General features: G+C 57.0%; 213 protein-coding genes, 4 tRNA genes and 1 riboswitch (1 of these 218 running past the window's edge). Of the genes, 110 read left to right on the plus strand and 107 right to left on the minus strand.

Annotated elements, in window-relative coordinates; translation table 11 throughout:
- Window positions 1–76: 76 nt before the first annotated feature.
- Window positions 77–1,591: an aldehyde dehydrogenase (NADP(+)) gene (locus tag MWU51_RS09635; protein ID WP_247036757.1), complete on the minus strand. Its 1,515-nt coding sequence runs from the start codon at window positions 1,589–1,591 to the stop codon at window positions 77–79.
- Between the two features lie 96 nt (window positions 1,592–1,687).
- A complete protein-coding gene (locus MWU51_RS09640; protein WP_247036758.1) occupies window positions 1,688–2,368 on the minus strand; it encodes a GntR family transcriptional regulator in 681 nt (226 codons plus the stop codon).
- A gap of 161 nt (window positions 2,369–2,529) precedes the next feature.
- Here MWU51_RS09640 and MWU51_RS09645 point away from each other — a divergent pair, with 161 nt between their 5' ends.
- Window positions 2,530–3,552, plus strand: a complete 1,023-nt coding sequence (locus MWU51_RS09645; RefSeq protein ID WP_247036761.1) for an Ldh family oxidoreductase — start codon at window positions 2,530–2,532, stop codon at window positions 3,550–3,552.
- Here MWU51_RS09645 and MWU51_RS09650 read toward each other — a convergent pair.
- The 5 genes from MWU51_RS09650 to MWU51_RS09670 all read right to left on the minus strand — a co-directional run bounded on the left by MWU51_RS09650 (window position 3,549) and on the right by MWU51_RS09670 (window position 8,807).
- Window positions 3,549–4,574 carry a proline racemase family protein gene (locus MWU51_RS09650; protein WP_247036762.1) on the minus strand — a complete coding sequence of 342 codons (1,026 nt, stop codon included), beginning with the start codon at window positions 4,572–4,574 and terminating at the stop codon, window positions 3,549–3,551. The two genes, MWU51_RS09645 and MWU51_RS09650, sit on opposite strands and share 4 nt — an antisense overlap.
- 142 nt (window positions 4,575–4,716) lie before the next feature.
- The gene (locus MWU51_RS09655) at window positions 4,717–6,027 is read right to left on the minus strand and encodes a TRAP transporter large permease subunit (RefSeq protein WP_247036763.1); all 1,311 of its coding nucleotides are present in this window, start codon (window positions 6,025–6,027) and stop codon (window positions 4,717–4,719) included.
- On the minus strand, window positions 6,024–6,563 hold the full coding sequence (locus tag MWU51_RS09660; RefSeq protein ID WP_247036764.1) for a TRAP transporter small permease subunit: 540 nt from the start codon (window positions 6,561–6,563) through the stop codon (window positions 6,024–6,026). Before MWU51_RS09660 ends, MWU51_RS09655 begins: the two co-directional genes overlap by 4 nt.
- Window positions 6,564–6,619: 56 nt before the next feature.
- Window positions 6,620–7,684: a TRAP transporter substrate-binding protein DctP gene (dctP, locus tag MWU51_RS09665; RefSeq protein ID WP_247036765.1), complete on the minus strand. Its 1,065-nt coding sequence runs from the start codon at window positions 7,682–7,684 to the stop codon at window positions 6,620–6,622.
- A 163-nt stretch (window positions 7,685–7,847) separates the two neighbouring features.
- Window positions 7,848–8,807, minus strand: coding sequence for a dihydrodipicolinate synthase family protein (locus tag MWU51_RS09670; RefSeq protein WP_247036767.1), 960 nt, complete (start codon window positions 8,805–8,807; stop codon window positions 7,848–7,850).
- Between the two features lie 237 nt (window positions 8,808–9,044).
- On the opposite strand from MWU51_RS09670, the gene MWU51_RS09675 reads away from it, so the two are divergent.
- Window positions 9,045–9,461, plus strand: coding sequence for a hypothetical protein (locus MWU51_RS09675; protein ID WP_247036769.1), 417 nt, complete (start codon window positions 9,045–9,047; stop codon window positions 9,459–9,461).
- Between the two features lie 247 nt (window positions 9,462–9,708).
- Here MWU51_RS09675 and MWU51_RS09680 read toward each other — a convergent pair.
- Window positions 9,709–9,798: transfer RNA gene (locus MWU51_RS09680), tRNA-Ser, on the minus strand.
- A gap of 397 nt (window positions 9,799–10,195) precedes the next feature.
- Here MWU51_RS09680 and MWU51_RS09685 point away from each other — a divergent pair.
- The 6 genes from MWU51_RS09685 to MWU51_RS09710 all read left to right on the plus strand — a co-directional run bounded on the left by MWU51_RS09685 (window position 10,196) and on the right by MWU51_RS09710 (window position 19,106).
- Window positions 10,196–12,076: a cation:proton antiporter gene (locus MWU51_RS09685; RefSeq protein ID WP_247036772.1), complete on the plus strand. Its 1,881-nt coding sequence runs from the start codon at window positions 10,196–10,198 to the stop codon at window positions 12,074–12,076.
- Window positions 12,077–12,193: 117 nt separating this feature from the next.
- Window positions 12,194–12,877 (plus strand): Crp/Fnr family transcriptional regulator, encoded by a 684-nt coding sequence (locus tag MWU51_RS09690; RefSeq protein ID WP_348646732.1) that lies wholly within the window; start codon window positions 12,194–12,196, stop codon window positions 12,875–12,877.
- A gap of 567 nt (window positions 12,878–13,444) precedes the next feature.
- Window positions 13,445–15,079 carry a choline dehydrogenase gene (locus tag MWU51_RS09695; RefSeq protein ID WP_247036773.1) on the plus strand — a complete coding sequence of 545 codons (1,635 nt, stop codon included), beginning with the start codon at window positions 13,445–13,447 and terminating at the stop codon, window positions 15,077–15,079.
- A gap of 12 nt (window positions 15,080–15,091) precedes the next feature.
- Window positions 15,092–16,723, plus strand: coding sequence for a long-chain-fatty-acid--CoA ligase (locus MWU51_RS09700; protein WP_247036775.1), 1,632 nt, complete (start codon window positions 15,092–15,094; stop codon window positions 16,721–16,723).
- Between the two features lies 1 nt (window position 16,724).
- Window positions 16,725–18,464 (plus strand): aldehyde dehydrogenase family protein, encoded by a 1,740-nt coding sequence (locus MWU51_RS09705; protein WP_247036778.1) that lies wholly within the window; start codon window positions 16,725–16,727, stop codon window positions 18,462–18,464.
- A 6-nt stretch (window positions 18,465–18,470) separates the two neighbouring features.
- On the plus strand, window positions 18,471–19,106 hold the full coding sequence (locus tag MWU51_RS09710) for a TetR/AcrR family transcriptional regulator (protein WP_247036780.1): 636 nt from the start codon (window positions 18,471–18,473) through the stop codon (window positions 19,104–19,106).
- A gap of 617 nt (window positions 19,107–19,723) precedes the next feature.
- On the opposite strand, the gene MWU51_RS09715 is transcribed toward MWU51_RS09710, so the two are convergent.
- Entirely contained in the window at window positions 19,724–20,110 is a 387-nt protein-coding gene (locus MWU51_RS09715) for a hypothetical protein (protein ID WP_247036781.1), read from the minus strand.
- A 1,955-nt stretch (window positions 20,111–22,065) separates the two neighbouring features.
- Here MWU51_RS09715 and MWU51_RS09725 point away from each other — a divergent pair.
- Window positions 22,066–22,413, plus strand: a complete 348-nt coding sequence (locus MWU51_RS09725) for a hypothetical protein (protein ID WP_247036782.1) — start codon at window positions 22,066–22,068, stop codon at window positions 22,411–22,413.
- A gap of 80 nt (window positions 22,414–22,493) precedes the next feature.
- Here MWU51_RS09725 and MWU51_RS09730 read toward each other — a convergent pair whose 3' ends face one another.
- From MWU51_RS09730 to MWU51_RS09740, 3 genes are read right to left on the minus strand one after another with little or no spacing between them, the layout of a single operon-like run.
- The gene (locus MWU51_RS09730) at window positions 22,494–23,180 is read right to left on the minus strand and encodes a 5-formyltetrahydrofolate cyclo-ligase (RefSeq protein WP_247036783.1); all 687 of its coding nucleotides are present in this window, start codon (window positions 23,178–23,180) and stop codon (window positions 22,494–22,496) included.
- Window position 23,181: 1 nt separating this feature from the next.
- Entirely contained in the window at window positions 23,182–24,216 is a 1,035-nt protein-coding gene (locus MWU51_RS09735; protein ID WP_247036784.1) for a nitronate monooxygenase, read from the minus strand.
- The gene (locus MWU51_RS09740; RefSeq protein WP_247036785.1) at window positions 24,197–24,619 is read right to left on the minus strand and encodes a DUF488 family protein; all 423 of its coding nucleotides are present in this window, start codon (window positions 24,617–24,619) and stop codon (window positions 24,197–24,199) included. The genes MWU51_RS09735 and MWU51_RS09740 overlap by 20 nt, the downstream gene beginning before the upstream one ends.
- A 168-nt stretch (window positions 24,620–24,787) precedes the next feature.
- Between MWU51_RS09740 and MWU51_RS09745 the strand changes: the two genes are divergently transcribed.
- The 3 genes from MWU51_RS09745 (at window position 24,788) to MWU51_RS09755 (ending at window position 29,657) form a co-directional block, all read left to right on the plus strand.
- Window positions 24,788–25,543 (plus strand): hypothetical protein, encoded by a 756-nt coding sequence (locus MWU51_RS09745; protein WP_247036787.1) that lies wholly within the window; start codon window positions 24,788–24,790, stop codon window positions 25,541–25,543.
- 599 nt (window positions 25,544–26,142) lie between these two features.
- Window positions 26,143–28,557: a hypothetical protein gene (locus MWU51_RS09750; protein ID WP_247036789.1), complete on the plus strand. Its 2,415-nt coding sequence runs from the start codon at window positions 26,143–26,145 to the stop codon at window positions 28,555–28,557.
- A gap of 14 nt (window positions 28,558–28,571) precedes the next feature.
- Window positions 28,572–29,657: a TAXI family TRAP transporter solute-binding subunit gene (locus tag MWU51_RS09755; RefSeq protein ID WP_247036791.1), complete on the plus strand. Its 1,086-nt coding sequence runs from the start codon at window positions 28,572–28,574 to the stop codon at window positions 29,655–29,657.
- Between the two features lie 49 nt (window positions 29,658–29,706).
- On the opposite strand, the gene MWU51_RS09760 is transcribed toward MWU51_RS09755, so the two are convergent.
- From MWU51_RS09760 to MWU51_RS09770, 3 genes are all read right to left on the minus strand, one after another.
- Window positions 29,707–31,629 (minus strand): AAA family ATPase, encoded by a 1,923-nt coding sequence (locus tag MWU51_RS09760; RefSeq protein ID WP_247036793.1) that lies wholly within the window; start codon window positions 31,627–31,629, stop codon window positions 29,707–29,709.
- Window positions 31,630–31,719: 90 nt separating this feature from the next.
- Window positions 31,720–32,241 (minus strand): hypothetical protein, encoded by a 522-nt coding sequence (locus MWU51_RS09765; protein WP_247036795.1) that lies wholly within the window; start codon window positions 32,239–32,241, stop codon window positions 31,720–31,722.
- Between the two features lie 3 nt (window positions 32,242–32,244).
- Entirely contained in the window at window positions 32,245–33,027 is a 783-nt protein-coding gene (locus MWU51_RS09770) for a LuxR C-terminal-related transcriptional regulator (RefSeq protein WP_247036801.1), read from the minus strand.
- Between the two features lie 754 nt (window positions 33,028–33,781).
- On the opposite strand from MWU51_RS09770, the gene MWU51_RS09775 reads away from it, so the two are divergent.
- From MWU51_RS09775 to MWU51_RS09790, 4 genes are all read left to right on the plus strand, one after another.
- A complete protein-coding gene (locus tag MWU51_RS09775) occupies window positions 33,782–36,433 on the plus strand; it encodes a hypothetical protein (protein ID WP_247036803.1) in 2,652 nt (883 codons plus the stop codon).
- Window positions 36,434–36,523: 90 nt separating this feature from the next.
- Window positions 36,524–38,560, plus strand: coding sequence for a hypothetical protein (locus MWU51_RS09780; RefSeq protein ID WP_247036805.1), 2,037 nt, complete (start codon window positions 36,524–36,526; stop codon window positions 38,558–38,560).
- A gap of 22 nt (window positions 38,561–38,582) precedes the next feature.
- Complete coding sequence (locus MWU51_RS09785; RefSeq protein ID WP_247036807.1) at window positions 38,583–40,553, plus strand: type I secretion system permease/ATPase; 1,971 nt, start codon at window positions 38,583–38,585, stop codon at window positions 40,551–40,553.
- A gap of 1 nt (window position 40,554) precedes the next feature.
- Entirely contained in the window at window positions 40,555–41,898 is a 1,344-nt protein-coding gene (locus MWU51_RS09790; RefSeq protein WP_247036809.1) for an HlyD family type I secretion periplasmic adaptor subunit, read from the plus strand.
- 193 nt (window positions 41,899–42,091) lie between these two features.
- On the opposite strand, the gene MWU51_RS09795 is transcribed toward MWU51_RS09790, so the two are convergent.
- The 10 genes from MWU51_RS09795 to murA all read right to left on the minus strand — a co-directional run bounded on the left by MWU51_RS09795 (window position 42,092) and on the right by murA (window position 48,426).
- Window positions 42,092–42,166: transfer RNA gene (locus MWU51_RS09795), tRNA-Phe, on the minus strand.
- An 80-nt stretch (window positions 42,167–42,246) separates the two neighbouring features.
- Entirely contained in the window at window positions 42,247–42,441 is a 195-nt protein-coding gene (gene yacG, locus MWU51_RS09800; protein WP_247036813.1) for a DNA gyrase inhibitor YacG, read from the minus strand.
- A complete protein-coding gene (locus MWU51_RS09805) occupies window positions 42,438–43,481 on the minus strand; it encodes a ribonuclease E/G (RefSeq protein WP_247036815.1) in 1,044 nt (347 codons plus the stop codon). Before MWU51_RS09805 ends, yacG begins: the two co-directional genes overlap by 4 nt.
- Complete coding sequence (locus MWU51_RS09810) at window positions 43,478–44,065, minus strand: Maf family protein (protein ID WP_247036816.1); 588 nt, start codon at window positions 44,063–44,065, stop codon at window positions 43,478–43,480. Before MWU51_RS09810 ends, MWU51_RS09805 begins: the two co-directional genes overlap by 4 nt.
- 14 nt (window positions 44,066–44,079) lie before the next feature.
- On the minus strand, window positions 44,080–44,298 hold the full coding sequence (gene infA, locus MWU51_RS09815) for a translation initiation factor IF-1 (RefSeq protein WP_008186030.1): 219 nt from the start codon (window positions 44,296–44,298) through the stop codon (window positions 44,080–44,082).
- Between the two features lie 93 nt (window positions 44,299–44,391).
- Window positions 44,392–44,868 carry a low molecular weight phosphatase family protein gene (locus MWU51_RS09820; RefSeq protein WP_247036818.1) on the minus strand — a complete coding sequence of 159 codons (477 nt, stop codon included), beginning with the start codon at window positions 44,866–44,868 and terminating at the stop codon, window positions 44,392–44,394.
- Window positions 44,869–44,870: 2 nt separating this feature from the next.
- On the minus strand, window positions 44,871–45,353 hold the full coding sequence (locus tag MWU51_RS09825; RefSeq protein ID WP_247036822.1) for a UPF0262 family protein: 483 nt from the start codon (window positions 45,351–45,353) through the stop codon (window positions 44,871–44,873).
- A 17-nt stretch (window positions 45,354–45,370) separates the two neighbouring features.
- Window positions 45,371–46,672, minus strand: coding sequence for a histidinol dehydrogenase (gene hisD, locus MWU51_RS09830; protein ID WP_247036824.1), 1,302 nt, complete (start codon window positions 46,670–46,672; stop codon window positions 45,371–45,373).
- A gap of 3 nt (window positions 46,673–46,675) precedes the next feature.
- Complete coding sequence (locus MWU51_RS09835) at window positions 46,676–47,164, minus strand: DUF2948 family protein (protein ID WP_247036825.1); 489 nt, start codon at window positions 47,162–47,164, stop codon at window positions 46,676–46,678.
- Window positions 47,161–48,426: a UDP-N-acetylglucosamine 1-carboxyvinyltransferase gene (gene murA, locus MWU51_RS09840; RefSeq protein ID WP_247036827.1), complete on the minus strand. Its 1,266-nt coding sequence runs from the start codon at window positions 48,424–48,426 to the stop codon at window positions 47,161–47,163. The genes MWU51_RS09835 and murA overlap by 4 nt, the downstream gene beginning before the upstream one ends.
- Window positions 48,427–48,691: 265 nt before the next feature.
- Here murA and MWU51_RS09845 point away from each other — a divergent pair.
- The 5 genes from MWU51_RS09845 (at window position 48,692) to MWU51_RS09865 (ending at window position 53,361) form a co-directional block, all read left to right on the plus strand.
- Window positions 48,692–48,766 (plus strand) — tRNA-Thr (locus MWU51_RS09845).
- Between the two features lie 321 nt (window positions 48,767–49,087).
- Window positions 49,088–51,034, plus strand: coding sequence for an FkbM family methyltransferase (locus MWU51_RS09850; RefSeq protein WP_247036830.1), 1,947 nt, complete (start codon window positions 49,088–49,090; stop codon window positions 51,032–51,034).
- 249 nt (window positions 51,035–51,283) lie between these two features.
- Window positions 51,284–51,895, plus strand: a complete 612-nt coding sequence (locus MWU51_RS09855) for an autoinducer binding domain-containing protein (RefSeq protein WP_247036836.1) — start codon at window positions 51,284–51,286, stop codon at window positions 51,893–51,895.
- 57 nt (window positions 51,896–51,952) lie between these two features.
- Complete coding sequence (locus MWU51_RS09860; protein WP_247036839.1) at window positions 51,953–52,540, plus strand: acyl-homoserine-lactone synthase; 588 nt, start codon at window positions 51,953–51,955, stop codon at window positions 52,538–52,540.
- Between the two features lie 236 nt (window positions 52,541–52,776).
- Complete coding sequence (locus MWU51_RS09865; RefSeq protein WP_247036840.1) at window positions 52,777–53,361, plus strand: outer membrane beta-barrel protein; 585 nt, start codon at window positions 52,777–52,779, stop codon at window positions 53,359–53,361.
- Between the two features lie 102 nt (window positions 53,362–53,463).
- Here the strand turns inward: MWU51_RS09865 and MWU51_RS09870 are convergent, their stop codons facing one another.
- Complete coding sequence (locus MWU51_RS09870) at window positions 53,464–55,356, minus strand: acyl-CoA synthetase (RefSeq protein WP_247036842.1); 1,893 nt, start codon at window positions 55,354–55,356, stop codon at window positions 53,464–53,466.
- Between the two features lie 134 nt (window positions 55,357–55,490).
- Window positions 55,491–57,287 carry an ABC transporter transmembrane domain-containing protein gene (locus MWU51_RS09875; protein ID WP_247036844.1) on the minus strand — a complete coding sequence of 599 codons (1,797 nt, stop codon included), beginning with the start codon at window positions 57,285–57,287 and terminating at the stop codon, window positions 55,491–55,493.
- Between the two features lie 190 nt (window positions 57,288–57,477).
- Between MWU51_RS09875 and MWU51_RS09880 the strand changes: the two genes are divergently transcribed.
- Window positions 57,478–57,870, plus strand: coding sequence for a hypothetical protein (locus MWU51_RS09880; protein ID WP_247036846.1), 393 nt, complete (start codon window positions 57,478–57,480; stop codon window positions 57,868–57,870).
- On the plus strand, window positions 57,867–58,361 hold the full coding sequence (locus MWU51_RS09885) for a YdcF family protein (protein ID WP_247036848.1): 495 nt from the start codon (window positions 57,867–57,869) through the stop codon (window positions 58,359–58,361). Before MWU51_RS09880 ends, MWU51_RS09885 begins: the two co-directional genes overlap by 4 nt.
- Here the strand turns inward: MWU51_RS09885 and MWU51_RS09890 are convergent.
- The 5 genes from MWU51_RS09890 to MWU51_RS09910 form a co-directional block, all read right to left on the minus strand.
- Window positions 58,339–58,779 carry a hypothetical protein gene (locus MWU51_RS09890; RefSeq protein ID WP_348646733.1) on the minus strand — a complete coding sequence of 147 codons (441 nt, stop codon included), beginning with the start codon at window positions 58,777–58,779 and terminating at the stop codon, window positions 58,339–58,341. The genes MWU51_RS09885 and MWU51_RS09890 overlap by 23 nt on opposite strands.
- Window positions 58,780–58,903: 124 nt before the next feature.
- Window positions 58,904–59,491 (minus strand): rhodanese-like domain-containing protein, encoded by a 588-nt coding sequence (locus tag MWU51_RS09895; protein ID WP_247036850.1) that lies wholly within the window; start codon window positions 59,489–59,491, stop codon window positions 58,904–58,906.
- A gap of 21 nt (window positions 59,492–59,512) precedes the next feature.
- On the minus strand, window positions 59,513–59,833 hold the full coding sequence (locus tag MWU51_RS09900; RefSeq protein ID WP_247036851.1) for an antibiotic biosynthesis monooxygenase: 321 nt from the start codon (window positions 59,831–59,833) through the stop codon (window positions 59,513–59,515).
- A gap of 107 nt (window positions 59,834–59,940) precedes the next feature.
- Window positions 59,941–60,336: a zf-TFIIB domain-containing protein gene (locus tag MWU51_RS09905; RefSeq protein WP_247036852.1), complete on the minus strand. Its 396-nt coding sequence runs from the start codon at window positions 60,334–60,336 to the stop codon at window positions 59,941–59,943.
- A gap of 92 nt (window positions 60,337–60,428) precedes the next feature.
- On the minus strand, window positions 60,429–60,836 hold the full coding sequence (locus MWU51_RS09910; RefSeq protein ID WP_247036853.1) for a universal stress protein: 408 nt from the start codon (window positions 60,834–60,836) through the stop codon (window positions 60,429–60,431).
- A gap of 306 nt (window positions 60,837–61,142) precedes the next feature.
- Here MWU51_RS09910 and ffh point away from each other — a divergent pair, with 306 nt between their 5' ends.
- The 23 genes from ffh (at window position 61,143) to MWU51_RS10025 (ending at window position 79,073) form a co-directional block, all read left to right on the plus strand.
- Window positions 61,143–62,639, plus strand: a complete 1,497-nt coding sequence (ffh, locus tag MWU51_RS09915) for a signal recognition particle protein (protein WP_247036854.1) — start codon at window positions 61,143–61,145, stop codon at window positions 62,637–62,639.
- Window position 62,640: 1 nt separating this feature from the next.
- A complete protein-coding gene (locus MWU51_RS09920; RefSeq protein WP_247036855.1) occupies window positions 62,641–63,204 on the plus strand; it encodes a GNAT family N-acetyltransferase in 564 nt (187 codons plus the stop codon).
- Window positions 63,201–63,728 (plus strand): GNAT family N-acetyltransferase, encoded by a 528-nt coding sequence (locus MWU51_RS09925; protein ID WP_247036857.1) that lies wholly within the window; start codon window positions 63,201–63,203, stop codon window positions 63,726–63,728. The genes MWU51_RS09920 and MWU51_RS09925 overlap by 4 nt, the downstream gene beginning before the upstream one ends.
- On the plus strand, window positions 63,725–64,021 hold the full coding sequence (locus tag MWU51_RS09930) for a chorismate mutase (RefSeq protein WP_247036858.1): 297 nt from the start codon (window positions 63,725–63,727) through the stop codon (window positions 64,019–64,021). Before MWU51_RS09925 ends, MWU51_RS09930 begins: the two co-directional genes overlap by 4 nt.
- A 46-nt stretch (window positions 64,022–64,067) precedes the next feature.
- The gene (gene rpsP / locus MWU51_RS09935) at window positions 64,068–64,469 is read left to right on the plus strand and encodes a 30S ribosomal protein S16 (RefSeq protein WP_247036859.1); all 402 of its coding nucleotides are present in this window, start codon (window positions 64,068–64,070) and stop codon (window positions 64,467–64,469) included.
- A 19-nt stretch (window positions 64,470–64,488) separates the two neighbouring features.
- A complete protein-coding gene (bluB, locus tag MWU51_RS09940) occupies window positions 64,489–65,118 on the plus strand; it encodes a 5,6-dimethylbenzimidazole synthase (protein ID WP_247036860.1) in 630 nt (209 codons plus the stop codon).
- Window positions 65,119–65,139: 21 nt separating this feature from the next.
- On the plus strand, window positions 65,140–65,289 hold the full coding sequence (locus tag MWU51_RS09945; RefSeq protein ID WP_247036861.1) for a hypothetical protein: 150 nt from the start codon (window positions 65,140–65,142) through the stop codon (window positions 65,287–65,289).
- Window positions 65,286–65,798 (plus strand): ribosome maturation factor RimM, encoded by a 513-nt coding sequence (rimM, locus tag MWU51_RS09950; protein ID WP_247036862.1) that lies wholly within the window; start codon window positions 65,286–65,288, stop codon window positions 65,796–65,798. Before MWU51_RS09945 ends, rimM begins: the two co-directional genes overlap by 4 nt.
- Window positions 65,795–66,601 (plus strand): hypothetical protein, encoded by an 807-nt coding sequence (locus MWU51_RS09955; RefSeq protein WP_247036863.1) that lies wholly within the window; start codon window positions 65,795–65,797, stop codon window positions 66,599–66,601. The genes rimM and MWU51_RS09955 overlap by 4 nt, the downstream gene beginning before the upstream one ends.
- Window positions 66,602–66,698: 97 nt before the next feature.
- The gene (gene trmD / locus MWU51_RS09960) at window positions 66,699–67,505 is read left to right on the plus strand and encodes a tRNA (guanosine(37)-N1)-methyltransferase TrmD (protein WP_247038799.1); all 807 of its coding nucleotides are present in this window, start codon (window positions 66,699–66,701) and stop codon (window positions 67,503–67,505) included.
- Window positions 67,506–67,832: 327 nt separating this feature from the next.
- Window positions 67,833–68,000 (plus strand): hypothetical protein, encoded by a 168-nt coding sequence (locus MWU51_RS09965; protein ID WP_247036864.1) that lies wholly within the window; start codon window positions 67,833–67,835, stop codon window positions 67,998–68,000.
- Window positions 68,001–68,338: 338 nt separating this feature from the next.
- Window positions 68,339–68,713 (plus strand): 50S ribosomal protein L19, encoded by a 375-nt coding sequence (gene rplS, locus MWU51_RS09970; protein ID WP_247036865.1) that lies wholly within the window; start codon window positions 68,339–68,341, stop codon window positions 68,711–68,713.
- Window positions 68,714–68,724: 11 nt separating this feature from the next.
- A complete protein-coding gene (gene rpmE, locus MWU51_RS09975) occupies window positions 68,725–68,946 on the plus strand; it encodes a 50S ribosomal protein L31 (RefSeq protein WP_247036866.1) in 222 nt (73 codons plus the stop codon).
- 113 nt (window positions 68,947–69,059) lie between these two features.
- Window positions 69,060–69,758: a DUF4336 domain-containing protein gene (locus MWU51_RS09980; protein WP_247036867.1), complete on the plus strand. Its 699-nt coding sequence runs from the start codon at window positions 69,060–69,062 to the stop codon at window positions 69,756–69,758.
- Between the two features lie 147 nt (window positions 69,759–69,905).
- Complete coding sequence (locus MWU51_RS09985; RefSeq protein ID WP_247036869.1) at window positions 69,906–70,718, plus strand: division plane positioning ATPase MipZ; 813 nt, start codon at window positions 69,906–69,908, stop codon at window positions 70,716–70,718.
- Between the two features lie 60 nt (window positions 70,719–70,778).
- Complete coding sequence (locus MWU51_RS09990) at window positions 70,779–71,726, plus strand: ABC transporter permease (RefSeq protein ID WP_247036870.1); 948 nt, start codon at window positions 70,779–70,781, stop codon at window positions 71,724–71,726.
- Window positions 71,723–72,547 carry an ABC transporter permease gene (locus MWU51_RS09995; RefSeq protein WP_247036871.1) on the plus strand — a complete coding sequence of 275 codons (825 nt, stop codon included), beginning with the start codon at window positions 71,723–71,725 and terminating at the stop codon, window positions 72,545–72,547. The genes MWU51_RS09990 and MWU51_RS09995 overlap by 4 nt, the downstream gene beginning before the upstream one ends.
- Complete coding sequence (locus tag MWU51_RS10000) at window positions 72,544–74,121, plus strand: dipeptide ABC transporter ATP-binding protein (protein WP_247036873.1); 1,578 nt, start codon at window positions 72,544–72,546, stop codon at window positions 74,119–74,121. Before MWU51_RS09995 ends, MWU51_RS10000 begins: the two co-directional genes overlap by 4 nt.
- Window position 74,122: 1 nt before the next feature.
- Window positions 74,123–75,562 (plus strand): aldehyde dehydrogenase family protein, encoded by a 1,440-nt coding sequence (locus MWU51_RS10005; protein ID WP_247036875.1) that lies wholly within the window; start codon window positions 74,123–74,125, stop codon window positions 75,560–75,562.
- Window positions 75,563–75,565: 3 nt separating this feature from the next.
- Complete coding sequence (locus tag MWU51_RS10010; protein ID WP_247036876.1) at window positions 75,566–76,723, plus strand: crosslink repair DNA glycosylase YcaQ family protein; 1,158 nt, start codon at window positions 75,566–75,568, stop codon at window positions 76,721–76,723.
- Between the two features lie 55 nt (window positions 76,724–76,778).
- Window positions 76,779–77,519: an SDR family oxidoreductase gene (locus MWU51_RS10015; RefSeq protein ID WP_247036877.1), complete on the plus strand. Its 741-nt coding sequence runs from the start codon at window positions 76,779–76,781 to the stop codon at window positions 77,517–77,519.
- Window positions 77,519–78,505, plus strand: coding sequence for a P1 family peptidase (locus tag MWU51_RS10020; RefSeq protein WP_247036878.1), 987 nt, complete (start codon window positions 77,519–77,521; stop codon window positions 78,503–78,505). Before MWU51_RS10015 ends, MWU51_RS10020 begins: the two co-directional genes overlap by 1 nt.
- Before the next feature lie 10 nt (window positions 78,506–78,515).
- On the plus strand, window positions 78,516–79,073 hold the full coding sequence (locus MWU51_RS10025; protein ID WP_247036879.1) for a hypothetical protein: 558 nt from the start codon (window positions 78,516–78,518) through the stop codon (window positions 79,071–79,073).
- Here the strand turns inward: MWU51_RS10025 and MWU51_RS10030 are convergent.
- Window positions 79,043–79,858 (minus strand): alpha/beta hydrolase, encoded by an 816-nt coding sequence (locus MWU51_RS10030; protein ID WP_247036880.1) that lies wholly within the window; start codon window positions 79,856–79,858, stop codon window positions 79,043–79,045. The two genes, MWU51_RS10025 and MWU51_RS10030, sit on opposite strands and share 31 nt — an antisense overlap.
- Window positions 79,859–79,921: 63 nt before the next feature.
- On the opposite strand from MWU51_RS10030, the gene MWU51_RS10035 reads away from it, so the two are divergent.
- The 4 genes from MWU51_RS10035 (at window position 79,922) to MWU51_RS10050 (ending at window position 85,153) form a co-directional block, all read left to right on the plus strand.
- On the plus strand, window positions 79,922–81,400 hold the full coding sequence (locus MWU51_RS10035) for an NAD-dependent succinate-semialdehyde dehydrogenase (RefSeq protein WP_247036881.1): 1,479 nt from the start codon (window positions 79,922–79,924) through the stop codon (window positions 81,398–81,400).
- A gap of 108 nt (window positions 81,401–81,508) precedes the next feature.
- Window positions 81,509–82,048, plus strand: a complete 540-nt coding sequence (locus tag MWU51_RS10040; protein WP_247036882.1) for an RNA polymerase sigma factor — start codon at window positions 81,509–81,511, stop codon at window positions 82,046–82,048.
- On the plus strand, window positions 82,045–84,006 hold the full coding sequence (locus MWU51_RS10045; protein WP_247036883.1) for a VWA domain-containing protein: 1,962 nt from the start codon (window positions 82,045–82,047) through the stop codon (window positions 84,004–84,006). The genes MWU51_RS10040 and MWU51_RS10045 overlap by 4 nt, the downstream gene beginning before the upstream one ends.
- 61 nt (window positions 84,007–84,067) lie before the next feature.
- Window positions 84,068–84,200, plus strand: a riboswitch (FMN riboswitch).
- 77 nt (window positions 84,201–84,277) lie between these two features.
- Window positions 84,278–85,153: a DMT family transporter gene (locus MWU51_RS10050; protein ID WP_247036884.1), complete on the plus strand. Its 876-nt coding sequence runs from the start codon at window positions 84,278–84,280 to the stop codon at window positions 85,151–85,153.
- A 58-nt stretch (window positions 85,154–85,211) separates the two neighbouring features.
- Here the strand turns inward: MWU51_RS10050 and MWU51_RS10055 are convergent, their stop codons facing one another.
- The 6 genes from MWU51_RS10055 to MWU51_RS10080 form a co-directional block, all read right to left on the minus strand.
- Window positions 85,212–85,664: an Hsp20 family protein gene (locus tag MWU51_RS10055; RefSeq protein ID WP_247036885.1), complete on the minus strand. Its 453-nt coding sequence runs from the start codon at window positions 85,662–85,664 to the stop codon at window positions 85,212–85,214.
- Between the two features lie 120 nt (window positions 85,665–85,784).
- Window positions 85,785–86,561, minus strand: a complete 777-nt coding sequence (locus MWU51_RS10060) for a trypsin-like peptidase domain-containing protein (protein ID WP_247036886.1) — start codon at window positions 86,559–86,561, stop codon at window positions 85,785–85,787.
- 41 nt (window positions 86,562–86,602) lie between these two features.
- Window positions 86,603–87,430 (minus strand): trypsin-like serine protease, encoded by an 828-nt coding sequence (locus MWU51_RS10065; RefSeq protein WP_247036887.1) that lies wholly within the window; start codon window positions 87,428–87,430, stop codon window positions 86,603–86,605.
- Between the two features lie 83 nt (window positions 87,431–87,513).
- Window positions 87,514–88,800, minus strand: a complete 1,287-nt coding sequence (gene glcF / locus MWU51_RS10070) for a glycolate oxidase subunit GlcF (RefSeq protein WP_247036888.1) — start codon at window positions 88,798–88,800, stop codon at window positions 87,514–87,516.
- Between the two features lies 1 nt (window position 88,801).
- On the minus strand, window positions 88,802–89,926 hold the full coding sequence (glcE, locus tag MWU51_RS10075) for a glycolate oxidase subunit GlcE (protein ID WP_247036890.1): 1,125 nt from the start codon (window positions 89,924–89,926) through the stop codon (window positions 88,802–88,804).
- The gene (locus MWU51_RS10080) at window positions 89,923–91,356 is read right to left on the minus strand and encodes an FAD-linked oxidase C-terminal domain-containing protein (RefSeq protein WP_247036892.1); all 1,434 of its coding nucleotides are present in this window, start codon (window positions 91,354–91,356) and stop codon (window positions 89,923–89,925) included. The genes glcE and MWU51_RS10080 overlap by 4 nt, the downstream gene beginning before the upstream one ends.
- Window positions 91,357–91,444: 88 nt before the next feature.
- Here MWU51_RS10080 and MWU51_RS10085 point away from each other — a divergent pair, with 88 nt between their 5' ends.
- Window positions 91,445–92,143, plus strand: coding sequence for a DUF599 domain-containing protein (locus tag MWU51_RS10085; RefSeq protein WP_247036894.1), 699 nt, complete (start codon window positions 91,445–91,447; stop codon window positions 92,141–92,143).
- 3 nt (window positions 92,144–92,146) lie between these two features.
- Here MWU51_RS10085 and MWU51_RS10090 read toward each other — a convergent pair whose 3' ends face one another.
- The 4 genes from MWU51_RS10090 to MWU51_RS10105 are packed head-to-tail and all read right to left on the minus strand — an operon-like array spanning window position 92,147 to window position 98,869.
- On the minus strand, window positions 92,147–94,243 hold the full coding sequence (locus tag MWU51_RS10090; protein ID WP_247036896.1) for a hypothetical protein: 2,097 nt from the start codon (window positions 94,241–94,243) through the stop codon (window positions 92,147–92,149).
- Entirely contained in the window at window positions 94,240–97,014 is a 2,775-nt protein-coding gene (locus tag MWU51_RS10095) for a DUF4159 domain-containing protein (protein WP_247036899.1), read from the minus strand. Before MWU51_RS10095 ends, MWU51_RS10090 begins: the two co-directional genes overlap by 4 nt.
- On the minus strand, window positions 97,011–97,805 hold the full coding sequence (locus MWU51_RS10100; protein ID WP_247038800.1) for a DUF58 domain-containing protein: 795 nt from the start codon (window positions 97,803–97,805) through the stop codon (window positions 97,011–97,013). The genes MWU51_RS10095 and MWU51_RS10100 overlap by 4 nt, the downstream gene beginning before the upstream one ends.
- A 59-nt stretch (window positions 97,806–97,864) precedes the next feature.
- A complete protein-coding gene (locus MWU51_RS10105; protein ID WP_247036901.1) occupies window positions 97,865–98,869 on the minus strand; it encodes a MoxR family ATPase in 1,005 nt (334 codons plus the stop codon).
- A 116-nt stretch (window positions 98,870–98,985) separates the two neighbouring features.
- Between MWU51_RS10105 and MWU51_RS10110 the strand changes: the two genes are divergently transcribed.
- Together MWU51_RS10110 and MWU51_RS10115 are read left to right on the plus strand one after the other, a co-directional pair.
- Window positions 98,986–99,549: a DUF1285 domain-containing protein gene (locus MWU51_RS10110; protein WP_247038802.1), complete on the plus strand. Its 564-nt coding sequence runs from the start codon at window positions 98,986–98,988 to the stop codon at window positions 99,547–99,549.
- A 42-nt stretch (window positions 99,550–99,591) separates the two neighbouring features.
- Window positions 99,592–100,713: a class I SAM-dependent RNA methyltransferase gene (locus MWU51_RS10115; protein ID WP_247036904.1), complete on the plus strand. Its 1,122-nt coding sequence runs from the start codon at window positions 99,592–99,594 to the stop codon at window positions 100,711–100,713.
- 57 nt (window positions 100,714–100,770) lie between these two features.
- Here MWU51_RS10115 and MWU51_RS10120 read toward each other — a convergent pair whose 3' ends face one another.
- The gene (locus MWU51_RS10120; protein ID WP_247036905.1) at window positions 100,771–101,544 is read right to left on the minus strand and encodes a transporter substrate-binding domain-containing protein; all 774 of its coding nucleotides are present in this window, start codon (window positions 101,542–101,544) and stop codon (window positions 100,771–100,773) included.
- A 167-nt stretch (window positions 101,545–101,711) separates the two neighbouring features.
- Here MWU51_RS10120 and MWU51_RS10125 point away from each other — a divergent pair, with 167 nt between their 5' ends.
- Together MWU51_RS10125 and MWU51_RS10130 are read left to right on the plus strand one after the other, a co-directional pair.
- Complete coding sequence (locus MWU51_RS10125) at window positions 101,712–102,413, plus strand: amino acid ABC transporter ATP-binding protein (RefSeq protein ID WP_247038804.1); 702 nt, start codon at window positions 101,712–101,714, stop codon at window positions 102,411–102,413.
- 10 nt (window positions 102,414–102,423) lie between these two features.
- On the plus strand, window positions 102,424–103,194 hold the full coding sequence (locus MWU51_RS10130; RefSeq protein ID WP_247036906.1) for an amino acid ABC transporter permease: 771 nt from the start codon (window positions 102,424–102,426) through the stop codon (window positions 103,192–103,194).
- A 13-nt stretch (window positions 103,195–103,207) separates the two neighbouring features.
- Here MWU51_RS10130 and MWU51_RS10135 read toward each other — a convergent pair whose 3' ends face one another.
- The 7 genes from MWU51_RS10135 to acs all read right to left on the minus strand — a co-directional run bounded on the left by MWU51_RS10135 (window position 103,208) and on the right by acs (window position 111,893).
- Window positions 103,208–104,623: a 3'-5' exonuclease gene (locus tag MWU51_RS10135; protein ID WP_281502658.1), complete on the minus strand. Its 1,416-nt coding sequence runs from the start codon at window positions 104,621–104,623 to the stop codon at window positions 103,208–103,210.
- The gene (locus MWU51_RS10140) at window positions 104,620–105,150 is read right to left on the minus strand and encodes a hypothetical protein (RefSeq protein WP_247036907.1); all 531 of its coding nucleotides are present in this window, start codon (window positions 105,148–105,150) and stop codon (window positions 104,620–104,622) included. Before MWU51_RS10140 ends, MWU51_RS10135 begins: the two co-directional genes overlap by 4 nt.
- Window positions 105,151–105,180: 30 nt before the next feature.
- Window positions 105,181–107,016, minus strand: coding sequence for a DUF294 nucleotidyltransferase-like domain-containing protein (locus MWU51_RS10145; protein ID WP_247036908.1), 1,836 nt, complete (start codon window positions 107,014–107,016; stop codon window positions 105,181–105,183).
- A gap of 103 nt (window positions 107,017–107,119) precedes the next feature.
- A complete protein-coding gene (locus tag MWU51_RS10150) occupies window positions 107,120–108,907 on the minus strand; it encodes a sodium:solute symporter family protein (protein ID WP_247036909.1) in 1,788 nt (595 codons plus the stop codon).
- A gap of 11 nt (window positions 108,908–108,918) precedes the next feature.
- Window positions 108,919–109,179: a DUF4212 domain-containing protein gene (locus tag MWU51_RS10155; protein WP_247036910.1), complete on the minus strand. Its 261-nt coding sequence runs from the start codon at window positions 109,177–109,179 to the stop codon at window positions 108,919–108,921.
- 60 nt (window positions 109,180–109,239) lie between these two features.
- Window positions 109,240–109,923: an adenylate kinase gene (locus tag MWU51_RS10160; RefSeq protein WP_247036911.1), complete on the minus strand. Its 684-nt coding sequence runs from the start codon at window positions 109,921–109,923 to the stop codon at window positions 109,240–109,242.
- Window positions 109,923–111,893 carry an acetate--CoA ligase gene (gene acs / locus MWU51_RS10165; protein ID WP_247036912.1) on the minus strand — a complete coding sequence of 657 codons (1,971 nt, stop codon included), beginning with the start codon at window positions 111,891–111,893 and terminating at the stop codon, window positions 109,923–109,925. The genes MWU51_RS10160 and acs overlap by 1 nt, the downstream gene beginning before the upstream one ends.
- Before the next feature lie 474 nt (window positions 111,894–112,367).
- Here acs and MWU51_RS10170 point away from each other — a divergent pair, with 474 nt between their 5' ends.
- Window positions 112,368–113,045 (plus strand): nitroreductase, encoded by a 678-nt coding sequence (locus tag MWU51_RS10170; RefSeq protein ID WP_247036913.1) that lies wholly within the window; start codon window positions 112,368–112,370, stop codon window positions 113,043–113,045.
- A gap of 6 nt (window positions 113,046–113,051) precedes the next feature.
- Here the strand turns inward: MWU51_RS10170 and MWU51_RS10175 are convergent, their stop codons facing one another.
- The 4 genes from MWU51_RS10175 to MWU51_RS10190 all read right to left on the minus strand — a co-directional run bounded on the left by MWU51_RS10175 (window position 113,052) and on the right by MWU51_RS10190 (window position 117,301).
- Window positions 113,052–114,164, minus strand: a complete 1,113-nt coding sequence (locus MWU51_RS10175; RefSeq protein WP_247036914.1) for a thiolase family protein — start codon at window positions 114,162–114,164, stop codon at window positions 113,052–113,054.
- Window positions 114,161–115,357, minus strand: a complete 1,197-nt coding sequence (locus MWU51_RS10180; RefSeq protein WP_247036915.1) for an AMP-binding protein — start codon at window positions 115,355–115,357, stop codon at window positions 114,161–114,163. Before MWU51_RS10180 ends, MWU51_RS10175 begins: the two co-directional genes overlap by 4 nt.
- A gap of 81 nt (window positions 115,358–115,438) precedes the next feature.
- Entirely contained in the window at window positions 115,439–116,500 is a 1,062-nt protein-coding gene (ugpC, locus tag MWU51_RS10185; protein WP_247036916.1) for a sn-glycerol-3-phosphate ABC transporter ATP-binding protein UgpC, read from the minus strand.
- Between the two features lie 18 nt (window positions 116,501–116,518).
- Window positions 116,519–117,301 carry an IclR family transcriptional regulator gene (locus tag MWU51_RS10190; protein WP_247038808.1) on the minus strand — a complete coding sequence of 261 codons (783 nt, stop codon included), beginning with the start codon at window positions 117,299–117,301 and terminating at the stop codon, window positions 116,519–116,521.
- 148 nt (window positions 117,302–117,449) lie between these two features.
- On the opposite strand from MWU51_RS10190, the gene MWU51_RS10195 reads away from it, so the two are divergent.
- The 11 genes from MWU51_RS10195 to MWU51_RS10245 all read left to right on the plus strand — a co-directional run bounded on the left by MWU51_RS10195 (window position 117,450) and on the right by MWU51_RS10245 (window position 129,662).
- On the plus strand, window positions 117,450–118,703 hold the full coding sequence (locus tag MWU51_RS10195; RefSeq protein ID WP_247036917.1) for an ABC transporter substrate-binding protein: 1,254 nt from the start codon (window positions 117,450–117,452) through the stop codon (window positions 118,701–118,703).
- 118 nt (window positions 118,704–118,821) lie between these two features.
- Window positions 118,822–119,730: a sugar ABC transporter permease gene (locus MWU51_RS10200; RefSeq protein ID WP_247036918.1), complete on the plus strand. Its 909-nt coding sequence runs from the start codon at window positions 118,822–118,824 to the stop codon at window positions 119,728–119,730.
- A 5-nt stretch (window positions 119,731–119,735) separates the two neighbouring features.
- Window positions 119,736–120,584, plus strand: a complete 849-nt coding sequence (locus tag MWU51_RS10205) for a carbohydrate ABC transporter permease (protein ID WP_247036920.1) — start codon at window positions 119,736–119,738, stop codon at window positions 120,582–120,584.
- Complete coding sequence (locus MWU51_RS10210) at window positions 120,584–121,927, plus strand: alpha-glucosidase/alpha-galactosidase (RefSeq protein WP_247036921.1); 1,344 nt, start codon at window positions 120,584–120,586, stop codon at window positions 121,925–121,927. Before MWU51_RS10205 ends, MWU51_RS10210 begins: the two co-directional genes overlap by 1 nt.
- Window positions 121,924–123,639: an IlvD/Edd family dehydratase gene (locus MWU51_RS10215; RefSeq protein ID WP_247036923.1), complete on the plus strand. Its 1,716-nt coding sequence runs from the start codon at window positions 121,924–121,926 to the stop codon at window positions 123,637–123,639. The genes MWU51_RS10210 and MWU51_RS10215 overlap by 4 nt, the downstream gene beginning before the upstream one ends.
- On the plus strand, window positions 123,639–124,406 hold the full coding sequence (locus tag MWU51_RS10220) for an SDR family oxidoreductase (RefSeq protein ID WP_247036925.1): 768 nt from the start codon (window positions 123,639–123,641) through the stop codon (window positions 124,404–124,406). The genes MWU51_RS10215 and MWU51_RS10220 overlap by 1 nt, the downstream gene beginning before the upstream one ends.
- Entirely contained in the window at window positions 124,403–125,317 is a 915-nt protein-coding gene (locus MWU51_RS10225; RefSeq protein WP_247036927.1) for a 2-dehydro-3-deoxygalactonokinase, read from the plus strand. The genes MWU51_RS10220 and MWU51_RS10225 overlap by 4 nt, the downstream gene beginning before the upstream one ends.
- Window positions 125,314–125,919: a 2-dehydro-3-deoxy-6-phosphogalactonate aldolase gene (locus tag MWU51_RS10230; protein ID WP_247036929.1), complete on the plus strand. Its 606-nt coding sequence runs from the start codon at window positions 125,314–125,316 to the stop codon at window positions 125,917–125,919. Before MWU51_RS10225 ends, MWU51_RS10230 begins: the two co-directional genes overlap by 4 nt.
- Complete coding sequence (locus MWU51_RS10235; RefSeq protein ID WP_247036930.1) at window positions 125,919–126,761, plus strand: SMP-30/gluconolactonase/LRE family protein; 843 nt, start codon at window positions 125,919–125,921, stop codon at window positions 126,759–126,761. The genes MWU51_RS10230 and MWU51_RS10235 overlap by 1 nt, the downstream gene beginning before the upstream one ends.
- 10 nt (window positions 126,762–126,771) lie before the next feature.
- A complete protein-coding gene (locus tag MWU51_RS10240; RefSeq protein WP_247036932.1) occupies window positions 126,772–128,673 on the plus strand; it encodes a beta-galactosidase in 1,902 nt (633 codons plus the stop codon).
- Window positions 128,670–129,662: an aldose epimerase family protein gene (locus MWU51_RS10245; RefSeq protein ID WP_247036934.1), complete on the plus strand. Its 993-nt coding sequence runs from the start codon at window positions 128,670–128,672 to the stop codon at window positions 129,660–129,662. The genes MWU51_RS10240 and MWU51_RS10245 overlap by 4 nt, the downstream gene beginning before the upstream one ends.
- 3 nt (window positions 129,663–129,665) lie before the next feature.
- Here the strand turns inward: MWU51_RS10245 and ugpC (MWU51_RS10250) are convergent, their stop codons facing one another.
- The 4 genes from ugpC (MWU51_RS10250) to MWU51_RS10265 form a co-directional block, all read right to left on the minus strand.
- Window positions 129,666–130,763 (minus strand): sn-glycerol-3-phosphate ABC transporter ATP-binding protein UgpC, encoded by a 1,098-nt coding sequence (ugpC, locus tag MWU51_RS10250; RefSeq protein WP_247036936.1) that lies wholly within the window; start codon window positions 130,761–130,763, stop codon window positions 129,666–129,668.
- A gap of 5 nt (window positions 130,764–130,768) precedes the next feature.
- Window positions 130,769–131,662: a carbohydrate ABC transporter permease gene (locus tag MWU51_RS10255; RefSeq protein WP_247036938.1), complete on the minus strand. Its 894-nt coding sequence runs from the start codon at window positions 131,660–131,662 to the stop codon at window positions 130,769–130,771.
- Window positions 131,655–132,527 carry a sugar ABC transporter permease gene (locus MWU51_RS10260; RefSeq protein WP_247036940.1) on the minus strand — a complete coding sequence of 291 codons (873 nt, stop codon included), beginning with the start codon at window positions 132,525–132,527 and terminating at the stop codon, window positions 131,655–131,657. Before MWU51_RS10260 ends, MWU51_RS10255 begins: the two co-directional genes overlap by 8 nt.
- Before the next feature lie 63 nt (window positions 132,528–132,590).
- Window positions 132,591–133,835: an ABC transporter substrate-binding protein gene (locus MWU51_RS10265; protein ID WP_247036942.1), complete on the minus strand. Its 1,245-nt coding sequence runs from the start codon at window positions 133,833–133,835 to the stop codon at window positions 132,591–132,593.
- Between the two features lie 221 nt (window positions 133,836–134,056).
- On the opposite strand from MWU51_RS10265, the gene MWU51_RS10270 reads away from it, so the two are divergent.
- Window positions 134,057–134,791 (plus strand): response regulator transcription factor, encoded by a 735-nt coding sequence (locus MWU51_RS10270; RefSeq protein WP_247036943.1) that lies wholly within the window; start codon window positions 134,057–134,059, stop codon window positions 134,789–134,791.
- A complete protein-coding gene (locus tag MWU51_RS10275) occupies window positions 134,791–136,251 on the plus strand; it encodes an ATP-binding protein (RefSeq protein WP_247036945.1) in 1,461 nt (486 codons plus the stop codon). Before MWU51_RS10270 ends, MWU51_RS10275 begins: the two co-directional genes overlap by 1 nt.
- A gap of 56 nt (window positions 136,252–136,307) precedes the next feature.
- Here the strand turns inward: MWU51_RS10275 and MWU51_RS10280 are convergent, their stop codons facing one another.
- The 4 genes from MWU51_RS10280 to MWU51_RS10295 form a co-directional block, all read right to left on the minus strand.
- Entirely contained in the window at window positions 136,308–136,742 is a 435-nt protein-coding gene (locus MWU51_RS10280; protein WP_247036947.1) for a universal stress protein, read from the minus strand.
- Entirely contained in the window at window positions 136,739–139,351 is a 2,613-nt protein-coding gene (locus MWU51_RS10285; protein WP_247036949.1) for a TRAP transporter permease, read from the minus strand. Before MWU51_RS10285 ends, MWU51_RS10280 begins: the two co-directional genes overlap by 4 nt.
- Window positions 139,352–139,490: 139 nt before the next feature.
- On the minus strand, window positions 139,491–140,459 hold the full coding sequence (locus MWU51_RS10290; RefSeq protein WP_247036951.1) for a TAXI family TRAP transporter solute-binding subunit: 969 nt from the start codon (window positions 140,457–140,459) through the stop codon (window positions 139,491–139,493).
- A 31-nt stretch (window positions 140,460–140,490) separates the two neighbouring features.
- Window positions 140,491–141,354 carry a MurR/RpiR family transcriptional regulator gene (locus tag MWU51_RS10295; RefSeq protein ID WP_247036953.1) on the minus strand — a complete coding sequence of 288 codons (864 nt, stop codon included), beginning with the start codon at window positions 141,352–141,354 and terminating at the stop codon, window positions 140,491–140,493.
- Between the two features lie 99 nt (window positions 141,355–141,453).
- Between MWU51_RS10295 and MWU51_RS10300 the strand changes: the two genes are divergently transcribed.
- The 7 genes from MWU51_RS10300 to MWU51_RS10330 all read left to right on the plus strand — a co-directional run bounded on the left by MWU51_RS10300 (window position 141,454) and on the right by MWU51_RS10330 (window position 151,221).
- The gene (locus MWU51_RS10300) at window positions 141,454–142,773 is read left to right on the plus strand and encodes an aspartate aminotransferase family protein (protein WP_247036955.1); all 1,320 of its coding nucleotides are present in this window, start codon (window positions 141,454–141,456) and stop codon (window positions 142,771–142,773) included.
- A complete protein-coding gene (locus tag MWU51_RS10305) occupies window positions 142,770–143,537 on the plus strand; it encodes a 3-keto-5-aminohexanoate cleavage protein (protein ID WP_247036957.1) in 768 nt (255 codons plus the stop codon). The genes MWU51_RS10300 and MWU51_RS10305 overlap by 4 nt, the downstream gene beginning before the upstream one ends.
- 107 nt (window positions 143,538–143,644) lie before the next feature.
- A complete protein-coding gene (locus MWU51_RS10310) occupies window positions 143,645–144,655 on the plus strand; it encodes a C4-dicarboxylate ABC transporter substrate-binding protein (protein ID WP_247036959.1) in 1,011 nt (336 codons plus the stop codon).
- A gap of 78 nt (window positions 144,656–144,733) precedes the next feature.
- Window positions 144,734–145,375, plus strand: a complete 642-nt coding sequence (locus MWU51_RS10315) for a TRAP transporter small permease (protein WP_247036961.1) — start codon at window positions 144,734–144,736, stop codon at window positions 145,373–145,375.
- A 2-nt stretch (window positions 145,376–145,377) separates the two neighbouring features.
- Window positions 145,378–146,778 (plus strand): TRAP transporter large permease, encoded by a 1,401-nt coding sequence (locus MWU51_RS10320; RefSeq protein ID WP_247036963.1) that lies wholly within the window; start codon window positions 145,378–145,380, stop codon window positions 146,776–146,778.
- A gap of 184 nt (window positions 146,779–146,962) precedes the next feature.
- A complete protein-coding gene (locus MWU51_RS10325) occupies window positions 146,963–148,105 on the plus strand; it encodes an efflux RND transporter periplasmic adaptor subunit (RefSeq protein ID WP_247036965.1) in 1,143 nt (380 codons plus the stop codon).
- Entirely contained in the window at window positions 148,102–151,221 is a 3,120-nt protein-coding gene (locus MWU51_RS10330; RefSeq protein ID WP_247036967.1) for an efflux RND transporter permease subunit, read from the plus strand. Before MWU51_RS10325 ends, MWU51_RS10330 begins: the two co-directional genes overlap by 4 nt.
- A gap of 10 nt (window positions 151,222–151,231) precedes the next feature.
- Here the strand turns inward: MWU51_RS10330 and MWU51_RS10335 are convergent, their stop codons facing one another.
- From MWU51_RS10335 to MWU51_RS10345, 3 genes are read right to left on the minus strand one after another with little or no spacing between them, the layout of a single operon-like run.
- Window positions 151,232–152,005, minus strand: a complete 774-nt coding sequence (locus tag MWU51_RS10335; protein WP_247036968.1) for a 5-oxoprolinase subunit PxpA — start codon at window positions 152,003–152,005, stop codon at window positions 151,232–151,234.
- Window positions 152,006–152,014: 9 nt separating this feature from the next.
- Window positions 152,015–153,037, minus strand: a complete 1,023-nt coding sequence (locus MWU51_RS10340) for a biotin-dependent carboxyltransferase family protein (RefSeq protein WP_247036970.1) — start codon at window positions 153,035–153,037, stop codon at window positions 152,015–152,017.
- A complete protein-coding gene (locus MWU51_RS10345; protein ID WP_348646735.1) occupies window positions 153,034–153,789 on the minus strand; it encodes an allophanate hydrolase subunit 1 in 756 nt (251 codons plus the stop codon). Before MWU51_RS10345 ends, MWU51_RS10340 begins: the two co-directional genes overlap by 4 nt.
- Window positions 153,790–154,034: 245 nt before the next feature.
- On the opposite strand from MWU51_RS10345, the gene MWU51_RS10350 reads away from it, so the two are divergent.
- Genes MWU51_RS10350 through MWU51_RS10360 form a run of 3 tightly spaced genes read left to right on the plus strand, consistent with a single transcriptional unit; the run spans window position 154,035 to window position 160,759 of the window.
- Window positions 154,035–156,251 carry a C1 family peptidase gene (locus tag MWU51_RS10350; protein WP_247036974.1) on the plus strand — a complete coding sequence of 739 codons (2,217 nt, stop codon included), beginning with the start codon at window positions 154,035–154,037 and terminating at the stop codon, window positions 156,249–156,251.
- Window positions 156,252–156,272: 21 nt separating this feature from the next.
- A complete protein-coding gene (locus MWU51_RS10355; RefSeq protein WP_247036976.1) occupies window positions 156,273–159,662 on the plus strand; it encodes a D-Ala-D-Ala carboxypeptidase family metallohydrolase in 3,390 nt (1,129 codons plus the stop codon).
- Window positions 159,659–160,759 carry a hypothetical protein gene (locus MWU51_RS10360; RefSeq protein WP_247036978.1) on the plus strand — a complete coding sequence of 367 codons (1,101 nt, stop codon included), beginning with the start codon at window positions 159,659–159,661 and terminating at the stop codon, window positions 160,757–160,759. The genes MWU51_RS10355 and MWU51_RS10360 overlap by 4 nt, the downstream gene beginning before the upstream one ends.
- A gap of 66 nt (window positions 160,760–160,825) precedes the next feature.
- On the opposite strand, the gene MWU51_RS10365 is transcribed toward MWU51_RS10360, so the two are convergent.
- Window positions 160,826–160,901 (minus strand) — tRNA-Ala (locus tag MWU51_RS10365).
- A 97-nt stretch (window positions 160,902–160,998) separates the two neighbouring features.
- Window positions 160,999–161,319 (minus strand): TIGR02300 family protein, encoded by a 321-nt coding sequence (locus MWU51_RS10370; RefSeq protein ID WP_247036979.1) that lies wholly within the window; start codon window positions 161,317–161,319, stop codon window positions 160,999–161,001.
- Between the two features lie 129 nt (window positions 161,320–161,448).
- Between MWU51_RS10370 and MWU51_RS10375 the strand changes: the two genes are divergently transcribed.
- Both MWU51_RS10375 and MWU51_RS10380 read left to right on the plus strand, forming a co-directional pair.
- Window positions 161,449–162,180 (plus strand): SprT family zinc-dependent metalloprotease, encoded by a 732-nt coding sequence (locus MWU51_RS10375; RefSeq protein ID WP_247036980.1) that lies wholly within the window; start codon window positions 161,449–161,451, stop codon window positions 162,178–162,180.
- 48 nt (window positions 162,181–162,228) lie between these two features.
- Window positions 162,229–162,882, plus strand: coding sequence for a GntR family transcriptional regulator (locus MWU51_RS10380; protein WP_247036981.1), 654 nt, complete (start codon window positions 162,229–162,231; stop codon window positions 162,880–162,882).
- Window positions 162,883–162,889: 7 nt separating this feature from the next.
- On the opposite strand, the gene MWU51_RS10385 is transcribed toward MWU51_RS10380, so the two are convergent.
- Window positions 162,890–163,345 (minus strand): Lrp/AsnC family transcriptional regulator, encoded by a 456-nt coding sequence (locus tag MWU51_RS10385; RefSeq protein WP_247036982.1) that lies wholly within the window; start codon window positions 163,343–163,345, stop codon window positions 162,890–162,892.
- A 146-nt stretch (window positions 163,346–163,491) separates the two neighbouring features.
- On the opposite strand from MWU51_RS10385, the gene MWU51_RS10390 reads away from it, so the two are divergent.
- Together MWU51_RS10390 and MWU51_RS10395 are read left to right on the plus strand one after the other, a co-directional pair.
- The gene (locus tag MWU51_RS10390; RefSeq protein WP_247036983.1) at window positions 163,492–163,926 is read left to right on the plus strand and encodes a universal stress protein; all 435 of its coding nucleotides are present in this window, start codon (window positions 163,492–163,494) and stop codon (window positions 163,924–163,926) included.
- A 23-nt stretch (window positions 163,927–163,949) separates the two neighbouring features.
- Entirely contained in the window at window positions 163,950–165,494 is a 1,545-nt protein-coding gene (locus MWU51_RS10395; RefSeq protein WP_247036985.1) for an alanine/glycine:cation symporter family protein, read from the plus strand.
- Between the two features lie 74 nt (window positions 165,495–165,568).
- Here MWU51_RS10395 and lpdA read toward each other — a convergent pair whose 3' ends face one another.
- From lpdA to mdh, 8 genes are all read right to left on the minus strand, one after another.
- Window positions 165,569–166,954 (minus strand): dihydrolipoyl dehydrogenase, encoded by a 1,386-nt coding sequence (gene lpdA / locus MWU51_RS10400; RefSeq protein ID WP_247036988.1) that lies wholly within the window; start codon window positions 166,952–166,954, stop codon window positions 165,569–165,571.
- Between the two features lie 87 nt (window positions 166,955–167,041).
- Complete coding sequence (locus MWU51_RS10405) at window positions 167,042–167,431, minus strand: MAPEG family protein (RefSeq protein ID WP_247036990.1); 390 nt, start codon at window positions 167,429–167,431, stop codon at window positions 167,042–167,044.
- A complete protein-coding gene (locus MWU51_RS10410) occupies window positions 167,428–167,940 on the minus strand; it encodes a hypothetical protein (protein ID WP_247036992.1) in 513 nt (170 codons plus the stop codon). The genes MWU51_RS10405 and MWU51_RS10410 overlap by 4 nt, the downstream gene beginning before the upstream one ends.
- 42 nt (window positions 167,941–167,982) lie before the next feature.
- The gene (odhB, locus tag MWU51_RS10415; protein ID WP_247036994.1) at window positions 167,983–169,485 is read right to left on the minus strand and encodes a 2-oxoglutarate dehydrogenase complex dihydrolipoyllysine-residue succinyltransferase; all 1,503 of its coding nucleotides are present in this window, start codon (window positions 169,483–169,485) and stop codon (window positions 167,983–167,985) included.
- Between the two features lie 3 nt (window positions 169,486–169,488).
- Window positions 169,489–172,467 carry a 2-oxoglutarate dehydrogenase E1 component gene (locus MWU51_RS10420; RefSeq protein WP_247036996.1) on the minus strand — a complete coding sequence of 993 codons (2,979 nt, stop codon included), beginning with the start codon at window positions 172,465–172,467 and terminating at the stop codon, window positions 169,489–169,491.
- Window positions 172,468–172,527: 60 nt separating this feature from the next.
- A complete protein-coding gene (gene sucD, locus MWU51_RS10425; RefSeq protein ID WP_247036998.1) occupies window positions 172,528–173,412 on the minus strand; it encodes a succinate--CoA ligase subunit alpha in 885 nt (294 codons plus the stop codon).
- Between the two features lie 4 nt (window positions 173,413–173,416).
- Complete coding sequence (sucC, locus tag MWU51_RS10430) at window positions 173,417–174,610, minus strand: ADP-forming succinate--CoA ligase subunit beta (protein ID WP_247036999.1); 1,194 nt, start codon at window positions 174,608–174,610, stop codon at window positions 173,417–173,419.
- A 256-nt stretch (window positions 174,611–174,866) separates the two neighbouring features.
- Window positions 174,867–175,829 (minus strand): malate dehydrogenase, encoded by a 963-nt coding sequence (gene mdh / locus MWU51_RS10435; RefSeq protein WP_247037000.1) that lies wholly within the window; start codon window positions 175,827–175,829, stop codon window positions 174,867–174,869.
- Window positions 175,830–175,987: 158 nt separating this feature from the next.
- On the opposite strand from mdh, the gene MWU51_RS10440 reads away from it, so the two are divergent.
- The 11 genes from MWU51_RS10440 (at window position 175,988) to MWU51_RS10490 (ending at window position 184,277) form a co-directional block, all read left to right on the plus strand.
- Window positions 175,988–176,746, plus strand: coding sequence for a sulfite exporter TauE/SafE family protein (locus MWU51_RS10440; protein WP_247037001.1), 759 nt, complete (start codon window positions 175,988–175,990; stop codon window positions 176,744–176,746).
- Between the two features lie 108 nt (window positions 176,747–176,854).
- The gene (locus tag MWU51_RS10445) at window positions 176,855–177,703 is read left to right on the plus strand and encodes a CoA ester lyase (RefSeq protein ID WP_247037002.1); all 849 of its coding nucleotides are present in this window, start codon (window positions 176,855–176,857) and stop codon (window positions 177,701–177,703) included.
- Window positions 177,704–177,717: 14 nt separating this feature from the next.
- Window positions 177,718–178,266 (plus strand): NnrU family protein, encoded by a 549-nt coding sequence (locus MWU51_RS10450; RefSeq protein ID WP_247037003.1) that lies wholly within the window; start codon window positions 177,718–177,720, stop codon window positions 178,264–178,266.
- A gap of 3 nt (window positions 178,267–178,269) precedes the next feature.
- A complete protein-coding gene (locus MWU51_RS10455; protein ID WP_247037004.1) occupies window positions 178,270–178,473 on the plus strand; it encodes a DUF1737 domain-containing protein in 204 nt (67 codons plus the stop codon).
- On the plus strand, window positions 178,473–179,507 hold the full coding sequence (locus tag MWU51_RS10460) for a MaoC family dehydratase (protein ID WP_247037005.1): 1,035 nt from the start codon (window positions 178,473–178,475) through the stop codon (window positions 179,505–179,507). The genes MWU51_RS10455 and MWU51_RS10460 overlap by 1 nt, the downstream gene beginning before the upstream one ends.
- A gap of 253 nt (window positions 179,508–179,760) precedes the next feature.
- Window positions 179,761–180,144, plus strand: a complete 384-nt coding sequence (sdhC, locus tag MWU51_RS10465) for a succinate dehydrogenase, cytochrome b556 subunit (protein ID WP_247037007.1) — start codon at window positions 179,761–179,763, stop codon at window positions 180,142–180,144.
- A 10-nt stretch (window positions 180,145–180,154) separates the two neighbouring features.
- Window positions 180,155–180,526, plus strand: a complete 372-nt coding sequence (gene sdhD, locus MWU51_RS10470) for a succinate dehydrogenase, hydrophobic membrane anchor protein (RefSeq protein WP_247037009.1) — start codon at window positions 180,155–180,157, stop codon at window positions 180,524–180,526.
- Window positions 180,527–180,544: 18 nt separating this feature from the next.
- Complete coding sequence (gene sdhA / locus MWU51_RS10475) at window positions 180,545–182,350, plus strand: succinate dehydrogenase flavoprotein subunit (protein ID WP_247037011.1); 1,806 nt, start codon at window positions 180,545–180,547, stop codon at window positions 182,348–182,350.
- A 12-nt stretch (window positions 182,351–182,362) separates the two neighbouring features.
- Window positions 182,363–183,142, plus strand: coding sequence for a succinate dehydrogenase iron-sulfur subunit (locus tag MWU51_RS10480; protein ID WP_247037013.1), 780 nt, complete (start codon window positions 182,363–182,365; stop codon window positions 183,140–183,142).
- Complete coding sequence (locus tag MWU51_RS10485; RefSeq protein WP_247037015.1) at window positions 183,142–183,855, plus strand: hypothetical protein; 714 nt, start codon at window positions 183,142–183,144, stop codon at window positions 183,853–183,855. The genes MWU51_RS10480 and MWU51_RS10485 overlap by 1 nt, the downstream gene beginning before the upstream one ends.
- On the plus strand, window positions 183,852–184,277 hold the full coding sequence (locus tag MWU51_RS10490) for a hypothetical protein (protein ID WP_247037017.1): 426 nt from the start codon (window positions 183,852–183,854) through the stop codon (window positions 184,275–184,277). Before MWU51_RS10485 ends, MWU51_RS10490 begins: the two co-directional genes overlap by 4 nt.
- A 4-nt stretch (window positions 184,278–184,281) precedes the next feature.
- Here MWU51_RS10490 and MWU51_RS10495 read toward each other — a convergent pair whose 3' ends face one another.
- Together MWU51_RS10495 and MWU51_RS10500 are read right to left on the minus strand one after the other, a co-directional pair.
- Complete coding sequence (locus MWU51_RS10495; RefSeq protein ID WP_247037019.1) at window positions 184,282–186,807, minus strand: FtsX-like permease family protein; 2,526 nt, start codon at window positions 186,805–186,807, stop codon at window positions 184,282–184,284.
- Window positions 186,804–187,472 (minus strand): ATP-binding cassette domain-containing protein, encoded by a 669-nt coding sequence (locus MWU51_RS10500; RefSeq protein ID WP_247037021.1) that lies wholly within the window; start codon window positions 187,470–187,472, stop codon window positions 186,804–186,806. The genes MWU51_RS10495 and MWU51_RS10500 overlap by 4 nt, the downstream gene beginning before the upstream one ends.
- 27 nt (window positions 187,473–187,499) lie before the next feature.
- On the opposite strand from MWU51_RS10500, the gene MWU51_RS10505 reads away from it, so the two are divergent.
- The gene (locus MWU51_RS10505) at window positions 187,500–188,153 is read left to right on the plus strand and encodes an arylesterase (RefSeq protein WP_247037023.1); all 654 of its coding nucleotides are present in this window, start codon (window positions 187,500–187,502) and stop codon (window positions 188,151–188,153) included.
- 207 nt (window positions 188,154–188,360) lie between these two features.
- On the plus strand, window positions 188,361–188,963 hold the full coding sequence (locus tag MWU51_RS10510) for a response regulator transcription factor (protein WP_247037026.1): 603 nt from the start codon (window positions 188,361–188,363) through the stop codon (window positions 188,961–188,963).
- 7 nt (window positions 188,964–188,970) lie between these two features.
- Here MWU51_RS10510 and ccoS read toward each other — a convergent pair whose 3' ends face one another.
- The 8 genes from ccoS to ccoN form a co-directional block, all read right to left on the minus strand.
- Window positions 188,971–189,132 carry a cbb3-type cytochrome oxidase assembly protein CcoS gene (gene ccoS, locus MWU51_RS10515; protein WP_247037027.1) on the minus strand — a complete coding sequence of 54 codons (162 nt, stop codon included), beginning with the start codon at window positions 189,130–189,132 and terminating at the stop codon, window positions 188,971–188,973.
- Between the two features lie 3 nt (window positions 189,133–189,135).
- On the minus strand, window positions 189,136–191,331 hold the full coding sequence (locus MWU51_RS10520) for a heavy metal translocating P-type ATPase (RefSeq protein WP_247037028.1): 2,196 nt from the start codon (window positions 191,329–191,331) through the stop codon (window positions 189,136–189,138).
- A gap of 31 nt (window positions 191,332–191,362) precedes the next feature.
- Window positions 191,363–191,848 (minus strand): FixH family protein, encoded by a 486-nt coding sequence (locus MWU51_RS10525; RefSeq protein WP_247037029.1) that lies wholly within the window; start codon window positions 191,846–191,848, stop codon window positions 191,363–191,365.
- Between the two features lie 3 nt (window positions 191,849–191,851).
- A complete protein-coding gene (ccoG, locus tag MWU51_RS10530) occupies window positions 191,852–193,264 on the minus strand; it encodes a cytochrome c oxidase accessory protein CcoG (protein ID WP_247037030.1) in 1,413 nt (470 codons plus the stop codon).
- A gap of 372 nt (window positions 193,265–193,636) precedes the next feature.
- The gene (ccoP, locus tag MWU51_RS10535; RefSeq protein WP_247037031.1) at window positions 193,637–194,509 is read right to left on the minus strand and encodes a cytochrome-c oxidase, cbb3-type subunit III; all 873 of its coding nucleotides are present in this window, start codon (window positions 194,507–194,509) and stop codon (window positions 193,637–193,639) included.
- Window positions 194,506–194,718: a cbb3-type cytochrome c oxidase subunit 3 gene (locus tag MWU51_RS10540; RefSeq protein ID WP_247038810.1), complete on the minus strand. Its 213-nt coding sequence runs from the start codon at window positions 194,716–194,718 to the stop codon at window positions 194,506–194,508. The genes ccoP and MWU51_RS10540 overlap by 4 nt, the downstream gene beginning before the upstream one ends.
- A 12-nt stretch (window positions 194,719–194,730) precedes the next feature.
- Entirely contained in the window at window positions 194,731–195,456 is a 726-nt protein-coding gene (gene ccoO, locus MWU51_RS10545) for a cytochrome-c oxidase, cbb3-type subunit II (protein WP_247037032.1), read from the minus strand.
- 14 nt (window positions 195,457–195,470) lie between these two features.
- Complete coding sequence (ccoN, locus tag MWU51_RS10550) at window positions 195,471–197,072, minus strand: cytochrome-c oxidase, cbb3-type subunit I (protein ID WP_247037035.1); 1,602 nt, start codon at window positions 197,070–197,072, stop codon at window positions 195,471–195,473.
- A 215-nt stretch (window positions 197,073–197,287) separates the two neighbouring features.
- On the opposite strand from ccoN, the gene MWU51_RS10555 reads away from it, so the two are divergent.
- Window positions 197,288–198,127 (plus strand): universal stress protein, encoded by an 840-nt coding sequence (locus tag MWU51_RS10555; protein WP_247037037.1) that lies wholly within the window; start codon window positions 197,288–197,290, stop codon window positions 198,125–198,127.
- Between the two features lie 71 nt (window positions 198,128–198,198).
- On the opposite strand, the gene MWU51_RS10560 is transcribed toward MWU51_RS10555, so the two are convergent.
- The gene (locus MWU51_RS10560; RefSeq protein WP_247037039.1) at window positions 198,199–198,939 is read right to left on the minus strand and encodes a transcriptional regulator FnrL; all 741 of its coding nucleotides are present in this window, start codon (window positions 198,937–198,939) and stop codon (window positions 198,199–198,201) included.
- A gap of 77 nt (window positions 198,940–199,016) precedes the next feature.
- Here MWU51_RS10560 and hemN point away from each other — a divergent pair, with 77 nt between their 5' ends.
- Window positions 199,017–200,372 carry an oxygen-independent coproporphyrinogen III oxidase gene (gene hemN / locus MWU51_RS10565; RefSeq protein ID WP_247038812.1) on the plus strand — a complete coding sequence of 452 codons (1,356 nt, stop codon included), beginning with the start codon at window positions 199,017–199,019 and terminating at the stop codon, window positions 200,370–200,372.
- A gap of 11 nt (window positions 200,373–200,383) precedes the next feature.
- Here hemN and MWU51_RS10570 read toward each other — a convergent pair whose 3' ends face one another.
- Window positions 200,384–201,145, minus strand: coding sequence for an alpha/beta fold hydrolase (locus MWU51_RS10570; protein ID WP_247038814.1), 762 nt, complete (start codon window positions 201,143–201,145; stop codon window positions 200,384–200,386).
- An 87-nt stretch (window positions 201,146–201,232) separates the two neighbouring features.
- On the opposite strand from MWU51_RS10570, the gene MWU51_RS10575 reads away from it, so the two are divergent.
- A complete protein-coding gene (locus MWU51_RS10575) occupies window positions 201,233–201,694 on the plus strand; it encodes an NUDIX hydrolase (protein ID WP_247037041.1) in 462 nt (153 codons plus the stop codon).
- Window positions 201,695–201,712: 18 nt separating this feature from the next.
- Here MWU51_RS10575 and MWU51_RS10580 read toward each other — a convergent pair whose 3' ends face one another.
- From MWU51_RS10580 to MWU51_RS10605, 6 genes are all read right to left on the minus strand, one after another.
- Window positions 201,713–202,999 (minus strand): hypothetical protein, encoded by a 1,287-nt coding sequence (locus MWU51_RS10580; protein WP_247037043.1) that lies wholly within the window; start codon window positions 202,997–202,999, stop codon window positions 201,713–201,715.
- Between the two features lie 138 nt (window positions 203,000–203,137).
- The gene (locus MWU51_RS10585; RefSeq protein WP_247037045.1) at window positions 203,138–204,274 is read right to left on the minus strand and encodes a hypothetical protein; all 1,137 of its coding nucleotides are present in this window, start codon (window positions 204,272–204,274) and stop codon (window positions 203,138–203,140) included.
- 204 nt (window positions 204,275–204,478) lie between these two features.
- Complete coding sequence (groL, locus tag MWU51_RS10590; protein WP_247037047.1) at window positions 204,479–206,119, minus strand: chaperonin GroEL; 1,641 nt, start codon at window positions 206,117–206,119, stop codon at window positions 204,479–204,481.
- A gap of 40 nt (window positions 206,120–206,159) precedes the next feature.
- Window positions 206,160–206,447, minus strand: coding sequence for a co-chaperone GroES (locus MWU51_RS10595; protein ID WP_247037049.1), 288 nt, complete (start codon window positions 206,445–206,447; stop codon window positions 206,160–206,162).
- 163 nt (window positions 206,448–206,610) lie between these two features.
- Window positions 206,611–207,744 (minus strand): cytochrome c peroxidase, encoded by a 1,134-nt coding sequence (locus MWU51_RS10600; RefSeq protein ID WP_247037051.1) that lies wholly within the window; start codon window positions 207,742–207,744, stop codon window positions 206,611–206,613.
- Window positions 207,745–207,824: 80 nt separating this feature from the next.
- The gene (locus MWU51_RS10605) at window positions 207,825–208,478 is read right to left on the minus strand and encodes a DUF2161 family putative PD-(D/E)XK-type phosphodiesterase (protein ID WP_247037053.1); all 654 of its coding nucleotides are present in this window, start codon (window positions 208,476–208,478) and stop codon (window positions 207,825–207,827) included.
- Between the two features lie 167 nt (window positions 208,479–208,645).
- On the opposite strand from MWU51_RS10605, the gene MWU51_RS10610 reads away from it, so the two are divergent.
- Both MWU51_RS10610 and MWU51_RS10615 read left to right on the plus strand, forming a co-directional pair.
- Window positions 208,646–209,173, plus strand: a complete 528-nt coding sequence (locus MWU51_RS10610) for a dihydrofolate reductase family protein (RefSeq protein ID WP_247037055.1) — start codon at window positions 208,646–208,648, stop codon at window positions 209,171–209,173.
- A 106-nt stretch (window positions 209,174–209,279) separates the two neighbouring features.
- Window positions 209,280–210,200: a manganese-dependent inorganic pyrophosphatase gene (locus tag MWU51_RS10615; RefSeq protein ID WP_247037057.1), complete on the plus strand. Its 921-nt coding sequence runs from the start codon at window positions 209,280–209,282 to the stop codon at window positions 210,198–210,200.
- A 92-nt stretch (window positions 210,201–210,292) separates the two neighbouring features.
- Here the strand turns inward: MWU51_RS10615 and MWU51_RS10620 are convergent, their stop codons facing one another.
- The gene (locus MWU51_RS10620; protein WP_247038816.1) at window positions 210,293–210,787 is read right to left on the minus strand and encodes a VOC family protein; all 495 of its coding nucleotides are present in this window, start codon (window positions 210,785–210,787) and stop codon (window positions 210,293–210,295) included.
- A gap of 160 nt (window positions 210,788–210,947) precedes the next feature.
- On the opposite strand from MWU51_RS10620, the gene MWU51_RS10625 reads away from it, so the two are divergent.
- The 6 genes from MWU51_RS10625 (at window position 210,948) to MWU51_RS10650 (ending at window position 215,278) form a co-directional block, all read left to right on the plus strand.
- A complete protein-coding gene (locus MWU51_RS10625) occupies window positions 210,948–211,820 on the plus strand; it encodes a TIGR01459 family HAD-type hydrolase (protein WP_247037059.1) in 873 nt (290 codons plus the stop codon).
- Between the two features lie 197 nt (window positions 211,821–212,017).
- A complete protein-coding gene (locus tag MWU51_RS10630) occupies window positions 212,018–212,461 on the plus strand; it encodes a MaoC family dehydratase (protein ID WP_247037061.1) in 444 nt (147 codons plus the stop codon).
- A gap of 77 nt (window positions 212,462–212,538) precedes the next feature.
- Entirely contained in the window at window positions 212,539–213,477 is a 939-nt protein-coding gene (locus MWU51_RS10635; protein ID WP_247037063.1) for a bifunctional riboflavin kinase/FAD synthetase, read from the plus strand.
- 9 nt (window positions 213,478–213,486) lie between these two features.
- Window positions 213,487–213,780, plus strand: coding sequence for a Dabb family protein (locus MWU51_RS10640; protein ID WP_247037064.1), 294 nt, complete (start codon window positions 213,487–213,489; stop codon window positions 213,778–213,780).
- Window positions 213,777–214,229 (plus strand): YcgN family cysteine cluster protein, encoded by a 453-nt coding sequence (locus MWU51_RS10645; RefSeq protein WP_247037065.1) that lies wholly within the window; start codon window positions 213,777–213,779, stop codon window positions 214,227–214,229. Before MWU51_RS10640 ends, MWU51_RS10645 begins: the two co-directional genes overlap by 4 nt.
- Window positions 214,229–215,278 carry a low specificity L-threonine aldolase gene (locus MWU51_RS10650; protein ID WP_247037066.1) on the plus strand — a complete coding sequence of 350 codons (1,050 nt, stop codon included), beginning with the start codon at window positions 214,229–214,231 and terminating at the stop codon, window positions 215,276–215,278. The genes MWU51_RS10645 and MWU51_RS10650 overlap by 1 nt, the downstream gene beginning before the upstream one ends.
- Here the strand turns inward: MWU51_RS10650 and MWU51_RS10655 are convergent.
- Window positions 215,275–216,105, minus strand: coding sequence for an alpha/beta hydrolase (locus MWU51_RS10655; RefSeq protein ID WP_247037067.1), 831 nt, complete (start codon window positions 216,103–216,105; stop codon window positions 215,275–215,277). The genes MWU51_RS10650 and MWU51_RS10655 overlap by 4 nt on opposite strands.
- A complete protein-coding gene (locus MWU51_RS10660; protein ID WP_247037068.1) occupies window positions 216,102–216,704 on the minus strand; it encodes a 2-hydroxychromene-2-carboxylate isomerase in 603 nt (200 codons plus the stop codon). The genes MWU51_RS10655 and MWU51_RS10660 overlap by 4 nt, the downstream gene beginning before the upstream one ends.
- 106 nt (window positions 216,705–216,810) lie before the next feature.
- Between MWU51_RS10660 and MWU51_RS10665 the strand changes: the two genes are divergently transcribed.
- Window positions 216,811–217,824: a ribose-phosphate pyrophosphokinase gene (locus MWU51_RS10665; RefSeq protein WP_247037069.1), complete on the plus strand. Its 1,014-nt coding sequence runs from the start codon at window positions 216,811–216,813 to the stop codon at window positions 217,822–217,824.
- 66 nt (window positions 217,825–217,890) lie between these two features.
- On the opposite strand, the gene MWU51_RS10670 is transcribed toward MWU51_RS10665, so the two are convergent.
- The 9 genes from MWU51_RS10670 to MWU51_RS10710 form a co-directional block, all read right to left on the minus strand.
- Window positions 217,891–218,238, minus strand: a complete 348-nt coding sequence (locus tag MWU51_RS10670) for an H-type lectin domain-containing protein (RefSeq protein WP_247037071.1) — start codon at window positions 218,236–218,238, stop codon at window positions 217,891–217,893.
- Between the two features lie 69 nt (window positions 218,239–218,307).
- The gene (locus MWU51_RS10675; protein ID WP_247037072.1) at window positions 218,308–219,522 is read right to left on the minus strand and encodes an MFS transporter; all 1,215 of its coding nucleotides are present in this window, start codon (window positions 219,520–219,522) and stop codon (window positions 218,308–218,310) included.
- 94 nt (window positions 219,523–219,616) lie between these two features.
- Window positions 219,617–220,027: a F0F1 ATP synthase subunit epsilon gene (locus MWU51_RS10680; RefSeq protein ID WP_247037073.1), complete on the minus strand. Its 411-nt coding sequence runs from the start codon at window positions 220,025–220,027 to the stop codon at window positions 219,617–219,619.
- A 12-nt stretch (window positions 220,028–220,039) separates the two neighbouring features.
- Window positions 220,040–221,464 (minus strand): F0F1 ATP synthase subunit beta, encoded by a 1,425-nt coding sequence (atpD, locus tag MWU51_RS10685; protein WP_247037074.1) that lies wholly within the window; start codon window positions 221,462–221,464, stop codon window positions 220,040–220,042.
- An 18-nt stretch (window positions 221,465–221,482) separates the two neighbouring features.
- Entirely contained in the window at window positions 221,483–222,361 is an 879-nt protein-coding gene (locus tag MWU51_RS10690) for a F0F1 ATP synthase subunit gamma (RefSeq protein WP_247037075.1), read from the minus strand.
- Between the two features lie 14 nt (window positions 222,362–222,375).
- Window positions 222,376–223,914 carry a F0F1 ATP synthase subunit alpha gene (gene atpA / locus MWU51_RS10695; protein WP_247037076.1) on the minus strand — a complete coding sequence of 513 codons (1,539 nt, stop codon included), beginning with the start codon at window positions 223,912–223,914 and terminating at the stop codon, window positions 222,376–222,378.
- The gene (locus MWU51_RS10700) at window positions 223,914–224,474 is read right to left on the minus strand and encodes a F0F1 ATP synthase subunit delta (protein ID WP_247037077.1); all 561 of its coding nucleotides are present in this window, start codon (window positions 224,472–224,474) and stop codon (window positions 223,914–223,916) included. Before MWU51_RS10700 ends, atpA begins: the two co-directional genes overlap by 1 nt.
- A gap of 372 nt (window positions 224,475–224,846) precedes the next feature.
- Window positions 224,847–225,623 carry a class I SAM-dependent methyltransferase gene (locus tag MWU51_RS10705; RefSeq protein WP_247038818.1) on the minus strand — a complete coding sequence of 259 codons (777 nt, stop codon included), beginning with the start codon at window positions 225,621–225,623 and terminating at the stop codon, window positions 224,847–224,849.
- Window positions 225,624–225,720: 97 nt separating this feature from the next.
- Window positions 225,721–226,365: a DUF938 domain-containing protein gene (locus MWU51_RS10710; protein ID WP_247037079.1), complete on the minus strand. Its 645-nt coding sequence runs from the start codon at window positions 226,363–226,365 to the stop codon at window positions 225,721–225,723.
- A gap of 77 nt (window positions 226,366–226,442) precedes the next feature.
- Here MWU51_RS10710 and gloB point away from each other — a divergent pair, with 77 nt between their 5' ends.
- Complete coding sequence (gene gloB, locus MWU51_RS10715) at window positions 226,443–227,207, plus strand: hydroxyacylglutathione hydrolase (RefSeq protein WP_247037081.1); 765 nt, start codon at window positions 226,443–226,445, stop codon at window positions 227,205–227,207.
- Between the two features lie 158 nt (window positions 227,208–227,365).
- Window positions 227,366–229,558: the 5' portion of an ATP-dependent Clp protease ATP-binding subunit ClpA gene (clpA, locus tag MWU51_RS10720; RefSeq protein ID WP_247037083.1), read on the plus strand. 132 nt of this gene lie beyond the right edge of the window; the window shows 2,193 of its 2,325 coding nt (coding positions 1–2,193); it begins with the start codon at window positions 227,366–227,368; its stop codon lies off the right edge, out of view.

Below are 229,558 nucleotides of genomic sequence, written 5' to 3' on the forward strand. Positions count from 1 at the left end.
AAAGTGAAACGGCGAATTTCAGTCAGTTAGAACGGGTCGGAATTGTTCCTGTCACTTCTCCTTTAGCCCTTCGTCGTCACCCCAGATCATCAGGCAGAAGGCCTGCCGGAATGTTTTGATAACATACCGGGCGCAAGAACCGTCGAATTGACAATGTCCCCACTGAGGTCGCACCAAAGTTGGTCGAGGCAGGATACGGCCCGCCATGGACCATTGAATCACAGACCTCTACCCCGGTCGGAAAGCCGTTTGCCAATACGCGCCCGGCCTTGCGTTCCAGAACGGGCATCAACGACAAAGCGGCTTCCTGATCTGCATCGTCAAGGTGAAGGGTGCAGGTCAACTGCCCTTGCAGGTGTCGTGCAATGCGCTGCATTTCTTCCATTGTGTCGGCCATCACGATTATCCCAAGCGGGCCAAACACCTCTTCTGCCAAGCTTTCATCTGCGAGCCAGTTCTTTGCATCGGTGATAAACAAATTCGGTGTAGCTGACCGTTGATCGCAGCTTGTTACCAGTAGTTCACGCACACCTTCGGTTTCTGCGACACGACGTTGACCCGCCTGATAGGCTGCTGCAATTCCATCGGTCAGCATCGTTTGCTCTCCGACATCTGAAAGAGCAGCTTTAGCGCTTTCGGCAAACTGATCCGCCCCAGCGCCTGATAGAACGACGGCAATCCCGGGATTGGTGCAAAATTGTCCGGCACCCATCGTCAAAGATGCCGCCCAACCTTTTGCCACCTCTTCGGACCGATTGTTCAATGCGGCAGTCAGTACAAACATCGGATTAACTGAACCAAGCTCTCCAAAGAACGGAATGGGCTCTGAGCGGGCCGCACAAAGATCATACAATGCCCGGCCGCCGGCCAAAGAACCGGTGAAACCCACTGCGTTTATCAATGGATGCTGCACCAGCGCAGCCCCTACCTGGCGGTTTCCGCCTTGGATCAAACTGAACACGCCAGCATGTAAACCACATTTCTTAATAGCGGCGTGGATTGCTTCTGCGATGATCTCACCTGTGCCGGGATGGGCGCTGTGTCCTTTGACGACGACCGGGCACCCTGCCGCAAAGGCCGCTGCGGTGTCACCACCGGCTGTCGAGAAGGCCAACGGGAAATTGGAGGCGCCAAACACGGCAACTGGACCGATCGGGCGCTGAATCATGTGCATCTCGGGCCGCGGCAAGGGTGCACGATCCGGTAAGGCAGCGTCATGGCGCCGGTCCAAATAGTCACCCTTCAAAATATGGTCGGCAAACAAGCGAAGCTGGCCAGTTGTGCGACCGCGCTCACCTGCCAGCCGCGCAGCGGGAAGCCCCGTTTCCTGCGTGCCAATTTCCGTGATCTCTGTCGCTCGCGCCTCAATCTCGTCGGCGATGCTGTTCAGAAAAGCAGCGCGGGTTTCTCGACTTGAATACCCATAGCTCCAAAATGCGTCTTCTGCGGCCAGAACAGCGGCATCAACATCGCTCACCCGTCCTACTGCAAAGCTATGCGCTGCTCCGTTAGCAGGGGATGATGAAAAGGTTTCATCGCCGGCAATCCAAGCGCCAGCAATCAGATGTTTACCATGGGGATTGAAGGTCATCGTATCCTCGATTTCTGAATGGCACGATATGTGCGTGTTCAATTTTCGGATAATGTATCCAATATCCCGAAAATCACAACCCCCTACGCGACACCGTCATTCACCTTCCGTTGCGCGCCTTGCTGCGACCATTTCCAACAATTGGGTTTTGGTCCGAAGGATATGTCGTGTCAGCATCTCGCAGGCCACGTCAATTTTACGTTCCTGCGCAAGCTTCAACATGTTCCGATGTTCGTCCTTGGCTGGCTCACGCTGCTCCATAACACTCAGGTTCATGCGAACATATCGATCTGATTGCAGATTGATCCGCTGAAGGAGCTCGTTTGTCAGCCCACGGTTTGCAGCGGCGTAAAGCGCAGAGTGGTAATCGTAGTTCAACGCACCCCATTTGCTGACATCATCTGCGTCATATGAATCTTCCATTCTATCCAAGATATCTTCACAACGTCCGAAATCTGTCGCAGTCATCGCAGGGATAGCACGTCGAAACAGATCAACTTCAATGAGGATCCGCAAGTCAAAAATCTCGCCGATCTCGGCCAGCGAATGTTTCGTGACCGTGGAGCCCCTGTTCGTGGTCAGGTTGACAAGCCCCTCTGCATCCAGCCGCTTTAGCGCTTCGCGGATTGGCATACGCGATACTTCATATTCTTCCGCCAAGCTTTCCTGACGAATGGTTTCGCCCTCTGCAAGCTCTCCGCTTAGAATCCGCTCTCGCAAATCGTTGGCGATGACATCTGGAAGGCTTTGCCTTGGTATTGCACGTCTACTCGTCACGGCTGCCTCCTACTCGACGTCTGAATTTTGGATACATTTAGCGAAATCGCCTTTCTTTTCAAATAAAATTTGGTTTTGGATATACTTGTCACGGGTTGATATCCTGGTCGCCAATGTTGTATCCAATATCCAACATAAACCATCTGAGGGTAGGACCAAGAATGAACACCGTTGTCCCTTTGGAAATTGAAAGCCTATCCAGACTCAGCACGGATATCCTGACGAAATATGGCTTTAGCGATCAGCACGCGACGTCCATCGCGAAAATCATCACGACGTGTCAGATAGATGACTGCCATTCGCATGGGCTTTTCCGACTATTGATGTGTTGTGAAACGATGAAGGCGGGGAAAATTGACGGTCAGGCTCTTCCGGTCTTGCAGGCGACCGAGGGCGCCGTCACACGGATCGACGCCCAGCAAGGGATGTCACTTCTAGCGTTTGAAGCTGGATTACCCCGGCTGATCGAAAACACCCGCAAACACGGAATTGCGGCGCTGGCAATCAATCGGTGCTTTCATTTCTCAGCCCTATGGCCTGAGGTCGAGCAGCTGTCATCAGTAGGACTGGTGGCGATGGCGATGGTGCCGAGCCACTCGTGGGTGGCACCGGCAGGAGGAAAGCGTGGAACGCTTGGCACCAACCCACTGGCCTTCAGTTGGCCGCGATCAGGTCAGGACCCTTTCACGTTCGACTTCGCCACCAGTGGATTTGCAAGGGGCGAGATCGAACTTTATCTGCGTGCAGGTAAACCGCTTCCCGAAGGCGTGGCTGTTGACAAAGACGGTCATCCTACAACCGATCCTCAGACCGCCTTGGATGGTGCGATGCTGACGTTTGGCGGATATAAAGGCAGTGCTCTATCCATCATGATCGAGCTTTTGGCCGGTCCGCTTATTGACGATCTGACAAGCATGGAAAGCATGACTTTTGCCGAGGGCAAGGGCGGTGCCCCCTATCATGGAGAGCTGATCATAGCCTTTGATCCCGATCACTTTAGCGGCGGTCAGACGGTCCGGAACGACGCCCGTGCCGAACGGCTTTTCGCGGACATCGTCGATCAGGGAGCGCGCTTGCCGTCGCAACGCCGTTTTGACGCGCGCGCGCGAAACATCGCCCGAGGATATGTCGAAATCCCGGCAGCTCTTCTTGAGGATCTTGAAACTCTGCGGAACGGAGACTAAGCGCCCCATGTATCGCTAAGACGATACCCATCTGGCCACGGGTCACCGGGATCCAGCATGTGCTGATGGATCCCAGTAATCCATGCCCTGCCACTGATTTCGGGAAGTATGCCGCGCCGACCGCCCACGTCTGACCCGTCAAGTATACGTCCCGTGAATCGTGACCCAATGATCGAAACGGCATCGAAAGTCTGTCCGACCTGCATCTGCCCTTTCGCCGCCATTAGCGCCATCCGTGCAGATACCGCTGTTCCAGTGGGTGAGCGATCCACCTTACCCGGTTGTATGGCCACCGCTGACCTTCCGGTCAAACCTGTTTCGGTCTTGCTGAGCGGACCACAGAACGCACAGAACGAGATATGATCCCATTCCGCATTCGTAGGATGCGAAAATCCCAGTTGATCATTTGCCGCATCGGTAATCGCCACCCCAAGGCGCGCGATATCCTTCGCTTCATCCTCGACAATCTCAAACCCAAGTGCCTTGGCGTCCACGACAACAAAACTGTCCCCACCATAAGCCGTATCCACAGTGATGGTGCCGAGCCCCGGCACCTCAAGAGGCACGCCTAACTTGTCGGCAAAGCTGGCCACGTTTTGCACGTAGATGCGCTCGGCCTTGCCGTTGTTACATTCGGCCCGCACCCGCACCAACCCGCCGGGGGCTTCCAGAACCAGATGCGTTTCAGGTTCCTGCATCGGAATGATCCCGCCGTCCAGCAAGACGGTAGAGACACAGATCGAGTTTGATCCCGACATTGGCGGTGTGTCTTCTGGTTCCATGATGATGAACGCAGCATCCGCTTCGGGGTGCTTGGGCGGCACCAAAAGGTTCACGTGTCGGAAGACCCCGCCACGCGGTTCGTTCAACACGAAGTTTCGCAGGGTTTCATCACGTGCAATGAATGAGCGTTGCTCCCAAAGTGTGTCTCCGGGTGGTGGTTGCACGCCCCCGACAATGACATCCCCTACTTCGCCCTCGGCATGAGCCGAGATGACGTGGATGGTTTTGGTGCTGCGCATATATTCGTTTCCTTAGTTCTATCGGGGAACACAGTCCCGATAAGGTAATCGCAAATGAGTTGGTCGACACAAGCCGACATTCGTCAAAGGCTTGTGCCGACCAGACAGTCAATGCTCGTTTTACACTCTGCCCATTGGGACATCACAACCCAACTAAGATTGTCGGCAACCAAGTGGCAATGGCTGGGAACAGTATGATGACCAGCAGAACCAGCATCTGGGCAGCCACGAAGGGCAAAACCCCACGATACATTTGCCCGTAGGTCATGCTGCTTGGGGCAATGGATCGCAGATAGAAGATGGACGGTGCCATGGGAGGGGTCAGATAAGACGTCTGAATCACAACCAACACCATCATCGCAAACCAGATTGGGTCAATTCCTGCACTTTTGACGATCGGAGCGAAGATCGGAATGAATATCAAGACAATCGACACCCAATCAAGAACGAAACCCGCGAAAAATACCACCACAAGAAAGAAAGCGATGATCCCTGCATTGCCGTATCCGATCGTGGCGACCGTATCGCGCACCAGATTGCCACCACCGGTAACAGCGAAAATACTGGTGAACATGGTCCCACCCGCAACGATCAGCATGATCATCGACGTGATGCGCAGCGTTACGCCCAGAGCGTCCATCAACATCTTCCAGCTCAGCTCGCGGAACATCATGGTCAAGACAAGCGTGCCTGCTGCCCCGACGGCGGCGGCTTCTGTCGCGGACGCGGCCCCTGCTAGAAGCGAGCCCAGCACCATCCCGATCAATGCGAGCGGGGGTAACAATGCGGTCATAGTGATCCAGAGCTTTTGAGACATCGGGATGTCACGCTCTTCACGTGGCAATGGCGGAGCATCTGCTGGATTGCGGATGCTACGTATCAAAACGTATCCGATAAAGAAGGTGACCATCAGCAACCCCGGCAAGATGGATGCCGCAAACAATTGACCAATGGAAAGTTGGGCGATGGACGCGTAAACGACGACGATCACAGACGGAGGAATGATGGTGCCCAAAGATCCGCCCGCACAGATGGTGCCCGCGATGAGGTCGTTTTTGTAGCGGGCTTTCATCATCGCTGGAATGGCCATCAGACCCACCACGATTTCAACAGCCCCCACGACACCAGAAGCCGCAGCGAAAATCGCACACATCGCAATCGTAGATAACGCGAGCCCGCCCGGAAATCCGCCCAGCCACAGCTGAAGTGCATGGAACAGCCGCTTGGCGATGCCGGACCGCTCCAGCACAGCCCCCATGAATATGAACAGAGGAATGGCAGCCAACACAAAGTTCGATGCAGTGTGAAGAAGCGCGCCATAAAGTTGCAGAAAAATCAGGTCCCCGAATACAGTGAAACCAAAACCGACAGCGATTATCATCAACGAAAACGCTACGGGAACGCCAGCAAAAACAAGAACGAAGAGTGCCGCAAACATCAGAAGTGGTGTCATTGGTCAATCTCCAATCCTTGCAACTCGACGTCGGTTTCACCCGGGTTTTTTTCGCCAAACAGGAATTTCAGAGCTTCAACGACGAACTGTAATGCGAATGCAAACAACCCAACCGCAATCACCAGATAAAAGGGCCAGACGAGTGGTGCCCAAGGGCTGACGCTTTCTACTTCACCTGTCATAAACGCCTTGAGAGCTTTGGTCCCTGCAACCCATGCGAACGCAAAAGACACCGGCGCCATGATCAGCAAGTAAAACGACCCGTTCACCATCCGCTGCACGCGTTTTGGAAATCTTTGGGACAGAAAATCGATGCGGACATGGGCATCTTCGCGCAAGGAATAAGCAGCCCCCAGAAGGAAGATCGAACCGTTCAACATGTAAGAAATATCAAATGCCCAAAGTGTCGGCGCCCCAAACACGTAGCGAGCTGTCACTTCATAAAGCATCGCCCCAATCAGGGTGATGATGGCCAGCCGTCCAAGGATGCCCAGAATATCTGAGAACCACTCGATGCTGTTTCGGAAAAACGTCATGGAAACCTCCTGACGAAACGGCCGACCAAAGGGTCGGCCGTTTCGGAATGCTTGAGTTATTCAGCGGTGTCGCGAACAAGGTAGCCCGAGTTTTTGGCCCAGCCGGATTGATAAGCCAGATAGCTGTCCAGTACGTCCTGCATTCTTGTGTTTCTGTTTTCCGATTGCGCGACTGCTTGAGCACGTGCCCAGTCGCGGCCGGCTTCGCGAATCTTCTCGGATTCCGCACGATCCATTTGAATCAATTCAACCTTTGAATTGCGGAACTCTTCCATCGCTTTGATGTCGCTGTCGCCAAAACGAGTGTAGCTTTCATAGGTGCTGAGCTTCGCAGCGGCCGTGATCAGGCTTTGAAGATCTTCAGGCAGTGCATCCCATGTTTCCTGCTTCACGAACACTTCCCACAAGAAAGACGGCTGCTGCACACCCGGCATGATCAAGTATGGCGCCACTTCGTGAAAACCTTCGGTGATATTGGCGCCCGGAGTGGACCATTCAATCGCGTCGACACCCTTACGCTGTAGCAGCGTATAGATTTCGTTGCCGGGCACGACAGTCGGCACACCTTCGAAATTGTCTTTCAAAACCTCTGCAAACGCGCCCGAAGTGCGGTACTTTACACCTTTAAGATCTGCAACAGTTTCGATCTTAACGTTGGAATGCGCCATGATTTCGGACGTGCCAATGCCTACGACCAGGCTGTGAAGACCCATCTCGGCGCTACGGAAGTCTTGCAAAAGCTTCTCACCTCCGCCTTCGTAAACCCAGTGCAATGTCGCCTCGGCAGACATACCACCAGGAAAGCTCGCAAAGATGGCGTTCGTCGGATCCTGATTTACTAAGTATGACGGCGTGGAGTGACCGGCTTCGACAATCCCATCTTGTACGGCCTCATACGCCTTGAAAGCGGGCGCCAGCACGCCAGCGCCGAAAGGCTGAATATGAACGCGATCCTGTGTGATCATTCCAACATTTTTTGCGAAGCGTTCCATGAAATTCTGATAAAGAAATGAACCTTCGCCGATGGCAGCCGTCATTTTCCAGTTCACTTCGGCCGCGTATGAGGGGCTGGCGGTCGCAATCGCCAAAGCGCCTGCGGTAAGTATGGATGCTAGTTTCATTGTTTTCCTCCGTTATTTCGTTGAGACACCGACCGTTTCGCTGAACGATTGTCGGTAAAGCTAAGATCGGTTGTGCCGATTTCTTTTGATTGTCGTGAATGTGGTCGGGCGCGGTGCGGCACGTGCATTGCAGACCGCCACGCGCCGCCTAAGCTGCAACCGGTTACAGGCATTCAGCGATGACCCCGCCCTGCGTGGACCAATCTGCGAACCAGTTTCTGAATTGCGTGTATTGCTGTTCGCAATAGTTTCGCTGTGCAGCGCTCAGCTCATCTGTCGCGTTGAAATGCAACCGGTATTCCTCTTCTCCGTTCAGAACGAGGAGGTATTTGTAGAAGAGCACCAGATCGGTCCCTTCATCAAAAGAAGCCAAGACAGTGAATGCTTCTTCCAACTCAAGCGCGCGCTGCCTGGCTTCTGCATGGCCTTCCGCTGCTTTCTGGGACAGCGCCGCCAACAGCAATGCTTCTTTCGGAAGTGCCGTGCCGATACCAGTGATCGAACCGGTTGCACCTGCCCGGACAAATCCGTGATACACCTCGGTATCAACACCAACCATCAACGTGACCTGATCGTCCTTGCTGGTGATATGTTCCGCGGCATAGGTCAGATCAGCTTTCCCGCCGAACTCTTTGAAACCGATCAGATTTGCATGTTCAGCACGAAGCGCAAAGAACAGGTCTGCACGCGTCGCAAAGCCGTAGACTGGGCTGTTATAGATGATCGCGGGAATGTCCGGAGCAGCGCTCAGAATAGCTTTGAAGTGGTTTTTCTGAGCCTCCAGCGATGATCCACGTGACAACACGCGGGGGATCACCATAAGTCCGACAGCACCAATTTTTTGCGCGTGGGCAGCATGCGCCACCGCGGATTTGGTGTTCACTGCGCCGGTGCCAACAACAACCGGAACCCCAGCGTCGATCAAGCGCTCGACACCCTCCATCCGCTCTGCATCCGTCAGAAGTGGCCAGTCACCCATCGAGCCGCAATAGATGACGGCAGACATACCAGCCTCGATCATTTCTTTGCCCTTTCTGACCAGGGCATCAAAGTCTGGGGCTCGGTCCGATGTGCAAGGCGTCATCAAAGCCGGCATAGTGCCAGAGAAAACGTTTTCATTCATGGCCGGTTCCTTTTTCAGCTTGACTGACCTTCCCCGCAACATGCGCAACGGGTCAGGCAAACAATCAAAATGTTTCTCCAAAATTGATTCTGGATTCTTGATATAGGATATTGGATACATTATCCATAGTGAAAATATTCACCGCTAAATCCGGCTTAAGTGGCACCCATTTTGAAATCCTAAAGCCTAGACAGTGCGATAGACGCTTCGGGCGCGGAGACGAACAGCGAACAGGAAATGCTGCGAGCAGGTGTTACCCGTCAGGTGCAGAAACCAGAGCAATCGTTTTATCGCTGGCACAAGCAATTTGGCGGTGTACAGCCTCACAGCATCCGCTTTCTCGCTGCTTTCGCTGTCGATGTGAAGCCGAACATTTATCCTTGCTTGATGACCTTTGTTATCGGTTTTCATTTTCGCTATGCGCCAAATACCGGCGCTCACGACCCAAGACGGCCGAAATTAAACAAAAACGGCCCATTGTCGCACACCCAGCCGACGGCCGCACACGCTCTCAAACTAACAGCCAACATACGAGAGGATGACGAGCATGGACGAAAATCTTGCTATCCACATCTGTTCAAACGACTATTTGAAAAATGCAATGCAATGATAAAAAAGCGAGAGCTTAAAGCTGACAAAGCAATGGGATCCTGATGCGTATGGCTGAGATAGATGGGCTGCACTTGCCACCACGAACGTCTCACCAAAACCAAAATCAGAAACCACCCAGATATAGCTCAACTACCCAACTCCGCCGCAAGCAGGGTTGCCATCGAACGTCGCTTTATGAAGCGCAAATTGTGTAGCAAAACACCACTTACCTCGACGCCTTCATGTTAGGGTTTATGCAAAACCTCAAAAATACCAACGTTTAACGCGCATCTAGTGAGAACCGAAAAAGTGGCGGAGACGAAGGGATTCGAACCCTCGAGACGGTTTCCCGCCTACTCCCTTAGCAGGGGAGCGCCTTCGACCACTCGGCCACGTCTCCGCCGACGCGTATAGCCAAGCGAACATAGGGAAGACAAGGTGAAACTTCCTTTCAAGAAAAAAAGTTGCAGGAGACCGAAAGCGGCCTTGCAGAGGGCAGGTATTGTCTACAATCAGCTCGGCTCAGTACAAGTGAATTACAGAAGCTTATCTTGAGGGACTTGAAGCCGCTGCGCAGAAAGCTGGCAATTCCAGGTTCTTTGAGCCGGTCATCGGGCAATTGACATTCTTGACACTTGCAACCTGTAGGATCGCCAGATGCGCTCGCGCAAAGGAATAGAGGAGCCTTCGCTTGACCCGGTCAGGCACACAGGCTTGAGTGATAGATGAACATGTTAATCGCTTCATGTTGTGTGAATTGAAGGTACGCTGATTGTGACCACCCTGAAAGGATGCCTATGACCGCCGAGTTCATGTTGATCACCTTTACGCTATTTCTGGCCGGTGTTTTGGCGGTGCCGATCGCTTCGCGGTTGGGGCTTGGATCGGTGCTGGGATACCTGCTGGCGGGTATTGTCATCAGCCCATTCCTGCATTGGATGGGTGCCGATGTTGTGGCGCTTCAGCATTTTTCGGAATTCGGCGTGGTCATGATGTTGTTTATCGTCGGGCTTGAAATGAACCCGCGCGCGCTTTGGAATATGCGATCCCGAATATTCGTACTGGGTGGCTTGCAGGTGGCTCTCACGACCGTCCTTGTCATGTTGATTGCCATGGTATTTGACCTACCTACGACTGTAGGGCTGGCGATTGGGTTGGTTTTTGCGCTGTCTTCGACGGCGATCGTGAACCAGACATTGCGTGAAAAAGGGCTTCTGCGGTCGGACGGGGGACAGGCAAGTTTCTCGGTCCTGTTGATGCAGGACATCGCGGTTATTCCGATGTTGGCCCTGATCCCCCTGCTCGCCATGCCAGAACTGGCGGAAACCCTGTCGCATCGGACCGCAGAAACTGGTGATCACGGCGCGGGCGTATCTCATTTAAACCTTAGTCTGGTTGACGGTCTGAACGGTTGGCAAACAGCACTTGTGACACTTGCAGCCATTGCGGCGGTTATCTTTATTGGCACCTATTTGACCACGCCGGTGTTTCGGTTCGTGGCGCGGGCCAGATTGCGCGAACTATTTGTCACTGCCGCCCTGATGATGGTTCTGGGCATCGCGTTATTGATGACCGTGGTTGGTTTGTCACCGGCATTGGGCACTTTCCTGGCCGGGGTGGTCATGGGCGGCAGTGCATACCGACATGAACTGGAAAGCGATATCGACCCGTTCAAAGGAATATTTCTCGGTGTCTTTTTCATAACCGTGGGTGCCAGCATAGATTTCACATTATTGGGCCAGAACATCGCGCTGGTTCTGGGCCTGACAATTGGGCTGATTGTGCTGAAATGCGCCGTTCTTATGGTGTTGGGGCGCGCTTTTCACCTGACCGGAGGCGACAGATGGCTGTTCGGTCTAGGCCTTGCCCAGGCTGGTGAGTTCGGGTTTGTCCTTCTGTCTTTCACGGTCGCCAATGCAGTCATTCCCAAAGAGATCGCCGACCTTTTGCTGTTGGTGGTGGCTCTGTCGATGCTGCTGACACCTGCACAATTCATTATATATGACCGTGTTATCGCGCCGCGGTATTCCAATGAAGACACGCGTGAGGCTGATACGATTGAAACACCGGCCGAGATTATAATCGCCGGACATGGTCGGTTCGGAGGCATTGTAAACCGTGCGTTGCGTGCTGCGGGGTATGATACGACTGTACTGGATTACTCATCCGAACAACTGGAGATGTTGCGCCGGTTCGGGATCAGTGTGCATTTCGGCGATGCCACACGCCCGGACATGCTGCAGGCCGCCGGTATTGAAGATGCTAAGATCCTTGTCGTTGCAATGGATGGCAAGGAAGCGATCACCGAACTGACGCGCCATGTCTGCGCCCACTTCCCGAATGTTCACGTCGTCGCTCGCGCGGTTGATCGCAATCATGTCTATGACCTCTGGTCGGTCGGATGCCGTGATGTCATTCGAGAGGTCTATGACAGTTCGTTGCGCATGACCCGATCGACCTTCGAAGCATTGGGGCATAGTCGTGCTACGGCCGAGCGAATGATAGCAGAATTCGACACTGCGGACCGCGAGGTCATGCTGGATCTTGCGCAGCTTCACGACATCGACACGCCCACCTTCGAAAACGAAGCCTATATGCGGCGTGTGGACGAGATGATGAAGGTCTGGGAAGAGCAACTGGCCGGGCGTGTTGCTAAGGTAACCAGGACGGCTGACTGAGCGACTTATTCGGACAAGTGCACCGAGGTGGTGGACGCCAGTTCGCTGCACAGATAGAAACAATGCTGGAACAGGAAGGCGTGCCGCTCGCAAGGTGCCGTTTACAGGGGAAATATAGTGCCACTGGAAATGTATAAGACGATTGCGCGCAATTCGCTTTTCATGCGCGCCCTGCCCGACGTGCATGTGGACGCGATCTTGTCGCAGGCCACATGGCGGCATTATGAACGTGGTGAAACATTGTTCATGCAAGAGGATTCCGCCGACGCGATCCACATCGTTCTGGATGGTTGGGTCAAACTTTACCGTATGACACGCGGCGGAACGGAAGCCGTGGTGAGTGTGTTTACCCGTGGTGAAAGCTTCGGCGAGGCCGTGGCATTGCGAAAGCTGCCATACCCGGTTTCAGGTGAAGCCGCGACCAATTGCGAAGTGATGCATATTCCGACCAATGTCATGGTTCAACTGGTAAAACAGGACCCCGAGGTCGCGCTTTCAATCCTGTCGTCCACCTTCACCCATCTCCACGGCCTGGTGACCCAACTTGAGCAACTGAAAGCCAAGACCGCCCCGCAACGGGTTGCTGAGTTTCTACTGGGATTGTGCGACGGCACCCCGGACGATTGCGCGATCAAACTGCCCTATGACAAGGTGCTGATTGCCGGACGTTTGGGTATGAAACCCGAAAGCCTTTCACGCGCATTTTCGCGCTTGGGAACCTATGGCGTGCGTATCGACAAAAGCAGTGCGATCATTAGTGATGTGCAGCAGCTACGTAGTTATGCGCGCGACGACGGTTAATGTGAGGGCCACCATCACCTGACGGCATGGTAACGACTGCGATGATAGAGGTTGAAGTGGTTTAACCGCTCTGGACCACTGGCTGTGTTTCAAAGATGTATCCGGTTTAGATTTATGTATTCGGATGCTCGATGATCTGGTTGAAAGCGTTGTTACAACACCGATCCCTTAGGATTTTGGGTCCTGCATTCGTGCACCCGATTGCACACCCAACGGATTTGCAGCCCTTGCTTCCAACTCCGCTCGTGTTGGATCGGGACCTGTCCTGTTACTTGCTGACCTACGTGCTCGCTTGAGCCACCTTCCGCTCGAATGCGACTGGGCTTTCACCGCCCGGAAACTATCGGCCTGACGAGCCCTGTGCCCGGGTTGCGGAACCTTTCATTTAGAATGTCATGTGTTGATCTCCACCCCATCAGATTGCGCGTGGCAAGACAAGCTCCTCCCGCTCGACGCTTCGGTCGACTAGAACCTGATCATTTCTTCTGGACATTTGTCCAGTTTTTTTGTTTGATGCCGCTAGGCGACTGGGAGAATCGCCAAAAACACCAAGGGAGGAGCTTGGAAATGGACTACGATTACGTGATCGTGGGCGGCGGATCGGCTGGCGCAACCCTGGCTACGCGGTTGAGTGAAGACGCGACAACCACTGTTTGTCTTTTGGAAGCAGGCGGACGAGGTGATGGTATCTTGATACGCGCGCCGGCTGCGGTGGTGGCGATGATGCCAGGGTACGGCAAGATCAACAACTGGGCGTTTAACACCGTGCCGCAGCCGGGCCTGAACGGACGCCGTGGGTTTCAACCGCGTGGACGTGCGCTTGGCGGCTCAAGTGCGATCAACGCAATGCTCTACGTGCGCGGTCACCGCGACGACTACGACGCGTGGGCCGATCTGGGATGCGATGGCTGGGACTGGGACAGCGTTCTACCCTATTTCAAACGGTCGGAAAACAACGAGGGTGGCGTCAATGAGCACCACGGTGCAGACGGACCGCTTCATGTCAGCCGCCAGAAAAGCCCCCGCCCGATCACCGAAGCATTCATAGAAGCGGCGACGCAGCTGCAATACCGTCGTAGCGACGACTTCAATACAGGTGACAACGAGGGGTTTGGCCCCTATGCCGTGACCCAATTCCACAGTCCAGAACGCAATGGCGAGCGGTGTTCAGCCGCCGCGGCCTATCTGCACCCGGTGATGGACAAACGTCCGAACTTAACGGTGCTGACCAAGGTGCGGGCAGAGCGTATTTTGTTCGACGGCAAACGCGCCACAGGCGTCACCTATCGCCAGAAAGCCCAAAGCCACGAGGTCCGCGCCAAGCGCGAGGTGATCGTCTGCGGTGGAGCTTTCGGATCGCCCCAACTTCTGCAGCTTTCCGGCGTCGGCCGCAGCGAGGACATCACGCCACACGGTATCGAGATGGTCCATGAATTACCGGGCGTCGGCCAGAACCTTCAAGATCACTTGGATTTCATCCTGTCCTGGAAATCGAAGGATACCGACAATTTTGGCATCGGCGCGACCGGAACGGTCAACCTTCTCAAACACATCTTTAAATGGCGCAAGAATGGCACCGGCATGATCGCGACGCCCTTTGCCGAGGGCGCAGGCTTTCTTAAGACCGATCCGTCGCTGGACAAACCCGATGTCCAGCTTCACTTCGTCATCTCGATCGTGGATGACCATGCACGTAAGCTGCATCCGGGCTATGGCTTCTCGTGCCATGTCTGCGAGCTACGGCCGTATTCGCGCGGCGAAGTGTTTTTGCAATCGGGTGATCCAATGGCAGACCCCGGCATCGACCCGAATTTCCTGTCCGATGATCGCGATCTGAAGACGATGATTGCAGGTGCAAAACTTACACGCGAAATCATCATGCAGGAACCCATGAACAAATATCGCCACAAAGAGCTTTTCGGCGTGGCCGACGGCATGAGTGATGCCGAATGGGAGAAACACATCCGCGCGCGCGCTGACACGATTTATCATCCGGTTGGCACCTGCAAGATGGGGGCCGATGACATGGCCGTCGTCGACCCCGAACTGCGGGTGCGTGGACTGGAGGGGCTGCGCGTCGTTGATGCCAGCGTCATGCCCACGCTGATCGGCGGGAACACGAATGCACCCACGATTATGATCGCAGAGAAGGCCGCCGACATGATCCGAAGTGCCTCGCAAGCGGCCATCGCGGCCGAATAGGGAGAACGAGATATGCTTGGAAAGATGATGGATCAGCCGCTTCTGATCTCGAACCTGATCGTCCATGCCGCGCGTTACCATGGTGCGACAGAAGTCGTTTCAGTCGAAACCACTGGCGGCATCGAGCGAGCCAATTGGTCCATGCTCGATGCGAATGCGCGGCGGCTAGCATCGGTTTTAGACAGGCTTGGCCTGAAATTCGAGGATCGCTGTGCTACGATTGCGTGGAACAACCGCAGACATATGGAGATCTATTTCTGTGTGGCTGGCGCCGGGCTGGTTTGCCATACGATCAATCCGCGCCTTCACCCCGAACAGCTGATCTATATCGTCAACCATGCCGAGGATAAGGTTCTTTTCTTCGACCGGACATTCCTGCCGGCGGTAACGAAGCTAAAAGAACATCTTAACACCGTAGAACACTATGTGTTGATGGGTCCGCGCGATGACGAAGCCGCAGGCATGTTGGACGGTCTTCTCTTCTACGATGAACTTCTGGAGCAGGGCGATGTCGGCTATGACTGGCCGCAATTTGACGAAACCCGGGCGTCGTCGCTTTGCTATACATCCGGAACGACCGGCCATCCCAAGGGCGTGCTCTACACGCACCGCTCGACAATGCTGCACACGTTGGCAGGCAACCAGCCTGACGGGCTTGCAATCTCGGCCAAGGACACGGTTCTGCCCGTCGTGCCGATGTTCCATGTCAACGCATGGGGTGTGCCTTACATTGCGGCTGCCAACGGCGCGAAGCTGATCCTGCCCGGGCCGGGGCTTGACGGTGAGAGCTTGGTAAAACTCATCGACGACGAGGGCGTGACGCTTGCGCTTGGCGTGCCGACGATCTGGATGGGCCTACTGGGCGCGCTTGAAAAGACCGGCAGTAAAGCCAAAAGCCTTGTGCGCACCGTGGTGGGCGGATCCGCCTTGCCGCCGTCAATGATCCCAACTTTCCGCGACAAATACGGTGTGGAGTTGATTCACGCCTGGGGGATGACCGAAACGTCGCCGCTGGGCACGCTGAACCAACTTCTGCAAAAACATGATGCCCTGTCGGACGAGGCCAAGGCCGCCATCCGCCTTGGGCAGGGCCGCCCGCCTTATGGCGTCGAGATGCGGATCGTCGGTGAAGACGGCAGCACCCTGCCCCATGACGGCAAAACACAGGGCGAGTTGCAAGTGCGGGGCCACTGGATTGTCGATACCTACTTCAAGGCAAGCGAAAGCGCGCTGACCGACGATGGCTGGTTCGACACCGGTGACGTCGCCACGATCGACGCGGATGGATACATGATCATCCGCGACCGGGCCAAGGACATCATCAAGTCGGGTGGCGAGTGGATTTCGTCGGTCGAACTGGAAAACATCCTGATCGGCCACCCTGCCATCACCAACGCAACCGTTATCGCCGCGCGGCATCCGAAATGGGACGAACGTCCCGTGCTTGTGGTGCAAAAGAACGAAAACGCAGAAGTAAGCGAGGAAGAACTTATCGCCTATTTCGACGGCAAGGTCGCCAGTTGGCAGGTGCCCGACAAGGTCATCTTCGTGGACGCGTTGCCGATGGGTGGCACGGGCAAGATCGTCAAAGCCAAGCTGCGCGAGGAATATGGCGATCTCTTGATGCAAGACGGAGAGGCTTGAGATGAAACACCAAAGCGATTTCACACATGACCTGCGGGCCGCATATGATGCGGATCTGGAAAAACTGGACGCGGCCAAGCACGGCTGGGCGCGCACCCCGGTTACAGAGCGTATCGCGCTGCTGCAGGCCGTCAAAGATGCACTGATGCCCGTGGCGGAAGGGTGGGCGACCACTGCGGCCCGCAAGAAACGTCTTGCCCCGGACTCGCCCCTAGTGGGCGAAGAATGGACCAGCGGTCCTTACGCATTGATGGGCATGTGCAATGGTTTAATGCAAACCCTCTCGCAAATCGAAGGCAAGGCCTATCTGGAGCATCTGCCAACACGACAGTTGTCCAACGGTCAGACGGCGGTGCGGGTGGTTCCACATTCGATCTGGGATCGGTTGCTGTTGTCGGGGGTCAAGGCCGATATCTGGATGCAACGTGGTGTGACACCGGCCAACCTGAAATCCCATGCTGCCACCGCGTATGACATCGCTCCGGACAAGCGTGTGGGCAAGGTGGCTTTGGTGTTGGGCGCGGGCAACATCGCCTCGATCTCTCCGCTTGATGCTTTCCAGAAGTTATTTCTGGAAAACCAAGTTGTGATACTGAAGATGAATCCAGTCAATGACTACCTGACCGACTACCTGCGCGCTGCGCTGAAGCCCCTAATCGACCGGGATGCTCTGCGCATTGTCAAGGGCAATGGAGAGGCTGGGGCTTATCTAACTGATCATCCACTTGTCGAGGAAATCCACATTACTGGAGCGCGCGCCACCCATGACGCCATCGTCTGGGGCACAGGCGAGGAAGGAGCGCGCAACAAGTCAGCAGGCACACCGATAAATCCTCGTCACATCACTTCCGAACTGGGGGCTGTGTGTCCGACAATCGTCGTGCCGGGTCCGTGGTCGACCGCCGACATCCGATTTCAGGCCGAGCATATCGCCACTCAGAAGCTGCACAACTCCGGCTTCAACTGCGTTGCCGTCCAATCGCTCATCCTGCCGCGCGATTGGGATAAGACCGACCCTTTGATGAAAGAAGTTGGCCGCGTAATGGCGGAATTTGCGCGGCGTGAAGCTTACTATCCCGGTGCCGAGGCACGTATGGCAGAATTTGCAGAACATGCAGAGGGCGAACAACAATTGCCCCGTGGGCAAGGTGTGCCACCGTGTTACGTCGCCGACATGGAACGCGGCGATACCGAATGGCTCAAACAGCAAGAGGTGTTCGCCCCAGCGCTTGGCGTCAAACATTTGGACGCCGCAGATGCAGAGACCTTTCTGCGAGACGCGATCGATTGGGCCAATGACAATCTCTATGGCACTTTGGGGGGCAACATCCTGATCCACCCCGCCACGATCCGTGAGATCGGGCGCGCGCGGTTCGAGGAGATCGTCGCCGACTTCCGTTATGGCACCATCGCGATCAATGCATGGACCGGGCTTGGATTCTTGCTGGCTCCGGTCCCATGGGGTGGATTTGCAGGCGCAACGCTGGAAAACGTAGAATCGGGCATCGGCACCGTGCACAATTGTTTCATGCTCGAAGACACAGAGCGCACCGTGATCGAAGCACCCTGGAGCCCCTTCCCGCGCAACCTCGTTTCGGGGCGGTTCACTCTGTTACCGCGCCCACCGTGGTTTGTGACCAACCGCCGCCAAGACAAGGTTGGACGCCTGTTGACGCGGTTCCAGTACAAGCCAAGCTGGTTGAAACTGCCGCGGATTTTCGTAAACGCGTTGCTGGGTTGAGCGATTATGGGTAATAGCGCAGAGATGACCGAGCAGAAGCCGATAGGAAAGCTTGCCGCGCGCGCCGCCACAAAGGGTGCAAAGCGCGAAGCGAAGAAACGCAAGCTGGCGGAAAGTGCCATCGAGGCGCTGAAACGCTATGGCTATGCCAATACCACCCTGCGCGACATCGCGGCGCAATCCGAACTGTCGCTGGGCATGCTGCACTATTATTTCGAGAACAAAGAGCAGCTGTTGATCTATTGCGTGCGGCTCTACAAAGAGGCATTTGCTGCAGATATCAGCGCGCGTATCGCCGGGGCCAGAACTCGTGAAAGCTTGTTCCGAGCCTTCGCAGAAGGGCTGGCAGCCTCAATCGTCGAGGACGCTGAAACACACAGGCTCTGGTATGATATTCGCAATCAGGCACTGTTCGATCCGGTCTTTCAGCCTGTGGTGGCCGATGTCGAAACATCGTTGCTGGAGTTGATCGCGCGGATCGCGGGGGAACGCACCGAGGGGGCATCCATACCGATACTCTACGGTGTTGTGGATGGCGTCTTCCGGCATTTGCTCGAAAATCAGCTTGTGGGCAGACCGCGAAACAAACCAGAGCTTGTTGACGAGTTTTTTACACTGCTGACCCGTACGTTGAAAGCCTGAAGAGGCAGATAAACATCTGTGTCGGCCCTCAATCATTAGCAGGTAATCTTGATCTCAATGCAGCAAAGGTCGCGTCTCAGACCGCTGCAGCGAATGGGTTGTGTTTGACCAACTCCGCGCTTCTAAGGGTGGAACATTGCACACTACCGATGCAGCCATTTAGGTGTCGGCTTTCACAAGAAACCTCAAACGACGGTGATCGTTTAATCGTCAACCTATTGAGGCTCAACTGTCTTCGCTTCCTGTAGCGTCGCTTCCATCGTCCACCATCCACGATGATAATCCGCCCCGGTGTAGAACATGTGGACCGTCTCGGTTGCTGTATTGAAAAAGACCTGAGGCGCGATGATCTCATCGGTTTCCTAAGGCGGACCAGACTGTGTCAACAACGGTTGCTTGATGGTTGCGTATGGTCCAAAGGGATGATTGGCACAGCCCGCAAAGATCGCTTCTTGGCTGCTCGAAGTTTTTCCGGTTCTCACTGCAATGAATCCGCCGTCTGGCATCTGCGTGATCTGACCTTCCATTCCGATTGGCGCGTCTACCACTTCAAAATCCGACCAACTGCGCCCGTTGTCGTCTGACTGTGCGCCCAGCACTCAAACCCGGGTTACGTTTTAAAAGGCATTCCATCCCAGGAATGCGATCAGAAGCTCGCGGTCATGGTCGATGACAGATGGCGAGGTGATCACCCGAACGTCCCTGCCCGCCATGCGTCCTAGCGGCACCACCGGATCGGGATGGACAGTGTAAGGCCCGTCAAATGCGCCGGCGACAGCAAGGTAGATTGCGGATTCATAGGTTTCCTCATTTGTATATCCAACGAAATATATCTTGTGCTCACCATCCGGTCCACGACGGTAGAAGGGCATTTCCTTGGATCGCGGTATGGCTGCGCCGCTGCTGGCTCCCAGCAATGTACCTCGGCGCTCCCATGTACCGCTTGCTGACCGACTAGCCAGTTCTATGGACGGAAAATCGCTGTCGTCATCAGTATAGATCATATGGAGGTCACCTGCCCCATCGCTGATGACATGTCCGTCAGAAGCAACTTCATACGACCCAAGGGCAAACCGATCCCGGAATACGGGTTCATTCGAGCTTTCCCAGATTCCTTCAAGGGAACGACATTTTGCCTGAAGTGCTTTGGGTGCTGCGCATGACGCCGCGCAAAACGCCAAAGATATGATTGTACGTATCAGCATGGCGGGTCTTCTTATATTTCAGTTCACCGCTTTACCAAGCGGGTTGAGGATGTGATCTTTATTGTGACTCGGAAGGATCAATCTCGCTTATGGCGCACTGCCCAATGACATCATGGGGTCAGATCAAGGATCTGATCGAACGAGAACCATATGACACGCCTGACCGGGCACGGTAACAATATACATGGTTCCCGACGTTTTTGCCTCTGCAGCGAAATCAAGCTTGGGGTCGCGTTTCGCACCTTCGAAGCCTGATCCATACCTTATCTGTCTGGCTGTACGACCGTATCATCTGCAGCGCGGCGCATTGAGTTTGTGCACCTGCTGCAATTGAGTACTGAGCGTGCGCACCGCGAGAGATCAAGACTTCTGTTAAGGGCTTTCCTTATATCTTCGCTGCAATGCTCAAAGTATATTCGAGCACAACACCTAGGTTGCGCACTTTACCGTCAACCTTGGAGGGACCGAGTAGCAGTTGCATGGCGCCATAGCTGCCGGTCTTTCGGCAAATCTCGGCGGCCTATGTCCGTCGAAGTGAGTGGGTGCCATACCGACTTGGCTTCAATCCAATCGCTGTTACCCAATCGCGCGCAAGTCGACCGTACTTGCGTGTGGAAATATGTGGCCGTTCATAGAACTGGCTGAGGCACATGGCCCGACACTCAAGCATCCCGGGTGTTTTGAACCTGTTCAAAACAGTTTCACGGGTGTTTTCATACAGTTTGAACCGAACGGTTCGCTTGACTCTACTTGGGATCACGGAGACACGTCCTCGCGCACGGACGGCTTTGACAAGATCTGTGACAGCGGATTTGACCAGCTCGCAGCCGCGCAACTTGCTGTCTATGGCGACGTTGAAGAAGGCCAAATCGCGAAGATTGCCTGCAAATTCAAACCGCGCTCGGGTTGTCCAAACCTGTTTTGGCAGCAAAGAAAGTTTCTGCCCGATGATCCGGCCGTTGTACCAAGCTCTGCGTGTCGGAGTGACGGCGAGTAGTCGGACTCTTGGCATGATTTGCCTACCTATACTCCCCTCCGCGCCCTTTCATCAGCACCGCGCCGACTTGCCTATACTACAAAAAAGCGTTGAACGGCGCGTGTCTAAGGCAAACTGAGCACATGGCTTCTCTTTTGCATTGGGCCGCTTGTGAACCCTGAACAACGAATGCAGCGAAGCATCCGAGTGTCAGCAATCAGCCAAATAACCGTTAGGATGTCACAATCTTGTTCTCGTGCGTGTCCGCCAACTCAAAACGCTCAACGGTTGCGGTGTCATAGATGCCTCGAATCTCGTCAGTAAGCGCTTTGATTTGATTGTTCCATTTTGCGCCGCGGGTGACTTAAGCGCCTCAAGACTTTCCCAAATTTAAATCATGCATCTGCTTCGATCGTCGCTTCCCTCAAATGGCTTCCCAGCAAAAAAACGCTATCAATCCTTTGTCTTTGCTGCGAGCAGGGTGAGCTTTTCTAAATGCGAACTTTCTGTGTTGCGCCTCTTTGCCGGGTATGACCGTTCAGCGGTAAATTCGCATAATCATTTTACGGTCTCCACAGGGTTATTCTTACACTTGAGAATGCCGAGTCTCACGAAGCACTGGCAATAGTAGGGACAGGATTGGTTTCAAAAGCTGTAACTCTTGCTTGGCGTGATTTCTAAAGTGGGAATACGAGCGGGAACCGACTTTGCAAGAAGTATGTCGAAGGACAGTTTTGTCCCGCGACCAGTGAATTCGGTTGGCTAATCTCGCTGCAATATGCTTGAACAGCTGCTTTTTGCGCCCGCGGCGGAGCTCAAAATGACGCAGTCGCGGCGGTTTTCAAGCTACAAGCACGCGCAGCGAGAAATGGTAATGGCTGCCATCGGTCCGCAGTTGCCCTTGGATGTGGCGCAGCGTCTGGCTCCGGAAGGTATTGATCAAGGTAAAAACGGCCTTTCCGACCGTCCGCAACAATCAGTGTCGCTACGATACTGCTTCCCCAAAAAAGCAGAAATGGATGGTCAACGCAGGATTGCTTGGATGTCGATGACCGCTATGCAAACAATATCTGGCGATACTTTGGGCTATGGGCTCTTGCAACTACATTTACGATTTGTGGACTAGCGCTTGTCGGACGATAGAAATCTGGTGCGCGGCTCTGCCGGAGCCTTGTGGGACGAGCAAATACCGACCACGCCTTGTCATTAAAGAAGCGCCGGATCGACGCGGTGGGTCTCGGTTATAATGAGGTCAAGCGGGATGTCGTGCGGTTGGGGATAGATGGTTGCGAGCTGCGCAGCCTCATAGCCAATGCCGATCACAAAGGGCTTGGGGTCCAGATGCGCCAGCGTTCGATCAAAATAACCCCCACCATAGCCAAGACGATACCCATCCACCGTCCAGCCCACAAGCGGAGCCAACGCGATATCGGGCGTGACAATTTGCGCGTCTGGAGGCGGAACCGGAATGTTCCAGTCGCCCCGAACCATGCGTGTCTCCGGCGTCCAGCGGCGGAATGTCAGAGGGGCGGCTTTGGTTTCGACCAGCGGCAGCGCGACGGTCACGCCGGCGGCATGTAGATCGGTCATCAGGGGCCGAAGATCGGGTTCCCCCTTGATTGGCCAATAGGCGGAAAAGACTATGACTTGTGCGCCACCAAAACGATCGTTTAATTCCTGCCTCAGATGGCCCGCCAGCGCCTTGCTGATTTTTGCGCGTTCTTCAACCGACAGCGCCATACGCGCGGCGCGCAGCCGTTTGCGTTCGGATTTGCGCCAGGTTGCGACATCGCGCGCCTGTTTGTGATCGAAGCCCTCAGTGACCTCGTCGGCGTAGGAGGGAGGAGACGAGAAGCCAGACTGGCAGCGGAAGTTTTTGAAATCCTCGCCCATTTCATTGTCCTGACTTCGATTGTTCCACCTCATGCAGTGCCTGTCGTGCCTGTGCGGTGATCTCAGCCAGCCGCGCGGCTGCGGGAGGGATATCGTGGATGGCCCCGGCACCACGCCCGGCATAAAGCGCCATCGCTTCCAGATCACCGGTTGTCGTTCGCAATGGTGAATCCGTGCTGAAGCGCAGGCGCGGCCGATCACCGTCTTGGGCGATAACTTCGCGTGGTAACGTGTTGGGGTCGTGACCCAGATAAACGCCGTCCAGCGTATTTGTCACGCTGTTGGCAATCACACGAACCGCAGCGCCCGCAGGCCAGTTCAGGACAAACACATCGGTCAGCACCGTATCCTCGCCCTTTGCTTCGACAATCCGGGATTTATGATAAGGATGAGCAAAGGATTCATCGGTTGCCAGAAAAGCCGTGCCACATTGCACACCGCTCGCGCCGATCGCCAGAGCGTCTGCAAGGCCCTCGCCTGTCGTAAATCCACCCGAGACGACAACCGGCAGGTCTGTTTCGGCAAGGATCTGCGCCGCCAGCCCGAAGGCGGGGCTTCGCCCGTGAACATGGCCACCTGCCTCGATGCCCTGAGCGATGATCACATCCACCCCGGCATCTTCGGCCATCCGTGCCGCCTCGAGCGTGCCGACTTGGTGCAGCACCAGACACCCGGCGTGTTTCACGCGGGCAACGACGTCTGGCATCACATCCCAGAAAAAGCTGAAGGCAGACACACCCAGATCGAGGCAACAGGCGATCTGAGCATCAAGCAGCCCCGGTTCCGTCGCCGCAGGGATCAGGTTGACGGCAAAAGATCGGTCGGTTGCTGCCTGCATTGCAGAGACTTCAGCGGCAATCAGACTGGGGTCTTCGCGCACCATGCCCAACGTTCCGTATCCGCCCGCGTTGGCCACCGCGGCCGCCAGTTCCCAGCGGGATACACCGCCCATGCCAGCAAGCAGGATTGGCACATCACATCCCAGCAGATCGCATAGCGGTGTCCGCAATGAGGTCTCAGACGTCTTTGCTGTCATCTCCGCCTCCGTTCTGTCCAATCCAACGGCGTAGGTGGTTCTGCAAAACCACAGCGTTGTTATGGTCTTCGTCTTTTGAGGCATAAAGCAGTGTGACCACACCGTCCTGCGCAAATCCGGCAAGTTCCCGGACCAAAGCGTCTTGTTGTGCAAGTTCTTTGCTATAGCGCGTGCAGAATTCCTGCCACAGGTCGGGATTGGCATGGAACCAGTGCCGCAATGCGTCGCTGGGTGCGATGTCTTTGTACCAACGAAACAGTCGGGCGCGGTCTTTCGCCACGCCGCGCGGCCACAGACGGTCGACCAATATCCGCTTGCCGTCTGATACGCGAGCCGCGCGATATATCCTCTTGATACGAATACGCTCGGCAGGGGCGTCGGGAACGGGAGGTCTTTCCGGCATCAACTGTCCTATTTCTTCGTGTCGACATCGATTGCGGCGTTGAGTGCAAAACATGGTGTCAGTTGAATACTGATAGCTCGACACCTAAATCCACACACTTGCGGCGACGTATAGCGCAGTCGCACATCAATCTGTCACCAAACGCGATTAATCGAAAGGGAGCAATCCATGACAAAATACGACCTCCCGAAATTTCCGACCCGCCATGGCTATATGTCGGAAAAAATTCAGTTGGATTACATAGCCGCTGCGGTCGAGAAAAAACTGTTTCCAGTCGATGCCCACCGTATGCCGGAAATCGTGTCACTTACCGCCCCCAGCGATGTCTCCCAGCCCATTCAGTTCTGGCAATTGTACTCGGTTCTCGGTCAGGACCCGATCGTGGGGATAGTGCAGCGGTTTTATGAGCGGGTCTTCGCGGACGAAGAATGGTTCACGTCGGTGTTTGAGCGCGTTGGTGACCTTGGCCATCACATCAACACCCAAGCGTCCATGTGGATCGATGTGATGGGCGGTGGGCCATATTATCACGGGGCGGAGTTCAGGTTAAACTTTCACCACACGCACAACGCCATGCAACTGATGAATGACAAGGGGGCCGAGCGGTGGTCGCAACTGATGCGCGACACGCTTGATGCCTCTGAAGACCTGATGACGCATGACCCAAGGGTGCGCAGGAGTGTTAATACGTTCCTGTCCCACTTCATGATCAAATACGCGGAAGAATTTGCGTTCGAATACCGGAGCTTTTTTGGAGAGACCAACCCCACGTTCAGACGAAAGGTCGACTTCATGAAGATGACGGAACAGGCCATTGAAGCGCTAAGCGAAGCTGATCTGAGGGAGGCTTTGGCTGACCGTGGCGTCGATGTATCCAAGTGTGAAGGCAAAGAGGCATTGGTTCGCAAGGCGCTGATGATCTGAAATCCTGCGGTCTGAATGGATGGCGACGCAGGAGACCGGAAGTGACCTCGGTCTACTGTTGATGGCAAATGGCGCGAACGTCGCTTACCTGTCATTTAAACCTGCAACCGATCCAGAGGTGCCACTTCGTCGAAGCGGACATGTCCAATCACGGTTTCGGACTCTCTGACGCCAGTGGGATCTGTTCGATTGACCCGATGGACAAGAAACAGATTTTCGAGCGCACCCGAGCCATATTTGATGCTCTGGTGGCACTAAGTAAAACTAAGGAACTTTGGGTTGTGTTGTTGTCCGCCGAGCTTTGCGGTTGCAAATAGAAACGAGGCGGAAATGGCGGGACGGTTTGGGATCTTAACCGGTCAGATTGGCGTGCTCAATGTCGGCAGTGATCGCACTTGAATTGTGTCCGCTGCTTAGTCGCACGACACACATTCAAAAGATTCTTGCAAGTGATGGGCCGCATCAGTTGTAGAGGCGCGCAATAATATATCGCTGGATGGCGTGTTCTTGTGGGATTATTTTGGAGAATCGACTTTTAGGATATTTTATGTAATAGTTCACTACTAGCGAAATAGGGGTATTTCGGGGGGGGGGTTCTGTTGAATGATGCTTTTGTTAGAGTGTTTCTTTGTCTGATTGTATTGCTTCTGCCACTTCCATCGGTTGGTCAGTCTTCTTTGGAACAAGGCAGTAATCAAAGCCAGTCGACCACTTCTTTGCGCCAGATCTTAGCGCTTCTAGAAGACGAGATCGCACAGGTGTCGCAAAAACGCGACAGCTTAGTCGAAGCCACATCTGATGCAGAAAAGAAACTTCGTGATCTTGCACACGAGTTGCAGCAGCAGCAAGAACAGCGGCGTACAAACCTTCTGTTAGCTGCTGAAATCGAGCGCACTCGACAAGCTCTTGAGGTTGAGCTTGCCGATGTTCAGCAACTCTTGGCCACGCAAAAATCCGCAGCGGATGCGGCAGCGGCCAAGCTTTCCGAACGTCAAATCAAAGCCAGCCAAGTATCCAAAGATATATCGACCGCACAAGAAAAATTGGCTGCATTGCGTTCTGAAATCGCAGAACTTGAATCGACCTCAGACAAGATGCGTAGCGACAATGAAATGGCTGATGTTCTTGCCGAAAAGGTCGCGAGCATCGAGAAACAGCGGGCAAGCTCTATAGCCGAACTCGACGACCTGACCACAAAAATTGAAAACAGCCGAACAGTTCTGAACGACCTAAAGAACGAGGTCGAAACCGAAACAGCTTCGCTGTCTGCAACCAAAGATGAAGTCGCAGACATGATGGCACGCCTAGATGGGTTGCGTGCGGAAACAGCATCGGCTGAGCAGATATCCTTGCGCACGGACGAACTGAAAAAAGCAAATGCTGAGTTGGAGCTCAAGGCCGTCTCGTTGTCGGAACATATCGAGAATGGCGAGCGCCAGTTGACGGATTTGAATAGCCAGATGCAATCTGTCGAAAGCGTATTGTCAGACCGAAATCGTAAGGTCGCTGAGGAAAACGAAAAGCTTGCTGCGCTTCATGCCGAGCTTTCCAGGACTCAGGCACTTTTGGATAGCCAGCAATCTTCATTGGTTGAAGCAGAACAAATTCAAGTTGCTGTCGAGGCAAAGCGTCACGAACTTCAAGAGGTGGTCGCTCAAAATGAGACATCGAAGCGGCAACTGGAAACCCTGAACGCTGAACTGGACGCTGCGCGCCAATCGCTGTCAGAAACCCTCGAGAAACGTGACGTAGCACGCATCGAGATCGCTAATTTCGACACAATGCTCACGACTGCAAAAAGTGAGTTGGAAACCGTAGAAGCGGAAATCTCAAATGCAGAATCTGTGGCGCAACAATCCGCGGACGCTCGGGCCGAATTGCAAGCCATAGAGACGGCTATTGAAGAGGCAATCGGACGAAAAGACGTTGTGGAGTCGGAGATTGCAGCCAGCAACAAACAAAATGCAAAGGCGCTGAGTGAATTGAACGCCACGCTTTCCTCGTTGAGCAAAGCGCAGACCGACCTGAACTCCGTAACGACGTTAATTGACGAACGCTCGGACGAAATGCTGAAGTCTCTGGATGCCCTTTTCGCGGAAAAAGATGAACTTGAAAACGAATTGGCAGCCAAGTCGGAAGACAACAGTCTGTTGACAGCAGAGATTAAAGAAAACCGCGCGTTGCTGTCGGAACAGGAAAGCAAGCTGTCCACCCTTCGACAAGAAATCGAAAGTGTCCAAGTGGAACAGGCGTCAAGCCAAGCGGTGTTGGCGGATCTGGAGCTAAAAGTTTCATCGATGAAAGACGCTGACAAGAAATTGGAAGATTTGATCGCCGAAACAGATAAAACCAACACCCAACTGGTCGAAATGTCCAAACAACGTGATGTTGTCGCCAGCGAAGTTGAAGCTCTGCGAGAGATGGCATCGAAAGTTCAAGAGGATCATAACAAGACGCTACAGGACAATGAGCGTCTCGCCTCAAATCTTTCTGAGATCCAAAGCAAACTGAGCAGCACCGAGGTTGAGCTGGTTGAGTTGGAACAACAGAAACTTGCGTATCTGGACGAAATCAAAGGGCTTGAGTCAGAACTAGCAGCGATGCGCGCCAATAGAGAGGCGGTGCGCAGCAACATTCAGACAATGACGGCAACCCTTAACGGATTGATTGGCAGCAATGCCTTAGAAATCCCTGAAGAAACCCAAGCGAAACCGGTAGCTGCGACACAGGCAGGGGTAGACGTTGTCGTCGATGTTGTATCGAAAACCACTGCTGAAAGCGTCAACATGGGGTCAGAGCAAATCGGAAAACGAGAAGTTTCGTTATCACGCCAGCAAATTAACGTACTGCTCGCGCAAACTCCGGGCCTTGCAAACGCAGCGCCCGCAGAATTATCGAAACTCACGACCGAACTGGAAAACGGCACATGTACTGTGCAGGCGTTGCAATCCGCATTTGGGTTTGTAAACCGCCAGACTTTGGTCGCTTTAATACGAGAGATTGGTCCGTGTTGATTGAAATATTCTAAGTGAAGAAGGGAAGGATTGTGAGACGTTTAAAATATAATGCTACAAAATTGATTTGTTTTTGCTTTTGTCTGTTTATTGGCAATATCCACTTAAACCCTGCGCATGCACAGGAGTTCGGAAAGAACATCCTGACTGGTGGTCCCAACGGCACATACATCCAAATCGGTCGTGACTTGGCATCCGTTGCTGGCGCGTGCGGATTGAACTACACAGTTCAAGAAAGTGCGGGTTCTCTGGAAAACTTTCTAGGCGTTCGCAAGCGTTCAAACACCCAGTTCGGCATCGTGCAAAGCGACGTTCTTGAATACTTCAAGACGTTTGCCAGCGACGATCCAAGTATCGCCCGTGCGATTTTCGGCGTTCGGATCGCTTTTCCCCTCTACAACGAAGAGGTGCACATTCTCGCAAGCCGTGATGTCACGTCGCTTGACGGGCTAAACGGTAAACGTGTTGCTGTTGGGGTTGAAGATAGCGGTACATTTCTGACCGCATCGCTTGTGCTTGATCTTGCCGGCGTGCAGCCGTCTGAGCGGGTGATGATCAACGCGACAGATTCCATGGCGCAGCTTCTTGCGGGGGAAATCGATGCAATGTTCTATGTGGCTGGCGCACCGACCAAACTGTTCGTGTCTGACCAAATTGATGCGGCAAAATTTCATCTTTTGCCGATTGACGATCCCACCCTCAGTTCGGTCTATGTTTCAACCAGCATCCCTGCAAACACCTATCCGTTTCAGACGGAAGCGATTGATGTCGTCGCCGTAAAGGCAGTGCTGATGACCTATGAGTACAGCGCCAGTAAAAACGAGTATCACCGTTTAAGCTGCAAATCGGTCTCGGATATGGCGAACCTGATCCTGACCAATTTCCAACAGCTTCAGGAAGTAGGTCACCCGAAATGGAAAAACGTGGACCTGAATGACATCCCGCCAGGTTGGGATATTGGTGATTGTGTAAATGCGGGTCTTACCGACAGCTACGAGATGCAATGTCAGGGTCAGGTTGCTGCCTCACCTCAAGGCTCGCTTGAAAGCAAAGCTAATGAGGCTTACCGAGCCCGCATATGCGCGGCGATCGGCTGCTGAAAACCGAAAAGCGCTACCACACCAGACGTCTCTCCGGTGTGGTCTTCGATTAAGGATCAGCTACGACTGAACCTGTTGTTCGATGCGCCTGTACATCCAAAGGCATCCAGTCTGAGGGCACACTCGCCACACTGGCGGTAGAAAGGGCGCGTACACGCCAATATGTCGCCAGTTCAGGCGGTACATGGCGCAGGACCGATGAGACTATGTCCTCAAGCGTACTGACGACCTTACCATTCAAGTCCGCAAAGTCGATCGCATAGGCGGTTGGGTCCGCACCTGTGTCGCTTGTCCACACTAATACGGCCTCGTGACCTTCGGTGATAAAAGAGACCAACTGAATAGGCGTCATGGGTGCGTCTAACGGTTGAGGCACTTGCAGTGCGGCTAGGCGTGCCGCGGCTCCATCGATCTGATGGGCAGCTTTTTCGTACCAGATGCGTGCCAAGACAGTGTCAATTGGCACGCCTTCTCCTAGCTCGTACATCTGACCCAGGAAATAGGCTGCGCGTGGATGACCGCGACTGGCTGCCAATATATACGCGACCACGGCAGCCTGCGCGTTTTGATCGGAGATGGATAGCCCCAGTCGGTACCAATCGGATATGTCTTCCGGCGGAGCCCCAAACGCGTCCAGCAATGCCAGTGCGGGTGCCGTGTCCGCGATGTCCAAACTGGCTTTGCCGGCTGGGGTCTGCAACGCTGGTTGCGCAACAATCCCTCCGATTTCGGAACCGCTGTCTTGTGTACTGGAAGAGGCTTCCAGTTCTGACATATCCGTTGATGGCATGATGCCCTCGACCTCATGGCCGTTGCCAACAAGAGCAGACTCATTCGCATCGGTCTCATATCCGGTTTCGGATCTAGAGAGACTAGAAACCGCGTCGACGGATTGGTCGGGTGGGCTGTCCAGATTCAGCATGACAAATGCCAGCGAGGCCACACCAGCAAGCCCGGCAAACACTGCTACGCGCGAGATGTTACCTCCTTTTGACCCGTCTTTACTGCTTGGCGCGGGTAAAGGAGCAGATTTTACAATTGGGTCGTTCTTCGAAATGAACAAATCGCCCTTCGGCGTTACCGCTGCTGTGGGCGGTGTCTTTACCGCCGTTAAGTCTTCCGGCCCCATATCCGAGTTGGAAACAGAGGGAAATTGAATACTCTGCTTCTGTTCAAACATATTCTCTGGAGATGAAGAGATTTTACACGACCGAACCCATTCTGCGCCTATTTTTGACACTTTCCGCGACGCAGCCTTGACTAACAGGGGCTGGCACAACAAATTTATCTGCTGCGGATTGCCCCCGGTTCGTTCATGGACCAAACTTATTGCATCGTCGTCGAAGGCGACCTCTTTGATACCGGCTGTTGTCAACCGATGTCTGATGTATCCTGCTGTGTCTTTTTCCGACATAGGTTCAAGGGTGAAGAAAGGCCCTGGTATGGCCCCTGGCGCTTCATCCAAGCGGTCAGGCAGTTCTGGATGTCCGACCAGTATTATCTTGAACAATGTATTGCTCGGATCTTCGCCGAAACGGGCAAGTTCAAAAAAGGTCAACAATTGATCATCGGTAAATAAATGCGCATCATCCAGAATGAGTGTCGGAAGGACGAAATCTTTCTGTGACGCTATAAGGCTCTGCTGAAGAACGCGACGGTGGAGCGCCTTATCGCCCGGACCGGGGTCCGCGCCAAATGCTTCCAGTATCACGCGGCAGGGGTCAACTTTGATCCGAGGACCATAAGCGCACAACCCGATCAGACGGGTCGCTTGCGCATCCGACACCGCCTTCTGTGCCAAGGTGGTTTTTCCTGTACCAATCTCGCCAGTAAATATCGTAAGCAGAATGCCGCTGTTGACGGCAAAGGCCAAGCGTTCATCGGCCAAGGTATGAACAGCGCTCCAGTAAACATATTCTGGCGCACTGGACTGGAAGGCGTCCTCCGGTGATCTTTGATCGGTTTCAGACATCTATCTTACCACCCAGTTTGCTGCTCGGCCGGTTCACTTCCCGGCCGCAGCCCAACCCTTTCCCCCATTCCATCCCACGGCAAATCGGCACTAGGCGGGATAGCCATACTTCTGGATCAGCACCCAAACGTCCGAATTCAGCGCCTTCAAGTCATCGAGAGATTGGTCGATGCCATCAATAGTGCTCGCATCAAGCGCTGTCATCTCTCCGACCTTTATTTGATTTTTTCGATCCGCCACGCGCATCCGAATTGTCGAAATATCACCGCTTTTTGAATCAAACGAATAGATGCAATGATTGTATCTGTTTCTCAGTCCAGACAGCATCTTGATCCGTTGCGTGATCGCCAGCACGGCTTCTCGTTCTTCTTGGGATACACGTTCAAGTTTTGACAGACGTTCGACCAGATCAGTGCGCGCGCGCGTCGTGTTCAGCGTCAAAAAAATAACGACCGAAGTCTTTTTATCTGTCTTTGACAAACCTGCGATCAGATGGATCAGCAAGCTTTCCGTATTTGTCCAACTGTAGTTCAACCGACCTAGAAGCAACAAAAAGCGGTCAAAATCGGTCCGTGCTTTTTTGTCATCATTTGTCTTGTCAGCAGCGACCATGATTCACCTGCCGTCCAATTGATCACGATTATCGCGGTGGGAAAGATACCAGTTGGTTGCGCTGGCTCGGTTGTGGACCCTGAGTTTACCGAAAATATGATGCACATGCAACTTCACGGTGTGCTCTGACAGCCTGAGCTTTTCCGCGATTGTCTTATTCGGAAGTCCGGTGGAAACAAGTTTCAGAACCTCGGTTTCACGGACCGTTAGATTTGGCACGAGTCGGACTGGGTCCGGGGTTTCCTGTTGCGCATCGCTGATCGATGCACACGGCAAGTCAGATGTGGCCGAAGGTTTGACAAGGCTGTCCAGAAGTTCGGCCGGTACAAACTCTTCCCCCAGCAACAGAAGCCTTAGTGCTGCTAGCCATGCATCGAACGACGCCTTCATGGGTAGATACCGGATGCCCACTTCCTTGTCAGAGCGCATCGCATGGTTCCTCAACTCCTTTGCCACCTTGGGCGAAGAATAGGCCAGTACCTTGTCGACATCGCCATAAATGGGATCCAACTCACGCTTCGAGCGCAGCAGTGTTTCCATGGCCGCCTCATCAAAGATAATGAGTTTTGCCGCCAGCTTGATGCGATCATCTAGTGTATCCAGATCAGAAACATCTCGTTTGCGCAGAACCAAAGCATCGCTGAATTCAAACTTGAGCGCCCTTAGAAGTCGGTTTGAAAAAACCATGCTGCTGCCCAGAAAAATAAATGCTGCGCTATCGGAATTATCCAGATATCTCGTACTGCGAAACTTCTTTTCGCCACTCTCGTTGTGCGGCGCCAACATGACAGTCCCCCCTAGCCATCTACACGTTTCCTGAGAGCCAAACCGATTAAGGTTTCCCAGAAAGGGACCGGCAAACGTGTGGCGGGTTCTTCCAACACTCACTTCCTGCTCAAAGCAATAATCTAAAAATAATCATTTAGAAAACTTACGATTTATTACTCAAAGTAGCACATTTGGGGTGCATTGGACAACTGTGTTGCTACGGATCACTTAAAAACTAACATTTTGATCTAGTTAAAATCGCCTTTTCGCAGTGGTGTTCTGCTTTAGGATGTAGTTCTTCAAAATTCGATTTAGTAAGAATCGCGCAAAAATGCCTCTGCTCGGCCTATGGTTGTTGCTAAAACACCATTCTCCGCACACATAGGTGCGAAAATTTTATCATTATCAGCTAGTTAGAAAAATTAATACTTTGTCCGGCTGTCTTATTCTGTCCGTCGAACACAAGCTTAAAGTGCGCTCGTTTTTTTAGCGCTGTGTTTTCAGTTTGTTGAACAAGTTTTTTTGAAACAGCCAGATCAAATGCCCGTTTTGCAGGGCGCTTTGAGATCAGTACGGAAACGTCCGCTGGAATTTGACTGGCATTGCAACAAGGGGGTGATGACCACGAACTGAGCATTCAGTGGGTGGGACACATTTTGCTTTGCAAGGTGCCTCATCCGAAATCTCAAAATCCTAAAATCAAACATGCTCACCGATTGGCCACTTTGGACAGACTGGTGGCGTCATTGGGCATCAGTAGAGGAATTTAGTTATGTCTAGAGATAGAGGACACTCAAACAACAACCAATTCGCCATCGGCGAAGTTGACGTTGAAAATGTTGATGTCGACGTTGACGCCGATGTCCATATCAGAGAAGCGGATGTAGACATCGACGCGCAGCAGCAACAGCAGCAGCAAAATGTCGATACCACTGACGAGAACAACAACTCGAACGATCAGGGGCAAGGTCAAGACCAAGGCCAGGGTCAAGATCAGGGTCAGCAGCAGGGTCAGCAGCAGCAGACCAGCTCAAACTCCGATCAGAGCCAGAGCAATGGCGGTGACGACAGCAACGACAACTCTAACGCGGTCAATATCGATTTTGGCGGCGGCGAGTGGATTCCACGCGACGATGATGTCGTGGACATTGATGTTAAAGATGGAACCGTCGAAAACGTTGTGACCGCTGGTGGTGACATCGCGCTGGATCCTGGTGACGACATCGGCGACATCCTGACCAACGCTAATTTTGGCGCGGGTAATGACACAGGAATCGTCAACGTGCAGGAAGCGTACCTGTCAGATGACGACCACCTTGGCGCAGCCAATGTTTCCAACGATGGCGACTTCACTCAGAACGGTAACGCCAATGGTGGCGCCGCAACTGCCGGTGATGGCATTAGCAATGATACCGCGTCCGGTGACGGCGGCGGACACGCAGACGCTTCTAGCGGAGATGCGCACGGCGGCATGGCCCTTGGTGGTATGTCTCATGCGTCCGGCGGTACAAGCGGTGACAGTGGTGACACTGACTCCACGGCCGGCGACGGTGGCGCTAGTGGTGGCGCAACTGCCCTTGGCCTTGGTCTTGGTCTCGGCATTAGCGGCAACAACAGCGACAACGACGGTGGCGACAGCGGATCCGCAGATGCCACCAGCGACGCGACCACTGACGTCAGCAGTGACAACAACACAGAAGGCACTGGCGGAGACAGCGGAGATTCCGACTCTGAAAGTGACGCCAATGACGGCTCTATCAGCAGCAATGCAGCTGGCAATGCCACCGGCGGCTACGGCACCGGCGGTGACGGCGGAGACGGTAGCGGCGGTGACGGCGGTGACGGCGGTGACGGCACCGGTGGTGACGGCGGCGGCGGTGACGGCGGCAACGGCGGCAATGCCCAGGGTGGCAATGCTGGCGGTGGCAACGGCGGCGCAGGCGGCAACGGAACTGGTGGCGCATCTACCACTGGCAATGGCGGCGATGGCGGTGATGGCACCGGCGGCGACGGCGGCGGCGGTGACGGTGACGGCGGCGATGGTGGCGACGGTGGCAATGGCACCGGTGGCTACGCAGTCGGCGGAAGCGGATCCGGCGGTGATGGTGGTGATGGTGGCGACGGTGACGGCGGCGACGGCGGCAATGGCCCCGGCGGTGACGGTAACGCAAATGCCAGCACCAGCAACACGGGCTTCAGCGACAACGACGCCAGCGCCGACAACGACGCCTCGAGCGACAATGATGCAACTGGAAACGGCGGCGACGCCGGTGCTGCATCTGGTGCCGCAGCTGGTGCCGCGGCCGGGCTTGGGCTCCTGAATCTTGCAGGTGCAGGTGCCACGGCTGGCGATCCAACCGCAACTTCCGGAAATGGCCCTGCTGATGCAGGCGGTGCTTCGGATGCTGGCGGCAATGCCGACGCTGATGGCGACGGCAGCGGCGACGGCGACGCGGATGCCAGCGGTGACGGTGGCATGGGTGCTGGTGGCGCTGGTGCTGGTGGTGACGGCGGAAACGGTGCACGCGGTGACGCGGGTGACGGCGCCGAAGCAACCGGTGGTCAAGGTCCAGGCGGTGCTGGTGCAACCGGTGACGGTGGCGACGGTGCAGCCGGTGACGGTGGCCAAGGACCCGGCGGTGCTGGTGCTGCGGCTAACGGTGCCGAAGGCGGCCAGGGCCCGGGCGGCGCTGGTGCCATGGGCGACGGCGGCATTGGTGGTCAAGGCCCCGGTGGTGCTGGTGCCACAGGTGCAGCCGGTGACGGCGGCCAAGGCCCGGGTGGCGACGGTGCCATGGGTGACGGCGGCGACGGCGGCATGGGTGACGGTGGACTGGGCGGCAACGCTGATGGTCGTGCTGACTCCTTGAACGATGTCGACGGAACCTCGAGCTCGACAGCTGACACTGGCGACGGTGGTCTGGCTGATGTCTTCTCGGATTCCTACACTGACGGATCGGCCGACAGCATGGCAGAAGCCATCTCGGGCTACGGCGGTGCTGCGAATAACGATCAGACGTCATCGACCAGCGCTGATGGCCAATCTGGCGGCACCAACACTGCAACCAGCGGTGACGGCGGAATGGGTGGCGCAGCCACGGCAACCGGTGGCTACACCGGCGATGCTATGGGTGGCACCTCAACTGGCGGCGCAGCTGATGCCAGCGGCATGTCCGGCATGGGTGGCACTGCCACCAATGGTGCAAGCGGAATGGCCGATGGCGGCTCGTGGGGTTCAGGCAATGGTGACGACGGCTATGTCACCGGCGAATCCTATGCCTCTGCCGCGGCAGTGGTTGACACCGCTGCGTTCAACCAGAGCATCGTGATGGGCGCCAACGTCCTTGGCAACACGGTCGACATGACTGTTGTCGGCGGGTCGATGAGCTCGACATATGTCGGCGACGACTCGAACGACGGATAAGATACCAACGTCCGGGGCCGCGTTGGCCCCGGACACCTTCAGTATCAGGTTTCATTGTTTTTCATTCTCTAGTTAGGAGTTGACGTAGCCATGAGCCTTGACCAAACAACAGAGTCCATCGCTCATTTCATTGGTCTCTTCCATTTGGCTGAAGAAGAGATCCGGCTTAGAAAAGAATACTTTGAATTCAAGATGGAGAAGAAAGCGGTCGAGACAGGTGACCTTGCTTTTGCACCCGTCGATACCAAAGCGCCTTACCAATCTGGCGAGTTTACACCCCACTCACAATACACGGTCAGTCCGAGCTCCGTTTTGCCGTCCGAAAGCAGCGGAACGTCAGTATTCGCGGTCCCTGCCCTGCCAGCAGTTGACGCTGAAGACGGCAACTCCACTGCACCTGTTCCGATCGCCGATGGTGCCTCTGTGCATTTCATAATGGGCAGCATCACTATCTTGCCCTATGTGCCTTTGCCATCTTCGGCTGTTACGGTGACATTTCAGTCAATCCAGCTTCATGACAACGACGTTATTGGTGATGTCGATGCGGCTGGCTTCCAATCGCTCGAAGGGTTCTATTCGGAACTTGATACGGCAATCGAACTGGCCGAGGCGTTGCAGCCTTGGTCAACCGATGGTCTTGTCGCAGAAATCATTGCTGACCCGGACAGCGCACTGCCGTTCGTTGAGATTATTAACGCCATTGAAGCCCCCGATATTGACGGTCTTAGCGTCACCATCATCGAGGACGAAGAGACGGAAGGCGTTTACGTGAATGGCACCCTTGTTGAGGAAGCACCCAAGTTTGAAGATCAACTGCCCGAATTCATCAAGGCGAAGCGCGACAAGCAAGACGGGGAAGAAGATCCCGACAGGCTGTCCGGCCACGATAAGGACGACGCGTTTCACGACAGAGACAACGACGAGTTTTCCACAGTTATCAACGCAGAGCACAACGTCAGTACCGGTGCGAACGAGGCCCACAATCAAGCCACCGTCCAGACAAGCTGGATAGATGCTGGCGTTATTGCCGTGGAAGGTAACGTGATCAACCTGAACGCCGTTTCACAGGTCAATGTGCTGTCGGACACGGACCAATACGAAGGCACCATTTTGAACGATTCAAGCGCCTCATCTCAGGCGCACAACATCGCCACCACCCAGATTGACAGCCGGGAAGCTCCCGACGGGTTCGAAACGAAAGCTGCGGTGGCGACAGATTATCCCGACAACTGGAATGTCGTGCGGTTGGAAGGTGATGTGACGGTCACAAACTTCATAAAGCAGCATACATTCGTGATGGATGCAGACCGATTGGAGCTGACCTTTTCCGCCAATTCTACGTCGATCGTGACGGGTGAAAACCTGACCTACAACCTCGCTGATGCTGGTGAATTTGGGTATGGTTATGACTTGATTTTTGTGGGCGGCACGATGCTGTCGATGAATGTGATTAACCAAACCAACGTTCTGATGGATGGCGACCATTTCTCAGGTGATGGCTTGAAAGACGCAGCGATATCGGGGCACGACAATGTTCTTCGCAACGAGGCCGAGATCAAGAAAGCAGGTATCGACACCCAGGTCGACATGCTCAAGGAATTTAAAACCGCACTGAAGGATTTGAAAAAGGGTGCCAAAGATCTGTCCGAAACGGTTGCGAAAAGCAAATATTTCGAAGGGCAGGACGATCTAAAAGTTCTTTATATCGACGGTAATCTGACCCAGATGAATATTGTGGATCAGGTCAATTATATGGGCGATCAGGATCAGGTTCACATGGCGATGGATGCGGTTTCGTCGGCCCTAGATGATGTGCCGGTCTCAATCACCACCGGATCCAATCTGATGACCAACACAGCATCGATCATGGAGACAGGTTTTGACTCGGATGTGATGGTGGGTGGTGATTACTACAGCGACGCGCTGCTGTACCAAGCCGAACTGATCGATTCGGATGCCAACCCAACAGGCGTTGGAATGACGGGATTAGCAAGTGAAGCGGTGGCATTTTTGGCCGACGATATGATCCCGGATTCAGTTTCAGAAACGCTCGATTCAGCAGGATTCAACAACGATGCGCATACCGGCGGCTCCGCGCTGGACGTGATGCAAACGATGACGACCTAGTTTATTTAAAGTGAGTAATTTGATGGCAAATGCGGCGAACCGTGTCCGCGACCCGGAAACACCCTCAAAGCCAAGACTGGTTTTGAAGGCTGTTGACCGCGTCGAAACCCAAAAGCCCCGAACCGCCAAACTGGACGGTACGGGCATGGGTATGACAATCGAGGAAAAAGCCAACGAGCCGGTGTCGAACAAGACCACACCACCACCCGAGCGCCCCGGCGGCGGAAATGGAGGTGGTGGTGGTGGTGGCGCAAACTTCCACAAGAGGATTGGCCCCCAGGATTTTTCGCAAAGCCTAAAGGACGGTATGACAGCCGTGTGGGGCAACCTGCTTTTCGTGATGCTAATGACTTGCGCGACCAATGTCCTGATCCTTGCAATCCCGATCTATTTGTTTCAGATTTCCGACCGTGTGTTAACCAGCCGATCCACTGACACATTGATCATGCTTACAATAGTGATTGCTGGTGCAGTCATTCTTCAGGCCGTCTTCGACGCAGTGCGACGTTTCGTACTGATGAGAACCGCAGTTGAGGTGGCAGCGAAGCTCGGCACACCGATCTTGAGTGCTGCTGCGGCGGCGTCGCTGAACGGGACAGGCCGCGAATATCAAACGCTTGGCGATCTTCAGCAGTTGCGCGGGTTTATCGTGTCGGGCACGCTGATCTCGTTCCTTGACGTTCCTTTCGCACCCCTGTTCATACTCGCCATCTTCCTTGTGCATCCACAACTGGGAATGATCGTGATCGTCACATCCCTGTTGCTATTGCTCATCGCAATCATAAATCAAAAGACCACCGCAAAGCCCTTTGCGGAAGCCAACATTGCGCAATCCAAAGCTAACATGCACTTGGATTCGATGTCCCGAAACAGCCAGATCATCAACGCGCTGGCAATGATTCCCGAAGCCGTGTCGATCTGGGGCAAGGACACGGCCGCGTCGCTGACGGCACAAGTCCGGGCGCAGGATCGCAACATCATCTCGTCAGCCTGTTCGCGGGGCGTACGTCTTTTAACCCAGATCGGGATGCTTGGCTGGGGTGCCTATCTGGCGATTCAAGGCGAGATCACGGGTGGCATGGTGATTGCTGCGTCGATCATTGCTGGTCGCGCTTTGGCGCCAATCGAAGGCTCGATTGAGGGCTGGAACGCATTTATCCTGACCCGCGGCGCCTATGGCCGCATTCGAACCTTGCTACAGAACTCCAAACTTCAGTTCGAGAAACTTCGATTGCCCCGTCCCGAGGGGCGCCTGGATGTCGAGCGATTGTTGTTCGTCCCACCGGGCACCAAGCAAGTCGTTCTCAATGGATTGAGCTTCCAACTGAACCCCGGCGAAAGCCTGGCCATTATCGGCAACTCCGGCGCAGGAAAGACAACACTTGGAAAGATGCTGGTCGGATCAATCCTTCCCACGTCCGGGAATGTGCGGCTTGATCTGATGGATCTGCGCAATTGGGAGCCGAGGCAGTTTGGCGAGAGCATTGGATATCTGCCGCAGGACGTTCAGCTTTTTCCTGGATCGATCAAAGACAACATCGGTCGAATGCGCAGCGACGCAACCGACGAGCAAATCTATGAAGCGGCCAAATTGGCTGATGTTCACGAGATGATTGCAAACCTTCCGCAGGGTTACGAGACGATGGTGGCCGCGGATGGCTCGCCGTTGTCCGGCGGGCAAAAACAGCGCATCGCGCTGGCGCGTGCGTTCTTCGGCAACCCAAGAATGGTTGTGCTGGATGAACCGAACTCGAACTTGGATGCGGCAGGTGACAAAGCTCTGGCGCGCGCAGTCGAACACGCACGTCGCAACAAGATTACCGTTGTGGTTATCACACAGAAACCGGCCCTTCTGGATGTCGTAGACAAGATTATGTTGTTGACCGACGGCACAATCGCACTGTTCGGAACCCGGGATAATGTACTGCAGCGGATCCGAGAAGATCAACGCGCCCGTCAACAGCCACCCAAACCACTGGGGGAGCAATCATAAAATGACCAACGAAGCCAATGCTATAGTTGTTCAAGAGTGGCACGACAAAGTTCCCCGCTCGATATCCAAGCTTGTAACATTTGGGCTGCTTCTTTTGGTGATCACCTTTGGAGGTTTTGGAGCATGGGCATTTCGAGCGCCACTCGCAGCCGCTGTCATTGCTCAGGGCAGCTTCGTCGCTACCGGCCGTAACAAGATCGTTCAGCACCTCGAAGGTGGTATTATCCACGAGATTCTGGTCAGCGAAGGGGACATGATCCAAGCGGGTGATACCTTACTTACCCTTGATGAGACCGCTGCGTTGGCCAATCGCCGCGAGTTGCAAATTCGCAAGTCCAGACTAGAGGCGACAGTAGCAAGACTTGCAGCTGAATACGGTGAACTTGATGAACTGGAGTTTTCCGAAGAGCTTACTCGCAATGCGCGGGAAGACTTTGAAATAGCGTCTATTCTGGATGGCCAAAGGTTGTCATTTAACGTCGCCCGTTCGTCGCTTAACAACGATCTTGCGCTTTTGGAGCGCAACATCAATGCGCTCCAAATCCGTATGAATGGCTACCAAATTCAACACGATTCTCACCTTGAGATGATCGAGTTGCTTGACCAGGAACACGCCGACAAAAGCAAACTGCTCGCAGGCGGTCTTATTCGCCAGTCCGAGGTTAATGCTTTGCTGCGTGCTAAAGTCGAGGCGCAAGGCCAGGTCGGGCGGCTTCAAGCTGAAGTTCATGAGAACGAACAGCTTATGCTGAAGCATAAAACCCAGATCGAGAAGGTGCGTAGCCTGTATCGTGAAACCGCATTGGATGAACTGCAAGTCATCCAGGCCGAACTTGAAAGTGTGCGTGAGAAATACCGAAAAGCAGAGAATGTTTTAACCCGGTCCGAAGTAGTTGCCCCGGTGAGCGGCACCGTAGTGCGCTTACATTACTTTACGCCTGGTGGGGTTATCGAGACTGGGAAACCCATTGCCGAAATTTTGCCGTCAAGCGCGCCACTCATCGTCGAAACACTTATTCTTCGAACAGACGTTGATAGTGTACATCTTGGACAGGATGCCGTCGTGCGACTGACGGGGCTAAACGCACGGACAACACCAGTGCTTGATGGCACGGTCGAATATGTTTCGGCCGATGCCATTTCGGATACCGCAAACGGAGTGACACGCGAAGTTTTTGTCGCGCGCGTTTCTTTATCGCCTGAAGAACTGAACCGCGTCGCCGACTTTATCCCAACGCCTGGCATGCCAGCCGAAGTCATGATCCAAACAGACGAGCGAACGTTCGCCCAGTATATTGCAAGGCCATTGGTCGACAGCATGACACGGGCGTTCAAAGAACAATGATGGACTCTATCGCTGTATGATTTCTTCACTGTCCGAAGCGCAAGGGACTTCCACTCAAGCTCGTAGAGGCTAGTTTGGCCACAAGTCAGCTGCAAATATTGCACCTGTGTTGCGAAAAACGAAAGAGATGGGGCGATACGACCCACTATCTCCGATACGAGATAGTTTCTTGATACATCCCTGATGTTCAGTGTGGTGCCCGGGGGCGGAATCGAACCACCGACACGAGGATTTTCAATCCACTGCTCTACCCCTGAGCTACCCGGGCATGGGTGAACGGTTCATCGTTCGGGTGGGCGGGTTGTAGACGGGGGGGAAAGTGGTGTCCAGAGGGAAAATGCAGGTTTCTCAGTGTGGGCCGTGACTTTCCGAAGGGGCGGCACGAGACAGCACTTCGGCGGCTTCCTCAAGGTCGTTGGGGTCCTCGGAAGGCACGGCATATGAGCCGTTCAACCAGCGTCCCAGATCAACATCGGCACACCGTCGCGAGCAGAAGGGGCGGTAGGTCGCGTGGGTCTTTTTCTCACAAACAGGGCAACTCATTTAAGGCCCTCCAGACAGGTGCGCAGGCTCATCCGCTCCCGCTTTCGCTGAAGCTCAAAGTTGCCCAGCGTGGTCCAGCCAACCAGCGATGTCTCAATCCCATCGGCGCGAAAGGCGGTACGCAGCGCTTGTTCGATCTGGCGCCGATCCTTCTTGGGGCTGGGTGCAAAATCGACGACGATCTGCCCGCCAAGACCCCGGCACCGTAAGGCACGCGGTAGTGCTTGGGCCGTCGCGATATTGGCTTTCAGACCCGCTGCCGGGCTGGTGTCACCTCCGGTATTCACATCCACAGCCACCAAGGCACGGGTGGGTTCGACAAAGGCAAAAGCACCACCGGATAGTGGCACCCGAGCACTGAGGACTTCATTGATCAAATCGACAACGCCGTGGCGGTCAAACGCTCCTTCGCGATCGTCCAACTGATCAGGCGTCGCCCATTCCCGCCAAGCCTGATGATGGGGATCAGCCCCATCAAGCAGCAGTTCGGGCGCTTGCCCTTCTGCATCCGCACGCACAGTCCGCGACAACTCCAGCATTTGCGAGATATCGTCAGCAATCTCATCATCCGCACCGGTAACGGCGACCGAACGCAGGATCAAACCCTCATCCGCGCCATCCATCACCTCATGTGCGATGTCCAACAGGCGCACACGTTCTTCGTCTTCTCGTATTGCGCGGCTGACGTTGATACCGGGTGCATCCGGAGTCACGATTGCAAATCGGCTTTTGAACAACAGCTTCTGCGTTACAGGAATGGCTTTCCCACCCTCGGCAAATCCAGTGACCTGCACCAGAATGGGTTGGCCGGGCTTCAACCCCTTGCCTTGACGCAAAAACCCTGTTTCCCCGTCCGGCAGACGCAACATCATGCCCCCCTGCCCTTTCAACGGGCGGTCGCAGATCGCGCGGAAGGTCGCACCTGGCAACGTCACACTATCAGGCGGTTCGATCAGCAGATCTTCCAGCCGTCCATCGACGATATGAGCCGCAGCCAGTCGCCCTTTGTAGCGATCAAGCGCAATCACGCTGCCCTTCATGTGCGCTCTCCATAGATCGGGTATCCTGCCGCCACTAACAGGTTTGCGGTTTCGGCGACGGGCAGGCCAACAACTGCCGTGTAACTGCCCTGAAGCCATGTTACGAAGGCACCGGCTGGCCCTTGGATGGCATAGGCCCCCGCCTTGCCACGCCAGTCGTCAGACGCAAGATAGGCGTTTAACTCAACATCCGACAGCCGTTTGAATTTCACGGTGGTCACCACATCGCGCGCCCATGTCTGGTGGGTATTGCGCACAGCGACAGATGTAATGACCCGGTGACGGCGCCCGGACAAGGCCAGCAGAAACGCGGCGGCCTGCCCCGCGTCCTCGGGCTTGCCCATGATGCGACGGCCCAGCGCGACGGTGGTGTCGGCACACAGAACGACCTCGTCATCGGCGACAGCCATCGCGGCCGCTTTTGCAGCGGCAATCCGGCGGCAATAGGCCAGCGGCCGTTCACCCGCGATAGGCGTTTCGTCCACGTCAGGCGGGCGAACATCATCCGCAACAAGGCCGAGCTGCCCCAGCAACTCGGCCCGTCTTGGGCTGCCTGAGCCCAGAATCAGCTTGGGGCGAGTCATGCCCGGCAGACCGCTTACTTGAAGCGGTAGTTGATCCGACCCTTGGTCAGATCATAGGGGGTCATTTCGACCTGCACCTTGTCGCCTGCCAGAACGCGAATGCGGTTTTTGCGCATCTTTCCTGCCGTATGAGCGATAATCGTATGGCCGTTTTCCAGCTCGACCAGGAATGTCGCATTCGGCAGGAGTTCCTTCACGACACCGGGGAATTCGAGCAGTTCTTCCTTGGCCATGTTCACTCCTGTATTTTCACTCACCCGTCGTGAGCGCCTACTAAATGGGGCCAAACTTTCAGATTTTCAAGGGAAATCCGGCTTGCCAGGCGATTAGTCCTCGGTTTCATCATCTTGCGGCTGTGGTGGGCCAAAGCGATCAAGGATATGACCGCGAATTTGATCACGGGTTTGGCGATAAGCGGCCAACTTCTCGTCCCGACGTGTGCCAAGCCCTGAGGGATCAAGAATCGGCCAGTATTCGACCTCCAGATGGAACAGCCGTGTCAGTTCCAACGCGCGCCGCTGACTTGCTGGTGACAAAGCCACAACAAGATCAAAGCTGGACAAATCATCTCCCCATTCTTCCATCTGGTCAAAGCTGCGCACCCGGTGATTGGTCAGGGTGATCCCCAACTCCTGACAGACCGATACAGAAAATCCGTCGATATCCATATCACTGTGAACACCAGCGGATTGGACATAAATATCATGTCCATAAAAGGCTTTCATCATCCCCTCGGCCATGGGCGAACGCACAGCATTGTGGTCGCAACAGAACAGCACCGATTGGGGGCGATCCTCGGACATGCTTAGCCCCAGTGCAGGACACAGATCAGGGTGAACAGCCGACGCGCCGTGTCGATATCAACGATGGCTTTGCCCTCAAGCCGTTCCTGCAACACCCGCGCGCCTTCGTTATGAATGCCCCGCCGGGCCATGTCGATGGCCTCAATCTGACTTGGTGGTAACTTCTTTACGGCGTCAAAATAGCTTTCGCAGATCGCGAAATAGTCTTTCACCACCTGACGAAACGGGCCAAGGGACAGGTGGAACTCGGCGGCGGGATTGCCATTCTCTGTCTTGGCTTCCACGACCAGACGTTTCTCGCGAATGGACAAGCCCAGATCATACGGGCCATCCGGCGGGGTCTGATCATCCCGACCGGTCAGCTCGAAGCTGTTATCTTCCAGAAGGTCGAAGATGGCTACCTTGCGTTCCTGTTCAATCGCGGGTGTGGGTGCGGCTAGACCGCTGTCGTCGATCAGGATGTCGTTGATACGGTTTGTGGTCATATTGGGCACTCTGAGGGTCAATCGTTAAGGGCGTCAAGCCGTGCGCGCACGGACAAACCGTGTGCTTCAAGGCTTTCGGAATTGGCAAGCGTTTCGGCCGCGGGGCCAATGGCGGACAGCGCCGCAGGGGTCATGCGTGCTAGAGTGGTGCGTTTCAGAAAATCCATTACTGACAAGCCAGAGCTGAACCGGGCGGACCGTGCGGTGGGCAGAACGTGGTTCGGGCCGCCGACATAGTCGCCAATGGCTTCGGGCGTCCATTGGCCAAGGAAAATCGCGCCGGCATGGATACACTTGGCCGAAATGGCATCGGGGTCGGCGACGCATAGTTCAAGATGTTCGGGCGCGATCCGATTGGACAGCGCGGCAGCTTCGTCTAGGTCCGCGACGGTGATCACAGCACCGAAATCACGCCAGCTTGCGTCTGCGATCTTGCGTCGTCCCAATGTTTCAAGCCGTTTGTCCACCGCCTCGGCCACCTTTCGACCAAAGCCCTCATCGGTGGTGATCAGCAAGGACTGCGCGCTTTCGTCATGTTCGGCCTGGCTCATCAGATCCAGCGCCAGCCAATCGGGATCATTGTCGGCGTCCGCAATCACCAAAATCTCGGACGGGCCGGCAATCATGTCGATGCCTACCTTGCCGAACACCCGGCGTTTGGCGGCGGCAACAAAAGCGTTGCCCGGTCCGGTGATCTTGTCCACCGGCGCAATCGTTTCCGTGCCATAAGCCAGCGCAGCCACGGCTTGTGCACCCCCGATGCGATAGACTTCATCCACGCCCGCAATACGCGCCGCTAGAAGCACCAGCGGGTTGGCGACGCCGTCCGGTGTCGGCACTGTAATCGCAAGCCGTTCCACCCCTGCCACCTTGGCCGGGATTGCATTCATCAAGACCGAGGACGGATAGCTCGCCAAACCACCGGGCACATAAAGCCCTGCAGCAGACACCGCAGACCAGCGCCAACCAAGTTCTGCCCCGACTTCATCTGTCCAACGGTCATCACTTGGCATCTGGCGCACGTGATAGGCGCGGATGCGACCAGCGGCCAGTTCCAACGCGGCACGGTCTGCTTCCGAAACTCTAGCGCATTCTGCTTCGATCTCTTCCGGTGAATACCGTAGAGTGGCGGGCGTCAGGTCTAGCCGGTCGAACTTCGAGGTCAGATCGATCACCGCCTCATCCCCACGGGCGCGCACGTCTGCGATGATGCCAGCCACGATGTCATCGACTTCCGGGCTATCTTCGCGTTTCATCGAAAGCAGGTCGACAAATCGCGCCTCGAAGTCAGCGTCTTTGGAGTTCAGAAACTGGGGCATAAGTTATTCCGGATGTTCGGGCGTGTGACGCGATGGCGCGATGTAGGGACGGGTGACGTCCTGAAGGGTGACATCCAATGCTTCAACCTCCAGCGCAATCGCTCCGTCGCCCGCCAAAACCAGTTCCAATCGTCCCATTCCGTCTTTACCCGCATTAAAGGACAGAGACAAAAGCGACAAAATCAAATCCTTTTCACCGCGGTTCACGCCCTGGCTTTGCACTTTTAGAACATCCGCGATAGAAAGCACCGTTTGAACGCGCTCGACCGGTCGCCCTTTTCTTTTAGCGGCTGGCGCGTCCTCCCACCGGAAACGATTCAGCAGAAGTGCAAAGCGTCGATGGCGCGCATCCCACGCGATTTCCGATGCTGGGAATACTGCATCCTGCACCAGCGTGCTGATCACCTGCAGGTCATCCTCGTCCATCGCAATCAGGCGAAGTGGGGCCTCTGCCCCGTCTTCGAACCGTGCGTCCTGGTTTGTATCGCTCATTCTTTGATCCGTTCAATTTTGGCCCCGATCGAGGACAGCTTACGCACAACTTTCTCATACCCTCGATCAAGGTGATAGACGCGACTGACCACCGTTTCGCCCTCTGCAGCCATCCCGGCAAGGATCAGCGACACGGAAGCCCGCAAATCGGTCGCCATGACCGGTGCGCCTTTCAACTTCTTGACCCCATGCACGGTCGCCGTGCCGCCATGCACTTCGATATTCGCACCCATTCGCGTCAATTCAGGCGCGTGCATAAAGCGGTTTTCAAAGATGGTCTCGTGCAGGACGGATGTGCCGTCGGCAGTGCAGAGCATTGCCATCATCTGGGCTTGCAAATCGGTCGGGAAGCCGGGGAAAGGTTCGGTGGTCACGTCGATCGCCGACACTCGCCCGTTTTTGCGCGCGACCTTCAGTCCCCGCTCGGTCTCTTCAACCTGTATGCCCGCCGCATCCAGTTTTTCGACAAAACTTTTTACAAGATCGATGCGTCCGCCAAGACATTCAACCTCGCCACCAGCTATCGCCGGGGCTAGCATATAGGTGCCCAGTTCGATCCGGTCTGTGACGACGGGGTGCGTTGCCCCGTGCAGGCGGTCCACGCCCTGAACGACGATCTCGGACGTACCGTCGCCGTCGATCTGCGCCCCCATCTTGCGCAGGCAATCCGCCAGATCCACAATCTCTGGCTCGCGCGCGGCGTTGCGAATGAAGGTCGTGCCTTTGGCCAGCGTCGCCGCCATCAGGATGTTTTCCGTTGCCCCGACCGACGCAAATGCCAGTTCGATCTCGGCCCCCTTTAGACCACGCGGTGCTTTGGCGTGCAGATAGCCATCTTTCAACTCAATCTCGGCGCCCAGCTTTTCCAGTCCGAAAATATGCAAGTCCATCGGACGCGCGCCGATTGCACAGCCCCCCGGCAGCGACACCACGGCATGGCCCAACCGCGCCAGCATCGGGCCCAACACAAGGTTCGACGCGCGCATTTTGCGCACGATGTCATAATCTGCCACGTGGTTGTTGATGTCATGCGACGACATCGCCAGGACCTGCCCATCCTGCATGGATGTCGCCTCGGCCCCCAGCGATGCCAGCAATTCGGTCATCGTTTTGATATCCGACAGACGCGGCGCGTTTGTCAGCGTCAAGGGTTCCTCGGACAACAGCGTTGCCGGCATCAGCGTCAGACACGCGTTCTTCGCCCCCGCAATGGGTATTTCGCCGTGCAGTTCACCACCACCGGTCACAACTATCGAATCCATCTGCCCGCCTTTTCTATTGGTCTTTTTCTGTTCGCGACCGATCAGCCCCGTTGTCCGCCCGTGCGCGCGCCTGTGATTTGCGCCGTGCCATGTTGGCCTTCAGCGCAGCTTTCAGCCGCTTGTCACGATCCGCCCCTTTTTTTGGGGGTTTTTGGGGTGTCTTCTTACGCTCCATATCCCCTTCTGTAACGCAGGTTCAAAAAAGGGTCCAGAATGCGCTTGCGTCGCGCTCGGATTAGAGCTAATCAGCCGCCCACGACAGGACGCTGCTGTAGCTCAGAGGTAGAGCACTCCCTTGGTAAGGGAGAGGTCGAGAGTTCAATTCTCTCCAGCAGCACCATGTTTCCATCTAAAAATCAATGATCTACCTTTTGGGCGCGGGTGAATGGCCTCGGGCGATCCACTAATGTTTCTTGAGTTCTGTCTGCGAATTCTGCGCTCAAACGTACACCCAATTCCCAGCGTTCGCTGCAGTTTCTATTGAATCCTCGCTTCAGCCCCCCCAAACCCATCATCACCACCCATTTGCGCTAATTGGCAAAGCGCCCTAGGCCGTTGAAGAGGTGCAGCACACCGTCTGTTTACTCATGTTAAACGACCCGCTAGTTTTTGGCACGGGCTTCGATCTGCTGAAGTCATTACGATATCGAGCGAGTTCTTCATGGTTGATGCCCCCTCCATTCAAACAAAGTCCGATAGCCCACACCCGAAAGTGGTTGCGACCATCAATGGGGTTGATGTCCTTAAGGCACCTCATCTGAAGCCTGCGATCCTGCGCCGAATCCGCAGCGGTGAATATGAACGCCCAGAGGTCGAGTTCGGACTTGCCAATCTGAGGCCGGGTGATCGAATCCTTGAGTTGGGTGCGGGCTCGGGCATTGTTGGGTCCGTGTTCGCCAAGAACATCCGGGACATTGAACTACGATCATTTGAAGCCAATCCGGACCTAATCGAACATATTCGCATGATCTATGCGCATAATCAGTTGGATGCGGTCGCATCGGTCACGAACAGGATCGTGGTGACTGGACAGGACCAGCCGGACCATATGGATTTTCACGTTCGGACCAATTTCCTGGGATCACGCTTGTCCGGGGAAAACAACGAACCCGAAGCGCGTCGGATCAGGGTCGAAACCAGACACTATGACGATATTTCAAATGACTTCCCTCACAATGTCCTAATCATGGATATTGAGGGTGGTGAACTGGATTTCCTGACCGGAGCCAACCTTTCTGATGTTGAGTTGGTCATGCTTGAATTGCACCCGAAGGTCTATGGCTTGGAAGGTCGAAAACAGATTTTCACGCTGTTGAAAGCCAAGGGATTTGAGCTGGATCGCACGACATCCAAAGGGCAGGTGGCGTCATTCAAGCGGCCCGAAAGGTTGAAGCTCCAACCTGATTATTCACAGATCAGCAGTGGACCAACTCAGCAGCAAAGCTATGACCTCGACCCCCACAGGGCTCTGGCAGAAGGTATCATTACGAAAAAGAACGCCGTGCTTGCCAAGACGCCCCGAAGCCAGGGTCATCAGATTGCCGCGTCGGTTTTTGATCAGCATCGCAATCAGGTGCCTGAAGCGACCTGCTGGTTAACTCACCAAAAGCCGGCCACGACCTTTCGTTCTCATCCACGGCGCAACAGGATCAAGACACTGGAAGGGACTTGGTTGTTTGGTGGGCGTTTCAACCCACACTTCGGGCATTTTCTGACGGAAACCTTCGCTCGGTTGTGGGCATTGGACCACGTTTCGCATCCGCTTGATGGTGTGCTTTTCTTCCCGACCTACAACGATCACAAGGACAGCGCGGCCGGTATGTTTTCGAACCTGTCAAAGGTGATGGATGTCGACGTCAAGTTCAAGATTTGCGACGAGTTTTACCGCGTGGAAAAACTTGTCATTCCGCCACAGGGAAACGGGCTTGGGCGGCTTATGCTATCTTCCCCCGAGATGCGCGAGTTCATCAAAAGGCATATCAGACGCGATTTCGAGCCGACGCCGCATAGAAAACTCTACATCTCTCGGTCTGGTCAGTTTGACAAGTTGGGCCGCATTTTCCTGGGGGAACACACCCTGGAAACGCTCTTGCAAGACGAGGGGTATACGATCTTCCATCCTCAAGATCATTCTTGGGAGGATCAGTTGCGTCACTACATGTCGGCAACGCATATCCTTGGTCCGGATGGAAGCCCGTTTCATTTGGTTAATTTCACGGGGCGTTCTGATCTATCTGTTGGTGTCGTCCAGCGTCGTCCGGGACATGATGCCAGGCACATGGCGCAACAAGGGCGGCTTTATGGGGTGAACAACACCGTGGCGATCTCGCATCTTGGGCGGTTCTGGGCACGGTCCGGCGATCGACGTGCGGGATTCACGTTGGTCAGTGAACTTCGTTTGGCACCATTGTGTGAAGACCTGAAATCACGTGGTTTCATCAGCCTAAAAGCTGACTGGCAAAACCTGAGTGACGCAGAGTTGCAGGCGTCACTTCAATCCATCGCCGAAGCGACCCAGGCCGACTTCAGACCTGTTTCAAATGCGAACGAGTCTTTGGCGAGCTTTCCTCAGCTTGCCGCACCCGGTCAACCCACTGTGTTCATGTGACGCGCATAGGACATCTAATGCTGTGCTATACGCGCCGTGTGCCGCTATTGTTCGCATAGGGGCAACAGTGGGGCAACAATAAACAACCCTAGATTGATCGCCCCGACCAATTTTTTGCTAAGGCTTGCATCCGCTTTTGATCGGTGACAGCTTGACGTGCCAAGGTTTTGCGACACATTTACAGATTGTTTCGCGTTCTCTTGTGCAATTTAGGGTTGTGTTTCTCTTCGGTGTAACCAAAATTTAACCATGAGCCGGAATCAAGCGATCGACTCGCTGCTGAATGAATTGGGACCTATGGCCTCGGCGGGATATTTCGTCGGGCTGCACATTCGTTTTGCCGCCCCCCTCTTGACCTTCCAAACATACCCACAAACCTGGTCCGATCATTACACACGCAATGCCTATGCGCTGCGTGACCCAATGATCGCCTGGGGCATATCGCGCACTGGTGCCACACGCTGGAGCGATATTGACCTGCCCGATCCGTTCGGCATCTTGAAAGATGCCGCACGTCATGGGCTGGTCTATGGCGTCTGCGTGTCCTGTGGCGAAATCTCGTCACGGACAGTTGCAGGTTTGGCCCGGGCTGACCGGGAATTCACCGATGAAGAGATTGCCGCGATCAGCGGTGTCGTGCTTCGGCTTCACCATGTTTCACAACCCCCCGATACGCTGACAAAAGCCGAGATCGAGGCACTTCAGGTGCTAGCATCCGGCGAACGTTATGCGGCCGGTGCGGTTGTGCTGGGTATCTCGGAAAGTGCGTTGAAAGCGCGACTGTCCTCTGCCCGTAAGAAGTTATTTGCACGCACCTCGGCCGAGGCCATCCAAAGAGCTAAGGACTACCGTCTAATCTAGACCCGGCTGTCGCCTGAGCGTGCTTCCCGTTTTTTTGCAACCAAACTGGAGGATGTCATGCAGACGACCACACTTTCTTTCGCCAATCTACACAACCATGGCGAGTTATTTGCCAATCTACTTCGCGCTAGACGGCAAAGTTTTATCATTCAGAACCGCTGGGACCTTCCCGAGGCTCTGGGAATGGAGTTTGACCAGTACGACACACCGGCCAGCCGCTGGGTGGCAGTCCATGAATTTGGCCGTGTTCTGGCAGGCATACGACTGACGCCAACCACGGCGCGGTGCGGTATCTACACCTATATGATCCGAGATGCGCAGTTGGGGCTGCTCGAATCCATCCCTTCGGATCTGCTGTTTGAAGAAGCGCCTGTCGCCGAAAACATCTGGGAAAGCAGCCGCGTTTTCGTAGCACATGATACGCCGCAACGGGTGCGCCGGCTTGTCCACGGGCATCTGATTTCCGAGATGACGAAATCGGCCCGTGACCTGGGGGCAACCCGTGTTCTGGGGCTGATCCCGGCCAACTGGCCCCGTTGGGCCAAGCGGTTGGGGTTGGACACCAGCGCAGCCGGCCGGGTGATGGAAATCGACGGAATTGACAATCAGGTCGTGTCTATCGACCTGTCTGGCAAGCTGCACTGACCGAGCACCCCCCCCCGCAGCCACGCAAACAAAATCGGTGAATAGGGCGCGACAACCGCGCCCTGTTCACCATATCGGCAAGGATCGACCGACCAATCAGGTCGTTTGGCAATACCTCGCCACCGAGGCGCGACACGCGGCCTCACCCTCTTCCATCCCGCCCTTCTGCACCTAAATGTGATCCAGAGGCACCTAAGCCTCGTATTAGGGCCATATCAAACGAGAGGATGGAACATATGTTGAAGACGTTTTCTTATACAACCGCAGTCATTGCGCTGTCTGCCTCGACTGCACTTGCTGGTAGCATGGCAGATCCCACGCCAGAGCCGACAATCGCCTATACTCCCGCTCCCGCCGCAACACCTGATTGGACCGGTGCATATATCGGTGCTCAAATCGGGTATGCCGATGTTGGCACCACTGCCGCTGGAATTGAAGGCGACGGCGTCATTGGCGGTTTGACGGCTGGTTACGATTTTGACATGGGCAACTGGGTTGCCGGTGTTGGAATTGACTATGACTGGGCCGATGTGGATCTTGCTGGAGCTGCCACGCTCGAAAACGTGCTACGCGTTAAAGCGCGTGGTGGTTACAAGATGGGCAACGGTCTGGTTTACGCGACCGCCGGGTATGCCAACGCCTATACCGACACGTTGGGCGACAGCGACGGCTATTTCGTTGGCGCGGGCTATGAACATCGTGTCACCAGTTCGTTCAATCTGGGCGCAGAAGTCCTGTATCACGAATTCGCTGACTTTAACGGCAGCGGCATCGACGTTGATGCGACCACGGTTCAGTTGCGCGGCACATTCCGCTTCTAAACAAGTGCACCTCTGACAAAACAATGGCGCGCCACACCGGCGCGCCATTTTTAATTTCAACTTATGACATCTGCATTGGCTGAGGTCTCGTGAAAGGTAGGCTCAGTCCATCCATTCGAACGGACGGGTAAATTCACCCAGACACTGCGCCACGGCCTCGTGATCCACGTCCCCCGTTGCGCGCAGTCGTGCGACCAACCCGCGTTTCTTGTCGTCGATTACTTCAACAACGTGAGCCGCATGTCCTGCATCTTCCAGCGCCTTGTCATAAACGCGGGTTATCGCAGATTTGCGCAGGTCAGGCTTAAAGACTTTACCAACTGCGGTCTTGGGCAACTCGTCCAAGATCTCGATATGCTTGGGCAGCGCGGCTTTCTCATGGATGTGCTTCTTAGCATAGGCCATCAACTCGTCCGTAGTGGCTGTCGCACCGCCAACCAGCTCCACATAGGCACACGGCAATTCACCAGAATAACTGTCAGGCTGACCGATGGCACCCACAAAGGCGACCGCATCGTGACCGGCCAGAACCTCTTCAATCTCGGCGGGGTCGATATTATGACCACCCCGGATGATCAGATCCTTGGCACGACCTGTGATCCATAGATAACCGTCTTCATCCAGTCGCCCCAGATCGCCCGTACGCAAATAGGTACCTTGAGCGAAGAGGCCCGTGTTCTTAGCCTCTTCCGTATAGGTGTTGCCGGCAAATACACCGGGGTTGGACAGGCAGATCTCGCCAACCTCGTCCACCTCATGCTCCTTCAGGACATTGCCGCTTTCATCACAAGACAGAATTTTTACGTCGGTGTAGGGAAACGGCACCCCGACTGACCCGACTTTCTTGTCACCCGTCGGCGGGTTGCAGGACACTAGGCAGGTGGCTTCCGTCAACCCATAGCCCTCGACGATTGTGACGCCGGTGGCAGAAACGAACCGATTGTAAAGCTCGATCGGCAGCGGGGCAGAGCCAGAAAACGCGGTCTTCAGCGAAGAAACATCTGCATCCACAGGGCGTTGCATCAAGGCCGATATTGCCGTTGGCACAGTGATCATAAAGCTGACTTTGTAGCGCTCGATCAGTTTCCAGAAGTTGTCGAACACACCTTCCCCACGATAGCCTGCAGGTGTTGGGTGAACGAAGTGGCTACCAGCCATCAGGACCGACATCCAGATCACATGCACGGCAAAAACGTGGAACAGTGGCAGGGGGCAAATGATTACATCGTTTTCATCGAACAGAAGGCTCGACCCAAGCCAGCCATTATAGACCATGCCGGAATACTTGTGTTGCGCCACCTTGGGCGTGCCCGTGGTTCCGCCTGTGTGGAAATAGGCCGCCACGCGATCTTCAGGCGTGTCGGTGAAATCAAGTGTTTTATTTTGGCGTGACATCTCGGTCACAAAATCCAACACACGGGCCTTATGCGCCACCGGGTTCTTGGGGCGCAGCAGCGGTACCAACCAGCTTTTCGGTGGGCTGAGATAACGGTTCAGGTCGATCTCAAGCACGGTGTGAATATCGGGGGCCATCGCCACCGACTTGGCCGCCAGTTGCGCAACTTCGGATTTCGGGAAAGATCTTAGCGTGACCAACACTTTGGCCCCGGTTTCACGCAGGATACCAGACACTTGCTCGGCATCCAGAAGCGGGTTGATTGGGTTGACGATACCCGCGATGCCACCCCCCATCAGGGTGTAAATCGTCTCATTACAGTTGGGCAAAAGGAAGGCGACGACATCCTTTTCGCCTATTCCTAGCGACCGAAACAGGTTTGCCGCCTGACAGGACCGATCAAGCATATGCTGCCATGTGACGGTTTCCTTGGCGTCCGTTGGTCCCGATGTCAGTTGATACGATGCCGCAGGCCGATCCGGGAAGTTCTTCGCCGTCCTTTCCAACATTTGATATAGCGTAACAGGCTTGTCGCGCGCATCCCAACTCATCTCGGCTTCGACCGCATTACGATCTTTCATCGAGCCAAAATCATACATTCTTATTCCTCCCCTGCACCCGTAACAACGGGCGGTCGTTTGATCACAAGAATGCGGTCAAAACACATGCCCCGCAAGTGTGACGTGACGTGGCGACTTTGGGTGACGCAAGGAGAGGTTTGCCGGTGAATGATTCAGGCCATGCCTTCGGTAAACTGCAAACGCGCGAGACGGGCATAAAGGCCATCCTGAGCCACCAGCTCGTCATGTGTGCCTTGGGCCACGATGCGGCCTTCGTCAAAGACGACAATGCGATCAGCCTTTTTCACTGTTGCTAACCGGTGGGCTACAATCAAAGTCGTGCGCCCTTGGGCCAGTTCGTCCACCGCCTGTTGAACCAAACGTTCGCTTTCGGCATCAAGTGCCGATGTGGCCTCGTCCAGCAATAGGATCGGTGCATCGCGCAGTATCGCGCGAGCTATGGCAATGCGCTGCTTTTGCCCACCCGACAACATCACGCCGCGTTCGCCTACATAGGTGTCGTAACCTTCGGGCAGACGCTCCAGAAACTCATGGGCGGCCGCGGCGCGGGCAGCGGCTTCGACCTCGGTATCCGTCGCATCGGGACGACCAAACCGGATGTTCTCACGCGCAGAGGCTGCGAAGATCACCGCGTCCTGCGGCACCAGCGCCACGTATTTGCGGAACTCATCCCGGCGCATTTGGCGCAGATCGACACCATCCAGCTTCACCGCGCCGCTTTCCGGGTCATAAAACCGCTGAATCAGTTGTATGATCGTCGATTTACCTGCCCCGGACGGGCCGACCAGCGCGACCGTTTCACCCGGTGCCACGTTCAGCGAAATGCCCTCCAACGCAGCCTGATTGGGGCGTGCGGGATAATGGAAGGTGACATCTTCGAATGCAATCTCGCCTTTCGGACGCTCGGTAATGGCAATCGGGTTCGTGGGATCTTTCACCGCGTCTTCGGCATTCAGAAGTTCGACCAGACGCTCGGTGGCGCCTGCGGCGCGTTGCAATTCGCTCCAGATCTCGGACAGCGCACCGACAGCACCGGCAACCATCACCGAATAGATCACGAACTGAACCAGCGCCCCGATCGAGATATTGCCCGCCGTCACGTCGCGCATCCCGATCCAAAGCACGCCCACAACGCCTGAGAAAATGAGCGATATCACGATCACTGTCATCACGGCACGGGTGCCAATCCGGCGTTTGGCCGAAATGAAACTTTCCTCGGTCAGCCCGGAAAACTCGCCACGGCTCAGGTCTTCGTGGGTGAAGGCTTGCACGGTCTGGACGGACAACAATGCCTCGGATGCATTGCCCGAGCTTTTAGCGATCCATTCCTGGTTCTCGCGACCCAGCACACGCAAACGTCGGCCCAGAACAATGATCGGCACGATCACAATCGGCACAATCAACAGAACCAGTCCCGTCAGCTTGGCTGATGTAAGCAACATCAGGACCATACCGCCTAAAAAGATAAAGACGTTGCGCAAGGCTACCGAAACGGACGACCCGATCACCGACAGGATCAGCGTGGTATCAGTGGTGATGCGGCTCAGCACCTCGCCAGTCATGATGTTTTCATAGAAAGACGGGCTCATCCCGACCACACGGTCAAAGACCGCTTTGCGAATATCGGCCACGACCCGTTCACCCAACCGCGTCACTAGGTAATAGCGCAGCCCGGTCCCCAGGGCGAGCAAGCTGGCAACCACTAGAGCCGCCAGAAAATACTTATCGAGCAGTTGCGTGGTGGCTTCCCCAAACCCATCCACGACCCGGCGCACTGCAATTGGCAGGATCAGCGAAATGCCCGCAGTGAACACCAGCGCGCAAAACGCCGCCAATATCCAGATCCGATAGGGCAGCATGAACGGCCACAACCCGGACAGTGCACCGATGCGTTTGGATTTCTCGCGCTCGTCCATTTCAACGCTGGACGCCCCTGCCTGTCTTGCCATATGACCCGCTCCTTTCGGGCAGAGATAGCCGGGCTCGGCGCAGCGCACAAGCCGAACTGCGGTTCTGGATTGTCGCAGATTGGGCAGGCGGCTTGCATTCAACGAAATGTGTGAAGGGTCGGCCTTTCAAATATCTGCAGCTGAATGTTATGATCGGCTGGTCCAATTGGCCGACAGAGGATCGCGCTTTATGTTATTTCTCCACCGTATCCCGGCAATGTCAGGCCTTGTTCTTGCGCTGGGTCTAACGGGATGTGCAACGCCGCAACAACGCTGCATCGCCGGGGCAACCGCCGAGTATCACACACTGCAAGCCCAGATCAAAACGGCCGAGACCAACATAGCGCGCGGCTATGCGCTGCATCGGCAATCCATTCCCATCACCAACACGCGCGTATGCTATGATAGCAACAAGAAACCTTATACCTGTCATCGGACAGCATTTCGCCAAATTGAAACGCCCGTCTCCATCGATATTGGGAATGAAAAAGCCAAGCTGGCAAGTTTGAAAAAGAAGCTCGCGACAGCGCAGCGCAAAGCGGTTGCGGGCACCAAAACCTGCCGTCAAACCTATCCCGAATGACCGGCGTCGCCATTGTTCTGGGGGCAGCAGTGCGGCCAGACGGGTCGCCCTCACCTGCCCTTCAGCGGCGCGCCATGGCGGCGGCTGATCTGTATCTGCGCGGGCAGGTTGATCAGATCATCGCATCGGGTGGCGTACCCCGTGCGGGCCGCAGTGAAGCCGATGTAATCTCTGAAGTTTGCGTTCAGGCGGGGGTTCCAGCTTCCGCGATATTGATCGAAGATACGTCGCGCAACACGCTGGAAAATATCAAAAACTCGAAACCGCTTCTGCCGCCCGACGCGCAGGTCGTGCTGGTCACGGATCGCTATCATGCGTACCGTGCGCGATTGACAGCCCGCGAGTTCGGGCTAACCCCTGTCAGCGTTTCACCTGCATTGCGTCCGAACAAACTTCATAGGATCATGCGGGGATATCTCAGGGAAATCGCAGCCGTCACGCTCTATGTCCTACGCCGCGCGCAACGGTTCATTTTGCGACAGTCACCGTAAGAGATGTACCGGTATTGCCACTTCCATAGATGCGCACGAACACGGTCGCCCCGCCCTGCACCAAACGTTTCGCGGCTTGCGGATCAATGGATCCATTCATCACCATACGTTCCATGATTTTGCGATTGTTGATTGACCCAAAAAACGGGTCGAATTCATCGCCGGGTTGGCTGATCCCGAACCGATGGAAATTGGCGCGGTCCTGACGCAGAATTTGCCAGGGCTGGTTAAGCCGCCCACCGTTGGAATTGAACAGATCTGGTTGGCCGATATAGGCTACGTATGAGCCGATCAGCTCTTGCGCGCTGGCAGCAGTGCCACTGAAAGACGCCATTGCCAATCCTGCCGCCAATGCAGCAGCTGGCAAGCCAAACAGTCGTTTTCTGGCCATTCGCGCCATATCGTCACTCTTATCCATTCACCCAACTTGGGGATGTCGATGCAAAGGGTCAATGGCTGGGTTCAGATGCTGTCGCCTCTGCCCCTATTATGCAACGCAATGCATTCGACACTTCAGGGCCCCGACGTACCAGACCATGCGGCTATTGAGGATCAGACACTGTCAGCCCCAACAGGCGCCAAGCCTGCATCCCCCCACGATAATAATGGATCTTGTCTGCGGGAAATCCGGCTTCGATCATCCGTCGCGCAGCAGTGGGCGACTGACCGCACCAGTTGCCATTGCAAAACAAAGCAACAGGTTTAGCGCCCTCGCAATCGAACCCGTCAAAATCAATCTCGCACCCCAGTTCGTCCAGACGATCCGGTGCCTCGTTATAGGGGATCGAGATGGCACCGGGGATCGTGCCGCCTGCGTGATCGGCCGGCACGCGGCTATCGACCACAATCACCTCTGGGTCTTGCAGCATGTCCAGCAACTCAAGCTCACCAATCGGCGTCACACCGGGGGCGGGCACCATCGGCTGCACACAAAAATTAGGGCACGCACGAGAGGTCCGCGCCCATTCCCCGGTGATCATGTTGCTCTGATCAGGATTGCGCGAGATTTCCACCGTGCCAGATGCGGTCTCGACCGTCACTGATGGCACGTCCGGGCGAATGTTCACCCCATCCGCAAATGCAGGTGCCGCCAAAAGCGCGGCAGCAACTACGAAGATAGTCTTTTTCATTCTGTTCCCTTTCAGCACTGCTCAGTCGAAGGTTTCGAACACGTCATACATGACTGGCTCGAAGCTCTTGCACAGGGTCGCGATCACACGGTTCCGCTCGCGCATTTCGCCGGTGCGCAGCATGGCCTGAAAATCCTCGCGCCGCTTCCATTGTGAATAGTTGGCAATCCGTGTCTGCGCGTCGTTGACATGCAGACCAGCAGCTACAAATCCGGGCTGCTTTGAAATGAACTGCTGATAGGCATCGGTCAGCGCGTCCAGCAAATCCTGACAAGTGCCGGGCGTCATTTCGAACGTAGTGATAACGGTTTGATAGTCGGGGGCTTTGCTGATCTTGGGCATGGCTTCCTCCTGTTGATAAGGAAAGCCTAGTCCCTTTCACGCGTCAGATGAACATCGGATTTAGGGGTGGGCGGAAATGGCTCACCCCAGTCCGCATCATCTACCGGTTAGTCGAAGTCGAATATCTCGGACAATATCGACTTACGGCGCTTGCGTTTGTATCGCTTCGCATGGCGATAATCATCGTCATCATAGTCGTCGTCATCATCGTCATAACGATTACGTGCCCTGCGTGACGGCTTCTTGTATCGGCGATCCTCATAATCTTCCCGCCGGGCTGTGCGGGGCTCATCAGTGGTGATCGGGCCTGGCAGGTCAGGCGGATCGGCAGGCACCGGGGTCGGATCGGGATCCGGCAAAACGACAGCCGGAGTGGCCTTTTCAATTATTTTGTCCAACTCACCCCGATCTAGCCAGACACCCCGACAGTCTGGGCAATAGTCGATTTCGACGCCGTGGCGTTCCATCATCAATAGTTCAGTTCCATCAATCGGGCATTTCATATGCTGGCTCCTCCTGCCTTGCTGAACAATGATGTAGGTATGAAAAAGCGGGCCGCAAGTGCCCGCATTTCCAACAATATATGATCGGCAATCTACCGCGACACATGCACAGCGCAAGGCGCATGACGCACAACGCGGGCTGCAGTTGAGCCAAGGAAAAAGTCGGTCAAGCCCGGCCGGTGCGACGCCACGACAATGCAATCAACCCCGTGGTGCTTGGCGTAATCCACAATGGCGTGACCCGCATGACCTGAAATAACCTTGATGGCGATACCGTCTTCTCCGGCCAGTTCTTCTTTCATCCGCACCTGTAGCTCATGCACGTTTTCTTCCAACTGGCCTTCGGGCAAGTATTGGGCGACATAAGCTGGCACTTCTTCCATCACATGAAGGGCCGTGATTTTGGCCCCTTTCTCGGCGATGGCTTTCGCAATGCTCAGCGCTTCTTTGGTGTCTCGCTCATGATCCAAAGCGATCGGCACAAGGACATTTTTATACATCTTGGTGCTCCTGTGTTTAAGTGTTCCGTTTCCCCATCTGGATACGTTACCCGGTGGCGCGCAACCATGATACAGGTCAATTGGCACCACACCACCGCCCCCAGAGCAGCTTTCCTTGACAGCAAGGGGCAAGCGGTCTATTTCCGCCCCAACTCCGGGAGTCGTTATGCTTCCGGTCCCATGGCTTTTGCCGGGATCGCCCCCTGTCAGCGCGTCGCGCCCACAGGGGCGTCACTGGTTTGAAGTTTGGAAATGCGCAGCCCGTCCCTTATCTAAGGGTAAACGAAACGGCAAAGGAGCCGAGATATGTTCGAGAGCCTGTCAGATCGCCTATCCGGTGTCTTTGACCGCCTGACGAAACAGGGTGCGCTGTCCGAGGATGATGTGAAAACTGCGCTTCGTGAGGTTCGTGTGGCCTTGCTTGAGGCTGACGTTTCACTGCCTGTGGCGCGCGACTTCGTCAAGAAAGTGCAAGAACAGGCCACTGGTCAGGCCGTCACGAAGTCCGTAACGCCTGGCCAGCAGGTCGTGAAGATCGTTCATGACGCATTGGTCGAAGTTCTGACCGGCGAAGGTGAACCCGGTGCCCTGAAGATCGACAGCCCCCCCGCGCCCATCCTGATGGTCGGTCTGCAAGGCGGTGGCAAGACGACCACGACTGCCAAACTGGCAAAACGTCTGCAAGAAAAAGATGGCAAGCGCGTGTTGATGGCTTCTCTCGACGTCTATCGCCCGGCCGCCATGGACCAGTTGGCAATTTTGGGCACTCAGATCGGTGTCGACACACTACCGATCGTCCCGGGTCAAAAACCTGTCGACATTGCCAAACGCGCCAAACAGCAAGCGACGATGGGCGGCTATGACGTCTATATGCTCGACACGGCTGGCCGTTTGCACATCGACGAAGTCCTGATGGGCGAAGTCGAGCAAGTCTCGGCCGTTGTGAGCCCGCGTGAAACACTGCTTGTGGTCGATGGCCTGACCGGTCAGGTCGCGGTCGAAGTCGCGCAGGAATTTGACGACAAGGTCGGCATTTCTGGCGTGGTTCTGACACGGATGGATGGCGACGGACGTGGCGGTGCCGCCCTGTCGATGCGCGCTGTGACCGGCAAGCCGATCAAATATGTCGGCCTTGGCGAAAAGATGGACGCGCTGGAAACCTTCGAACCTGAGCGGATCGCCGGTCGTATCCTTGGCATGGGTGACATTGTTTCGCTGGTCGAAAAAGCGCAGGAAACCATCGAAGCCGAACAGGCCGAGCGCATGATGAAGCGCTTCCAAAAGGGTCAATTCAATATGAACGACCTGAAGATGCAGCTGGAACAAATGATCAAGATGGGCGGCATGCAAGGCGTCATGGGGATGATGCCGGGAATGGGCAAAATGGCCAAACAGGCTGAAGCGGCAGGCATGGACGACAAGCTGCTGAAGCAACAGATTGCCCTGATCCAGTCAATGACCAAACGCGAGCGTGCCAACCCGCAAATTCTGCAAGCCAGCCGCAAAAAACGAATTGCCGCCGGGGCCGGGATGGAAGTGTCCGAGTTGAACAAGCTTCTAAAGATGCAGCGCCAGATGGGCGACATGATGAAGAAGATGGGCAAGATGGGCAAAGGCAAGATGCTGAAACAGGCCATGTCCGGCATGTTCGGCAAAGGTGGCGGCATGCCTCCTGGTATGGATCCGTCGTCGATGGACCCGAAAGTGCTTGAACAAGCGGCTAAAGCGATGGGTGGCAAGCTGCCCGGTCTTGGTGGCGCTGGACTTCCCACCGGCCTGTCTGGATTTGGGAAGAAAAAGTAACATGATCTCGCCCGTCACTCTTCCCAGCCCCGGCGCCCATATAGCCGAAGCCGCACGCGCTACGCTTCCCGTTCTGTACACAGAACGGCTGGTGCTGCGCACGCCGATGTTGGAGGATTTCGCGGTGTTCCAACGGCTGTTCTCGTTACCTTCAGCGAAGTTCATGGGGCAGACGCTGGGTGACGAAGATATCTGGGCACAGTTTACAAATTACACCGCCGGATGGGTTCTGCGTGGTGACGGCATGTTCACCGTGAGTCACGATGACACCATTGTGGGCTTTGTCTTTGCCGGAGTCGAACCCGGCGACCAAGCCATTGAACTTGGCTTTTTCATCGCCCCAGACTCCCAACGACAGGGCTTTGCATTCGAGGCTGCCAATGCCGCCTTGGCGCATCTGCGCAGCATCGCGCCAGATCTGATCGTCAGCTATGTCGACCCGGCAAACACCGCCAGTCAAGCACTGGTCGTGAAACTTGGAGGTCAACAGACAGGCACATTGGATGGGTCGCTGGTCTTCACTTATGCGCTGGACAGTGATGGTGGCCCGGAGGCGTATTCATGACGCTTTCGCTCAACATTCCTGTTCTGACAACGGATCGCCTGATTATGCGCGCGCCGTGTGAAGCTGATTTCACAGCCGAAGCGGATTTCTATACATCAGATGCGTCCAAATTTGTTGGCGGACCGATGCCAGCCCACCGCACATGGCGGTTGCTGGCGACCATTCTGGGCCATTGGGTAATGCGCGGATACGGTTTCTGGGCCCTCGAGGACAAGGCGACAGGCACTTATCAGGGCCGCGTGGGCTTGTGGTTTCCGCATGGCTGGTCCGAACGCGAGATCGGCTGGACCTTAATGCCAAATGCGATTGGCAAGGGGTTTGCCACCGAAGCCGCGGTTGCAGCCCGGACGCATGCCTATCGCTCGCTTGGCTGGGAGACCGCGATCTCGCAGATTGATCCAAAAAACGAAGCTTCAAAAGCCGTTGCGCACCGCTTGGATGCACAATTCGAGACCATGTATGACGACCCGGAATACGGTCCGACTGAAATCTGGCGACACCCTGCCCCGGAGGACTGCCTATGACCGACGCCGTCACCCGCGCCGATGAACTTTTGAAAGAACATCGCCAGTCGATCGACCGGCTGGACGCAATCCTTGTCTATACGCTGGGCGAACGCTTCAAGCATACGCAGGCGGTTGGCAAACTGAAGGCCGAATACGACCTGCCTCCCTCGGACCCGGCGCGTGAGGCCAAACAAATCGAACGACTGGAAGACTTGGCACGCCTTGCCGATCTGGATCCCGAATTCGCCAAAGAATTCCTGAACTTCATCATTGATGAGGTCATCAGGCATCACAAGAAACACCAAGAATGACTGGGGCCAAGCCCTGCTCAAATAGCTAGAAAAAAGGAAAACTCTCATGGCTATGAAAATTCGTCTCGCCCGTGGCGGCTCGAAAAAACGTCCCTTCTATCGCGTTGTTGCAACCGACTCGCGCATGCCGCGCGATGGCCGCTTCATCGAAAAACTGGGCACCTACAACCCGCTTCTGCCGAAAGATTCGGAAGAGCGTGTAAAGCTGGACATGGAGCGCGTTCAGTACTGGTTGGATCAAGGCGCACAGCCGTCCGACCGCGTATCGCGCTTCTTGGAAGCCGCTGGCGTGCTTGAGAAAAAAGAGCGTGCGAACCTGAAAAAAGGTGTTCCCGGCAAGAAAGCCCAGGAACGTGTGCAGGAAAAAGCCGACAAGGCTGCTGCCGCTGCCGAAGCCGCCGCTGCACCTGCTGAAGAGCCTGCAGAAGAAGCAGCTTCGGAAGAGTAATCTTCCAATAGGATCTGACATGCACACCTTTACAAAGGCGTTTCAGTCGGATCTTGAAGATCTGATGCGTTGGCGGCGCGACGTGCGCCGCTTTCGCACCGATCCAGTGGACGAGGCGCTCCTGCAAGAGTGCCTCGACGCGTTTTTGTTAGCCCCATCTGTGGGGCTGTCAGAACCATGGCGGGTGATCCGTGTGGAAAGCAATGCGGCCCGTGCTGCAGTGCTGGACAATTTCACGGATAGGAATGACGACGCTTTGTGCGGCTATTCGGGCGAAAGGGCCAAGCTCTATGCTGGGCTGAAACTGTCAGGGATGCAAGATGCCCCCGTCCAACTGGCGGTGTTCAGCGATGAGGTGACCCCGAAAGGCGCAGGCCTTGGCACGGGCACCATGCCCGAAATGCGCCGCTATTCGGTTGTGTCTGCAATCATGCTGTTTTGGCTTGCTGTGCGTGCCCGCGGCCTTGGGTTGGGCTGGGTGTCAATCCTTGACCCTGTCCAGTTATGCCAAGACCTTGACGTCCCGGCTGACTGGCGACTGATTGGCTATTTCTGTCTGGGCTGGCCTGAAACGGTTGACGACAGCCCCGAACTTGAACATGCGGGCTGGGAAGTGCGACGCGGCACCCTTCCCCTCGAAACGCGCTGACATCCACCGAGGAGTTGTTCCATGGGTTTGCTATTTCGTCCCTTTCGGTTGATCCTGATCGTCGGTGCCGGGTTTCTTGCCGGGTTACTGTTTGAACGAAACTCGATGACGGACCGCTGCCTTGATCGGGGTGGTGCCGTTGATCGGGGCATTTGCGTAGGTGTGAAATGAACGAAGATCGAATTTGCGTGGGTGCGATTGCAGGTGCTTTTGGTGTCAAAGGCGAAGTGCGCGTAAAAAGCTTCTGTGCCGACCCGGAGGCCATTGGCGACTATAGCCCGTTATGGTCCGAAGACGGCGCGCGCCAGTTTGTGTTGAAGTTGGATCGCCCGATTAAAAACGGCTTTGCTGCCCGGATCGACGGCGTGCGCACCAAAGAAGAAGCAGACGCCCTGAAAGGCAAAAGGCTGTTTGCCGACCGCGACGCGCTACCGACGCTGCCCGACGACGAATATTATCACGCTGACCTGATTGGATTGACCGTTCTGGACACAGGCGGCCGTGAACTTGGCCGTGTTTCTGCAGTACACAATCACGGCGCCAGCGATGTGCTGGAGGTGCAAGGTCCCGGCCTGAAAACCGGTGCGCTTCTACCCTTCACATTAGAGGCCGTGCCGACCGTTGATCTGGCATCAGGCCGGATTATTGCTGATCCGCCCCAAGGTGTCTTCCCGGAATGATACATGTTATCGTCCATGCCGGGTTTCACAAAACCGGCACGACAAGCCTTCAGGATTTCCTCTGCCAAAACCGTCCTGCCCTGTCGCCTTTTTTCGACTATTATGGCCAACGGGAGTTCATGAATGCAGGCGCCGCCGCACGGCTGTATGCGCAACGACCCTTTCCGCATCGCTTGTATCTGTTTCGAAAGGCATTTCGCACATTCCTGGCCTCGATCCCCGATCACGACGTCATTATCCTGTCGCGCGAAAGTTTCTCGGGGGGGATGCCGGGCCATCGAATGCTGGGTAGGCGGATGATCACTTCATATCTTCCCGCTGCCCAGAAACTTGCCCGAACCATCGTGAAAGAACTGCGCCTTCGCTTTGGTGCCGATGTCACGATCACTTTCTTCTACACCACCCGCGAGCGCGAGGATTGGCTTAGGTCCGTGCATGGACACCTGCTGCGCTCGATCCGTCTGACCGATGATTACGAGACATTTCGTGCTCGCTTTCCATCGGATATCGCACCAGTCAACCAAGCACGTAATATGGCCAAGGCATTATCACCCATCCCGGTTGTGACAGCAGCATTGGAGGATCACATAAACAACCCCAACGGTCTGGCCACTGCGTTGCTGAACCTTGCACAAGTGCCTGATTCTGTGCAGGTGGACTTGACCCCCGCACCACATGCGAACCGTGGGCAGGGCAAGGGGCTTCGCGAGTCATTTCTGGCGCTGAACCGTCAAGGGCTTTCAAAGTCAGAGTTGAAGGCACAAAAAGAACTCCTGCTATCTCCCCACCGTCGCACGCCTTGACTTCCCACCCTCACCGAAACCCGGTATGGGAGGCGCCATGACGGACAAACCAAAACCTTCGGCAACCGAAGCAAGCGCAGGCCCCAAAGCGCGTGTCATGAAATCGCATGGCAAAATCGCGGTCTCGGCATCGTTTAAACCACGCGCGTTAATGACCGAAACGCCACGATTTGCCGGGGTCTGGACCGCCAAGATCATCACCCTTTTCCCTTCAGCTTTTCCCGGTGTGCTGGGCGAAAGCCTGACGGGGCGGGCGTTAAAGGATGGATTATGGGCGCTTGAACCGATTGACCTGCGCCCATTTGGCGAAGGCAGACACCGCAATGTGGATGATACGCCTGCGGGTGGTGGCGCGGGCATGGTGCTGCGTGCCGATGTTTTGGGTAAAGCGATAGATATAGCCCAATCTGGCGTGTCCAGCGACCGCGCAAAGTGGCCGATCCTTTACATGTCGCCACGCGGCAAGCCGCTTGATCAGGCGATGGCGCGCCGCCTCGCCACCTGCGACGGCCTAACCATCCTGTGCGGGCGTTTCGAGGGCGTCGATGAACGGGTAATCGAGGAATACCGGATTGAGGAGGTCAGTTTGGGCGATTTCGTCCTGACCGGGGGTGAGATTGCAGCGCAAGCCCTGCTTGATGCCACGGTGCGATTGTTGCCCGGTGTTTTAGGCAACGAAGCGTCGACCGAAGAGGAAAGCTTTTCTGCCGGGCTGCTGGAGCATCCGCAATACACCCGCCCTGCCGAGTGGCGGGGCCGTACCATCCCCGAGGTCCTGACATCGGGGCATCACGGTCGGATCGCTGATTGGCGTCGCAACATGAGCGAACAACTCACACGCGAGCGCAGGCCGGATCTGTGGGAATCATTGCGGCGAAAACGAGACGAAGACGGGGCTGATTGACTGGTTTTGTCCAATTTCAATCATGGCTTTTTTGTGACTTTGTTTCGAAAAGTGTAACTGTCCGAAAATTCGTCCTTAACTGTTTCTAAAATCTCATGAAACACGCGACTTATACCCTTTTGCACTCGCTATATATGGGGAACCGAGAAAGGTGAATTTGTGTCATTTGTTGGGCGTGCGACGTTTAATCAACGATAGACCGAAACCACCATTTGAAGAGATACCGCAAACCTTCGCGACCATCTTTCTTAATCTCTTTTCGATTGAAAACAGTTTGTGAACTTCGAACTCTGAACGACCGGATGACGGCAAAGAAAGGTGAACGACATGGAACTCTTGATCACTGCAAAACAGAACCGCATCAACGCACTGAGCGCCCTTGCGAAAAAGAAGCGTGCGGCGTGCACCCCGCGCCCTTCGGCTGAGCAAAAACGTCTTATCCCGATGTTCCGCTCAGCGCGCAACGCAATTTCGGCACCCCTCGTCCTCGTCTGACGAACTCCACTCACGGACGCCGAAACGAAGGAAGCCGCACCGTACCCCCGGTGCGGCTTCCGCCTTCTTTAAAGTGGCCGCTTTGCCCAGCGCCATTGGCCTTGATCTGCGGGCGCATTCCTCCTATACACCGCCCGTCTGCCACTCTTCCGAGTCGCGCGGGGGTTTTTCATTTGGGGTGATGCTTTCTTCTGCATTCCACAGCCCGGCTGAAGAACGGAAAAAGAAACGACGGACGACCTCCTGCGGGCGCATGTGCGGACCCGGTGAAGACAAGGAGCTCTTGTACGGCAGCTAACTTTGCGGACCAACCGCAAGCATAGATAGGAGATGGTCAGATGAACCTGATCGCAGAGCTTGAGGCGGAACAAGTTGCCGCCCTGGGAAAAGATATTCCCGATTTCAAAGCCGGTGACACCATCCGTGTCGGCTTTAAAGTGACCGAAGGGTCACGCACCCGTGTTCAGAACTACGAAGGCGTTTGCATCAGCCGTAAGAACGGTGCAGGCATTGCCGGATCGTTCACCGTGCGCAAGATTTCTTTTGGTGAAGGCGTGGAGCGTGTGTTCCCCCTGCATTCGACAAACATCGACAGCATCACCGTCGTTCGCCGTGGTCGCGTACGTCGTGCGAAAATGTACTACCTGCGGACGCGTCGTGGTAAGTCAGCTCGTATCGCAGAAGATGCCAACTACAAAGCCAAGAAAGCATAAGGAGCGTCGTTATGAAAAAGGATATCCATCCCGACTACCACATGATCGACGTCAAAATGACCGACGGCACGATCGTGCAGATGAAATCGACCTGGGGCGCAGAAGGCGACACCCTGGCACTGGACATCGACCCCACCGCTCACCCCGCGTGGAACGGCGGCAGCTCGCGCCTGCTGGACACTGGCGGTCGCGTGTCAAAGTTCAAATCGAAATACGAAGGGTTCGGCTTCTAAGCCCAACCTCGTTCAATACAGAAACGCCGTCCCATCCGGGGCGGCGTTTTTCATTATAGGTGGGAATGCGTATTCGTAGCCTTGTTGTCAAAACCATCGACATGAGGAGCGAGATGCTTTCACAGTTTGGGCCAGAGATCTGGCTTGCTGACGGGCCATCTATCAAAGCGGCTGCCGGTTTTCACTATCCGACGCGTATGGTCGTCATCAGGTTGCATGGTCGCGATCTACTCGTATGGTCGCCCATTGCCCTAACTGATGCACTGTGCCGAGACATAGAAACACTTGGAACTGTCAGATATCTGATTGCCCCCAACACGCTGCACCACATGAATATGCCGGACTGGATCGACGCCTTTCCAAAGGCGTCACCTTTTGCCGCGCCCGGTTTACAGTCCAAACGAGCCGACATCGCCTTTGCGGGCGAGTTGACCGAGACACCGGAACCGGCTTGGACAAAAGACATAGACCACGTGATAATGACCGGAAATGCGATTACAACCGAGGTTGTATTTTTCCACCGGCCAAGCGGCACATTGCTGTTCACCGACCTTCTGCAGCAATTGCCAAAGGGGTGGTATTCGGGCTGGCGCGCACTTATTGCCCGCCTTGATCTGATGACCGAACCCGAACCTGCTGTTCCAAGAAAATTCCGCCTTGCCTTTCGCGATAAAAATGCTCTGCGCAGGTCCGTGCACAAGATAAAATCCTGGTCCCCGCGGGCTGTTGTGATGGCACATGGCACGCCCGTCACACAAAATGTACCCCCATTTCTTGACCGGGCTTTTGCGTGGGTTCCGACACCGAAGTAGCACACCGAACTCATAAGCAGTCCAGTACCACGCTATGGCATTGAAGACTCAGCCCAGATTTCAATGCGCACAGCATCTTCCCCCCGCCGGGCTTCGTATTTATAGTCCCCGTTTATAAAAAGCTGCACAACAGTCGGGGATACAGGCGTGGCGCATATTATCGTGGTCGGAAACGAAAAGGGCGGGGCTGGTAAATCCACCGTGTCCATGCATGTGGCAACAGCGCTTGCGCGGCTGGGGCATAAAGTCGGGGTGCTTGATCTGGACCTGCGCCAGAAGACATTTGGCCGCTTTGTGGAAAACCGCAAAGCCACAATGGCGCGCGCCGGGGTTGATCTCGCCACCCCTGAATACCACGACTTGCCCGAGGTCGATCCCGCCATTCTGAAACCCGGCGAAAACCCTTATGACCGCCGCTTGTCCATGGCCGTGGCCGCATTGGAAGCGGATCGGGATTTCATTATAATTGATTGCCCCGGATCGCATACCCGGCTGAGTCAGGTCGCGCATTCGCTGGCCGACACGCTGATCACGCCTTTGAATGACAGCTTTGTCGATTTCGACCTGTTGGCGCATATTGACCCCGAGACCAACAAGGTCAAAGGCCCGTCGGTCTATTCCGAGATGGTTTGGAACGCACGCCAGCTACGTGCTAAGGCGGGGTTGAAACCAATTGATTGGATCGTCGTGCGCAACCGCCTGGGCGCGCAGATGATGCACAACAAGAAAAAGATGGGCGATGCGGTGGAAGACCTGTCCAAGCGGATCGGCTTTCGCGTGGCCCCCGGTTTTAACGAGCGTGTCATCTTCCGCGAACTGTTCCCGCGTGGGCTGACCCTGCTTGATTTGCGCGACATCGGTGTGGTGGGGCAGATGAACATCTCGAACGTGGCCGCGCGCCAGGAATTGCGCGAGCTGATGAAGGCGTTGAACCTGCCTGGTGTCGAGGTGAAGATCTAACCGGGCCCCTCCGCGTTTTCCCCCTTTCCGTAGGGCTTGGCCCCGACTACGCTCGCCGTCATGTTGCGTTTTGTCCTGACCCGCGCCTTGTCGCTTGGCCTCAGCCTTGTGGTCGCCTCGTTGGTGATCTTCGCGATGATCGAGGTCATTCCGGGCGATCCCGCCTCGTTCATGCTGGGTCTGAACGCACAACCCGAAGCCGTCGCGGCACTGCGGGACGATCTCGGGCTGAACGGGTCGCTGGTCGCGCGTTACCTTGGCTGGGTCGGCGGGCTGGTGACGGGCGATTTCGGAATTTCCTATACCTATCGCGTTCCGGTGTCCGAGCTTGTGGTGGAGCGGTTGCAGGTCTCGCTTCCCCTTGCGCTTTTCGCACTTGGACTGTCCACGCTGATCGCCATCCCGATCGGCATGTTTGCCGCCACGCGGCGCGGGCAGGTTTCGGATTACGCGATCATGGGGACTACGCAATTGGGCATCGCGGTGCCGAATTTCTGGTTTGCCATGCTGCTGGTCATGCTCTTCGCCGTCCAGCTTCGCTGGTTTTCTGCCGGAGGGTTTCCGGGTTGGGACAAAGGGATCGGCCCCGCGATGAAGGCGCTGACGCTGCCCGCCGTGGCACTTGCTTTGCCGCAGGCGTCTATTCTCGCCCGCGTCATGCGGTCATCGCTTTTGGATGTGCTTCATCAAGATTACATGCGCACCGCCCGCGCCAAGGGATTGACCATGGCTCAGGCCACCCGCCGTCATGCCCTGCGCAACGCGTTGATCCCAGTTCTGACCATCATCGGATTGCAATTCAGCTTCCTGCTAGCCGGTGCGATCATCATCGAGAACGTCTTTTTCCTGCCCGGCCTTGGGCGGCTGATCTTTCAGGCGATCACCCAGCGTGACCTTGTGGTTGTGGAAAGCGTCGTGATGCTGCTGGTCTTTGCCGTGATCCTAGTAACCTTCCTGGTCGATGTGGCCTATGCCGTTGTCGATCCCCGCCTGCGGAGGCGCAGATGACCCGCCTGCCCGCCCAGCTATGGATCGGCGCGGTGCTCAGCGCCGCGCTGCTGGCAACCGCGCTGATCTCTTTCATCTGGACGCCCTATGACGTAACCACGCTGAACATCGCCGCCAAGCTGCGCGCCCCATCCGCCGAGTATCTGTTGGGGACCGACCATTTCGGGCGTGACCTTCTGTCGATGCTGATGGAGGGTGGGCGCATTTCCATCGCCGTCGCCGTTCTGGCCGTCGGCATCGGCATGGCCGTCGGCGTGCCGCTGGGTCTTCTGGCCGCCGCCCATCGTGGCGGGGGGCTGGACGAGGTGATCATGCGAGGCAACGACCTGATCTTTGCCTTCCCCGCGCTGGTCATCGCTATCCTGATCACCGCGACCTTCGGCCCCTCGGCCACCAACGCGATCATCGCCATCGGTATTTTCAACATCCCCGTATTTGCCCGTGTCGCCCGAGGTGGCGCGCTGACGATCTGGACACAGGAATTCATCATGGCCGCACGGGTGGCGGGCAAGGGCAAGGTGCGGATCAGTATCGAACACATCCTGCCCAACATCGCAAACCTTCTGATCGTGCAGGGCACCATCCAGTTTTCACTGGGCATTTTGGCCGAAGCCGGGCTGAGCTATGTGGGCCTTGGCGCGCAGCCCCCGACCGCCAGTTGGGGCCGGATGCTGGCCGAGGCGCAGACCATGATCTATTCCCACCCGCGCTTGGCCATCGCGCCGGGACTGGCGATTGTCGTAATGGTGCTGGGTCTGAACCTTATGGGTGACGGGCTGCGTGACCTGCTTGATCCCCGTATCAGAAGGGCACGCGCATGATCCGCATCGAAGACCTTGCCCTGTCCATCCACGGCGTTCCGATACTGCGTGAGGTGGACCTGACGATTGCGCCCAGTCAGGTGGTCGGGCTGGTCGGCGAAAGCGGGTCGGGCAAGTCGATGACGGCGCTGGCCCTGATGGGGCTTCTGCCGCGCGGCATGACGACTTCGGGCCAGATATGGCTGGAAGACACGGACCTTACGACGCTGGACGAAGACGCGATGTGCGACATACGCGGGCGCCGCATCTCGATGATCTTTCAAGAGCCGATGACGGCGCTGAACCCGGTCAAGACCATCGGCAATCAGGTGGCCGAGACGCTGTTGATCCATGGCCGCGCCAACAGGAGCGACGCCAACCGCATCGCTGCCGAAAAACTGGCCCGGGTGGGCCTGCCGCAAGATCGTTTCCCGCTGGATCGCTATCCGCATGAGCTGTCGGGCGGGCAGCGCCAAAGGGTTTGCATCGCTATGGCCATTGCGCTGCATCCAAACCTTCTGATCGCGGACGAACCCACGACCGCGCTGGACGTGACCACACAAGCACAGATATTGGATCTGCTGAAGGAACTGGTCGCCGAAGACGGCATGGGGCTTTTGCTGATCACCCACGACCTGGCTGTGGTGGCGGGTATGGCCGATCATGTGGCCGTCATGCGCAAAGGCGAGATCGTTGAGCAGGCCGAAACCGAGACGCTGTTTCGAACCATGGCCCACCCCTATACGCGCCAGTTGCTTGAGGCGTCAGGCCATGTGCCAGACGGTCAGGCCATTCCGCAAGATGCCCCGCTTCTAGAGGTGCGCAGCGCGGTGCGCGACTACCCTCTGCCGCGCACTTCCTTGTTCGCGCCAGCCCCGCAATTTCGCGCCGTGGACGGGGTCAGCTTCACGCTGAACAAGGGCGAAAGCCTTGGGCTGGTCGGTGAAAGTGGCTGCGGGAAATCGACGCTCAGCCGCGCCATTCTGGGGTTGGAGCCGTTGCAGAGCGGGGAAATCCTGTTGAACGGCACGCCCATTGCCCCCGACATGCCGCCTGCCCGCCGCGCAGGGCTGCAAGTGGTGTTTCAAGACCCGTACGGCAGCTTCAATCCCCGCTGGACCGTCGAACGACTGGTCGCCGAGCCCTTTCACCTGTTGGGCAGCCGCCCCCATGACTGGCGCGACCGCGTGCGCAATGCGCTGGCCGAGGTGGGCTTGGACGCAGACGCCATGACCCGCTTTCCGCACGAGTTTTCCGGCGGGCAGCGTCAACGCATCGCCATCGCCCGCGCCCTGATCCTGCGCCCGGAACTGATCATCCTGGACGAAGCCGTGTCTGCACTCGATGTCTCGATCCGCGCCGGTATCCTCGACCTGCTGGCTGACCTTCAAGCGCGTCACGGAATGGGCTATCTGTTCATCAGCCATGACCTTGGCGTCGTACGCTCGATCACAGACCGGGTGCTGGTGATGAAGGCAGGCAAGATCGTCGAGGACGGCGCGACCGAGGCCGTCTTTGCCGCGCCCCAACACGCCTATACACAAACCCTGATCAACGCCGCGCCGGTCATTCCGCCCGCGTGGAAGGAGGCTTAAGATGAAAGACCTTTGGTTCGATCCGACCGAGATTTTGATCAGCGGGGTGTGGTGCAAGACCGAGCGCACATTGCCCGTCGAAGACCCGTCAACCGGCGATGTCTTCACCCAGATCGCGTGTGGCACGGCGCGCGACATCGACGCCGCCGTGACCGCTGCGCAATCCGCGATGGACGGCGACTGGGGCCGGATGACCGCAACCGAGCGCGGGCGCATCCTGACCCGGATCGGGCGGCTCGTGGAAACACGCGTGGAGGAGTTGACCGCGCTTGAATCACGCGACGTGGGCAAACCGCTGACCCAGGCGAAGAACGATGCCGTGGCGCTGGCACGGTACATGGAGTTCTACGGAGGGGCCGCCGACAAGGTGATGGGCGACACCATCCCCTATCTGGACGGCTACACCGTCTATACCCTGCGCGAACCGCATGGCGTCACGGGGCATATCGTTCCGTGGAACTACCCGATGCAGATCATCGGACGCTCGGTCGGGGCGGCACTGGCGATGGGCAATGCCTGTGTGTTGAAACCCGCAGAAGAAGCCTGCCTGACCGCATTGGCCTTCGCCCGGCTGGCCGAGGAGGCCGGGTTGCCCAAGGGTGCGCTGAACGTTGTGACTGGGTTGGGCGAGGAAGCAGGTGCGGCACTGTCCGCTCACCCGGGCGTGGACCACATCAGCTTTACCGGATCTGTGCCGGTGGGCGGTTTGGTGCAAGCCGCCGCCGCGCAAAACGTGGTGCCGGTGACGTTGGAGCTAGGCGGCAAGTCGCCCCAGCTTGTGTTCGACGATGCTGATCTGGACGCGGCCCTGCCCTTTTTGGTGGGCGCGTGTATCCAGAACGCGGGTCAGACCTGCTCGGCCAGTTCACGGGTGCTGGTGCAGCGCGCCGTCTATGACGACGTGGTGGCGCGGATGGGTGCGGCCTATGACGCCTTGCAGGTTGGTCCGGCCAGTGCAGACCGGAATGTTGGCCCCTTGATCTCGGCCCGCCAAAAAGAGATCGTCGAAACCTTCCTTGCGAAAGGCCGCGATCTGCGCGTGGCCGGGCGCGGGCAGATAACAGACGTCCCCGAAGGTGGGCATTACGTGGCCCCAACCCTGTTTGCCGATGTGCCGCCAGACCATCCGCTGGCGCGTGACGAGGTGTTCGGCCCGGTGCAGGTCATCATCCCGTTCGACACCGAAGAAGAAGCCGTGCAGATCGCGAATTCCACCGATTACGGTCTGGTCGCCAGCATCTGGACCGCCGACGGTGCGCGCCAGATGCGACTGGCCAAACGGCTGCGTGCGGGACAAGTGTTCATCAACAATTATGGCGCGGGCGGCGGGGTGGAGTTGCCCTTCGGGGGCGTCGGCAAATCCGGTCATGGGCGCGAAAAGGGGTTCGAGGCGCTTTACGGCTTCTCGCAACTGAAAACCATCGCCGCGAAGCACGGGTAAGGCATGGGCGCGCGGCTGAAACTGTCGAACAAGCAGGCGCGGCACCTGTGGCTGTGGACCAACGCGTTGTCGGACACGCCCACCGGCGCGCTGGACCTTGACGTAATCATCTGGCGGTTGGGGTTTGTGCAGATCGACACGATCCGTAACGTAACCCGCGCGCACAACCATATCCTGTGGAGCCGCAATCAGAACGTGCGCGAAGGGATGATCTGGGACCGGCTGGCCAAGCGCGACGTGTTCGAGCATTTCACCCATGACGCCAGCCTGATCGACAGGCGTGTTCTGCCCTTCTGGCGGCGGCAGTTCGACCGTCTGGGCGCGCGGGTGGGGCGCCATGACTGGTATCAATCCGGGTTGGGACAAGCCCAGATCGCCGAGATCCGACAACGCATCACGGACGAAGGTGCATTGTCCACCCACGCCTTCGACACCAAGGTTGAAAAGCGCGAGATGTGGGCGCGCCCACCGCACAAGAAAGCGCTGGACCAGATGTGGTATGCGGGCGAACTGGCAACCTGCCACCGCGAGAATTTCGTGAAGTTCTATGATCTGGGCGAACGGGTGTTCCCCGAGCATGACCCTGTCGAAGATGCCCACGCCGTCGACTGGCTGTGCTCTGCCGCGATGGATCGGCTGAGTTTCGGCACGAGCGGCGAGGTGGGTCGGTTCTGGGACGCGATGAGCGCTCGTGAGGCGAAAAACTGGTGTGACGCCGCCGAACTGGTGCCGGTCGAAATTGAAACCGCTGATCGAGGCAGCGTCACCGCCCTTGCCCATCCGGATATCGAAACGCGGCTCGCCATCCTGCCCGCACCCACCACGCGGCTGCGCATTCTGAACCCGTTCGACCCGGCCATCCGCGACCGCGCCAGGTTGGATCGTCTGTTCGGCTTCGACTACCGCAACGAAATGTTCGTCCCCAAGCCCAAGCGGCGCTGGGGCTATTACGTCTATCCTCTGCTGGAAGGCGACCGCTTCGTCGGGCGAATTGAATTGAAGGCAGACCGCAAGACCGGGCATTTGACGGTCGTCGGTTTTTGGCCAGAAACGGGCGTGCGCTGGACGCCGCCGCGGCAAACTAAACTGGAGGCTGAACTGACCCGGTTCGCGTGTTTTGCCGGGTTGAATCAGGTGCTCTGGCAGACAGCGTGCACCTGACTTGCACCGCCCGGCAAATCGGCGCAAGCTTGCTGCGACTAACAAGGGGGATTGGATGCGACTTCAGGGGAAAACGGCTATCGTGACCGGCGGCGCATCTGGCTTCGGCGCTGGTATTGTTGGCAAGTTCGCAGCCGAGGGCGCGCGCGTGATGGTCGCCGACCTGAACGACGATCTGGCGCGCACGGTGGCCGCCGAGGTGAACGGCGTGGCTCATCACGTCGATGTCTCCAGCGGGGACAGCGTGGCCCAAATGGCGCGCGCGGCACACGAGCTTTGGGGCCATGTGGACATCATCGTGAACAACGCGGGCATCACCCATTTGCCCAAACCGATGGAAGAGGTTGACGAGGGCGAGTTCGACCGAGTCTTCGCCGTCAACGCCAAATCGGTTTACCTGATGGCGCGTTATTTCGTGCCGTCGATGAAGGCGGCGGGCACCGGCGCGATTCTGAATGTCGCTTCAACCGCTGGCCTCAGCCCGCGCCCGAACCTGAATTGGTATAACGCCTCGAAAGGCTGGATGATCACCGCGACCAAGGCAATGGCGGTCGAACTGGCCCCGCATGGCATCCGCGTCAACGCGATCTGTCCGGTGGCGGGCGAGACCCCGCTTTTATCCAGTTTCATGGGTGAAGACACGCCCGAGATGCGCGCGAAATTCCTGTCCACCATCCCGCTGGGCCGGTTCTCGACCCCCGAGGACATGGGTAACGCGGCGTGTTTCCTGTGCTCGAATGAGGCGTCGATGGTGACAGGGGTGGCGATGGAAGTCGACGGGGGGCGATGTATCTGATGAAGCCCGGACCTAAGAACCTGATTACCGATGTGGACGGCCTTCGCGTCGGCAATGCTGAGGATCACCTGATCAAAACCGGCGCGACCGTGTTAGTCGGGGATGCACCGTTCACGGCGGGCGTGCACATCATGGGCGGCGCGCCGGGCACGCGCGAAACCGCCCTGCTGGCGCCCGACAAGCTGGTACAACAGGTCGATGCGTTGGTTCTGTCAGGCGGTTCGGCCTTCGGGCTTGATGCAGCGTCTGGTGTGGTGGACGGGCTGCGCGCGCAGGGGCGCGGGTTTCAGGTGGGCGACCAGCGGGTGCCAATCGTGCCGGGCGCAATCCTGTTTGATCTTCTGAACGGCGGCGATAAGGGCTGGGCCGAGAACCCCTACAAGGCTTTGGGACGCGCAGCGCTGGAGGCCGCCAGCACGGACTTCGCGCTTGGCACGACTGGTGCAGGCACCGGGGCGACGGTTGAGGGGCTGAAGGGCGGACTTGGCTCGGCCTCACTGGTTTTGAACTGCGGTATCACCGTGGGCGCTTTGGTGGCCGTGAATGCTTTGGGTGCAGTGACAATGGGCGACGATCCTGCCTTCTGGGCCGCCCTCTGGGAAATGAACGGCGAATTCGGCAATCGCGGAATGGGCACCCATAACCCGACCATTGAACCTCACCCCGAGGCGCGCATGGGCGAAAACACCACCATCGCGATCATTGCAACCGATGCCGACCTGACCCAAGCACAAGCCACCCGGCTGGCCACTGCCGCCCATGACGGAATGGCGCGCGCGATCCATCCCAGCCATACACCATTTGATGGCGACCTGATCTTTGCCGCTGCCACCGGTGCACGCACCCTGCCCGACGCAGGCTTTGGCGCGCTGCGCCTGGGTCATGCCGCCGCCACCTGTCTGGCCCGCGCCATCGCCCGCGGCGTTTACGCGGCAACGCCCGCCAAACACGACACACTGCCGACATGGACCGAGAAATTTTCCTGAGGAGTATCTTATGAAACACTTGTTCAAAGCCGTTGCTCTGGCCACTTTGCTGACACCGACCCTAGCCCAAGCAGACGAGGTGACCGACACGCTTCAAAGCGCCCTGAAAGCCTATGAAGAGGGCGACATCACCTACACGCTGGAAGAGCTTGAATACGCAAAGCAATTGCTTCAGGCAATGAAAACCGCAGACCTTGCTAAGTTCCTGCCCGAGGCACCAGATGGCTGGACCCGCGAAGTGTCGACCGAGATGAACGCGGGCCTTGCCATGATGGGCGGTGGCGCCGGGGCTGAAGCGACTTATTCGGCTGGCTCGGACGAGTTCAAGATCACCATCATGGCGAACAATCCTATGGTGGGCGCGCTATCAGGCATGTTGTCCAATGCCGGGCTGATGGGGGCGAAGCTCGAACGCGTTGGGCGAATGAAATACCTTAACCAGGATGGCGATCTATCGGGCATCGTCGATGGCCGCATCCTGATACAAGCTGAAGGCGCGGACATTGACGTGATGATCCCGGTGCTGGAAACCATCGACTACCGCGCACTTGAAGATTTCGGCCGCTGATCACGCCCCAGAAGGATTGCCACCATGTCGCTATCCGGATCTGCCAGCGGGGCGATCACGTCGAAATGGTGGCGGTTGGGAGCGATGGTCAGTTCGGCCTCGGGCCAGACCAGCGTCAAATCGCGGGCTTGATCCAGAAAGGCGGAGCGTTCGTCCGCGCCCACCCAGACCGTCGTTGGGATGCCTACACGATGATTGTTCAGGGCTGGACTTTCGGCCTGCGCTTCGGCCTCGTCCAGGTGAAGCGTGTTATTCATCTTGGTCCGCATCAGCGGTCGCAAATCACTCAGCGGCGAAATCGGCATGATCCGCGCAATCCGGTCGCGACAGGACAGAGGCACATCAATGCAATTCATCCGCGCCACCAGATGCCCGCCTGCTGAATGCCCCGCCAGATGGATGGGGCCTGCCACCTGATCAGCCGCGGCGTCAATGGCCGCTGCGACCGCCTTCGTGATCTTGGCAATACGCGCGTCTGGAGCCAGCGGATAGGACGGCAGCGCCACGGCGTATCCCTGCCCCACGGCGCCTGCGGCCAGATGCGTCCAGTCGCGGCGCCCGAACGCCATCCAATAGCCGCCATGGACGAACACCACCAGACCTTTCGCCATGCCGTCCGGCAACACCAGATCAAACGCATTCGAAGCATCTTCACCATAGGGCAGGTCCAGCCGAAGATTCTTGTGCGAGCTTCGGAAATCACCCGCCATTTTCTGCCATTTTGCGGGGAAATCCAGCCCATTCGGGATGAAATCCGCATTCGCATAGGCTATGTCGAGATTCATGACAGATATCCTGTGATTTGGTCGGGCCAGTCCCGAACGACACATGAGCTATGGGAGAGTAAAATGGCCGCCAACGCAACCGAGCTGAAAAGCTTGCTGAAAGACCCGTCCTTGGTCGAAACCCGCGCCTATGTGAACGGCGAATGGATCGACGCCGAAGACGGCGCAACCTTCGATGTCAAGAACCCCGCACGCGGCGATGTGATTGCCAAAGTGGCCGATCTGTCCCGCGACGAAGTTGCGCGCGCCATTGATTGCGCCGACAAGGCGGGCCGCGAATGGGCCAAGCGCACGGCGAAAGACCGCGCCAACATCATGCGCAAATGGTTCAACCTGATGATGGAAAATCAGGGCGACCTTGCTACCATCCTGACCGCCGAAATGGGCAAACCGCTGGCCGAAGCCACCGGCGAGATCGCCTATGGCGCCAGCTTCATCGAATGGTTCGGCGAAGAGGCAAAACGCATCTATGGCGAAACCATCCCCGGCCACCAGCCCGACAAACGCCTGATGGTGATCCGTCAGCCGATCGGCGTTGTTGCCTCGATCACGCCGTGGAACTTCCCCAACGCGATGATCACCCGCAAATGCGGCCCGGCGGTGGCCGCTGGCTGTGGTTTCGTGGGGCGTCCGGCCGCCGAAACGCCTTTGTCGGCCACCGCGCTGGCAGTTCTGGCGGATCGTGCGGGCATTCCGGCGGGTGTCTTCAACATCGTGCCCAGCTCGCGCAGTTCGGACATCGGCAAGGAGTTTTGCGAAAACCCCTTGGTGCGCAAATTGACGTTCACCGGCTCGACCAATGTGGGTCGCATCCTGTTGCGTCAGGCCGCCGATCAGGTGCTGAAATGTTCGATGGAATTGGGCGGAAACGCACCCTTCATCGTTTTCGATGACGCCGACCTGGACGCTGCTGTCGAAGGCGCCATCGCCTGCAAATTCCGCAACAACGGCCAAACCTGCGTTTGCGCCAACCGGATCTATGTGCAGGAAGGCGTCTATGACGATTTCGCTAAACGCTTCGCCAAGGCCGTGTCCGCCCTGCCCGTGGGCGACGGTCTGAATGAAGGCATCGCTCTTGGCCCGTTGATCTCGCAAGACGCGGTGGACAAGGTGCGCGAGCATGTGGCCGACGCGACCTCGAAAGGCGGCGAGATCATTTTGGGCGGCAAGGAGCACGAGAAAGGTGGGCTGTTCTTCGAACCGACCATCATCAAACACGCCACGCGTGAGATGGAGGTCGCCACGGACGAGACCTTCGGCCCGATGGCACCCTTGTTCAAGTTCAAGGATGAAGATGACGTGATCGCGCAAGCCAATGACACGATCTTCGGGCTGGCGTCGTATTTCTATGCCAACAACCTGAGCCGCGTTTACAAAGTGGCCGAGGCGCTGGAATACGGCATCGTCGGCGTGAACACCGGCATCATCTCGACCGAGACCGCACCGTTTGGCGGGGTGAAGCAATCGGGCCTTGGCCGTGAAGGATCACGCCACGGGATCGAGGATTTCCTTGAGATGAAATACATCTGCATGTCGGTGTAAACGCGTGAAAATCAAATGAATTGAAGGCGGTGGGGCAACCTGCCGCCTTTTTTCGGTTTTTGCGCCAAGGATTGACGTTTCGCCCGCGTCTTACTCTATGTGAAGATGATGACCGATCAGGACGAGGAACTGGCCGCAGCGGCGGCGACAGGGGACAGGGCCGCCTTCGCGGCCTTGCTGTCTCGCCATTATGACCGGCTGTTTGCGTTTACGTTTCGGATGACGGGAAACCGGGCGGATGCCGAGGATCTGACGCAAGATATCTGTGCCGCCCTGCCTGCCAAGCTGCATGGTTTCCGGGCAGAGGCGCGGTTTACAACGTGGCTCTACCGTGTCGCCGTGAACGCCGCCCATGACCGCCGACGCCGTGCTGCAACCCATGCGCGGGCTGCTGATGGCTGGGGCGATTGGGAAGTGAACCGGCGCGCGGCGATCCGTGAAGAGGCCGAGACGCAAGATTGGTTGACCCAAGCCATGACCGCCCTGCCCGACGAGTTGCGCGACACCGTGGCGCTGGTTCTGGGTGAGGAATTGACACAGGCACAAGCCGGCGACGTTCTGGGCCTGTCCGAAGGCACAATCGCCTGGCGGATGTCCGAAGTGAAGAAACGCCTGCGTGCGATGCGGGCTGAGGAGGACGCGATATGACCGACGATCTTGACGATCTGAAGGCCGCCCTGCACGCGGCCCCACCTGCCCCGGACGCCTCAAAGAAAGAGGCCGATCTGGCGCTAGCGATGAAAAATTTCGATGACCTCCAAGGATCGCGTGACGGCGCGCGTCCTACTTCTGACGCTCCGAAATTTGGGGCGCTTGGAAAAGGAGTTCTTACAATGTTGAATGCTTTGAACACACGCGGTGGGTTGGCTGCGACGACCGCGCTGGTGGCGGTGGGCTTTGCCGTGCTTGTGGTGATGCCGAATGTCGATCAGGTGGAATTGCCGGGGGTGTCCATGTCCCCGTCACCCACAGTCGATGACGCGCTGGTTGAACGCGAAGAAATAATCGCACAGCCTGCACCCGAACCTCTGGGAAAAGTCGCACAGCAGCCCGCACGGACGCGGTCTGACACCACGGCTGAATTGCGCGCGCAGACCGGGCAAGCCGCCCCTTCTGTTGTCGCCGAACCGTTGATGGAAGCCGACGGATCGTCTTTTGCGGACAGCGACGGTTACATCACCTATGACGAAATGCCGGGCATCCTGCCCATGCCACGGGAAGTAGGCGGCGAAGATTACGCGAACGAGGCCCCTTCTCCCCTTAAGATCGCCTCCGAAGACCCTGTCTCGACCTTCTCGATCGACGTGGACACGGCAAGCTATGCGGTGGTGCGGCGTGACCTGAAATCCGGCTATCTGCCCAACCCGGACGCGGTGCGGATTGAGGAGATGGTGAACTATTTCCCCTACGCATACCCCGCGCCCGAAGGGCCGCATCCGTTCGCCCCGACCGTTACGACGATGCAAACGCCTTGGAACGCGGGCACTCAGCTAGTGCAAATCGGTATTCAGGGCGAGATGATCACCGACCGCCCGCCGCTGAACCTTGTGTTCCTCATTGACACGTCCGGGTCGATGTCGGACCCCGACAAGCTGCCGCTTCTGAAGCAAAGCCTGCGGCTGATGCTGTCCGAGCTGCGACCCGAAGATGAGGTCGCCATCGTCGCCTATGCAGGCAGCGCGGGCGAAGTTCTGGAACCCACCAAAGCCGCGGATCGCGCCACCATTCTGGGCGCGTTGGACCGGCTGGACGCCGGTGGATCGACGGCAGGTGCGCAAGGAATCGAACTGGCCTATCAGGTCGCCGATCGCATGGCCGCCGACGGCGAAGTTGGCCGGGTTTTGCTCACCACAGATGGTGATTTCAATGTGGGCATTCATGACCCCGACGCGCTGAAGGATTTCATCGCAGACAAGCGCGACACCGGCACCTATCTGTCCATTCTCGGCTTCGGGCGCGGCAATCTGGATGACGTGACCATGCAGGCACTCGCGCAGAACGGAAATGGGCAGGCCGCATATATCGATACGCTCGGAGAAGCGCGAAAAGTGCTGGTCGATCAGCTATCCGGCGCGCTTTACCCCCTTGCCGATGACGTAAAAATTCAAGTTGAGTTCAACCCTACCCAAGTCGCGGAATACCGTCTGATCGGCTATGAAACCCGCGCTTTGGCGCGCGAGGACTTCAACAATGACAAGGTGGACGCAGGCGAGATTGGCGCGGGTCATCAGGTCACGGCGATTTATGAGGTGACGCCGGTTGGCTCGGATGCCGTCCTGACAGACGCACTGCGCTACGCGCCCAGCCCTGACGTGGACGGATCGAACGAGTTTGGGTTCCTCAAACTGCGCTACAAACGCCCCGGCGAAGATGTGAGCGCGTTGATTGAGACGCCAATCACCGCCGCGAATGAAGCAGGCACCGAACAGCAGTTTGCCGCCGCCATTGCAGGTTTCGGGCAGCTGCTACGCGAGGACAAGTATCTTGGCGACTGGAGCTATGGTGACGCCATCGCGCTGGCCAATGGGGCCAAGGGCGACGACCCTTACGGCTACCGCGCCGAGGCTGTCACGCTGATGCGTTTAGCGGAAAGCCTATCGAAGTAACGACGCTTGACCGCGCCACGCCCTGCCCCTATTTTCCGTGTCGCTGCCCCTGCCGGGGTGGCGACATTCTCAGGGCGGGGCGAAATTCCCCACCGGTGGTCACAGCCCACGAGCGGCCCCTTTCAAAAGGGGTGTCAGCAGACCCGGCGAAATTCCGGGGCCGACGGTTAAAGTCCGGATGGAAGAGGATGGTCAAAGGCGCGACGGGTTTGCCCGCGCGCCTTGTCCTTCTGCCTTGGGTCAACGCGTAAGGAAGAAAGGACACTGCGCAATGACTCATCAACTACAACTGACCATGCCTGCAAAGGCCGCTGGTCTTATGGTTCTGGCGGGCGCAAGTTTCGCCGTCGTGAACACGGCCCTGCAAGGGGCAACGATGAAAATGGGGGCGTCCGCACCGTCGGTCACCTTCTGGCAATATCTGATCGCTTTGGCGTTTTATCTGCCCTGGGTGTTTCGCCACCGCGCGGCGGCGATGAAAACCGGGCAGGTCTGGCTGCATATCCTGCGCGTGGCATTGGCGGCGGGGGGCGTGCAGCTTTGGACGCTGGGGCTGGCACATGTGGCGATCTGGCAGGCCATCGCACTGATCCTGCTGTCGCCGTTTTTCGTGACTCTTGGCGCGGGGCTGGTGCTGCGCGAAATCGTGTCGGTGCACCGCTGGGGGGCCGTAATCCTCGGCATCATCGGCGGCGCCGTGATCTTGGAGCCTTGGTCAGATCGGTTCGAGCTTGTTGCCCTTCTGCCGGTCGGTGCCGCAGCCCTGTGGGCTGCCAGTTCGGTGGTGACGAAGTTCCTGACCCGCGCAGATGGGCCGGAAACCGTTACCATCTATCTTCTGGTTCTGCTCAGCCCGATCAACGCGGCCTTGGCGCTGGGGTCGGGGTTCGCGCTGCCTGCAGGTGCGATCTGGCTGGTCGTTGGCGCAGGGCTTTTGACCGCGCTTGCACAACACGTTCTGGTGCGCGCCTATTCACTGGCAGACGCAGCCTTCCTGCAACCGTTCGATCATCTGAAATTGGTGTTCAACGTGGTGCTGGGCTTTGCAGTGTTCGGCTTTCTGCCGACCGGGTCCATGTGGTTGGGCACGGCGATCATCCTTGCCGCCAGCTTTTACCTGCTGGAACAGGAACGTCGAACAGCGTAAAATAAAAAGCGCGGAGGTTGCCCTCCGCGCCCATCTTCTCGGGTGATCAAGTCAGAGGTCAGACTTCGATCGACTTATGCTCCAATTCCTTGGATTTCGCGATCTCGATCCGGCGCGGTTTCAACGCCTCAGGAACTTCACGCACAAGGTCGATATGCAACATGCCGTGTTCGTGAGCAGCACCTGTCACGCGCACATGGTCGGCCAGATGGAAGCGACGCTCGAATGCACGGGTGGCGATGCCACGGTGCAGATAGGTCCGTTCCTGCTCGTCGGCCTTCTTGGCCGATATCACAAGCGCGTTTTCGCGAACTTCCACTGACAATTCGTCTTCGGTAAAGCCGGCCACGGCGACCGAGATACGCCAACCGTCGTCAGCGATTTTTTCAATGTTATAGGGCGGATAGCTTTCGCGGCTTACGTCGTTTGTCAGCACCCGATCCATCAGGTCGGCGATCTGATCAAAACCAACGGTGGCACGGTAAAGGGGCGAAAGGTCAAAGTTACGCATGGTGTCCTCCTAAAAGCGACAGTGATTGAGCCTTCCCTGTGTGGGACAGGCAGAGTTCCGGGCCCGAATTTTCAGCGCCCGTGACACAAATTTATGGAGGAATTCTGGCCCTTCAAGGGGTCAGGGTCGCAGAAATTTTGCGCCAGCGTCGTTCGATTGCCCGACCCCCAAGCGGCGCGGCTGAAAACCGGTCTTGCCAATCACACCTTTACCAGCCCGCAGGGCACGCTTGACCTCTGCCACACGCTCAAACAATTCCGAGCCATAGGCAATATTGTTTCGCTGCCCCGTCGTGCCTGCGGAAACCAGTGACACGATGCGTTGCCGTCGTGCAGTATCATCAAACACGGGCGCTCCGCTGGACCCAAACGTGACATCACAATCAAATGCCAGCAAACCCGCCCCCCGACCCAATACATCACAGACCGCTTGGCGGGACAGCGCTGCATCCCGCCCATTCCCATAGCTGACAACAGACACCTTACGCTTGGATCGCGGCAATAGCGCAACCACGAACGGGGCTGCAACCGCCGCTGCAATCGGTTCATCCAGTTGCACCAATCCTACATCGTTGCGGATATTCTTAGCCGTCATGACCTGATCAGAATCATAGCCCGGATGCATGATCGCCAGTTTGGCATTTCGGCTTGCGACCGCGAGCCCGTCCCGCAAACCAGCCCTGAACTGCAGCCCCTTCACATGCCCCGTACGGGCAACACCACGCAGACAATGGGCTGCGGTCAGAACAAGGTCAGTGGCAATCAGCACTCCGGTGCAATAGCCGTCTTGTCCAAAATCCAGACGCCCGACAGCCTCATAGCCAAACAAATCTTCACGCTGGGTTAAACGGTCTAGTCCCTTGCTTTCTTCAGCTATTACCGTAGAAAGTGAAGCCATAGTTATCGACGCTGAAAGAATAAATCCGCGCAGATCGGCCATCATGGGCGCAGGAATTTTGCACCACCCGGACCAGCAGCGCCCGTTCCAAAGGTGCTGACGGGTGGACGCGACACGGGCTGCATACGTGTGAAGACACCATCCCCATCAGCAAGCATCTGCATCAGCTCCGCCAGCGGCTTTTCAAGGCTGGTCCCCAATGACACAGGAATATCGCGCACCATCGCCTTGGCCGAAATCACGGACACGATCGCGGGTTTTCCGTCCTGCACGACGAAAACGGGTGCACCTGAGGACCCGAAGTCAACCGAACAACTCATCACCAGCGCCCCGCTTTGTCGCGCCAGTACCTTACACATTTCCTGCAAAGCCGGGCTTTCAGAACGATTATGTGCATAGGACACGACACCTACTTCAGCCCCCTTGCGCGGACGGGAATGAATGGCAAATGGTCTGACCGAGCTTTTGCGAATTGGCTGATCCAGTTCCAGCACCGCAAGGTCATTCACAACACGAGCGGCTCTGTCATCGGTGGTAAACGTGAAATCAGGATGGACAACCGCCCGTCGCACCCCGCGATAGGCTGAGGCCCGCCCGTTGCGCCAGCCTGCCAGAAACTGAATTTCTTCAGGTCTGACACGTGCGCCGGTGATCTTATCATACATGCAATGCGCGGCGGTCAGCACCAGATTTTCGCCGATCATCGCGCCGGTGCACAATCCACCCGCACCGATGTTCAACCGCCCCACACCTTCCCAGCCCCGGCTTTCATCCCCCGTCATTAGGGTGCGAAGAGGGGACGGATCTGATGCGATCAACGGGTTGGCGAGCCACAAGCCCACCGCCATCATAGCAATTAGTTTCTTCATTTTTCTGCCTCTGGTGGGGCGGTTCTTCCACCCTCTGATCATATGTTTAGGGCGAAAATAGGGGCAGGAAAAAGAAAAAACTGTCATGATCCGGTCAATTTGCGCGGCTGTGGCCCACCGGTTGCCCAATCGAGCAGTTCAACGGTGTGAACCACAGGGATGCCTGTGCCCGATCCGATCTGTATCATGCAACCAATGTTGCCGGCGGCGATGATCTCGGGCGTTTTGGCTTCCAGATTGGTGACCTTGCGGCGCTTCAGTTCTTGCGAGATCGCTGGCTGCATCAGATTGTATGTCCCGGCAGAGCCACAACACAGGTGAGCATCGACGGGTTCCACGACCTCAAATCCCGCCCGTTTCAGAAGCGTTTTCGGGTGTGTTTTGATCTGCTGGCCGTGCTGAAGACTGCAAGCCGAATGATAGGCAACCCGTTTGTTCATCTGAGCCTCGGGGATGTCCAGCGTCATCAGAAGTTCGCTGACATCCATGGCAAGCGCGGAAACCGTCGCGGCATCTTGGGCCAACGGATCATTACGGAACATGTGGCCGTAATCCTTAACCGTCGTGCCACAACCTGACGTGTTGATAACGATGGCGTCCAACCCCGCGCCGTTCTTCTCACCAATCCACGCGTTGATGTTGGCGGCGGCCTGAGCGTGGCTATCATGTTCCTTACCCATGTGGTGAGTCAGAGCGCCGCAACAGCCCATGCCTTTCGCCACCACGACCTCGCAGCCCAACCGGGTCAGCAGCCGGATGGTCGCGTCGTTGATGTCGGTGTCCAGCGCCTTCTGCGCGCAACCGGTCAGCAAGGCCACACGCTTCTTGCGCACGCCCTTGGCCGGAAAAGTCTGAGGTTTGTCGTTCGGACTGGGCTTGGGCAACTTTGGCGGAGCCATTTCCAGCATCGCTTCCAGACGCGGGTCAGGCATGAACTTGCGCAAGGGCCGTCCAAGACGCGCGGCCTGCATCGCCAGCCGGAACCGGCCCGGATAGGGGATGATCTGCGCCAGTGTCCAGCGCAGCACCCTGTCAAACAGCGGGCGTTTATAGGTCTTCTCGATATGCGCGCGGGCGTGGTCGATCAGATGCATGTAATGCACACCAGACGGACAGGTGGTCATGCAGGCAAGGCAGGACAGGCACTTGTCCACATGCTCGACCGTTTTCTTGTCGGCGGGGCGTCCGGCCTCCAACATATCCTTGATCAGATAGATGCGTCCGCGCGGGCTGTCGAGCTCGTCGCCCAGAACCAGATAACTGGGGCACGTCGCCGTGCAGAACCCGCAATGCACGCAGGACCGCAGGATCTCGTTGGCTCGCTTGATCGCGGGATCCTTCAACTGTTCCTCAGTGAAATGCGTTTGCATGTCAGGCTCCCATCAGACCGGGGTTCAGGATGCCGCGCGGGTCGAATTTCGCACGCAGGCCTTGGGTGAGCGCCGCGATTGGTGCGGGTTCCGGGTGAAACACGGGCACCGATGCGCGCGTTTCTGCATTTGCGCGGATCAGTGTTGCGTGACCGCCGATATGGCTCAGGTCCTCGCGGATCATCTGGGCGCCGGCATCGCCTTCATCTGCGACGCGCAGCCAGACCAGCCCGCCGCCCCAGTCGTAAATCGCATCAGGCGATAGCGCGCCCAGTTCGCTGACAAGCGCTGGCCCATCCGACGGTTTCACCGAAATGCGCCAGACCGCACCGTCTTTTCCGGCAAAAGGTGTGACGTCGCGCAAATCGGACCAGAGGGCCGCCGACGCCTCGCCCTCGACCACATCGAAGCCTTTCAAAACGCCGTCCTGCAAGGCTTTGGCGCGATAGGCTACTGATTGCTCCAAGCCTTCGAGCCGGATCATCGTCCGCCTATTCATCTGCGCGGCCCCTGTCACGTCGAACGGCGATCCAAGTGCCGCAGCCATCGACGCGACGGCGGTTTCAGAGGCTTCATCGTCGCAGATTAACGTCGCCTCGGTTTCAGGAATGGCGAGCACTTTCAGGCTGACCTCGGTCAACACGCCCAACGAGCCCCAGCTTCCGGTCATCAGCTTCACCAGATCATAGCCGGTCACGTTTTTCATCACGCGCCCACCGTTTTTCAACACCTGACCCTGCCCGTCCACAAAGCGAACGCCAAGACAGAAATCGCGGGCGGCCCCAACCTGAATGCGGCGCGGGCCAGAAGCGTTTGTGGCAATCACCCCGCCGATGGTCGACGCACCCTTGGTGCCCAACAGCGCGCGCATTTCGCCCGGTTCAAAGGCAAGCCGCTGGCCCTCGGCGGCGAGCAGCGTTTTAATTTCTGACAATGGCGTTCCGGCGCGCGCCACCAGCGTCAGCGCGCCGGGTTCGTAAAGGGTGACGCCGGTCAGACCGCGTGTCGAAAGCTCTGTCCCATCAACCGGCTCGCCGATATCGCGGGTGCCACCGCCTTGAACGCGCAAGGGGCCATTGGCCGCGGCAATCGCCTCGGCCAACTCTGCTTCTGTCGTGGGGTTCATGACGCGCGCCTTGTATCCGTGAACGCCAAGGGGAACACCTTGGCCGGGTTCAAAAGCCAATTCGGATCGAACACGTCTTTCACCGCCAATTGGATTTCGAGATCATTTTGGTTGTATTGTGAAACCATCAACTCTCTTTTTTCTACTCCGACCCCGTGTTCGCCCGTCAGGCATCCGCCAACCTCAACACAAAGCTTCAGAATGTCGGCTCCGAAAGCCTCGCACTTCTCAAGATCACCGGGTTTGTTGGCATCAAACAGGATCAGCGGATGCATGTTTCCGTCGCCCGCGTGAAAGACATTGCCGACATCCAGCCCGTATTCCTTCGACATTTCACGAATACGCCGCAGTACCAAAGGCAACTCCGAGACCGGGATCGTGCCGTCTAAGCACATATAGTCATTGATCTGACCCATCGCGCCGAACGCAGACTTGCGCCCCAACCAGATTTTCGCGCTTTCCTCGGCCGAGGTACTTTCGCGCAGTTCCACCGGATTGTGGGTGCGTGCGATTTTCACAATGCGCGACAATTGATCGTCGATCTCGGCGTCCGAGCCTTCGACCTCGATGATCAACAGCGCCTCGCAATCGGGATAACCTGCGCCCGCGAATGCCTCTGTCGCGCGGATACAGGGGCGGTCCATAAACTCGATCGCGACGGGCAGAATGCCGGATTTGATGATGTCGGACACACAGGCGCCCGCGACCTCATTTGAATCGAAGCCGATCAACACAGGCCGCGCGCCTTCGGGTTTGGCGAGAATGCGCAATGTTGCCTCGGTCACGATGCCAAGCTGGCCCTCGGACCCGCAGATCAGCCCCAACAGGTCCAGCCCGCCTGCGTCCAGATGGCTGCCGCCGATCTCGACCACTTCACCATCCGCCATGACCATGGTCACGCCCATTAGGTTGTTGGTGGTGACGCCGTATTTCAGGCAATGTGCACCGCCCGAATTCATCGCGATGTTGCCTGCAATCGCGCAGGCCAGTTGCGAGGATGGGTCGGGCGCATAAAAGAAACCCTCTTCTTCGACCGCACCAGTGACGGACAGGTTAGTGCGCCCCGACTGCACGCGGACAAATCGGTTCGCATAGTCGGTTTCGATCACGTCGTTCAAACGGGCAACCCCAAGGATCACGCTGTCTGCTGTGGGTAGCGCGCCCCCTGCCAGCGAAGTGCCAGCGCCGCGTGGCACAACTGGCACGCCTTCTTCGTGGCAGACGCGCATGACGGCCGAAACTTCCGCCGTTGTTGCAGGCAACACCGCGCAAAGCGGCGGGCATTTATAGGCGGTCAACGCATCGCATTCATAGACGCGCGTCTCGAAAGGATCGTGCACCACCGCGCCTTTAGGTAACACCGATTGCAGGCGTTTCACGATCTGATCCTTGCGTGCAAGGATTGCGGCGTCGGGGGTCGGCATCTGCATCGGTTGCCCTCTAGAATCTACAATTGGTAAAAATATATTACCAATTTTCCAGTTTGGCAACCGATAGGAATACGCTTAGCGTGCGCCTATGTCCCTGACTGAACGTCTGTCTCTGTTTTCCCCGCTGGACGGTATCGCCGTCTGCCTGATCATTCTGGCCTGGGCCATGATCGGTTGGCGGATTGAGCATGCCTCACCTGCCAAACCTTCAGTGTCCGGGCTTGTGGCGCAATATCGACGCGACTGGATGGTGCAGTTCGTCGCCCGCGATCCGCGCATCTTCGACAGCGCCATTCTGGCCACCCTGCGACAAGGGGCGAGCTTCTTCGCCTCGGCTTCAATGATCGCGATCGGGGGTGGCATGGCCTTATTGGGCAATACCGAGCGGTTGCGTGGCGTCGCCCAAGATCTGATCCAAAACAGCGCACCAGAATTGGTGTGGGAAATAAAAATACTGCTAGTTGTTTTATTTTTGGCCAACGCGTTCCTGAGCTTTGTTTGGTCGCATCGACTATTTGGCTACTGCGCGGTGGTCATGGCGTCGGTGCCCAATGACCCAAACGACCCCACTGCCCTGCCCCGCGCCCGCAAAGCAGGCGACATCAACATCTCGGCGGCACGCAGCTTTAATCGCGGTTTGCGGTCCGTTTATTTCGCGATGGGGGCACTGGCGTGGCTGCTTGGCCCTACCAGCCTTATCATTGCGACTGTGCTGACCGTTCTGGTCCTGTATCGGCGTGAATTTGCATCACACTCACGCTCGGTACTGATGCAGCCCGACAGCTAGATTTCAGGACACAGATGTTGGGTCTGCACGTCGCGCGCCGCCGCGACCTTCAATCAACCATGCCCCGACCAGCGACAGCGCGGCAATCGTTAACATCAACCAAGCCGGAGCAAGAGGGATCACCCGGATCGCTTGTGTCACATAGGCGTTGCGTGGGGTGTATCCAATCCAGCCCCGGCCATGCGCCAATTGGCCCATGCGCACCGGTCGCAGGCCGGGCAATCCGCTTTCGATCTGCATCACCGTTCCATTCGTTGCATGACCCAAAGGCGCCAGAAGCGCGGCATCCGCGATGGGTTGTTCAAACTCACGCAGCGCTGCCAGCCCGCGCACAACGACCGTTGTCAGATCATCTTGCGCGACGCGATACAGACCTTGATCCGTCGTTGCGATTACACCGCCAAAGGCACCCGGCGCGTTTTCGGTCATATTAACTTGAATGTCTGATCCATCCGGGAAGGTCACGACTGCCTCTGACGTGCTGTCTTCCATTGTGCGGCGTGTGATCTGCAGCCCTGTATCGGTGGCGGTGGCGGTCAACGCCTCTTCCTCAAGCTCGGGTTCACGCATCAACCAGTGGGCCAGTCGGCGCAGAAGTTCCAACTGCGGCCCTCCGCCTTCATAGCCTCGCGCCCACAACCAAGCGTGGTCAGACCCCAGCAATGCCACACGACCATCGCCCACGCGATCAACGGTCAATAGGGCTGCATCCTCGGGACCGTTCAGGATCGTGTGGCCGCTGGTCGGTTCAAGCTCGACCCGACGCAACCACGACCCCCAACCGCCCTCGGGGGCAAAATCCTCAAGATCGCGTGAAATCGGATGACGCGCACCAGCGTCGCTGATTTCGGGCAAAAAGGCGTCTTCGACCAAACGCCCTGTCGGAAAGGCTGGCAACATACCCGCCAGACCAGACCGCGCGATGCTTTCAGCCCCGGCTAGCGCAGGTCCCGCGGCAATTAACACGGCCCCGCCCCGTTCCACATAAGATCGCACACTGTCCAGATAACCGCCGGGAAGGATGCCACGCAGCCGGTATCGGTCGAAAACAATCAGATCAAACTCGTCGATCTTGTCGACGAACAACTCCTGCGTTGGAAACGCAATCAGGCTGAGCTCATTAACAGGTACGCCGTCCTGTTTTTCGGGCGGCCGCAGGATGGTGAAATGTACAAGATCCACCGCGCTGTCGGATTTCAAAAGGTTGCGCCACGTCCGCGTGCCTGGATGCGGCGTGCCCGAGACCAAGAGCACACGGAGACGATCGCGCACGCCATTGACCTCGATCACGGCCGCATTGTTGCGGTCGGTCAGTTCGCCCTCTGCAGCTGGCAGTGTTACATGGATCAGGTTGCGACCTGCATGTGTTAGCGTCAGCGGCAGAACAAGCTCGGCCCCAATCTGTGCCAGCACAGTTTCGGGGTCGCCACCGTCGCGCGACACTGACATCTCGACAAGCCCATTAGTCGCTTGCGGCGCACCCAAAGCATCGACACGCAGGCGGATTTCGGTTTCTTCGCCCAATATGGCAAAGGCAGGGGCGTCCGTGACAGACAGGCGCAGGTCCCAGTCGGTTGCACGACCGGTCAGAAGCGCCTGAAACGGTGCGGGCAGGCTTGGTGCAAGCTCGGCGTCATGAACCACACCGTCGGTGATTGTAACGACGCCTGCCACACGGTCGCGCGGCAGATCGGCCATCGCAGCGTTGATCGCTTGCATCAAATGGGTGCCGTCAGAGGTCGTTGGGTCGGTAAACTCTGAAAGACGCCGGGCGGACAGATCAAGCCCGGGACGGGCTGCGACCTGAGCCTCAAGTGATGCCAGAGCGGCGGCATTCTGGTCGCGTCGGTCCGACAGGGTTTGCGAGGCACTATCATCTATGACAACCAACAGAATATCTGCCAAAGGATCGCGATCTTCCTGCTGCAGGGATGGACCGGCCAATGCTGTCAGAACCGCCATAGCTGCCAACGCACGCAGCGCCCAGCCTGACAACCCCCGCCACACCGCCAACACCAGTGCGGAAACCGCCAGCGCCGCAAAAACGCCGATCACTGGCCACGGAAAACCGGGCGAGAATATCAGGCCTGAGGCATTCATTCCCCCAACCTTTCCAAAAGCGCCGGCACATGCACCTGATCGGATTTATAGTTTCCGGTCAGCACATGCATCACCAAGTTCACGCCAAAACGCACCGCCATTTCACGCTGACGCTCGCCTGCCTGACCGCGACCCACCGGGAACATCGGCGCACCATCAGACCGGATCGCCCACGCGCCAGCCCAGTCGTTGCCGCCGATGATCACCGGGCTGACACCATCATTCAGGTTGCGAAACGGCATCCCTTCCGCGCGTTCGGCATTTGGGGGGGCGGCCTCGACCCAAGCGGGTCCCCTGGCGCGGCCGGGAAACTCTTCCAGCAGGTAAAATGCGCGGGTCAGAACGTGGTCATGCGGCACCGGTTCCAACGGAGGCAAGCCCAGAGGCAAGGCAATCACACGCAGCCGACGGGCGGCGGCGCTTTCACCACCAAACCCTGCATCGCGGGTGTCGAACAGGATAAACCCACCGGTGGCCAAATAGGTTTTCAGACGCGCATAAGCAGCGGGGCTGGGTTGACGGGTTGTTTCGCTGACCGGCCAATAGAGAAGCGGGTAGACCGACAGCTCGTCACGTTCAATGTCCAATCCGACTGGCGGAGCTGGCTCGACCGAGGTGCGGGAAAACAGCTGATCCGACAGGCCCATCAAACCGGCTTCGGCGACCTCATCCGTGGCCGGATCGCCGGACAAAACATGCGCCAGTGTCACTGTGCTGGCCGCGGCAATCACCGCTTCGGGCGTATCGGCATCCTGCGCAACACTATGATCTGGCAGGACGAACAACGCCATCATAACAAACGCGCCCACGCGCGCCGCGTTTGTAATCACCCGATTGCGCAACCGCCCGGAAATCCACAGGCTGGCTAGAATATCGAGTGTTCCAAGGATCAGTGCAGCTGCCAACAGATACGGCGCAAGACTACGCGCAGCGCTTCGATCGTTCCATCTGGGGACTATACGGGATGGCCAGTTCGCAGGGTTCATCTGCGCGTCCGGCCCCAACGTATTCACTGCTAAACGACGGTCGCCATCGGCGTAAAGCCCCGGCGGCACCTCAGCGCTTGCACCATCCAGAAGTCTTGGCCCTTCCACCCCGGCTCGTGCCCCGGCTGGACCAAGTTGCCCAAACGGGTCCAGCACACGTTCGGCGACCCATTGCGTGCCCTCTAGTGTCTGCGCCTCGACCTGGCCGGGGCGGGTCGAGACCGCGAGCCGCTCGAGCATCTGGACAAACAAGCCAGACAAAGCCAGCGAAGACCATTCGGCATTGGCCGAGATGTGAAACAACACCACCTGACCCTGCCCCAGCGCCTTGCGGGTCACAAGCGGCGTGCCATCCGACAGTGACGCAAGGGTGCGGTCAGCAAGGTCGGGGCTGGGTTCAGCAAGAATTTGCGCCCGCACAAGGACGTCATCCGGCACCCGCAGCCCGAAGAAAGGCGAGGTTTCCGGGAATGGTGCCAGTGCGCGCGGGGCGCCCCAACTCATCGCACCCCCGACGACACGCCCACCCGAGCGAAGCCGCACAGGCAGCAAGATATCTTCAACGCCGCGCCCGGTGTCGGCTGCTGCCAGTCGCGGACCGGCAAAGCGCAGCAGCAGCCCACCTTGAGCCACCCACCCGGCCAGCGCCTTTTGGTCGGGTTCAGCAAGGCTAGGCACATCGGGCAGGATTAGCACCTCTGGCCCGGCTTCAATCAGCGTGTCGATCGCTGTGTCTTCAATCACTTCAGCGGATGGCACCAGAGCTTCGCGCAGGTAATGCAACGGCGACAACAACTCCAACCCCTCGCGCGACTGAGTGCCGGTCAAAAGCGCCACGCGGCGGCGGCGCAAGCTGTCATCGGCCAGCGTCACAGCCCCGGCGGCGCGCTGGTCTTCCAGTTGAAACCGTGTGATCCGGTTGCGCAACTCCGGTGGTAGGGACATCGGCACCTCGGTGCGGGCAGCCCCGGCCGAAAAGCTGAGCACAGAGGTGGCTAGCACCCGTTCAACCCCTGTCGGATCTGGACCAATACCCTGCACAACAATATCAACCCCGGTTGATACGCCAGTGCGAAGGGCTTCTAAGACAAGCGTGCCATCCTCAGCCCGCGCGGGCAATAAGCCTATGCGTGGCGCTGTGGGTTGCATGATTTCGACGCCGCCCTTTGCCTCAAACGCCGTCAGCAATTCTAGCCGCCCCTCACGTGATACCCCGTCCGAGATCCAGATCGTGTCTGCGTCCTGTAGCTCAGCAGCCCAGGCAGACGCTGCTCCATAAGGCTCCTCCCACGCGACTGGAGATAATCCGGCAAGCCGCACCCTCCATTCGCCCGCACTTTGCCATTGCGGCGCAGCGGCTCCCGCATCCGTAACTTCATGCGACAGGGCAATCGCAACAGGACGCCCGGCTTGTGCAGCAATATCGAGATGATCATCAATCGCACCGATGCGTTGTGGCCAATCCGACGCTGCCGTCCACCCTGCGTCGACAAAAATCAGAAGCGGCCCGCCACTGGACTGGCGTTGTTCAGGATTCAGTACCGGGCCTGCAAACCCAAGGATCAACGCGGCAACAGCCAACAGGCGCAGCAACAGAAGCCACCACGGCGTGCGGTCGCTCTCCGCATCGCGATCTTCCAGACCCAAAAGCAGTGTTACAGCCGGGAACCGTTGCCGCAGAGGCGCAGGTGGAATGGCACGCAACAGCAACCACAGCACCGGCAACGCCACCAACCCGGCCAATAGCCAGGGGGTCGTGAACGCAATGGGCAGGCCGAACATCATCTGTGCCCCTCGATCGCGTGATATAACCACAACAGCGCGGCGCTGTCGGCATCGCCACTGTGATGGGTGTGATATTGCCAACCAGTGCGGCGCGCCAGATCGGCAAGTTCGGATTTGCGGGCGGCCAGACGGTTCAGATAGCGGTCGCGCAGGTCATGTGCCTCGGTTGTGTCATGCTCCAGATGTCCGCTCATGTCTTCAAAAATCATTCGACCGTGAAACGGGAATGCTTCTTCCACCGGGTCAAGGATCTGAAACAACACCCCCGTGACGCCCCGATCCGCAGCGCGGGTGACGGCGCGGGTGATTTTGGCTGTATCGCCAAGAAAATCTGACAAAAACACCGCACGAGATCGTGCTGGAAGGTCTGCAAAACCTGCTTCCTGTGAGGACAGAAGGGCGGTTGCCATGCGCGACAGGGCAAGCTCGCCTCGTCCTGCCGGGGCGGCACTTGTGGCCAGCCCTACCCGTTCGCCGCCGCGTACCAGAAGCACGGCCAACGCCATGGTAATCAACCGCGCCACGTCGCCCTTCTTTGCCAGATCGGACGATGACGCAAAATCCATCGAAGACGACGGATCGACCCAAAACAACACGCTTTGCGCCGCCTGCCACTCTTTTTCCTGAACATAGTGATGATCAGACCGGGCCGAGCGGCGCCAGTCGATCCGGTGTGCCGGGTCGCCAGGCTGGGCGGGGCGAAATTGCCAGAATGCATCCCCCTGCCCCGGTTTGCGCCGGCCATGTTCGCCCAATTCAACACTCGCCGCCAAATGGCGCGCATGGGCCATAAGGGGAGGCAGTCGTTCGGCCAGACCCTCGGCCCGGCTACGCAATGTGGGGTTAGGTTTCACGCCGCCGCCACGGCGCGTGTGGTCTGGTCAACCACTGCGCCGATCACAGTGGCCAGATCATGCCCTGCCGCGCGCGCGCCATAACTCAGCGCCATGCGGTGGCTCAGAACCGGACGCGCGAGCGCCTGTACATCGTCAATCCCCGGTGCCAAGCGCCCGTCGATCAGAGCCCGCGCCCGTGTCAGCAGCATAAGCGCCTGCGCCGCGCGCGGCCCCGGCCCCCAGCTGACAGTATCGCGCACAATCTGAGGCGCGGCTTCATCATCAGGGCGACAGGCGCGCACAAGATCAAGGATCGCATCCACCACGGTTTCGCCAACCGGCATCCTGCGCAGCAATTTTTGGGCCGCTATCAGGTCCGCCGCTGAAAAAACCGGTTCAGCCTGTGCGTCCTCGGTTCCCGTGGTGGCCAGCAGGATATCGCGCTCGGCGTCACGGTCGGGGTATTCAACATCCACCTGCAAAAGGAAGCGGTCCAACTGCGCTTCGGGCAGGGGATAGGTGCCTTCCTGTTCCAGTGGGTTTTGGGTGGCCAGCACATGGAAGGGCGCGGCCAGTGCGTGGGTCTGCCCCGCAACCGAAACCTGACGTTCTTGCATCGCCTGCAGCAGTGCTGATTGGGTACGCGGACTGGCGCGGTTGATCTCGTCCGCCAACAGAAGCTGGCAGAAGATCGGCCCTTTCAGAAACCGGAACGAGCGTGTGCCCTCGGCGCTTTCTTCCAGCACCTCGGCCCCGAGAATATCCGAAGGCATCAGGTCGGGGGTAAACTGAATACGTCCTTCGCGCAGCCCCATCACGGTGGACAGGGTTTCGACCAGACGCGTCTTGCCCAGCCCCGGCAATCCGATCAACAGCGCATGGCCACCCGCCAAAAGCGCCGACAGAGTCAGGTCAACCACTTGATCCTGACCGATAATCCGACGCGCAATCACCGATTTGGCATGGGAAAGCGTATGGCCAAGAGCTTCGATCTCGTCCAGAATGGCATCGTTGGTCATGGAAATTCCTCCGCTCGGCTATTACATTTCATTAAAGGCCAAACGCGTCGGGGGAACAAATGACAAAAACGGCAAGTGACGGAAAATCGCCGGAAAAAGCTACGACCGGCAAAAATATGACCGAGGCTCTGGCCGATGCTGCCCGAAAAGCGGGCAAAAAGGGCCCGCCGCCCGTACATCTTTGGAACCCGGATTTTTGCGGTGATCTGGACATGCGGATCGCGCGAGACGGGACGTGGTTTTACCTTGGTACACCGATTGGACGTCACGAGCTGGTGAAGCTCTTTTCATCCATCATTCGCAAGGATGGCGACAACTATTTCCTTGTCACGCCAGTCGAGAAGGTCGGTATCACGGTGGACGATGCGCCTTTCGTCGCCATCGACTTTGAAGCAACAGGCAAGGGCCGCGATCAGGTACTGACCTTTACCACCAATGTCGACGACAAAACTGTGGCTGGTCCGGATGCCCCGATCCGAGTCGAACGCGACCCGGAAACCGGCGAGCCATCACCCTATGTGCTGGTGCGCGTCAATCTTGAAGCGCTGATTGATCGAAAAAGTTACTATCGCCTTGTCGACTTGGGTGATCACGAAGAACACGAGGGCGAAAGCTGGTTCGGTCTTTGGTCAAGCGGTGTGTTCTTCCCGATCATCCCGTCGAAAGAGCTGAACGTCTGACAATCCCCTCGCCCTGCCCGCGCCCTTGGGCTATGGGACACCATGACTGACACCAACACATATGAAATCTTTCTTGTCGCCCCGCCGGGTTTGGAACCCGTGCTGGCGGACGAGGCGCGCGCGGCAGGCTTTGCCACCCCAACAGCCAGCCCAGGAGGCGTGACGATCCATGGTAGCTGGTCCGAGATCTGGCGCGCCAACCTGACCTTGCGCGGGGCCACCCGTGTGCTGGTGCGGCTGGGCAGTTTCCGGGCGTTTCATCTGGCGCAACTGGACAAACGCGCACGCAAGTTTCCGTGGGGCGATGTATTGCGCGCCGATATGCCCGTGCGTGTCGAAGCGGTGTGCAAACGGTCGAAAATTTACCACCATAAAGCTGCCGCCCAACGGGTTGAGAAAGCCATCGCCGAGGAACTGGGCGCCAAAATCTTGAAAGACGCGGCCCTGGTCCTGAAAGTGCGAATCGACGACAATTTGGTGACGATCAGCCTGGATACATCCGGTGAAAGCCTGCACAAGCGGGGTTACAAGACCGCCACCGGCAAGGCCCCGATGCGCGAAACACTGGCCGCCTTGTTCCTGAATGCGGCTGGTTACGATGGACGGGAGCCGGTTCTGGACCCTATGTGCGGATCGGGCACGTTCCTGATCGAAGCGGCCGAGATGTCGGTGGGCCTGCTGCCCGGTCGCGCACGCCACTTTGCGTTCGAACATCTGGCCAGTTTTAACGCCGACGCCTTCACGAAGATGAAAACGGCGGCAGAGGGCGCAGCACACGAGGGACCACCCCGGTTCTTTGGTTCGGATCGGAATGCTGGTGCGATTGCAAACAGTCGAAAGAATGCCGAGGCTGCCGGGGTCGTTCCCCTGACTCGATTCACCGAAGGCTCGATCAGCGATCTTGAGCGCCCTGATACTCCGCCGGGCCTTGTCATCTTGAACCCACCCTATGGTGGGCGGATCGGCAACAAGAAATTGCTGTTTACGCTTTATGGCACGTTGGGCAAGGTGCTGTTGGAGCGGTTTGCGGGCTGGCGGGTGGCGATCATTACCAGCGATGGCGGTTTGGCCAAAGCGACAGGTTTGCCCTTCCTGCCCCCCGGCCCGCCGGTCGATCACGGCGGCACCAAGGTGAAACTGTATCAGACCGCCAAACTGCCATGATGCATAAGAAAAAGGCCGGACACATTGCCCGGCCTTCTGTCAGTCATTTGGCTTGGGTCACAGACCCCATTTCGCGGCTGTCTCGGCAAAGAACCCCTGTTCTTTCTTCAGCTTCACCCAGCTGTTCACATAGTTGATCCAAACTTGATCACCCTGCGGCAACATCATCGCGATCGGGGTCGGCTCACGCGGTGCATCTACCTTAACGGCGGTGACTTGCGGGAACTTCTCGATCAATGTGGCCCCTTCGATGTTTGAAGTGATGAACACATCGGCGCGACCTGCAAGAACTTCCTGATATCCACGCGCTGGCGCTTCGACCACCTTGATGTCGGCATCCGGGAACCAGTTGCGCACCATCCCTTCGAACGAAGTACCAAGCGTGGTCGCGACTTTCACCTCTGGCTTGTTGACGGCATCCCAGCCGTCATAGTTTCCCACCTTATCCGATGTGGTGAACGGCAGGATTTGCACCGAAATATAAGGGTCCGAATACCCCGCCACTTTCATCCGCGACGGCGAAATCGAGGCCGAACCGGTCATATGATACTTGCCCGCAACAATCCCGTTCACCAAGGTTTTCCAGTCGGTCGGAACGAATTCCAGCTCGACCTCAAGATCCTTCGCCAGTTCGGTCATGATGTCGATGTCATAACCCCGGTAGCTGTCCGTGGCCGGGTCCTTCATCGTCATAGGGTTCCAGTCGCCGGTGGTGCCGACCTTCAGGACCCCGCCGGAAAGAATATCATTCAGGGCGGATTGGGCCTGCGCCCCGCCTGCCAGCATCGTCATCGCCAGCAGTCCGGCTACAAGAGTTCGCAGAAAGTTCATCGCGCGGTGTCCTTTTGGTGGTTATCAAAATCGTTGCTTGTCCGTATACCTTAATAAACATGATACGGATCGAGGCAGCACTTGGATGGGCTGCTCACGATCAGTTGAACAGATCGCGGACAAAAGAACAAGTGGCGAACATTAACCAAGGCAAGCACGCGATCACCATGGCGCAGGTCAGCAAATGGTATGACGACTTTCAGGTGCTGAGCGACATCACACTGGACGTAGATCACGGCGAAAAGCTGGTGATTTGCGGACCTTCGGGGTCTGGGAAGTCCACTGTTGTCCGGCTATTGGCTGGGCTAGAAAAGCATCAGGAAGGCACAATCTCGCTTTATGGACAACCGGTTGATACGCAGGGGCGTGGCGATATTGGTATGGTGTTTCAACAGTTTAACCTGTTTCCGCACTTGACGGTTCTGGACAACCTGATGCTGGGTCCGATGCGGGCCTTGGGCATGCCGAAACCAGAGGCGCGCGACCGCGCCATTGCCTATCTGGAACGTGTGCGCATCCCCGAACAGGCTGACAAACGTCCCGGCCAACTGTCCGGTGGCCAGCAGCAAAGGGTGGCGATCGCACGCTCTCTTTGTATGGACCCGAAATTGATGCTTTTTGACGAACCCACTTCGGCACTGGACCCCGAGATGATCGCTGAAGTGCTGGAAGTGATGGAGGATCTGGCTCGTGACGGCATGACAATGATCTGCGTGACCCACGAAATGGGCTTTGCCCGTCGCGTGGCCGACCGGATCGCCTTCATGGACGCCGGAGAAATCGTCGAAGTCGACACGCCAGAGGTCGCGTTCTCGACACCAAAATCCGCCCGCTTCGCCCAGTTCCTTGACAAGATACTAAAGCATTGAGGGCGCGATCATGATCAGAACCCGCCTGACCATTGCGCTCATGTCGATCTTCACACTTGCTTCGTGCTCGGCCCCGCCTGGAACCTGGGGTTGGTATGTCATTGACCCATCTACATCCGCGGGTTGGACCAACGTAAAATTCCTGCTACGTGGGTTTTCCGCGACCATCCAGATCTCGGTTCTGGCGGCGGTAGCGTCGATCATCATCGGCCTGTTGGTTGCCCTGCCCGCTTTTGCCCAAACCCGTTGGTTGCGCCTGCCCAACCGCATCTATGTCGAATTCATTCGAGCTATCCCCTTGCTGCCCATGTTGTTCTGGGTGTTCTACGGCTTGCCGGTGGTTTTGCGCTCGATGGGGATCGACCTGAACATCGACCCGTTCTGGGGGGCCGTGATCACTCTGGCCATCTCCGACAGCGCCTTCACCGCCGAGATCTTCCGTTCCGGCATTCAGGCCGTCCCACGTGGGCAAGCCGAAGCTGCGCAGACCATCGGGCTGACGCGCGCGCAAGCGATGCGGTATGTGATCCTGCCGCAAGCGGTGCGGCGCATTCTGCCGCCATTAGCCAACCAATTCATCTATATTGTGAAAATGTCCGCATTTGCATCCGTGATCGGGATGGCAGAACTGACAAGGCGGGCCAATGAGTTGGTCGTCACCGAATATCGTCCGCTGGAAATCTATACCCTGCTGATCCTTGAATATCTGGTGCTTGTCCTGATCATCTCGGCAGGGGTGCGGTGGTTGGAACGCAAGATGAATGCGGATGAAAGCCGCTGATCTATACTGCGCGTCAGTTCAAGTCGTCCAACAACCGCTTATGCTTCTTGGCTTCGGCAATTGCACCAGCCAAGGTCTCGACCCCGCGCGAATGCAGCATGGCCAGCATCTTGCATAGAACCTCGGCGGTGGCTTGGGCATCACCTAACGCAGTGTGGCGAAGTTCGGACGGGATGGTCACCCCCAGACGTTCGCACAACGCATCCAGCGTGTGCACTTCGGTCGTCCCATAAAGAACCGCAGACAGTAGCACAGTATCAAGGATCGGGTGGGTCCACTCAACGCCACAGGTTTCGGCATGACGCCGCAGGAAGGCCATATCGAAAGGCGCGTTATGGGCGACCAGAACGGCGCCGCGCGCAAAGTCGTGCAGGTGCTTACCCGCCAAATCTATACCTGGCTTCCCTGCCACCATGGCGTTTGTCACACCATGCACTTTGGTCGAAGCTGGTGGAATCTCTATCCCCGGATCGACCAGTTGATTGACGATCTCACCCGGCACGATTTTGCCCTTCACCACTCGCACAGCACCGATTTGTACAACCTCGTCCTTATGCGGCAGAAGTCCGGTGGTCTCTGTATCGAAGACGACATAGGTCAGGTCATTCAGGTGCATATCCATCAGGTTGTCGGTGGCCTGCCCCTCCATCAAATCAAAATCGAACACAACCGGGCGGCTTTGATCTGGTGCGATGTTGGTGTGAGCATCATCAATGATGACCAGATACCCGTCGCCTGGGCCAAGGGGTTTCAACCGGGTCTCAAACTCTAGCCCATTGGCGGCAGCGAGGTCGGTGAAGCTCTGCTCAAGTCCGGTTGAGATCATCTTTTTATGGGCCGCTAAAAACGGCCCCTTCTTGAAGTAATCGAAGATTGAGGCATTCAGGCGCGGCGGGCAGACTTGTGACAGCACACCAGCCGCCTGCTTGTCGTAAAGCACGATCTGGTGCGCCGGGTTTACAAGGATCATCGCCACCGGGATTTCGGACAAAAGAGCCGTGAGTCGTGCCTTATCAGCCGATAGCCGCGCGGTTTCAGAGGCGACAATGCTGGCCTGATCCATAGTAGATTTCATCAGTTGTTCCGACACCGCTTCCGCTGCCGGGGCCAGATCACCCAAGTAGCGCGCGGCATGTTTATCAACGCCGCCAGCCCCGGCATGGGCACGCGATCGCAAGCCCGTCGCCAGCCGCTCGATTGGGCGCGCAACATTTTCATCAAACAGAAACCAGACACCCACCGACAAAGCCAGCAGACCAAACCCGGATAACACCCCCGCAATAACAAACCCCGATGCCAGCCCGTTCGCTTGAGCACGTGCATAGCCGATGGCCAGTGACGCCATCACCAAACCCACCCCGGAAACTGCCAAAAGTGCGAAAAACAGGAATATCCGCAGGCGTAAAGACAGGGTGGTCAGGATTTTCATGATGTCACCTCTAGTTTGCATATAGCAGCCAGAATGGGGTCGTCTTGGGGCACCGTAACCCAGTCAACGCCCGCGACCTGACCCGACGCATCAAACGTAACGCCGTCGATCAGAGGCGCGCGCTGACTTGTGTTACAATTTCCAAGCACAACCATTTTCTCGGGCGCGGACCAGCGTCCCATGAACAAAAGATCAACCATCCGCAACGCCGGTTGGGCCTCATGCGTGCGCAACGATTGCTCGTCCAGCGCGACGAAACGCTCGACAAAGGGCACAATGTAGGTCCAGGGGCGATAGAGCGAATTGTTCTCGACTTCCATCACCACCGTCATACCCTCGGGCAGAATATCTTTCGTGCGGTCGTACCACGCGTATTCGGTGGCGACGGTTGTCACGATCATGGCAAGCCCCGCTCCAACGGGCATCGCCCATTTGGGCAACCGACCTCCGGTTAGTTTGTTCAGGGCAAGAACCAAACCTGCGCCAACAAAGGCAGAGACCAATGTGGCGACCATCTCGTAAAACATTCAACTTCCTTTCATTGCGCGCACCAAGCGTCAGCTTAGCATTCCGCGCCCGTGCCCAATCGCACTTTGCATTGATTTCACCACGACAAACGCATCACGTAGATGGCTGCGATCAAATTCCGAAAGCGTCGACGGTGCCAGATAGTTGTCAGGCGCCTGCCCGGATTTCACCTGTTCGGCCTGATGTTCCAGCCGTGTTTCTGCGATCAGGTCATAGGCATCCAAAAGGTCCTGCCCGCCCGATTGGCTAAGTCCGCCTGCATTGATCGCAGCGACCAGACGCGCGCGCGTGTTCACTTCGCTCAATTGCCCTTGCAACGCATAGACACGGGCCAGATCAACGATGGGAACGACGCCGTTGTGCTTCATATCCAGACGGTTCTTGTGCTCACCCGACCGAATGGTCGCAAAGCCGCGAAGCAGCCCCAGTGGCGGTGTGTGTTTCAGACCATTCGATACCATATGCGCCACGAAAATCGAATTCTTGGCGGCCAGTGCGAGCGTGTCTGTCTGCAGGTTGCCAAACAACCGCGCATCCCCGGCGATGGCACGCAGATCGAACATAACCGAAGCCAACATCTGTGCTTCGGGCACAGGTTTGGCGATCCAGCCGTCGAAGTATTTCCGCCACACTGAAACCGGCTGACACCAGCGCGGGTTTGTCGCCATCATATCGCCGGGGCAATAGACATATCCGCACACATCCAAGCCGTCGCAGACGAATTTCGCCAGTTCGGCAAAATAGCCTTCACGGTCTTTGTCTGTCACATCGTCGGACAGGATCAAGCAATTGTCCTGATCTGACACCCCGGTTTGTTCCTGCCGCCCCTGACTACCGCAGGCAAGCCACAGATACGGGACGGGGGCTGGGCCAAGCTTTTCTTCCGCCAACGCGACCAAACGGCGGGTGGCGGTGTCAGCAATGTCAGTGATCAGACGGGTCACCACCTGATGGGGGCTTCCACCGGCAACGAGTTGAAGCAGCAATTGTGGAATTCGGGCGGTGACCTTGCTCATTTCTTGGGCGTTCGAAGCTTGCGCAATCTCGCGCACCAATTCCGCCGAACTGACGGCCTGAAATCGGGTCAGGTCCGTTTGGCTGACAACACCGACAAGCTTGTCGCCATCGACAATGGGCACATGGCCGATGCGCTTTTCCATCATCACATGCAGCACATCTGATCCGATGGCCGACGGCGCAAGGGTGATCGGGTCGGTCGTCATCACGTCCGAGACGGGTGTGTCAATCGGCAGTGCTTCGGCCAGCACTTTGCCCGACATATCACGGATGGTCAGGATGCCTGTCAGCTTGTCACCGTCGGTCATGCACAGCGATGACACGTGATGGTCGCGCATCAGGATCGCGGCCTCGCGCACCGTCGCGTCGGGCGCGCAGGTAATCGGGGTGCGGGCCATAAACGTGTCAACCTGCGTGGTGGCCAGGCTTTGGCGGGTCTGCTTGCTGGGCTTGTCAGCGCGCGAGCGGTCAAAGAAGCGGCGCACGGGATCATGCTCGTTCATCAGGGAAAGAAATGCCTTTGCGGGCAGGATCAACAGGGTAGCATCGGTTATCGCGCGGCTCGACATGACCGCTTTTCCGTCCCGCAGAAGGCCGCGCTCACCGAAGGAATTGCGCATGCCAAGCTGGCTTACCGTCTCGCCATTTTCGTCGGTAACCTCAACCTCACCCTCGTAGATGATGAAGATGCCGGGCAATTTAGCGCCCTGTTCATAGATATCACCATCCGCTGGAACCTCGCGTATTTCGCTCTGGCCGGCAAGCGCGCTGAGAATGTCTTGCGGCAAGACATCATAGGGATGCACGGATTGCAAAAAACGGAGGACTTGATCCTGGCTCAACTGCATTCAACTGCGCCTTTGCTGAAAAGAAATGTCCCGCCCGGTGTGCACCGGACGGGACAGAATTGGAAGGGGGCGGGGCGTCGCAAGGACCACCCGCCCAAGCCTTTTACTTGTTCTGTGCCGCACCGGCGCCGCGGGGAACGCGAACCGATTCAACCAGTTCCTGGATATGTGCAGGTGTTGGTTTGGTCATACCCGACACAACATAGGCAACTGCAAAGTTGATTGCAGCACCGATCGCACCGAACGATGTCGACTTGACCGTACCCAGCAGCGGATCAGCATCGGTGAAGCTGTTCGTATCCGGGATGAAGAACCAACCTTTGTGCAGGAAGATGTACAGCAGCGTGACCACCAGACCTGCCAACATACCGGCAACCGCGCCCGAGTTGTTCACCTTGGTCGAGAAGATGCCCATCATCAGTGCCGGGAAGATCGACGCAGCAGCCAGACCGAAGGCCAGAGCCACAGTTTGCGCCGCAAAGCCCGGTGGGTTCAGACCCAAATAGGTTGCAACTGCGATTGCCACGGCCATCGCGATACGCGCTGACAGAAGTTCGCCTTTTTCCGAGATCTGCGGGTTCAAAGCACCCTTGATCAGGTCATGCGACACAGCCGACGAGATCGCCAGAAGCAGACCAGCAGCCGTCGACAGAGCGGCGGCAAGACCACCGGCTGCAACCAGACCGATCACCCAACCGGGAAGGTTGGCAATCTCGGGGTTGGCCAGAACCAGGATATCGCGGTTGAAGTTGGTCAGTTCGTTACCAGCCCAGCCCTTTTCCGCGGCGATCGCCTGAAGATCGGCATTACCGTCATTATAGTACTGGATCGCACCATCGCCGTTCTTGTCTTCCCAACCCAGAAGGCCGGTTTTCTGCCATGTATCCATCCAGTCGTAGCGCTCATCGTTTTCGATCTGCTCAAGCGTCACGGCACCACCTTCGATACCGCCATTGGGCCACATCATTTCCGAGATGTTCAGACGCGCCATGGCACCAACAGCCGGAGCTGTCAGGTACAGAAGGGCGATGAACACCAACGCCCAACCAGCAGACCAACGCGCGTCAGACACTTTGGGAACGGTGAAGAAACGCATGATCACGTGCGGCAGACCTGCCGTACCAATCATCAGCGACAGGGTGAACAACAGCATGTTGAACGTGCCGCCGTGATGGGCGGTGTATTCATTAAAGCCGAGCTCTTTCACAATCGCGTCCAACTTGGCCAAAAGAGGTTCGCCAGATGCTGCGTGATCGCCAAACAGGCCCAGGGCCGGAATTGGGTTACCGGTCAGTTGCAGCGAGATGAAGATGGCCGGAATGGTATAGGCCATGATCAAAACGACATACTGGGCAACCTGCGTATAGGTCACGCCCTTCATGCCGCCGAACACCGCATATGCGAACACAACAGCGGCACCGATCAGAAGACCAGTGGTGTTGTCGACCTCAAGGAAACGACCGAAGGCCACGCCCACGCCGGTCATCTGACCGATAACGTAGGTGACCGAGGCCACGATCAGACAGACAACAGCCACGATGCGGGCTGTCTGGCTGTAGAAGCGATCACCGATGAACTCCGACACGGTGTATTTGCCGAACTTACGCAGATACGGCGCAAGCAACAGGGCCAGCAACACATAGCCACCGGTCCAACCCATCAGATAGGTCGAGTTGTCATAGCCGGTGAAAGCGATAAGGCCCGCCATCGAGATGAACGAAGCCGCCGACATCCAGTCAGCCGCCGTTGCCATCCCGTTGGTGACGGGGTGAACACCACGCCCTGCGGCGTAGAATTCTGATGTCGAGCCCGCGCGGGCCCAAATTGCAATGCCGATGTAAAGCGCGAAGCTCGCGCCAACAAACAGCAGGTTGATCGTAAACTGATCCATGTGTCTCTCCCTTACTCTTCGTCGACGCCGTGTTCACGGTCGAGCTTGTTCATGCGCCAGGCGTAGTTGAAGATCAGAATGAGGAAGACGATGATCGACCCCTGCTGAGCAAACCAGAAGCCCAAATCGGTTCCGCCGACGGCGATCCCGGACAGCATTGGGCGCAGCAGGATGCCGAACCCGAATGATACAATCGCCCAGATAATCAGGCTGATTATGATGATGCGCACATTGGCGGACCAATATGCGGAGTTGGATGAGTTTTCGGCCATGAAGCCACCTCCCTAACGTTCCACTGACCGGGTGCTTGTGCGACCCGGCCTGTCCCTTTCTTATGCAATCGCCTCCTCAACGATCGCATTCAGATTGCCCGCGATCTCGTCAATGCCAAGCATCGCATCGACCGTTTTCAGGCTGCCCTTGCCCTTGTAATAGGCAATGAGCGGTGCCGTTTGTTCGTGGTATGCCTCAAGGCGGCTTCCCACGGTTTCGGCATTATCGTCGGCCCGGCGTTTCATGTCCGTGCCGCCGCATTTGTCGCAGACGCCATCCTGGGCGGGCTGCTTGAATTCGTCGTGATACCCTTCACCACAGCTGCCGCAGGTGTAACGACCCGAAATCCGGGTCACCATGGCGGCGTCGTCAACTTCAAGGCTGACGGCGGCGTTGATCTTCTGGCCACTCTCGGCCAGCAGCGCATCCAGTGCTTCAGCTTGAACGGTGGTGCGCGGGAAGCCGTCAAGGATCACCCCTTTGGCACAGTCCGCATCTGCCAAGCGGTCGCGCAAAATCGCGATGACGATCTCGTCCGAGACAAGATCGCCGGCTTCCATCACTGCCTTTGCGGCTTTCCCGGCATCGGTGCCAACCGCAACGGCCGCGCGTAGCAGATCGCCTGTCGACAGTTGCACCAGCCCAAACTGCTCCTCCAGCATACGAGCCTGGGTGCCTTTGCCAGCCCCCGGAGGGCCAAGCAAGATTAGAACCGGCGCGGCGGTTTTCGTCGCAGCGTCCATCATCCTTTGTCCTTGCTCATGCGATTGTCGATCAAATCCTCGACCACAGACGGATCAGCCAAAGTCGAGGTATCGCCCAGCGCGCCGAAATCGTCTTCGGCAATCTTGCGCAGGATGCGGCGCATGATCTTACCCGAACGCGTTTTTGGCAGACCCGGTGCCCACTGGATGTGATCGGGGCTGGCAATCGGGCCGATCTCCTGACGAACCCAGTTGCGAAGCTCGGTCTTCAGCTCGTCGGTGTATTCCTCGCCGTCCATCAGGGTGACGTAGCAATAGATGCCCTGACCCTTGATGTCGTGCGGGAAGCCAACAACGGCGGCCTCGGACACCTTGGCGTGCGCGACAAGTGCGCTTTCGACCTCGGCAGTGCCCATGCGGTGACCCGATACGTTGATCACGTCATCCACACGTCCGGTGATCCAGTAATAACCATCTGCGTCACGGCGACAGCCGTCACCAGTGAAATAATAACCTTTGTAGTCCGAGAAATACGTGGCCACGAAGCGGTCGTGATCACCGAAAATGGTGCGCATCTGGCCGGGCCAGCTGTCTTTCATGCACAGCACACCTTCGGCCTCGGTCGTCGTGATTTCCTCACCCGAAGTGGGTTCCAGGATGACTGGCTGTACACCAAAGAACGGCGTTGTGGCCGAACCGGGTTTGGTCGCGGTCGCGCCGGGCAGCGGGGTCAGCAAGTGACCACCGGTTTCCGTCTGCCACCATGTGTCAACGATCGGGCAGGTTCCTTTGCCAACCACATCGTTATACCAGTTCCACGCTTCCGGGTTGATCGGCTCGCCCACGGTGCCCAGCACTTTCAGGTCGCTCAGATCATATTTGGTAACGAACTCCTCGCCACGCGCCATCAGGGCGCGGATCGCGGTGGGAGCGGTGTAGAACTGGTTGACATTGTGTTTTTCACACACGGCCCAGAAACGGCCAGCATCAGGATAAGTCGGCACCCCTTCAAACATGAGCGTGGTCGCGCCATTGGCCAGCGGGCCATAGACGATATAGCTGTGGCCCGTGACCCAACCAACGTCTGCGGTGCACCAGTAAATGTCACCTTCGTGGTAATCGAACACATATTCATGTGTCATTGCAGCCCAAAGCAAATAACCACCAGAGCAATGCTGAACCCCCTTCGGCTGGCCGGTCGAACCGGAGGTGTAAAGAATAAAAAGCGGGTCTTCGGAATTCATTGCCTCAGGTGGACAATCAGCAGACGCATCAGCCATCAGAGCCGTATAGGAATGGTCACGACCTGCAACCATCGGAACGTCGCCACCTGTGCGCTCAACCACCAAGACAGGTGTCTTGCCAAGATCGCCATGAGCAAGGGCTGCATCGACATTGGTTTTCAGCGGCGTGTTACGGCCCCCGCGCGGGGCTTCGTCAGCAGTAATCACAAGCGACGCCTGACAACCATCGACACGGGCCGCCAGCGCCTCGGGCGAGAACCCTGCAAAGACGATTGAATGAACTGCGCCGATACGCGCACAGGCCAGCATTGCATAAGCTGCTTCTGGGATCATCGGCAGATAAAGAACAACGCGGTCGCCTTTCTTGACGCCCAGGCTTTTCATGACATTTGCAAGCTTCGACACGTTTTCGTGGAGCTCGCGATACGTGATTTTCTTGTCAAGCGTTGGGTCGTCGGATTCCCAAATGATCGCAACTTGATCGCCGCGGGTGCCCAGATGGCGGTCAATGCAGTTCTCAGAAACGTTCAGTTCGCCATCTTCAAACCATTTGATCGAAACGTCAGGGTGTTTGAAAGTCGTGTTCTTGATCTTAGTGGGGGTCTTTGACCATGTCAGTCGAGTCATCTGGTCGGACCAGAACGCTTCTGGGTCGTTCACCGAAGCGGCATACATCTCTTGGTATTTCGCAGCATCAATATGAGCGTTCGCGACAAACTCAGCTGACGGAGCATAAGTTTTATCGGCCGTATTTTCCGACGACATGCAGGGTCCTCCCAAAAATTCCTCCGGAACGCGCTTGGCGCGCGGTCAACGGAAATCCGAAACCTTAACAGTCAAATTTCCGCTGGTGCTGAAAATAGTGGGACAAACCTGCGACAAACAACAATTTTTTTGTAAATTTATTTATCTGTGCATTTCACCCGTTGTTAATTTTTAACTTAAACAGTGAATTTTCTATAGAAATGCTGGTATTTGCCTGTGAAAGGCACGCCGCATGATGTGCAAAGCTGACCACCGGATTTCGCTAACAATCTTTCGCACACAGTCTTAATAGCTCTTGTCGCTGGCAAAACCAGCCCTCTCAGTTGAGAATCCCCTGACATAACAGGCCTGCCGCCTGGGAAACTTCGGCGGAAATTCTCTGTTGCAAGTACACATTTCGGTGCCGCGGGTTCGACGCATGGACGCCGCAACCGAGATCATTTACGAAAGGCGAACAACAATCTGTGGTGCCCAATGCCCCGTTTTTTTGAAGACTTGCTGGATACCCGCCGTTCAACCCGCGCGTTTACATCTGACCCGGTGCCACGTGAAGCTGTCGAACGCATGTGTCGCGCTGCCCGGCGCGCGCCCAGCGGGGCCAATCTTCAACCGGGTCACTTTCATGTGCTGACGGGATCGGCTTTGCAGGGTTTGGTGTCGGCATTGCAAAACGCGCAGCACCAAAACATGCCACACGCCACCGAATATTCCTATTTCCCATCTCCCCTGCCGGCCGAGTTGAAAGCCCGCCAGCGGGCGGCAGGATATGCGCTTTACAAAGCCCTTGGTATCGGGCGCCGCGACATCGAGGGACGGCGCGACCAGTTTGCCCGCAACTATGCCTTTTTTGATGCCCCTGTGGGAGTTGTCGTGACGATCCGGCGCGATATGGGCAAGGGGTGCTTCATGGATCTTGGCATGTCCCTGATGTCGTTTTTTCTATCAGCCGAAGATCAGGGCTTTGGTGCGACCGGTATCGGTGCCTTGGCCAACTACGGCCCGGTTGCGCACGACAATTTGCACCTCCCCGACGGCGAAATGGTGGTCTGCGGTATTGCGGTCGGCGTGGCCGATGAAACAGCCCCCGAAAACCAGTTTCGCACGGAACGTGCCGGGTTGGATGAATACACCAGATTTCACGGTTTCGACTGATCCGGGCTAGCCCGACTGAAGCACCAAGGCAGTGCCCAGCCCCCCAGCGGCGGCAATGGCGGCCACCCCCGCACCATTTTGCGCGACCAGCTGGTGATACAGCCGCGCCGCAAGGATCGCGCCCGATGCGCCCACCGGATGGCCCCGCGCCAGCCCCCCGCCGCCGGGATTGACGATTTCGCGTGGAATGCCCGCTCCTTGCTGACAGGCGATGGCCTGAACTGCAAAGGCTTCCATGATCTCAGCGCTGGTTAGGTTGGGCGGCGTTAACCCGGCTTGGTCTAGTGCTGCGGTAATGGCCGCGACAGGTGCCAGACCGGGCAGAACCGGGTCACCGCCAACCGTCGCACCCGAGAGGATTTGCACAGTTGGTCGTTGAAAACGCTTGGCAAAACGCTCTGATACCACAAGGCAGAACGCCGCACCATCTGCCGCCACCGCCATGTTTGCGACTGTGACGTCGCCTGACACGGCGGGTGCACGGTCACAAAGGCGCTGGGTCAGATTTCGCGTAAACGCATCGCAGGCATTTCCCTGCACGGAAACGATCTCTGCCGCTCTGGATTGGTCTTGCCAACGCATCGCCTTGGCGTGGCTTTCAATTGCCCAATCATCCTGCATCTGTCGTGACAACCCAAGTTTTCGGCCCAGTGCGTCTGCCGCGTCGGCCATATCCGGATCTCGGTCCGCCCAGGGGGTGAACGGTGCCTGATCATAGGGTACTGCCGGTCGACCATCCGCGAAGGTGCGCGATCGGAGCGGACGCCGGGAATAGCTTTCCGCACCTCCTGCAAGCACAATGTCATGCTGCCCCGAAACAACCATCGCCCGCGCCAGAAGGACTGCGTCCAACCCACCGCAACACTGCCGGTCTATCGTAAGCCCTGCGACTCGCTCGGGCAGTCCGGCCGCCAGCACCACGCGACGCGCCGGATTGCCACCCGCGCCCAAAGCATTGGACAGGATAAGTTCGCCGACCTCATCCGCGTCCAATCCCGCATCTGCCAGAACCGCCTGTATAACCGGGGCCGCCAGATCGTGAATATCACAGAACGCAAATGCACCACCCTGAGGGATGACGGCAGTGCGTCGGGCAGCGATGATAACGGCGCGGGTCAAACGAACTGCTCCAACTGACGGGCAAGAGCGACGAGGTCAGGCTTTCCTGCCGGCAGAACCGGCATCCTTTCAACAAACACAATGCGTCGGGGCGTGGCAGGCACGCCCAGAGCTGCGCGACATCGGGTCAACACATGTTCGGCAAGGGTCGCGTCCTGCTCCCCTTCAAGAACTCCTATGATCACATGGCCGCGTTGCGGGTCAGGCACCGGGATCGCGGCACATTGATTGATGCCCGGCACCGCCCGCATCTGCGCCTCGACAGCTTCGGGAAACACATTATGGTCCGACACCGTCACCATCCGGTTTTTGCGCCCCAAAACTGTCAGGTTGCCCGCGCCATCTAGCTGTCCCATTTCGCCTATCGACAGGTAATCTTTGTCCCAGCGCGTATCGGGGCTGTCTCCATTGTCATAGCCGTCAAACAGATAGGGGCTTTTTACCCAAATCTCGCCGATGCCGGTGGTGTCTCGGCCATCGATATCGCGTATGCGCATGTCCACACCGGGATAGGTGCGCCCGACAGAACCAGCAGGCGTTGCCGCATCGCTGATTGTCATAAAGCTTGTTTCGGATGCGCCGAAGAATTCGTGCAGGGTGGCGGTTGGAAATAAGCGGCCAACCTGCTCATGCGTCTGCGTATCAAGTGTGCCGCCCCCACAGAATAGCCATCGCAGGGACGGGTTGGGGGTTTCGGTGGCCCCGGCCAACATGCGCAATTGCGTTGGTGTGGCATAGAGCACCTGCACCCCGACATCGTGAAGCATGCGCGCTTGCATACGGGGTGATAGCCCAGTCAAGACCGATAGATCACAGCCAATATGCAATGCCTCCAGCACTGCATACAGAGAAAGGGAATGGGACATCGCCCCCAAGACGGCATAAGGCGCGTCCGGACCAACACCAAACCGATGGCGCGTAACTTCAAAGCTGGCAATCCACGACGCGGGTTTTCGCCGAATGGTCTTTGGCGCGCCAGTTGAGCCCGCACTTTGCACCATCAGCCATTGCCGTCCACCGATCTGACCGGCGGCTTCAACAGCCGTATGCGTCACGCAAAGGCTTTTTCCACGGCGCAACAGATCCTTCACCGACACCAACATTTGCGCCGTTTCATTGCCGATAGTCGACAGCCCATTACCGGGCACCAGCACGTTGCTGGCTATGTCCTGCCGAAAAAGAGTGCTGCTCACTACGGAATCCCTGCTGCGCGATTTGCACAACACTATGCGACGGCAGTTCGAGCTGCGCCAACCCTTTCCGGTAGGTCGCTCCTAGCGCAGGCGTTTTTCCGTGGTTGCATCAAAGAACATCGCGTCTGCATCATCGAAGCCAACGATGACTTCGCTGGATTCGGGAAGCGTATCCTCGGTCCGGTTTTCGACAATGATTTTCTCACCGGTAGTGGCGATCAGATAATCGTAAGACACACCGCCCAAACGTTCGCGCAGATCCAACACTGCACCACCGTTCCCGGCACTGATGGTCAGATGTTGCGGGCGAACGCCAACAATGACGCTTGTGCCATCGGCGGGCAGCGTCACATTGGTGGTCACTTCGCGGTTGTTCAGAGCGGTCAGGACAACCTTACCGCCCTGCACCGTGCCATCCAGAAAGTTCATGGCAGGCGACCCGATGAAACCCGCGACGAACTTGTTGTCGGGGTCTTTGTAAAGGTCCATCGGGCTGCCGACCTGTTCGATCAATCCGGCACGCAGCACCACGATCTTATCCGCCAACGTCATCGCCTCGACCTGATCATGAGTGACATAGATCATCGTCGCGCCGATTTCCTTGTGAAGGCGTGCGATTTCCACCCGCATGTCGACCCGCAGTTCGGCATCAAGGTTGGACAGCGGCTCGTCGAACAAGAACACCTCGGGGCCGCGCACGATGGCGCGCCCGATGGCCACCCGCTGGCGTTGACCACCGGACAGGGCTTTGGGCTTGCGGGCCAGATAGTCGTCCAGTTGCAGGATGCGGCTTGCTTCAGCAACTTTTTCCGCGATCGCTTGCTTGGGGTGACCGTTCATACGCAGGCCAAATCCCATGTTCTCCGCGACGGTCATATGCGGGTAAAGCGCATAGGTCTGGAACACCATCGCCACCCCACGTTCTGATGCATCGACCCGCGTGACATCCCGATCCCCGATCTTGATCTGGCCGGAGGTAGTTTCTTCAAGCCCGGCAATCATCCGAAGCAGCGTGGACTTGCCACAGCCTGAAGGGCCAACAAATACGCAGAACTCGCCATTGTCGATCTGAAGGTCGATATCGTGGATGACCTGAACATCGCCATATTTCTTTATAGCATTTGAGAGTGTCACACCTGACATGCAAGCATTCCTTCTTTGTTAACCCGGGAACTGCCATGCCTCGGCAGCCTCGGCGATCTTTTCGGCAGTGCTTAGAAGTTGCGGGCGTAGCTTGGTAAGGTCGTCCACATCGTAATGCTGATTGGATGTTGTGATCGACAAAGCCCCAATAACGCGCCCACCGCTGGACAGAATGGGCGCTGCGATACAGTTGATGCCCAGCTCGTGCTCTTCCCGGTCAAACGCCACACCATCTTGGCGGATCGCGTCCAGCTCGGCCCGCAATGCGTCGGCGGTGGTCAACGTATTGTCCGTATGGCGAAAGTACGACTGGCGTTTTATCGCATCTTCGCGTGCCTCGGGCTTCAGAAAGGCCATCATGGCTTTACCTACTCCGGTGCAATAGCCCGGACCAACCTTTCCAGCCTGCGAAAACATTTCGATCGGAGTCGCCGCGTTGCGTTTGTCGACATAGAGAACCTGCCCGCCATCCAGTTGGGCAAGGTGAATAGTCTGACCGATCTCGGCCGACAGATCGTCTAGAAACGGGCGTGCGACAGGTGCAAGCGAGCTTTGGCTCCAGGCCGCATGGGCTAAACGCACCAGCCGCATCCCCGGTGCATAGGTCTGCCTGTCTTCATCATAGGAAAGCATGCCCTGACTGGTCAGAGTTTGCAGCAGTCGATACAGCGTGGCTTTTGGAAACGGGCTTTCGGCCAGAACGTCGTTGAACCGCACCGGACGCGCCTTTCCGGCGACCATGTCAAGAACCTGAAGCGCCTTGCCCACGGTCCCGTCTGCGGCTTGCGGGGACTTGTCCATTGCTCCCATCGTCGCCTCCTCCATGGCTGTGCATCTGCGATGAAACTGTTGACATCTGTAGCGGGCTTCGCGCATAGTTTCAACTGTTGAAATTAAGTTTCACATTGTGGAACCATAAGAATCGGCTGAAAACCTTGGGAGGAACCTCATGCTGAACTCTATGAAAATGTCCGTTGCGACGGTTGCCATGACGGCTGGCCTAGCAACTGGTGCAATGGCCGCAGACCTGTCGGGCACGCTCCGCATCATCTCGGACATGTCCAACCCTGCTCCGCGCGCGATCATGGAAGGTCTTGCAGCCGACTTTGATGCCATGCATCCCGATCTGACGGTCGAATTGGAAGTCGTGGACCGCGAAGCATGGAAAAGCCAGATCCGTAACGCTTTGACGGCAAACGCGCCCGACGTCATCAACTGGTATGCGGCAAACCGCATGGCACCCTATGTGAACGCCGGTCTGTTCGAAGACATCTCGGACATGTGGGAAAACGGTGACCTGCCCGGACTGGACAGCGTCAAAGGTGCAATGACCATCGACGGCAAACAGTATGGCGTGCCTTACACTTACTACCAGTGGGGCATCTATTATCGCGAAGACATCTTTAACGAGCTGGGGCTGACCGAGCCGACAACCTTCGACGAAGAAATTGCCAACTGCCAAAAAATCGTCGATTCAGGCCGCAAGTGTTACACCATCGGCTCGAAGTTCCTTTGGACCGCTGGCGGCTGGTTTGACTATCTGAACATGCGCACCAATGGCTTTGACTTCCACATGAAGCTGGCGACGGGTGAAGCAAGTTGGACCTCGGACGAGGTTCGCGCCACGTTTGCCAACTGGCGCAAGTTAATCGACATGGGCGCATTCATCGACGATCACCAGACGTATAGCTGGCAAGAGGCCCTGCCCTTCTTCGTAAACGGTGAGGCCACCGCTTACTTGATGGGTAACTTCGTTGTGCCGCATCTGCGCGAAGCAGGTCTGGGTGATGACCAGATCGACTTCTATCAGTTCCCGAAGATCGCAGACGTGCCAATGGGCGAAGACGCCCCGACCGACACGTTCCACATCGCTTCGGGCGCGCAGAACAAAGAAGCAGCGCGTGCGTTCTTGCAATATGTGACCTCGGCTGACGTTCAGACAAAGATCAACGCCGCTGACGGCCTTGGCCAATTGCCGATCAACGCAAACGCGTCAGTTGGCGATGACGAGTTTCTTCAGCAGGGTTTTGAAATGCTGTCGCAGAACGCGACAGGTGGTATCGCGCAGTTCTTCGACCGTGACTTCCCCGCCGAGATGGCATCGGTGGGCATGGAAGGCCTGCAAGAGTTTATGGTGTTTCCTGACAATTTGGAAGACATCCTGAACCGTTTGGAAGCCGCTCGCGAACGTATTTACAAGTAACCACTCACGTTTGTGCGCCCCCTTTGGTTTTTGTGGGGCGCACGCCACTGCCTGCAACCAGTACGCAACCGGTAAACCCCTCCGGGTTTTTCCGTGACGTGCCCACAGGAGGAACGCGATGTCCACCGCACATGATATGAGCTGGGTCAGGCGCAACCGGATGACCTTAACACCGCTACTGTTTTTGCTGCCCGGTATCTTGTTCTTTCTTGTCTATGTAATCAGTCCGATCCTTCAAAGCTTCAATATCTCACTCTACGAATGGGACGGCCTGGGCGAGGCGACCTATATCGGGCTGGGAAATTATCAGGAACTGATGAGCGACCGCGCGTTTGAAACGTCGTTGTGGAACAACGTGAAATGGCTTACCTTATATCTTCTTGCTATCCCGGCTGGATTGTTCATCGCGCTGTTTCTGAACCAGACCATTACGGGAATGCGAATTTACAAATCGCTGTTCTTCTTCCCGTTTGTCCTCAGCCAAGTTGTTGTCGGTCTTGTTTTTTCTTGGTTTTATTTGCCCCGCGAAGGGTTGCTGAATGCCGTTCTCAGCTTCTTAGGCATGGATACGATCAATGTGTTGGGTGACCCGACACTGGCAACCTATGGCATCATCGCCGCCGGCCTGTGGCCCCAGACGGCATATTGCATGATCCTGTATCTGACTGGTCTGAACGCTGTGGATCCCGAACAGATCGAAGCAGGTCGACTGGACGGCGCAAAAGGGTTGCGGATGCTGTGGCATGTGATCCTGCCACAACTGAAACCTGCGACATTCATCGCCTTTGTTGTAACGATCATCGGCGCGTTGCGGTCGTTTGACCTGATTTCGATTATGACCAACGGTGGACCTTTTGGATCCACCCGTGTGCTTAGCTTCTATATGTTTGAAAAAGCTCTGTCGGAGTACGGGTTCAGGATGGGCTATGGCTCGGCCATCGCGGTTGTTCTGTTCATGATCATGCTTGTCTTTATCGGTTACTTCCTGTGGTCGATGTATCAAGACGAAAAAGCCGCGCGGAGGTAAGCGACATGTTCCCAACCCCCATCGAAAAACGCTCGCGCGGTGCACAGATCACGTATCAGACCCTTGTGCCCCTTGCATTGATCATGTGGCTTCTGCCGCTGATCGCGGTGGCTCTGTTCTCGGTTCGCCCGTTGGCAGATTTCACTAATGGCAATTACTGGGGCGTGCCGTCTTCGTTCGAGTTTTTCACCAACTACGGCAAGGTGTTTCTGGAATCGGACATGCCGCGCTATATGTGGAATTCGATCCTGATCACGGTGCCAACGGTGATTGGCGCGGTGGCGCTGTCGTGCATGACCGGCTTTGCGCTTGGCATCTATCGCTTTCGCGGCAACCTTCTGATCTTCTTCATGTTCATCGCGGGAAACTTCGTGCCCTTCCAGATCCTGATGGTGCCGGTGCGCGACCTGACTGTGTCGGCAGGGCTTTATGACACGAAACTGGGGCTGATCCTGTTCCACATCGCCTTCCAGACCGGGTTCTGCACGCTGTTCATGCGCAATTTCATCCGCGCCCTGCCCTATGAGCTGATCGAGGCTGCGCGCGTCGAAGGCGTCGCGGAATGGCGCATCTTCTGGTATGTTGTCTTGCCTTTGATGAAGCCTGCCATCGCCGCGTTGGCGGTGCTGATCTTTACCTTCATCTGGAACGATTATTTCTGGGCCATCGTGCTGACACAGGGGCCGGATGCACAACCAGTGACGGCTGGCATCACCTCGTTCAATTCTCAGTTCGTGGCGCAGTATCATTTGATGAGTGCTGGCAGCATTGTGGCTGCCCTTCCACCTGTGGCGATGTTCTTTCTGATGCAACGCCACTTTATCGCTGGTCTCACCCTCGGAGCCGTTAAGTAATGACCAAGCTGACCTTTATTGGTGCCGGTTCGACGATCTTTATGAAGAACATCGTCGGCGACATGCTGCATTTCGATGCGCTGAAAGACGCAACAATTGCGCTGATGGATATCGACCCTGAACGTCTGGCTGAAAGCGAGCTGGTGGCAACGAAAATGATCGCCACAATGGGCACCGGCGCGAAGGTGGAAACCTATTCCGACCAACGCCGCGCGCTTGAAGGGGCCGATTTTGTTGTCACCGCCTTTCAGGTCGGCGGCTATGATCCCTGCACCATCACTGATTTCGAACTGCCCAAACAGTACGGGCTGCGCCAGACCATCGCCGACACGCTTGGCGTGGGTGGCATCATGCGCGGTTTACGCACCGTGCCGCATCTTTGGTCGGTTTGCGCCGATATGGAAGCCGTCTGCCCTGATGCGTTGTTGATGCAATACGTGAACCCGATGGCGATCAACACTTGGGCGATTGGCGAACGGTTCCCCAACATCAAGCAGGTCGGTCTGTGCCATTCAGTTCAGAACACGGTTCAGGAACTGGCCCATGATCTAGAAATGGCTGAGGGCGACATTCGCTACAAAGTGGCCGGTGTGAACCACGTGGCGTTCTTCCTGCGGCTTGAGGATGCGGCCGGCCAAAGCCTCTATCCCGCCCTGCGTGATGCGTATCGGTCCGGTGCCCTGCCCAAACCGCCGCTGCTGATGCCGCGCTGTGGCAACAAAGTGCGCTATGAGGTGATGGAGCATCTGGGCTATTTCTGCACCGAAAGCTCGGAACATCTGTCGGAATATGTGCCGTGGTTCATTAAAGACGGACGCGATGATCTGATTTCTGAATTTGGCATCCCACTAGATGAATACCCCAAACGCTGTGTCGAACAGCAGACAGAGTGGAAAGAACAAGCCACGGCCCTGAAAACCGCCGCCGGAATCGACGTTCCCAAAAGCCACGAGTTTGCCGCTGAGATGATGAACGCCATCGTCACGGGACAACCCTATGTCGCCTATGGCAACCTGCCCAATACCGGGCAGATCCCGCAGCTACCAATAGGCGCGGCGGTCGAAACGCCCTGCCTAATCGACATGAACGGCGTGCAGCCCTCTGTCGTCACGGATATCCCGCCGCAGCTTGTGGCGTTGATGCGCAGCCAGATCAACGTGCAGGAATTGACGGTGCGCGCACTGCTGGACGAAAATTCCGAACATCTGCACCATGCCGCCATGATGGACCCCCACACCGCTGCCGAACTGGACCTGCGCCAGATTCGGTCGCTGGTCGATGACCTGCTGGTCGCACATGGCGACTGGATCCCAGCATGGGCGCGTAAAAGGAAAGCCGCATGACCAAGAAACGCCGCAGCCAGAACTGGTATGGAAAACTTGACAAGGATGGCTTCATTCACCGCTCGTGGATGAAGAACCAAGGCTTCCCCGATCACGCCTTCGACGGACGCCCGATCATCGGGATCTGCAACACCTGGTCGGAACTGACCCCGTGCAATTCAGGCCTGCGTGACCTGGCCGAGGCGGTGAAACGCGGCGTGTGGGAGGCCGGAGGCTTCCCCGTTGAATTCCCCGTCATGTCGCTGGGTGAAACCCAGATGAAGCCCACGGCAATGCTGTTTCGCAACCTTCTGGCCATGGATGTCGAAGAATCGATCCGCGCCTATGGCATTGATGGCGTTGTGCTTTTGGGTGGCTGTGACAAGACCACGCCCGGCCAGTTGATGGGCGCGGCCAGCGTCGACCTGCCGTCGATCGTGGTCAGCTCTGGCCCTATGCTGAACGGCAAGTGGAAGGGTAAAGACATCGGGTCTGGCACCGACGTCTGGAAATTCTCGGAAGCCGTGCGCGCAGGCGAGATGACATTGCAGGACTTCATGGCCGCCGAAAGCGGCATGAGCCGGTCCAAAGGCGTGTGCATGACGATGGGCACTGCTTCCACGATGGCCTCAATCGTCGAAGCGATGGGGATGAGCTTGCCCACCAACGCCGCCCTGCCCGCCGTTGACGCACGCCGCGCGGCGCTGGCGCATCTGACCGGCAAGCGGATCGTGGAAATGGTGGACGAGGATCTGAAGCCCTCAGACATCATGACGAAAGAAACCTTCATCAACGCGATCAAAGCCAACGCCGCTGTGGGTGGATCAACCAACGCAGTGGTGCATCTTCTGGCCCTTGCTGGCCGCGTTGGTGTTGACCTGAGCCTGTCGGATTTTGAACTGGGCAGCGATATTCCATTGCTGGTCAACTGCATGCCGTCGGGCAAATATCTGATGGAAGATTTCTGCTATGCGGGCGGCATGCCTGTTGTGCTGAAAGAGCTTGCGGACGCCGGTCACCTGACCTCGGCCAAAACCGTGTTGGGTGGCGATATCTCGGCCTATGCGGACGGGGCTGAATGTTACAATGATGACGTGATCAAAAGCTTTACCGATCCAGTAAAACCCGCGGCGGGCCTGCGCGTTCTGCGTGGCAATCTGGCCCCTAACGGGGCGATTGTGAAACCGTCTGCGGCGTCTGATCACCTTCTGGAACACGAAGCCGAAGCCTATGTGTTTGAAAATATCGAAGACATGAAAGCCAATATCGACCGCGATGATTTGCCGGTCACACCTGACACGATCCTTGTTCTGAAAGGCGTGGGGCCAAAAGGCTACCCGGGTATGCCCGAGGTCGGCAACATGCCGATCCCCGCCAAACTGGTGCGCGAAGGTGTGCGCGACATGATCCGCATTTCAGACGGGCGCATGTCTGGCACGGCTTTTGGAACGGTGATCTTGCATGTCTCACCCGAAAGTCAGGCTGGTGGCACGCTAGGGCTGGTCAAAACCGGCGATAAAATCCGCGTCAGCGCCTCGACCGGTGCTTTGGACCTGTTGGTGGATGACGCCGAGATGGAGACCCGCCGCGCTGCGTGGACACCGGATGATCCGCATTATACCCGGGGCTATGCCAAACTTTACATCGACACAGTTCTGCAAGCCGAACAAGGCGCGGACCTTGATTTTCTAGTGGGAAAAGACACCCGCCTTGTGACACGGGAAAGCCACTGATGAGCCACGCGACATTTCACGATCTCAAAGATGCCTCGGTGTTTATCACCGGCGGCGGGTCCGGTATCGGCGCCTCCCTGACCGAAGGCTTCCTGCGCCAGGGGGCCAAGGTCACTTTCGTTTGTCGTTCAGATGCTTATGACTTCGTGGATCAGATGGAGGCCGAGACCGGCAACCGCCCCCTGTTCATCCAATGCGACATCACCGATATTCCGGCGTTAAAAGCCGCAATGGCGGACAGCGCCAAGGCGCATGGCGCGATCACAACATTGGTGAACAACGCGGCCAATGATCAACGCCACACCACACTGGAAGTGGATGAAGAATTTTGGGATTGGGCGCAGTCGATCAATCTGAAGGCATACTTCTTTGCCTGTCAGGCCGTGATGGAGGGAATGCGCGGTGCCGGAGGCGGCTCGATCATCAACTTCACTTCGATCAGCTATATGATGGGGAACGCAGGCTATCCGGCCTATACAACTGCAAATTCCGGCATCAACGGACTGACACGCAGTCTGGCCCGCGAATTCGGACCTGACAAAATCCGCGTGAATGCATTGGCGCCGGGTTGGGTTCTGACGCAAAAACAGCTGGACATGTGGGCCGAACCGGCCGCCCTTGCGGCACATTTGGATCGCCAGTGCTTGAAAGAGCATCTGGCTCCTGCAGATATCGTCGCCTCAACCCTGTTTCTGGCCTCACGCGCTAGCCGCATGATCACCGGACAAGCGTTGGTCGTGGATGGCGGCGTGGTGGTGACCGGATGAAGGGCGCGCCAACGATACCCGACTGGATTGCCCTTGACTGGGGCACCACGCATTTACGTGCATGGTTGATGACCGCAGACGGATCTGTGATTGAGCGGCGTGACTGCGACAAAGGCATGGGTGGTTTAAGCCGCGACGCGTTTGAACCGGTGCTGAATGATCTTCTGTCCGATGTTATCACCAACACCAAATTGCCCGTGATTTGTTGCGGCATGGCGGGCTCGCGCCAAGGCTGGGCCGAAGCACCGTATACCCCCGTCCCGTGCGTACCCCCTTCTGCGTCCAAGGCGACCATTGTCACGTCCGCCAACTGGGATGTTCGCATCCTGCCCGGCGTGAAGCAAAACAGCCCAGCCGACGTGATGCGCGGTGAAGAAACCCAGATCGCAGGATTTCTGGCGTCGGAACCCAATTTCGACGGCATTCTGTGCCTGCCTGGTACGCATAGCAAATGGGCGCATATCAGCGCGGGTGAAATCATAAGCTTTCGCACCTTCATGACAGGAGAATTATTTGCACTGATCGGAGGTCAATCGGTGTTGCGCCACTCGGTCTCGACCAACGACTGGGATCAAGACGCCTTTGACGCTGCCCTGTCCGATACCTTGACGCGCCCCGCCGATCTGGCGGCCAAACTGTTTTCCCTGCGAGCCGAGGGGTTGCTGCACAACCTTTCGCCAGCCGCCGCCCGTGCCCGTCTTTCGGCGTTTCTAATTGGGGCTGAACTCGCGTCTGCCAAGCCATATTGGTTGGGTCAACAAGTGGTCATATTGGGTGAAAACACCATCGCGCTCGCTTATGAAACCGCCCTGACTGCCCAAGGCGCAATGGTTCATTGTGTGAACGCTGAACAGATGACACTGGCCGGACTAAATGCCGCCTTTGACAGTTTACAAGAGACCAAACCATGAGCCGTGAAATCATTGCCATTCTGCGTGGGATCAAACCGGACGAGGCTCTTGCCATCACCGATGCTCTTGTCAATGCAGGAATCACCAAGATCGAAGTGCCGCTGAATTCTCCTGATCCCTATGACAGTATTGAACGCATGATCAATCACGCGGGCGATCGAGCGTTGATCGGGGCCGGAACGGTGCTGGACGTGAACGCGGTCAAGCGGCTTGCAAGGATCGGGGCGCAGATGGTTGTTTCACCCGATGCCAATCCTGATGTGATCTCTGCCACCAAGGCGCAAGGTATGTTGTCCTTTCCCGGCGTCCTTACCCCGACCGAGGCGTTTAGCGCCCTTCGTTCTGGTGCGGACGGGTTGAAGTTCTTTCCAGCTTTCAAGCTGGGATTGGACGGATACAAAGCCTTGTCAGCTGTCCTGCCAGCGGACACGAAAACCTATGCAGTTGGCGGTGTTGGCCCTGCTGACTTTGCGGACTGGCGCAAGGCGGGGATCACGGGGTTCGGCTTGGGATCAAACATCTATAAACCCGGCTACTCAGCTGGAAAAATCGCTGCTCTGGCGGCGGATGTCGTTGCTGCCTATGACGAGGCGACCTTATGATGGTGACGTTATTTTCGGAAACAGTCTGCAGCCTTGGCGAAGGGCCACTTTGGCATCCTGAGCGTATGCAATTATTCTGGTTTGATATCTTGGGGAAACGATTGTTGACCCGTTTGGATAGTGTAGAACAGGTCTGGGACTTTGACGAATGCGTCTCGGCTGCGGGATGGGTGGATCGGGACCGGTTGATCTTGGCCAGTGCTTCGGCGATTTGGCAGTTCGACATCAAAACCGGCAAACGCGAGAAACTGACCGCGCTTGAAGCGGACAACCCAACCACCCGTTCAAATGACGGTCGCGCAGACCCGCAAGGCGGGTTCTGGATTGGCACGATGGGCATGAATGCAGAACCGAATGCCGGTGCGATCTACCGCTATTACCGCGGTGAACTGTGCAAGCTTTACAGCGACATAACCATCTCGAACGCGATCTGTTTTTCGCCGGATGGCGAAACCGCATATTTCACCGACACGAAGCTTGGTCGGATCATGCGGGTCGGGTTAGATAACGATGGTTGGCCCAAAGCCGCGCCAGAGTCCTTTCTTGACCTGTCGGGCGAAGATTTTGGTGCTGACGGTGCCGTTGTTGATATGAATGGAAACTTATGGAACGCCCAATGGGGCGCATCACGTGTGGCGTGTTACGCGCCGGATGGGCAGTTCTTACGCGCTGTTGATGTTCCGACCCCGCAAGCTTCCTGCCCTGCTTTTGGCGGACCGAACCTGACCACTTTGTTTGTCACAACTGCAGCCGATGGTATCACTGGTGATGCGATGGCGGGCAAAACATTCTCTGTTCAGAGCGACACCACGGGACTGCCTGAACATCGGGTTATCCTTTAAGGGCTTCTTTATGAAACGCACACTTGGTACCTGCTACTACCCAGAACACTGGCCTGAAGAAATGTGGGAAGAAGATGCCCGTCGCATGGCCGAGGCCGGTCTGACATGGTTACGGATCGGCGAATTTTCTTGGTCAAAACTTGAGCCCACGCCCGGTGATTTACAATGGGGTTGGCTGGACCGCGCATTTAAGGTTCTGGGTGCCGCTGGGTTGAAAGTGGTGCTGGGCACACCGACGGCAACACCACCGCGTTGGATGATTGATAAACACCCCGACATGCTGGCGGTGGACGCAAAAGGCCATCCCCGTAAATTCGGATCGCGCCGACATTACTGTTTTAGCCACACTGGCTATCGCGAGGAGAGCCGCCGGATCACGCGTCTGATGGCACAACGCTATGGTCGCGACCCGTATTTGGGTGCGTGGCAGACAGACAATGAATACGGATGCCACGACACGGTTGTTTCTTATTCCGATATGGCGCGTTCGGGGTTCCGCGACTGGCTGGCGCAACGATACCAATCCATCGACGCACTGAACCGCGCATGGGGCAACATCTTCTGGTCGATGGAGTATCGCAACTTCCATGACATTGACCTGCCCAACCTGACCGTCACCGAACCCAATCCCGCCCATGTACAGGATTTCCGCAGATATAGTTCGGACATGGTCGTGATCTTCAATCGCGCGCAAGTGGATGAAATCAAAATGCATTCAGACGCACCGATTTCGCACAACTACATGGGTCGCGTGACAGAATTTGATCACTTCAAAGTTGGCAACGATCTGGAAATAGCCACATGGGACAGTTATCCGCTGGGATTTCTCGAAGACCGCGTGGGGGCCACGCCTGACCACCAGTGCGCCTATGCGCGACAGGGTGATCCAGATTTTCAAGCCTTCCATCACGATCTTTATCGCGCAATCGGGCGCGGGCGTTGGTGGGTGATGGAACAACAACCCGGCCCTGTGAATTGGGCACCCTATAACCCCGCGCCCTTGCCGGGCATGGTGCGCCTTTGGACGTGGGAGGCATTTGCCCACGGGGCGGAAGCCGTATGTTACTTCCGCTGGCGGCAGGCACCCTTTGGACAGGAACAGTTGCACGCGGGCCTATTGCGTCCCGACAGCCAGGATGCCCCCGGCCTAGCCGAAGCCCGGCAGGTCGCGGAAGAACTTGCGGATGCCCAAACCGTGCAGCCCCTGCAAGCACCCGTTGCGTTGATTTTCGATTATGAGGCTGATTGGGCATGGGCCACGCAGCCGCATGGGTCGGGGCTGAGCTATTTTAGTTTGGTCTTCGATCACTATCGCGCGCTCAGGCGCGTGGGGCTGTCGGTGGATATCGTGCCACCCGGCACACGTGATTTCTCTGGTTACGCTGTCATACTTGCGCCCGGACTGATCCATGTTGATCCTGATCTGGCAATCGCGCTGTCCAAGGCCACCGCAGATGTCGTCTATGGCCCACGCACAGCCGCCCGCGATGAATATTTCAACATTCCAACCCAGTTACCTCCTGCAATTCCAGACCTGAATTTGACTATTTCGCGCATTGAAAGCCTGCGACCCGATATGCCTGTTGCACTTAACGGTGGCGGTCACGTCCTGCACTATATCGAAGAAGTCGAAGGCGATGCCGAGATTCTATTGTCCACTGTTTCCGGTGCCCCAGTGGTGCTGGTGCGTGGGTCACAGATTTATTGTGGCGGATGGCTGGACGACGTCGGTCTGGACCGATTGATCGCGCTGCTTGCTGAACGCACGGGCCTGTCCACCATTGCCCTTACCGAAGGTGTTCGTTGTCGCAAAACCGCGACCGAGGAATTCTGGTTTAATTACACCATCGCCACGGTCGACACTCCACATGGCCCACTGCCACCGGCAGGCGTGTTGCGCCGCGCATTGTGATCGAAACACTGCAAGCCACGGACCGCGCAGGCGCCCCCATCCAAGCACTCACGCTGCAATCGGAATGTCTTCGTGCCCGCATCCTGACCCTTGGCGCGTGTCTGCAGGATTTGCGCCTGGACTGGGTCCGGTATCCTTTGGTTTTGGGTTATGAGGATCCTGCCAAGTATCTTTCCAACCCGGCCTATCTGGGCGCTGTGGTGGGGCGGGTGGCCAACCGTCTGTCGGGCGGTGCGATCACCATTGACGGGCAGCTTTTCAGGTTGGACCGCAACGAGGGCGGCACGACCTGCCTGCACGGGGGGCGCGAAGGGTTCAGCCACCAGAACTGGCGGATCACAGATCAGTCACCAAGCCACGTCACGCTCAGCCATATCTCGCCCCATTTGCATATGGGGTTTCCGGGGCAGCTGACTGCCACCGCGATCTATCGCCTGACCGACACAAGCCTGTCTCTGACCCTGACCGCAACCACGGACGCCCCGACCGTGTGCAGCCTGGCGCCGCATATCTATTTCAACCTCGACGGATCGCCTGACATCGCCCAGCACCGGCTATCGATCGCCGCCAATCAGGTCTTGCAGATAGAAAATGGATTACCAATTGCAGGCCCGGTCGATGCGGACACGCTGGGGTTAGATCTGACCCGCGTCGCGACAATTCCTGACGGTCTCGATCATCACTATTGCCTCAGCGACACCATGCAACCGTTGCGCCGGGTGGCAGTTCTGTCTGCGGGCACCCTGTCAATGTCCGTCGACACGACGGAACCGGGTTTACAGGTCTATGACGGCTCTGGATTGAGTATCGTTGACGAAGGGCTTGAAGGGCGCAGCTATCGCAGACGCGCAGGCATCGCACTTGAGCCGCATCGTTGGATCGACGCGCCGAACCAGCGATGGCACCGACAAACCCGTTTGCGCCCGGGTGAAACCTTTTGGGCGCAAACAGTGTTCGGCTTCGCGACGCGCGCGGACGCTACCGCTTGAACGTCAGTTCAGACGCTGTCCACTGTCCGGGGCGAAATAGGACACTTTGCTCATATCGATGGACAGACCCAGCATCTCGCCGGGTGTGGCAATGGTTTCCGCATGCAACCGCGCCGTAACCATCTTACCGCCAAGTTCTGACACCACATACGTGTCAGCCCCGGCGGGCTCGACCATGTCGACCAGACAACTGGCGTCCTGCACATCCGCCCCGGCCCGAAACCCTGCCTCGGCAATATCTTCGGGGCGCAGGCCAAGGATCACGTCCTCGGGCAAGGCGGGTGCATGTTCATCGACCAATACAAGCGGCGCACCGCTGCCGCGTGCAATCTCGATCTGCGCACCTTTGTCACCTGTCCGCGCCTTCGCTGGGATCAGGTTCATCGCGGGCGAGCCCATAAAGTCAGCGACAAACAGGTTGGCGGGCTTGTTGTAGATCTCAGCAGGCGACCCGATCTGCTGGATCACACCGCCCTTCAAAACCACGATCTTGGTGGCGAGCGTCATCGCCTCGATCTGGTCATGGGTCACATAAACCATCGTTGCGCCTAGGGTCTGGTGCAGCTTCTTGATCTCGGACCGCATTTCTACACGCAGTTTCGCGTCGAGGTTAGACAGGGGTTCATCAAACAGAAAAAGCTTGGGGTCACGCACCAAGGCACGTCCCATCGCCACCCGCTGGCGTTGTCCGCCAGACAACTGCCCCGGACGACGGTTCAGAAGTTGTTCGATTTGCAACTGACTGGCCACTTCGTTCAGCTTGCGCGTTTGGGTTGCCTGATCAACCCCGCGCACTTTCATCCCGAAGGTTATGTTCTTGGCGACGCTCATGGTCGGGTAAAGCGCATATGATTGGAACACCATCGCGATGTCCCGATCTTTGGGGCTAACATCAGTCATGTTCTTGCCGCCGATCAACAGCTCTCCACCGGTGATTGGCTCAAGCCCTGCGATGCAGTTCAGAAGCGTGGATTTTCCACAGCCCGACGGGCCGACCAGCACAAGGAAATCACCCGGCTCGATCGCGATATTGATATCCTTCAAGATCTCAACCGGACCATAGTTCTTATAGAGGTTCTGGATTTCAAGAATGGGGGCCATAGGTCTTATCCCTTTACAGAGCCCGCGGTCAGTCCGCGGATGAAATATTTGCCAGCGACGATATAGACAAGCAGAGTCGGGGCGGCGGCGATGATCGCGGCGGCCATGTCGACATTGTATTCCTTAACGCCGGTTGTCGAATTAACGATGTTGTTCAACGCAACGGTCACGGGTTGCGTGCCCGCTTGACTGAAGGACACGCCGAACAGGAAATCGTTCCAGATTTGCGTGAACTGCCAGATGACGGTCACGACGATGATCGGCAAGCTGAGCGGCAGGAAGATTGACCAGAAGATACGGAAGAACCCTGCCCCGTCCACCTTAGCCGCTTTGGTCAGCTCGGACGGGATTGAGACATAGTAGTTGCGGAAGAACAGCGTGGTGAACCCGATCCCATAGATCACGTGAACGAAGATCAGCCCCGGAATGGTTCCCGCAATGCCCATCATGCCAAGCAGGCGGGCCATGGGAAGCAGCACCACCTGAAACGGGATGAAGCAGCCAAACAGCATCAGCGAGAAGATGATGTTCGCGCCCGGAAACCGCCATTGCGCCACCACATAACCGTTTAGCGCGCCAATAAAAGTCGAAATCGCGACCGCTGGCACGGCCAGCATGACCGAGTTCCAGAAATAGGGCCGCAATCCTTCGCACTGGATACCCGTACAAGCGCCGGACCATGCGGTTTTCCACGCGTCGAACGTGACCTCGCGGGGAAGCGCAACAAGGCTGCCGGTGCGGATCTCCTCAAGGCTTTTCAGCGAGGTCGTGACCATCACGAAAAGTGGCATCAGATAGTAAAGTGCGAACAGGCCAAGCAGAATGTAGAGCACCCAGCGCAGCGCGATTTTTCCGAACGCGCCACTTCTTTGTGCGGGGGGACGTGCAACATCAGTCATTTTTCGCTCGCAGTTCCGAATAGAGGTAGGGCACGACAATCGTGAACACGACCAGCATCATGATCATGGCAGAACTGGCCGCCTGACCAATGTCACCGCGCGAAAAAGCCATCGCATACATATAGGTTGCGGGCAGATCGGTCGCGTAGCCGGGGCCACCGCCAGTCAAGGCAATCACAAGGTCGAAGCTTTTGATCGCAAGGTGCGCCAGCACAATGAAGGCGGACATGAAGATCGGCCCCATCGACGGAATGATGATCGCGGAATAGATGCGCCATGTGGGAATGCCATCCACCTGTGCAGCCTTGATGATTTCCTCATCCACAGACCTGAGGCCCGCCAGAAACAGCGCCATGACAAAACCCGAGCTTTGCCACACAGCGGCCAGCACAATGGTATAGATCGCGAAATCCGGGTTCACCAGCCAGTCGAACGAGAAGGTCTCGAACCCCCAACTTTGCACGGTCGCCTGAATACCCAAGCCGGGATTCAATATCCACTTCCACGCTGTCCCGGTCACGATCATCGACAGCGCCATGGGGTAAAGATAGATGGTGCGGATCACGCCCTCGGTCCGGATTTTCTGATCCAGAAGAATGGCCAGAAGAAGACCCAGAACCATCGCAATGATGATAAAAAGAGCACCGAAAATGAACAGGTTGTTCATCGCTGTGTCCCACCGTGGCGAGGCAAACAAGCGTTTGTATTGAATGAAGCCGTCGATCTCGTATTTAGGCAGCAGACGAGAGCGGGTTAAAGAAACCCAGGCCGTCCAAGCGATAAACCCATACACAAAAACGAGAACGGCGATGAAAGAGGGCGCAAGCACCATCTTGGGCAGGTGCGTTTCCAGCCATTTTGTCATCAGATCGATCCCCGGATGGCTTCGCCCCCAGCCCGGTAATGGGCGGGGGCGAAATGGTCGGTTTTACATGCTGTTGGCGACGGCGTCGGCCAGCATCTGAACAGCGTCAGCCGACGACATGTCCGAGTTGAAATGCGCGGTCACAACATCAGTGATCGCACCCGCCTGCGCTCCGCGCAGCGCCATACCATGCGCATAGGATGGCAGCAGCGAACCAGATTTCGAGCTTGCGGTCATGTCAGCCGACGACGTAAGCGCGCAGCTGTCGAACTCATCCAGAGCGACGTCGACACGTGCCGGGATCGACCCCTTATTTAGGTTGAAAACTTTCTGGAAGTTCTTGCCGACGATCAGCTCTGCCAGAAGATCCTGACCAGCTTTCTTGTCGTCCCCGTCCACGTTGAACATGGCAAAGCTGTCAACATTGTACAGGAAGCCTTCACCCGGCGTGGATTGGCACAGGAAATCTTCGCCTGGCACTTTGCCTGCGGCAAGGAATTCGCCCTTAGCCCAGTCACCCATGATCTGAAACGCAGCCTCGCCATTCATGACCATGGCAGTCGCCAGGTTCCAGTCGCGACCCGAGAAATTGTCGTCTACATAGCCGCGCATTTTACGCATCTGATCGAACACAGCGAGCATGCCGTCTGACGTCAGAGTGTCCTTGTCCAGATCCACGAACGCTTTCTTGAACCCATCCGGGCCAAGAATGCCCAGCGCGACGGCTTCAAAAACGGTTGCGTCCTGCCACGCCTGCCCACCATGGGCCAGCGGAATGACGCCAGCGGCCAGCAGCTTGTCAGCGGCTACGTTGAACTCGTCCCATGTGGTGGGCATCTCGATGCCATTGGCTTCCAGCACATCCGCATTTGCCCAGATCCAGTCGATCCGGTGCACATTGACCGGGGCTGCACACCAAGTGCCTTCGCATTTCATATGGTTCGCGATGGATTCCGGCAGCACCTCGGCCCAGCCGTTTGCATCAGCCACCGCCGAAATGTCAGCCAGCACCCCCTCTTCATACCATTCCTGAATGGCAGGGCCTTTCAGTTGAACAGCGGTGGGTGCGTTGCCTGACAGAACACGTGCGCGCAGGGCCGTCATAGCAGCGTCGCCACCACCACCAGCAACTGGCATGTCAGTCCAGGTGCCGCCCTTGGCAGCGAACTCTTCCTGCAGGACGGCGACGGACTTAGCCTCGCCACCCGACGTCCACCAGTGCAATACTTCGGCTTGCGGTTCGGCCTGTGCCGCGGTGCTGGCCATGACGGCAAAAGCGGAAACGGCCGCAAAAGCGGTTCTTTTCATATTAGAGTCCTCCCATAATCTGCCACCCTCCTCGGCGGCGATAGCGCCAGCATGCGCCTGCAAACCGAGTCGCAGCAACGGTCAACAACATCTACAACCCGGCCAGACTGCAGTTTTTCTGCCATTCTGTTACAGCTTGTTACGTAATCCTTGATTCTGTTGCCTGTTGTTACAATGGCTAGATGCAAGAGTCGGTTCAGACCGGAAGGAGAAATTGAAACGTGACGATTCCACGCCTTCTTGTTGTTGACGATGACGCAGAGATGCGATCAATGATGACTCAATTCCTGCAACAACAAGGTTTCATTGCCCTACCTGCCGCATCCGAAAGCGATATCCGCGGTCATCTGAAAGCCGGACGCATTGATCTGATCCTTCTGGATGTGATGTTGGGTGATGAAAACGGGGTCGAGATTTGTGGCCGCCTGCGCAGCGAACAGGACGTGCCGATCATCCTTGTCTCAGCATTGTCCGCAGACCATCAACGCATGGCTGGATACGAGGTCGGAGCAGACGACTATATCGCCAAGCCATTCAATCCGCAGCTTTTGCTGGCGCGGGTGCGGGCCGTTCTGCTTCGCGCTCAACGCACGCCCTCTCTGGCCTATCGCCGCCGCGTGTCCGTCTTTCATTTCGGGGGTTGGGTGTTTGACGGGAAACGCGACGAAGTCGTATCGCCCGAAGGGTTTCAGGTAGCTCTGTCCCAGCGCGAAACCGCGCTGTTGAAGGTGTTGCTCGCAAATCCACACATCCCACTTACACGCGAGGAAATCGCGGCAGCGCTGGATGTGACCGGAGATGGAAACCAACCCGAGGCCTCGGGTCGCGCCATCGACGTGCTGGTCGGCCGACTTAGATCGAAGATTGAGAAACACCTGAAAGATCCGCAGATGTTGCGCACCGAGCGGGGCACAGGCTATGTGTTTGCGGTCGATGTGGCCGTGAAGGATGATTGATGTCACGTGCGTTTTCGCAAGGGCTATCAATGCGTCGGGTCGGTGGGGCATGGGTCGCCTTGGCTTTTTTGGCCGGCGTTGCCGCTGCCACGCTTTGGTTGGGGTCAGTTCGCACTTGGGATCGCCATCTGTCGCAAGCCTATGCGGCTGGGTTTACCATCTATGAATCGTTGCGGATCGGTGTGTCACCAGGAGACCAGATTTCCATCACGCCGCTGTCCGCAGGCGACGCGGCAACGGCCACGATGGGTGATTTTGCACGCCTGCCCGATACGCCCAAGCCTGCCTATGTCACCAATATTTCGATCCTGACCCGACCCGCGTCGCCAACAGATCGCGCGGTTCTGACCCTTGGCATTGTGTCAAACGAACTGGTTTATCCGATCTCGGATATCGTGGCGAGCAGTGACCCCATTCCCGCAGGTCGATTGGGTCAATTGACACGCCTTCTGGCCACTTATTGCAGCGAACCAATCATCTTTGCACGCTTTGCTGACAAGCCATGGCAGCGTGTTGATGGCACAGACATATGGGGGTGTGATACGGCACCCGCCGACATGCGTGTGCCTGCAGCGATCGCTGCGATTATCGCCCTGGCCGCACTTCTGACACACGTCGCCAACACCACGGCGCGTTTTGAGAGTTTTGCGCAGGCGCTGCACACACGTCGACGCTTTGGTGGCCCCGAAAGCTATGACATCGAGGGACCAACCGAATTGCGCAGTATTGTGGCTGCGGTGAACTCTTACTTGGAAGCTGAGCGCGCGCAACTTGCCCAACGGGCGATGGTCTTGTCCGGCGTTAGCCACGATTTAGGCACGCCGGCCACACGTTTAAGACTGCGGGCTGCCCTGATCCCTGATGATACTCTGCGCGGAAAGTTGGAAGCAGATATCGACCAGATGACCGGCATGATAGAAGGCGTGCTGACCTATACCCGGTCCGAGATCAACGCTGAAGAACCTCGCAACCTATCGCTTACTTCTCTGATCGACGCGTTGGTGGCAGACTATCAGGATACGGGCCGCCCTGTATCACTCCAGCATCCAGAGCCGGTCATCGTCAAAGGTGGCGCTTCGGTCTTCATGTCGCGCCGGGGTCACAGCCTGTTACCGGATGAACGCCGGGTGTTGGTAACAGCACGACCAATCTCGCTTCAACGGGCCATCGCGAACCTGATCGACAATGCGTTGAAATACGGACGGCGTGCCATAATCGAAATGCAAACAGACGCCGAGACCGCCACCATAATCGTCGAAGACGAAGGATCCGATTATTCTGTAGCGGATATCGAACGCATGATGGCACCGTTCGAACGCGGTGAAAATACCGTGAACATCGGAGGTTTTGGATTGGGGCTGACGATTGTCGCGACAGTTGCCAACCAACATGGTGGCACACTTAGGTTCGAAGCCGGAACAAAGGGGCTGCGGGCGTTACTGTCGATCCAGCGACATTGAAAAACGCGACTGGCGACCTGCCCAACGTTTAACACGTCGGACAGGCAAGTCATGCTTTATTGGCGCACGACATAGACCGAGCAGTCCGAATGGCGCACAACGCGGGCTGCGTTCGGGCCAAGAAGATAATCCTTCAGATCGGGGCGATGTGCTCCGATGACGATCAGGTCGGATTCACTCAGTTTGGCGGCGCGCAATACTTCTTCATACACCGATCCAACGGCCACGACATGACGCAAGGCTGCGTCCTGCTTTTCGCCCAATGTTGTTCTGGTCATGTTTTTAAGAAGTTCAATCGCCCGTTCCTTAACAGGTTCGATCTGATGGTCCTGAAAGTAGGCCCCAACCACAGACATGCCGTAATCGGGCACCACGGTGATCACGTCCAACTGTGCGCCCTCGACTTCGGCCAATTTGGACGCTGTGATCAGAACCTCCTTTTCCTCGTCAGGACGATTGATGTCCACGGCACAAAGAATTGTCTTGATCATGCCAGTTCTCCTTGTGGGGTTTCATCTTCGGCCCGACGCGATTGCAGGAAGGCCACAAGGGCCAGCAGCAGAAGCGCCGGTATAAAGATCAGCTCTTTCGGCAATTGATTGGACGGGGCTTGCACTGCCGCGATCTGCACAGGTTCGTCGCCATAGAAATCGAACGACGCGAGCTTATCGGACAGGAACGTGCCAAACATCGGCTCATCCAGTTTGATGGTATCACCTTCCGGGACCAGCATGATCCCCAACCCATCCAGCCGTGCCTGACCGTCAGCTTCGTTCGGCACATCGAACACGACCGTCAGGTCTTTGCTCTCCAACGTATCGAAGTCTGGGCCACGGATCACCGCACGAAGCTGATCACCGGGCGACGCCTCTTCCAGCGCGGTTGCGAATTGCGCTGGTGGAATTTCGGCAAACGGCGGTTGGATCTGGTTCATGAAGAACCCCGGACGGAACAGTGCAAAAGCAATGACCAAAAGCGCGACTGTTTCCCAGATACGTGACTTGGTCAGGAACCAGCCCATCGTGCCCGCCGTAAACACCAAGATGCCAATGGTCGAGACAATGAAGACGATAATGCCTTGTGTCACGGTCACATCAATCAGCAAAAGGTCGGTATTGAAGATGAACACAAACGGCAGCGCCACGGTCCGAAGGCTGTAAAAGAATGCGGTGAAGCCGGTGCGAATAGCATCGCCCCCCGATACAGCCGCCGCTGCGAAACTTGCCAATCCCACCGGCGGCGTCACATCCGCCATGATCCCGAAATAGAACACAAACAAGTGCACCGCGATCAGCGGCACGACCAGACCGGATTGTGCGCCCAATTCGACCACAACCGACACCATCAGCGACGACACAACGATATAGTTCGCCGTGGTCGGCAAACCCATCCCAAGGATCAGCGACAGAATAGCCACGAAGATCAGCATCAGTATCAGATTGCCGCCCGACAGGAACTCGACAAAATCGGCCATCACTTGCCCGATACCGGTCAGCGATACAGTCCCGACGATGATACCCGCCGTGGCCGTAGCCAGACCGATGCCAATCATATTGCGTGCGCCGTCGATCATGCCTTCGATCAGGTCCTTGAACCCTTCGCTCAACCGCGCAACCGCATCGCTTTCGCCACGGAACATGGCTTTCAGAGATTTCTGTGTCAGCAGAATGCCAAACAACAGGAAGGTCGCCCAGAAGGCCGACAGGCCGGGTGATTTGCGTTCGATCATCAGGAAATAGACCAGAACGATGATCGGCAGCATGTAGTAGAGGCCCGATTTGTAAATCTTTGCCACGTCGGGCAGTTCGACAACCGCTGCGTTCGGGTCATCCAGCTCAAGATCCGGGACCTTCGAGGCAAGATAGATCAGGGCAATGTAGATCGCGAACAACAGGATCGACAGCACCCAACCTGACCCCGACGGGAACAGCGACGTGATCCAGCCAACCGGGTATTGGGTGGCATAACACAGGATGGCAAAGCCCGCGAAGAAGGCGAACATGCCGCCAATCGTCTTGCCCATCGACACCACACGGTCCCCAATCGTCGGCATCTTGGTTTTCACGGCCTCAAGGTGGACGATGTAAACCAACGCAATGTAGGAAATGACCGCGGGCAGGAAGGCATGCGTGATCACCTCGACATATGAAATGCCGACATATTCCACCATCAGGAAGGCCGCAGCCCCCATGACGGGCGGCATGATCTGCCCGTTGACGGACGAGGCAACCTCGACCGCGCCAGCCTTCTCAGCCGAGAAGCCTACACGTTTCATCAGCGGAATGGTGAACGTGCCGGTGGTGACGACGTTGGCAATCGACGAACCCGAGATCAGGCCGGTGGCGGCTGAACCGACCACAGCGGCCTTCGCGGGGCCACCACGCAGGTGCCCCAGCGCGCCAAACGCCATTTTGATAAAGTAATTCCCGGCCCCTGCCCTGTCGAGCAATGCGCCGAACAAGACGAAGAGGAACACAAACTTGGTGGATACGCCCAACGCGATGCCAAAAACACCTTCGGAGGTAATCCACATATGGCTCATCGCTTTACGTAAGCTCGCGCCTGCCCAGCGGATCTGGTCTGGCACAACTTCGGACGATCCAAAGAAGACGTAGAAAAGAAATACAACGGCAAGGGCGACCATAACGGGGCCAAGCGTGCGGTAAGCTGCAAGGAACAGAAAGCCCAGCGCGATCAGCGAAATGATTGCATCGGTGTCGTCTGCCAAACCGCCGTTTCCGACGATCTTTTCGTAGAAAAAATAGCCATACATGGCGAGCATCGCGCCACCGACGCCGAAGATCCAATCGTACCAAGGAATGCGGTCACGCGGGCTGGATTTGAACAGCGGATAAGCCATGGCAGCCAGAAAGATTGCAAAGGCAAGGTGGATCTGACGCGAGTTGTTGATCAGATCTCCTGGCAATACATACGGCGCCACGGGCGAAGCCAACAACACCTGAAAGATCGACCAGATCAACGCAACCCCTGCGATCATCAGCCCAACCGGCCCGTGCGGACTGCGAGCACCTGTATCACTGGCTGCGACCAGTTCCTGTAACTCTTCTTCGCTGAGTGCGCGTTCTTCCTTTGCGGACATCTGTCCCTCCCTTGGCTGCGCGGATCTTTCGGCGGCAGCCCACACTGGTTCCGTTGGTTGTCACATGCCCGATCTTTTCGCCGGGTCAGGGAAGTCGGGGGCGGCGCACCGCCCCCGACAAAGGCATGTCCTGATCAGTTTACTCGATCAGGCCCTTTTCCTTGTAATACTTCTCGGCACCCGGGTGCAGTGGGGCAGACAGGCCAGCCGTTGCCATTTCTTTCGGGTCAAGATTGGCGAAGGCAGGGTGCAGACCTTTGAAGTCTTCAAAGTTTTCAAAAACCGACGAGACGACCGCATAGACCGCTTCATCCGACACTTGATCAGAACTGACGAAGGTCGCACCGACGCCAAAGGTCATCGTGTCTTCGTCATTGCCGCGATACATGCCGCCGGGAATGGTGGCGGTCCGATAGAACGGATTATCTTCGACCAGCTTGTTCACAACGTCGCCAGCCACTTCCACCAGCACGGAGTCACAAGCGGTTGTTGCTTCCTGGATCGAGCCCGATGGGTGGCCAACCGTGTATACCATGGCGTCAATCTGGTTGTCGCACAGCGCCGCCGATTGCTCGGATGCTTTCAGTTCAGTCGCCAGAGCGAAATCGCCGGTGGTCCAGCCCATGGCTTCCAGCAACACTTCCATCGTGCCACGCTGGCCAGAACCAGGGTTGCCGATATTGACGCGCTTGCCCTTCAGATCCTCGAAGGTTTTGATGCCTGAATCTGCACGTGCTACGACGGTGAAAGGTTCTGGGTGAACCGAGAACACGGCGCGCAGCCCTTCAAACGGACCAGCTTCTTCAAACTGCGAAGAGCCGTTATAGGCATGGTACTGCCAGTCGGATTGGGCCACACCAAACTCCAACTCGCCTTCGCGAATGGTGTTGATGTTATAGACCGATCCACCGGTCGATTCGACCGAGCAGCGCACGCCGTGTTCCTTGCGTCCCTTGTTCACCAGACGACAAATTGCGCCACCTGTCGGGTAGTACACGCCCGTCACACCGCCGGTGCCGATGGTGATAAACTCCTCGGCCATCGCGGCAGGGGCGAGAACCGCCGTCGCGGCAACCCCGACAAATGCTAGTTTGAACCTGTTCAACATCACTATACTCCCTTGTGTTGATGTTCTGATGTTATTCGGACCACACTTCGGCCAATTGCCGACTGCGCAGTTCGACTTCTGCAATTCGCTTTTGTGCCGCTGCACCTGAGCGACCGACAACCATCCCGATAATCGTTTCGATCAGGAACAAGGTCGTCACGTAGGATGAATAAAAATTTGCACTGTCCGCTGCCACGACGAAACTGACCGAGGCATATTCAAGCGCAGGACAGGCATGGGTATCGGTGATGACAATCACATAAACGCCCAAACTGTGCGCAAGTTTGGCAGACTTGATCACGTTTGACGCAAAGGGCGGCTTGGTCACGATCAACAGCGCATCACGCTCGTCCAAACCGGACAAGGCCCCGCCCAGCGAGGTCCCCATGCGATTCGCCAAACGCCAGTTATCCGTGCAGAAATTCGCCATATAGGACATGTATTCCACGATCCCCGTCGATCCCAACGCACCAAGTAACAAGACCTTACGTGCATTGACCAATACCTCGACGCAGGTTTCAAGCTCTTTGTCATCCAGCGACGCAAGCGCGTGGCTTAGATTGGACTGGCAAGCTGCGTAGTGGATGTCGACAAACCGGCTTTCGCCATCGTCGTGCTGCTTTTGAAGCTGCTCGGCTCGCTGTGCGAAATTGTTGACGCGGCGGTCGATCTTGTCGCGCATCTCTTCACGAAGCTCTTCGAAATCCTCGTATTCCAGCGCCTTGGCCAATCGTGAAAAAGCGGCGGGTGACACGCCACTGGTGCGGGACACCGTGCGCAACGGACGCGTTACGGCATCAAGCGGATTGTCCACAAGAAAATCCGCAGCACTGCGCAATGCATCGCTGAGATCGGCATACGCCAATGCGAGCCTCTGTTCGAAGCGCTTCTCCAAATTGCCCCCCTGACTGGACAAAAGCAGTGTTCCCTTTGTTTCACACGTTGTCAAATGGCGTTTTTTTTGTTTCAATGACATCGAATTTCGGAGGACGCCATGTCACACGTATTTCCCCGTCACACCAAAGTCATCCCACCTATCGCCGTGAAAGGAGATGGAATTTATATATTTGATTCAAAAGGGAATAAATACCTTGACGGGTCAGGTGGCGCTGCAGTGTCCTGCCTTGGGCACTCGGACCCAGATGTGATCGCAGCGATTAAGACCCAGGTCGAAAAACTGGCCTTTGCCCATACCGGATTCCTATCATCAGAGCCCGCAGAATCACTCGCAGACCGGTTGATCGCCCATGCACCGGATGGAATCGAGCGTGTCTATTTCATATCGGGCGGCTCCGAAGCGGTGGAAAGCGCCTTGAAACTGGCGCGGCAATACATGATCGAAACCCGCCAGCCACAGCGCACAAAATTCATTTCTCGTCGTCAAAGCTATCACGGCAACACGTTGGGCGCACTTGGCACCGGGGGGAATGAATGGCGGCGCGAACCTTTTGCGCCGGTCATGGTGTCTGCCTCACATATTGCGCCCTGCTATGAATATCGACTGCGCCGAGAAGAAGAGACGTTGGAAGAATACGGTCAACGCGCTGCCAATGAGCTGGAGGCGGAACTGCTTCGCCAAGGGCCTGAAAATGTCATCGGCTTTATCGCCGAGCCTGTCGTGGGTGCAACGGCTGGTGCTGTGCCCGCCGTTCCCGGGTATTTCAAGCGCATTCGTGAGATTTGCGATCAATACGGCGTCCTGCTGATCCTTGACGAAGTTATGTGTGGCATGGGGCGCACCGGCACGCTGTTTGCCTGCGAACAGGACGGTATCTCTCCTGATCTGATTACCATCGCCAAGGGGCTGGGCGCGGGGTATCAGCCGATCGGTGCGATGTTGTGCTCGGGCAAGATTTACGAGGCAATCGAGACCGGCAGCGGCTTTTTCCAGCACGGCCACACCTATGTCGGCCACCCGACGGCCTGCGCTGCGGCCGATGCGGTGGTGAAAAAGCTGACGGATGGTGGCTTGGCAGCCCGGTCTGCACAGATGGGTGAGATGCTGATGACTGCGTTGACAGATGCGTTCGGCCAGCACCCCCATATCGGTGACATCCGCGGACGCGGCATGTTTCGTGGGCTTGAGATCGTCGAGGACCGCGAAACAAAGACACCCTTCGATCCTGCAAAAGGTATTGCGGCAAAGCTAAAGAAACAGACCTTTGCCAATGGGCTGATCTGTTATCCGATGGCCGGCACAATTGACGGACGGCAAGGGGACCATGTGTTGATCGCCCCACCCTTCATCATAACCGACAACCAGATCGATGAGCTTGTCGGCAAGCTGTCAAAATCCATCGCCGAGGTCATATGACCCGCCTTCCAAACCTGATGGTCGCGCCCAACGGCGCACGGTTGACCAAGGCAGATCACCCGGCCTTGCCCATGACCCTGCCAGAAATTGTCGTAACAGCACGTGATTGTCAGGCTGCCGGTGCCGATGGTCTGCACTTGCACCTGCGCGACGCCGGTGGTGGGCACCTGTTGGATGCAGGCGCGTATCGTGAGGCGGTTCAGGAACTGAACGCTCAGGTCCCCGATATGGCGATCCAGATCACCACCGAAGCAGTTGGAAAATATGATCCGCCCCATCAACGGCAGGTCGCCCTGCAATCTGGCGCAATGTCAGTTTCCGCATCGATCCGTGAACTGTGCCGAGACACGGAAGACGTCACCCGAGGGTTTTATACGGAATGTGCTGCGCAAGGCATTGCCATCCAGCATATCCTTTACGACCGTGCGGACGGTGACCTGCTTTGTCAGACCTTGCCATCAGGCTTGCTAAATTCCTCTGACCTGCAACTGCTGTTCGTCCTTGGACGCTATGCAGCAGATCAGAATTCGGACCCGCACGATCTGGATGACTTTATGGATTGGTTAGGGGTCCATGATCTGTCCCCCGACTGGGCCGTGTGCGCCTTTGGTCAAAATGAAACGGCGTCATTGGTCTATGCAGCAAAACTGGGTGGGAAATGCCGCGTCGGCTTTGAAAATGCCCGCGTCCATGCCGACGGTCGAAAAGCCCTCAACAATGCGGAACGAGTTATTGCGGTTCGCGACGCGATCAAACACCAATAGGACAAGGCCTGCACGCCCAGTCGGCTTCTGCCACATTCCCCGATAGCCAAACCTTCCAAATTGTCGCATTCTGTCACGATATGACTGCATGAAACTGGGAGGAATACATGCGCAAACTACTTGGCCGCACTGCGTTTGCCGCCGTCTCGCTGGCCTTTGCCACCGAGGCCATGGCGACAGAATGGAACGTGTCCCTATGGGGCAAACGCCGCGCCTTCACCGAACATGTCGAAAAGTTGGCTGAGCTGGTCAGTGAAAAAACCAATGGCGAGTTCACTTTGAATATTAGTTATGGCGGCCTGTCCAAGAACACGGAAAATCTGGACGGCATTGCCATCGGTGCTTTCGAGATGGCGCAGTTCTGCGCGGGATATCACCGCGATAAGAACCCGTCTATCACCGTGCTGGAACTGCCGTTCCTTGGCGTCACATCGCTGGAACAGGAAATCGCGCTGTCCAAGGCAGTGTATCAACATCCGGCCACGCAGGAAGACCTAGGACGTTGGGACGCGACACTTCTGATGCCGTCGCCTCTGCCGCAATATAACCTTGTCGGTGTCGGCGACGCGCCGACCACGCTGGCAGACTTTAACGGGTTGAGCGTGCGTGCCACGGGCGGGATCGGTGCCGCGATGGAGACTGTTGGCGCAGTGCCAACGTCAATGTCTGCGACCGAAGTGCGGCAGGCGATGGACAGCGGCATCGTGAAAGCGGTGTCTTTCGCACCCCATGCCCACATGTCGTTCGGCACCATTGAGAATGGCAAATGGTGGACGACCAACCTGAATCCCGGCACGGTCAATTGTCCTGTCGTCGTGAACACACCCGCACTGGAAAGCCTGTCGGACGCCCATCGCGATGCTTTGTTTGGGTCGGTGGACGAAGCTCTGGCGCATTATGTGGACTTCTACAACAACCAGACTATGGCGGCCTGGGGTCCTGCGCTGGAAGAGCGCGGGATCGAACAAGTGACCTTCTCGGACGATGGGATTGCCGCCTTTAAAGAGGCCGCCGCCGCCCCTGCTGCTACAGCGTGGATCGAAGAAAACGCGGCCCGCGGCCTTCCCGCACAAGAGCTCTATGATCTTGTCACGGGAATGATCGCCAACGGAAGCTGACACCATTGCCCCGCGCCTGACATGTCGGGCGCGGGGCAGATGTCAGATCATTTCACCGCGCACGCATAAGAGGACCTCATGGCTGGATCATCCCTTGTGCTGTCAGACGACAGCACACTCAGTAAAATCGACCAAGGGCTGTATCGGCTGGAATCTGCGCTGGCACTGATCAGCGGGCTTGCGGTGTTTTCCCTGATGATTCTGGCGGTCGCTTCGGTCAGCGGGCGCAACTTTTTCCAACAACCGTTGCCGGGCTATGTGGACTGGATCGAACAAGCCATGCCCCTGATCGCCTTTATGGGGGTCGCCTATACGCAGCGTGACGGCGGACATATCCGCATGGACATTCTGGTTGGCAAATTGCGGGGTCGCGCTCTGTATCTGGTCGAGATCATTACGACGCTGGCGATCTTAACCTTCATGGCGCTGATCGTCTGGGGCAGTTGGGCGCATTTCGCGCGCAGCTTTGACTTTGCAGCCCCAATGTGGAGCCGCGACAGTTCGATGGACATCGCGCTGCCGCTTTGGCCGGCAAAACTTCTGGCACCAGTGGCGTTCAGCGTGTTGTGCCTTCGTTTGATTGTTCAAATCTATGCTTTTGGTCGGGCTTTCGTACGCAACGATCCCTCTCCCGTCGCGGTGCCACTGGTCGCAGATGCAGCGACGCAGGCTGCTCTGGAAGCCCAACACGTCTCGGGCCGTGACAGCGAGGGGGCATGAACATGGAGCCGATTGACATAGGTCTGATCGTATCAGGCGGAATGCTTGTGCTTGTGCTGCTTGGCATGCGGGTTGCCTTTGCGGCTGGGCTTGCCGGGCTGGTTGGTCTGATTTGGATCTTCTGGGCCAAGTTCGGTTATGACCCGGCGCGCTTTGGAAAGGCGCTGACCGTTGCGGTGAAAACCGCAGGACAGGTACCGCATTCCAAAGTGTCCTCACAGGCGCTTAGCCTGATCCCCACTTTCATCCTGATCGGCTACCTTGCCTATTACGCTGGTTTGACAAAAGCCTTGTTCGAAGCCGCGAAACGCTGGCTGGCCTGGGTGCCAGGTGGCTTGGCCGTCTCGACCGTGTTTGCCACGGCCGGGTTCGCTGCTGTGTCGGGCGCATCAGTCGCGACCTCTGCAGTCTTTGCCCGCATCGCCATTCCAGAGATGCTGGCCATTGGCTATGACAAGCGCTTTGCTGCAGGTGTCGTGGCGGCGGGCGGTACGCTGGCCTCGCTGATCCCGCCGTCAGCGATCCTTGTTATCTATGCGATCATCGTCGAACAGGACGTGGGGAAACTGTTGCTTGCAGGCTTTATTCCCGGCGCTTTCTCGGCGGTTGTCTATGGTCTTTTGATCATCGGGATGGCGATGATCATCAAGGGGTTCGGACCACCCGTCACCGGTTTTACGTGGAAAGAACGGTTTACCGCCCTGCCCCCGGCGCTGCCCATCGTCTTTGTCGTCGTGACCATCATCTTCTTCGTCTACAACCCTTTTGGCGGCGACGCTTGGGGCACTCCGACCGAAGGCGGTGCGATCGGCGCCTTTGTCGTCTTTCTGATGGCGCTTTATCGCGGGATGCGATGGAGCGAGTTGAAAGATGCGCTGCTGGAAACAGCGAAACTATCGGTGATGATCTTCACGATCATCTGGGGTGTGCTGATCTATGTGCGGTTTCTGGGCTTTGCCGGGCTTCCGTCGGCGTTTTCTGATTGGATCACCTCGCTGACCCTGTCACCGATGCTGATCCTGATCTGCATCCTTTTGGCCTATGCTGTACTGGGTATGTTCATGGATGCGATCGGAATGCTGCTTCTGACCCTGCCGGTGGTCTATCCGGCCATCATGGCGCTAAATGGGGGCGAAGCCGTATCTGCCGTCGACAGCACCTTCGGCATGTCCGGCCCTATGTGCGCCATCTGGTTTGGGATACTCGTGGTGAAAATGGCCGAGTTCTGCCTGATCACCCCCCCCATCGGCCTGAACTGCTTTGTCGTGGCCGGTGTGCGCGATGATCTAAGTGTGCAAGACGTGTTCAAGGGCGTAACACCCTTCTTCATCGCCGACGCCATAACCATCGCTTTGCTGGTAGCGTTCCCGATGATCGTGCTTTGGCTTCCCAGTCAGGTCTAATATACAATGGGCTTTCGCTCTCTTACTTACCGCTACGGCAACCGTTCAAATTAGCTGCTCGGTCCGATAGTATTGATCACTTTCTGTCACATGTGTCTGGTAAATTTATCAAAGTGAACCTAGTTAACATGTTTACATCATCCTACATAACTGCCTGTGCACATTTCTGATGAAGGACAGTGGAATGCCGAAAGATGAGCTGCCTGATCTGAACGGGCAACTGAAATTCGAAGACGACAAGGGTGCCGGACGCTCCAAGTGGTTGGCCGCGTTGTTTGCCATTGTGCTGGTTGGTTGGATGGGCAGCGGATATATCATTCCATCGCATCCTGTTGAAGAGCCTGCCGACGAACCCGCGGCGCGCGCCATTGCCGTTGCGGTCATGACATCAACCGCTCAGGACATTGATCTTGTCCTGATCTCTGAAGGGCAATCAATCCCTGACCGCGCAACCAATATCGCCGCCAAGGTTGGGGGCGAAGTCTTGTCTGTCTCGGTCGGACGTGGCGATCTTGTAGCCACTGGACAAGAGATTGGCCGCTTGGACGCCGCCACCATCGAAGCACAGCTCGTGCAAGCACAGACCCAGTTGGATCAGGCGACCAGCGATCTTGAAAAATCAACTTCGCTGCAAAAAAGCGGGATCACCACTGAAGACCGTGTGTTGCAAGCTCGTGCGGCAAAGGCCTCGGCCGAGGCGGCTGTGGCAGCCGCGCAAGAGCAGTTGACAAACACCGTGATCCGCGCACCTTTCGCCGGGCGGCTGAACGACATGACGCTGGATGAAGGCGAGTTTGTGAACAGTGGCGACGTGGTGGCCGAGGTTCTGGACAACAACCCGCTGTCAATTGTCGTGCAGGTTCCCCAACAGGCATTGTCACGGCTGGAAAAAGGTCAAACGGCGAAGGTGTCGTTTATCACGGGCGAAGTGCGCAATGGGACGGTTGCCTTCATCGGGGCCAATGCGGACAGCCAGACACGGACGTTCCGGGTTGAGGTCACCGTTGACAATCCTGACAGCGAAATGCCCGCAGGTCTAAGCGCGCGTATCGCCATTCCAACCGGAAAGGCACGCGGTCATTTCATTTCTCCGGCTATCCTGTCGCTGGGAACCGATGGCGAGTTGGGTATCAAAACGGTCACTGACGGAAATGTTGTCGAATTCGCCCCTGTGTCCATCGTGCGCGCCCAAACCGATGGCATTTGGGTCACTGGTTTGCCGGAAACCGCCGAGATTATCACCGTGGGCCAAGGCTTCGTCAACGCGGGCGACACGGTCGATCCACGCCCGGCAGATACACCTGTCGCGACCGAGGTCGCCCAATGAAAACCCTGATCACAGCCGCGTTCAATCGCAGCAAGGTTGTTCAGCTGCTTTTGGTATTTCTTCTGATCATCGGCGCGTTTGCCTATTACGCGATCCCGAAGGAAAGCAATCCCGAGATTCCGATCCCGATCGTCTATGTCTCGACCGGGCTGGACGGCATTTCGCCCGAAGATGCCGAAGATGTGTTGATCGGCCCGATGGAGACAGAGTTCGCCTCGCTCACCGGTCTGAAATCCATGACGGCGACCGCCAGCGAAGGCCATGCCAGCGTTCAATTGGAGTTTGAACCGGGTTTTGACGCGGACGAGGCGTTGCAGAAGGTGCGCGAAGCGGCCGACAAGGCGGAAAACGACCTTCCGCAAGATGCTCGCGTAACCGTCACCGAAATCAACACCGCGCTGTTTCCCATCTTGACGGTGATCCTGTCCGGCCCCGTGCCAGAACGGACCCTGAACGATCTGGCCGACGATCTGAAGGACAACATCGAAGCGCTGGGCGGCGTGTTGGAAGTCGATATTGGCGGCAAGCGCGAACAATTGCTTGAGGTCTTGATCGACCCCACAGTGTTTGAGACTTACAACATTACGTTTGAAGAACTGATCGGATCGATCAACCGCAACAACCAATTGATTGCTGCCGGTGCGATCGAAAGCGAAGCCGGGCGGCTTGTCCTGAAGGTGCCAGGGCTGATCGAAAACATGTCCGATGTGATGGAGCTGCCGGTGCTGGTGCGCGGTCAAACGGTCGTGACTTTCGCAGATGTGGCCACCATTCGCCGCACATTCAAAGACCCCGACGGTTTTGCTCGGATCGACGGACAGCCCGCTTTGGCGCTTGAGATCAAGAAACGCGTCGGCGCAAACATCATCGAAACCGTCGCCGAGGTGCGCGACGTGATCAGCACCGCGCAAGCCAATTGGCCGGACAGCGTCCATATCAGCTATACACTTGATGAAAGCGAACAGGTGAAGTCCATGCTGTCGGACCTTGAGGCTAACGTGATCGCCGCCATCATTCTTGTGATGATCGTGGTGGTCTATGCGCTTGGCCTGCGGTCGTCCCTTCTGGTCGGATTGGCCATACCAGGGGCTTTTCTGACCGGCGTCGCGGGACTTTATTTCATGGGCTACACGATGAATATCGTGGTCCTGTTCTCGCTGATCCTTGTGGTCGGGATGTTGGTCGATGGAGCCATCGTGACCGTCGAACTTGCCGATCGCTACCTGCACGAAGGGAAATCCTCGAAAGAGGCTTACGCCGAAGCTGCGAAGCGGATGGCTTGGCCCATCATCGCCTCGACCGCCACGACATTATGTGTGTTCTTTCCGCTGCTGTTCTGGTCAGGCACAGTCGGCGAGTTCATGAAATTTCTGCCGATCACGGTGATCATCACCTTGGCCGCGTCCCTGTTCATGGCACTGGTATTCATCCCCGTGGTGGGTGGACTAATCGGAAAGCAACAAAGGCAGTCCGCAAAATCGAAAGCTCAACATTACGCCGCAGAACGAGGTGATCCGCGCATGATGACCGGCGTCATGGGGGTCTATGTCAGACTGCTAAAGTGGTCGATCAAACGCCCGAGCGTCACGCTCAGCTTCGCTGTGATCGCACTCGTCGCCTCGTTCGTGGCCTACGGATCACTTGGCAATGGCCTGACCTTCTTTCCCGAAGTCGAACCGGATTACGCACAGGTTGAAGTCCGCGCCAAGGACAACTTCTCGGTCTATGAACAAGACGCATTGGTGCGGCGGGTCGAGGCAAAACTGTCAGACTATGACGAAATCGCCAGCACCTACGCCCGTTCGGGCGGTGGACGCGATGGCAGCGACGCCATCGGCTCGTTGCAGTTGGAGCTGGCCGAATGGGACACGCGGCGACCCGTGGTCGATATCGCCGAGGACATTCGCAGAGACGTCGCCACCATTCCGGGCATTGATGTGCAGGTGCAGACTGCTGTGGCCGGGCCAGGAGGCGGCAAACCGGTCAACCTTGAGGTTGCTTCCAACACGCCAGCAGATCAGCAGGCAGGTGTCACGCTAATCATCGAGACAATGGAGCGTCTGGGGGGGTTCACCGACATCGTCGAAACCAGCGCTTCGCCGGGTGTGGAATGGCAGATTGCCATTGACCGTTCCGAAGCCGCACGTGCAGGCGCGGATGTGGCCATTCTGGGCCAGGCTGTGCAACTGCTGACCCAAGGAATAACGGTGGCCAATTACCGCCCTGGCGACACGGATGGCGAAGTGGACATCGTCGTCCGCTTCCCCGCCGTCGACCGCACCTTGGCCGAATTGCAAAACCTGCGCGTGCCTACCAGCGCCGGGTTGGTGCCGATCTCAAATTTCGTGTCCTTCAATCCCGCGCCGCGCAGTGGCGTTATCACACGGATTGATCAGGAACGCGTCATTTCGATCTCGGCGGATGTGGCGCCGGGTGTATTGGTCAACGACCAGATCCTTGCTTTGCAAGGCGCGTTGAAGGGGATCGACCTGCCCGATAGCGTCGAAGTGAAATTCGGCGGCGAGGCCGAAGAACAAGCCGAGGCGATGACATTCCTGATCGGTGCGTTCCTGTCGGCCATTGGACTGATGTTTTTGATCCTGCTGACCCAGTTCAACAGCTTCTGGCAAGCCTTCGTGGTGATGTCTGCGATTGTCTTTTCGATCGCAGGCGTGCTCTTGGGTCTGATGATCACAGGGCGGCCTTTCGGCGTTGTGATGGGCGGGATTGGTGTGATCGCGCTGGCGGGTATTGTGGTGAACAACAATATCGTGCTGATCGACACATATAACGAGTTGAAAGCTGCTGGCGCTTCGCCCTATGAGGCTGCGCTTCGCACCGGTGCGCAGCGTCTACGCCCGGTCGTGCTAACCTCGGTCACGACCGCGCTGGGTCTGATGCCGATGGTGATCGGGCTGAACATCAACTTCTTCACGCGTGAGATTGTCTATGGCGCGCCCTCGACCCAGTGGTGGACCGAATTGTCCAGCGCCATCGCAGGCGGATTGGTGTTTGCGACTGTACTGACCCTGATCGTCACGCCATCCATGTTGATTTTGGGTGAAAAACGCGCGACACGCGCGGTGGCCAAGGGGGCGGCACAACCTGCTGAGTGAGCGACAGCCCCTAGACCGGGGCGCCGGAAAACGGCGCGAGCCCGATCCCGTCTTCGTGCAGGGCCTGCCGCACTTTTGTGGCAATCGCCACGGCGGCGGGGGTGTCCCCATGCAGGCAGATCGTGTCGATCCGCGTCGGAATGCGCTTGCCGTTTTCGGTGATGATCGCGCCTTCACGCACCATATCAACCATGCGCGCGCCCGCCTGGTCGGGGTCGTGGATCACCGCCCCCGGCAGGCTGCGGTCGACCAGCGTGGCATCGTCGTTATAGGCGCGGTCGGCGAAAATCTCGCAGGCGGTCGCGCATCTCAGATCACGCGCCGCGTCTTGCTGCGCGGTGCCCGCCAGCACCATGATGATCAGATCCGGCGCAATCGACAGCGCCGCCTCATAACAGGCACGCGCCATGTCCGCATCTTCGGCGGCCATGTTTGCCATCGCGCCGTGCAGTTTCAGGTGTCGCACCTGCCCACCTACCGCCGCCGCCATCGCCTGCGCCGCCCCCAGTTGATAACGCACCAGATTTTGTAGCGTCGCGCGCGGCAGGTCCATCCGCCGCCGGCCAAAGCCATGCAGGTCTGCAAATCCCGGATGCGCACCAATACCAACCCCTTTGGCCACAGCATTTTTCATCGTCGCGGCCATGACGTCCCAGTCGCCCGCGTGCATACCACACGCAATATTCGCCGAGGTCACGATCTCCAGCAGTGCCGCATCGTCCCCCATCAACCAAGGGCCGAACCCCTCGCCCATATCTGCGTTCAGATCGATTATCTGTGCCATGCGTTGCCCTTAATCCTCATCTGATGTTTCGCCACCTGCCGTGACCCCGCTGATCAACTGATAGGATAGCAGATCGGGGATGGAATGGGGATCGCGGATCAGGGGTGTGATGCTCTTCGCAAGCGCATTGCGCGCGGTTGCGGCCGTCCGTTCTGCTTCAACCGCTTCGTCCAGTTCGATGAACTGGAACCGCAGCGGTGCGCCTGCTGGGGCTTGCACAACAATCGGCAAATCACAGGGAAGCACCGTGCCGATACGCGGATAGCCTCCAGTGGTCTGACATTCGCACAGCAACACGAACGGCGTCCCGTCGCCGGTGATCTGGATGTCGCCCGGCACGATCACCTCGGACAGGATCGTGCGTCCGCCCTTCGTTTCAAACCCGGCACCCGGCGGCACCAAACGCGCACCCATCCGGTTGCCACGCGCATCGCGGTGAAAAATCGAAGCGGTGAACCTGTCCCGCTCGGCCTGTGAAAACTGATGCGTCTGAAGGCTTTCGACAATCCGTACGTTGCCGCCGTTAAAACGGTCTTCGACGTCAAGCTTCATGCCCACGGATGCTCCGCGATCAGGCTTTGTTGTCAAATGATCGCCCGCCTGCACCGCGGCACCGATCCCCGCCGCCAGATGGGTCGAACATGTGCCCAACCGCGAACGGCCCGTAAAACCGCCACCCACATGAAGGTAACCGTAGCTGCCTGCCACAGGACCCCCGATCGACAACCGCGCACCTGCTGGCACCGTGTGGCTGGCGTTCCATGCCAACGTCGTCCCGTCCAATGCAGCCCGCATGGGCGCCCCAGTCAGCGCGATACGCATATCGACATCCGCTTCGAACTCTCCGCCCATTCCCGCCATCTCAAGCGCAGGCAAGTCGTCGGATTGGTTGAGAAGTGCAGCGCCTTCGGACAAGGCCAGCAGATCAGCCGCACCGCCACGCGACAAGCCCGCTTCCAGCCATCCGGGGCGGCCCTTGTCTTGCAAGGTCACACCCGGACCCACCTTCAGAACCTTCAGCCTGTCGCTCATCCGATCACCGAAACCTTTGCACCACCCATGGGGTCGCGGTGAAACGCATTCAATTGTTCTGGTGTGGTGGCCTTAAACAGCACCTCATCCCCGGCGCGCAGCAAGAACGGTTCCTCTGCATCAGGCTGAAACAAGCGCATCGCGGTCTGACCCACATGTTGCCATCCCGTGGGTGTCGAGACTGAGAACAGGACCAACTGGCGGATCGCCACCGAGATGGCCCCTTCCGGCACCCGCGCGGTCAACTGGCTTTGGCGCGGGATGTCCCAAGCATCGGGCAAGGTCCCAAGATAGGGCTGGCCGGGTGCAAATCCGATGGTCTGCACCCGCAAGCGTGTCGACGTCAGGGATGCAATCGCATCATCCACCGATAACCCGGCTTGTGCGGCGACTTCAGAAAGTTGCGGGGCCAGATCGGTGCCGAACACGGCAGGGATACGCCAAAGCCGTCGCCCTTCGGGCAGCTGAGCCGCATACCAGTCGCAACTGCCCAGCAGCGTCTTGATCTGACGGTGCAGTGTCGTGTGGTCCAGATGGATCGGGTCAAAACGAACATAGACGGACACCAGAGAAGAAGACGTCTCTTCAACCCCGTCCCACCTCGCCACTTCGACCGCCGCCTTAAATGCAAGGGCTGCGCGATTGGCCGCTTCGCCAAGCGTATCTGAGAACCGGACCAACATACCGTCCACTCCTGCCGTGCAAACGACCGGTGTTTCCGAGGTCTTAACTGGTGGTTCAGATTGGGACACGTCCGCCCTGACAAATGGTTTCAATCACCGTGAAACCTATAATGATCCCAGACGTGATGACATCCGAAAAAGGGTTTCCCGCGACCGAACATATTGCCACCACCACCCGCCTATGCCCGGCAGGTTTTAGCTTGGAAACACAGTGTTTTTGTATTCGAGACAATTTTCTGATAGAGTAAAATCCAATTATTTCTTAGTTTAGTTGATTTTAAATACCTATTGTTTTGTAAGGGACGGTTATTTCGATGGCCAGTTTTGCGCGATCCTTGATCAAGGATACCGGCGTGCGCGCCGATTGGGTGGACCTGCGCGATCAGGATTATGTCCCCAATCTGACGGTGCTGCGCGATACGGTTTCCCTGAACCCGAACCTGCTGATCCCTGATCCCGACACCGGGTTGCAGGTGCCGGTCTTCGGCGCGCGTGATCAAGGCAGCAGCGGTCGGTGCGTTGGTTTCGCGCTGGCAAACCTGATCGATATCCAACGCCAACTGCAACATCTGCGCCGGTCGCCCAGCGCAAACGGGCATGGGCAACCTGATTTGTCCAAAGTGCAGGAGGATATCGTCAGCGCGGATATGCTATATCGCATGGCTTCATTCCATGACCGCTACCCCGAGCTTGAAAATGGCGAAGTCACAACTGAAGAAGGCATCTTAACCCTCAGGTCCGCAATCAAAGGGTTCTATCACCATGGCGTGTGCCGCGACTGGCCCTTTGGGGAGGCGGCCACCGATCTGGGGCGCTGGCAAAGCGAGTGCTATCTCGCGGATGGGCCGGACATGGGGCGCAAATTCACGACAGTTGGACAAGCCAAGAAAGCGCGCGAAATCGGGCTGGGGGCATATTTCCGTCTCGCTTCGATCCTGAACCATTTTCACGCGGCACTGAACGATGCCGAAGCGATCCTGACCACGGCGAATGTGCATGACGGCTGGCTGGCCGCGACACCCGACAACGGTGGTCTGATCACATGGCCACCCAAACTTGGAAAAACTGGCACCCATGCCTTCGTCGTCACCGGATATGACGAGAACGGGTTTCACGTTCTGAACTCATGGGGGCCGAAATGGGGCGGCTATAAGGATCAGTCAGGAATTGCGCTGTGGTCCTATGCCGACTGGGCGCAGAATGTCGTGGACAGCTGGGTCTTGCGGTTGGGCGTGTTCGCACCTTCAGCCTTCGGTGCTTCGGTCGGCGAAAAGGGAACCAAAGGGGACACAGGGCCGATCCAGTCTGGTTCGACCCCGTGTTTCGAGCTTGTAGGTCACTACATGCATCTGGATGACGGGTATCACGTGGCCACGGGGTCCTATCCGTCGTTCAAGAACGGCTGGTGTCGCACGCAAAAATACCTGTCTGAAAGATTGGACCCTTCGGCAGACCCCGGCAACAAAGACAATCAGTATCGCGGTGTCTTGGTCTGGATCCCCGGCAGCCTTGAAGGGATCAAACCGGCCTTTGCCGACGCGGTGGGGCGCAAGACCCTGATCAAAGATCTGGGTCTCTATCCCTATACAGTTTTCTGGTGCAACAGCTTTGTCGAAAAGTCGCTCGAAGTGCTGCAAAGCCTGTTCGACAGCTGCGAGGAACAGGCAGGCGAAAACGCCGCCCATCTGGACGAGCTGATCGAAAACCGGGTGCGCGGCGTGGGACGCGCCTTTTGGCGTGATATTGAGCTGGGTGCCCGGCGCGCGCTGCGCGGAACCGAAGAACTGCCCTATGAAGACTTCGAGAACGAGGAACTGGATAAGATCAAGACCGGATTTGTCGGCGATCTGTTGTTCGACCTCTTGGAGTTGAAGAAAGCTACAGGCTGTGAACTTCACATCGTCGCAGAAGGGGCCGGAGCACTGGTGGTACACGAAATGCTGTCACTGCTGGAGCAGAAAACTCGATGGTTTGACCCCGCTTCCCTGACACCAGGGGGGACGGATCGGTTCGATACGTTGCATCTGATCCATCCGGCTATCGGGATGCCGCGTGCCGGCAAACGACTGATCCCTCTGATCAGCGTGATGAACGGTTCTGCCGAAGGCAAAAAGAAACGTAAAACGTCATCGCGCAAGCCAGTGGTGCAGGAGTATCTGGAACACAAAACGCCCCCCCGTGCGCGTGTTTACATACCGACGCCAGAGCTTGAAGACCGCGTGAACTTCGGCGCTTATGGCAAATCCATCCTGCATCTTGTGTCGCGTGCATTCGAAGACAGATACCCCCTGCCGCAAGATGCCGATAACGTATCGGCCCCCTATCTACTGCGCCCGCGCCCGTTTTTGGGAATGTCGAGCGTTGCGGATGGACGGGCCTCTCCCGTGCGAAATGCGGTGTTCAGACTGAACCGGATCGCCGCACAAAAACACGATTTGGACCGTATTCCACAGTCGGTCTTGAACGACGACCCCACCATCACCAACAGCATTTTCGAATGCATAAGAGGATTTCAGGAAAAGGGACACTGAACGCCATCAAGGAGAAGACCATTGACTAAGATCACTGTTGAACAACTGATGTCGAAAATGGCGGATCTGGACGCCGATGAAACCGAGTTCTCAGAGTATTTCATACTCGATGAGGAACAATCGGGACCGTTCTCTCCAAAATTCAAACTGAATCCGGCGACGGTTCAGATTCCGCGCGGGGCGAATGCCGCCCAACGCACAGCGGCTCTGATGAATTCAGCCAATTGGTTCGCGCGAATGAGCCGAAGAAACGTGTTTCAGCAAAAGCTGGCACGCGGCTATGATGGCCCGATCATCGTGTCCGAAGGCGACAGCTGGTTTCAGTATCCGATCCGCTTGCGCGATACGATTGACCATTTGATGCACAGTTATGCCATCTATTCACTGGGTGCGGCAGGCGATCTGTTGAAACGCATGGCAGACAAACAGGAATATATCCGTGCACTTGAAGAAACGGGCGCAGAAATTCTGCTTCTGTCAGGGGGTGGCAACGATCTGGTCGCCGGTGGTGCGTTGGCCGCCCATCTTGAAGCGTTCGACCCCGACCTGGCCCCTGCCGACTATCTACTACCATCTTTTCGGGCGTTGCTCGACGATGCTCTGATGCAGTACGGGCGGATGTTTCAAGGGGTGCATCAGAAATTTCCCCATGTCAGCATCCTGTGCCACGGTTACGACTATCCCGTACCCAACAAGGACAAGTGGCTTGGCAAACCGATGGAAAGTCGCGGCATACGTGACCGCGCGCTGCAAATGGCCATCGCTGCCGAGATGATGGACCAGTTCAACCGGCGCTTGCGCCGCCTTGCCCGCTCGATGCCACATGTGACTTATATCGACTGCCGGGGAGTTGTCGGCAACGACCGTTGGTTCGACGGACTGCATCCAACCGGCGCAGGTTATGGAGACGTCGCCAAAAAATTCCGCCGCGAGATCAACCGTATCGCAAATGCTCGCAGCGGCCCGCCGGTGGTCATCAGCGGCCCGTTCGGCTCGGCCAGTGATCTATCGCGCGCTATGCAAGCCCCGCCCGTCATTGCCGGTGGTCCTGCCAAGGGCATGTCTTTGCATGTCGGTGTCAACACTGTGGACCCGGCCCATTACGACGGATGGGACGGTCAACTCACCGCCTGCGAGGCAGATGCACTCGCGATGCAGAATATCGCGGAAAGCGAGGGGTTCAAACCGCAACTTCTGCTGACCCGCGATGCTACCCGCCAAAACGTAGTGAACGAGATCGAGCGCGCCGCAAAGGATTTGGACCCCGGCGATATGTTCCTGTTCACCGTATCCGGTCATGGCGGGCGGGTGCCTGATTTCAATCAGGACGAGGATCATGACGACGAAAGCCAGCGGATGGACGAAACCCTGTGCCTTTATGATTTCCAGATCGCAGATGACGAGCTTTATATGCTCTGGACCCTGTTCCGCGATGGGGTGCGTGTCCTGATCATGCCCGACACCTGCCACTCGGGTTCGATGGCGCGGTTTGGCCCCACAGCCCCAACCGAATTGTTTGGTCGCGCCATGCCACAAGACCCCCGCATCCGCGCGATGCCGCTTTACGTTGAAGACCGGGTCTGGCGGGCCAACGAAGCGGCCTATCGCACCGCGTCTAAATCCTATAGCGCGATGAAGGAAAGCGTGATGACGGCGCCGCTCAGCAGCCCCATTCAAGCCTCTGTCCTGAACCTTGGGGCCTGCAAAGACACGCAATATGCGATGGACGGACCGGAAAACGGCGCTTTCACCGGCGCGCTTCTGAAGGTCTGGGACGGTGGGCGCTTCAATGGTGACTATCGCGCCTTCCGTGCCGCTATCGACGCCGAGATCGGCAGCGACAGCCAAACCCCGCAACTGTTTGAAACGCTTCTGAAACAGCCAAACTTCGTGCTGGATCGTCCTTTCACGCTGCAACCCGCCGGCATGTCCAGCGGAACGTGCAGCAATACAGCGAAATCGCGTTCGGCGCCGCCACCGTCCCTTGAAGACGAGGATGAGGGGGACGAAAACGACCTTCTGCCTGACGCCGAGGTGGATGCAATCTTGTCCGCTAAAACCCGCGGGGCTGGCTTTCGCAGCGCCACGGCGGCGTTGGAGTGGTCCGACTATGCGGATTTCGACGGGTTCATCCGATCACTTGGGTTGAAAAACTTCAGCACCGATGAATTCCTCATCCTTGGTGGAAGTCACAATACCCCCGGTGGGAAATGTCAGGGCAAAAACACATATCCCCCCCGCAGCCTATGGACCAACATCGCCAAGACTGCGCAGGCGTTGGACCATTTCCGTGACCGGATCGGCAAACCGATCGCCATCACCAACGCTTATCGCGGCCCGGCCTATAACGCTTGCATCGGCGGGGCTAAGCAAAGCCAGCACATGAAGTTCTGTGCTTTGGATTTCAAGGTCTCGGGTATGCCTGCCCCCGAGGCAGCAAGAGCCCTACGCTGGCTGCGGGACAAAGAAGGGTTCTTTACCGGCGGTATTGGCCGCTACAACAGCTTCACCCATATCGACACGCGGGGCATCAACGCCACCTGGCCGCCCGCATTCCGAAATGCCAAGCTGTCTGGCGCTTCCCCCCTGAAGAAACGCGAGCCGCGGGATCTGGCCGAGCGGATCGCCATTCTGATATCAACCATGCTGGCAAAACCAAGATCGGCACCAGGCGCAAAATCCCGCAGCTCTGCCTTTGCTGACCCGGTCAGCCGATCAGGCGACGATTTCGATCCGACTTCGGAAAATGCCGCGCACCAGCAATCTCTGCAGGCGGCCGTCAATGCCTCCAGCGTGATTTCCTTCGTTGAAAACCTGACTCCAAGCCAGAAAGAAGATGTGCTTTTGTCCACGCTCTTTGCCCAGCGCGCCGCTGACGCCAAAGCGGACCCGGTGAAAGAACGCGAGCTGTGGCATGCCACCTATATGGACATGCTCAGCTTGATGGGCTGGACTCGCGAGGCCGCCCCGTTTGAGGCCAGCCAAAAGATGAAAGGCAATGGCAGCTTCGACAAGGTCATTCTGACGACGCTGGCGCAGGTGGCCACTGGCAACCAATTCAAGATCGTCGAAAGCGCGATGGAAGCATTGCGCGGGCTGGCGGCGGATGATGGTAAAATTAAACTGTTTGATTTCGAAACCTCATCTTCCACCGGCGGCAACTTCCAGATTGGCAGCGCCGAGGCGTCAGGTGACGTGATCTCGATGGCCTTGGGGGCGTTTAACTTCAACTTCAAGGACAAAAAACAGAACATCCTGTTCGTGTCCTGGGGCAAGAACGAGTTGGAGTATTGGCTGTCTGCGCAAAAGGTTGCACTTAGCCCGACGATCTATGCTGATGTGCGCGAGATCATTCGCGACAAGCTGTCAGACACGCGCAAGACCCTGATCGCGGATATTGACATCGGATGACACAAGAAAGCGCCCCTCCCCCGTTGCAGGACGATTCCGGCCCTTTGCCACGACCGGTGACTGCAGGAAAGCTACAGATCGCGCCACGCTATCTGTTGATCCTGCTTTTACCGGTCGCGGTGTTGACCGCGTCAGAATACCTGTTGGGCACATTTGGCGATACGTCACTGCTGGTGCAGGGAGTTGAACTTGCACCGATGGCACCGCTTATCGAATTGGACGGCCGTTACAAGTTTCTTGCCGCCCTTTTCTTGTTCGTGGCTGTGACGATCACGCTGATCGCCATGTTCTCATTCGAGCTTTACGCCCGCCATACCAAAAAATCGATCTGCTGGACGCTGGTCGGCATTGTCGGCGTCATCCTCGTGTCCCTCAGCTTTTCAACATTTGAACCGGATTGGATGCCTGCCAGCTTTGAATCTCAGTCCCTGTTGGGCGAAAACCTGTTTCGTACGGCATTAGGGATCGGCAACCTACCCGGTTGCGCGCCCGGCGGCACGTTCGAGGTTGCCTGCGATGGGATGGGCGCGTTTTTTGCCATGAAATACCTTCTGGATCACGTCAACATCCTGACCTCATTGGCAGCGGCGGCCATCATCGCGGGGATGGTGCTGTCATTGGCTGAACCTGTCGGTATTGATCGCCGGTCCAAGTCTGCTTTGATTTCCGAAGCTATGGCACTGCAGAACGCACAGGAAAGCACCCAGCGATACCTGTATTGCGCCGGTGTCTTGCTGACCACCGGGATGGTGCTTGTACTGTCTTGGATGAAGTGGCCCGGTGCCCTAATCGCAGACCCCGACGTGCGAAGCGCTCATGATCATGTGGTCAGTTCGCTGTCGATGTTTCGTGGTGTGACCTACACGGTTCTGATTCTGTCGTTCTATATGCCGGTCAGCCTGATCCTGAAGGTGCGGATCGAACAGTTCAAACAAGCAAGTGAGGCAGTAGGGGAAACCAGGCTTGGCCGTACGCTGGAAGGGTTCGACATAAAACGCATCGCCAGTATGGAAGCGTTCAAGTCCATCCTTGCTATCGCCTCGCCGATTTTGGCCAGTGCGATCGGATCATTTGTCGATCTGTCGGTATTCCAGTAACTCCATCACCCGGAAGGTCAGCCACATCGCGTCGTGGCGTTTATCACATGTGTGAGAAAGAGGGGATGGTGGAGCCTAGCGGGGTCGAACCGCTGACCTCTTGCATGCCATGCAAGCGCTCTACCAACTGAGCTAAGGCCCCATCCGATGGCGTTTCCGCCGTCAATGCGCGGTATTTATGCAAAGGCGCTTTTGGGTTCAAGCCTAAAAAGGCGCCTTCGCAAAAAATTCAATGCCGCTTAATCGTCGTCGTCTGCAGCGACATCTGCGATGTCATCCAACGAGACATCATCTTCATCGTCGTCTTCTAGAACGTCATCGCCCAGATCGACATCGACGTCGTCGTCGTCTTCAAGAACTGCATCCGCGTCATCGACCAGATCGTCCTTCATCGCGGCTTTGTCTTCTTTGTCGGCAACCATAGTGCGCGACGCTTTGCCGGTTTCGAGGTTCACAACCTCACCCGTATAAGGGCTGACCACCGGATCGGCATTCAGGTCGTAAAAACGTTTACCAGTCGTCGGGCAGACGCGTTTGACGCCCCATTCTTCCTTGGGCATGTAAAACCCTTTCCGTTCTGTCTAAGTCGTGCGAGATTTGCCGCCAACTGCCACATGAATGCAGAGGTGTCAAAGGCTTTTCCCTTTATGGGCGGATACCGTGACAATTGTAAGGAAAAAAGGGACCAAATGTTCTGGTCAAAACAGACAAGCAGGCTGACCGAAGCTGAACAAGTTGATCTGGCGGGAACGCCGGAAGTGTCTGTTATATTACGCCCTTCTGCACGGGCGCGTCGATTGTCGCTACGAGTCTCGAAGCTGGATGGGCGCGTGACCTTGACCGTCCCCCATGGAGCGTCGCGTCGTGAGGCTGTGCGATTTGTGTCAGAACGCGCCGATTGGATTCGCAAGCACCTGGCCGACACGATGCCAGAACAGCACCCGATCGTCGGCACAACCTTGCCATTCCTTGGACAGCCGCATCAAATCACTGAGGCACCAATTGGGGCCGCGCGGATCAGTGAGGGAACAATCCTCGTGCCACCCGGTGACCCCGGCAAAACCGCCGCCCGGCTTGAGGCTCTTTTAAAGCACGAAGCACGGGACCGGTTGGCGCACGCAAGTGACTGTTATGCAGATATGGTTGGTTATAAGTTCGGCCGTTTGACCCTGCGCGACACGCGCTCGCGCTGGGGGTCCTGCAGTTCACAAGGCAACCTGATGTATTCATGGCGGTTGGTCATGGCACCCGAAGCGGTGCTGGACTATGTCGCAGCACACGAGGTGGCCCATCTTGTGCATATGGATCATTCACCTGCGTTCTGGTCGCAGGTCGCAACCATTTACCCATCCTATCAAACACCGCGCCAATGGCTGCGCGACCATGGTGCGAGTCTGCATCGCTATCGCTTTCGCGATTGACAGAACGGACGTGTTGACGCCGCACAGTTTTGTGATCACAGTTGCACCATGCAGGCTCAAAATCGCCAACAATCAGATACGTCCAGCGCCCACGAACGCATTTATCGCAGTTTGCGCGCGCGGATCATGCATGGAGAACTGGACCCCGGTCAAAGCCTGACAATTCGCGGGATCGGCAAGGAATACGATGTCTCGATGACCCCGGCCCGCGAAGCTGTGCGCCGGTTAGCCGCCGAAGGTGCGCTGACCCTGTCCAGTTCCGGACGCGTCTCGGCGCCCGACCTGACGGCTGAGCGGATCGAGGAGCTCGCAGCCCTGCGTTCGTTGTTGGAACCCGAGCTTGCCGCCCGCGCCCTACCCCGCGCCCATATGGCGCTAATTGACCGATTGCGCGCCATCAATGTGCGAGTGTCGGAATGTGTGACCAAGCAAGACGCGGTTGGCTATCTGCGTACTAATCTTGAGTTCCACCGCACACTGTATTTGCGCGCCCAGGCCCCGGCGATCCTGGCTGTTGCAGAAACGGTATGGCTGCAACTTGGCCCAACGATGCGTTCACTTTATGCGCGCCGTCAACGGACGGACTTACAGCGCCACCACCGAATGATCTTGTCAGCCTTGGCTGCCGGGGACGAACCCGCCCTGCGACTGGCGGTGCGCACTGACGTAACGCAAGGCCTGAAAATGTTGGTGGCGGACTGAGCGCAGATTAGCCCAGATGGAAGCCACGAAATTCTTTCACAGTCGACAAGCTGAGCAGTGTTTTCATCTGTGCGAAGGACGGAATGGATGAGAGCCGTTCGCGATATAGTTTCTCATAGTCCTCGGTGTTTCTGGCCGCGACCCGTAACAGATAGTCGAACTCGCCCGATATCAGATGGCATTCCAGCACTTCCGGCATTTCAAGAATTGCCGCCTCGAAGGCCTGGATGTCTTCACGCCGCTGGCTGACCAGTTTGGCTTCGATGAACACCTGAATTTCCAGACCGATGGCCTTGCGGTTCAGACGCGCGGCATAATTGGTGATCAACCCGTCCGCTTCCAGCATCTTTACTCGTCTGTGACAGGCCGAAATCGAAAGCCCCACCTTGTCGGAAAGCTTCGACATTGAAATCGAGCCGTCCTTTTGAAGGATGGAAAGAATTCTGGTGTCTAGCTTATCCATCGTATTTTTTCCGATAATCTGGGTATAGACAGTAGTTTTTACGTAAAAAATCCCTCATTGCAAGAAATTAAGGAACCTTTTCAAGTGAAGCACTGCTAGGCTACAGTTGCTTAACATGTGACACGTTCACCCAAGGGAGGAAGAAAATGTCCAATAAGATCGTCGTCGGATACGATGGCAGTGACAGTTCGAAAGCGACGCTGGATTTCGCGGTCGGACTGGCAAAATCACAAGGCGCGGCCATCGTGGTGGCGCATGTGCTGGAATGGTCGCCATACTCATTCTTGACACCAAATGAGCTGGAAGAGCGTCACAAACGGCGTGGAGAAGAGCTGGAGCGCGCCGAAAAAGCCGTGCTGGCCCCTCTGGTCAAAGGTTTGTCCGACAGTGGGGTCGAGGTCACGACTGCGCTGAAATATGGCGGTATCGCAGACACTCTGTGTGACATCGTGAAAGCCGAGGGCGCCACGCAAGTAATCGTCGGGCGCACGGGTGCCTCGGGCTTGTCGTCACGCATCTTCGGGTCGGTCGCAGGCACACTGGCGCAAATCTCGCCCGTGCCCGTCACCATCGTTCCATAAAAACAATGCGAACAGGGATAGTTATGAGAAACACTTTCAAGGCAGCGGCGTTGGCCGCACCGGTCATGCTGGCAGCGACAGCGCCCGCGATGGCCCAATCCATGGACCAGAAAATCAACGACATATTCGCCAGCTCAACCGGTTGGTTCGTCAACTTCATCTTCAGCCCCTTCCCCGGCACGTCCTTCCCTTGGATCGTGGCGTGGCTGGTGATCGCGGCAACGATCTTCACGATCTATTTCGGACTGATCCAGTTCCGGGCTTTCCCTCACTCGATCTCGCTCGTGAAGGGCGATTACTCTGATCCCAATGACGCAGGTGAAGTCAGCCACTTCCAAGCACTGGCGACCGCCCTGTCCGGCACTGTCGGCCTTGGTAATATCGCAGGTGTGGCCGTCGCCGTTGGCATCGGTGGGCCGGGTGCCACGTTCTGGATGATCCTTGCGGGTCTGATGGGGATGGCGTCGAAATTCACCGAATGTACGTTGGGTGTGAAATACCGCAACGAATACGAAGACGGCACCGTGTCCGGCGGCCCGATGTATTACATGACCAAAGGGTTTGCCGAACGTAATTTGCCAGCTGGCAAATTCATGGCGGTTCTGTTTTCGGTCTTCTGTATTCTGGGCTCCCTTGGCGGCGGCAATATGTTCCAAGCCAACCAAGCCCACGCACAGATCGCCAACGTGGTCGGTGACTTCCCCGGCTGGATCACCGGTATCGTTTTCGCCGCAATCGTCTTCGCCGTCATTATTGGCGGCCTGAAATCCATCGCCAGCGTGACCGAGAAGGTCGTCCCGTTCATGGGCGTGCTTTACGTGCTGACCGCCTTAGTCATCCTGTTGATGAATGCCAACATGATCGGCTGGGCTTTCGGCCAGATCTTCGCAGGGGCCTTCACCGGTCTCGGCGTTGCTGGTGGTATGGTGGGCGCACTGATCCAGGGCTTCAAACGGGCGGCGTTTTCGAACGAAGCTGGCGTTGGTTCGGCCGCAATCGCCCACTCGGCGGTGCGTACAAAAGAGCCGATCACTGAAGGCTTCGTATCCCTGCTTGAGCCATTTATCGACACTGTCGTGATCTGCACTATGACCGCGCTTGTGATCATCATCACAGGGCAATTGGTCAGTGACCCGGCAACTGGCTTGTATCTGCTGGACGAAGGCGGAGCGACCATCCAGACCATCGACGGCAACAAAGGCGTGGCGCTGACATCGGCGGCATTCTCGGCGTCGTTTGGTTGGTTCAAGTATGTGCTGGCCATCGCGGTGATCCTGTTCGCCTTCTCGACCATGATCAGCTGGTCCTACTATGGCCTAAAGGCTTGGACATTCCTGTTTGGCGAAGGCCACACGAAAGAAATCGTGTTCAAAGTGATCTTCTGCATCTTCGTGGTGATCGGCGCTTCGGCCAACCTTGGCCCGGTGATCGACTTCTCGGATGCGGCAATCTTTGCCATGGCAGTCGTGAACATCGTGGCGCTGTACTTCCTGATGCCCATCGTGAAGCGCGAATTGGACAGCTACCTGTCACGCCTCAAGTCAGGGGAAATTCGCAAGTTCCACTGACACGTCACACGACAGCATGAAAACACGAAAGCCACCGGCGCAAACCGGTGGCTTTCTTTTTACTCAAGCGCAGCTTACGCGTGGATCGCGCCGTCCCCACAGGCCAGTGCCGCCTCGCGCACCGCCTCCGAGAAGGTCGGGTGGGCGTGGCAGGTGCGGGCCAGATCCTCGGCCGAGCCGCCGAATTCCATCAGCACGCAAGCCTCGTGGATCAATTCGCCCGCTGCGGGGCCCATGATGTGGACACCCAGAACGCGGTCGGTGTCCTTATCGGCCAAGATTTTCACGAAACCCTCGCCTTGGAACACGGCTTTCGCACGACCATTGCCCATGAAGCTGAACTTGCCGACCTTATAGGCGCGGCCTTCTTTCTTCAGCTCTTCTTCGGTCTTGCCGACAGAGGCAACTTCCGGCGCGGTATAGACGACGCCCGGAATAACATCGTAATTCACGTGACCGGCCTGACCTGCGATGGCTTCTGCGGCGGCCATGCCTTCATCTTCGGCCTTGTGGGCCAGCATCGGGCCTTCGATGACGTCGCCAATGGCCCAGACACCCGGTACCGAGGTTTTCCAATGGTCGGTCGCGATCTGACCCCGTTCGGTCATTTTCACGCCCAGCGCGTCCAATCCCAAACCTTCGACATACGGACGGCGTCCGGTGGCAACCAGCACCGCATCCGCGTCAATCGCGTGTTCGCTGTCATCCTTGCGCAGCTTGTAGTTCACGGTCGCCTTGGTTTTCTTGGCATCCACATTCTGAACAGCCGCACCCATGATAAAGCTCAGCCCCTGCTTTTTCAGCGCGCGCTGGAAGGTCTTGGCAAGGTCGCTGTCCATCCCCGGCGTGATCGCGTCAAGGAATTCAACGACCGTCACCTCGGCGCCCAGTCGTGCATAGACCGACCCCATTTCCAGCCCGATCACACCTGCGCCGATCACAACCATTTTCTTTGGAACCTTCGGCAACTCAAGCGCCCCAGTGGAGGTCACGACGACCTTCTCGTCCACCTCGACGCCGGGCAGGGTCGACGGCTCGGACCCGGAGGCAATCACGATGTTCTTCGCGTTGTGGACGTCGTCGCCCACCTTGACCTGACCGGCGGCGGGGATCGACGCCCAGCCCTTGATCCAGTCGACCTTGTTTTTCTTGAACAGGAACTCAATTCCCTTGGTGTTCTGACCGATGACGTCGTCTTTATAGGCCAGCATCTGCTTCCAATCGACCGAGGGGCTTTTGCCCTTCAGGCCCATCTTGGCGAAGTTATGCTCGGCCTCATGCAGGCTGTGCGACGCGTGAAGCAGCGCCTTGGACGGAATGCAGCCGACGTTCAGGCAAGTGCCGCCCAAAGTCTCGCGTCCTTCGACACAAGCGGTTTTCAGGCCAAGTTGAGCACAGCGGATCGCGCAGACATAGCCGCCCGGGCCACCGCCGATGATGATTACGTCATAGTCTGCCATGTGTCTCGTTCCTTTCATTTGGGGTCTGGGCGCGGCGCATGTCCGCCATCGTCCCGCTCACCCCGGAGCATTCTTGCCTAGTGATATTCATATGAGCGCCGAGATCAACATCACGGTCGTCGCGATGAAACCCACGAACCAGATCAGCGAACGCCAAGGCGACCAGCCAAACAGGTACGCGGGAAGATACAAAAGCCGCGCGCCCAGATAGACATAGGCGCATGTTGCGGTCGTCGCCGTGGACTGACCCGATAGCGAGACCACAACCACGGCGGCGGTGAACAGGATCAACCCTTCGAAATGGTTGCTCAACGCCCGTTGCGCGCGCCCCGCCTTGCCCGTCAACTCACGCGGTTTGTCACGGGGCGAGGCCGCATATTTGGACCCCACCTGCATCTGCGCCAGAACGGAGTAGATGCAGAACTGGACCACTTGCAAAAGGCCTGCGAGGGTGAGGATGGTGAGTTCGGGGGTCAAGCAGGTTGTCCGATCTTGTATTTTGCTAGCAACTCTCCAAACCGTCGACGTTCATCGCTGACGGTCTTTATTATTGCTCCTCCAATGGCGAAACAAACAATAACATTTAACCACGAAACATCTTGTAATTCTTGGAAGTTAAAAGTGATTTCAAACACTCCAAGCCCCACCAAAAGGGCACCCAAAGCATCAAACATTTCCCAGCGATTTCGGTGTGATTGAAACTCGGAGATCACTAGAGCGTCATTCGAAAAGGCAACATCTAGCAACAGCTTATCCTCTTCCTTCCACCCCCTCACGCTTCGCCTGAAACTTCTTGGCACGAACATTATTACCTCACCTAAGACGTAAAGAGCGAAGATCAGCGCCACACCTACCGAAACTGGAAGGCTATCAAGCCTTGAGGCCACTAGCCAAGCATCGGCTGAGTTTGTGAACTCATCGAACGATGGATCAACTAAAATCATCCCGAATATGAAAGCCGCTCCGAGGCCGATAGTTGAGAACACTCTTGGCCACCCAGACGAGAGTACTTGGAACCCTCCCACTCTTCACAAATCCATCAACAACCGGCGCGGATCCTCAAGAGCTTCTTTTACGCGCACAAGGAAGGTCACGGCGCCTTTGCCGTCAACAATGCGGTGGTCATAACTAAGCGCCAGATACATCATCGGGCGGATGACGACCTCTCCGTTGATGGCCATTGGGCGGTCCTGAATTTTGTGCATGCCAAGGATGCCCGATTGCGGTGGGTTCAGGATCGGCGAGGACATGAGCGAGCCATAGACACCACCGTTCGAGATGGTGAAGGTGCCGCCTTGCATTTCCTCCATCGACAGTTTGCCGTCGCGGGCTTTGCGTCCCTTTTCGGCAATCGCTTTTTCGATCGCGGCAAAGGACATGGCATCGGCGTCATTGATCACCGGCACCACAAGACCCGTGGGCGTACCGGCAGCGACGCCCATGTTCACATAGTTCTTGTACACGATATCGGTGCCGTCGATTTCCGCGTTCACCTCGGGCACTTCTTTCAGCGCGTGACAGCAGGCCTTGGTGAAGAAGGACATGAAGCCCAGACGCACGCCGTGTTTCTTTTCAAACTCGGCTTTGTATTCGTTGCGCAGCGCCATCACCTCGGTCATGTCGACCTCGTTATAGGTGGTCAGCATGGCAGCGGTGTTCTGGCTGTCTTTCAGGCGGCGGGCGATGGTCTGGCGCAGGCGCGTCATCTTCACGCGTTCCTCGCGCGCGGGATCACCTGCGGCGCGCGGGGCGGCAGGCGCGGCGGCGGTAGGGGCAGGCGCAGCTTTCGGCGCGGCAACGGCGGCGGCCACGTCATGCTTCATCACGCGACCGTCACGCCCTGTGCCCTGCACGTCACCGGGTTTCAGACCGGCCTCGGCCATCGCTTTCTTGGCGGACGGGGCATCTTCCACATCCTTGCCGGTCGTGACCGTCGTGCCTTGTGCCTCGGCGGGTTTGGGGGCGGGTTCGACAGCCCCATCTGCGCTGCCGCTGATCACCGCCAGCTTCGCCGACGCATCGACTGTGGTGCCCTCGGCGGCCAAAATCTCGGTCAGCACTCCAGCCGCCGGGGCAGGCACTTCGACCGATACTTTGTCGGTTTCAAGTTCACACAGCATTTCGTCTTGCGAGACACTATCGCCGACTTTCTTGAACCAGCTTGATACCGTGGCTTCGGACACGCTTTCACCAAGGCTGGGCACCATGACATCGACAGCCTGCGCATCGGCATTGGATGCTTCAGGCGCGGCGTCGGTTTTCTTCTCAGCCGCGGGCGCGGGGGCAGTCCCTTCGCCTTCGCTGATGGTTGCCAAAAGCGCATCGACACCCACGGTTTCGCCCTCGGCGGCAACGATTTCACCCATAACGCCTGCGGCAGGCGACGGCACTTCCACCGTCACTTTATCGGTTTCAAGCTCGCAGAGCATTTCATCCACAGCCACCGCGTCTCCGGGTTTTTTGAACCACGTAGCGACAGTTGCTTCGGTGACGCTTTCACCCAAGGTGGGAACCCTTACTTCGATGCTCATGGCTTAATTTCCTTCCATGTTCAGCGCCGCGTCCACGAGCGCCTCTTGTTGTGCTTTGTGCTGTGATGCCAGACCAGTGGCGGGTGAAGCCGATGCTGGCCGACCGGCATAGACGGGTCGCGTATGCTTGGCCCCGATCCGGGTCAACACCCATTCGATATTCGGTTCAACAAAGGTCCAGGCGCCCTGGTTCTTGGGCTCTTCCTGGCACCAGACGATTTCGGCCCCTTTGAAGCGTTCTAGCTCTTTCACCAGCGACATGGCAGGGAAGGGATAGAACTGTTCAAGGCGCAGCAGATAGACGTCTTCGATGCCACGACTGTCGCGTTCCTCCAGCAGGTCGTAATAGACCTTGCCCGAACACATCACGACACGTTTGATCTTCTTGTCTGTGACCAGCTTGGCCTCGGACCGGCCGGTGCCGTTGTCGCGGTCGCCGTCATCCCACAGCACGCGGTGGAAACTGGACCCTTCGGTGAAGTCCTTCGCATCCGACACGGCCAGCTTGTGACGCAGAAGCGATTTGGGCGTCATCAGGATCAGTGGTTTGCGATACCCACGATGCAATTGACGGCGCAGGATATGGCAATAGTTGGCAGGCGTGGTGCAGTTGGCCACGATCCAGTTGTCTCCGCCGCACATTTGCAGGAAGCGCTCCAACCGGGCCGAGCTGTGTTCTGGACCCTGCCCTTCATAGCCATGCGGCAAAAGGACGGTCAGGCCGGACATCCGCAGCCATTTCGACTCGCCGGACGAGATGAACTGATCGAACATAATCTGCGCGCCGTTGGCAAAGTCACCGAACTGCGCCTCCCACATCACCAACGCGTTGGGTTCGGCCAGCGAATAGCCGTATTCAAACCCAAGCACTGCGTATTCCGACAGCATCGAGTCGATGACCTCGTAACGCGCCTGACCTTCACGGATATGGTTGAGCGGATAGTATCGTTCTTCTGTGTCCTGATTGATCAGGCCGGAATGGCGCTGACTGAATGTGCCACGTGTGGCGTCCTGGCCTGACAGACGGACCGGGAAGCCTTCGGTTACAAGCGACCCGAACGCGATGGCCTCGCCGGTTGCCCAGTCAAACCCTGTCCCGCTTTCAAACATCTCTTTCTTGGCCTCCAGCAGTCGGCCCACGGTTCTGTGCAGGGGGAAGCCTTCAGGTGCGATGGTCAGCGCTTTGCCAATCTCGGCCAGCGTTTCAGACGAAATCTCGGTCTTGCCGCGCTGATATTCGTCACTTTCCTTGTCCAGATGCGACCAGCGCCCATCCAGCCAGTCGGCCTTGTTGGGTTTGTAGTCCTTCCCGGCCTCGAACTCTTCGTTCATCTTGGCTTGGAAGGCGGCTTTCATGTCTTCGATCTCGCCTGCCGGGATCAGCCCGTCTTTTACCAAACGATCGGTATAAATTTGCAGCGTGGTCTGATGCTTCTTGATCCGCTTGTACATCAGAGGATTGGTGAACATCGGCTCGTCGCCTTCGTTGTGACCGAAACGACGATAACAGAAAATATCCAGCACCACGTCCTTGTGGAATTTCTGACGGAACTCGGTCGCGACGCGGGCGGCGTGGACCACAGCCTCGGGATCATCGCCGTTTACGTGGAAAATCGGCGCTTCCACCATCAGTGCGATATCCGTCGGGTAAGGCGACGAACGGCTGAAATGCGGGGCTGTGGTGAACCCGATCTGGTTGTTGACCACGATATGCATTGTGCCGCCGGTCTTGTGGCCGACCAGACCCGACAGGCCGAAACCTTCGGCCACGACGCCCTGACCGGCAAAGGCCGCATCACCGTGCAGAAGGATCGGCAGAACCTGATCGCGGTCCTTGTCGTTCATCTGCTCCTGCTTGGCGCGCACCTTGCCCAAAACGACAGGGTTCACGGCCTCAAGGTGGGATGGGTTCGCAGTCAAGCTCAGGTGCACGATATTGCCATCAAACTCGCGGTCCGAGCTGGCCCCAAGGTGGTATTTCACATCGCCCGAGCCATCGACTTCTTCGGGTTTGAAGCTGCCACCCTGAAACTCGTTGAAGATCGCGCGGTAAGGTTTTTGCAGCACATTGGCCAGAACTGACAAACGGCCGCGGTGCGGCATCCCGATCACGATGTCTTTCAGACCCAGCGCACCGCCGCGCTTGATAATCTGCTCCATCGCCGGGATCAGCGCCTCGCCGCCGTCCAGACCAAACCGTTTGGTACCCATATATTTGACATGCAGAAATTTCTCGAATCCCTCGGCTTCGACCAGCTTGTTCAAGATGGCTTTTCGGCCTTCGCGGGTGAACTTGATCTCGCGGTCAAACCCTTCGATCCGTTCCTTTAGCCACGCCGATTGAACCGGGTCCGAAATATGCATGTATTGCAGCGCAAAAGTGCCGCAATAAGTGCTTTTCACAATCGCCAGAATCTGACGCATCGAGGCGACTTCCAACCCCAGCACATTGTCGATGAAAATCGGACGATCCATATCAGCTTCGGTGAACCCGTAAGAAACCGGATCAAGCTCGGGGTGGTCTGACGCCTCGCGCATTCCCAGCGGGTCCAGATTAGCTGCCAGATGGCCCCTGATCCGGTAGGCGCGGATGATCATTAGGGCGCGGATCGAGTCCAGCACCGCGCGCTTGACCTGATCGTCAGACAGTTGGACTCCCCTCTCAGCTGCCTTCGCTTCGATCTTCTTGCCTGCGGATTTTGCCTCGGCCACCGGTTCTTCAGGCCATTGTCCGTCCAGCCCGTGAACCCGGTCGCCCGTTGGCATCGGCGGCCAATCGCCCCGTGCCCAGGATGGCCCCGCCGCTTCGGCAGTCACGTCGCCACCGTCATCCCCAAGCTCAGCGAAAAACGCCTGCCACGCGGCATCAACCGCGTTTGGGTCGCGCGCATATTGGGCATACAGCTGTTCCAGATACTCGGCATTGTGACCTTGCATGAAGCTTGAAGCATGAAAAAGGTCGTTGGGGCTTTGATCCGTCATGGGTTCACCTGAAAATTGGTAAACGCGCGCCCCGATCACAGGGCGCGCGAAGAGTTTTCATTATTTGTCGATCGCTTCCAGCACGGCCTCGCCCAGCGTTGCGGGGCTGTCTGCCACCACAATGCCAGCAGCGCGCATGGCTTCGATCTTATCCTCGGCACCACCTTTACCACCAGCAACGATGGCACCAGCGTGGCCCATCCGACGACCCGGAGGCGCCGTGCGGCCCGCGATGAAGCCTGCAACCGGCTTCCAGCGGCCTTTCTTCTTCTGTTCGGCCAGGAATTCAGCCGCTTCTTCTTCGGCCGAACCACCGATTTCACCAATCATGATGATCGACTGTGTTTCGTCGTCGTCCAGGAACATGTCCAGCACGTCGATGTGCTCGGTGCCTTTGATGGGGTCGCCGCCGATGCCAACAGCCGTCGACTGGCCCAGACCGATATCGGTGGTCTGTTTCACAGCCTCATAGGTCAGCGTACCCGAGCGCGACACAACGCCAACGCTGCCGCGCTGGTGGATGTGGCCGGGCATGATGCCGATTTTACAGGCGCCGGGGGTAATCACACCGGGGCAGTTCGGGCCCACAAGACGCGATGCCGAGCCTTCCAGAGCGCGCTGAACGCGCATCATGTCCAGCACCGGAATGCCCTCGGTGATACAAACGATCAGCTCCATCTCAGCGTCGATCGCTTCAAGGATCGAGTCCGCTGCGAAGGGCGGCGGCACGTAGATCACGGAAGCGTTGGCTTCAGTGACGTGCTTGGCCTCGTGCACCGAGTTGAAGACCGGAAGGTCCAGATGCGTCTGCCCACCTTTGCCCGGCGTCACACCTCCGACCATTTTGGTGCCATATGCAATGGCCTGCTCCGAGTGAAAGGTGCCCTGCGAGCCAGTAAAGCCCTGACAGATCACCTTGGTATTTTCGTCGATAAGGACTGCCATTGTATTAACCTTTCACCGCTTTCACGATTTTCTCTGCACCGTCGGATAGGTTATCCGCCGCGATGACGTTCAGGCCGGAACCGTTGATGATTGCTTTGCCCTCATCCACGTTGGTGCCTTCAAGGCGCACCACCAGCGGAACTTGCAGGCCCACCTCCTTCACCGCGGCGACAACGCCTTCGGCGATGACGTCACAGCGCATGATGCCGCCGAAGATGTTCACAAGGATGCCCTTAACGTTGGGGTCCGAGGTGATGATCTTGAACGCCTCAGTGACTTTCTCTTTGGTCGCGCCGCCGCCCACGTCAAGGAAGTTGGCAGGTTCAGCACCATAAAGCTTGATGATGTCCATCGTGGCCATTGCCAGACCGGCACCGTTCACCATGCAGCCAATTTCTCCGTCCAGAGCGATGTAGTTCAGGTCGTATTTCGACGCTTCCAGCTCTTTCGGGTCTTCTTCGGTGGTGTCGCGCAGCTCAGCGATATCCGGGTGGCGGTAAACGGCGTTGCCGTCAAAACCGACCTTGGCGTCCAGCACTTTCAGGTCGCCGCTGTCGGATACGATCAGCGGGTTGATCTCCAGCATCTCCATGTCTTTCTCGGTGAAGGCTTTGTAAAGCTGACCCATCAGCTTCACGCACTGCTTGATCTGCGTGCCTTCCAGGCCCAGCGCGAACGCGATGCGGCGGCCGTGGAAGCCTTGGTAACCCGTCGCGGGGTCGACCGAGAAGCTCAGGATTTTTTCCGGGGTCGCGGCGGCAACCTCTTCAATGTCCATCCCGCCTTCGGTCGAGCAGACGAACGAAATGCGCGAAGTTTGGCGGTCAACCAACAGAGCGAGGTAAAGCTCACGCTCAATGCCGGAACCGGCCTCGATATAGATGCGGTTGACTTGCTTGCCGGCCGGGCCGGTCTGATGGGTCACAAGCGTGCGTCCCAGCATCTTCTTAGCTTCTTCGGCGGCTTCTTCCACCGATTTGGTCAAACGCACACCGCCTTTTTCGCCAGCGTCTGCTTCCTTGAAGGAACCTTTGCCGCGGCCACCTGCGTGGATTTGCGCTTTGACCACCCAAAGGGGGCCGTCGAGTTCACCTGCAGCGGTCTTGGCTTCTTCTGCTCTCAGAACAGCGCGCCCGTCAGAGACGGGGGCACCGTAGGACTTCAGAAGGGCCTTCGCCTGGTATTCATGAATGTTCATGAAATCATCCTATCCAGTTGGTCCATATGGTCGCGGACACCATGCACAACTGTACGGATGGTCGAAAACACTTTCTGCTGAAATGGTGGATTTTTGCGCTAAACCCGCTTTTTTGTGATCACACCTGAAAAAGCTGTGATCACAAATCGCTTTACCCACGTAGTGACGGGAAAATCCTGCGATTCTAAAGGTGCTTCGGCAGCAAGAAAAAGGGCGTCCCTGATCGGAACGCCCCAAATCTGTTCTACTGAATGGATCAAGCCAGCGAGCTGTCGATCCCTTTGCAGGCTTCGACCAGACCCTTCACAGCATCGACGGATTTGTCGAACATTGCTTGCTCGTCTTTACTGAGATTGATGTCGATGACCTTCTCGATGCCATTTGCACCAATGACAGTCGGCACGCCAACATAGAATCCGTCCAGACCATATGCCCCGTCGACATAAGCTGCACAGGGCAGAACGCGTTTCTGGTCATTCAGGTAAGCTTGAGCCATCTCAATCGCCGAAGCTGCCGGAGCATAATACGCTGAACCGGTCTTCAGAAGACCAACGATTTCTGCGCCGCCATCACGGGTACGCTGAACGATGGCGTCCAATTTATCCTGGCTGGTCCAACCCATCTCGACCAGATCTGGCAGCGGGATGCCGCCAACGGTCGAATAGCGGGTCAGCGGCACCATGGTATCGCCGTGGCCGCCCAGAACGAAGGCCGTAACGTCGCGCATGGATACATCGAATTCTACCGACAGGAAGTGACGGAAACGTGCCGAGTCCAGCACGCCAGCCATGCCGACGACTTTCTGATGCGGCAGGCCGGAAAACTCGCGCAGTGCCCAAACCATGGCATCCAGCGGGTTGGTGATGCAGATCACGAAAGCGTCCGGCGCGTGTTCTTTGATGCCTTCGCCAACCGATTTCATGACTTTCAAGTTGATGCCCAGCAGATCATCGCGGCTCATGCCCGGCTTACGAGGCACACCGGCCGTCACGATGCAAACATCTGCGCCTGCGATACCTTCGTAGCTTGTGGTGCCCGACAACAATGCGTCGAACCCTTCGACGGGGCCGCTTTCGGCGATATCCAGCGCCTTGCCCTGCGGGATGCCATCAGCAATATCAAACAGGACGACGTCGCCCATTTCTTTCAGTGCAGCAAGGTGAGCAAGCGTGCCACCGATCATACCGCTACCGATAAGCGCTATCTTAGGTCTGGCCATGAGTGTGATCTCCGATCAGTTGTTTTCGGGCGCATGCGTAGTCCGAATATGGCACTCACGCAAGGGTGCCGCGCTGCGGCATTCAGCGCCTCTTGCGCGAACACGCCGTTCACGATAGCGCTAAAACACACGTTTTCCAGCGGTTTGAGGGGGCCACGATGCCCGAGGCGCTAGACCTCACATTCTTTGCCTTTGCGATCCCTGCGGTGATCTTTGCGGGTATTTCGAAGGGTGGATTCGGGTCAGGCGCAGCGTTTGCGGCGACCCCGCTTCTGGCGCTGATTCTGGAGCCTGGGGCGGCGATTGGCCTGATGCTGCCGCTTCTGATGCTGATGGATGTGACCGCGCTGAAACCATATTGGCGCAAGTGGGATACGCCGTCGGCCAAGGCTTTGGTGCTGGGCGCGGTTCCGGGTGTCGCGATTGGGGCGTTGCTGTATTCTATCGCCGATCCAGACATCTTTCGGCTACTGATCGGCCTGATCGCAGTCGGTTTTGTCGCGTTTCAGGCCGCAAAATCACGCGGCTGGATTAAGCCAGCGCCGAACCCGATGTCCACTGGCATAGGCGGTTTTTGGGGTCTGATTGCGGGCTTCACAAGCTTCATCAGCCACGCGGGCGGCCCACCCGCTGCAGTGTTCCTGTTGTCGCGGCGGCTGGACAAGACCACGTTTCAGGCCACCACGGTGATCAGCTTTTGGGCGATCAACCTTCTGAAGTTCATTCCATATTTCGCACTTGGGATTTTCACTTGGCAAACCGCCAAAGCCGATCTGTTGCTAATCCCGTTCGCGGTGATCGGCGTCTGGATTGGCGTGCATCTTCACCACCGTCTATCTGAACGGGGTTTCTTCGCCTTCACCTATCTGTTCCTGATCCTCACCGGCGCGAAACTGATTTGGGAGGGGTTGACCTGATCAACAGCCGCCACAATTCACAATTTTCTGCATTGCGGCAAATCCACCCTTGCGGATTGGTGCGCAGATGTGGTCCCTTGCGCAATAATATTGCGGAGGCTCAGAATCATGTCCACTCGTCCCTATCGTTCCGTCCTGTATATCCCCGGCTCGAAAGAGCGCGCGCTGGAGAAAGCGCGTACTCTGCCCGCTGACGCGATCATCTTTGACCTGGAAGACGCCGTCGCGCCGGATGCCAAAATCGAGGCCCGCGCGACCCTGAAAGCCGAGTTGGACAAAGGCGGATACGGCAATCGCGCGAAGATCGTGCGGATCAACGGGTTTGACACGGCATGGGGCAAGAACGATGTGGCCGCGTTTGTAGGGGCCGATATCGACGCGATCCTGATGCCGAAAGTTGTTAGCCCGGCGCAATTGGACGAGTTGGCCGTCCTGATCCCCGATGTGGACCTCTGGGCGATGATGGAAACACCGCTGGGCATGTTGAACGCCGCCCAAATCGCCGCCCACACACGTCTGAAGGGGTTTGTGATGGGCACGAACGACTTAGCCAAGGAACTCAACACCCGTTTCCGCGCCGATCGCCTGCCTATGATGGGCGGGCTACATATGTGCCTGCTGGCTGCGAAAGCCCACGATGTGGTGATCATTGATGGGGTCTATAACGCCTTCAAGGATGACGAGGGGTTGAAAGCCGAATGCAATCAGGGACGTGACATGGGGATGGACGGCAAAACACTGATTCACCCTGCCCAGTTAGAGATTGCGAATACCGCCTTTGCCCCGTCCGAGGATGAAATCAACTTGGCACAACGTCAGATCGCTGCCTTCGAAGAGGCGGAAGCGTCGGGTCAAGGGGTCGCGGTTGTGGATGGTAAAATCGTCGAAAACCTGCATGTTGTGACGGCAAAAGGAATTCTGGCCAAGGCAGACGCCATCGCCAATATGGCCGGCTAACGCGGAGAACACACATGACCATCCTGATCATCGGCATCGCCTTGTGGTATGCGGGGCACTTTTGGAAACGCGCGTTGCCCGCGCGACATGCGGCGATGGGTGAAAAAGCTAAGGGTGTTTCTGCCCTGATCCTTGTGGTCGGCATTATCTTGATGGTGATCGGCTATCGCGGCGTGGAAAGCTATGATCTGGTCGCTTATCCCGCGTTCCTGAAACACATCAACAACCTGGCAATTGTGTTCGCTATCTATTTCATGAGCCCCGGCCCATCGAAAGGCGCGCTGTTTTACAAGATGCGCCACCCGATGTTGACCGGTTTCATCATCTGGTCCGTCGCGCATATCTTGGTGAACCCCGATCTGGCGTCGATGATTTTATTCAGTTCTCTGACGATCTGGGCTGTGGCCGAGATCATTGTGATCAATCGTGCTGAGCCAGAGTGGACACCGAACCCCAAGGGCACCATCGCCAAAGACGGCATGTTCCTTGGCGCGTCGGTGGTTCTGACCCTGATCATCGGGTTTGTTCACGGGCTGATTGGCCCGTCACCTTTCGGGATGTAAGCCATGAAACTGTATCGCTTGCTGACTGAAGACGACACCTCGGCCTTTTGCCACAAAGTGACCGCAGCCTTGAACAAAGGCTGGGAGTTGCACGGCGACCCCGCCTATGCCGCTGATCCGACCACCGGAAAAATGCGATGTGCGCAGGCGGTGGTGAAAGTTGTTCCAGGTGACTACACACCCGACACCAAACTCGGAGATCACTGATGGCAAAGACCAATCCCGGCCGCTTTTTCGAAGATTACAAGCTGGGCGATGTGATCCACCACGCCGTGCCGCGTACCGTCGCCGAAGGGGAACGCGCACTGTATCACGCGCTCTATCCTGCGCGACATGCCCTGTATTCGTCAGACGAGTTTGCCGGGGCATGTGGGTTGGAAGGGTCACCGATTGACGACCTGATCGCGTTCCACGTTGTGTTTGGAAAAACCGTTCCCGATATCTCTCTGAACGCAGTAGCAAATCTTGGCTATGCCGAAGGCCGCTGGTTGAAGCCAGTTTATCCCGGTGACACGCTGCGTTCCTCGTCCGAGGTAATCGGACTGAAACAGAATTCGAACGGCAAATCGGGGGTGGTTTGGGTGCGCACGCGTGGCGTCAACCAAGTTGACGAGCCAGTGTTGGAGTATGTGCGCTGGGTTATGGTGCGCAAGAACGATCTGGACGCGCCAGCACCCGAAACCGTTATTCCGGACCTTAAAGGCTCATTGAACGCCAGCGATCTGGTGATCCCCGAGGGGCTGTCTTTCGAGGACTATGATTTCACTTTGGCCGGAGAGCCACATCGCTGGGGCGACTATGAGGTCGGCGAAAAAATCGACCACGTGGATGGCGTGACCGTTGAAGAAGCTGAGCACATGTTGGCAACGCGTCTATGGCAAAACACAGCCAAAGTGCATTTCGATGCGACTTTCCGTCCGGATGGTCAGCGCTTGATCTATGGCGGTCATGTAATCTCAATGGCGCGGGCGTTGTCCTTCAACGGGCTTGCGAACGCCCAGATGATCGTTGGGCTGAACGGCGGTGCGCACGCGAACCCCTGCTTTGCAGGCGACACGATCCGCGCATGGTCCGAGGTTTTGGACAAAGCCGACACAGATGCGCCGGGTGTTGGCGCGATAAGGTTGCGTCTGGTTGCGGTAAAACATGGCGCGCCGGAATTTGCATTGAAAAGCAAAGACGACAAGTATCATCCCGAAGTGATGCTAGACCTCGATTACTGGGCGCTACTGCCGAAATAGAAGCCAGACCAGAAAATCTGGCAAAGCATTTTGATGCCGTCGCGCAGCATTTCTACCGGATTTCCCTATTTTTTCGGTCGGATATACAGACGCTGGGCTTGTGATCACAAGAATAATTTTTGTGATCACAAGCCATAACTTTCCGACGTGTTAGCGCAAATTTGGCCGGATTTGCTGTCCATAACGCGTGACTCTGCCGGGTAAATGGCGCTATTCCTGTCACAACAGTCGCAACAGACAGAAGGAGGCCGCCATGGCCGACGTGAATAGGGGCAATCGCCCACTATCCCCGCATCTGCAAATTTACCGCCCGCAGCTGACCTCCATAACCTCGATCTTCGCCCGGATTACCGGCGTTGCCCTTTTGGGGGCTGCGATCTTGGTTGTGTGGTGGTTCATCGCAGCCGCCATGGGACCGGGATACTACGATTTTGTTAACGGTCTGATGACGTCGTTTATCGGCGATGTGATCATGTTCCTGGCACTGTGGGCATTGTGCTACCACGCGTTGTCTGGACTGCGGCACCTGATCTGGGACATCGGCATTGGCCTTGATGTTGAAACCGCCGAGAAGATGGGCATTGGCGTCATCATCGGTTCAGTCGTTTTGGCGATCATCGTCGCCATCATCGTTTAAGGGGGCAGTCATGCAATATCTGACGGACCGCAAACGCGCCGTAGGCAAAGGGGCTTCTGGTTCTGGCACCGAAAATTTCTGGGGACAGGCTATTTCGGCTGTTGGTCTTCTGATCCTGATGCCGTTGTTTGCACTGACCTTTGGCTGTGCGCTTGGCTTGCCATATGAAGAGGCCGTGGCCTATTACCAACGTCCCTTTCCAGCCATCGTTGCAGCCATGACGCTGGTTACCGCGATGGTTCATTTTCGACACGGCATCCAGGTGGTGATCGAGGACTATTCCCGCGGCGTGACCAAGAAGGTCCTTGTGATCGCCTGCACCGCATTGGCTTACACTATTCTTGCGGTTGGCCTGTATGGCCTTGCCCGCATTGCCTTTTAAGACCGGAGAGCAACCCAAATGGCAGCTTACGAATACGAAACGCACGAATATGACGTGGTCGTGGTCGGTGCCGGTGGCGCTGGTTTGCGTGCTACTCTTGGCATGGCCGAACAGGGTCTGCGCACCGCTTGCGTGACCAAGGTTTTCCCAACACGTTCCCACACCGTGGCCGCACAGGGCGGCATTGCCGCTTCCCTGTCCAACATGGGCCCCGATAACTGGCAGTGGCACATGTATGACACTGTGAAAGGCTCGGATTGGTTGGGCGACACCGACGCGATGGAATACCTCGCGCGTGAAGCGCCCAAAGCCGTCTACGAGTTGGAGCATTATGGCGTCCCCTTCTCGCGTACTGAGGAAGGCAAAATCTACCAGCGCCCCTTCGGCGGCCACACCACCGAATTCGGTGACGGCCCACCCGTGCAGCGGACCTGTGCCGCCGCCGACCGGACCGGCCACGCGATCCTGCACACGCTGTATGGTCAATCGCTGAAGAACAACGCAGAGTTCTATGTTGAGTATTTCGCCATCGACCTGATCATGTCCGATGACGGCGAATGTCAGGGCGTTGTGTGCTGGAAGCTCGACGATGGCACGATGCACGTTTTCAACGCCAAGATGGTCGTTCTGGCCACAGGCGGTTACGGACGCGCCTTCTTCTCGGCCACGTCTGCGCACACCTGCACCGGCGACGGTGGCGGCATGGTGGCGCGCGCAGGTCTGGCCCTGCAAGATATGGAGTTCGTGCAGTTCCACCCGACCGGAATTTATGGCTCGGGTTGTCTGATCACGGAAGGTGCACGCGGCGAAGGCGGCTATCTGGTGAACAGCGAAGGCGAGCGGTTCATGGAGCGTTACGCACCTCAGTACAAAGACCTTGCGCCACGCGATTATGTTTCCCGTTCGATGACCATGGAGATCCGCGAAGGGCGCGGTGTGGGACCCGAGAAAGATCACATCTATTTACACCTCGACCACCTACCCGCCGAGGCGCTGGCCGAACGCCTACCCGGTATTTCGGAAAGTGCGAAGATTTTTGCGGGCGTTGATGTGACCAAAGAGCCGATCCCGGTTCTGCCCACGGTTCACTACAACATGGGCGGCATCCCGACCAACTATTGGGGCGAAGTACTGAACCCGACCAAGGACGACCCGACCGCTGTCGTGCCCGGCCTGATGGCCGTGGGCGAGGCTGGCTGTGCGTCCGTGCATGGAGCGAACCGCCTTGGATCAAACTCCCTGATCGACCTTGTGGTCTTTGGCCGAGCCGCCGCAATCCGGGCAGGCAAGGTTGTGGACGCTGAGGGACCAAATCCGGTTTTGAACCAAGTCTCAGTCGACAAAGCCTTTGACCGTTTCGACGGTTTGCGCAACGCCAACGGCTCGGTTCCGACTGCCGAATTGCGTCTTGAGATGCAGAAAACAATGCAGGCAGATGCCGCCGTCTTCCGCACCGCCAAGACCATGAAAGAAGGCGTCGAGAAGATGACCAAGGTTGCTGCCAAGATGGACGATCTGGCCGTCACCGACCGCTCGCTGGTCTGGAACTCGGATCTGATGGAGACGTTGGAGCTGGCGAACTTGATGCCAAATGCACTGGCCACCATCCACGGTGCCGAAGCGCGTGAAGAAAGCCGCGGGGCACACGCCCACGAGGATTTCCCGAAACGCGACGACAAGAAGTGGCGTGTCCACACCGTCAGCCGCGTGGATGGCAACAAGGTCGATCTGACTTATCGCCCTGTCATCACCGACCCGCTGACCACCGAATCCGAGGGTGGCATCAGCCTCAAGAAAATCGCGCCTAAAGCGCGGACGTTTTAAGGAGGACACGACATGGTACAGTTTAGGCTTCCGAAGAACTCCACCATCCGCACTGGCAAGACCTGGCCCAAGCCTGATGGCGCGACCAATGTCCGCAAGTTCCAGATTTATCGCTGGACGCCGGACGATGGCGAAAACCCCCGGGTCGACACCTATTTCGTCGACATGGACAAATGCGGCCCGATGGTTCTGGACGCGCTGATCAAGATCAAGAACGAGATTGATCCGACCCTGACCTTCCGCCGCTCCTGTCGCGAAGGCATTTGCGGGTCCTGCGCGATGAATATTGACGGGATCAACACGCTGGCCTGTATCTATGGCATGGACGAGATCAAGGGCGATGTGAAAATCTACCCGCTGCCCCACACGCCCGTGGTGCGTGACCTGATCCCGGACCTGACGCATTTTTATGCGCAGCACGCGTCGATCATGCCATGGCTGGAAACCAAGACCAACCGCCCCGCGAAAGAATGGAAACAGTCGATTGAAGACCGCAAGAAGCTTGATGGTCTTTACGAATGCGTTATGTGCGCCAGCTGCTCGACCTCGTGCCCCAGCTATTGGTGGAACGGGGACCGCTACCTCGGCCCAGCCGCGTTGCTCCATGCCTATCGCTGGATCATCGATAGCCGTGACGAAGCGACCGGCGAACGTCTGGACGAGTTGGAAGATCCGTTCAAACTCTACCGCTGCCATACGATCATGAACTGCGCAAAGACCTGCCCAAAAGGTCTGAACCCGGCCAAAGCTATCGCATCCATCAAGAAGATGATGGTCGAACGCACGCTTTGATGGGCGCACTTGCTCATGCGACTATTTTGGCCGCCCTAGCCGGGGCGGCCATTCCTTTTGGCGCTTGGCTGGCGGGCTTTGATCGCATTCTGCCCGGACCTTTGCGCAATAAAGCCAACCATTGGATCATGGCATTTGGTGCCGGTGCCTTGCTGTCCGCCGTTGCCCTAGTTCTGATCCCTGAAGGGGTCGAACGGGTACCGGGCCTTATGGCGCTGCTGCCTGTGGCGTTGGGCGCTTGTGCAGCGTTGTTGGCGGATCTTGCGATGTCACACCGGGGCGGCTCAAAGGCTCAGTTCATCGCGATGCTGATGGATTTCATTCCCGAAGCGATTGCTATGGGCGCTATTCTCACTGCCGATCCCAGGCTTGCGTCGCTGTTGGCCATCCTAATAGCTGCGCAGAACCTGCCCGAGGGGTTCAACGCAGATCGCGAACTCGCAGCGACTTCCACTGCACCGCGCGGCAAACGTCTTTTGCTGTTTGTTACCTTGGTGCCTGCCGGGCCGATTGCGGCGGTTTTGGGCATCACCATATTTGCGGGCTGGCCCGAACTTCTGGGTGTTCTGATGTTGTTCTCGGCAGGAGGCATTCTTTACCTGATGTTCCAAGACATCGCTCCCCAAGTGCCATTGGATTACCAATGGTCTCCACCCATGGGGGCGATATTGGGTTTTGCATTGGGGCTGGGCGGACATATCCTGACTCTATGACAGGCTATTGCGGCACATCTCTGACGACGAAACTCGGCCTGAAAGACGGACAACGCGCAGCTTGGATTGGTCGCCCACCGAAGCATGACCATCTTGCAACCAGCGGCAATTTTCTAGTCGTGGACGAGGTCACCGTCGAAGCGCTGAACGGTCCGTATGACATGATCCATATGTTTGCCGACAGCCGCGTGGCATTTGAAGCCGCGTTGCCGCAGCTGCTCGTAGCGTTAGACAAGGATGGCATGATTTGGATTTCGTGGCCCAAAAAGGCGTCGAAAGTGCCGACGGACATGACCGAGGATGTGATCCGCAATGCCGCGCTGCAAACAACGCTGGTCGATGTGAAGGTCTGTGCCATAGACGACATTTGGTCGGGCCTGAAACTCGTGATCCGCAAAGAGTTTCGTGCCGCACACGGTTGACGATTTATTCCCACGACCGAAGCACCCGCGCAGGACGGGAGGACAGTGGGCGCCAAGCATAGATAAGCCCCGCCAAAACTGTGGCAACGACACCGCCCGATACGATCGCGACCGCGTTAAGGGCATCAAAGGCAAACCGTTCCTCCATGATAAAATGGGTCACCGCCCATCCCGCCAACCCGCCCGCCAGCACAGCAACAGCCCCCGCCGCCGCGCCAAGTACCGCAGACCGGATCGCGAAATTGGCTAGAATCTTTGCGCGTGTAGCCCCCAGTGTTTTGAGGACTGCCGCCTCATAGGTTCGCGCCCTCTCGCCAGCCGCCGCGGCCCCCATCAGCACCACGAACCCGGTCAGCAGTGTCGCCAACGCGCCATAGGTGATTGCGGCAGCCACCTGCCCCATGATCCCCGTCACTTGCGTGATCGCGTCCCGAACAGAGATCAGGGTGATATTTGGATAGGCCCGGCCAAGATCGCGCAGGATAGCCGCTTCGCCCGCCGCTTCAGAATAAATCGTCGCAATATAACTATGCGGCGCCCCTTCCAATGCCGAGGGATTCAATGTCATCACAAATCCCATCCCGGCTTGACTGAAGTCAACTTCGCGCAGGCTGGTAATTTCGCCGGTGAGGTCGCGCCCTAGAATATTGACAGTCAGGCTGTCGCCGATGCCGATCCCCATCTCTTCTGCCTCTTCCGCCGCGAAGCTTATCTGGGGCGTGCCTTGATAGTCTTCAGGCCACCACTCTCCTTCGACAACCGTGGTGCGGGTGGGCGTGGCGGAATAGGTCAGGCCGCGATCGCCGCGCACCACCCAATGACCGCCAGCGACTTCGCGTGCTGGGCGGTCGTTGATCTTGGTGATCACCCCACGCAGCATGGGGGCAGTGTCGATCCGACTGACCAAGGGGTCGTCGTCCAGCCGTGCTTTCACGCCGTCTATCTGATCGGGCTGAATGTCCACGACAAAGAAGCTTGGGGCCACGTCCGGAAGATCCCGCGCAATTACGCCCCGCAGATTGTTGTCAATCTGACCGACGGCAGCCAGCACCGACAAGCCAAGACCCAGTGAGAGAACCACCGCGCCTGCTTCACCTCCCGGCCCGCCAACAGCCCCAAGCGCCATCCTGAGCGTGGGCCAGCCACGCATCGCCTTGCGATGCCCAACCCATCGGGCCACCCAGCGCACCGCCAACCCAGTCAGAACCAGTGCAGCAAAGGCACCAGCCAGACCAATAAAGCTCCACATCGCCAGGCGCGGCATTCCCGAAAGGGCGGCGGCAGACCAGATCAACAGTGCCAGAATGGCCAGACACAAACCGATGAACAACAGGCGCGGCAGGCGGGCGCGGCCTAGTGCGGCATCCCGGAACAAGGCAGCGGCCTTCACGTCTTCAGTTCGCGCCAAGGGCCACAGGGTGAACAGAAGTGCAGCCAAAATGCCGTACAAAGCGGCCTCGGCCAGAGGGCGGGCGTAGATCGTGATCTCTGCAGTGATGGGCAACACTGCCGCGATGAAGGGGGCCAGCGCCAAAGGCACGATAGCGCCCAGAAACAGGCCAAGCGTCAGGCCAATCACTGTCAGAACACCAATTTGTAGGAAATATGTTAGAAAAATAGTCGATCTCGTCGCTCCTAAGGCCCGTAAGATCGCAATTGTGCGTGTTTTACCATCCAGATATGCGCGCACCGCCGCCGATATACCAACACCGCCTACCGCCAAACCAGCTAACCCGACCAGTACGAGGAACGCGCCTAACCGATCAACCAATCGTCGCATGCCCGGCGCGCCATTTCGGGCATCCTGCCAGCGCGCGCCGTTCGGTTCTAACGTCGGCATCGTGGCTGAATAGAGCGAGTTCAGGCTTTCCCCCTGAGCCAGACGCATCTTGTAATGACTGTTAAACAACGTGCCCTCGGTCAGCAAACCCGACCCTACCAGTGCGTCCCGCCGCACGATGGTGCGTGGGCCAAGACTGAAGCCACCGCTGGCATTGTCAGGTTCTGTGACGAGTTCGGCCGTCAAAACAAACTCGACATCACCCAACTGCAACGCATCCCCCAACGACAGGCCCAATCGATCGATCAAAAGGTCATCCATCACCGCACCCGGCAGTCCCCCCTGCCCATCCAACGCTGCGGACAAGGCAATCGGAGGGTCCAGTTCGACCGAACCAACTAGGGGATAGGCATCATCGACAGCCTTGATCTGGGTAAGACCCCGCTCGTCCCCCACAACCGCCATGGACCGGAAATCGGCGATCACGCTCATCGCGTCGCTTTCTGCAGCCAGCAGTGACAACTCTGCTTCATCTGCGAACCGATAGGTGAAAGACACCGATGCATCGCCGCCCAAAAGAACCGCCCCTTGCGAGGCCAACCCAGCCCGCAGTCCTTCGCGCACGCTGCCAACCCCGGCAATTGCCGCGACACCCAACACAAGGCAGGCCAAAAAGATGCGAAAACCGCGAGTGCCGCCGCGCATCTCGCGGCGGGCCAGACGCAACGCCATTTTCAGCGTTTGCATCATACGAGCACTCCGTCCTGTATCTGGATGATCCGATCACAGCGTTCGGCAAGCTCTGGCGCGTGGGTGACAAGGATCAGGGTGGCACCATGGCGGTCACGCAGCCCGAACAACAAGTCCATGATTGCCGCCCCGGTCTTGCCGTCCAGATTGCCAGTCGGTTCATCCGCCAACAGGATTTCGGGGCGTGGGGCTGCGGCTCGGGCCAGCGCCACACGCTGCTGTTCCCCTCCCGACATCTGACTTGGATAGTGATCCAGCCGATGCGACAAACCGACTGCGTTCAACTCTTCTGTCGCCCGCTCAAACGCATCCGGCGCGCCGGCCAGTTCCAAGGGGGTCGCCACGTTTTCCAGCGCGGTCATCGTCGGGATCAGGTGGAAAGATTGGAACACCACCCCCATATGATCCCTGCGGAACCGGGCAAGGTCGTCCTCGCCCATCACACTCAGGTTCTGTCCCAGAACGTTTACCCCGCCGCCGCTGGCTTGCTCCAACCCGCCCAGCACCATAAGGAGAGATGATTTGCCCGACCCCGACGGACCTGTCAGCCCCAATGTCTCGCCCGCCGCTACGGACATGTCTATGCCCTTGAGGATCTCGGTCCGCCCGGCATTATGGCCCAACGTAAGGCGGGCGTCGGTCAGGGTGATGATCGGCTCTGGCATAGGAAATCCTGCAAAGGGAATGAAAATATGATGTCAGGTGGATATGGGGTTTTGACCCGGTTTCTCAAGTGCTTGGCGACAATTGCGTTGCTGTCAGGTGCGGCGCGTGCGGAAGAAGTCACAATCCTTGCGCTGGGTGACAGCCTGACAGCCGGATACGGGTTGCCACAGCAGGACGGTTTCGTGCCCCAGCTTGAGACATGGCTGAATGACCACGGGGCAGATGTGACCGTCATAAACGGTGGTGTGTCTGGCGACACGACGGCGGGGGGCGCGTCGCGGCTGGGATGGGTTCTGACGGACAATATCGACGTGGTCATCGTGGCTTTGGGGGCCAACGACATGCTGCGTGGAATTGACCCGCAAGAAACTTATGACAATCTCGATACCATTCTGACGGACCTGTCGGCGCTCAGCTTGCCCAGTCTGCTGATCGGCATGCCCGGACCAGCCAACTTCGGGGCAGAATACAAAGCCCGGTTCGAACAGGTGTTCGAGCGTTTAGCGCAGGACCATGAGATTCCCCTGTATCCAAGTTTTCTGGCCGGTTTGACGGAGGCCGCAGGTTCCACAAACGGTGCGCTGCAATATTTGCAGTCGGACGGACTGCACCCAACCGCGCAAGGTGTATCCTTGATCGTTGACGCTTTGGGACCAGTGGTTCTGGACGTGCTGCCCTAGCTTTCAGTCACCACGCCAGCAACCGCCACAGCTGTGAACCGTTGCACAATGCACGAATCTGGCCACGCACCCTCACTTTCGGACAGGTTTTGACCCCAAAAACCTATCCCTAGTGACACCTATTCGTCATCCGCTCACTGTGCGAATGTTGCGCCCCAAAACCGGTCATGGCCACGATGGCCTCAAATTCCGAAGCGGAGCGCCGCTGTGACAATCCTGTTGGTAACAGAGGACCTAGCCATCCAACGCAGGTTCACATCTGTTTTAAAGCTGGGCAGTGACGCCCCATTGCATGTCTGCGCAACCCTGCAAGAGGCAGAATTGCTGTTGCCCGGAAACTCCGATCTTCGACTGCTGGCGGTGGATTTTGGAACTCCGGGCCTTGGTGGATTGAAAGCAATTACACGGATGATCAAGGCGCGAACCAATGCGCGGGTATTGCTTTTGATGCACACGCCGTCCTTGAGCATCGCACGTCAGGCGTTGCGCCTTGGCGTTACCGGTTGCATCCCGGCCCACCTGTCAAACTCCGATCTGAAGGCCGCTCTGACCCTTTCGAATGGGCGCAATCACTTGATTGTTTTGCCGCACGGAAGCATGACGAAATCCAGCAATGAAGGCCTGCTATCTCGGCGCGAAGAACAGATCTTGGCGCTTTTATGCGACGGTCAGCAGAACAAGGAAATCGCGCATACATTCGGCATTCAGGAAGTGACCGTGAAAATGCACATGCGGTCGGTGATCCGTAAGCTTGGCGCTCGCAACCGAACCCACGCTGCCATGATTGCACGCGATCGCGGGATGGTGTGAACCGTCCTTAATCCTCGGGGGGGGCATTGTCCCAACGGTCACTGAGAATACGATGGCTATCGCCGTCCGGGTCCTCATACTGCTCGCTTTTCAGAGTCCAGAAAAACGCAGCCAACCCAAGACCGCCCAGCAGAAGCGAGACAGGAATCAGATAGACCAGCACATTCATGGATCAGCCTTTCTTCAGCCGCAAAGCGTTCAAGGACACTGTCACGGATGACGTTGACATGGCAAGTGCAGCCGCCAACGGGGTCGCAAACCCGATCAATGCAATCGGGATCGCAATGGCGTTGTAACCGGCCGCAATGGCGAAGTTTTCTTTGATCCGACGCGTTGCAGCTTTGGACATGTCAATCGCGCTGGACAGCGGCTCCATCGACTTACCCAACAGAACGATATCTGACACCACGCGAGCCGCTTCTAACGCTGAGGCTGGCGAGATCGAGACATGCGCGGCAGCGAGCGCTGCGGTATCATTCAACCCGTCGCCCACCATCAGAACTTTCTTGCCTGCCTTGCCCAGGCGCGCGACATATTCGGCTTTGTCTTCGGGCAACGTATCCGCCTTCCATTCTGTGATGCCTACGCGACCAGCTATATCAGCCACAGCGGCGGGCACGTCACCGGAAATCAGCGTGATGCCCATCCCCTTGGCTTTCAGGGCGGTGATCGCCTTGGTCACGCCAGGTCGCAACGCGTCGGCAAACGTGAAGGCCACGTGAGACGCGCCCGAGACGGACAGATAGGTTGCAGTCTGTCCAACCGCGTTGGCACCCAGCCATTCCGCACGACCCAAACGAACGATCTTGCCCTGCCAGATACCTTCAACACCGCGGCCCGGAACTTCGTGCACTCCGGTTATTTCTGCGGGCTGTACTCCTGCCGCCCGCGCAGCCTGAACAAGCGATTGCGACAAGGGGTGGCTCGAGCCTTCCGCCAGCGCCAGCGCGATTTCCAGATCACGGGGTTTGTACTGTGTCAGATCGCCCATTGCAGGTTTACCCTCGGTCAACGTACCGGTTTTGTCGAAAACAACGTGATCAACCTCGGCCAATCGCTCCATAGCGGTGGCGGATTTCAACAACATGCCTTGCTTGAATAAACGCCCGGACGCAGCTGTAGTCACGGCAGGCACCGCAAGGCCCAACGCACAGGGGCAAGTGATGATCAGAGTCGCCACCGCGATATTCATCGCCATCCGCCAATCGCCGGAATACCAGAACCAGAACAAAAACGCAGCAAAAGCCAACAAATGAACCACCGGTGCATAGACCGCAGCGGCCTTGTCGGCGAGCGAAGTGTATCTGTTGCGCGCCGTTTCCGCGATTGCCACAAGATCAGCCATTCGGTGCAAGGAACTGTCGCGCCCTGCTGCCGTCACGCGCACGGTCAAAGGACCGGTCAGGTTCACTTCGCCTGCTGATACGATGGTCTCGGGCGCAGCAGCAACGGGCAGGCTTTCCCCAGTCAAAAGCGAGCGGTCCAATTCGCTTTCCCCGGTGACGACGATTCCGTCCACAGGCACACGAGCGCCCGGCACAACGCGAACGATGTCGCCGGGCGACAGGTCAGACACGGCCACTTGCTCATCCGCTTGGCCTTGGTTCACGCGGGCCGCGCGCGGCACTTCCAGGGCCGCCAGTTCTTCGGCGGCTGATCGCGCGACCGCACGGGTGCGATAATCCAGATAGCGCCCCGCCAACAGGAAAAAGGTTAAAGACAGGGCTGCATCAAAATATGCGTGCTCGCCGGAATGCATCGTTTCGTAAAGCGACATGCCCAGTGCCAGCAGAATCGCCAACGAAATCGGCACATCCATGTTCAGACGTCCTACTCGAAGGGCCGTCCAGGCCGACCGGAAGAAAACTTGACTGGAAAACCCGATGGTCGGAATGGCGATGGCCGCACTGATCCAGTGGAACAGATCGCGGGTGGCATCGGTGGCACCAGACCAGACCGCGACGCTTAACAGCATGACATTCATCATGGCAAAGCCCGCCACGCCCAGTCGCATCAGCAAATCCTTGCCCTGCTTGTCCGTCGCGGTCGACCTAAGCTGGCCGGGGTCAAGCTCATAGGCTTCGAAACCGATCCCGGTCAGGTAGTCTGCCAATGTCTGCGCTTCCATCCCCGGATCGACTTCCACGGTGGCGCGTTTCAACGTCAGGTTCACGCGTGCTGCCCGCACACCCGGTTGCGCGGCAAGCCCGCGTTCGACACCTGCGATACAGGCAGCACAATAGATCTGTGGCAGAGATAGCATGACGCGCTGCGCCTCCATCCCATTGCCGTGATACCCCTTGCCGGCCTGCGCTTCAGCAAGCGGGGCCGCGTCACAGGCAGGACAGGCAGAGATCGGCGTGGCCATGAATGCGTTCCTTGTCCGCTGTCAATCAGGCCTATTTGGCCGAAATAAAGATCGGGATACGACGCTGGAAATTAGTGCCGTCTTCCGCAACCACGTTCAGACGCAGGTTCCAGTTCCCCTCACCAATCGGGCCAACTCGCGCCAGATAGACACCGTTCGAGCCTTGATCGAAAGACGGTTCCTGATCCTCGTTCACATGGGTGGCACGCCCAAAAAGGCCGTAGATGGACTTGACGGTGACAGGTTCGCCCGCCTGGTCTTTGATGTTCAAGATCAGCATCTCGCCATCCACGTCCGCGGCCACATCCCAACCCAACGCATCTTGTGCGGCCTTTTGAACGTCAAATTGCTGGCTGGCGACATAGGAGTTCTTGGTTTCAAGCCCCGGAAACGTGCCGATGGCCGAATAGGCCATGAACAGGTTCACCCCGATGATTACGGCGAAGGCCGAGACCACGATTGCCAGAACATGCTTGCCGGTTAGTTCGAACTGTTTCTTATCTTGCGAACTGGCCATGGCCTAGCGCCCCCTGCCGTTGAATACCGTGTCCACGTGCACACGATCACCCGTGGTGCCATCGACGACCCAAAGGCGCAATTCGGTGCGCGCCGTGCGTGCGGCCTCGGACCCCGGAGGTGCGATGACATAGACCCTTTGTTTTGCCTCGGTGTCGGGCGGCGCAACCAAAACCAGTTCCTCGCTGCCTTCCAGCTCGATCACCATACCACTGCCATCGGGAAGCGAGAAGTAGTAGGGCCATTCTTCGCCATGCCGGTTGCGCACACCGACGTCATATGTGTTGCGGATCGCCCCGTCCGACAAAGTGACATAGGTCGGATTGCGGACCGGGCGCACCGTCACATCCACTTTCGGCCGCACAAACAAGGCGACCGTCAGGCCGACGCCGACGAGTGCCCAAAGCGACACATAAAGGATCGTGCGCGGGCGCAGCAGGTGCTTGATAACCGGAATTTTCTCGTTTCCGGCACGTTCATACGCTTCATCTTTCAGGGCCAGATAATCGATCAGGCCACGTGGCTTGCCCACTTTGTCCATCATCTCGTCGCACGCGTCGATACAAAGACCACAGGTGATACATTCCATTTGCTGCCCATCACGGATGTCGATGCCCATAGGGCAGACGTTCACGCAAGCATTGCAGTCGATGCAGTCGCCCAGATCGTCACGCGCCTTGCCCTTGCCGCGCGGCTCGCCGCGCCAATCGCGATAGGCGATCGTGATCGTGTCCTCATCCATCATCGCCGCCTGAATGCGCGGCCAGGGACAGGCATAGATGCAAATCTGTTCGCGCGCGATGCCTCCGAAAACAAACGTGGTCAGGGTCAACACCAGCACAGTGGAATAGGCCAGCGGATGCGCATTCCCGGTGACAAGATCGACCAGCAGGGTGGGCGCGTCTGCAAAATAGAACACCCACGCCCCACCAGTTGCGACCGCGATTATAATCCAAAGCGTGAACTTGATCAGGCGCTTGCGAATTTTTTCGGCGTTCCAGTTCTGACGGTGCAGACGCAGGCGGGCGTTTCGATCACCCTCGACCCAGCGTTCAACAAGAATAAACAGATCTGTCCAGACGGTCTGCGGGCAAGCATAGCCACACCAGACGCGCCCTGCGGCGGATGTGAAAAGGAACAACCCTAGCCCTGCCATGATCAAAAGACCCGCGATGAAATAAAACTCATGTGGCCAGATTTCGATCCAGAAGAAATAGAACCGACGATTGGCCATATCGACAAGAATGGCCTGATTGGGTAGATTGGGTCCCCGATCCCAGCGGATCCACGGCGCAAGGTAGTAGATGCCAAGTGTGATCCCCATGATCCACCATTTCAGGCTGCGAAACGTGCCCTTCACCCGCTTTGGGAAAATTGGCTCGCGCGGGGCGTACAGCTGTTCGGGGGCGTCAGACATGGACAGATTCCAATCCTGCTTTTCGGGTTGATCTTGGAACTAAGAATTATTCTACATTGCAGCTTTGATGTGGATCAAAGATTTTGGCGGAGCCGTCCAATGGATATGTGTTTAGTCATTGACTATTATCAAGTTTCCATAATGTCACAGCGCCATCCCGTCGCAGCCGGTCAATTGGCCGCACCCCTAAATCCCACAGATATTGCTCGTTGGCTTTGAAACGATCCCCAAGCATCAAAAAACCCGGCCGCTCTGAAGCAACCGGGGTTTTCTGTTAGGTGGCACCGACCCCGGAGAAACGCGCGAACAGGATCAGGGGTCGGTGCCGTTGACCGGGGAGTGAGGCCCCGGAACTTGCGGTTGACCGGTGGCTTATTCGCCGCCGCCCAACTGGTGAACATACGCGGATACCGCGTTGATCTGACTTTGACTCAGCTTGCCGCTCCAGGCCGGCATAACGCCGAACGGGCCAGTGGCCACGATCTCGGTGATGGCTTCTTCGCTGTCGCCATACAGCCAGATGGCATCGGTCAGGTTCGGTGCACCCTGGCTACGATCACCCGTGCCGTCTTCCATGTGACAAGAGGTACAATTGTCGGCAAACACGGTTTCTCCGTCAGCCGCCAGTGTCATATCAGCATCGGGCTTGGTGACCGGCGAAAGTGACATCACATAATTCACAACCTGTTCGATTTCTTCATCGCTCAGATAGTCATCACCAAAAGCAGGCATCTCGGAATATCGGGTGTCTTCATCATCTTCCGACCGAATACCGTGCAGAAGGGTCAACTGGATATCCTCTATGGTGCCACCCCAGAGCCAGTCGTTGTCCAAGAGGTTGGGATAGCCGACGTTGCCCGCAGCGCCCGATCCGTGACATTGCGAACAGAAGGTCGCGAACGTCGCACGACCGGACTGAATCGCATAGTTATGAAGATCGCCGCCCTTTTCCAGCGCGGTCAGGTCAGCGGATGCCAACTGGGCCTCCAGTTCACCGTTCATGGCAGTGAAACGGTCAATCTCGGCGGCCACTTCAGCGCGGGTCGAATATCCCAGATACCCAGCGGTGGCCCCTTTGATCAGCGGCCAAGCGGGATAGGCGATCGAATACCACACGCCCCAGATAATGGTCAGGTAGAAGACCCAGACCCACCAACGTGGCAGCGGATTATTGAACTCCTGAATACCGTCCCATTCGTGCCCGGTCGTCTCGACCTCTTTCTTTTCAACAGGTTTTTTACTCATTGCCGCAACTCCCTTTGAGCTGAGCTCCCGGATGTGTCCCGGTCACCGGCAGGTTTGTCTTCGTGGCGGAAGGGGATATTGGCCGTATCGTCATGAACCTTGCGGCTGCCGGGGCGAAACGCCCAGACAACAACGCCAAGGAAGAAAACGAACATGGCCAAAAGCACCCAGCTGTCAGCGATTTCTCGGAGCAGTGAATAGGTGTCCATCATCCCAGCTCCTTACCGGCTTGCGTCAGGTGTGAAAGTCGAGAAATCGACCAACGTGCCCAACATCTGCATGTAGGCGATCAAGGCGTCCATTTCCGAAACACCGGGCGCGCCATCGAAGTTGCGCACTTGCGCCTTCGGATAGCGTGCCAGAAGACCATCGTAGTCGCTATCCGGATCGGCCTGAGCCAACCAGTCGGCTTCAGCGTTTTCCATCTGCTCGTCGGTGTAAGGCACACCCACGATCTGATTGGCCTTCATCAGGTCTTCGATATATTTCGGCTCGATCAGGCGATCCGCCAGGAACGCATATTTCGGCATCACCGATTCCGGCACGACCGACTGCGGATCTTTCAGGTGATCCACATGCCATTCGTCTGAATACCGGCCACCGACGCGGGCAAGGTCAGGCCCTGTCCGTTTCGATCCCCACTGGAACGGGTGGTCATACTGACTTTCTGCCGCCAGCGAATAATGGCCGTAACGCTCAACCTCGTCGCGCATCGGGCGGATCATCTGGCTGTGACAGACATAGCAGCCTTCGCGCACATAGATGTTCCGGCCCTCAAGCTCCAGCGGGGAATAGGGGCGCATGCCTTCCACATCCTCGATCGTATTTTCGAGATAGAAGAGCGGTGCGATCTCTACGATACCACCCACGGTGACAACCAGAAGGCTACCGACCAGAAGAAGCGTTGCGTTCTTTTCCAGAACAACGTGTTTGTCGAGAATTCCCATTGGTCCTTCCCTCCTTATTCTGCCGGAGCCGTTTGGGCGTCATGGGCAGATTCTGCTGCCGGCGAACGCTTTACGGTCATCCAAAGGTTGTAGCACATGATCAGGGCACCCGTGAGGAACAGAACCCCACCCATGCCGCGCACCACATACATCGGGAATTTGGCGGCAACGGTGTCGGCGAACGAGTTCACCAAGAAGCCTTGTGCGTCAACTTCACGCCACATCAGGCCTTCCATGATACCGGTCACCCACATCGACGCGGCGTAAAGAACGATGCCGATGGTAGCGAGCCAGAAGTGCCAGCTGACCAGTTTCAGGCTGTAAAGACCGGCGCGGTTCCACAGTTTGGGGACCAGGAAGTACAGCATCCCGAAGGTGATCATCCCGTTCCAGCCCAGCGCACCCGAGTGCACGTGACCAATGGTCCAGTCCGTGTAATGCGACAGCGAGTTCACGGCGCGGATCGACATCATCGGACCCTCAAAAGTCGACATGCCATAGAAGCCGATGGACACAACCATCATCCGAATGACCGGATCGGTACGAAGTTTGTCCCATGCACCCGACAAGGTCATCAGTCCGTTAATCATGCCGCCCCAGCTGGGCATCCACAGGATGACCGAGAACACCATGCCCAACGTGCCTGCCCAGTCTGGCAGAGCGGTATAATGCAGGTGGTGCGGACCAGCCCAGATATACAAGAATATCAGCGCCCAGAAGTGGATGATCGACAGCTTATAGCTGAACACGGGACGTTCTGCTTGTTTTGGCACGAAGTAGTACATCATACCAAGGAAACCAGCGGTCAGAAAGAAGCCCACGGCGTTGTGACCATACCACCACTGCGTCATCGCATCCTGCACACCAGCGAATAGCTGAACCGATTTCGACCCAAAGATCGACACCGGCATGGCCAGATTGTTCACCACATGTAGCATTGCAATGGTGATGATGAAGGACAGATAGAACCAGTTGGCCACATAGATATGTGGCTCTTTCCGCTTCATCAGCGTGCCCATGAAGACCAGCAGGTAAGCCACCCAGACGATGGTCAGCCATAGGTCAGTGTACCACTCGGGTTCTGCATACTCTTTCGACTGCGTTGCACCCAGCAAATAGCCAGTAGCCGCCAGAAGGATCACGATCTGGTATCCCCAGAACACGAACCATGCCAGATTTCCACCCCAAAGGCGGGCGCCCGACGTGCGCTGGACGACATAGAAGGAAGATGTGATTAGGGCGGTACCACCGAACGCGAAGATCACCGCAGACGTGTGCAGTGGGCGCAGACGGCCGAAGTTCAGATACCCTTCTGCCCAACCGAAATTCAGACTTGGGAACGCAAGCTGGAACGCGATGAACGTCCCAACCAGAAAGCCAACCGCGCCCCAAAAGGCGGTCAAGGCGACGCCTACGCGCACGGGGCCATCCATATAACCGGTTTCTATGACCTTCTCTTCACCCACACGACGGAGTGAAAAGACAAACAGGCCAGCCGCGATCAGCACTACCAGAATTGCGTGAATCTGATAGGCGATGTCGCGGGCATAACTTGCAGCAATCGCGGCCATCACTGCGATGAGGCCGTAGATCGCCAATTTGAGGTAATCCCACATTTTGCGTCCCTTCGTCTTATGTCATACACCCCCCTCCCACGACCGGATGAGGGCACTATTCGACTTGTGTGGGTTTGGACCTATCCCTTCAAGCCTGCTTTGATCCATATCAAAAACTGTCGCAGGTGTCCGAATATCCCTGATTGACCCATGTCAATGCGTCGCACGCGCGACGAAGGCACCCTGTTAGTCAGGCCAAATCGGAGGGCAAACTGATGAACTACCGCACCGTTACCACAATCGTCACCGACACCACACATAGCAAAGGATCACTTGCGGCCGCAAAGGCGGTTGCCAATCAGTATGATGCCCATCTTGAAATCCTCTGCCTTGGAGTCGACCGAACACAGCAGGGTTTCTACTACGCCGGGGCCTCGGCAATGGTCGTTCAGGACAACTTGGCGCAAGCGCGCGAAGTCGCCATTGAGCTTGAGGCCTTTGCCCGACAGTCGGTGACCGCCCACGCCTTGCCTTGGTCAAGTGAAGCACTGACCGCGCAAATGGTTGCGTTGAATGGAGCCATCGCGCATCGAACACGATTTTCCGATCTTGTCGTCTTGCCGCGCCCGTATGGCGAGGGTCGTGGCCACGACGCTGAAGCGATCGTCGAGGCAGCATTGTTTGACGGCAATGTGCCTGTACTGGTGATGCCCGACGGCGCGGAATTTCCGCAAACTGTCGGCAATGTCGTTGTGGCCTGGAACGAAAGCCCCGAGGCCTTGCGGGCGGTGCGTCAGGCATTGCCGTTCCTGCGCCAGGCGGATTCGGTTTCGATTGCTATTATCGACCCACCACAGCATGGACCAGAGCGGTCCGATCCCGGCGGGGCGCTCAGCCAGTTGCTAGCGCGTCATGGCGTGCGGGCCGAGGTCTGCGTGTTGGCCAAAACCATGCCACGCATCTCGGACATCCTGAACAGACATGCGCGCGACAAAGATGCGGATCTAATCGTTATGGGAGCCTATGGACATTCACGGTTCCGCGAATCGATCCTTGGCGGCGCGACACGTCACATGCTGGAAGTGGCTGAATTGCCCATCTTGCTTGCCCACTGACAAGGGCGAAAAAACAAGGTGTGCCGGTGTCGGCACCCTTGATGTTTACAAGGAGTTCTTCGTGAAGCGCTTCAGGTGATCGGAGCACCATCTATATCGTCACCCGTCTCGGCGATCAGTGCCTCAAGATCAGGGATGTTGACGCGGCGCTTGCCCTGAAGTTCAATCACCCCGGATTTTTTCAGCGCAGAAACCTGACGGCTGACGGTCTCCAGCGTCAAGCCAAGATAGTCCGCCATCGATTCGCGCGTCAGTGGCAATTCAAAACTCATCCCGTCGCGCGGCAGCTTCATATGCAGCGAAGCATCCCTTCGCGCCAGAATAGTCAATAGGCTGGCGATCTTCTCGCGTGCGTTTTTGCGCCCCAGAACCAGCATCCATTCGCGTGCGCTGTCCAGTTCGTCCAACGTCATCTGCAACAATCGCTTACCGATAGCCGGAGTTTTTTCCATCATGTCTTCGAACGGTTTCTTGCGGAAACAGCACAACGTCAGATCCGTGATAGCCACGACATCAAAAGGAGCCGCATCCCGACCCGGCCGCCCTATAAAATCAGACGGAAGCAACAGGCCGACCATCTGCGTTCGCCCATCCTCCATAGTTTGGCTGAGTGTCGCAATGCCGCTGACCACACTGGATACAAATTCCATCGGGTCACCGGACCAGATCACCGGCTGACCGGCTTCAAAGGTGCGGTAGTACTTGATCGCATCAAGTTGTTCCAACTCATCAGGCTCGCACCGTGCGCACACGGCTCGGTGGCGAATTGGGCAGCTGCCACAATCACGGGTGTTAAAGCGGAGTTCATTCATTATTTTTTTAACAAGAGATGTTTCTTGTTTGATCCTGATCAAAGTTGAGCGCGCGTTTGTCAGCCAAACCTATGCGAATGCAGACCAATTCGCAACTCAAACGCCTCGGTCTTTTTGACGCGCGCGTGCCCCGCTACACCAGCTATCCGACCGCCCCGCATTTCAAGGCTGGAACCGGTGCTAAAACCCTGTCTGACTGGATCAGCGCCATCCCTGCGCATGACGCAGTATCGCTATACGTGCATATTCCGTTCTGCCGCCGACTGTGTTGGTTCTGCGCCTGCCGCACCCAAGGCACAACCACCGCCGAACCTGTCGCGGCATATGTGAACAGCCTGAAACAAGAGCTTGCAACGATCAAAGATCTGCTCGCCGACGGGATCAAACTGGAGCATCTTCATTGGGGCGGCGGCACGCCCACCCTGTTGCAGCCCGAAATGATCACGGATCTGACCGAAGCGATTCTGGCGACATCGCCGCTTGCGCCGGATGCTCAGTTCTCGGTTGAGATCGACCCGTCGGAAATCGACGATGCGCGACTGGATGCGCTGGCGGAAGCCGGGATGAACCGCGCGTCCATAGGCGTGCAGGATTTCGATCCGATGATTCAGGAAGTCATTGGTCGCCCGCAAAGCTATGAAATCACCAAACAGGCGGTGGACGGTCTGCGTGCACGGGGGATCAACAGCCTGAACATGGATATCCTTTATGGTCTGCCGCACCAGAACACGGCGCGGATCACCGACTCGGTGGAAAAACTGATCAGCCTTGGTCCTGACCGCGTGGCGCTATTTGGCTATGCCCATGTTCCATGGGTCGCGCGTCGTCAAACCCTGATCCCAACCGAAGCGCTGCCCTCTGCCGAAGAACGGCTTGAGCTTTACAACACCGCCCGCGATCTGTTTATCGCGGCCGGGTATGACGAGATTGGTATCGACCATTTCGCCCTGCCCTCGGACGGTCTGGCAAAGGCTCACAAGGCCGGAACCATGAAACGGAACTTCCAAGGCTATACTGAAGACGTGTCAAAAGTGATGATCGGTGTGGGTGCCAGCTCAATCGCGCGTTATCCGCAAGGCTATGCACAGAACGAGCCGGCAACGTCGAAATATCAAGCCGCCGTGCGGGATGGACGCTTGGCTGGTGCAAAGGGCCACATCTTTACCGAAGATGATCTTGCCCGCGGTCGCGTCATCGAAGAACTGCTGTGCTATTTCCGTGTCGATTTTGCCAAACTGGCAGAGGAGTTTGCGCGCCCGTTCGAAGACTTCCTTTCGATGGCCGAAGGGCTTGAACAAGCGATGCCGGGCACGACAGATCTTGACGGCACGGTGCTGACCATTCGGTCCGAGGCACGCCCCGTCGCTCGCATGATCGCGCGGCACTTCGATGACTACGAAATGAATGAAAGCGGGCATAGCCAAGCGGTTTGATCCCGCCTGCGCTAGCGGTCCTTGCGCAGCATGCGATTGCGGTATCCCGCCTCGGTGGCGATGTCGTCCAGAACTTGTGCCAACGTCAGATCGTGATCAAACTTGCCATTTTGCAAGAATTCCGTGACCTGCGCGATCACCAATGGGTTCACCATCATGAATGTGTGGGTTACGGGTAGAACGATATGGTCGTTCATGCCGCTGATGCGCGTGTTCTCCACGGATACTTTGCCGTCGTCCTCGCCCTCGATCACTGCCGAGTAGATCGGGTTGAGAGACCGGTTGCCGGCAATCACACCCAGCTCGAAAGCTGCATAGCCTGTACGGTTTGGCACCGAATCCTCGCCGGTTCCGAGTTGCAGACCGGCCGGTCCGTTCAACCATTCAAACGGTTCAAGGTCTCCGAACGCATCGACCAGTTGCGACCCTTGATTGGGCGGAGCCATCATCACGACGCGCCCCATATCGGCGGGTCGATTGTCCTGCAACCAGACGCGCACAAGGATGCCACCCATCGAGTGGGTCACAAAATGTATTTTCTGATCACCGCAAGCCTTTAACGCGGGTGGTATCGCGGCTTCGACCAACTCGCCGATCTTGGCCGTCGTCGAAGGATAGCCAAGGTTGACGACATCATAGCCAGAGGCGCGCAGACTTTCTTCCATAACCCACAAGGATGACGGCGACCGCGCAAGCCCGTGCAGAAGCACCACACAGTCCGCACGGACGGGCGCTGCAAGAGCAGTGACAAAACCAAGGGCAAGGGTCAGCATTCTGAACATGTCGAATAGATACGCATCCCGCCCACCGGTTGCGAGAGGCGGCTTGTCACAGGGCAATGGATAAGCAAATCTTGGCGCATGTCGATTTCTTTCAAAACGCCCCGATTGGCCGTGCGTGGTCTGATACTGCATAACAACCACCTGTTGATGGTGAACGCCTACCCCGATGGCCAGTCAGATCTGTTATGCCTGCCCGGTGGCGGGGTCGAATCCGGGGCAAGTCTGCCGGATAATCTGAGACGTGAAGTGCACGAAGAAACCGGCCTGACCATTTCGGTAGGCGCCACTGCTCTGGTGAACGAGTTTCATGACCCGGACACTGGTTTTCACCAGGTAGAGATTGTCTTTCGGTGTCAGCTGCAAAGCGGGCGGCTTGATTCCGCGTGGCTCGACCCGGAAGCCATCGTGACCGATCGGCGCTGGGTCAGTCGGGATCAGATCACCGGGTTGCATTTTCGCCCACTGTCCCTGCCATATCTGGCATGGGGCAATGTTCAGACGGTACCCTCCTACGACGCACTTGAGGCGATCGTCAGATAGTCAAGAACAGCCATGTACTTAGCGCACAACCCTGTTGGCAGCTATGTCCTGACGCTGGGATTCTGACAGCCCGGACCACACCATCTCGTAAAGCTCTGTGCCTGAAGGAACATCATGTCCCACATAAGTGAATGGTCGCGCACTGCCCATGCCAAGCATCGTTCCATCCGTACCAACGGGATACTGATCGAAAACGATCCAGTCACGGGACGTGGTCTCAATCCTGTTGCCTTGAAAATCCGACGCAATCAGTTCAAACCCGGTGGGCATGTAGTTTTCGTCATATCCCGTTGCAACAAGCGTTGCGGCCACGGTTCCATCGCGGACAATCTGCGCGAACGAACCTACCGCGCCACCCAATCGCGTCGCTGTTTCTTGCACAGGGTTTGCAACGAATTGATTGTCTCCGACATAAACGAGCATTGTGCTTCCCACCTTTGCCGGAAGAAGATAGATTGATGGGCCAGTCGCATCGAACCGAACGGTGCCTTCAATCCCGGATTGAGTATAACGTTCCAGCACGACAACAGAGATTTCGTAGTTTTCGGTTTCAGCTCGCGCGACCACGAAACTGCCATCGGCTGCCCATGCTGCTACGTCGAAGTTTCCCAGTTGGTTCGGCCAAAACCCGCTGACCAGTTCACGGTTCGACAGATCCCAAACCAAAAGACGTCCTCCGGCGACTGCAGCCAAGTGCGTTCCATCGGGTGAAAATCCGACAATCCACCCTGGTTGACCGCCACCATCCAACGGGAGATGAGCTTTGCCATCTTTGGTGTCGAACAAAAGCGCCTGACCTTCGTCCATCGCCCAAATTGCCACCAGGTTGCCATCGGGCGAAAACGCAGGTGGTAGTCCCGGCCCGTAAACCATGCTCATCGGCACGTCCCATGTCACCAGTTCGGCAATCAGTTCGTTGTTGCGGGGATCAAACAGAGCATAGGGGGCCGCATGTTGTGTCCCGTCCTGTGGGCCATTGGCAGGGCCCGCGACAGCTCGATCGCCCTTCGAATTGACGGCGTAATGCTGGAACCCAGATCGGTCAGCCCGCGTGATACGCGCAGCGACGGCGCGCAACAAAGCGCCATAGGCCTCTGGGAAATTCTCTAGATCGGCAGCGGTTGGTTTGTCGGGAAATGCGCGCAAAGCCAACGCTATGGCTCGGTCGCGGTTGCCTGCCATGGTTGCTTCAATGGACAGTTGCGCCAGCTCCAAGCTCTTCTCATGTTGCGCCCAGCCTTGGCCCGACAGCGCCAAAACAAAGCAAAAGGTCGTGACGATACCCCGTGTTGCAGAATTGAACATGCATGCCTCCATGACAAACCATTGACCTGCAAACATAGCACAGGCGGGTTCAACGTTCACCCGAACGCTCGTAAAGCCCCGCTTACCAGCGAGGCCTTCTTATTCGGGCGGTAGTCATTTTGTTGCGGTTACATCTTGCTAGCGCACTTCGGTGTAGAAGCCTGGCGCAAACCAACGAATGATCAAAGCCCCGGCCCCTGTGACTGCAACTGCCAATGTAGCGATCCAGCCGACGAACGGGATCATGGCCAAAATCGTGATTGCCACAGCACCCACAAGCGCCGCAATTGCGCGTTCACTCAGAGTTTCCGGAAGCGGACGGTTGGTTGCGCCCAAGATCCCGACGCCAAGGATATAGGTGCCGATCACATATCCTGCGAAGCCAAGAAGCACCGCTAGCACGACCGAAACCGGGATTAACAAGATTCCGAAGCCCGTCATGGCAAACAGGAACAACGATCCGGCCAACGCCGAAATTGCCAGAAAACCCATCCAAAGCGCACGGGCGGGTGTTTCCAGCGTCCTCAGTCGCAACGCCAACAGGAAGGTCGGCGCAAGGGCTGCAATCAACGCAACCATGGCCGTCAACACCAGAATCGCAGTAATCTTGCCGCCGAGCCACGCGCCCCAACCAGAGCCCGAGCGATCAAGCGTGGCACCCCCTTCAGCGTTGGCGCTGGAATCGAAGTCGTCCACGCTATGCCGCTTGATCCGGTCTTCGGGAACGACGCTTTCAGGAATTTCAATGCCGTTTGGGTCATCAGCATACAGATACAGCGTACCATCAATTCGGGCCGCATCACCAAAGCTGATGTTGTCAACTGAAAGACTGGCGTCACCGGCAATCACCCCGGTTAAAAGGATGTTTTCCGCAGCCACCAAGGCGCTATCACCAACGGCACCGTTAATTTCAATCCGCTGGGCCGCAGCACGAAGGTCGCCACCCACGTCATCATTAACCAATACCGTGTCGCCCATCAGATGCGCATCACCACCAACGCCCCCCGAGACATTGACGTTCATCCCCGCGGCATAAAGGCTGTTGCCCACGGGGCCAGAGATTGACACCGAACGGCCACCGGCATGGGCGCTGCCCTCAATCGGCGCGGATACAACCACCGTGTTGCCCGCAATGAACACATCATCCACCGCTTCGCCTGTCAGAGTTACGTTATCCCCGGCCATATAGGCGTCATTGCCGAAGCGATAAACCTCTTGCGCGGTGGCTGGCGCCGCCAGAAGGGTGACGAAAAGAAGGATGAATGATCGAAGCATGGCAGTCCCCGCCAAATGGTTATGTTACACCCATTAACATATAGAGTGCTTCAACCTTTTGTAAGGGGTCAGCGTGAAATTTCCATCCCAAAGAAAAAAGGGCGCCCGAAACGAGCGCCCTATTATCAATCTGGTCTGGCTCTCGGCAGATTGGCCTCACGGCCAATCGCCTGTCGCATCTGAATTTCCTTAAGGAAATTCAGATTACATCATGCCGCCCATGCCGCCCATGTCGGGCATGCCGCCGCCGCCTTGGCCTTCTTTTTGCGGCTTATCGGCCACCATGGCTTCAGTGGTGATCAACAGACCTGCTACAGAACCAGCGTCTTCCAACGCGGTGCGGGTCACTTTGGCCGGGTCAATGACGCCAAACTTGAACATGTCACCATATTCTTCGGTCTGAGCATTGAAGCCAAAGGTCACATCGTCGCTTTCGCGCACTTTGCCAGCAACCACGGCACCGTCAACACCAGCGTTCTCGGCGATCTGACGCAGCGGAGCTTCCAATGCGCGCAAAACGATGCTGATGCCGGCGTCTTGATCGGCGTTCTCGCCTTTCAGGCCTTTCAGTGTCTTGCCAGCCTGAACCAGAGCAACACCACCACCAACGATTACGCCTTCTTGCACGGCCGCACGGGTCGCGTTCAGGGCATCGTCAACGCGGTCTTTGCGCTCTTTAACTTCAACTTCAGTCATGCCACCGACGCGGATCACAGCAACACCGCCTGCCAACTTGGCAACACGCTCTTGCAGCTTCTCACGGTCGTAGTCCGACGTGGTTTCTTCAGCTTGGGTGCGGATCTGAGCGACGCGCGCTGCGATCTCGGCCTTCTCGCCAGCACCGTCAACGATGGTGGTCTCGTCCTTGGTGATCTGGATTTTCTTGGCCGAACCCAGCATGTCCATGGTCACGCTTTCAAGCTTCATGCCCAGATCTTCCGAGATCACTTGACCACCGGTCAGGATCGCGATGTCTTGCAGCATCGCTTTGCGGCGATCACCAAAGCCCGGTGCCTTAACGGCAGCGATTTTCAGGCCGCCACGCAGCTTGTTGACCACCAGAGTTGCAAGCGCTTCGCCTTCAACATCTTCTGCGATGATCAGCAGCGGCTTTTGCGACTGGATCACCGATTCCAACAACGGCACCATCGGCTGAAGCGACGACAGTTTCTTTTCGTGCAGCAGAACAAGGCAATCGTCCAGCTCGGCGATCATCTTGTCGGGGTTGGTCACGAAATAGGGCGACAGGTAGCCACGATCAAACTGCATACCTTCAACAACGGTCGTTTCGGTTTCGAGGCCTTTGTTTTCCTCAACCGTGATCACACCTTCGTTGCCGACTTTCTGCATCGCGTCTGCGATCTGACGGCCGATTTCTGACTCGCCGTTGGCCGAAATGGTGCCAACCTGCGCAACTTCGTCAGAATCTTTCACTTCGCGGGCCATCTCTCTCAGGCTTGCGACCACTTTTGCAACAGCGGCATCGATACCACGTTTCAGGTCCATCGGGTTCAGGCCAGCAGCAACCTGTTTCAGACCTTCGCGAACAATCGCCTGTGTCAGAACGGTGGCTGTGGTGGTGCCGTCGCCGGCTTCATCATTGGTGCGGCTGGCGACTTCTTTCACCATTTGCGCACCCATATTTTCGAACTTGTCTTCCAGTTCGATTTCTTTTGCGACCGTCACACCGTCTTTGGTGATGCGGGGGGCGCCGAACGACTTGTCCAGAACCACGTTGCGGCCTTTCGGGCCGAGCGTGACTTTGACAGCGTCAGCGAGGATATTGACGCCGCGCAACATTGCATTGCGGGCATCGGTGTCGAACTTTACGTCCTTAGCAGCCATTTAGCTTACTCCTGGAAATACGTGTAAATCGGTCAGACGATCAGGCAATGATGCCCATGATGTCGGATTCTTTCATGATCAGCAGCTCTTCACCGTCGATGGTGACTTCGGTGCCGGACCATTTGCCGAAAAGGATTTTGTCGCCTTCTTTGACGTCCATGGCGATACGATCACCGTCGTCGTCTTTAGCGCCAGCACCAACAGAAACAACCAGACCTTCAGCCGGTTTTTCTTTGGCGCTTTCCGGAATGATCAGGCCGCCTGCTGTTTTCTCGTCGCTTTCGACGCGGCGGACCAACACACGGTCATGCAGTGGTGTAAATGCCATTTGCTGAGACTCCCTAAGCTCAGTTTCAGTTCTCTTAGCACTCACCGGATGCGAGTGCTAACGGCGCAGAGTTAGGGAGTCATCTTCAGGCTGTCAAGCGATCGGATCAGAAATTTTGCCCCCATCGCGCGGACCGTCAACAAGGGCAACCGATTGATCCGCTTCAATTGGCCTGGTCCTCTAGCAAATGCTCATACCGGGCGTCTGTCAGCGTCTTCATAAACGCGACCAACGCATCAATACGCTTGTCATCCAGCGCGGGACCATGGATCAGCTCTGTCACTGCCAAGTTCTGAGGGATTTCCGGCATCGCCCAAGGTTTGTTCGTTTCTGGGTTGATCTGTCGATCTTTGTCCAGCGTGTTGTATTTGTTGTAAAACAGGACGACGGTCCGCAAGTCCTTGAAAACGCCGTTATGCATGTACGGGCCGGTTACAGCGACATTGCGCAAAGTTGGCACTTTATAACGACCACCCGCATCGGCGCTGTCGATGGCGGGATTGGCCAACAGGCCAAGATCCGGCCCTTCAGCTCCATTTGCGGCCCGTACCGCAACATTCACGGGTGTGCCAATATTGTGGTATTCGTAGTTGGTGAAAGTTTCATCCTCTGCAATAGACGATGTTCGCAGCTGATGGCACAGATTGCAGTTGGTGAATTGCTCGGAAAAGAACAACACGCGGCCCAGTTCTTCTTGGTCCGACAGCTTGACCTCACCACGCAGAAAACGGTCATACTTGCTATCGAATGGAGAGAACAGGTCGGTGCTTTCAAACGCCGCGATGGCCTGAGTCATTGCGACATAAGCAGCAGCGTCATCATCCCAAATCGCATCGCCGAAAAGCGTCTTGAATGCAGCCACGTAGTCCGCATTTTCAGACAGTCGCGCGACTACCGACGCCTCGTCGGGCATTCCCATCTCGATTGGGTTCAGGGGCGGCCCACCTGCCTGACCTGCCAATCCCGCAGCGCGCCCGTCCCAAAACATACCCCCGCGCCATGCCTTCTTTTCCAACTGTTCGAACTCGGGCGTAAACTTCGCATAAGCCGCAGTCGGGGCCGTGCGGTCGCCAAGGCTTTCGCCGTCATCACCCAAAGACACTGCCCGGCCTGCTTCCGTTTCTCGCGGATCGACAAATCCGGACTCCGGATCATGGCAGGTTGCGCAAGATTGCGTTCGGTTTTTTGATAGGTTTACGTCGAAAAACAACGCCTCTCCCAACTCCTCAAGACTGTCGAACGCTGCAACCGGCGATGCCAGCCCGATCATAAGAACCAAGGTGGGTATCACGCGCATGGCAAAGCTCCTGATCATTCCGACACGCTCATAATCCAGAATCGAAGGGAAGGAAATTGATCCTGATCAAAAAAGTCAGATTAATCTTTAAAAGCCGCAAGACCTTCTGCAGTCAACCCATACACGCCACGTTCCACCCGCTTGAACCAGCCATAATGATTGATCGCCATCATACGCGTGGCATTTGCGACCCCCGTTGCCTTTGCAAGTGCCGCGCCTTTCATCGGACCCTCTTTCACCAAGCAAGCCGCCAGCTTCTCGGCATCTTGCCGATAGGCTGTCACCAGCTTCCCATTTGTACCGCCTGTGTTTGGATCGCCTTCACGTCGCGCAAACTCGGACAAAAGACGGGCAGACTTCACCTTGGATTTGCGTGGCTGGAATGGGGTGGGGTCGGCATGGACCTGCACCAGTCCGTCTTTCAATCGCACCGACAAAACACCTAGCCCAAGCCGCCGGCACAATCCCAGATTACCTTTGAACGCCCGCCATCCTGGCCTGCCTGTCCAGCGTGGAACGGCGACATAGACCAGATCGGTGACCGCCTGCCGCGCAACGGCCTGCTGCAGCAATGTCAGTGAAAAGCCGGCTTTGAGTTCAACAATCACTGGCTCGTCGCCACCCCGCATCGCCACAACATCCGCTGGGCCAACTTCGGATTTCACCTCATACCCCAGACCTTCAAGCCAGGATTTCACGGGGGCATAAAGCTCAGTCTCGGCGGGTTTTGACATGGCGTCTTTCTAACGTCAGCGATGCGCAAGCGCCAAGGGATTTACGAAATCCCATTCCCCGACTATCATTACGATAGCAAGAGGAGTGCCCTGCCAGTGATCAAGTAAGCCAATCACTTCAGATACCCCATCGCGGGTCGGTTTACATTCACACGACAGGATACCTCATGCGTAAAATCATTTATGATGTTGCCGTCAGCCTTGACGGTTTTATTGCAGCCCCCGGCGGAGATGCTTCGGCCTTCCCCGGCGAAGGCGATCACATTGCCCCCTACTTTGACAGGCTGGCCGGTTATGGCACCGTGATCATGGGGCGACACACCTATGAATACGGATATGGCTTCGGACTTGAACCCGGTGCACGTGCATATCCTCATATGGATCACCACATCTTTTCAACGTCAATCAATCTGCCCGACAACGCTGACATAACGATCGTGCGGTCTGACTGGCTGTCTTATCTATCCAAACTGCGCAGTGCGACGGGTATGCCGATCTATCTGTGCGGCGGTGGGCAGTTTGCTGGCTGGGTGCTTCAACAGGGATTGATCGACGAACTGATTATTAAGGCGGCGCCGATCACATTGGGCGCGGGCATACCGCTGTTCTCTGACGCGCTTTTAACAACACATTGGCAGACCAAAGCGGTGACACCATATTCCAACGGCGTCACTTTGCTGGAACTCACACGTTAGCCAAGTCGCGCCCACCATCATGCTGCAACGCAGCGCGTGACAAAGGCGGGCGCGCGCCCTATAAGGTTGGCAAATTTCAAAAACCTATCAAAACGGACATACCAAAATGACAACCCTCGTTTTTGGCCACAAATCACCTGACACTGACTCGACCGGCTCGCCCCTGATCTGGTCCTGGTATCTGAACGACGTGAAAGGCGTGGACGCCAAGCCCGTGTTGCTGGGCCAGCCCAACACCGAAGCCGCCTTCATGCTGAAGCGTTGGGGCTTTGATATGCTCGACATCATCGAGAACGTGGACGACGACCAGCCCTGTGTCGTCGTCGACACCAACAACCCCGCCGAACTGCCCGCCAATATCAACGGGGCCGACGTGCAGGCAATCATCGACCACCACAAGCTGGTGGGTGGTCTGGAAACCAAAGGCCCGATCGACATCACCATCCGCCCCTTGGCCTGCACCGCCACCATCATGTACGACCTGATGGGCGACGACGCCGCCAAGATGCCCAAGGCGATCAAAGGCGCTGCCCTGACCTGCATCCTGTCCGACACGCTTGAATTCCGCTCGCCCACCACCACCGACCGCGACCGTGAAGTCGTGGCCGCGCTCGCCGCTGATCTGGGCGTGAACGTATCGGAATACGCTGCCGAGATGTTTGCGGCCAAATCCGATGTATCGGAATTTTCGGACGCCGAACTGATCCGTATGGATTCGAAAGAGTACGAAGTCTCTGGCAAGAAATTCCGCGTGAGCGTCTTGGAAACCACCGCGCCAGACATCCCACTGGACCGCAAGGACAGTCTGATGGAGACCTTCAAAACCGTCGAGGCCGAGGACGGCGTAGATCAGGTGCTGCTGTTCGTCGTGGACATCCTGAAGGAAGAAGCCACGTTGCTCGTCCCCAACGATCTGGTGAAAACTGTGGCCGAGAAAAGCTTCGGTGCGACGGTTGATGGCGACGTGGTTGTCCTGCCGGGGATTATGAGCCGGAAGAAGCAGATTATTCCGAACCTAGCACTTTGAGCTGAGACAGGTCTTGAAACGAGAAAGCCCGCGCGTGTGCGCGGGCTTTTTTCTTTGGCGTTCAGGAAAGGCTTGGACTCGAACCTACAATCTTAAGTCAGTTCAACGTCACCCTTGCGCGCGGCATTGATCGTGGCAATGTTGATCTTTTTCATCTGCATCATTGCGTCAAAAGCCCGTTTCGCTTCTGGGCCTCCGGTCGTCATCGCTTCGGTCAGTGTGCGGGGTGTGATTTGCCAAGAGACCCCCCATTTGTCTTTGCACCAACCGCACATGCTTTCTTCGCCGCCGTTGCTGACGATTGCGTCCCAGTAAGCGTCTATTTCTTCTTGGGTGTCGGTCGTAACTTGAAACGAGAATGCTTCGCTGTGTTTAAAACTAGGGCCTCCGTTGACGCCGATGCACGGAATACCAAACACCGTAAACTCGACCACCAACACCTCGCCTGCTTCACCAGACGGATTGTCGCTTGGCGCAAACTGGGTACTTTCGACAGAGCTACCGGGAAAAATCTCCGCGTAAAAATTGGCAGCAGCTTCTGCGTCCTTGTTAAACATCAGACAGATTCTGTTTCTTGGTATCGTCATGTGAGAGTCCCCATGCCAAAGGCGTTTGTTCCAACCTATCACAAAATCAATAGGTGGCGAACGGCGGCGTAGTCCCACTCTGCCGGCTTTCCCTGCGATCTCCCCCCTAGCCATGCCCCCACTCGCTCTGTCATATCTGCTTTGAGCAAGGAGACCTACTATGACCCGCATCATCGAAAACCTCAGCGAGATTTCCGCCAATTATGACGCCTATTTCGTCGACCTATGGGGCTGCGTGCATGACGGTGTGCACCCTTTCCCAGAAGCAGTTGAGGCGCTGCGCCAAGTCCGCGCAGACGGCGGTTTCGTCGTCCTTGTCACCAATGCACCACGGCACCGGACCTCGGTAGAGGGGCAGTTGGACCAGATCGGCGTGCCGCGCGATTGCTGGGACACGATCGCAACCTCGGGCGACAGCGCGAGGGCGGCGATGTACACGGGCGCAGTGGGCAATAAGGTCTGGTTCATGGGTGAAGCGCACGACCGTTCCTTTTTCGATCCTCTGGCCATTATCGCCGATCCTGTCGACATCGAAGAGGTCGGGTTGAACGAGGCCGAGGGCATCGTTTGCTGTGGCCCATTTGACCCGCATGCCCATCCAGACAAGTTGCGTCCACAACTTCTGCTCGCCAAGCAGAACGGGCTGAAACTGCTGTGCGCCAATCCAGACATCGTGGTGGATCGTGGTGAATCACGCGAATGGTGCGCCGGAGCCGTTGCCCAGCTTTACACCGAGATGGGAGGCGAGAGCCTGTATTTCGGAAAACCCCACCCGCCGATCTATGATCTGGCCCGCCGCCGCATGATTGCTGAAGGACGGTCGGTGGACAATTCGCGCATCCTTGCCATTGGCGACGGCATCCTGACCGATGTGAAGGGTGCGCAGGGCGAAGACATTGATTCTCTGTTCATTACTGGCGGGCTGGCGCGGGACGAAACAAAGACGGATCGACAACCGGACGCCGCTGCGCTTGAGCGGTTTGTTGCGGCAGAAATGGTAACACCGACCTTTGCCATCGGCTATTTGCGCTAGGTTCAGATCGACTTTCTTCTATGCAAACAAGGGCTGAAAGGGCTGCCAGAAGGCGATCCTTGGCTTGCACAGAATAAATTCAGCCTGTCAGATTCAATCGTACCAGGTCACATTTTTCCTTGATTTTCTGCGACTGCAAAGTAATATTATTGCCAATCTAGGCGGTCATTCGTCCTTTTATAACTCGGAGGATCCAGATGTTGGACAATTTCCCGCGCGGCACGATCTGCATTGAAGAGCTGGAAATCGGCATGTCGCGGCATGTCACCAAGGAAGTCACCGACCGGGATATCGAAATGTTCGCCGAGATTTCGACCGACCGGAACCCGGTTCATCTGGACGACGACTATGCCAATGACACGATCTTTGAAGGTCGAATTGCCCACGGTATGCTTACAGCCGGATTGATCTCGGCCGTGATCGGTGAGCAGCTTCCGGGGCATGGCACCATCTACATGGGTCAAAGCCTGACTTTCCTGGCTCCAGTACGCCCCGGCGACACGGTGTGTGCAGAAGTCACGGTGATGGATATCGACCATGCCAAGCGGCGTGTGACGCTGAAGACCGAATGCCTTGTCGACGGCAAGCCGGTGCTGAAAGGCGAAGCCAAAGTTCTGGCACCCTCGGCCAAGTTCGACTGACCCATCCGCCGCAGGAAATCGGATCACCCGGCGCTGCTGGGCTTGCACCCGTTCGCGCGGGGCGATAATGCCAGCACATGCGGATCATTCGAGATTATCAGTTTGTCGAAGAAGAAGATCGCGGCGCCGCGGCCGCGATTGGAAATTTCGACGGCGTCCATCTTGGCCACCAATACGTGATCGACATCGCGCGCGCGCAAGCGAAGACGACAAACACCCCGCTGGGCGTAATGACCTTCGAACCGCACCCGCGCCAGTATTTCGCCCCGAAAAGCCCGCCCTTCCGATTGATGAGCGCAGACGCCCGCGCGCATCGGCTAGAGAAACTGGGAATTGAGCGGCTTTATGAACTCAGCTTCAACGACACGCTTTCGGTGCTGGCTCCCGATGAGTTTGCACAACAAGTGATTGTCGAAGGGCTGGGCCTGAGCCATGTTGTGATTGGCGAAGATTTTCATTTCGGCAAAGGTCGCGCGGGTAAGGCCGCAGACATGGTCACGCTGGGTGATCAACTTGGCTTCGGCGTGACTGTCGCACCCCTGATGTCTGATGACGTCGGCGAAGTCAGCTCAACCGCCATCCGTGATGCGTTGACTAAAGGCCGTCCACGCGATGCCGCCCGCATGTTGGGCCATTGGCATCGGATCGAAGGCGAGGTTATACGCGGCGACCAGCGTGGGCGCGATTTGGGCTATCCGACTGCAAACATATCCATCGCCGGACTGCACCCCCCGAAGTTTGGTGTCTATGTGGTCGAGGTCGACATCCTGACCGGCCCGCATACGGGCAGCTATGGCGGGGCGGCATCCATGGGCACACGTCCGATGTTTGGCGAGAACCGTCCAAATTTGGAAAGCTATATTTTCGACTTCAAGGGCGACATCTATGGCGAGCAGATTTCAGTCGCGCTTGTCGATTATCTGCGCCCCGAACAAGTGTTCGACGGGGTGGACACCCTGATTGCACAGATGGATGCAGATTGCGCCCAAGCGCGCGACATTTTGGCGAAACTATGAGGCCGTAACATGATCCGCCACATCGTCTTTTTCACTGCAAAACGCCCCGAAGATCGCGACACCATTCGCGCAGGATTGGAACTGCTGAAGGACATCCCCCACAGCCTGCGACTTGAGGTTGCCGAGAATTTCGCAACCGACCCGATCCCCGGCCCATCGCCCGACGTCGTTGTCTATGGTGAGTTCGCGGATGAGGAGCAACTTTCGGCCTATAAGGCGCATCCGCTGTATCAACAATCCATCTCCCGCGTGCGACCCCTGCGCGAGCTGCGCATCGCTGCGGATTTTACTGCAGACCGATGACCAAAAGTTTGCGCAATAAATTTTGGGAGCGTCCGCTGGACAGCTTGACTGGGCCGGAATGGGAAGCCCTGTGCGACGGTTGTGGTAAGTGTTGCCTGAACAAGCTGGAAGATGAAGACACTGGCGACGTAGTGTTCACGCGCGTGGCTTGCCGATTGCTGGACGGCGATACCTGCCGATGCTCGCAATATGATATCCGTTTGAATTTTGTGCCGGAATGTATCGTGCTGACGCCCGAAAATATCGGCGAAACTGCCTATTTCATGCCCGCCTCCTGTGCTTATCGCCTGCGGCATGAGGGCAAATCGCTCGATGACTGGCATCCGCTAATCTCGGGCGATCCTGACAGTGTGCACAAGGCGGGACGCAGCGTACAAGGCTGGACGGTGCCTGAATTCGAAGTGCCCGAAGACGAATGGGAAGACCACCTGATCGAGGAGCCACATTGATGTTTTTCGCCTCTGACAATTCAGGCCCAGCCCACCCGAAGGTGATGGAAGCACTGGCCCGCGCAAACGAAAGCTACGCCATGCCCTATGGGGCCGATCCACTGATGAACGAGGTCCGCACGCGTATCCGAGAAATCTTCGAGGCACCAGAAGCCGCCGTTTACCTGGTGGCAACGGGCACTGCGGCGAATTCGATCAGCCTAGCCACCTTGTCGCAGCCGTGGGACACCATTTTTTGCGCGACACAGGCGCATATCCACGAGGATGAATGCAACGCGCCAGAATTTTACACGGGCGGCGCAAAGCTGACGCTGGTTCCATCAGACCATGCAAAGATGACCCCAGCCGCCTTGCGCTGTGCGATTGAGGCCGAAGAAAGCCGCGGCGTACATGGCCCGCAGCGTGGCCCGGTGTCGATCACCAATGTGACAGAACGTGGCACGGTCTATTCTGTGGCCGAACTAACGGCCCTGTGCGACATCGCAAAACAATACAACCTGCCAACCCATCTGGACGGGGCACGCTTTGCCAATGCGCTGGTATCGCTTGGCTGCACCCCGTCCGAGATGACATGGAAGGCCGGGATCGACGCTGTCAGCTTCGGAGGCACCAAAAACGGCTGTATGGGTGTCGAGGCGGTGATCTTCTTTGACCCGAAACACGCATGGGAGTTCGAATTGCGGCGCAAGCGCGGGGCGCATCTGTTTTCCAAGCACCGCTATCTGTCTGCCCAAATGCTGGCCTATCTGACCGACGATCTTTGGCTGGACTGTGCCCGGCAATCGAACGCCGCAAACATACACTTGGTGCGCGGGCTGAAACAGATCGACGGGGTGACCTTCCTGCATGATCCTGACGCCAACATGACCTTCGCGGGCTGGTCCCGTGCCGGACACAAGCGACTGCATGATGCCGGCGCGGCCTATTACATTTGGGAGGGGTCGCTGGACGGCGCCAATCCTGACGAGGTATTGACCGCGCGCATGGTTGCAGACTGGTCAATGAACGACGCCAATATCGACAGATTTCTTGAATTGGTGCGCGGCTAAGGTGCGATCGGCGCTTGACGTGACAGAAACTCCGAAATCGCATCGCCGACTTCTTTGGGATGGGTGATCGGGGCCATGTGCCCTGCCCCTTCAAACACACGTCGCTGTACATTGGGCATGCGGGACACCAGCACATCATTGACCGCCCCCACCAAGGCAGGTGATCGCGACCCCTCCATCAACAGAACCGGAACTGTCAACCGTTCCAAAGCATCCGGCGCAGCCTGGCCATGGATATCGTCATAAATCACACTGGTTCCGGCGGGGATCAAATGGATTCTTTTTGCCATATCTTCGCGTAGGGACATGGGCAGTGCCTGCCATGCCGCATCCCGGCCCCAAAGCACATTGAACAGGCGTGCGGCCTCCATCCGGTCACCCGCGCGCATGGCGTCGGCAAAGGGGCCGTCCATATAGGCTTTGTTTTCGGCAAAAGCCGGATGCTTCTTGGCGGCGGCAAACAGGACGGGTTCGAACAGTGTCAGGCTGCGCACTCGGCCCGGATGGCGTTGCGCCAATCGCAGCGCAATGGTGCCCCCGAAACTGTGCCCGATCAGATCAATGGGACCAGAAGTTTCCTGGTCCATCAATGCCTCGGCAATCTGGACCGCTTGATCCTGAAAATCGCCTTTCTTGTCCCAATCTGCACTGCGGCCATGGCCTGGCAAATCAAATGCCACCATGGTCAGCGTGTCGGAAAGTCGCCTTTCAAGCCCACGCCAAGCACCGGAATGCGCGAGCGAGCAATGCACCATCAGTGCAGCCCGCGGACCCTCGCCAGAGCGGTGCCAGTAAGTCTCGCGCGCCCCGAACGTCTGAAGGGTCATCCTTTTTTCGCACCCAAATGGGTATCCAGTGCATGCAGTCTATCCTGACCCCAGAACTTCTCTCCGTCGTTGCAGACATAAAAAGGTGAGCCGAACACACCAGAACTGACCGCATCTTCAAGGTTGCGGCCATAGGCTTCTGCCCCGGCCAGAAGGCCGCTGTCGGCTAGGCTTGGATCGTATCCAGCGTCTGACAGGCAAGCTTTAATCACATCATCCTGTGCCATGTCTTTTTCTTCCGCCCAGCAGGCGCGCATGATCCCGTGAACCAGCGCCCCAAGATCACCGCCGCCGGCCGATTGTGCGGCGATGATTGCATAGGACGCAGGGGCACCATTAGTGGGCCAATGCGCGGGCGTGTGGTTCATGGGCATATCGAGGGCCTTGGACCAGCGCTTCAGCTCTTGCATCCGATATTCCATCCGCGACGGATGACGGTCCTTGGGCGGGGTGCCCCCCGTGCGACCAAACAACTGCCCGATATCGACGGGCTTGTAAGTGATCTGCGCCCCATGTCGCGCCGCGATGTCTTCCAGCCGCGACCCGGCCAGATAGGCCCATGGTGACAACACCGTGAAATAATAGTCGATCTGTGTCATTTTTCCGGCCCTTGTTGCCCCATTACTGTTCCAAGGAATCTATCCCGATGTTAAGGGGTGTCAACGTCACGATTCTGTCACACAGACCACGCCGGGAACCGCTGCCATGCCATCCATTACTGAACCGAAACTTATCTCAGGCAATGCCAATCGGCCCCTTGCCGAAGCCGTTGCCAAACGCATGTCGATGCATCGCGGCTCGTCCGTCGGGTTGGTTGACGCCCGCGTGGAACGTTTCAACGATCAGGAAGTGTTTGTCGAAATCTACGAGAACGTCCGCGGCGAGGACATGTTTATCATCCAGCCCACCTCCAACCCTGCCAATGACAACCTGATGGAGCTTCTGATTATTTCGGACACGCTGCGCCGGTCGTCGGCTTCGCGTGTCACCGCTGTAATCCCCTATTTTGGATATGCCCGGCAGGATCGCCGCACCAAGGCACGCACGCCGATTTCAGCTAAACTGGTCGCCAACCTGATCGCCCAGTCGGGGATCGAGCGGGTTTTGACCATGGACCTGCACGCGGCACAGATCCAAGGCTTCTTCGACATTCCGGTGGACAACCTTTATGCCAGCCCGATCTTCGCGCTGGATGTGAAGCACCACTTCAAGGACTGCATGGACGAGGTCATGGTGATCTCACCAGACGTAGGCGGCGTTGCCCGTGCCCGCGAGCTTGCCAAACGTATCAACGCCCCGCTGGCCATCGTCGACAAGCGCCGCGAAAAAGCTGGTGAAATCGCCGAGATGACCGTGATCGGCAATGTCGAAGGCAAACGCTGCATCATCATCGACGACATTTGCGACACGGCAGGAACGCTGTGCAAGGCGGCTGAAGTTCTGATGGAAAACGGTGCGCAAGAGGTTCACGCCTATATCACCCACGGTGTCATGTCTGGCCCAGCGGTCGAACGGGTGTCGAAATCCGTTATGAAGTCGCTTGTCATCACGGATTCGATCCAACCAACCGATCCAGTGAAAAACGCCCCCAACATTCGCATCGTGCCCACCGCACCAATGTTTGCGCAGGCTATTCTGAACATTTGGGGCGGCACATCGGTATCTTCGCTGTTTGACCATGACACGCTAGAACCGCTTTACGAAGGTATGTATTCCTGAGGGCTACATAGATCTTTAAAGTTTCAAGGGCCCCGCGGGGCCCTTTTTAATGCCAGATATGACAGATCAAACATCCCAGTCTTCGTCGTTGGACACTTCACCCATCGCTATCCAATCGACCCGCATCCGCGCCACGCGTGTATCGCCCCAGGTACGAAAAATGATCTGAAACCCCGTTTCCGTGATTGCAGCCGCTGAGATGTCAGCCCGCGCGTTGGTGCGCTTGTCCAGATCCCACATCGACACGCTGACATGTACCGAAGGCGCACTCAGAAACCTGTCCGAGAAACCGACCGGTATCACCAATTGCCGGGCACCGTTTCCAGTCCACATCTCGCCATCATGCTCGAAATCCGAAAACAGTATCGTGCTGCCTTGCTCCACCCCAACCATATGGGTTCTGATCCTGCGCATATCTGACAGCTCCGTTCAAATTCATGTATCACCAGCTGACCTCAAACGCGGTCAGGTGACAAGCCGTGCCTAGCGGCCAAGACGCAAGAAGAACGGGAATAGAACCACCACCAACGCGCCAGAAAACAGGAACGGCGCACCGGGCAGGTAAATCGCCCCTTCCGCATCCGCAAAGTTCTGGAACAACCACGTCACCATCATCGGTCCGATCACTGCCGCGATCGAACCAAGGCTGGCAATAACCCCTTGTAACAACCCTTGGCGATCCTCGGTAACCATGTTGGCCATCATGGCGGTCATGGTGGGTGGCGCCATATCGGCAAGTGCTGCAACTAAGATAGCTGCAAACATGACATAAGCGCTTGCCGTTACCCCGAACACCGCAAAGGCCGCGATGGCACAAATGACCGAAAATATGAGCGTGCGAAACTCGCCCAGACGGGGGATCAACAACCGCATGATGACGCCTTGAGTAAAAGCGACAGCGATCCCATAAGCTGCCAGCGTCAAGCCGATGAGCGCTGTGCTCCACCCAAAAACTTCGCGCGTCCAGAAGGACCAAAGGGTTGGATAAACCATATTGGCAAATTCGAAAAGGAAGATCAGAATAAGCGGCAAACCCAACCCGGGAAGTTTGAACGCATCAAGGATCGAGCCAAAGGGATTCAGATCGCGCCGCCTGAAAGAACGACGTCTTTCAGGGACAAGGCTTTCAGGCAGGACGAACAGCCCCAGAAGGACGTTTAGTCCCGCAAAAGCTGCTGCCAGCCAGAAAGGTGCGGTTAGATGAATGCTGGCGACGAAACCACCGATGGCAGGACCCATCACAAATCCGATGCCAAACGTGGCCCCAATCAATCCGAAATTTGCGGCGCGATCTTCGGGTTTTGATATGTCAGCCAAATAGGCTGTCGCCGTGATATAGGTGGCCCCCGCGATCCCAGCCAAAACTCGCCCGATCAAGAGCCACCAAAAGGTCGTGGCCAAGGCCATGACGATGTAATCAATCGTCAAGGCTACCAACGCCAGAAGCAGCACCGGTCGACGGCCTAGACTGTCCGATATGCCGCCGATTACCGGAGCACACAGGAATTGCATTGCAGCATAGGACGCCATCAGAATCCCGCCCCAAAACGCACCGTCAGCGGTGTTGCTGGCGCCCACGCGCTGCATCAGGTCCGGCATTATTGGAAATACGATGCCAATGCCCACCGCATCCAGCAGGATGGTTGCCAGAATGAACCAGATGGCCGATCTGTTGGATGTGTGGCCGCTTGCAGTCATGCGGATATCAGTGCCGCGTTTGATCGCTGGGCGCAAACGTAAAAAAGCCCCGCCTTCGAGGCGGGGCTTTGGGGTCTTTTCAGATGGGTCGAGGTCAGACTTTGACCGTCAATCCCAATTCGTTGGCCATGGCAGCAATATCCACTGTGCGCTTGGCCAGTTCGTCCAGATTTTCGGTGGTCGCGTTTTCCGACGCGGCAGCGGCGTCAGACACGAACCCATCCAGCAGCTCTTGCGTCATTTCCGACACCGGAACAGCGCGTTCGGCCAAAACCGAGGTGCCGGTTGCGGTAACTTCAGCAAAGCCCCCGGTGACGGCATACTCGGCATTGCCTTCGGGCGCTTCGACGCGAACGATACCGGGGCGCAACGTCGTGATCGTCGGTGCGTGGTTCGGCATCGCCGTCATGTCGCCATCGACACCCGGTAGTTGGATCGCCGTCGCCTGAAGCGAAGCGAGTCTTCGTTCGGGCGACACCAGATCGAATTGCATCGTATCAGCCATTAGAGGGCCTCCTTAAGCGGCGTCTGCCGCCATTTTTTCGGCTTTCGCGATCACTTCGTCGATGCCGCCAACCATGTAGAAGGCGCCTTCGGGCAGGTGATCGTATTCGCCGGCCACAACGGCTTTGAACGACGCAATAGTGTCTTCCAGCGGAACCTGAACACCGTCAGAGCCGGTGAACACTTTTGCAACGTCGAAAGGCTGCGACAGGAAGCGCTCGATTTTCCGGGCACGGGCAACGGTCAGTTTGTCTTCTTCCGACAGTTCGTCCATGCCGAGAATGGCGATAATGTCCTGCAGCGACTTGTAACGCTGAAGCACCTGCTGAACGTCGGTGGCAACTTTGTAGTGCTCTTCACCGATGATCAGCGGGTCCAGCAGACGCGAGGTCGAACCAAGCGGGTCCACAGCAGGGTAGATACCTTTTTCCGAGATCGCACGATCCAGAACCGTCGTTGCGTCAAGGTGAGCAAACGAGGTTGCGGGCGCAGGGTCGGTCAAGTCATCCGCTGGAACATACACGGCCTGAACCGATGTAATGGACCCCGATTTGGTCGACGAGATACGTTCCTGCATCGCACCCATGTCAGTGGCCAGCGTGGGCTGGTAGCCAACAGCCGAAGGAATACGGCCTAGAAGTGCCGAAACTTCCGAACCAGCTTGGGTAAAGCGGAAGATGTTGTCGACGAAGAACAGAACATCCGAACCCGTGTCATCGCGGAACTGTTCCGCCAGCGTCAGACCCGACAGAGCCACACGCATACGTGCTCCGGGAGGTTCGTTCATCTGGCCGTAAACCAGCGCAATTTTCGATTTTTCCAGATCGTCGGGAACGATAACGCCCGATTCAATCATCTCGTGATACAGGTCGTTGCCTTCACGGGTCCGTTCGCCAACACCCGCGAACACGGACACACCCGAGTGCACCTTCGCGATGTTGTTGATCAATTCCATGATCAGAACGGTCTTACCAACGCCGGCACCGCCGAACAGACCAATTTTACCACCCTTGGTGTAGGGGGCCAGCAAGTCGATGACCTTGATGCCGGTGGTCAGAATTTCGGTTTCCGTCGACTGTTCGTCAAACGCAGGGGCATCGCCGTGGATCGGGCGGCTGTCTTTCGACTTCACGGGGCCTTTTTCGTCAACGGGTTCGCCGATGACGTTCAAGATGCGGCCCAGAGTGGCGTTGCCGACAGGCACCGAGATCGGCGCGCCGGTGTCAGTCACCTCTTGACCACGCACCAGACCTTCGGATGCGTCCATAGCGATACAGCGCACGGTGTTTTCACCCAAGTGCTGTGCCACTTCCAAAACAAGTTTGTTGCCGTTGTTGTCCGTGGTCAGGGCGTTCAGAATGGCCGGAAGGTCATCCCCGAACTGAACGTCCACAACGGCGCCAATCACCTGCGTGATCTTACCTTTAGCGTTAGCCATTGTTGTTTCTCCGGTTTCTTAGAGCGCCTCGGCGCCCGAAATAATTTCGATAAGCTCGTTGGTGATCACAGCCTGACGCGAGCGGTTGTATTGAATGGTCAGTTTCTCGATCATCTCGCCAGCGTTGCGGGTTGCGTTGTCCATTGCGGCCATCCGCGCACCCTGCTCAGAAGCAGCGTTTTCCAAAAGCGCCGAGAAGACCTGAGTGGCAACACCAGACGGCAGCAGCGTCTTCAGAATACTTTCTTCCGACGGTTCGTAATCGTAAACTGTCGATGCCTCCGCACCCTCTTCCGGGGCTTCAAAACTGGCCGGGATGACCTGTTTCGCGGTTGGAACCTGCGTGATTACGCTTTCGAACGTGTTGTAGAATATCGTCGCCACATCGAACTCATCCTCGTTGAAGCGATGGATCAGGTCGTTTGCGACAGCCTGCGCGTTGTCATAACCGACATTGCGCACGCCCGACAGATCCACATGACCGATCATGTGATCGCCATATTCACGCTTCAGCTGTTCGCGGCCCTTCTTGCCGACGGTCAGAATCTTCACCGTCTTGCCATGCGCCAGCAGGTCTTCTGCTTTGGCACGTGCCATTTTCACGATCGACGAGTTGAAGCCACCGCACAACCCGCGTTCAGCCGTCATGACCACCAGAAGGTGGACCTGATCGGAACCCGAACCGGCCAGCAGTTTGGGCGCACTGTCCCCACCCGTTGATGCCGCAGCCAACCCGCCCAGAACGGCATTGAACCGCTCTGCATAGGGTCGACCGCTTTCAGCCGCGTCTTGTGCCCGCCGCAGTTTTGCGGCGGCCACCATCTGCATGGCCTTCGTGATCTTCCGAGTGTTCTTGACACTCTCGATCCGATTTTTGAGATCCTTAAGGTTGGGCATCGTTCAACGCCCCCTTAAGCGAAGTCAGCGGCGAAGGCGTCCAGCGCAGCTTTGACTTTGTCCTCAAGCTCACCTTTGACCTTGCGGTCATTATTGGTGATATCAGCCAACAGATCGGCATGGTTCTGACGCAGATGGTTCAACAGACCAGCTTCAAAGCGGCCAACTTCACTCACGTCGATCTTGTCGAGGTAGCCGTTCGTGCCTGCATAGATCACGCAAACGATTTCAGCGTTGGTCAGCGGCGAATACTGCGGCTGTTTCATCAGCTCAGTCAGACGTGCACCACGGTTCAGAAGCTGCTGCGTGGCTGCGTCCAGGTCGGACCCGAACTGCGCAAACGCTGCCATCTCACGATACTGGGCCAGCGACAGTTTCACTGGACCGGCGACCGACGACATTGCCTTGGTTTGCGCCGACGAGCCAACACGCGACACCGACAGACCGGTGTTCACAGCCGGGCGAATACCCTGATAGAACAGTTCGGTTTCCAGGAAGATCTGACCGTCGGTGATCGAGATCACGTTGGTCGGAATAAACGCGGACACGTCGCCACCTTGGGTTTCAATCACGGGCAGCGCGGTCAACGAACCGGAGCCGTAATCTTCGTTCAGCTTGGCCGAACGCTCCAACAGGCGCGAGTGAAGATAGAAAACGTCACCCGGATAGGCTTCACGGCCCGGCGGACGGCGCAGCAGCAGCGACATCTGACGATAGGACACAGCCTGCTTCGACAAGTCATCATAAATGATCAGGGCGTGACGTCCGTTGTCGCGAAAGTGTTCCGCCATAGCGGTCGCGGCATAGGGTGCCAGGAACTGCATGGGCGCAGGGTCGGATGCGGTAGCAGCCACAACGATCGAATAGTCAATCGCGCCGCTTTCTTCCAGCTTCTTCACCAGCTGCGCAACGGTCGAACGTTTTTGACCGATCGCAACATAGACGCAGTAGAGCTTCTTGCCTTCGTCATCGCCCGCCGCGTCGTTATACGACTTCTGGTTCAGGATCGCGTCCAGTGCCACGGCGGTCTTACCGGTTTGGCGGTCGCCAATGATCAGCTCACGCTGGCCACGGCCAATCGGGATCATCGCGTCAACCGATTTCAGACCGGTTGCCATCGGCTCGTGTACCGATTTACGCGGGATGATGCCCGGCGCCTTCACGTCGGCCACGCCGCGCTTCTTTGCGTTGATCGGACCTTTGCCGTCGATCGGGTTGCCCAGACCGTCAACAACACGACCCAGAAGCTCGTCACCGATTGGCACGTCCACGATCGAGTTCGTGCGCTTGACGGTGTCGCCCTCTTTAATGTCGCGGTCCGAACCGAAGATAACAACACCAACGTTGTCGGCTTCAAGGTTCAGGGCCATTCCGCGGATACCACCGGGGAATTCGACCATTTCACCAGCCTGGACTTTATCAAGACCATACACGCGGGCGATACCATCACCGACCGAAAGCACACGGCCAACTTCGGCCACTTCGGCGTCTTGGCCAAAGTTCTTGATCTGGTCCTTCAGGATCGCAGAAATTTCTGCTGCTTGGATACCCATTATCCGACCTCTTTCATGGAATTCTGAAGTGCGTTGAGCTTCGCACGGATCGACGTGTCGATCATGCGCGAGCCCACTTGGACGACAAGACCACCGATGAGGGATTCATCGACGGCCAGATTGATGTTCACATCCTTGCCGATTGTGGCTTTCAAAGCCTTGGCAAGTTTGTCTTGTTGCGCCTTCGTCATAGATTTGGCGGCGGTCACCTGTGCGGTCACCTCGCCTTTATCCTCAGCAATCAACTCGCGCAGGGCGGCCACGAACTGAGGCAACACAAACAGACGCCGTTTTTGGGACATCAGCCCCAGCGTGTTTGCGATCATCGACGAAAGTTTCATTTTTTTGGCGATGGCAGTGATCGAAGCACCCTGCTCGTCCCGGCTGTAAATCGGGGAGCTGATCAGGTTGCGAAAATCTTCGCTATCGGCGAGAGCAGCGTCAATGGCGTCAATATCCGCCTCGACTGCTTTCAGGTTCTTGCCTTCTTTGGCCAGGTCAAAGACGGCAGTGGCATAACGCTGGGCAATGCCGGTTGAGATCGCGACTGGTTCGGACACGTCCACCCTTCCGATGTCTTTAGCCCCATTGTGATCTGCCGGTCAGCAAATCGGGGCGGCCTACAGATGCCGCATGTTCTAGCGTGTCATCTAAATCGACGATGCATGTAGCAGGGATATGCTCACCTCGCAACAGGCTTACAGGAGTTTAACGCCAACATATTCGCCCCGTTTGACCAATCCAGCGAACTTATTTCTGCCAGACCCTTTCACCTAAGGGAAAAAAGGCGTTGCTGGATGTAATCACTACGACCTATTTTCTGAATACTCTTGTATACTGAGGGGTGTGATTCCGGCACCACCCATATCACAATAAGTGATTGAGGACGTGTTTGGGGGCAAATGCAATTGATTCTGCCACCGCGAAAAGAGCTAACTCGACTTATGTCCTACCACACGCGAGGCGCTGGGTTCCGGCACGCCAAGACCTTCAAGCACCTTCAAAGGTCGCTTAACAGCTTGCGCCAGTCCCGGACGTTTTGGGGCAGGAATTTGCTTGGATACCTCGACCATCAGGACACCACCCGCCAGAACCAACGGCAGTTGCAGACCCGCCCGTTCCCAAAAATTTCCGGTTTTGAGCCAGAAGCGTTTCGATGATGGCGGCTGATACAAAGCGGACAAGTGACGTTCGACACGAAACCCGTGTTCTTCCAGTTGGGCCTCAAGCTGACCAAGCGAATAGGGCCGGCCGTAGCCAAATGGTGTAGCATCCGACCGCGCCCACAGGCCGGCGCGGTTGGGCGTGATGAACAACGCCCGTCCACCGGGTCCAAGGACGCGATTGGCTTCGTCCAAAAGGAAGCTCGGTGTCTCTGAGGTTTCCAAACCGTGCATCACGACCAGCCTGTCGACAACGCCCGTGTCCAATGGCCACATCGTATCTTCAACCAACACCGAGACATTCAGCATCCCCGCTGGCCAAGGCATGACCCCTTGCGGAGCGGGCATCAGACCCATCACCCTTCGTGCAGATGATAGATAGGGGCGCAACAACGGCACAGCAAAACCGAAGCCAGCCACGGTCTGCCCTTTGGCCTTCGACGCAGGCCACAAGGACGTTACTTTGTCACGGATGGCCTTTTGCGCCGCACGCCCCAGCATGCTGCGGTAGTAGAAATTGCGAAGATCTTGCACATCAAGATGCATGACGCCGTTTGTCACCTGCCCGTTTTTACTGCGCCAAGATTAACGGATCACTCGTAAAAAGAAATGCACCGCCGTCTGGATCATAAAAAAAGATCGTTCAATCTTCTATTTGGCGCATCACCAGCGCCAGATTGTTCGCAGGCATCTCGATCAACGCGACGTGTGACAGACCAGCCTCGACCGCCCAGGCTTCGATCGCCTCTATATCCTTGTAACCAATGGCAGAATTGTGTTCAGTCAGCACAGAGTGAAATGCTTGATCACTTTCGGAACGGAACAAACCTTGTGTACGGAAGGGACCATACAGAAACCAGTGTCCGCCGGGCGAAAGGTTGCGCGCAACCCCCTTGACCACAGCCTGTGCAGCAGCGGGGTCGATCAGATGCATAAGATTTACTGTTACGGCCATCGCGAACGGACCGGTACGCCAACTTGGGGCTGTCGCATCCAAAACCTGCGCAACCCGCATATTCATGATCCCTTTGCGGGCACGCCAAGCATCAATGCTGATCAGACGTTCGGCATCAATATCGGTGGGTTGCCAGATTGTATCGGGAAACGCTTCGGCAAAAGCGACGGCATGTTCGCCCGTTCCTGATGCAATTTCCAACGCGACACCATTGGAGGGAACATAAGGGCCGATGGCCTCAAGAATAGGTACGATATTGCGCGCAGCAGATGGCGCAGACAACCGTCCGTCACAGCGCGACTGCGCGATCGAATGTGGCTTTTCACCTGCCATCGAACCTCCCAGTATAAGCGTAGTATTGAGCCTTCCACGTCTTTCGGCAAGAGTAGAGATGCACACAGGAGAAACACATGCTGACACTGGTCACGATACCCTGCCTTTCAGACAATTATGCATTCCTGCTGCATGACGAGGCATCTGGCGAAACCGCACTGATCGACGCGCCCGAAGCTGCACCGATCATCGCCGAACTTAGGGCGCGCGAATGGTCCTTGTCTCAGATCTGGCTGACCCACCATCACTGGGATCATGTTGAAGGGGTTGGCGATCTTGTGAAAGCTACAGGCGCCAAACTTGTGGGAGCAGCGGCAGATGTTCACCGTTTGCCTAAATTGGACCGTACCTATGCCGATGGTGACTCGTTTCAGTTTGCCGGGCATGATGTTCACGTGATGGATGTTTCGGGGCACACCATTGGCCACATTGCCTTTCATGTCCCAGATGCCGGAACTGTGTTTACCGGCGACAGTCTGATGGCATTGGGATGTGGTCGCTTGTTTGAAGGAGCCCCCGACCAAATGTGGAACAGCCTGACGCGCCTTTCAGCGCTGCCATCTGACACCCTAATCTGCTCGGGTCATGAATACACGGCGTCCAATGCAGCTTTTGCCACCACGATAGAATCGAACAACAAAGCCCTTAAAAAACGCATTGATGACATCACCGACCTACGGGCAGCCGGTCAACCGACCGTGCCTTCCCGCCTGTCCGACGAACTTGAAACCAACCCATTTTTACGCGCCCACTTGCCAGAGGTAAAAGCCGCCCTACATATGAATGCCGCCCGCGACGTCGAGGTGTTCGCCGAAATCCGGCGTCGAAAAGACAGTTTCTAACCATGAATTTCAGCCGATCACGCCTCCGAGAGCTAAAATTGACAAGAAAAGGCTTGAAGAGACGGTCGGAAAACCGAACCTTAAACATATGAGGCGACAGTCAAGGCGGACGAACCGCCGCGCGGAGAATTCCGCACCAGATACGAGGAGTGTTCAACGTGCCATCCTTTTCAAGACCGCTCGAAGAAGCCATTCACCACGCGCTTGCGTTGGCGAATGAGCGAAAACATGAGTTGGCAACGCTGGAACACCTGCTTCTCGCGCTGCTGGACGAACCGGATGCCGCCCGCGTGATGCAGGCATGCTCGGTCGATCTAGATGTTCTGCGCAAGGTGCTGATCGAATTTGTCGACGAAGAACTGACGACCCTGATCACCGATGTCGAAGGCAGCGAGGCGGTGCCGACCGCCGCATTCCAGCGGGTGATCCAGCGCGCGGCAATCCATGTCCAAAGCTCGGGTCGCACCGAAGTCACGGGTGCGAACGTGTTGGTGGCCATTTTTGCCGAACGCGAATCGAATGCCGCATTCTTCCTGCAGGAACAGGACATGACCCGCTATGACGCGGTGAACTATATCGCTCATGGCGTGGCCAAGGATTCCAATTTTGGCGAAGCACGCCAGGTTTCCGGGACGCCTGACTTCGAAGAAGATGTCCAGGACGCCCAACCCGCCGAAGAAAATGACAGCGCGTTGGCGAAATACTGTGTTGATCTGAACGCCAAGGCCCGCGACGGGGATATCGACCCGCTGATCGGACGCGAACACGAGGTCGAACGCTGCATCCAGGTTCTGTGCCGCCGTCGAAAGAACAATCCGCTTCTTGTGGGCGATCCCGGTGTGGGCAAGACCGCCATCGCGGAAGGCCTTGCCGCCAAGATCGTTGGGGGTGAAACGCCCGAGATTCTGTCTGAAACCACGATCTACTCGCTTGATATGGGCGCGCTTCTTGCCGGCACCCGCTATCGCGGCGACTTCGAGGAGCGCCTAAAAGCGGTGATGAAAGAACTTGAAGATCACCCCGACGCAGTCTTGTTCATCGACGAGATTCACACCGTGATCGGTGCGGGTGCCACATCGGGCGGGGCGATGGATGCGTCGAACCTTCTGAAACCGGCGCTTCAGGGTGGCAAGCTGCGCTGCATGGGCTCGACCACGTATAAGGAATTTCGCCAGCACTTCGAAAAAGACCGCGCGCTTTCTCGCAGGTTCCAGAAGATCGACATCAACGAACCCACTGTCGATGATGCGGTGAAAATCCTGAAAGGGCTGAAACCGTATTTCGAGGAACATCATGGCGTTAAATACACCGCTGATGCGATCAAGTCTGCTGTCGAACTATCGGATCGTTATGTCAATGACCGCAAGTTGCCTGACAAGGCCATCGACGTGATCGACGAAGCTGGTGCGGCCCAGCATCTTTTGATCCAAAGCAAGCGTCGCAAGACGATTGGCGTGAAAGAGATCGAATCCGTCGTCGCGAAGATTGCCCGTATCCCGCCCAAGAGCGTATCGAAGGACGACGCGGAAACCCTTCGTGATCTTGAAAAGGCGCTGAAACGCGTCGTGTTTGGGCAGGATAAAGCGATTGAATCGCTGGCATCCGCCATCAAACTGGCGCGCGCAGGACTGCGCGAACCCGAAAAGCCCATCGGCAACTATCTGTTTGCTGGTCCCACGGGTGTCGGCAAAACCGAGGTGGCAAAGCAACTGGCCGACAATCTGGGCGTCGAACTTCTGCGCTTTGACATGTCAGAATATATGGAGAAACACGCAGTGTCGCGTCTGATTGGCGCGCCTCCGGGCTATGTCGGATTTGATCAGGGCGGTTTGCTGACAGATGGAGTTGATCAACACCCGCATTGTGTGTTGTTGCTGGATGAAATCGAAAAAGCACATCCGGATGTTTACAACATCCTGCTCCAAGTCATGGACCATGGTGAGCTGACCGACCATAACGGTCGCACAGTCAGCTTCCGCAACGTGGTTTTGATCATGACATCGAACGCTGGAGCTGCCGAACAAGCCAAGTCGGCGATCGGTTTCGGGCGTGACCGTCGCGAGGGTGAGGACACCGCCGCCATCGAACGAACGTTCACCCCAGAGTTCCGCAACCGTCTGGATGCGGTGATCAGCTTCGCGCCGCTGGGCAAAGAGGTGATCCTGCAAGTGGTCGAGAAATTTGTGCTGCAACTGGAAGCCCAGCTTTTGGATCGCGGTGTCAGCATCGAACTGACCCGTGCGGCGGCCGAATGGATTGCTGACAAGGGCTATGATGACCGGATGGGCGCGCGTCCTTTGGGCCGCGTCATACAGGAGCATATCAAAAAGCCGCTGGCCGAAGAGCTTCTA

The sequence above is a fragment of the Aliiroseovarius sp. F47248L genome (genome assembly GCF_023016085.1).
Taxonomy (GTDB): domain Bacteria; phylum Pseudomonadota; class Alphaproteobacteria; order Rhodobacterales; family Rhodobacteraceae; genus Aliiroseovarius.

What these genes read in the sequence shown, in the direction of transcription:
- MWU51_RS09635 (WP_247036757.1), bottom strand. Translation starts at nt 1,591, where the DNA reads ATGACCTTCAATCCCCATGGTAAACATCTGATTGCTGGCGCTTGGATT.
- MWU51_RS09645 (WP_247036761.1), top strand. Translation starts at nt 2,530, where the DNA reads ATGAACACCGTTGTCCCTTTGGAAATTGAAAGCCTATCCAGACTCAGC.
- MWU51_RS09650 (WP_247036762.1), bottom strand. Translation starts at nt 4,574, where the DNA reads ATGCGCAGCACCAAAACCATCCACGTCATCTCGGCTCATGCCGAGGGC.
- MWU51_RS09655 (WP_247036763.1), bottom strand. Translation starts at nt 6,027, where the DNA reads ATGACACCACTTCTGATGTTTGCGGCACTCTTCGTTCTTGTTTTTGCT.
- MWU51_RS09660 (WP_247036764.1), bottom strand. Translation starts at nt 6,563, where the DNA reads ATGACGTTTTTCCGAAACAGCATCGAGTGGTTCTCAGATATTCTGGGC.
- dctP (WP_247036765.1), bottom strand. Translation starts at nt 7,684, where the DNA reads ATGAAACTAGCATCCATACTTACCGCAGGCGCTTTGGCGATTGCGACC.
- MWU51_RS09670 (WP_247036767.1), bottom strand. Translation starts at nt 8,807, where the DNA reads ATGAATGAAAACGTTTTCTCTGGCACTATGCCGGCTTTGATGACGCCT.
- MWU51_RS09675 (WP_247036769.1), top strand. Translation starts at nt 9,045, where the DNA reads ATGCTGCGAGCAGGTGTTACCCGTCAGGTGCAGAAACCAGAGCAATCG.
- MWU51_RS09685 (WP_247036772.1), top strand. Translation starts at nt 10,196, where the DNA reads ATGACCGCCGAGTTCATGTTGATCACCTTTACGCTATTTCTGGCCGGT.
- MWU51_RS09695 (WP_247036773.1), top strand. Translation starts at nt 13,445, where the DNA reads ATGGACTACGATTACGTGATCGTGGGCGGCGGATCGGCTGGCGCAACC.
- MWU51_RS09700 (WP_247036775.1), top strand. Translation starts at nt 15,092, where the DNA reads ATGCTTGGAAAGATGATGGATCAGCCGCTTCTGATCTCGAACCTGATC.
- MWU51_RS09705 (WP_247036778.1), top strand. Translation starts at nt 16,725, where the DNA reads ATGAAACACCAAAGCGATTTCACACATGACCTGCGGGCCGCATATGAT.
- MWU51_RS09710 (WP_247036780.1), top strand. Translation starts at nt 18,471, where the DNA reads ATGGGTAATAGCGCAGAGATGACCGAGCAGAAGCCGATAGGAAAGCTT.
- MWU51_RS09715 (WP_247036781.1), bottom strand. Translation starts at nt 20,110, where the DNA reads ATGATCTATACTGATGACGACAGCGATTTTCCGTCCATAGAACTGGCT.
- MWU51_RS09725 (WP_247036782.1), top strand. Translation starts at nt 22,066, where the DNA reads ATGCTTGAACAGCTGCTTTTTGCGCCCGCGGCGGAGCTCAAAATGACG.
- MWU51_RS09730 (WP_247036783.1), bottom strand. Translation starts at nt 23,180, where the DNA reads ATGGGCGAGGATTTCAAAAACTTCCGCTGCCAGTCTGGCTTCTCGTCT.
- MWU51_RS09735 (WP_247036784.1), bottom strand. Translation starts at nt 24,216, where the DNA reads ATGACAGCAAAGACGTCTGAGACCTCATTGCGGACACCGCTATGCGAT.
- MWU51_RS09740 (WP_247036785.1), bottom strand. Translation starts at nt 24,619, where the DNA reads ATGCCGGAAAGACCTCCCGTTCCCGACGCCCCTGCCGAGCGTATTCGT.
- MWU51_RS09745 (WP_247036787.1), top strand. Translation starts at nt 24,788, where the DNA reads ATGACAAAATACGACCTCCCGAAATTTCCGACCCGCCATGGCTATATG.
- MWU51_RS09760 (WP_247036793.1), bottom strand. Translation starts at nt 31,629, where the DNA reads ATGTCTGAAACCGATCAAAGATCACCGGAGGACGCCTTCCAGTCCAGT.
- MWU51_RS09765 (WP_247036795.1), bottom strand. Translation starts at nt 32,241, where the DNA reads ATGGTCGCTGCTGACAAGACAAATGATGACAAAAAAGCACGGACCGAT.
- MWU51_RS09770 (WP_247036801.1), bottom strand. Translation starts at nt 33,027, where the DNA reads ATGTTGGCGCCGCACAACGAGAGTGGCGAAAAGAAGTTTCGCAGTACG.
- MWU51_RS09775 (WP_247036803.1), top strand. Translation starts at nt 33,782, where the DNA reads ATGTCTAGAGATAGAGGACACTCAAACAACAACCAATTCGCCATCGGC.
- MWU51_RS09780 (WP_247036805.1), top strand. Translation starts at nt 36,524, where the DNA reads ATGAGCCTTGACCAAACAACAGAGTCCATCGCTCATTTCATTGGTCTC.
- MWU51_RS09785 (WP_247036807.1), top strand. Translation starts at nt 38,583, where the DNA reads ATGGCAAATGCGGCGAACCGTGTCCGCGACCCGGAAACACCCTCAAAG.
- MWU51_RS09790 (WP_247036809.1), top strand. Translation starts at nt 40,555, where the DNA reads ATGACCAACGAAGCCAATGCTATAGTTGTTCAAGAGTGGCACGACAAA.
- yacG (WP_247036813.1), bottom strand. Translation starts at nt 42,441, where the DNA reads ATGAGTTGCCCTGTTTGTGAGAAAAAGACCCACGCGACCTACCGCCCC.
- MWU51_RS09805 (WP_247036815.1), bottom strand. Translation starts at nt 43,481, where the DNA reads ATGAAGGGCAGCGTGATTGCGCTTGATCGCTACAAAGGGCGACTGGCT.
- MWU51_RS09810 (WP_247036816.1), bottom strand. Translation starts at nt 44,065, where the DNA reads ATGACTCGCCCCAAGCTGATTCTGGGCTCAGGCAGCCCAAGACGGGCC.
- infA (WP_008186030.1), bottom strand. Translation starts at nt 44,298, where the DNA reads ATGGCCAAGGAAGAACTGCTCGAATTCCCCGGTGTCGTGAAGGAACTC.
- MWU51_RS09820 (WP_247036818.1), bottom strand. Translation starts at nt 44,868, where the DNA reads ATGTCCGAGGATCGCCCCCAATCGGTGCTGTTCTGTTGCGACCACAAT.
- MWU51_RS09825 (WP_247036822.1), bottom strand. Translation starts at nt 45,353, where the DNA reads ATGACCACAAACCGTATCAACGACATCCTGATCGACGACAGCGGTCTA.
- hisD (WP_247036824.1), bottom strand. Translation starts at nt 46,672, where the DNA reads ATGCCCCAGTTTCTGAACTCCAAAGACGCTGACTTCGAGGCGCGATTT.
- MWU51_RS09835 (WP_247036825.1), bottom strand. Translation starts at nt 47,164, where the DNA reads ATGAGCGATACAAACCAGGACGCACGGTTCGAAGACGGGGCAGAGGCC.
- murA (WP_247036827.1), bottom strand. Translation starts at nt 48,426, where the DNA reads ATGGATTCGATAGTTGTGACCGGTGGTGGTGAACTGCACGGCGAAATA.
- MWU51_RS09850 (WP_247036830.1), top strand. Translation starts at nt 49,088, where the DNA reads ATGGTTGATGCCCCCTCCATTCAAACAAAGTCCGATAGCCCACACCCG.
- MWU51_RS09855 (WP_247036836.1), top strand. Translation starts at nt 51,284, where the DNA reads ATGAGCCGGAATCAAGCGATCGACTCGCTGCTGAATGAATTGGGACCT.
- MWU51_RS09860 (WP_247036839.1), top strand. Translation starts at nt 51,953, where the DNA reads ATGCAGACGACCACACTTTCTTTCGCCAATCTACACAACCATGGCGAG.
- MWU51_RS09865 (WP_247036840.1), top strand. Translation starts at nt 52,777, where the DNA reads ATGTTGAAGACGTTTTCTTATACAACCGCAGTCATTGCGCTGTCTGCC.
- MWU51_RS09870 (WP_247036842.1), bottom strand. Translation starts at nt 55,356, where the DNA reads ATGTATGATTTTGGCTCGATGAAAGATCGTAATGCGGTCGAAGCCGAG.
- MWU51_RS09875 (WP_247036844.1), bottom strand. Translation starts at nt 57,287, where the DNA reads ATGGCAAGACAGGCAGGGGCGTCCAGCGTTGAAATGGACGAGCGCGAG.
- MWU51_RS09880 (WP_247036846.1), top strand. Translation starts at nt 57,478, where the DNA reads ATGTTATTTCTCCACCGTATCCCGGCAATGTCAGGCCTTGTTCTTGCG.
- MWU51_RS09885 (WP_247036848.1), top strand. Translation starts at nt 57,867, where the DNA reads ATGACCGGCGTCGCCATTGTTCTGGGGGCAGCAGTGCGGCCAGACGGG.
- MWU51_RS09890 (WP_348646733.1), bottom strand. Translation starts at nt 58,779, where the DNA reads ATGGATAAGAGTGACGATATGGCGCGAATGGCCAGAAAACGACTGTTT.
- MWU51_RS09895 (WP_247036850.1), bottom strand. Translation starts at nt 59,491, where the DNA reads ATGAAAAAGACTATCTTCGTAGTTGCTGCCGCGCTTTTGGCGGCACCT.
- MWU51_RS09900 (WP_247036851.1), bottom strand. Translation starts at nt 59,833, where the DNA reads ATGCCCAAGATCAGCAAAGCCCCCGACTATCAAACCGTTATCACTACG.
- MWU51_RS09905 (WP_247036852.1), bottom strand. Translation starts at nt 60,336, where the DNA reads ATGAAATGCCCGATTGATGGAACTGAACTATTGATGATGGAACGCCAC.
- MWU51_RS09910 (WP_247036853.1), bottom strand. Translation starts at nt 60,836, where the DNA reads ATGTATAAAAATGTCCTTGTGCCGATCGCTTTGGATCATGAGCGAGAC.
- ffh (WP_247036854.1), top strand. Translation starts at nt 61,143, where the DNA reads ATGTTCGAGAGCCTGTCAGATCGCCTATCCGGTGTCTTTGACCGCCTG.
- MWU51_RS09920 (WP_247036855.1), top strand. Translation starts at nt 62,641, where the DNA reads ATGATCTCGCCCGTCACTCTTCCCAGCCCCGGCGCCCATATAGCCGAA.
- MWU51_RS09925 (WP_247036857.1), top strand. Translation starts at nt 63,201, where the DNA reads ATGACGCTTTCGCTCAACATTCCTGTTCTGACAACGGATCGCCTGATT.
- MWU51_RS09930 (WP_247036858.1), top strand. Translation starts at nt 63,725, where the DNA reads ATGACCGACGCCGTCACCCGCGCCGATGAACTTTTGAAAGAACATCGC.
- rpsP (WP_247036859.1), top strand. Translation starts at nt 64,068, where the DNA reads ATGGCTATGAAAATTCGTCTCGCCCGTGGCGGCTCGAAAAAACGTCCC.
- bluB (WP_247036860.1), top strand. Translation starts at nt 64,489, where the DNA reads ATGCACACCTTTACAAAGGCGTTTCAGTCGGATCTTGAAGATCTGATG.
- MWU51_RS09945 (WP_247036861.1), top strand. Translation starts at nt 65,140, where the DNA reads ATGGGTTTGCTATTTCGTCCCTTTCGGTTGATCCTGATCGTCGGTGCC.
- rimM (WP_247036862.1), top strand. Translation starts at nt 65,286, where the DNA reads ATGAACGAAGATCGAATTTGCGTGGGTGCGATTGCAGGTGCTTTTGGT.
- MWU51_RS09955 (WP_247036863.1), top strand. Translation starts at nt 65,795, where the DNA reads ATGATACATGTTATCGTCCATGCCGGGTTTCACAAAACCGGCACGACA.
- trmD (WP_247038799.1), top strand. Translation starts at nt 66,699, where the DNA reads ATGAAATCGCATGGCAAAATCGCGGTCTCGGCATCGTTTAAACCACGC.
- MWU51_RS09965 (WP_247036864.1), top strand. Translation starts at nt 67,833, where the DNA reads ATGGAACTCTTGATCACTGCAAAACAGAACCGCATCAACGCACTGAGC.
- rplS (WP_247036865.1), top strand. Translation starts at nt 68,339, where the DNA reads ATGAACCTGATCGCAGAGCTTGAGGCGGAACAAGTTGCCGCCCTGGGA.
- rpmE (WP_247036866.1), top strand. Translation starts at nt 68,725, where the DNA reads ATGAAAAAGGATATCCATCCCGACTACCACATGATCGACGTCAAAATG.
- MWU51_RS09980 (WP_247036867.1), top strand. Translation starts at nt 69,060, where the DNA reads ATGCTTTCACAGTTTGGGCCAGAGATCTGGCTTGCTGACGGGCCATCT.
- MWU51_RS09990 (WP_247036870.1), top strand. Translation starts at nt 70,779, where the DNA reads ATGTTGCGTTTTGTCCTGACCCGCGCCTTGTCGCTTGGCCTCAGCCTT.
- MWU51_RS09995 (WP_247036871.1), top strand. Translation starts at nt 71,723, where the DNA reads ATGACCCGCCTGCCCGCCCAGCTATGGATCGGCGCGGTGCTCAGCGCC.
- MWU51_RS10000 (WP_247036873.1), top strand. Translation starts at nt 72,544, where the DNA reads ATGATCCGCATCGAAGACCTTGCCCTGTCCATCCACGGCGTTCCGATA.
- MWU51_RS10005 (WP_247036875.1), top strand. Translation starts at nt 74,123, where the DNA reads ATGAAAGACCTTTGGTTCGATCCGACCGAGATTTTGATCAGCGGGGTG.
- MWU51_RS10010 (WP_247036876.1), top strand. Translation starts at nt 75,566, where the DNA reads ATGGGCGCGCGGCTGAAACTGTCGAACAAGCAGGCGCGGCACCTGTGG.
- MWU51_RS10015 (WP_247036877.1), top strand. Translation starts at nt 76,779, where the DNA reads ATGCGACTTCAGGGGAAAACGGCTATCGTGACCGGCGGCGCATCTGGC.
- MWU51_RS10020 (WP_247036878.1), top strand. Translation starts at nt 77,519, where the DNA reads ATGAAGCCCGGACCTAAGAACCTGATTACCGATGTGGACGGCCTTCGC.
- MWU51_RS10025 (WP_247036879.1), top strand. Translation starts at nt 78,516, where the DNA reads ATGAAACACTTGTTCAAAGCCGTTGCTCTGGCCACTTTGCTGACACCG.
- MWU51_RS10030 (WP_247036880.1), bottom strand. Translation starts at nt 79,858, where the DNA reads ATGAATCTCGACATAGCCTATGCGAATGCGGATTTCATCCCGAATGGG.
- MWU51_RS10035 (WP_247036881.1), top strand. Translation starts at nt 79,922, where the DNA reads ATGGCCGCCAACGCAACCGAGCTGAAAAGCTTGCTGAAAGACCCGTCC.
- MWU51_RS10040 (WP_247036882.1), top strand. Translation starts at nt 81,509, where the DNA reads ATGACCGATCAGGACGAGGAACTGGCCGCAGCGGCGGCGACAGGGGAC.
- MWU51_RS10045 (WP_247036883.1), top strand. Translation starts at nt 82,045, where the DNA reads ATGACCGACGATCTTGACGATCTGAAGGCCGCCCTGCACGCGGCCCCA.
- MWU51_RS10050 (WP_247036884.1), top strand. Translation starts at nt 84,278, where the DNA reads ATGACTCATCAACTACAACTGACCATGCCTGCAAAGGCCGCTGGTCTT.
- MWU51_RS10055 (WP_247036885.1), bottom strand. Translation starts at nt 85,664, where the DNA reads ATGCGTAACTTTGACCTTTCGCCCCTTTACCGTGCCACCGTTGGTTTT.
- MWU51_RS10060 (WP_247036886.1), bottom strand. Translation starts at nt 86,561, where the DNA reads ATGGCTTCACTTTCTACGGTAATAGCTGAAGAAAGCAAGGGACTAGAC.
- MWU51_RS10065 (WP_247036887.1), bottom strand. Translation starts at nt 87,430, where the DNA reads ATGAAGAAACTAATTGCTATGATGGCGGTGGGCTTGTGGCTCGCCAAC.
- glcF (WP_247036888.1), bottom strand. Translation starts at nt 88,800, where the DNA reads ATGCAAACGCATTTCACTGAGGAACAGTTGAAGGATCCCGCGATCAAG.
- glcE (WP_247036890.1), bottom strand. Translation starts at nt 89,926, where the DNA reads ATGAACCCCACGACAGAAGCAGAGTTGGCCGAGGCGATTGCCGCGGCC.
- MWU51_RS10080 (WP_247036892.1), bottom strand. Translation starts at nt 91,356, where the DNA reads ATGCAGATGCCGACCCCCGACGCCGCAATCCTTGCACGCAAGGATCAG.
- MWU51_RS10085 (WP_247036894.1), top strand. Translation starts at nt 91,445, where the DNA reads ATGTCCCTGACTGAACGTCTGTCTCTGTTTTCCCCGCTGGACGGTATC.
- MWU51_RS10090 (WP_247036896.1), bottom strand. Translation starts at nt 94,243, where the DNA reads ATGAATGCCTCAGGCCTGATATTCTCGCCCGGTTTTCCGTGGCCAGTG.
- MWU51_RS10095 (WP_247036899.1), bottom strand. Translation starts at nt 97,014, where the DNA reads ATGATGTTCGGCCTGCCCATTGCGTTCACGACCCCCTGGCTATTGGCC.
- MWU51_RS10100 (WP_247038800.1), bottom strand. Translation starts at nt 97,805, where the DNA reads ATGGCCCATGCGCGCCATTTGGCGGCGAGTGTTGAATTGGGCGAACAT.
- MWU51_RS10105 (WP_247036901.1), bottom strand. Translation starts at nt 98,869, where the DNA reads ATGACCAACGATGCCATTCTGGACGAGATCGAAGCTCTTGGCCATACG.
- MWU51_RS10110 (WP_247038802.1), top strand. Translation starts at nt 98,986, where the DNA reads ATGACCGAGGCTCTGGCCGATGCTGCCCGAAAAGCGGGCAAAAAGGGC.
- MWU51_RS10115 (WP_247036904.1), top strand. Translation starts at nt 99,592, where the DNA reads ATGACTGACACCAACACATATGAAATCTTTCTTGTCGCCCCGCCGGGT.
- MWU51_RS10120 (WP_247036905.1), bottom strand. Translation starts at nt 101,544, where the DNA reads ATGAACTTTCTGCGAACTCTTGTAGCCGGACTGCTGGCGATGACGATG.
- MWU51_RS10125 (WP_247038804.1), top strand. Translation starts at nt 101,712, where the DNA reads ATGGCGCAGGTCAGCAAATGGTATGACGACTTTCAGGTGCTGAGCGAC.
- MWU51_RS10130 (WP_247036906.1), top strand. Translation starts at nt 102,424, where the DNA reads ATGATCAGAACCCGCCTGACCATTGCGCTCATGTCGATCTTCACACTT.
- MWU51_RS10135 (WP_281502658.1), bottom strand. Translation starts at nt 104,623, where the DNA reads ATGAAAATCCTGACCACCCTGTCTTTACGCCTGCGGATATTCCTGTTT.
- MWU51_RS10140 (WP_247036907.1), bottom strand. Translation starts at nt 105,150, where the DNA reads ATGTTTTACGAGATGGTCGCCACATTGGTCTCTGCCTTTGTTGGCGCA.
- MWU51_RS10145 (WP_247036908.1), bottom strand. Translation starts at nt 107,016, where the DNA reads ATGCAGTTGAGCCAGGATCAAGTCCTCCGTTTTTTGCAATCCGTGCAT.
- MWU51_RS10150 (WP_247036909.1), bottom strand. Translation starts at nt 108,907, where the DNA reads ATGGATCAGTTTACGATCAACCTGCTGTTTGTTGGCGCGAGCTTCGCG.
- MWU51_RS10155 (WP_247036910.1), bottom strand. Translation starts at nt 109,179, where the DNA reads ATGGCCGAAAACTCATCCAACTCCGCATATTGGTCCGCCAATGTGCGC.
- MWU51_RS10160 (WP_247036911.1), bottom strand. Translation starts at nt 109,923, where the DNA reads ATGGACGCTGCGACGAAAACCGCCGCGCCGGTTCTAATCTTGCTTGGC.
- acs (WP_247036912.1), bottom strand. Translation starts at nt 111,893, where the DNA reads ATGTCGTCGGAAAATACGGCCGATAAAACTTATGCTCCGTCAGCTGAG.
- MWU51_RS10170 (WP_247036913.1), top strand. Translation starts at nt 112,368, where the DNA reads ATGCCCCGTTTTTTTGAAGACTTGCTGGATACCCGCCGTTCAACCCGC.
- ugpC (WP_247036916.1), bottom strand. Translation starts at nt 116,500, where the DNA reads ATGTCAGGTGTGACACTCTCAAATGCTATAAAGAAATATGGCGATGTT.
- MWU51_RS10190 (WP_247038808.1), bottom strand. Translation starts at nt 117,301, where the DNA reads ATGGACAAGTCCCCGCAAGCCGCAGACGGGACCGTGGGCAAGGCGCTT.
- MWU51_RS10195 (WP_247036917.1), top strand. Translation starts at nt 117,450, where the DNA reads ATGCTGAACTCTATGAAAATGTCCGTTGCGACGGTTGCCATGACGGCT.
- MWU51_RS10200 (WP_247036918.1), top strand. Translation starts at nt 118,822, where the DNA reads ATGTCCACCGCACATGATATGAGCTGGGTCAGGCGCAACCGGATGACC.
- MWU51_RS10205 (WP_247036920.1), top strand. Translation starts at nt 119,736, where the DNA reads ATGTTCCCAACCCCCATCGAAAAACGCTCGCGCGGTGCACAGATCACG.
- MWU51_RS10210 (WP_247036921.1), top strand. Translation starts at nt 120,584, where the DNA reads ATGACCAAGCTGACCTTTATTGGTGCCGGTTCGACGATCTTTATGAAG.
- MWU51_RS10215 (WP_247036923.1), top strand. Translation starts at nt 121,924, where the DNA reads ATGACCAAGAAACGCCGCAGCCAGAACTGGTATGGAAAACTTGACAAG.
- MWU51_RS10220 (WP_247036925.1), top strand. Translation starts at nt 123,639, where the DNA reads ATGAGCCACGCGACATTTCACGATCTCAAAGATGCCTCGGTGTTTATC.
- MWU51_RS10225 (WP_247036927.1), top strand. Translation starts at nt 124,403, where the DNA reads ATGAAGGGCGCGCCAACGATACCCGACTGGATTGCCCTTGACTGGGGC.
- MWU51_RS10230 (WP_247036929.1), top strand. Translation starts at nt 125,314, where the DNA reads ATGAGCCGTGAAATCATTGCCATTCTGCGTGGGATCAAACCGGACGAG.
- MWU51_RS10235 (WP_247036930.1), top strand. Translation starts at nt 125,919, where the DNA reads ATGGTGACGTTATTTTCGGAAACAGTCTGCAGCCTTGGCGAAGGGCCA.
- MWU51_RS10240 (WP_247036932.1), top strand. Translation starts at nt 126,772, where the DNA reads ATGAAACGCACACTTGGTACCTGCTACTACCCAGAACACTGGCCTGAA.
- ugpC (WP_247036936.1), bottom strand. Translation starts at nt 130,763, where the DNA reads ATGGCCCCCATTCTTGAAATCCAGAACCTCTATAAGAACTATGGTCCG.
- MWU51_RS10255 (WP_247036938.1), bottom strand. Translation starts at nt 131,662, where the DNA reads ATGACTGATGTTGCACGTCCCCCCGCACAAAGAAGTGGCGCGTTCGGA.
- MWU51_RS10260 (WP_247036940.1), bottom strand. Translation starts at nt 132,527, where the DNA reads ATGACAAAATGGCTGGAAACGCACCTGCCCAAGATGGTGCTTGCGCCC.
- MWU51_RS10265 (WP_247036942.1), bottom strand. Translation starts at nt 133,835, where the DNA reads ATGAAAAGAACCGCTTTTGCGGCCGTTTCCGCTTTTGCCGTCATGGCC.
- MWU51_RS10275 (WP_247036945.1), top strand. Translation starts at nt 134,791, where the DNA reads ATGTCACGTGCGTTTTCGCAAGGGCTATCAATGCGTCGGGTCGGTGGG.
- MWU51_RS10280 (WP_247036947.1), bottom strand. Translation starts at nt 136,742, where the DNA reads ATGATCAAGACAATTCTTTGTGCCGTGGACATCAATCGTCCTGACGAG.
- MWU51_RS10285 (WP_247036949.1), bottom strand. Translation starts at nt 139,351, where the DNA reads ATGTCCGCAAAGGAAGAACGCGCACTCAGCGAAGAAGAGTTACAGGAA.
- MWU51_RS10290 (WP_247036951.1), bottom strand. Translation starts at nt 140,459, where the DNA reads ATGTTGAACAGGTTCAAACTAGCATTTGTCGGGGTTGCCGCGACGGCG.
- MWU51_RS10300 (WP_247036955.1), top strand. Translation starts at nt 141,454, where the DNA reads ATGTCACACGTATTTCCCCGTCACACCAAAGTCATCCCACCTATCGCC.
- MWU51_RS10305 (WP_247036957.1), top strand. Translation starts at nt 142,770, where the DNA reads ATGACCCGCCTTCCAAACCTGATGGTCGCGCCCAACGGCGCACGGTTG.
- MWU51_RS10310 (WP_247036959.1), top strand. Translation starts at nt 143,645, where the DNA reads ATGCGCAAACTACTTGGCCGCACTGCGTTTGCCGCCGTCTCGCTGGCC.
- MWU51_RS10315 (WP_247036961.1), top strand. Translation starts at nt 144,734, where the DNA reads ATGGCTGGATCATCCCTTGTGCTGTCAGACGACAGCACACTCAGTAAA.
- MWU51_RS10320 (WP_247036963.1), top strand. Translation starts at nt 145,378, where the DNA reads ATGGAGCCGATTGACATAGGTCTGATCGTATCAGGCGGAATGCTTGTG.
- MWU51_RS10325 (WP_247036965.1), top strand. Translation starts at nt 146,963, where the DNA reads ATGCCGAAAGATGAGCTGCCTGATCTGAACGGGCAACTGAAATTCGAA.
- MWU51_RS10330 (WP_247036967.1), top strand. Translation starts at nt 148,102, where the DNA reads ATGAAAACCCTGATCACAGCCGCGTTCAATCGCAGCAAGGTTGTTCAG.
- MWU51_RS10335 (WP_247036968.1), bottom strand. Translation starts at nt 152,005, where the DNA reads ATGGCACAGATAATCGATCTGAACGCAGATATGGGCGAGGGGTTCGGC.
- MWU51_RS10340 (WP_247036970.1), bottom strand. Translation starts at nt 153,037, where the DNA reads ATGAGCGACAGGCTGAAGGTTCTGAAGGTGGGTCCGGGTGTGACCTTG.
- MWU51_RS10350 (WP_247036974.1), top strand. Translation starts at nt 154,035, where the DNA reads ATGGCCAGTTTTGCGCGATCCTTGATCAAGGATACCGGCGTGCGCGCC.
- MWU51_RS10360 (WP_247036978.1), top strand. Translation starts at nt 159,659, where the DNA reads ATGACACAAGAAAGCGCCCCTCCCCCGTTGCAGGACGATTCCGGCCCT.
- MWU51_RS10370 (WP_247036979.1), bottom strand. Translation starts at nt 161,319, where the DNA reads ATGCCCAAGGAAGAATGGGGCGTCAAACGCGTCTGCCCGACGACTGGT.
- MWU51_RS10375 (WP_247036980.1), top strand. Translation starts at nt 161,449, where the DNA reads ATGTTCTGGTCAAAACAGACAAGCAGGCTGACCGAAGCTGAACAAGTT.
- MWU51_RS10380 (WP_247036981.1), top strand. Translation starts at nt 162,229, where the DNA reads ATGCAGGCTCAAAATCGCCAACAATCAGATACGTCCAGCGCCCACGAA.
- MWU51_RS10385 (WP_247036982.1), bottom strand. Translation starts at nt 163,345, where the DNA reads ATGGATAAGCTAGACACCAGAATTCTTTCCATCCTTCAAAAGGACGGC.
- MWU51_RS10390 (WP_247036983.1), top strand. Translation starts at nt 163,492, where the DNA reads ATGTCCAATAAGATCGTCGTCGGATACGATGGCAGTGACAGTTCGAAA.
- MWU51_RS10395 (WP_247036985.1), top strand. Translation starts at nt 163,950, where the DNA reads ATGAGAAACACTTTCAAGGCAGCGGCGTTGGCCGCACCGGTCATGCTG.
- lpdA (WP_247036988.1), bottom strand. Translation starts at nt 166,954, where the DNA reads ATGGCAGACTATGACGTAATCATCATCGGCGGTGGCCCGGGCGGCTAT.
- odhB (WP_247036994.1), bottom strand. Translation starts at nt 169,485, where the DNA reads ATGAGCATCGAAGTAAGGGTTCCCACCTTGGGTGAAAGCGTCACCGAA.
- MWU51_RS10420 (WP_247036996.1), bottom strand. Translation starts at nt 172,467, where the DNA reads ATGACGGATCAAAGCCCCAACGACCTTTTTCATGCTTCAAGCTTCATG.
- sucD (WP_247036998.1), bottom strand. Translation starts at nt 173,412, where the DNA reads ATGGCAGTCCTTATCGACGAAAATACCAAGGTGATCTGTCAGGGCTTT.
- sucC (WP_247036999.1), bottom strand. Translation starts at nt 174,610, where the DNA reads ATGAACATTCATGAATACCAGGCGAAGGCCCTTCTGAAGTCCTACGGT.
- mdh (WP_247037000.1), bottom strand. Translation starts at nt 175,829, where the DNA reads ATGGCCAGACCTAAGATAGCGCTTATCGGTAGCGGTATGATCGGTGGC.
- MWU51_RS10440 (WP_247037001.1), top strand. Translation starts at nt 175,988, where the DNA reads ATGCCCGAGGCGCTAGACCTCACATTCTTTGCCTTTGCGATCCCTGCG.
- MWU51_RS10445 (WP_247037002.1), top strand. Translation starts at nt 176,855, where the DNA reads ATGTCCACTCGTCCCTATCGTTCCGTCCTGTATATCCCCGGCTCGAAA.
- MWU51_RS10450 (WP_247037003.1), top strand. Translation starts at nt 177,718, where the DNA reads ATGACCATCCTGATCATCGGCATCGCCTTGTGGTATGCGGGGCACTTT.
- MWU51_RS10455 (WP_247037004.1), top strand. Translation starts at nt 178,270, where the DNA reads ATGAAACTGTATCGCTTGCTGACTGAAGACGACACCTCGGCCTTTTGC.
- MWU51_RS10460 (WP_247037005.1), top strand. Translation starts at nt 178,473, where the DNA reads ATGGCAAAGACCAATCCCGGCCGCTTTTTCGAAGATTACAAGCTGGGC.
- sdhC (WP_247037007.1), top strand. Translation starts at nt 179,761, where the DNA reads ATGGCCGACGTGAATAGGGGCAATCGCCCACTATCCCCGCATCTGCAA.
- sdhD (WP_247037009.1), top strand. Translation starts at nt 180,155, where the DNA reads ATGCAATATCTGACGGACCGCAAACGCGCCGTAGGCAAAGGGGCTTCT.
- sdhA (WP_247037011.1), top strand. Translation starts at nt 180,545, where the DNA reads ATGGCAGCTTACGAATACGAAACGCACGAATATGACGTGGTCGTGGTC.
- MWU51_RS10480 (WP_247037013.1), top strand. Translation starts at nt 182,363, where the DNA reads ATGGTACAGTTTAGGCTTCCGAAGAACTCCACCATCCGCACTGGCAAG.
- MWU51_RS10485 (WP_247037015.1), top strand. Translation starts at nt 183,142, where the DNA reads ATGGGCGCACTTGCTCATGCGACTATTTTGGCCGCCCTAGCCGGGGCG.
- MWU51_RS10490 (WP_247037017.1), top strand. Translation starts at nt 183,852, where the DNA reads ATGACAGGCTATTGCGGCACATCTCTGACGACGAAACTCGGCCTGAAA.
- MWU51_RS10495 (WP_247037019.1), bottom strand. Translation starts at nt 186,807, where the DNA reads ATGATGCAAACGCTGAAAATGGCGTTGCGTCTGGCCCGCCGCGAGATG.
- MWU51_RS10500 (WP_247037021.1), bottom strand. Translation starts at nt 187,472, where the DNA reads ATGCCAGAGCCGATCATCACCCTGACCGACGCCCGCCTTACGTTGGGC.
- MWU51_RS10505 (WP_247037023.1), top strand. Translation starts at nt 187,500, where the DNA reads ATGATGTCAGGTGGATATGGGGTTTTGACCCGGTTTCTCAAGTGCTTG.
- ccoS (WP_247037027.1), bottom strand. Translation starts at nt 189,132, where the DNA reads ATGAATGTGCTGGTCTATCTGATTCCTGTCTCGCTTCTGCTGGGCGGT.
- MWU51_RS10520 (WP_247037028.1), bottom strand. Translation starts at nt 191,331, where the DNA reads ATGGCCACGCCGATCTCTGCCTGTCCTGCCTGTGACGCGGCCCCGCTT.
- MWU51_RS10525 (WP_247037029.1), bottom strand. Translation starts at nt 191,848, where the DNA reads ATGGCCAGTTCGCAAGATAAGAAACAGTTCGAACTAACCGGCAAGCAT.
- ccoG (WP_247037030.1), bottom strand. Translation starts at nt 193,264, where the DNA reads ATGTCTGACGCCCCCGAACAGCTGTACGCCCCGCGCGAGCCAATTTTC.
- ccoP (WP_247037031.1), bottom strand. Translation starts at nt 194,509, where the DNA reads ATGAGTAAAAAACCTGTTGAAAAGAAAGAGGTCGAGACGACCGGGCAC.
- MWU51_RS10540 (WP_247038810.1), bottom strand. Translation starts at nt 194,718, where the DNA reads ATGGACACCTATTCACTGCTCCGAGAAATCGCTGACAGCTGGGTGCTT.
- ccoO (WP_247037032.1), bottom strand. Translation starts at nt 195,456, where the DNA reads ATGGGAATTCTCGACAAACACGTTGTTCTGGAAAAGAACGCAACGCTT.
- ccoN (WP_247037035.1), bottom strand. Translation starts at nt 197,072, where the DNA reads ATGTGGGATTACCTCAAATTGGCGATCTACGGCCTCATCGCAGTGATG.
- MWU51_RS10555 (WP_247037037.1), top strand. Translation starts at nt 197,288, where the DNA reads ATGAACTACCGCACCGTTACCACAATCGTCACCGACACCACACATAGC.
- MWU51_RS10560 (WP_247037039.1), bottom strand. Translation starts at nt 198,939, where the DNA reads ATGAATGAACTCCGCTTTAACACCCGTGATTGTGGCAGCTGCCCAATT.
- hemN (WP_247038812.1), top strand. Translation starts at nt 199,017, where the DNA reads ATGCAGACCAATTCGCAACTCAAACGCCTCGGTCTTTTTGACGCGCGC.
- MWU51_RS10570 (WP_247038814.1), bottom strand. Translation starts at nt 201,145, where the DNA reads ATGCTGACCCTTGCCCTTGGTTTTGTCACTGCTCTTGCAGCGCCCGTC.
- MWU51_RS10575 (WP_247037041.1), top strand. Translation starts at nt 201,233, where the DNA reads ATGTCGATTTCTTTCAAAACGCCCCGATTGGCCGTGCGTGGTCTGATA.
- MWU51_RS10580 (WP_247037043.1), bottom strand. Translation starts at nt 202,999, where the DNA reads ATGTTCAATTCTGCAACACGGGGTATCGTCACGACCTTTTGCTTTGTT.
- MWU51_RS10585 (WP_247037045.1), bottom strand. Translation starts at nt 204,274, where the DNA reads ATGCTTCGATCATTCATCCTTCTTTTCGTCACCCTTCTGGCGGCGCCA.
- groL (WP_247037047.1), bottom strand. Translation starts at nt 206,119, where the DNA reads ATGGCTGCTAAGGACGTAAAGTTCGACACCGATGCCCGCAATGCAATG.
- MWU51_RS10595 (WP_247037049.1), bottom strand. Translation starts at nt 206,447, where the DNA reads ATGGCATTTACACCACTGCATGACCGTGTGTTGGTCCGCCGCGTCGAA.
- MWU51_RS10600 (WP_247037051.1), bottom strand. Translation starts at nt 207,744, where the DNA reads ATGCGCGTGATACCCACCTTGGTTCTTATGATCGGGCTGGCATCGCCG.
- MWU51_RS10605 (WP_247037053.1), bottom strand. Translation starts at nt 208,478, where the DNA reads ATGTCAAAACCCGCCGAGACTGAGCTTTATGCCCCCGTGAAATCCTGG.
- MWU51_RS10610 (WP_247037055.1), top strand. Translation starts at nt 208,646, where the DNA reads ATGCGTAAAATCATTTATGATGTTGCCGTCAGCCTTGACGGTTTTATT.
- MWU51_RS10615 (WP_247037057.1), top strand. Translation starts at nt 209,280, where the DNA reads ATGACAACCCTCGTTTTTGGCCACAAATCACCTGACACTGACTCGACC.
- MWU51_RS10620 (WP_247038816.1), bottom strand. Translation starts at nt 210,787, where the DNA reads ATGACGATACCAAGAAACAGAATCTGTCTGATGTTTAACAAGGACGCA.
- MWU51_RS10625 (WP_247037059.1), top strand. Translation starts at nt 210,948, where the DNA reads ATGACCCGCATCATCGAAAACCTCAGCGAGATTTCCGCCAATTATGAC.
- MWU51_RS10630 (WP_247037061.1), top strand. Translation starts at nt 212,018, where the DNA reads ATGTTGGACAATTTCCCGCGCGGCACGATCTGCATTGAAGAGCTGGAA.
- MWU51_RS10635 (WP_247037063.1), top strand. Translation starts at nt 212,539, where the DNA reads ATGCGGATCATTCGAGATTATCAGTTTGTCGAAGAAGAAGATCGCGGC.
- MWU51_RS10640 (WP_247037064.1), top strand. Translation starts at nt 213,487, where the DNA reads ATGATCCGCCACATCGTCTTTTTCACTGCAAAACGCCCCGAAGATCGC.
- MWU51_RS10645 (WP_247037065.1), top strand. Translation starts at nt 213,777, where the DNA reads ATGACCAAAAGTTTGCGCAATAAATTTTGGGAGCGTCCGCTGGACAGC.
- MWU51_RS10650 (WP_247037066.1), top strand. Translation starts at nt 214,229, where the DNA reads ATGTTTTTCGCCTCTGACAATTCAGGCCCAGCCCACCCGAAGGTGATG.
- MWU51_RS10655 (WP_247037067.1), bottom strand. Translation starts at nt 216,105, where the DNA reads ATGACCCTTCAGACGTTCGGGGCGCGCGAGACTTACTGGCACCGCTCT.
- MWU51_RS10660 (WP_247037068.1), bottom strand. Translation starts at nt 216,704, where the DNA reads ATGACACAGATCGACTATTATTTCACGGTGTTGTCACCATGGGCCTAT.
- MWU51_RS10665 (WP_247037069.1), top strand. Translation starts at nt 216,811, where the DNA reads ATGCCATCCATTACTGAACCGAAACTTATCTCAGGCAATGCCAATCGG.
- MWU51_RS10670 (WP_247037071.1), bottom strand. Translation starts at nt 218,238, where the DNA reads ATGCGCAGGATCAGAACCCATATGGTTGGGGTGGAGCAAGGCAGCACG.
- MWU51_RS10675 (WP_247037072.1), bottom strand. Translation starts at nt 219,522, where the DNA reads ATGACTGCAAGCGGCCACACATCCAACAGATCGGCCATCTGGTTCATT.
- MWU51_RS10680 (WP_247037073.1), bottom strand. Translation starts at nt 220,027, where the DNA reads ATGGCTGATACGATGCAATTCGATCTGGTGTCGCCCGAACGAAGACTC.
- atpD (WP_247037074.1), bottom strand. Translation starts at nt 221,464, where the DNA reads ATGGCTAACGCTAAAGGTAAGATCACGCAGGTGATTGGCGCCGTTGTG.
- MWU51_RS10690 (WP_247037075.1), bottom strand. Translation starts at nt 222,361, where the DNA reads ATGCCCAACCTTAAGGATCTCAAAAATCGGATCGAGAGTGTCAAGAAC.
- atpA (WP_247037076.1), bottom strand. Translation starts at nt 223,914, where the DNA reads ATGGGTATCCAAGCAGCAGAAATTTCTGCGATCCTGAAGGACCAGATC.
- MWU51_RS10705 (WP_247038818.1), bottom strand. Translation starts at nt 225,623, where the DNA reads ATGCATCTTGATGTGCAAGATCTTCGCAATTTCTACTACCGCAGCATG.
- MWU51_RS10710 (WP_247037079.1), bottom strand. Translation starts at nt 226,365, where the DNA reads ATGGCAGGTGAAAAGCCACATTCGATCGCGCAGTCGCGCTGTGACGGA.
- gloB (WP_247037081.1), top strand. Translation starts at nt 226,443, where the DNA reads ATGCTGACACTGGTCACGATACCCTGCCTTTCAGACAATTATGCATTC.